Raw genomic sequence first — 191,272 nt, forward strand, 5'->3', positions numbered from 1 at the left:
TTCGCCTTGAACGCGGCCGCGTGCCGCTTCCTCTTCGCCATCTCGTCCGTCTCCTTCTCGAAGACCAAGATGACCTCAGATCGTAGCTCCCGTCAGCGTCCAATTTCCAGGGAGCACCTCAAACAATTCGAATCGCGGGTTCTCACTGGCTCAAGACTTCGTAGCTCGGACAGAGGAGAACGGCCAGCCCGACAACAGGTATCGAGCCTTCAGTATTTATACAAAAGCAAGCGACTTGATAGTCTTTGACGAGCTATGTTTTTGCCTTCGTAGGATCGCATTTCCACTCGAAATGAAGATTTCTGAGGAAGATAGAACTGCGAGAGAGGTCTTGCTTGCTGAGCGAGACCGTCAATTGCATCCAAAGATGAAATTTGGAGACTTCGCCGCGCCAGATCATTCGCGCATTTGGCAAGAGCATTTTGAATGGTGCAACTTCGCCTATTTTCCCGACTTGTGTCTTTTGAAAGGAGAGTACCCGAGCTGGGGCGGTGCAATCAACGCAGATCCCTATATCGCTGTCACGTCTGGCGATAAAAGATTCGTCGAAGCAATCAAGTGGATCTCTGAGAATGGCTTCCCCAAAAGGCTTCATACGCAGGTGCTTCGTGCGATTCAGGAGACGGAATAGAGCAAGTAGGGTGGGCATCACCATGCCCACCAGAACCATTCAGCTCCCTCCACGTAGGGCGGGGTTTCACCCCGCCACCTCACCGCCCGGCGGGGTGAAACCCCGCCCTACGCCGTCCACCCCGCGCGGAACCAACGATTCACTCACCCGGCCCCCAACGCCCCCCGCACCTCCTCCGGCCCGACGAAGCTCAGCGCCCCGCGGTCCAGCTCGCCCATCGGGCGCAGATAACACGTCACTACCGCCCAGCCGCGCTCCATGTCCGTGAGGAACGACGTGAACCCGTGGGGGTTGCCGACCATCGTGTCGCGCACCTTCTGGGCCATGGCGGCGGCGTCGTCGCCGTCGTTCCAGCCGCGGTTCGACGCCTCGGAGATGCGGCCCATCGCCACGAAGTCCCGCCGCGCCGCCTGGCTCCGCGGCATCAGGTGGTCCACGTCGCGCCCCATGGACGTACGCGGCATTACCGCGTCGAAGGCCGCGCGATAGTCGCCGTAGCCCGGCGCGCAATAGACGGTGCCCCAGCCCCGCCGCTCGACCACGAGGCAGCTCTCGAGGCTCCGCCGCCCGATCCGGTGGACCCGCACGGCAGGCGACACGAGGTCTGCGCGCCCCAGCGCCGGCGCGGGCCAGAGGATCCCCTGCTCGCGCATCATCTGACCGTATTGCTTCGCCGTGATCTGCATGGGGTCCTCCGCCGCGGTATGATCCGACTCGCAGCAAACACCAGAAGTGTGACAGGGGCAAAGCCCCCCGCCTGCGCCGCCGGTTCCAAAGTCTTCCCGAAGACTTTGGAACACCGGACCATTCGCGAATAGCCCGGCACCCGCAGCGGACCCGACACACGCCCGCCCGTGCCCACTGGCGTCCCCTGCGCCCCGTCGCTACGCTCATGCCCATGCGCCTGCTCCTGCTCCCCCTCCTTGTGCTAACCTTAACGGCGAGTTGCTCCCGCACGCTGACCGACGCGGAACGCGCCCTCGTGGCTCCCCTCCACGGCGACACGCTCGACACCGCGCCGGTCCGCATCCGGCGGAACCCGCTCATCGGCCTCTTCCCGATCACCTTCGACGCCCGCCCCCGCACCACCTGCCGCGAGCGCATCGGCCCGCCGCGCGAGGGGCGGATCACCACGAGCACCGGCGGCATCGTCCTCTTCGAGCGGCTGATCCTGAGCCCGAAGGCCCACCTCGACGACTACGCGGCGACCTTCGGGCCCGACGAGGTGCTCGACCTGCCGGCGGCGATGTTCCTCGTCCACGAGCTCACCCACGTCTGGCAATGGCAGAACCGCGCGATCACCGGCTACCACCCGCGCAAGGCCTTCACCGAGCAGATCACCATCGACGACCCCTACCTCTTCGACGCCGCCGCGACCGAGCCGTTCCTGAGCTACGGCTACGAGGTGCAGGCGAGCCTCGTGGAGGAATACCTCTGTTGCGCCACCCTCGACCCCGAGGGCGCGCGGACCGATCGGCTGAAGACGCTTCTGCGGGAGGTCATGCCCGTCGCCGAACCCGAGGTCTTCGCGCGGAACGTCTGGGTGCCCTACACCGAGGATCTGCCCGGAATCTGCAGCTGAGCGTTTTGTACAAAACGTTCAAACCGGGGGGCGGGGTTTGTACAAAACGTTCAATTTCAGCCCGCGGCCCGCTCCTCGAGCATCAGCCACTCCTCCTCGGAGGCGGCCAGCTTCTCCTGCCGCTCGACCAGCGCATCGCTCGCCTTGCGGAACTTCACCGGCTCCCGCGTGAAGAGATTCGGGTCGGAGAGAAGCCCTTCCAACTTGCCGATCTCCGCTTCGAGTCGCGCGATCTCCGCCGGCAACGCATCGAGCCGGTGCCGCTCGGTGTAGGAGAGGCCGCCGGGTTTGTCCGGGGTTGACGCAGGGTCTGGCTTGGGCTGCGATGCCTCTCTTGTTTTTGATTTTTCTGTATTTTCTATGTTGCTCAGACCACCCTGATCCACCATGTCCGACCACCCGCCGGGGTAGACCTGCGCCCGCCCCCCGCCTGTCATCGCCACGGTCTGCGTGGCGATCCGGTCGAGGAAGTCGCGGTCGTGCGACACCAGGAGGACCGTCCCCTCGTAGTCGCCCAGCACGTCCTGCAGAAGGTCCAGCGTCTCGATGTCGAGGTCGTTCGTCGGCTCGTCGAGCACGAGAAGGTTCGACGGCAGCGCCATGATCCGCGCGAGCAGAAGCCGCGCCTTCTCGCCCCCAGAAAGGGACTTTACCGGAGCCTTGAACTGTTTGTCATGAAAGAGAAAATCCTTGAGATAGCCGGCGACGTGCCGGGGTGTGCCGCGCACCATCACCTGATCCGACGCGCCCGAGACACCGAGCAGTGGGTCGAGCGTCAGGGACTCCCAGAGCGTCGCCTCCGGGTCGAGCCGCGCGCGCGCCTGGTCGAAGACCGCGACCTCGATATTGGTGCCGAGTTTCACCGTGCCCGCGTCCGGCTCGATCTCACCGAGGAGCATCTTGAGCACGGTCGTCTTGCCGACGCCGTTCGGCCCGACGAAGGCCACGCGGTCGCCGCGCAAGATCCTGAGATCGAAGGGTTTCAGGATCGTCTGCTCACCGAAGGCCTTGGCGATGCCCGTGGCCTCGATCACCCGCTTGCCGGAGGATTGCCCGGCGTCGAGATCCAGTGCAGCAGTGCCCGAGCGCCGGATCTGCCCGGCCCGCTCCGCCCGCAGCGCGGCGAGCGCGCGGACCCGGCCCTGATTGCGCTTGCGCCGGGCCGAGATGCCCTCGACGGCCCAGCGCGCCTCCGCCTTGATCTTGCGGTCGAGCTTGTGCCGGGCGAGGTCTTCCTCCTCCCAGGTCTTGTCGCGCCAGACTTCGAAATGCTCGAATCCCTTGTCCTGACGACGGGTCGTTCCCCTGTCGATCCAGAGGGTTGCGCGGGTCAGCGCCCGCAGAAAGGCCCGATCGTGAGAGATCAGGACATAGGCCGCGCGGGTCGACTTCAGCTCCGCCTCGAGCCAGGCGATAGCCTCGATGTCGAGGTGGTTCGTCGGCTCGTCGAGGAGCATGAGCTCCGGCGCTTCCGCCAAGAGCTTCGCCAGCGCCGCGCGCCGCCGCTCCCCGCCGGACGCCGCATCCGGTGTAGCGTCGAGATTGAGCTTCAGCCCCTCGGCCACGGCCTCCACCTTCCAGGCCTCCGATGGATCGAGGCCGGAAGTGGCATAGGCACCGAGCGTCGCGAAGCCGCTCAGGTCCGGCTCCTGCTCCATGTAGCCAACGGAGGTTGCGGGCGAGAGGACGCGGCTCCCGGTATCCGGTTCCACGAGGCCGGCCATGACCTTCATCAAGGTGGACTTGCCCGACCCATTACGCCCCACGAGCGCGACGCGATCGCCTTCCTGCACGACGAGGCCGAGGTCGGCGAAGACGGGATCGCCGCCGAAGGTGAGCGAGATGTCGGACAGTTGAAGCAGCGGTGCGCGGGCCATGGGCCGCAGTTAGGCGGCACCGCCCGCGCCGTCAATCAGGCCGCGTCCAGCATCCCGGTCAGGAGCCGCGCCCGCGCTGGCGGGATCGCCGCGACGGGCAGCGCGGTGAAGACGTGGAGCGTGCCGAGGTCGTCGTCCACGACCGCGTGGTCCGAGACCCGGGCACCGAGCGACAGGTAGCCGCGCAAGAGCGGCGGCAGCGCGCCGGGCACCTGCGGGATCGGGCGGACCTCGGGGGCCGTGGCGACGGGGGCCCAATCGGCGGGTGCGGTATGCCGCGAGAGCCGTGCCATGCCCGTGCCGACCAGGGGAAAGGAGGAGCAGCCATAGAGGACAGCGACGCGCTCCTCGACGACGAGGCGGGCCAGAACCGCGAGAAGAAGACGCGGCACCTCCGGGTCGTGGCACTCGGGGGCCAGGCAGACCCGGCCGACTTCGAGCGCACGCGGGAAGCGGGCGGCGAAGCGGCGCAGGTCGTAGTGCTGCGCGGTATAGCCCGCCGCGATGGCCGGTCCGTCCTGCAGGGTCAGCCGCGCGCAGGCCGCGAGCGTGCCGTCCGCGCCCGAGATCAGCAGGTGGCGCGCGCGGGCATCGAAGCCATCCCCGTCCGCCGCGCCGCCGCGAAAGACCCGCGCCCGGAGGTCGAGCGCGGATGCGGCCCGCTCGGGCGGAACGAGACGGGCGCGCCATCTCCCGACGGTGATGTCCACGGCGGCCTCCTGCCCTTGGCGCGCGGGGATCGCGGGCCTAGATCAACTGTCGCACCGCCGCCACGCGGTGTCCAAGGGAAAGGGATGCGCATGGACAAGGTCGTCAAGTCGGAAACCGAGTGGAAGGAAGAGCTTGGCGCGGAAGCCTTCAAGGTGCTGCGCAAGCACGGCACCGAGCGCGCCGGCACCCACGACGACTTCCCGAAGGACCCGGGCACGTTCCGCTGCCGGGGCTGCGACGCGCCGCTCTTCGACCAGGCGCACAAGTTCGAAAGCGGCACCGGCTGGCCGTCCTTCTGGCAGCCGGTCGATGGCGTGCAGTCGGACGCCGTGGGCGAAAGCGAGGACAACAGCTGGTTCATGAAGCGCACGGAGGTGCATTGCGCGCGCTGCGACGGGCATCTGGGCCACGTCTTCCCCGACGGGCCGAAGCCGACGGGCCTGCGCTACTGCATCAACGGTGTGGCCCTCACGTTCGAGAGCGAGGGCTAGTCGTCCGGCGGCCATGGTCGGGCGTGACCCGACGATGACGGGCCCAGGCCGTCGCCGCCCTAGACCTTCCGTCCCGCCGACCCGGTGCCGCTGACATCGGCGATGTCGACCAGCTCATAGGGCCGCCCTGCGTTGCGGAAGATCCGCTTTTCGATCCGGGTGTAATCCGCGACGTCGTGGGCGAGCCGCTGGCCGATGACGAGCATGCGCAGGGGCACGTCGCCCGTGTTCTCGATCGAATGGGACAGGCCGCCCGCGCGGTAGCCGAGGAAGTCTCCCGGCCCGATCGGGTGGACCTTCTCCCCGAGAAGGGCCGTCCCCTGCCCCTCGAGCACGTAAATCGCCTCATCCTCGTAGAAGTGGACGTGGTGTTCGGTCGTCAGGTCGCCCGGCGCGACCTCGATCAGGTGGATGCCGAGGCCCGTCAATCCTGTGGCATCGCCGAGCGACTTGTTGATGCGCCGGGCGCGCGGGTTCAGGAAATGCGTCTTCGCCAACCCCTCCATCGCCGCGATCTCCGCGGCGCGCAGGAGATACGGCGTGTCAGACATCGTCGGCCAATGTCTCGCCCACGTTGATCCGGCCGAAGTTGCGGATGATCTGGCGAATGAGTCCGAAGTCGCGGATCGACGTTTCGGTCACGCGGCGCGAGAGCGTCACGACGCGCCCGCGCTCAAGGCCGAACCGCTCAATGTTGGAGACCGTGCCGTCCTGCGCGAAGCTGACGGCGACGAGCTGGCGTTCCTCGAACTTGGGTGCGCGATAGGCGTAGTGACGCACGCGGCTCTGGACGTAGTACCAGGCATCGTCGCGTTCGACGCCGCTCGTGGCGGGACGGCCGATCGAGGTTTCGACGGTGTCGCGGGTGTCGACGCCGACGATGAGCGCCTGGAGATCCGACTCGTCGGGGACATAGCCGTGATTGCGATAGGTGGCCGAACAGGCGGCGAGACCCGCCAGCAGGGCCATCGTCAAAAGCCCTTTCAAGATCGTCCCCATCTGCGTCCCCTCTTGCCGCGTCCCGTTGCCCGGGTGCTCCGTTCGGACTATGGCTTACCTGCCGCCGTCCCCTCCATCAAGGGCGGGCGGGCGCCGCACCGCAACCAGGGGATCCCGTCGATGAAACCCATCCTGTCCCATCGGGTCCGCTTCGCCGACCTGCCGCAGCGCCGGGCGACGGAGATCCGCCTCGTCCCCGATGCGGCGCAGCTGGAGGATCTGGCCGAACGTCTGTCGGTCGATGCGCTGCGCAAGGTGCGGCTGGAGGGGGCACTGACACCGGGCCCGGGTCGCGACTGGACGCTAGGGGCGACGCTCGGGGCAACGGTCGTGCAACCCTGTCGCGTCACGACCGAGCCCGTGACCACCCGGATCGATGAGCCGGTGGGCCGCCGCTACACGCCCGAGGACATCGCGCCGATGGGCGAGGAGGTCGAGATGGAGGACGACGCGCTCGAGCCATTGCCGCAGGTGCTCGATCTCGGTGACGTGCTGGAAGAGGCGCTGGCGCTGGCCATCCCCGCCTTTCCGAGAGCCGAAAGCGTGGAAACCCTGGACCTCAGCGCCGCACCCGCCGGCGCGGCGCCGCTGACCGAGGAGACCGTGAAGCCCTTTGCCGGCCTCGCGGACCTGAAGGCGAAGCTCGAAAACAAGGAGTGAGGCGGCCGCACGCGGCGCCCCTTGCATCTGCGCTGAATCGCGGTATGAGGCGCGTTCCGGCGTCCGTCGCCGGGAAACCGCTGGACCCGCAGGGCGATTGCCACTAGGGACCGCACACGAGATTTACTGTGAGACAAAGGGCGCGCATCGCCCATCCGATAGAGACCGAGGTTGAGCCATGGCCGTTCCCCAGAACAAGATCACCAAGTCGCGCCGCAACAACCGCCGATCGCACGATTTCCTCGTGCCCGGCAACCCGGCGGAATGCCCGAACTGCGGCGAGCTGAAGCGCCCGCACCACGTCTGCGGGGCTTGCGGGCACTATGCAGACCGCGAGGTCGTTTCGGCGGACGTCGTCGATCTGGACGACGACGTCGCCTGAACGGCGATGATCGCTGGATGGAAAGGGGGCCGGCATGGCGGATGACGCCGACACGCCTCCCGTTCCCTCCGTCGGCTCGACCGGCATCCTCTCCGTCGATGCCATGGGCGGCGACCTCGGGCCCGAGGCCGTCGTTGCCGGACTGGCGCGTTCCGTCCGGACGATCCCCGAGATCCGCTTCATCGTCCATGGCGACAAGCCCGTCCTCGACGCGCTGATCGCCAAGCGTCGCGGCCTGTCGGACCATTGTACCGTCCGCCATGCGAGCGGCATCGTCGCCATGACCGACAAGCCGAGCCAGGTGATGCGCACCGGCAAGGATACGTCGATGTGGTCGGCGGTCGAGGCCGTCCGCTCGGGCGAGGCGACGGTCTGCGTGAGTTGCGGTAACACCGGCGCGCTCATGGCCGTCAGCATGATCCGTTTGCGCAAGCTGCCCGGCGTGAACCGCCCCGCGATCGCAATCCTCTGGCCGTCGCGCAACGAAAGCGGTTTCAACGTGATGCTCGACGTCGGGGCCGACATCCGCGCCGACGCCGACGACCTCGTGCAATATGCGCTGATGGGCACGTCCTACGCACGCAACGGGCTCGGGCTCGAGACCCCGCGCGTGGGCCTCCTGAACGTCGGTACCGAAGAGAACAAGGGCCGGACCGAGTTGAAGGAAGCCCATGACCGGATCGAAACCGTCGCCGACGAGAGCGGCTTCGACTTCGTGGGTTTCGTCGAGGGCGGCGACATTCCCGGCGACCGCGTGGACGTGATCGTCACCGACGGGTTCACCGGCAACGTCGCACTCAAGACCGGCGAGGGCACGGCCCGCTTCGTGCGCGACATGTTGGGCGAGGCGTTCCGTGCGACCGCGCTTTCGAAGATCGCCGCGCTTCTGGCCATGGCCTCGCTCAAGCGCCTCTCCAAGCGGATCGACCCGCGGCGCGTGAACGGCGGCGTCTTCCTCGGGCTCAACGGCACGGTGGTGAAATCCCACGGGGCGGCCGACGAGACCGGCGTGGCCGCGGCGATCAACCTCGCGTGGAACCTGTCGGAAAGCGGCTTCAGTGAGCGCCTGCGCGTGCGCGTCGCCGCCGCGACCGCAAGTCTGGAGACATCCGAATGATCCGAGCGCAGGTCCGGGGCGTCGGGCATTACCTGCCCGACCGTTGCGTCGACAACGAGTGGTTCACCACCTTCCTCGACACCTCCGACGAGTGGATCCGGTCGCGCTCGGGCATCGAGCGCCGTCACTTCGCGGCCGAGGGGCAGACGACCTCCGACCTTGCGATCCGGGCGGCACGCGCGGCCCTCGATGACGCGGGGCTCGTACCCGACGACATCGACGCCATCGTCCTCGCCACGTCCACCCCGGATCTGACCTTCCCCGCGACGGCCACGATCGTGCAGGCCGGCCTCGGCATGACCCGCGGCTTCGCCTACGACGTTCAGGCCGTCTGCGCGGGTTTCGTCTACGCCCTGTCGAACGCGAACGCGCTCATCGTCTCGGGACAGGTGCGGCGCGTTCTCGTGATCGGGGCCGAGACCTTCAGCCGGATCATGAACTGGGACGACCGCACGACCTGCGTTCTCTTCGGGGACGGGGCCGGTGCTCTGGTGCTCGAGGCGGCGGAGGGGGACGGCACGGTCGCCGACCGGGGCATCCTCGCGACCGACCTGCATTCCGACGGCCGCCACCGCGAGATCCTGCAGGTGTCGGGGGGCGTCTCCTCCTCGCAGACGACGGGGCATCTGATGATGGCCGGCAAGGAAGTCTTCCGCCACGCCGTCGAAAAGCTCGCCACCTCGACCATCGACGTAATGGAGAAGGCGGGCGTGACCGCCGACGACATTGACCGCGTCGTCCCGCATCAGGCGAACGTGCGGATCATTACCGGCACCGCCCGCAAGCTCGGCCTGCCGATGGAGAAGATCGTCGTCACGGTGCAGGACCACGGCAACACCTCGGCCGCGTCGATTCCCCTCGCCATGTCGGTCGCACGGCAGACGGGCCAGTTGCGGGACGGGGAGCTTGTCGTCACGGAAGCGATCGGTGGCGGTCTGGCCTGGGGTGCCGTCCTGCTCCGCTGGTAGGAAAGCACCCCTAAGCCACGGATAGAAAACGAGCTTTCGGCAAAACGAAACAGGCAGAAGTTCGCATGAACTTCGCGACGCAAGTCCCTGTCATTGACTTGTTTTTCCAGGGAATCCAAGGTCGGCCCACCTGCAGGTGTGGACCAAGAACACAGGACGTCGAACGATGAGCGAGAAAACCCTGACCCGGATGGACCTGAGCGAAGCCGTCTTCCGCAACGTGGGCCTGAGCCGCAACGAAAGCGCCGCGCTCGTCGGCCAGGTGCTGCAGCACGTCTCGGACGCGCTCGTCGCCGGCGAGCAGGTCAAGGTCTCGGGCTTCGGCACCTTCGCGACCCGCGACAAGTCGGCCCGTATCGGCCGCAACCCCAAGACCGGGGAAGAAGCGCCGATCCCGCCGCGCCGCGTGCTGACCTTCCGGCCGTCGCACCTGATGAAGGACCGCGTGGCCGCCGGGAACGCCGCCAAGAAAGCCTGACCTTGGCCGGTTCGGAAAAATCCGAAGGAGCCTTCCGGACGATCAGGGAGGTGGCCGACTGGCTTGGCGTGCCGACCCATGTGCTGCGGTTCTGGGAGTCGAAGTTCGAACAGATCAGTCCGGTGAAGGGCGCGGGCGGACGGCGGTACTACCGCCCCGACGACATGCGCCTTCTGGGCGGAATCAAGGTGATGCTGCACGACCAGGGGCTCACCATCCGCGGCGTCAGCCAGAAGATCGACGACGAGGGGGTCGAGTCCGTCCTGTCGCTCTCGCCCGATCTGGACGCGGTCGAGACCCCGCCGCAGCGCACGCGCCGGGTGATCCGCCCGGGCGACGAGAAGCCCGCGACCGCGAAGAAGCGTAGCGATGCAACTTCCGAAGCCCGCCCCGATCCGGAGACGTCTGACGCGACACCCGATCCGAAGGTCGTTGCCTTCGATCGGGCCACTCCCGCGCCGCCGCAGCCCGCAGATGCGGTCGTGCCGCCGCAGCCCGATGCGCCCGACATTGGCGAGACGGAGCCGCAGCCCGTCGACGTCGAAGCACCGCCGCAACCCGTGGACCCGGGCGACGTCACACCGCCGCAGCCGGAGCCCGAAACGACGGCACCGCCGGCGGTGCCCGGTTCGACGCCGAAGAGCCCACCCGCCGACGAGCGCGGGCCGGCGCCCGATGCACCCGCGACGCCGGATGACGTCCCGCCTGCGACGGATGGCCCGGCCGCTCCGGCCCCCGGCATCACCCTCCGGGCGCCGGGCGACCGACGCCGTTTGCGGCGCATCGTGCGCAGGCTCCGCGGCCTCATCGAGGAGGTCGAGGAAGAGTTGTCGGACGGGGCGCGGCGCTGAAAATGATCCTGCGTCTTTCGGCTTGCGCCGGGCGGCAGAAGCCGTATGAAGGCCTCCAAGTCGGGCTATGGCGCAGCCTGGTAGCGCGTCCGTCTGGGGGACGGAAGGTCGCAGGTTCGAGTCCTGCTAGCCCGACCATTTCGCAACGCTCCGCCCCTGCCGGGGCGGGGCGTTTCGCGTCTCAGAGGGGAGTGCAGACGTGACCTATCCGACCGGCGTTCTCGCCAGCCAGCACATCCGCGATCTGGCCGATACCGGCGCAATCCGGGCACCGTCCTTCGCCGAGGGCCAGGTGCAACCGGCGAGCCTCGACCTGCGGCTCGGACAGGAAGCCTACCGCGTGCGCGCCTCCTTCCTCCCCGGGGACGGTCGCAGGCTTTCGGACCGGCTGCCGGAGTTCGAGATGCACCGCGTCGACCTCTCCGGTGGAGCCGTCCTCGAGAAGGGCTGCGTCTATCTCGTGCCGCTGCAGGAGGCACTCGCCCTGCCCGCCGGTCTCTCGGCCGTAGCGAATGCGAAGTCCTCGACAGGCCGCCTCGATCTGCTGACGCGGACGGTGACGGACAGCGGGACGGAGTTCGACCGCATCCCCGAAGGCTACGACGGTCCGCTCTATGCCGAGATCTGCCCCCGCAGCTTCTCGGTTCTGGTGCGGCCGGGGATGCGGCTCAATCAGATCCGCTTTCGCCAAGGCAGCGCGGTGCTCGACGACGCGGCCCTACACAGGCTCCACGCGCAGACGCCCCTCGTCGATGGCACGCCCGTCATCGACGACGGCCTCGGCTTCAGCGTCGATCTGACGCCGGGCGATGGCGACCTCGTCGGCTGGCGCGCGAAGCCGCATACGGGCGTGATCGACCTCGACCGGTTGGGCCACTACCCACCCGCCGACTACTGGGAGGCGATCCGCACCGACCGGCAGAGCATCATCCTCGATCCCGGTGCCTTCTACATCCTCGTCAGCCGCGAGGCGGTGACCATCCCGCCGACCCATGCCGCCGAGATGGCTCCCTACCTCGCCATGGTCGGCGAGTTCCGCGTGCATTACGCCGGCTTCTTCGACCCGGGCTTCGGCCATGGCACGCCGGCACGCGGTGTTCTCGAAGTGCGCTGCCACGAGGCCCCCTTCGTACTGGAGGACGGACAGATCGTCGGTCGGCTGATCTACGAGGCGATGTCGGAGGTGCCGGAGCAGCTCTACGGACAGGGGATTGCGTCGAACTACCAGGGCCAGGGGCTGAAGCTGTCGAAGCATTTCGCCGCGCCCTGACGAGCGACGCTCACTCCCCGAAAATGATCGGGCACCCGGCCCGTTGGACGTCGGTCAGCCGGTCGGGCGTGACGACGTAGGTGTGGACGGCAAAAAGCAGCGCGCCCGTGCGGGGCAGGCGCAGCACGGTCTGCCGTTCGCACCGCAGGTATCGGACCGGATCGCCGTCTTCGCGGGGGGTCGCCTCGCGGTGCGGCTGGTGCAGCGCGGCGTCCGCGTAGCCGAGCGCATTGGCCCGCCACATCGCCCGCCCGGCCGGAAGACGGTCAAACATCCGCTGCACGCGCGTCGCAAGCCCGGTGTCGTAGTCGGGCACCGGCGCGTGGATGCGGGTCAGCGGACGGCCGATCTTTTCCGCCAGTGTCCACGAGGCGGGAAAGCAGAGCAGGCCCGCAACAAGGACGTGTTCGCCCCCGTCGGGCAGAAGGAGCAGGAGGTCTTCCTGCAGGAGCCTGCCAAGCATCTTGAGCGCATCGCCGCCCGTCGCCACCTCGACCCCGTCGGGACAACGGATCGACGCCTCCGTCCGCGCGAAGCCCTCCGGCAGCGCGGCGAGGACGACCTCCCGCAGGTCCTCGACCGCTGGCCCCGACTGCGGCAGCTGGTGCAGCACGTCGTCCGGTCGATCGTTCAGGAGCCGCCGGCGCAGCGCCATCTGCCGGGCGTAGGCGTCATCGACCACGATCCAGTTGCCCTCGACCGGGACCATGCCTGGCATCCGCGCGAGGCCCGGATCGGACCAGGGCGTGAACGGCAGATGCGATTGCAGGATCGGCGCGCCCTGCCCCGTCATTCCCGCGGCGCGGCATGGCTGAGCAGGTCTTCGTCGCCCTCGGCCCGGCGCTCATCCTCGACCATCCGCTCGATCGTACGGTCGGCGGCGACCTCTTCGGCGGCCAGCGGCACCTCGTCGGGCGGTTCGTCGGCCGGCGTGGCCACGATCTCCGTCGGGCGGTTCTCGGCGTCGGGCAGATCGAGCACCGGCAGGCCGCCCCCCGCGATGTTGAGACGATACGTCGGCTCGGGCATCCCGATCTCCGCCCGCGTGAGGGCCGCCATCACGAGGCGGAGCGCCTCGCCGCGGGCCACGGCATAGTTGGTAAACCGCTGGTTTAGCCAACCGTAGAACTCAATCGAGACGGTGCTGTCGCCCGCATCCTGGATCCAGACCTGCGGCGGCGGGTCGTTTAGGACGAAGTCGAGACTGCCCAGTGTCTCGAGCCCGATGCGCTTGGCCTGCGCAAGATCGTCGTTCGGGTCGATCCCGAGGGTGAAGCCGAACCGGCGCTCGGCGTTGCGGGTGTAGTTCAGGATCTTCGCCTTGAAGACGAAGCTGTTGGGCAGGCGCACGTGGTTGCCGTCGGGGTCGAGGAGGATCGTCGCGCGGCTCGTCAGGCGGATGACTGACCCGAGGGAGCCCTCGATGTCCACGAAGTCGTTCGGGCGGAACGGCTGCCGGAGCGAGAGCATGATCGAGGCGATGAAGTTCTCGACCGTGTCGCGCACGGCGAAACCGACGGCGAGGCCGACGATCCCGGCCGCGCCGAGAAGGCCGGTGAGGAGCGCCGTCGCGTTCAGGATGTCGAGCGCCACCACCACGCCCGCCACGACGAAGGCGAGACGCAGGACCATCCGGTAGATGTCGGCGATGAACGCATTGGGCGCGAGCCGTCGCCACGGTCGCTCCCACCGGGCGAGCAGGACGCCGAGGAACATCACGAGCACCCCGGCGACGACCGCGATGGTCAGAAGTGGCAGGTAGTTCAGGAACTGCCGCGCCCGTGCCGCGAAACGTTCCGCCACCGGGTTGAGGCGCCGCGCGACATCGGTGCTTTCGACGACGTCGTTCTCGATGGCGACGACGCCGTTCACGCGAGCGGCCAGATCTTCGAGCCGCGGGATGGCCTCCGCGTCGAGCACCTCGCCGGAGAGGGTTACGATCCCCTCGCGCACCTCGACCCGGACGTCCTCGTAGCCGCTCAACTCAGAAATGATGCCCCGGATCCGGTTCTCGATCGCGGCGTCGCCGCGGCTGTCCTGAGTGGTCGAAATGGTGCCAGAAGGCTGCCCTCCGTCCTGCGCGACGGCCGGGGTTGCAAGAAGGAAACAGAGGAAAACGACGAGGAGGCGGATCACGACAAATGGCGCTCTGGTCATGGAAATACGGCCCCGAGGGGGCCGTAAATCCGGGCGCTCGTCAAGTGTCGTCGCGCGGGGGTGGCCGGCGGTTCCAATGGCGTCGCATCATCGTCAACAGGACCGCGAGAACCAGCAGGCAGGTGCCCACGTTGAGCGCCATCTGCAACCGGAATTCGGGGACCGCCGGCAGATCGCCTGCGTCCGGTGCGGAGGAAAGAAACAGACCGAGCGCGCCGACGAGTATGAAAATCACCGCCAGCGAGAGGAGCCCTCCGCCGATCCGCACCGCCCAGGGGCCACCGAACCGTTGCAGCAGGTACATGATCCCCCAAGCCAGGGCGCAGGCGACGAGGGTCGCGATCGAGGCTCCGAAGACGAGACCGGCGACGTAGGGCGAGACATCCACCGTCAGAACGTCTGGTCGTAGTCGCCGACGTTCGGCTCCACGCGGATGATCGCATCGAGATCCTCGAAGATCGCGCGGAGCTCTTCCTTCGAGGTCGGGCTCTCGCAGACGACGACGAGGTTCGGCGTGTTCGACGACGCCCGCACGAGACCCCAGCCGCCGTTTTCGAGCATCACGCGTGCCCCGTTCACGGTGACGACGTCGACGATCTTCTGCCCACCGAGGCTCCCTTCGCCCTTCATCGGGACGAGCCGCTCGACGATGCGCTGCAGCGTGTCGTACTTCTCCTCGTCCGCGCAATAGGGCGAGAGCGTGGGCGTGTTGTACACCGTCGGCAGCGCGCGGCGCAGGTCGGACATGCGCTTGTCGGGGTTGCGGTCGAGCAGTTTGCACACCTCGACGGCCACGCGCATCCCGCAGTCGTAGCCGCGCCCGATCGGTTCGGCCAGGAAGTAGTGGCCCGACTTCTCGAACCCGGCGAGCGCGCCGATCTCGTGGACACGCCGCTTCATGTGGCTGTGGCCCGTCTTCCAGTAGTCGGCCTTGGCTCCGTTGGCCTGAAGCTCCGGGTCGGAGGCGAAGAGCCCCGTCGACTTCACGTCCGCCACGAAGGTCGCGTTCGCGTGGAGCTTCGACAGATCGCGCGCCATGATGACGCCCATGATGTCGGCGAAAATCTCCTCGCCCGCATCGTCGACCACGCCGCAGCGGTCGCCGTCCCCGTCGAAGCCGAGGGCCAGGTCGGCCCCGGACGCCTTCACCGACGCGGCCATGTCATGGAGCATCTCCATCGCCTCGGGGTTCGGGTTGTAGTGCGGGAACGTGTAGTCGAGCGTGTTGTGGCTCTCGACGACGTCGACGCCGATCCGGCGCAACACCTCGGGCGCGAAGGCCGAGGCCGTGCCGTTGCCGGTCGCGCAGACTACCTTGAGGGGTCGCGTCATGCGGAAGTCACCCACGAGGTCATCGAGGTAGGCCTCCATCACGCCGTCCACGCGTTCCCACCGGCCGCCCTCGCGCGCCTCGCCCTCGCCGTTGAGCACGATATCGCGCAATTCGGCCATTTCGTCGGGGCCATGCGTCAACGGCCGCTCGAAGCCCATCTTCACGCCAGTCCAGCCGTTCGGGTTGTGCGAGGCGGTGACCATGGCGACAGCGGGCGCATCGAGGTGAAACTGCGCGAAATAGGCCATCGGGCTCAAGGCCGGCCCGATGTCCTGCACGTGGAGGCCCGCCTGCGTGAGGCCGAGGATCAGCGCGTTCTTGATGGCCAGCGAGTAGTCCCGGTAGTCGTTGCCGACGGCGATCCGGGGCTCGATGCCGCGGCGCATCATCTGCGTGCCGAGACCGAGGCCGAGCGCAGTGACACCCGGCAGGTTGATCGCCTCGGGATACTTCCAGCGCGCGTCATACTCCCGGAAACCGGTGGACGCGATCATCGGGTCGCGCAGGAATTCCCAGGTGTTCGGGGTGACGTCGGCAATCGGTTTCATGGGCAATCCTCGGGGCCTGAAAATCTGTCGCGCCCTAGCTAGCCGCAGCCGCCCCGGAAGCAAAGCCCGCGCGCGGGCGACGGCGGATTGTGCCCCGCCGCCCGATGCGGCCTAGGCCGAGACCTGCTCGCGAAGGATGGCGGTGGTGAGCGACACCATCAGGTAGACGCCCGCGAAGACGAGGAAGGCCAGAAGCGTGTTCTCGAAGCTGCGCGGATAAGTCGCCTGGTCCGGGGCGATGGGCGGCACCGGGGTCGAGAGGTAGCGGACCTGTCGGTTGGCCTCCGTGCGCGCGACCTCGAGTTGCTGCGCCGCCTGTTGCAGCAGGAGCTGCCGGGTGACGAGCTCCTGCTGCGCCACCTCGAGTTCGGCGGTGGCGCGGGCGAGATTGCCGCCGTCGCTTTCGGTGCCCGTCAAGCTGCTGCGCAGCGTTTCGAGCTCGGCTTCGAGGCGTGCGACGTTCGACTGGGCGACCTCCACGCGGGTCTGGTTCGGGCGCGCATTGGCCAGAAGCTGGTCGAGACGCAGGCGTTCGGCGCGGATCTCGGTCTCGATCGCGCCGATCTGGCTGTAGATGAGCGACTCCTCGGCCAGGGCCGAGCCCACGCCGACGCGCTCTTTCAGGTCGACGCTCTTGGCCTGGGCCTCGAGCATCCGCTCCTCGGCGGCGGCGAAGCTGTCCATCGCGCCCTGCATCTGATCGGCGCGCAGGCGGGCGGTCAGCTGATCGACCTGCTCCTCCGCGTAACCGATGAGCGCATCGGAGAAGGCGGCCGAGACGGTCGGGTCGGCGGCGACGACCTCCATCTTGATGACGCCCTCGGTCGGATCGTAGCCGATCTCGACCACCCGCTGGTAGAGCTTGTAGGCATCGTCGCGCGTCGCATCGGGTTCGAGCCGTTGCAGCGGATCGATCTCGGGCTGGGAGAAATGCGCGGTGAAGCCGAGGTCTGCGTCGAGCCGGTTCAGCGCATCGCGTGACAGAAGGTAGGACTGAACCGATATCGAATCCTGTTGCGTCGCGAGCCCCGTCCCCGAGAAAAGCCCGCCGAGCCCCGTGGCCCCGGCAGTCGCGGCATCGGCCTGCTGGATGATGAACTCAGATTTCGTCGCGTACATCGGCGTGGCGATCACGTAGTAGTAGAACGCCGCGATCAACGTCGGCAGGCCGACGAAGAACGTGAGCCGCGTGGCGAGCAGCGCGAGACGCCGGCGGCGTCGGCGGGCGATGTCGCGCTGGATCTTCATGATCTCGCCGGCGCGGTGATCGGCGTCGATCGTCACCTGCGGTTGCGTTGGCGCGGGGGCCGGGCGGCTGACGGCGGGCACCTGCGCGCCGGCGGCCTGTCCCTGTCCGGGCACGAGCTGCAACATGTTCGACCGCTCGAAGGGGTCGATCCCCTGGCCGCGCAGCGCCTCGACCGCTTCCTGATCGGATTTGACCTTGAGGCCATGCTTCTGCGCGATGCGCCGCGCCATCCGCAGCTGGCGCCCGGTCGGTGCCGCTCCTGTCGGGGCGGCCGGCGAGGCGCTGTCGTTCGCCGCAGCGGCGAGCTGCGCGCGGTTGGTCGCGGGCGCGCTCTCGGGGACGGTCACGCCGGGGCGGTTGAAGCCGCCATCGGGGCGGGTGCGGTATTTTAGGGCCTTAGGCATCGTATTCGTAGAGCCTCCGCGCTTCTTCGAGCGTGTCGAAATGATGGAGCCGGCCGTCGCGCAGGACCGCGGCGGTGCTGGCGAAGCGCTCGAGGATCTCCGGCTGGTGGCTGACGATCACGACCGTCGCCTCCCGCAGCCGGTCGCGCAGGATTGAGCCGGCCTTGCGGTTGAACTCCGCGTCGGTGGTCGACGGCATCCCCTCGTCGATGAGATAGATGTCGAATTCGAGGGCGAGCATCAGCGCGAGACTGAAGCGCGACTTCATGCCGGCGGAATAGGTGCCGACGGGCATGTCGAAATACTCCTCGATGCCGCAGAGGTAGCGGCAGAAGGCCTCCACGTAGTCGGGGTCGAGCCCGTAGAGCGTGGCGATGTAGCGCGCATTCTCGGTCGCTGTGTTCTTCTGGATGACGCCGCCCATGAAGCCGAGCGGGAAGGAGACGCGACTCGACCGGCGGATCTCGCCCTCGTCGGGTTTCTCGAGGCCCGCCATCATGTTGATGATCGTCGTCTTGCCGGTGCCGTTCGGCGCGAGGATGCCCATCGAATAGCCGAGATCGATCCGGAAGGAGGCGCGGTCAAGGATCACCTTGCGCTGCTTCCCCGTCCAGAAGGACTTGGACACGTTCTCGAACTCGATCATCTGCCCGATCGCCTCCGAATCGAAATGACACCGGTGCCCTTCACTATGGGCACGCTTGGTTAATTTGATAACGTCGCAATCCGTCCACAATATGGTGAACCGCCGCGGATCGTGGCGTCCGCGGCGGAAAATGTGTCGAATTGGAGGCGTTTCGCCTCAGGCCTCGCGCTTCTGGACCCGGGTGACCTTGCCTGCGACGAGACTGATGGCGGCGGCCGCGAAGCTGAAGAGCGCACCCATCTTCGCCGCATCCTGCACCGGTCCCGGCTCGAAGGCGACGGAGGCCACGAAGAGCGAGACGGTGAAGCCGATGGCCGCGACACAGCCGATAACGAAGAGATCCACCGTCCGCATCCCCTCGGGCAGCCCGAGCCTGAGCGTATGCGCACCGACATAGCCGAAGAGCAGCACACCGATCGGCTTGCCGATGATGAGACCGGCGAGCACGAGCCAGGTCGGATCGCCGATAGCCGAGAACTCCACACCCGCGTTCATAAGCCCGAAGAGGAAGAGGACGACTTCGACGGGGTGCTTCAGCAAGTGCTCGGTATGGTTCAGCAAATCCGTCAGATACTGCTCCGCCTCGGCGAAGATGCCGAAGGCCCGGTCGGCGTGCGGCAGAGTCGGCACGATCGGCAGGAGGCCGAGCGCCGGGTGCAGGCCCGACTGCGCGAAGCCGAACCAGGACAGCGCACCGGCCACCAGGTAGGGCCACCAGCTGAGCTTCTGACGCACCCAGGTCGAGCGCGGCCGGATCTGGTCGCCCCGGTCGAGGCGGCGCGGCAGCCAGTTGAAGAACACATAGACGCCGACCGCCGAGGCAAGCGACAGCAGAAGCCAGGCCGGTGCAAGGTCGCCCGTCGGATAGAAGATCGCGAGGATGATGAGCCCCGCCGCATCGTCCGCGATGGCGAGCAGCAGCAGGAAACGCACCGCCGGGTGCCCCGCCCCGAAGACGAGGCGCCCGACGAGATAGGAAAAGGCGATGTCGGTCGCCGTGGGGATGGCCCAGCCGTTCGCCACCGCGTCGTAGGTGTCCGATCCGAGGAAGGCTGCGAGCCCGAGGTAGACGCCGATCGGGCCGAACATGCCGCCCGCCGTCGCGAACAGCGGCGTCGCCGCCTTCTTACCGCGCAGGCTGCCGTTCTTGAGGATGACGGCCTCCCAGACTTCCTTGCCCGCGATTGCGAAGAAGAAGGCCATTAGGATGTCGTTCACGAGGTAGTGGGCCGTCAGCACCTTGGCCGTCTCGGCATGGCCGAAGGCCTCCGCGTCCTCGCCCATCAGCTTGACCCATTTCTCCATCGACACGCCGATCGTGTCGTTGAACCAGAGCGGATACTCCACGAGCACATGATAGCTGTGCGGGTCGGTGTTGGCCCAGACCAGCGCGATAAGTGCCCCGAAGATCAGCAGCAGCGAATAATTGGTAACGAAATTCCAGACCCGATACATGCCGTCCCTCCGAGTTATTGCGGAATCTGCTATCGGAGGTGTGCCGATGCGGCAAGGTCGCGGCCTGTCATTTGCTGTGCCGAAAGACGCTTTTGCCCTCCCTATTCTGGTCATCGGCCCGGTTTCAGGTATATAATTACCATGATAACCAAATGAGGCCATCATGACCGAACTCGCCCTTTTCGCCCGCATCACGCCGAAACCAGAGCATCGCACCCGCGCACTCGCCGCGCTCGAAGGCATTCTCGCCCCGACCCGCGCCGAGCCGGGCTGTCTGCGCTTCGAGCTCAACACGGGCGACGGCGACGACCCAAGCCTCTATCTGGTCGAGCAATGGCGCGACGCCGCCGCACTCGAGACGCATTATGCGCAGCCCTACGTGGCCGAGGTCTTCGCGGCCTACGCCGATTGGCTGGCGAAGCCCGTCGAGACCGTTCCCATGCGACCCCACGCCTGATGTTCTTCCTCAAGGAGCTGCCGTCGCCCGAGATGATCTCCGGCTTCACCGGATCATCCGGTGGAGCCTCCCCCGACGCGGTCCTCGCGCGGCTCACCGCCCTGCGCGACGCGAGCCTGCGCCTGCGCCGGATCGACAGCTATCTCGCCGGCCACGGCTTCAGCCAGACGCAGTTCCTCGCGATCATGGTCATCGTCCGGGAGCCGGGGCGCGACGGCCTCTCGCCCGCCGAGATCGCGGAGCGGCTCGACGTCTCTCGGCCCGTCCTGTCGAAGATGCTGGCCACGATGGAGCGCAACGGGCTCGTCCGTCGCGTGGCCCACGAAACGGACGGGCGTCGGAGCGAGATCCGCCCCACGGACGACGGCCGCGCCCGCTTCGACGCGCTCCTGCATGGCTACTTCGACGCCCTGATGAGCGACCTGCCCGCGACATGACAAAGGGCCCCGACGGGGCCCTTTGCTTTCAGCTGAACCGGATGCCTTGCGGGAGATTTGCCGGCGGCAAATACCCTGTCGGTTCCGGTGGAGGCTTTCGCGGTGCGAAAGTCCCGCTCTTACACTCTCGTGACAAGGGGGGCCAAAGCCCCCCTTGTACTGCCGTGTTCGCACAGGTCGGCTAGACGCCGTCCTGTAGCTTACATCATGCCGCCCATGCCGCCCATGTCGGGCATGCCGCCACCGGCGGGCGCGCCTTCCTTGGCCGGCTTGTCGGCGACCATGGCTTCCGTCGTGATAAGGAGGCCGGCCACCGAGGCCGCATCCTCGAGCGCGGTGCGGACGACCTTGGCCGGGTCGATGACGCCGAACTTGAACATGTCGCCGTACTCTTCGGTCTGCGCGTTGAAGCCGAAGGTCAGGTCGGTCGATTCGCGGACCTTGCCGGCCACGACCGCGCCGTCGACGCCCGAGTTCTCGGCGATCTGGCGCAGCGGGGCCTCGATGGCGCGGCGGACGATCGCGATGCCGGCGTTCTGGTCGGCGTTCGCGCCCTCCAGACCGTCGAGCGACTTGCCGCCCTGCACGAGCGCCACGCCGCCACCGACGACGACACCTTCCTGGACCGCGGCGCGGGTCGCGTTCAGCGCGTCGTCGACGCGGTCCTTGCGCTCCTTCACCTCGACTTCGGTCATGCCGCCGACGCGGATGACGGCAACGCCACCGGCGAGCTTTGCAACCCGCTCCTGCAGCTTCTCGCGGTCGTAGTCCGAGGTGCTCTCCTCGATCTGGCCACGGATCTGGGCCACACGGGCCTCGATCTCGGCCTTGTCACCGGCACCGTCCACGATGGTCGTGTTGTCCTTCGTGATCGAGACGCGCTTGGCCGTGCCAAGCATGTCCATGCCGACGTTCTCGAGCTTCATGCCGAGGTCGTCCGAGATCACCTGGCCGCCGGTCAGGATCGCGATGTCCTGCAGCATGGCCTTGCGGCGGTCACCGAAGCCCGGAGCCTTGACGGCGGCGATCTTCAGGCCGCCGCGCAGCTTGTTGACGACGAGCGTGGCGAGCGCCTCGCCCTCGACGTCCTCGGCGATGATGAGGAGCGGCTTCTGCGACTGGATCACCTGCTCGAGGAGCGGGACCATCGGCTGCAGCGACGAGAGCTTCTTCTCGTGCAGCAGGATCATGCAGTCTTCCAGATCCGCGGTCATCTTGTCGGAGTTGGTCACGAAGTAGGGGCTGAGGTAGCCGCGGTCGAACTGCATGCCCTCGACGACGTCGGTCTCGGTCTCGAGGCCCTTGTTCTCCTCGACGGTGATGACGCCCTCGTTGCCGACCTTCTGCATCGCGTCGGCGATCTGGCGGCCGATTTCGGCTTCGCCGTTCGCCGAAATGGTGCCGACCTGCGCGACTTCGTCGCTGTCGGTCACGTCACGGGCAGCGGCCTTGATGGCCTCGACGACCTTGGCGGTGGCCATGTCGATGCCGCGCTTGAGGTCCATCGGGTTCATGCCGGCGGCGACCGACTTCATGCCTTCCTTGACGATGGCCTGGGCCAGAACCGTCGCGGTGGTGGTGCCGTCACCGGCTTCGTCGTTGGTGCGGGAAGCGACTTCCTTCACCATCTGGGCGCCCATGTTCTCGAACTTGTCGTCGAGCTCGATCTCCTTGGCGACAGAGACGCCGTCCTTGGTGATGCGGGGGGCACCGAACGACTTGTCGAGGACGACGTTGCGGCCTTTCGGGCCCAGCGTGACCTTGACGGCGTCGGCGAGGATGTTGACGCCCTTGAGCATGCGATTGCGGGCGTCGGTGTCGAATTTCACGTCCTTGGCGGCCATGGTATTCTCCTAGATGTCAGTGTGTTGAGAGATCGGACGGCGCGGGAAGACCCGCGCGGGCTCAGGCGATGATGCCGAGGACGTCCGATTCCTTCATGATGAGCAGTTCTTCACCGTCGACGGTGACTTCCGTGCCCGACCACTTGCCGAAGAGCACGCGGTCGCCGGCCGAAACGGACGGCGCGATCAGCTCGCCCGAGTCCTTGCGCGCGCCTTCGCCGACCGAGACGATCTCGCCCTCGGCGGGCTTTTCCTTGGCGTTGTCGGGGATGATAAGGCCGCCAGCGGTCTTCTCCTCGGATTCGACGCGGCGGACCAGAACGCGGTCGTGAAGCGGTTTGAAAGCCATTTAATCGCCTTTCAGCATGTTGTTTCCCTGTGCTGGCACTCACTTCACTAGAGTGCCAACGACCGGGTAGCTATGCAGTGCATCCCGTGCTGTCAACACGACAGGCCGAGACAATTCCGGAGATTTCTTCACGGTACCCTCCGGGCCCGCCGGGGGGTGATTTCACGATGCGGCGACATAGGTTTGCGCCCATGTCCTTGCCCGAAGACCTCGCCGCCTGCCGCCTCTGCGCCGACCGCTTCGCCGCGACGGCCACGGCCCATGCGCCCCGGCCGATCCCCTGGTTCCGGCCCGGCGCACCGATCGTCATCGCGAGCCAGGCTCCGGGCCAGCGCGCCCATGCATCCGGCGTCCTCTTCGACGATCCGTCGGGACGGCGGCTGCGCGACTGGATGGATCTCGACGCGGCGACCTTCTGGAACCGCGACGCCGTCGCCGTGGTGCCCATGGCCTTCTGTTTTCCGGGCTACGACGCGCAGGGCGGCGACCTGCCGCCCCCGCCCGTCTGCGCCCGGACCTGGCGCAGGGCGGTCCTCGATCACATCGGTGCGCCCCGCGCCCTCCTCCTGGTCGGCGGGGCGGCACAAGGCTGGCATCTCGGGCGCGGCCGCGTGAGCGATCGGGTGCGCGACTGGCGGGACCATGCGCCCGGGGTCTTCTGCCTGCCCCATCCGTCCTGGCGCAACACGGCATGGCTCAAGCGCAACCCCTGGTTCGAGGCCGAGACGCTGCCCGCCCTGCGCACCGCCATTCGCGCCGCCCTGCCCGACCGGCCGAAGCCCACGACCGCCGATGACGCTGCCTGAGGAGATCGCCGCCTGTCGGCTCTGCGCCGATCGCTTCGCGGCCACGGCGACCGCCCATGCGCCGCGCCCCGTGGTCTGGTTCGGGCCCGGGGCCCGCATCCTCGTCGCCGGGCAGGCCCCTGGGATGCGCGTTCACATCTCCGGCCGGCCCTTCGACGACCCCTCGGGCGTCCGGCTCCGCGACTGGATGGGCGTGGACGAGGCCACATTCTGGGACAAGACGCACATCGCGATCGCGCCGATGGCGTTCTGCTTCCCGGGCTACGACGCCAAGGGCTCCGACCTGGCACCGCCGCCGATCTGCGCCCGGACGTGGCGGGCTCAGGCGCTTGACCACATCGGTCCGGTCGACGTGACCCTCCTCGTCGGCGGCCACGCGCAGACCTGGGCGCTTGGGCCGGGCCGCGTGACCGACCGCGTGCGCAACTGGCGGGAACATGCGCCGCGCGTCTTCTGCTTGCCCCATCCGTCCTGGCGCAATACCGCGTGGCTCAAGCGAAATCCCTGGTTCGCGGAGGAGACCCTGCCGACCCTGCGCACCGCCATCCGTGAGGCCCTGACGTGACGAGCGACCATACCCCCCTCGACCGTGCCCATCTCGACGCCGAGGCAAGCGGCGGCGACTCGGCCCGCCTGACGTTCTTCGAGCGGCTGGCGGAGGCGGAGCTGCATCTGCTGCTCGAGGAGGCCGAGGGCGACACGATCACCCCGCGCCTCTTCGAGGTCGAGGGCGCGCGCTACGCGTTGGCCTTCGATCTGCCCGAGCGGCTCACCGCCTTCGCGGGTGCGGCCCCGACGGCCACGCTCTCGGGGCGGCGGCTTGCGGGGATGCTGGCCGCCGAGGGGCTGGGCCTCGGGCTGAACCTCGAAGATGCCCCCTCGGCACAGCTCCTGGAGCCGGCATCCATTGCCTGGCTGTCCGAGACGCTTTCGCACGCGCCCGACGAAACCGAGCACCGGATCGAGGCCGTCGCCCCGCCGGGTGCCCTGCCCGAGCGTCTGCTGGTCGCGCTCGATGGGAAGCTGGGGCTGGCGACGGGGCTCGCGCGCAACGCCTACCTCGCAGCGGTGACCTACGCGGGCGGCGGCCGTGGGCACATCCTCGGGTTCGTCGATGCCGTGCCGGGGGCGGAACCCGACCTCGCGCGCGCCGTTTCGGAGGCGCTCGTCTTCTCGGGGCTCGACGCGGGCCAGCTCGACGTGACCTTCCTGCGTGCGCAGGCCCCACTCGCCGCGCGCCTTGCCCGACAGGGATTGCGGATCGAGATCCCTCAACCGGCCGCGCCGAAACCCGTCACGCCACCCGGCAGCGACGGACCGCCGCGCCTGCGCTAGCGACCCGTTCGCCCGGCCATCGGCGCAAGCGTCACGCCCGCTTCCGTCAGCGCGCGCCGCACCGCCCGCGCGATCGCCACAGCCTCGGGGCCGTCGCCATGCAGGCAGATCGAGTCGCAGGCCGCCGGGATCGTGCGCCCCGAATTGGCGATGATCGCGCCGCCCCTGACGAAGTCGACCATCCGCGCGGCCGCCTCCTCCGGGTCGTGGATCATCGCGCCGGGCGTACCCCGCGCCACCAGGGTCGCGTCGTCGTTGTAGCCCCGGTCGGCGAAAACCTCCCCGGTCCAACGCGCGCCGAGCGCCTCCGCCACCTCCTGCTGCGCGGTACCGGCGAGGACGAGGAGGATCACGTCGGAGTCGACCCGGAACGCCGCCTCATAGGCCGCACCCGCAACCTTCGCGTCCTCGGATGCCATGTTGGCCAGCGCCCCGTGCAGCTTGAAGTGGCGCACCCGGGTGCCGAGCGAGGCCGCCATCGCCCGCGCAGCCCCGAACTGCCAGATGACGAGGTTGGAGATGCTGCCCGGCGGCATCGCCATGCGCCGGCGCCCGAAGCCCTGCAGATCCGGAAAGCCGGGATGCGCGCCGATCCCGACCCCGCGTTTCGCCGCGAGCGCCATGGTCCGCGCCATCACGTCCCAGTCGCCGGCATGGGCCCCGCAGGCGATATTGGCCGAGGTCACCACCTCGAGGAGCGCGGCATCGTCGCCCATCGTCCAGTCACCGAAGCTCTCGCCCATGTCCGCATTCAGATCGACCTGCATCGTCTACTCCTCGCCCTTCGCGGAGATCACCCCGCCGATCAGTTGCATACCCAGAAGGTCCGGCACCTCCGACGGGTCCCGCAGCAGCGGGCGCACCGCGGGCGGCGCGGGTGCGGCGGCGCGGGCCTCCTCGGGCGTGACGAAGCGGAACGTGAGCGTGGCGCCCGGCCCCGCCTGCAGCGCGCGCGGCAGATCCGCCGCGATCACGGTTCCGATACGGGGGTAGCCGCCCGTCGTCTGGCACTCCGGCCCGAGGATATAGGGCACGCCGTCACCCGTCATCTGGATGTCGCCCGGCAGGATGAAATCCGACAGCAGATTCAGCTGCCCCTCCGTCGCGAAGCCACGGCCATCCATGGCGAGGCGCACGCCCTGACGGTTGCCGCGCGCGTCGCGGGTGAAGCGGGTCGCGGTGAAACGCTCGATCTCCGCGGCCGGAAAGAGCCGTGTCTGCGGCGTGGGCACGAGGCGCAGCGTTCCGCCCTCGAAGCGTTCGGTCGGATCGACCGTCATCGCACGCCCCGTGCCGGTGGCACAGGGAAGCTCATCGCCGGGTGCGAGCGGCCGGCCGACGTTGGCGATGAGATGGGCGGAACGGCTACCGAGGATCGCCTCCGTCTGGAACCCACCCGCGACATGGACATAGGAGTAGACGCCCGGTCCCTTCGGTCGCAGGTCGAGCACCTCGCCCGCCTCGACAACCTGAGCCGCGTGCCAGCGCAAGGCCCGATCCCCGAGCGTTGCGCGCATCGGGGCCCCGGTCAGCGCGAGATGGACGGTCTCGCCCGCCCGCAGGCGCAGCGGCGCGCCTGGCGTCTCGATGCCTGCGCCCGCCTGTCCCAGAAGAGCCTCCGCCTCGGCGCGCGCGCGCCGGTCCGCCGCGCCGCCCTGTGCGAGGCCCCGGCTCAGGTGGCCCGGTCGGCCGTCGTCCTGCAGGGTCACGAGGGGACCGCATTCGACCACCTCGATCATTCGAGCGCCTCCCAGGTCGCGCCGCCATGGCGCTCCGCGTCCGCGTCGGCCCCGCGGCGCAGGGCCTCGGGCGAGACGGGAACGAAGCGGACTTCGTCTCCGGGCGAGAGCGCGATGGGCCGCGCGCGCCCCGGCTCGAAACAGCCGAAGAGCGTCCGCCCGATCTGCCGCCAGCCTGTCGGAGCCTCCGTCCCGAAGAGAACGAACTGCCGCACCGCCACCACGAGCGCGCCCTCGGGCACCTTCGGCGTGAGCCCCGTCTGGCGCGGCAGGTCCCAGGCCTCCGGCAGGATGCCGAGATACGGCATCCCCGGCGCGAACCCGAGCGCGAGCACACGGATCCGCGCCGTCGACAAGGCCTCGATCGCCGCGCTCTCGCTCAGACCGGCCATCTCCGCCGCCTCGGCCAGTTGCGGGCCGTCGTCGCCACCATAGCTGCAGGGGATGGACCAGAGTCGCCGGGGCGGGGGCGGCACGGCGGACCAATCGCACGCCCCGAGACGGGGCTCCAGCAGTGCCGTCGGATCGCGGCCGTCGTGACGGACGAGCACGGAGCCGAGTGACGATGCCGTCTCGACCACGCCCTCGGGCCGGTCGGCCTCCAGCGCTGCGCGGAAGGCCACGCAGGCGCGGTTGGCCGCGTCGTCGAGCCGGGGCGTGAACCGCACCAGCACGGCGGCCTCGCCCAGCGGCTCGATCCTCGGAAAGCTGTCGCCCATGGGCACTGGCGTGCCCGGCACCGCGCGCGGCGTCAAGACTTGCACCGCGCCCGCCCGCATGGGACGAAGCGCCATGCGACTGGCCTATACCATGACACGCGGGCGCGGCGCGCTCGACCCCCTGCTGCACGAGGTCGCCGGCGCTGCCGCCGCGCGCGGCTTGCGGCTTGCGGGCATCGTGCAGGTCAACAGCGACCGCCCGGGCTGCGCGCGCTGCGACATGGATGCCGTGGTGCTGCCCGACGGGCCCGTCATCCGCATCAGCCAGGCGCTCGGCGCGCAGGCGCGGGGATGCCGGCTCGATGCCGAGGGGTTGGAGACGGCCGTGGCGGCCGCCGAGGCCCGGCTGGCGCAGGGTGTCGATCTGCTGATCGTCAACAAGTTCGGCAAGCAGGAAGCGGCGGGCCGCGGCTTCCGCCCGGTGATCGCCGCCGCGCTCGAAGCGGGCGCGGATGTCCTCGTCGGCGTCAACGAGATGAACCTGCCCGCGCTCGAGACGTTCACCGGCGGCGCGGCCGAGGCGCTCGACCCGGATCCGGCGACGTTGCTCGACTGGATCGGTTCTCCGCCGGAGCGAACGCCCGCCCTTGCCTGACGGCCGGCGCTTCTCTACGGCTGGCACGCCATGACCACATCGCCCGCTCCCTCCGACCCGCCCGTGAAGGCATGGCATATCTGGCTCTGGCCGACGCTCCTCGTGGTGCTGGCCTTCGCCATGTGGCTCCTGCCGTGGGGCCAGTGGGTGCCGCTCCTGCGGGACTGGGTGGAAGGCCACGGCACGCTCGGAACCGTCGTCTTCCTCGCCGTCTACGTCATCGTGGTGATCCTGCCGCTGCCGGCGGCGGCGATGTCTGTCGTGGGCGGCCTCGCCTTCGGGTGGTGGGGCTATCCGCTCTCGATGGCCGGCAGTCTCCTCGGGGCGATCGCCCCCTATTACATCTCGCGGCGCTGGATGCGGGGGCCGGTCATGCGCCGGCTCGACGGCCCCAAGGTCCGCGCCGCAGACCGGGCGATCGCCGATAACGGCTTCGTCTTCGTCATGCTGCTGCGGCTCACGCCGATCCTGCCGTTCACCGCGCAGAACTGGTTCCTGGGTCTGACCGCGATCCGGCCCTGGCCCTACTTCGTCGCGACCGCGCTCGGACTCGCGCCGGGCACGCTCGCCATGGTCTGGATCGGGGAGATGGGCGGCCTTGCCTCGGTCTCTTCCGACCGAACGCAGATCCTCATCGCGGGCGGTGGCCTGCTCGCCTTCGGGGTCTTCGTGATCTGGCTCGGGCGCATCGCGACGCGCGAGATGGAGCGCGCGGGCCTGACCGCGCCGCGGCGGCGGCGCTAGCGGCCGAGACGGCGGGCGAGTCGCGCGGCCCGGCTTACCGACTTGACGTTGCGGGCCGCCTGGCCGCCCGCGACGCGGCCGATGCCCTTGAACAGAAACCTACGCAGTATCATCCGAAGCATGATCCGTCTCCTCCTCGGGGGGTGATCTCTCGAACATGTCGTCGGTCGCCTCGGCGTCTTCAAGGGGCGCGCCGTCCCCGGGCGGCGGCGTGCTTTCCAGAAGTCCGGCCGCGCGCAACTCCTTCAGCCCCGGCAGGTCGCGCGGAGAGCCGAGGCCGAAATGATCGAGAAAGCCGCGCGTCACCACGAAGGTCACGGGCCGGCCCGGCGTCTGCCGGCGCTGGCCGAGCTTGATCCAGTCAAGGTCGAGGAGCTGTTCGATGGTGCCCTTGGAGACGGAGACGCCGCGGATCTCCTCGATCTCGGCGCGGGTGACGGGCTGATGGTAGGCGACGATGGCGAGTGTCTCGATCGCCGCGCGGCTGAGCTTGCGGGTCTCCACCGTCTCCCGCGTCATCAGGAAGGCGAGGTCGGCGGCCGTGCGGATCGCCCAGGCATCGCCCACGCGCGCCACGCGCACCCCCCGGCCCTCGTAGCGCTTCACCAATTGTTCGAGCGCCGCCGGCGCGTCGCAGCCGTGGGGCAGCCGCGCGTGCAACTCGCCCACGGTGACGGGCGCGGCGGAGGCAAAGAGGATCGCCTCGACCATGCGCTCCTGCTCGGCGAGCGGCGGGGCCTCGAAGAGGCTTTCGCTGTCGGCACTCTCGGTCATGCACGCCCCCGGATGGTGATCGGCCCGAAGGTCTCGGCCTGCCGCAGATCGAGCCGCCCGTTCTTCGCCAGCTCCAGCGTCGCCGCGAAGGTCGAGGCGGTGGCCGAACGCCGGCGCGCCGGGTCGGCGTTCCAGCCGTCGGGCAGGAAGGCAGTGAGGTCGGTCCACTCGGCCACTGTCCCGATAAGCGGCCGCAGGCGCTCCAGCGCCTCCTCCATGGTGAAGACCCCGTCGCGGTCCATCACGAAGGGACGGAAGTCGTCGCGGGTGCGCAGGCGAGCGTAGCCCTGCATCAGATCGAGAAGCGTCGCCGTCCAGACGACCCGGCGCGAGCGTTCGAGCCCCTGTGGCTCGCCCCTTGCGAAGACGTCGCGGCCCAGCTGATCGCGCGCCATGAGACGCGCGGCGGCCTTGCGCATCGCTTCGAGCCGTTCGAGCTGAAAGGCCAGATGCGCGGCGAGATCCTCGGCGCTCGGCCCGTCCTCCTCGGGGTCCGGCGGCAGGAGGAGACGCGACTTCAGGAAGGCGAGCCACGCGGCCATGACGAGGTAGTCCGCCGCCAGTTCGAGCCGCAGCTCCCGCGCCTTTTCCACGAACATCAGGTATTGCCGCGCCAGTTGCAGCACCGAGATCGTGCGCAGGTCCACCTTCTGCGTCCGCGCGAGCGTCAGCAGGACGTCGAGCGGCCCCTCGAAGCCATCGACGTCGACGATCAGCGCTTCGGCCGCCAGCCGTTCGGCGACGGCGTCCGGATCCGGGTCGCGGGCCGGGCCTTCGATGAAGTCTTCGCTCAAGATCGCCCCTCAGGTCGTGAGGGATGCAAGTTCCGCACGGGCCGCGTCGATGTCAAGTTCCACCGGTCCCGCCCGCATCGCGAGGGCCTCGTCGGCCCGGCGCAGACCGACGCCCGAAAGCCGGGGGGTGCAGGCGGCGACCGTCTGCATGTCATCCCACTCGCCGTTGCAATGGAGGATCATGTCGCACCCGGCCGCGATGGAGGCTTCGCAGCGGGAGGCCATGTCCCCCGGCAGCGCGCCCATCGAAATGTCGTCGGTCATCAGGAGGCCGTCGAAACCGATGGTTTCGCGGACTTCGGCCATGACCGCGGGTGAAATCGTGCCGGGTCTGTCGTCGATCATGGAGTAGACGACATGGGCCGACATGCCGAGCGGCAGGTCGGAAAGCCGGCGGAAGACCTCGAAATCGGTGGCCCGCAACTCGGCGAGCGCGGTGTCGACCTTCGGCAGGCCGAGATGGCTGTCGACGGTGCCGCGCCCGTGGCCCGGGATGTGCTTCATCACCGGCAGGACCCCGCCCTGCAGGCAGCCCTCGGCATTGGCGCGCGCGCGTGCTGCGACCGTCTCGACGCTGTCGCCGTAGAGACGGGACAGAAGGAACGGGTGCGTGCCCTCGGTCGCGATGTCGGCGGTGGGCGTGCAGTTCACGTCGATGCCGACGTCGCGCAGCTCCCGCGCGATCAGGGTCGCGCGCAGGAACATCGCGCGGTCCGGATCGGTCGCGCGCTTCATCTGCGTGAGAGGTCGGGGCCAGCGGGTCCAGAACGGAGGGCCGAGACGCTGCACGCGTCCGCCTTCCTGGTCGATGAGGATGGGCGCGTCGCGGCCGACACTGTCGCGAAGGTCCGCCGTGAGCGCGCGCAACCGGTCGGGCGTGTCGACGTTGCGCGCGAAGAGGATGAAACCCCAAGGGTCGCTCTCGCGGAAGAACGCCGCCTCGCGGTCGGTCAGCTCGGGGCCCTCGCAGCCGAAGATGAAGGCCCCGGCCATGGCGTCAGCGGATCGTGACGGGGATGCAGGCCGTGTCCTGCGCCAGAAGCTCGGCGCAGAAGCGGCGCGCGTCCGAGCCGTCCGCGAAGCCGACGACCCGCAGACGCCAGAAGTCGCGCCCGCCCGAGGTGGCCTTCTGCACCAGGCGCTGCTTGCCGGCCATGTAGGGGCCGAAGCGTCCCTGGAACCGCTCCCATTCGCCGCGGGCGGCGGACTCGCTGTCGTAGGCCCCGAGCTGCACGACCCGCGTGCCGGGCGTCAGCGACGCGGGATCGGCGTCGCTGGCCGAGGGGCGCGACGGGTCGAGCGAGGCGACCTGCGTGCCCGGCTCCTGCGCCGGGGCCTCGGTCGGCACGGTGGCGGGTGCGGCGGCGGCGACCGCGCGGCGCAGGTCGGCGGGCCGTGCGCGCGGACGCACCGACTGGGCGACACCTGGCTCGGACGCGGGCACGACGGCAAGGTCGATGGGCGCATCCGCCGCGGCGGGCTCCTGCGGCGTGGCGGAGGCGGGTGTGACGACGGCCGGCGGCGCGGCGGGGGCGCTGGCACCGACGATCACCTCGTCCTCGTCGAGACCTTCGGCCACGGCCTCCGAGAGCGCCAGCTGAATGCTCTCCTGCAGGGGGGCCGCCTCGTCCTCGGCGGCCGTCCGGGCCTCGGCAACGGCCGTCTCGCCGGAAGCGGCGGCCCGCTCCGAGAGCGCCGGCGCATCGAGCGAGACCGGCGGCGGCGCGAGCACGATCTGCTCGGGCGCGGGGGCGGCCGGACCACCCGAGGTGATGTCCGAGAGCGCGAGACCCTGGAACGGCGCGACCGTGCCGCCCGGATCCGACGGGGCTTCCCGCATCGGGCCTTCGAGCGCGGCGATGACCGGCACGCCCGAGACGTCGCGGAAGGTGAGGTCGACGGCCCAGACGGCGAGCCCCGCCGTGAGCCCGAGCGAGGTGATCGCCCCGGCCCAGTTGGCGAAGCCGAAGTTCTTCGCGGCCTCCACGAAGCGCGAACTCTCTTCCGCGCCATAGTCGGCACCGTAGTAATCCAGATCCGCCATATGCCTGCCCTCCGCCGCGCGGGGGCGTCTCCCGCGGACTGTCGTGTTCCAAAGACGGGCGCGGGGTTGGCCCCGCTGCCCAAACCTGCTCGGACCCGCGGGGTGGCTTGAAGGCCGTCGTGACGGCGCTCAGCGCATCTCTTCTGCGGGTTCGACGCCCAAGATACCAAGGCCCGCCGCGATTACAATCGCGACCGAGCGCGCAAGGGCGATCTTGGCGGAACTCGCCGATCGGTCGTCCTGCAGGAATCGCAGGGCCGGCTCTTCGTTGCCGCGGTTCCAGTGGGCGTGCAGCGCCGAGGCCAAATCATATAGATAGAAGGCCACGCGATGGGGCTCGTGGGTGCGCGCCGCAATCTCGACAAGCCGCGGCCACTCGGCGACCTTGGCGGCGAGCGCCTGCTCCGAGGCGTGGCCCAGATGTGACAGGTCCACCCGCGCCAGATCGGCGTCGGCCACATTGATGCCATGATCCACAGCCTTGCGCAGCACGGAGGCGACGCGGGCATGGGCATATTGCACGTAGTAGACCGGGTTGTCCTTGGATTGCTCCAGCACCTTGTCGACGTCGAAATCGAGCGGCGCGTCGTTCTTGCGGGTCAGCATCACGAAGCGCGTCACGTCGCGGCCCACCATCTCGACCACATCGGCGAGCGTCACGAAGGTGCCGGCCCGTTTCGACATCTTGAGTTGCTGGCCCCCGCGCGTCAGCTTCACGAGTTGCGTCAGCTTGATGTCGAGGGGCACGGCATTGTCCGAGAGCGCAGCGACTGCCGCCTTCATCCGCTTGACGTAGCCACCGTGATCCGCGCCGAAGACGTCGATCAATGCGTCGAAGCCCCGGTTCACCTTGTCGTAGTGATAGGCGATGTCGGGAGCGAAATAGGTCCAGCCGCCGTCCGACTTCTGGATCGGCCGGTCGACGTCGTCGCCGTAGTCGGTCGACTTGAAGAGCGTCTGCTCGCGCGGCTCCCAATCCTCGGGCAGCTTGCCCTTGGGCGGCTCCAGCGTGCCGCGGTAGATCAGGCCCTTGTCGCGCAAGCTCTCGATCGCGCCCTCGATCTGGCCGGTGCCGTAGAGGGCCTTCTCGGAAGAGAAGACGTCCATCTCAACGCCGAGCGCGGCAAGGTCGCTGCGGATGAGGTCCATCATCGCGTCGGTTGCGAAGTCCCGTACTTCGGCGAGCCAGAACTGCTCGCCCTTGTCGAGGAAGGCATCGCCGACCTTCGCCTTGAGCGCCTCGCCCACGGGCTTCAGGTAATCGCCGGGATAGGTGCCGTCGGGAAATTCCACCGCCTGCCCGTGTGCCTCGAGGTAGCGCAGGTAGACCGACCGCGCGAGCACGTCGACCTGCGCGCCGCCGTCGTTGATGTAGTATTCGCGCGTCACCTCATGGCCCGCGAAGTCGAGCAGGCTGGCCAGCGCGTCCCCGAAGACCGCGCCGCGCGTGTGGCCGACGTGGAGCGGGCCGGTGGGGTTGGCCGAGACGTACTCGACGTTGATCCTCGTCCCCTGCCCCACATCCGAGCGACCGAAATCGGTGCCCGTCTCGAGGACGCGGCGCACGACCTCTGTCCAGACCGCGCCGTCGAGGCGGATGTTCAGGAACCCCGGCCCCGCGACCTCGGCGCTCGCCACGCGCGGGTCGGCGGCGAGTTTCGCGGACAGCGCCTCGGCGATGTCACGCGGCTTCATCTTCGCGGGCTTCGCCAGAACCATCGCTGCATTCGTCGCCATGTCGCCATGCGCCGGGTCGCGCGGTGGCTCGACCGAGACGTTGTCGGTGGCGAGCCCCTCGGGGATCACCCCGTCACGCGCGAGTTCGGAAAGCGCGTCGACGGTCAGGGCACGAATGTCGGAAAAGAGGTTCATCGCGGTCGGTCCTATGAGGGGTTGCCCCCCTCTAGCGCCGCCCCGCGTGGGGTTCAACGCGCCGCATGGGTGGATGCGGCGCGCCGGAAGGCGTCAGCCGCCGTGGGTGAGATCGACCGTCATCGAAAGCTCGCAGCCCTCGAGCGCCGGATTGGCCTGGCCCTGCGCGGCCATCATCGCGGCGATGGACATGGTCGTCTGCGACGTGATCTCGCTGTCGGAGACGAGGGTGAGCCGCGTCGTGCCGAGTTGGCCGCCGTCCTGCGGCAGGTTGATCGTGCCGTCCCAGGTCACGTCGTCCACCTGCGTCCATTCGATCCCTTCCTGACCGGCCCCGAGATCGGCCTGCGTCGGATCGAAGGCCCCGTTCCAGGTCATCTCCGTCGTGCTCGGCTGCGACGCCTGCGCGGCCATCTGCTCGAGGCCCGGGCGCATGTCCGCCGGGCAGGCGTCGCCCACGGCCACATCGCGGGGCGCGGAGGTCCAGGTGCCGTCCTTCGGAGCGGTCTGGGCGAGCGCGGCACTCGGTGCGAGCGCGAGGATCAGGGCGAAGGTTGCTGGGGCGCGCATGGGCGGTCTCCTGTTGTCTGTCCCGCAGGACGTGGAGGCCCGGCGTGTCAGGTGCAAGCGGAGCCGCCACAGCGCCGGCAGAAGCCCGCCAGGCCGCCGGCGGATTTCCACCGGACCGACCTACCCCAGAAGCCGCGCATGACACTGCAGCGCGAAGCGGTCGGTCATGCCGGCGATGTAGTCCGATACGAGCCGCGCCAGTTCCGTCTCGCCCGAGGCGTCCTCCACGTCCTTGCGCCACTGCTTGGGCAACTCGCCCGTGTTGACCATGAAGAACGGGAACAGATCGTCGACCACCTGCGTCACCTGCCGACGCATCTCGACGACCGTGGGCGCACGGTACATCCGCTCGAAGAGAAACGCCCGGATCACCTTCAGATCCGACCAGAGGCCGGGCGAGAACTGCACCATCATCCGTCCCGCCGCGCGCACGTCCGCGACGCTTTCGGGGGCGAGGTCGGCGAGGTTGCGCTCGGTGACCTCGATCACGTCCTCGACCAGAACGCCGAAGAAGCGCCGCAACGCCTCGTGCCGGCGGCGGTAGTAGTTGAGCCCGGGCCAGGTCGCATCGACCTCGGCGAAGCATTCCCGCAGGACCGGAAGCGCGGCCAGTTCGTCGGTCGAGAAGAGCTCTGCGCGCAGGCCGTCGTGCAGGTCGTGGTTGTTGTAGGCGATGTCGTCCGAAAGCGCGGCCACCTGCGCCTCGGCGCTGGCGTGGGTGTGCAACTCCAGATCGTGGCGCGCGTCGTATTCGGCCAGCGCATAGGGCACTGGATGCCCGACCGGGCCATTGTGTTTCGCAATCCCCTCAAGGGTTTCCCAGGTGAGGTTCAGCCCGTCCCAATCGGCGTAGTGCCGCTCCAGCGAGGTCACGATCCGCAAGGCCTGCGCGTTGTGGTCGAACCCGCCGTAGGGGGCCATCAGCCGGTCGAGCGCCTCCTCACCGGTGTGGCCGAAGGGCGTGTGCCCGAGGTCATGCGCGAGCGCCACGCCCTCCGTCAGTTCCATGTCGAGGCCCAGATGCTTGGAAATCGTCCGCGCAACCTGCGCCACCTCGATGGAATGGGTGAGCCGCGTGCGGAAGTAATCCCCCTCGTGCTCGATGAAGACCTGCGTCTTGTGCTTCAGGCGGCGGAAGGCGCTCGAATGGATGATGCGGTCGCGGTCCCGCTGGAAAGGCGAGCGGTGGCGGCTCTCGTCCTCGGGGTGGAGGCGTCCGCGGGTCCGGGCGGGGTCGCTGGCGAAGGGAGCGGGCATCGGGCTCACTTGGAAAGGTCGGTCGCGTCCCATATATCGGGCGTGTCGGCAATGCACAGCCCCGAGGCGACCATGGACCTGTCCCTTCCCCCCCGCGTCACCCCCCGCGCCTTCGAGCGCCTCTCGGAGATCGGGGCCGCCGAACAGGGCAAGGCCCTGCGCGTCGCGGTGGAGGGCGGCGGCTGCTCGGGCTTCCAGTACCAGATCGAACTCGACGACGTGGCCGAAGGCGATACCGTGCTGGAAGGATCGGGCGAGAAGGTCGTCGTCGACGAAGTCTCCCTGCCGTTCCTCGGTGGCGCGACCATCGACTTCACCGAAGAGCTGATCGGTGCGCGCTTCACCATCGAAAACCCGAACGCGTCGTCAAGCTGCGGCTGTGGGGTCAGCTTCTCGATGTGACGGCCATGGGCGCGGTGATCCGCAGGAACCGCGCCATCAAGGCCACCGTCGCCGCCAGAAGACCCGCGACGAGGCCGAGCCAGATGCCCTCCGGCCCGAGCCTGGCGATGAACCCGAGACCGTAGGAGACGGGGATGCCGACAAGCCAGTAGGAGATGATCGCATAGATCATCGGCACCCGCGTATCCTGCACCCCGCGCAGGAAGCCGAGCGCCATGACCTGCCCCGCGTCCACGAGCTGGAACAGCGCGGCAAACGCCAGAAGCGTGACGCCAAGCGCCAGGATCTGCGGGGCCTCCGGGTCGTCGCGGTCGAGGAAGAGGCGCACGATCTCCTCCCCGAAGCCGAGGTAAAGCACGAGCGACGCCGCCACCGCCCCCCCCGAGAGGAGCGCCGCCGCGAGGGCTGCACGCCTGAGCCCCGGGGCATCCCCCTGCCCCCAGGCGCGGCCCACCCGGACCGTTGCCGCCTGACTGAGTCCCATGTGCACCATGAACGTCAGCGCCGCGACGCCGATGGCGATGCCATGCGCCCCGAGCGGGACCGTCCCGATCCAGCCCATCATCACCGCCGATGCCGCGAAGAGCCCCGACTCCGACACGTGCGTCAGGCCGACCGGCAGGCCGAGGCGGAAGATGTCGGCAAAGATGGGCCAGTCGGGGCGATGCAGGTTCCGGAACAGCTCGAACCGCGCCATCTGCGGCCCGCGCGCCGCGTAGAGGGCGAGGATGCCCGCCGAGAGCACCTGCACCCCGACCGAGGCGATGGCCGCGCCGCGAAGGCCCAGTTCCGGGAAGCCGAGGTTGCCGAAGATCAGGAGCCAGTTGACCACGACGTTCAGACCCGCCGCCGCCATGGTCGCCCAGAAGACGATCCGCGTGCGCTCAAGCGCGGAGAGATGCGAGCGTAGCGTCGCCAGCAGGAGCGCCGGCACCATGCCCCAGCCCGCGATGCGCAGATAGGCCTGCCCGCCCTCGGCGACCACGTCGGTCTGTCCAAGCAGCAGCAGAAGCGGCTCCGACCAGACGAAGAGCGGCATCATGGCTAGGCCGGTAAGCACCGAGAACCACAACCCCATGCGCGCCACGCGCCGCACCTGCGTCTCGTCGTCCTGCCCGAGGGCACTGGCGGCGAGCGGCATACAGGCCACGGCGAAGCCCGACCCGAGGACGAAGAGCGTGAAGAAGGCCGAGTGGCTGATGGTCGAGGCCGCCAGCGCCTCGATAGAGTAGCGCCCGAGCATCAGCGTATCGGTCAGACCGATCAGCACCTGCCCGACCTGACTGCCGACGAGCGGCAGGCCCAGCACGAGCGTGCGGCGCAGGTGTGTCGAGAGCGGATCGGTCATGGAACCGGCGCTATCGCGCCCGCCCGGACTTGGCAATCGCGGGCGAGGCAAATGCGGGTGTCAGACGCCGTCGAGCCGATCCTGCGCGGCGTTCACGATGCGCACGACGATGCGCTCGTGGTCCTGCAACTCTTGCCGTGGCACGTCCGACGCCTGCGCCTCGATCGCCGCGGCGAAGAGGTCGAGCAAGCGGTTGCCGTCGCGCACCAGCGTCCGCAGGTCGCCGCGCGCCATGATGCCGCGCAGGCCTTCCAGCGTTCCGCCACCCTCGCCCACGCCGTGTCCGGTCCGAACCCGCAGCTCGGCCACCGCGGCCCGCGCCGCACGAAGCGCGTCCGACCAGCGCACGAGGATGTCGACCTCCGCCTGCGGCTTTCCCTCGACGTCGATATTGGCCTGCGCCTGATGCAGGGCTGCGGCCAGATCGCCGAGCTTCGCCGCGGCGGCACTCGCGGCCGCGTCGTCCTCCCGACCGGCCGCACGGGTGGCCTCGGTGCCGCTCGCGGCAAGTTGCGGGGGCGTGGCGGGATGGGTCATGGCGGCTCCTTCGAAAGAGAACCCCGGGCCGGAGACCGGGTTCCGCGAATTGCCGCAGCCAAAGAAAAAGGAGCCCGCAGGCCCCTTCTCGTTCGCTTGTGCCGGATCTCAGCCGACGAGTTCGAGACCGGAGAAGAAGTAGGCGATCTCCTCCTTGGCCGTCTCCGGCGCGTCGGAGCCGTGCACCGAGTTCTCGCCGATCGACAGGGCGAATTCCTTGCGGATCGTGCCGTCGGCCGCCTCGGCCGGATTGGTCGCGCCCATGACTTCGCGGTTCTTAGCGATGGCGTTCTCGCCTTCGAGCACCTGAACGACGATCGGCTCGGAGATCATGAACTCGCAGAGCTCGTCGAAGAAGGGCCGCTCCTTGTGGACGCCGTAGAACGTCTGCGCCTGCTTCAGCGTCAGCTGGATCCGCTTCTGGGCGACGACGCGCAGGCCGGCCTCCTCGAACTTGGCGACGATCTGGCCGGTCAGGTTGCGCTTGGTGGCGTCGGGCTTGATGATCGAGAAGGTGCGTTCCAGGGCCATGCCGGTCTCCTTTGGTGTGATTTGGCGCGGGCCATATCAGGGGTGTGGGACAAAGGAAACCGGGTGTTGACGGGGGGCGTCCGGGCCGTCATGGCAGCCCCATGCTCCAGATTACCGATCTCAGCTATTCCGTCGCGGGACGCCCGCTCTTCGAAGGGGCCAGCGCCACGATCCCCGAAGGCCACAAGGTCGGCCTCGTCGGGCGCAACGGCACGGGCAAGACGACGCTCTTCAAGCTGATCCGCGGCGAGCTGACCCTCGACGGCGGCGACATCTCCCTCCCGAGCCGTGCGCGCATCGGCGGTGTCGCGCAGGAGGTGCCGTCGTCTGACGTGACGGTGCTGCAGACCGTGCTCGATGCCGACACCGAGCGCGCCGCCCTCATGGCCGAGGCCGAGACGGTGACCGACCCGGCCCGCATCGCCGAGGTGCAGACCCGCCTTCAGGACATCGACGCCTGGTCGGGCGAGGCACGCGCCTCCAGCATTCTCAAGGGGTTGGGCTTCGATGTTCACGAGCAGGGCCGGCCCTGCTCCGACTATTCGGGCGGCTGGCGGATGCGCGTGGCCCTGGCCGGCGTTCTCTTTGCGCAGCCGGACCTGCTGCTCCTCGACGAGCCGACGAACTACCTCGACCTCGAGGGGGCGCTCTGGCTCGAAAGCTACCTCGCGAAATACCCCCATACGGTCATCATCATCAGCCACGACCGCGGCCTCCTGAACCGCGCCGTCGGGGGAATCCTGCACCTCGCGGACCGCGGACTGACCTACTACAGCGGCAGCTACGACCAGTTCGTGAAGGCGCGCGCCGAGAAGCGCGCGGGTCAGGCCGCCGAAGCCGCCAAGCAGGAGGCCCGGCGCGCGCATCTGCAGGCCTTCGTCGACCGCTTCAAGGCCAAGGCCAGCAAGGCGAAACAGGCGCAGAGCCGGGTCAAGATGCTCGAACGCATGGAGACGATCCGCGCGCCGGAGGACGCCGCGCGCACCGTCTTCACCTTCCCCCAGCCCGAGGACATGGCCCCGCCCATCCTGCGCCTCGACGCGGCCGCGACGGGCTATGACGGCAAGGCCGTGCTGCAGCGTCTGAACGTGCGGATCGACCAGGACGACCGCATCGCCCTCCTCGGCCGCAACGGCGAGGGGAAATCCACGCTTTCCAAACTCTTGTCGGACAGGCTTCACACGCTTCAAGGCGCGCGCATCGCGTCCGGCAAGCTCCGGATCGGCTATTTCGCCCAGCATCAGGTGGACGAGCTGCACGTCGACGAGACCCCGCTCGACCATATCCGCCGCGAACGCCCCGGCGAGCCGCCGGCGAAGCTGCGCGCGCGCCTCGCCGGCTTCGGCCTCGGCGTGGAGCAGGCCGAGACGCGGGTGGCGAAGCTCTCGGGCGGTCAGAAGGCGCGGCTTAGCCTCCTGCTCGCCACGCTCGACGCGCCGCATATGCTCATCCTCGACGAGCCGACCAACCACCTCGACATCGAAAGCCGCGAGGCGCTGGTCGAGGCACTGACGGCCTATACGGGCGCGGTCGTCCTCGTGAGCCACGACATGCACCTCCTGAGCCTCGTCGCCGACCGGCTCTGGATCGTGAAGCAGGGCACCGTCGCGCCCTACGACGGCGACCTCGAGAGCTATCGCAAGCTCCTCCTGTCGGGCGACGAGAAGCCCGAGAAGGCCCCGAAGGAGAAACCGAAGAAACCGGTGAGCCGCGACCGGCTGCAGGAACTGAAGTCCGAGGTGCGCAAGGCAGAAGCGCGCGTCGCCAAGATCGAGGAGATGCGCGAGAAGCTGGCGAAGAAGCTGGCCGATCCGGCGCTCTACGACGACGGACGGCAGGGTGAGCTCGAAACCTGGAACCGCAAGTACGCCGAGGTGATGGAGGCCGCCGACCGCGCCGAGAGCCTCTGGATGGGCGCGATGGAGACGCTCGAGAGGGCGCAGCAATGACGCTGACCGAGGCCGCCACCGCCTTCACGGCGCTCTTCGTGGTGATCGATCCGATCGGTCTCGCCCCGATCTTCATCGCCATGACGGCAGGCATGTCCCCGCGCCAGCGTCGGGCCATCGCCGTGCGGGCCTGCGTGATCGCCATCGGGCTGCTGGTGGCCTTCGCTCTCCTCGGCGAGTCGATCCTGAACTTCCTCGGCATCTCCATGCCGGCCTTCCGCATCGCCGGCGGGCTCCTCCTCTTCCTCACCGCGCTCGAAATGCTCTTCGAGAAGCGCCAGCCGAAGCGCGAGGGCCGCGCGGAGGAGCCGACCTCCGACCCCTCGGTCTTCCCGCTCGCGCTGCCGCTCATCGCGGGGCCCGGTGCCATCGCCACGATGATCCTGCTGACCGACGGGGCGAGCCCCCTCGGGGCGGCGCAGGCGATCGGCGTCATGGTGGCCGTGATCGCCGTGGTCTTCGCCTTTTTCCTGTTGGCCACACCGATCGAGCGGATGCTCGGCGCGACGGGCACCAACGTCGTCACCCGGCTTCTGGGGATGCTCCTTGCCGCGCTCTCGGTGCAGTTCGTCCTCGACGGGATCGGCACGCTCCTGGGCTGGTAACTCCGCCCCCGCTGCCTAGATTGGAAACATGACCGGAGACGATACCGCCTACCTCATCTACCTGACGCTCTTCGGCCTCGTGATCGGGGGCTCCTACTTCCTCGCCAACCGTCACCGGATGGGCCAGATGGCGCAGCAGGCGGCGATTTGGTTCTTCATCTTCCTCGGCGCGGCGCTCGTCTTCGGCAACTGGGACAGCATCTCGCGCACCCTCGTGCCGTCGCAGAGCTATGTCGCGGGCAAGGACGGCGCGGTGATCGAGCTGCCCCGGCGGTCGGACGGGCACTACTACATGACGCTGCGGGTGAACGACACGCCGGTCGATTTCGTGGTCGACACCGGCGCGACCGACCTCGTCCTTTCCGCCGACGATGCCCGCGCCGTGGGCATCGACCTGCGGGAGCTCGCGTACCTCGGGCAAGCGCAGACGGCGAACGGCACGATCCGGACGGCGCAGGTGTTTCTCGAAGAGGTGCAGGTGGGCGAGACGGTCGACCGCGACGTCCGGGCCATCGTCGGCGACGGCGAACTCGGGATTTCGCTCCTGGGGATGTCGTATCTGGAGACCTACGGCCGGATCGAGATCGAAGGCGGCACTCTGCGATTGATTAGGTAGGACGACAAACCCGTCCCGTCCCCTCTTCCGCGGGGAGAGCGGAGTTGCTGATTGGAAAATGACGCTTCCCCTCTGGTCCAAAGGGGGATCTGGAGGAATGTGTCAAGGGCTAGGCGGGAAGACCGCGCCAAGGTCGGCATTAACTTACGGATTTTGATTGCGACTATAGTGGTACGCGCTGGATTTGGCACTCCTGATTTAAATCGACGAATAGGAGCTTAAAATATGGAAGGTTTCGCTGTGCTATTGGGGGCCGGGTCTGTTGGATGTCTTGGATATGGACTATCTACCTACACATTTGCTTTAACCGTACTCGTCGGATTTTTCGCATTTCAGCGTGATTTCAGGCAAAGATATGCTGCTTCTAGTGCCAGTCCAAAGTCCGGCAGGAGACAGCTCTCCAGAGAAGATCGCCGGTTTGCTTACAGCTATCTCGCGCTATTAGGCTTTGCGTCTGCGATGTGGTTTACTGGCGTCCACTTCGAAATTTACGGGTTACGCGCGGGCTGGTTTAACGGTCAAACTGAATATCCTTCTGTATGGCCAACACCGCGCAGTTTACGCGAAACTAGTCTCTAGACACCGGGGTTCGCGCTCTCGATTTTTTCGTTTGTGCATTTACTTTTCTTTTCAAAGTCTAGTCGGAAAAACTAGAATACATGATACACTTCCTGACATTCGCCGTGCTGTCGAAAGCGGCAAGATTGGCTCAAGCCGGTCTTTCGCCGAAATTACCTCACCCTCCTTACAAATCACAAAAGACATGAAACCGGTTTCCCCAGGCGTCCTGCACCGTGAACTGGCGCAGGCCCCAGTGCTTGTCTTCGAGCGGCTCCACGATCTCGGCCCCGCGGGCGGTGAGCGCTTCGTGGGCCGCGTCGACGTCCTCGGCGAAGATGTAGAAGATCGCCGGGGCCGCGGGCTCCGGTTGGGCGCGGAAGAAGATGACGCAGTCGCCGTTGGCGACTCCGCCGATCCGGCCCTCTTCGTTGTACCAGTCGATCTCGAAGCCGAGCCGGTCGCGGTAGTAGGCTTGGGCCGCCTCGACATCGGGAACGGGCAGGAAGGGGGTGGGCGGGGCGAGCCTCATGGGGCCTCCGGAGCTATCCACGTCAGGCTAGCCGACTGCCCCCAGGGCGATCAATCACCGGTGTTCTTCGAGGCCTTCTCCTCCCACTTTCCCGATTCCTCCGACCAGTAGCGGGCGGCGCAGCCCGCGTCCGTTAGCGTCTTCCATTGGGTGCGAGCACGGGCGACGGCCTCGCCGTCGGTGCCGTCGAAGAGGATGCAGGTACGGGTCTTCTCCGCCACCTCCGCGGGCGTGACCTCGGCCCCGTCGACGGCCATGAGACACTCACGATCGTCCGCCGCCCCGGTCGTCAGCAGGATCGGCTGGCGCGCGTCGTGCGGGCCGCCGGCCAGCCCGTGAGGCAGGAAACCGTCGCCCTGCCACAGCCGCCCGTCGAGCCAGTCGAGGCGCGCCGGGTCGCCCCCGCGCACCGCCACGCGCCAGGATTGTGCCAGACTGCGGTTGAGGAGCGAGGCGAGCGTGACGTCGACGGCGTTGCGCGTCAGGTGGTAGAAATAGACGTCGCCCAAGTCAGTCCGTTGCCTCGAACCGGGCGCGGACCAGTTGGTCGAGCGCGCGCACGCCCCAGCCCGTGGCCCCCGCGGGCGCGAGCGCCGTGCCGTTCGAGACCGAGGCGACGCCCGCGATGTCGAGGTGGATCCAGGGCGTCTCGTCTTTGACGAAGCGCTGCAGGAACTGCGCCGCGGTGATCGAGCCCGCGGGACGACCGCCGATGTTCTTCATGTCCGCCACGCGGGATTTGAGCATCTTGTCGTAGCCTTCGCCCAGCGGCATCCGCCAAGCCCCCTCGCCCGTGTCCTTCGCGGCCTTCAGGAAGGCATCGCAGAGCGCGTCGTCGTTCGAGAAGACGCCCGCGTTCTCATGGCCGAGACCGATGACGATGGCTCCGGTCAGCGTGGCGAGGTCGATCATGGCGGCGGGTTCGAAGCGATCCTGTGCGTACCACATCACGTCGCAGAGGACGAGACGGCCCTCGGCGTCGGTGTTGATGACCTCGACGGTGTCGCCCTTCATCGACTTGACCACGTCGCCCGGGCGTTGGGCGCGGCCGTCGGGCATGTTCTCCACGAGGCCGACGAGCCCCACGACGCTCGCCTTCGCCTTGCGGCGCGCGAGGGTGTGCATGGCTCCGGCGACGGTGCCGGCCCCGCCCATGTCCATGGTCATGTCTTCCATGCCCGCGGCGGGCTTGAGCGAGATGCCTCCGGTGTCGAAGACGACGCCCTTGCCGATGAGCGCGAGCGGCGCTTCGTCGCCGCCGCCCCGCCATTCCATGACGACAACCTTGGAGGGGCTCTCCGATCCTTGCCCCACGGCGAGGAGCGTGCGCATTCCGAGCTTTTCGAGATCGGCTTCCTCCAGCACCTCGACCTTGACGCCGAGATCCGACAGCCCTTGCAGCCGCTCGGCGAATTCGGTGGTCGTCAGAACGTTCGACGGCTCGTTCACCAGATCGCGGGTCAGGAAGACGCCCTCGGCCTGGGCGCGGGCTGCTGCGAAGGCGGCCTCCGCCTCGTCCGGGGCCTTGGTCATCACCGTGATGTCGGCGGCGGGCGTCGCCTCCTTGGACTTGTGGTCGCCGAACTCGTAGCCCCGCAGCGCCGCGCCCAGAACGACGTCACCGAGCCGTCGCATCGTCCCCGCGAGGACGAGAAGCGGTCGCGAACCGCGGAGTTTCGCCAGCGCCGCGCCCCCGGCCATGGCCTTCATCATCGACGGCCGCCGGTCGAGCTTCACGAGCGCCACGGTGCTCGCCGACAAACCGGCGGGAAAGCCCAGCTCCAGCACCTCGCCCGCGTCGAGGCCATCGAAGGCGGGGCTCGCGACCGCCCTCTTGAGCGCGCCCTTCGCCACGCGGTTGAGGCGGCGCGCGTCCGCCCCGAGGCTGCCGTCTGCGGCGACGAAACAGGCGATCACGCCCTCGACCTCGGCCAGGGCGGTGAGATCGGTCTGGACGAAGCTGACGGAGGCGGGTGCGGTCATGTCGGACTCCTTGCGAGACTGCGTTCGCGCGGACCCTACGCGCGCCCCGGCGGACATGCCAGAGACCGCGCCGTCGCCCGCGTGGCAATTCCGCACCGCGGCGGGCGATCTGGGCTTTGATGCGCCGCACGGACGGGCTAGGAAGGGCGCAGTGTTGCTTCCGGGGGGACGCGTGAGACTTTTCGACCGATACCTCGCGGGGCAGCTGCTGATCTATTTCGGCTTCTTCAGCCTGGTCCTGGTCGCGGTCTACTGGGTCAATCGGGCCATCGGCCTCTTCGACCGGCTGATCGCCGGCGGGTCCAGCCTCCTGACATTTCTCGAGTTCACCGCCCTAGCTCTGCCGAACGTGATCTACGCGGTGCTGCCGATCTCGGCCCTCGTCGCCGCGCTCTACGGACTCAACCGCTTCTCCGCCGACAGCGAGATGGTCGTTGCGCAGACGACGGGCCTGTCGCCCTGGCGGCTTGCGCGGCCCATCGTCATGTTCGGGGCCGTCGTCGCGATCCTCGTGAGCCTGCTCGGGCATGTGCTCGTGCCCGCTTCCCGCGCCGAGCTCGCCGAACGCTCGCGGGAGGTGACCGAGGACGTGACCGGCCGGCTCCTGAAGGCGGGGGAATTCCTGCATCCCGGAACGGGCGTCACCGTCTACGTGCGCGAGATCACGCCGCAGGGAGAGCTTCTCGGCCTCTTCCTTCAGGATCGGCGCAGCGAGGCCACCCGCACGTCCTATACCGCCGAGCGCGCGGTGCTGGTGCGCGCCGCGGGCGGCACGCGGCTCGTGATGTTCGACGGTATGGCGCAGACGCTCCAGACCGCCGACCAGAGCCTCGTGACCACCACTTTCGAGGATTTCGCCTACGACCTCGCCGGCCTCACCGGCACGTCCGGGACGCGGCGGCCCGATGCGCGCGAACTCTCGACACCCGTGCTGCTGCGCGCCGATCGCGCCACGCAGGACCTGACGGGCGACGATGCCGCGAAGCTCCGGTTCGAGGGGCACGCGCGCTTCGCGGAGGCGATCTTCGCCTTCGGCCTGCCGCTCCTCGCGCTCGGCTTCCTGATGCTCGGCGGCTACTCCCGCCTCGGCCTCTGGCGCCAGATCCTCGGAGCGGTCACCGCGGCGATCGTGCTGAAGATGCTGGCCAATGCCGCCGAGAACACGGCGCGCGGCGACGGCGAACTCTGGTGGATCACCTATGTACCGCCACTCCTGACACTTGTACTTGGGGCCGGCCTCGTCTGGCGCGACACGCGGGGGCCACGCATCCTGCGGCCGCGGGGCACCGCATGATCCTGTCGCTCTACCTCGCCCGCCGGTTCACGATGCTCGTCCTCGTGGTAGCCCTCGTCTTCACCGGACTTCTGCTGCCGATCGACCTCATGGAACAGCTGCGCTACCTCGATGACGAGGGTGCGGGGCTCGCCGACGGGCTGCGTCTGGCCGCGCTCAACCTGCCGGGCGCGCTCTACCAGATCTTGCCACTCATCGTGATCCTCTCGACGCTCGCGCTCTTCCTGTCGCTCGCGCGCTCCTCCGAGATGGTGGTCATCCGCGCCGCCGGCCGCTCGGCCCTGCATGCGGCGATGGCCCCCGTCATGGCGGCGATCCTCATCGGGGTGGCCGCGCTGATCGTCGTCAACCCGATCGTGGCGGCCACACAGGCCCAGTACGAGCGCGAGATCGCACGCTGGAAGACCGGGGTGAGCAGCGTGCTCTCGGTCAGCGAGGAGGGCGTCTGGCTGCGCCAGGGCGACGGATCGGGGCAGACGGTGATCCGCGCCGCCCGCTCCTCTCTCGACGGGACGATCCTCTTCGACGCGACGTTCCTCGCCTTCGACGAGAACGGCAGCCCGATCGAGCGCATCTCGGCCGCGCGGGCGGAGCTTCAGGACGGCGCATGGCGGCTCGAGGAAGCGAAGCTCTGGCCCCTCGGCACCTCCGACAATCCGGAGCGGGACGCCGGGGTGATGCCGACGACGACGATCCCCTCCAGCCTGACGGAGGATCAGATCCGCGACAGTTTCGGCGTGCCCTCCTCCATCCCGATCTTCCAGCTTCCTGGCTTCATCGCGGATCTCGATGCCGCCGGCTTCTCGGGGCTGTCGCATCGCATCTGGCTGCAGATGGAGCTCGCGAACCCGCTGATGCTGGCTGCGATGGTCCTGATCGGGGCCGCCTTCTCGATGCGCCACACGCGCACGGGACGCTCGGGCCTTCTCGTGCTGACGGCGCTCCTGCTGGGCTTCGGCGTCTTCTTCCTGCGCAACTTCGCGCAGGTCCTCGGCGAGAACGGGCAGCTTCCCGTCGCGCTCGCCGCCTGGTCGCCGCCGATCGCTGCGATCCTGCTGTCGGCGGGCGTCATCCTGCGCAAGGAGGACGGATGATGCGCTTCCGCGCCCTCGCGCTCGCCCTCTGCCTGGCCCTCGCCCCCCTTGCCGCCACGGCACAGGAGGGGCCCGCGACGCTCGTCGCCGACCGGATCGACTTCAACGCGCGCGAGCTCATCGCCTCCGGCAACGTGGAGATCTTCGCCGACGGCCGCATCCTGCGGGCCCGGCGCGTCACCTATCTGCGCGGCGAGGACCGGGTCGTCGTCGAAGGCCCGCTGACGCTGCTCGACGGGCCCGACCAGATCCTCATCGCGGATTTCGCATCGCTGTCGTCGGATCTGCGCAATTCGGTCGTCCAGGGCGCGCGCCTCGTCCTCGACGAGCAGTTGCAGATCGCCGCCACCGAGGCGGCCACCGGGGCCGAGGGCCGCTACACGCAGCTTTACCAGACCGTCGCCTCCTCCTGCGAGGTCTGCGCGGCGCATCCGGTGCCGCTCTGGCAGATCCGCGCGCGGCGCGTGGTGCACGACCGGGAAGAACGGCAGCTCTATTTCGAGGGTGCGCGCTTCGAGGTCGCCGGCGTGCCGGTGGCATGGTTCCCGCGCTTGCGCCTGCCCGATCCGACGCTCGAACGGGCGACCGGCTTTCTGGCCCCGCGCCCCAGTTCCGACGACCTGCTCGGCACCGGCATCGCCGTACCTTACTTCATCGTCCTCGGCCCCTCGCGCGACCTGACGCTCACCCCCTTCGTGACCAACTCCGAGACGCGCAGCCTCGGATTCCGCTACCGCCAGGCCTTCGACACGGGCCGCATCGAAGTCGTCGGAGCCCTGTCCCGCGACGAAATCCGCCCCGGCGAGACCCGCGGCTATCTCTTCGCCGACGGCACCTTCGCCCTGCCCCGGGGCTATCGCTTCGAATTCGATCTGGAGCTCGTGAGCGACGACGACTACCTGCTCAACTACGACATCGACGAGGAGAAGGACCGCCTCGACAGCCGGATCGCCATCACCCGGATCGATCGCGAGGATCGCTTCGTCGCGGAGGCGATCGCCTTCAACACCCTGCGCGAGGGCGAGCGCAACCGCTTCCAGCCGACACCCGTCGTCACCGTGGAGCGCCAGAGGCGGGTGCCGGGGCGCGTGCTCGGCGGGCAGATGGTCTGGACGCTGCAGGCCCATGCGCGGCGGCGCGAGGCCGATGTCGTACCGCCCGGTCTTCCGGCCAATTCGGCGCGCGACGTCCTGCGTGCCTCGGCCGCGGTCGACTGGCGACGCACCCGGATCACCGACGCGGGCCTGGTCTGGACGGGCCTCGCCGGACTGCATCTCGATGCCTACAACGTGCGTCAGGATCCGACCTTCCCGGACGGCACCTTCGTCCGCGCCGTCCCCTATGCCGGCCTCGAGGTGCGCCTGCCCCTGGCGAAGGCCGGCGCGGGCGGCGTGCGCCATGTGATCGAACCGGTCGCGCAGGTCATCTTCGCGCCGAACGACCGCCGCCCCACCCCCAACGAGGACAGCCTCACGCCCGAGTTCGACGAGGGCAACCTCTTCTCGATCTCGCGCTTCGCCGGCCGCGACACGCGCGAGCTCGGCAACCGGCTCAACGTCGGGATCAGCTACACGCGCTACGACCCGTCAGGCTGGACGGTCGGGGGCACGGTGGGCCGGGTCTGGCGCAACGACGATCTCGGACAGTTCCGGCCCGGCACCGGCCTCGCCGGAACCGCCTCCGACTGGCTCGTCTCGGCGCAGGCCAGCTATGGCGACCGCTTCCAGTTCATGCAGCGATCGCTCGTCTCCGACGGGCTCGAGTTCTCCCGCTCCGAAACGATCCTGCGCTGGCGCGGCCGCCGGCACGATCTGGAGACGCGCTACACCTGGCTCGAGGCCGACGCCGGGGCCGGCCGGCCGATCGACACGTCCGAATGGGCCCTCGACGCGGCCCGCGACCTCGGGGGCGACTGGACGGGGCGGGTGAACTGGCGATATGACTTCATCACCAACGATGCCAGCAGCGCCGGCCTCGGGCTGACCTACCGGTCGGATTGCGTGACGGTGGATCTCGACGTGGAGCGGCGCTTCACATCGACCACGACACTCGATTCCTCCACCCGGTTCGGGCTGGGCGTGGAACTGGCAGGATTTGGCGCGGACGACCGGCGCGACCGGCGGCGGCGCTGCGGAATTTGAGAGGGCGGGCAATGAGACAATTTCTGGCAAGCTGCGGCATCGCGCTGACGCTGGCGCTTGCGACGGTGACGGGGGCCGAGGCGCAGCAGCCCTTCGCGGCCGCGGCGACGGTCAACGGGCAGGCGATCACCAACTACCAGGTTCAGCAGCGGGCGCAGTTCTTCACACTCCTGCGGGCCCCGAACGCCGATTTCGAGAGCGCGAAGGACGTGCTCGTCAACGAGACGCTGCAGCTGCAGGCCGCGCGCGAGGCCGGTGTCACGCTGACGCCCGACGAGCTCGACCAGGGGATGGTCGAATTCGCCGGCCGCGCGAACCTGACCCCCGACGAATTCGTCGCCGCGCTCGAGCAGAACGGCGTCGCGCCCGAGACCTTCCGCGACTTCGTGCGCAACGGCATCTACTGGCGACGCTTCGTGCAGCAGCGCTTCGGTCCCCAGAGCCGTCCGAGCGACGGCGAGGTGGAGCGCGCCCTCGCGCGGGGCGACGGCAGTGGCGGCGTCCGCGTGCTTCTGTCCGAGATCGCGCTGCCGCTCACCCCCGAGAACCAGGCCGAGACCCAGGCGCTCGCCCAGCGGCTCTCGGAGACGATCGTGGGACAGGCCGCCTTCGAGCGCGCTGCGCGCACCTATTCGCGCGCTCGATCCGCCGGCGCGGGCGGGCGCCTCAATTACGTGCCGCTGAACGAACTGGCCCCCCAGATCGCGAGCCAGGTTCTGACCCTCGCACCTGGCGAAGTGTCGGAGCCGGTGAACTTCGGCTCCTTCATCGGTCTCTTCCTTCTGCGCGATCTCGACGAGAGCGCGGCGCGCGCGCCCGAGAGCTTGTCGATCGACTACGCCGAATACCTCATCCCCGGGGGCCGCACGCCCGAGGCCCTGGCCGAGGCGCAACGCCTGCGGGACCGCGTCGACGTGTGCGACGATCTCTACGGCGTGGCGAAGGGGGCTCCCGAAGGCACGCTCATCCGCGAAGTGCGCGCGACCGCGGACCTGCCCGCAGACCTGCGGCAGGAACTGGCGAAGCTCGACGAGGGCGAGGTCTCTACCCTGCTCACGCGCGGCGGATTCCTGCGGTTCGTGATGATGTGCGGCCGGGTCTCCGAGCCGTCGGAGGAGGCCTTCCAGGCCCTGGGCCAGCAACTCCTGAACCAGCGGCTCACCGGCTATGCCGAGGGCTACCTGGAGGAGCTGCGGGCCGATGCCATCATCGAGTGAACGCGCGCCGCTCGCCGTCACCTGCGGCGAGCCGGCAGGCGTGGGCCCGGAGGTCGTAGCGAAGGCGCGGGCGCTCGCGGCGGGAATCCCCTTCTTCGTGCTGGGCAATCCCGACCACTTCACGGGCCACGGGGTGGAGCTTCACGTCATCGACTCCCTCTCCGAGGCCGGCAGCGACGCGCTCTGCGTGCTTCCCCACGACATTCCCGGCCCGGCGCGACCCGGCGTACCCGACCCGGCGCAGGCCGCCGGCGTCATCTCCGCCATCGCGCGCGCCGTCGAGCTGGCCCGCTCGGGCGAAGCCTCGGGCGTGGTGACAGCCCCGATCCACAAGAAGGCGCTGAAGGACGGGGCCGATTTCCCCTATCCGGGCCATACCGAATACCTTGCCGCGCTCGCCGGCGACGTCGATGTGGTGATGATGCTCGCCTGTCCGGAGCTGCGCGTGGTGCCGGCGACGATCCACATCGCGATCGACGCGGTCCCCGACGCGCTCACGCCGGACACGCTCGAGACCGCGCTGCGCGTGACCCACGCCGGCCTGCGCCGGGACTTCGGCATCGCGAATCCGCGCATCGCGGTCGCGGGGCTCAACCCCCATGCGGGCGAAGGCGGTACGATGGGCCGGCAGGAGGTCGACTGGATCGAGCGTCTCGTCGCCCGCCTCGCGCCGGACCTCGGCTGCTTCGGCCCCCTGCCCGCCGACACGATGTTCCACGCGGCCGCCCGCACGGGCTACGACGCCGCCGTGGCAATGTATCACGATCAGGCGCTGATCCCGATCAAGACGATCGACTTCGCCGGCGGCGTGAACGTGACGCTGGGCCTGCCCTTCATCCGCACCTCGCCCGACCACGGCACTGCCTTCGACATCGCGGGGACGGGCCGCGCCGACCCGACGTCGATCGTCGCGGCACTCCGCATGGCCTGGGACATGGCCGGACGACGCACCGCATGAGCGGCATCGACGACCTGCCTCCGCTGCGCGAGGTGATCGAGGCGCATGGCCTGCGCGCCAAGAAGTCACTCGGGCAGAACTTTCTCCTCGACCTCAACCTCACCGCGCGGATCGCGCGCGTGGGCGGCGATCTCACCGGCGCGCAGGTGCTGGAAGTCGGGCCCGGGCCCGGAGGGCTGACGCGCGGGCTTCTGGCCGAGGGGGCGGCGCAGGTGCTTGCCGTGGAGAAGGACGCGCGCTGCCTGCCCGCGCTTGCGGACATCGCGGCCGCCTACCCCGGACGGCTCGAAGTCGTGAACGCCGACGCGCTCGCGCTCGACGTCTCGGCGCACCTCACCCCGCCCTGGCGGGTCTGCGCGAACCTGCCCTACAACGTCGGGACGGAGCTTCTCGTCCGCTGGCTCACCCCGGCCGCCTGGCCGCCGCCGTGGGAAAGCCTGACGCTCATGTTCCAGAAGGAGGTCGCGGAGCGCATCGTCGCCGGGCCGGGCACCAAGGCCTACGGACGCCTTGCCATCCTCGCGCAGTGGCGCTGCGACGCCCGCATCGCGCTCACGCTGCCGCCCGAGGCGTTCAGCCCACCGCCCAAGGTGCACTCCGCCGTCGTCCACCTGACGGCCCTGCCCGCGCCGCGCTTCGCGGCCCAGGCGGACGTGCTGGAGCGCGTGGTCGCGCGTGGCTTCAACCAGCGGCGCAAGATGCTGCGCGCCGCGCTGAAGGGCCTTGCGCCCGACATGGGGGACAGGTTGCGCGCCGCGGGCATCGCGCCCACCGACAGGGCCGAGCAGGTCTCGCTCGAAGCCTGGTGCGCCCTCGCGCGGGAGGTCGCACGCGGCTAGGGCGTCACCCTTCGGCGGCGGGCTCCGCCGGGTCGATGACGCCGATCGGCGCGGCCTCGCTGTTGGCCGGCTCGCCCTTTGCCGGGGCCTTCTTGCGCGTGCGGGTGCGCTTGGGCTTTTCCGCCTTCGGCTCCTGCGACTCCGGCGTTTCGACCGGGCCGCTCTCGCCGGCCGTGTCGATCACCTCGGCCAGGCCGTCCTCGCGGGGGGTGTCGGCCTGTGCGTCGGGGCGCTTTTCGCCGCCGCGGTCGCGCCGACGATTGCCCTGGTTCTCCTGGCTACTCTGCTGCTGGCCGTGGCCTTGGCCACCGCCGCTCTGCTGCCCACCACCGGACTGGCTATTCTGCTGCTGGCCACCCTGCTGGTTGTTCTGCTGATTTTGCTGGTTCTGCTGCTGACGCGCGTCGATTTCCTTCTGCGCGGCGGCCAGCATCCGGGTGTAATGCTCCGCATGCTGCTGGAAGTTCTCGACGGCGACACGGTCACCGGAGAGCTGCGCATCCCGCGCGAGCTGGTTGTACTTCTCGATGATCTGCGCCGGTGTGCCGCGCACCTTGCCCTCGGGGCCCGAGCTGTCGAACACGCGGTTGACGATATTGCCACCGCCCTGATTGTTACGGTTACGGTTCTTGTTCCGCGAACGGGACTTGCTGCTTCTCATGCGTGGGTGTTCCGCTGATTTTGCCGTGGACCCTGCCCATGTTTCCATGGGTCGCCAGGTCCTGATTTCTTGGGCGACGCATCCGGGCCGCGTGTCGACGCGTCAACCGTAGATGCTGACACGGTTATGGGTTGCAAGACCGGACGTTACAAGGGGATTCGTGTCAATCCGGCCCTTTTTCGCCGGAAACGACACGGTTCTTGCCGTTCAGATCGTCGATGACCCGGATATTCGCGAGGCCCGCCGCCCTCCAGAGGTCGGTCACCGCGTTGGCCTGTCCGGCTCCGATCTCGACCATGAGCCGACCGCCGGGGGCCAGATGGGCCGGAGCCGCGCGCGCGATCTCGCGGTAGGCGTCGAGACCGTCGCCACCGGGCGAGAGTGCGCCATGCGGCTCGCGCAGCACCTCGGGCGAGAGATCCGCCATCTCCGCCGCGGAGACATAGGGCGGGTTCGAGACGATGAGGTCGAAGGTGCCGTCAACTCCGTCGAGCCAGTCGGCCCGCACGAACCGTGCCTGCGCCTCTACCCCTACGACGTCCGCGTTGCGCCGCGCGACGGCAAGTGCCGCCTCGGAGATATCCGTGCCGAGGCCCCTCGCGCCGGGCCGCTCCGCGAGCAGTGACAGCAGGATGCAGCCCGAGCCGGTGCCGAGATCCAGCACGGTCTCGAAGGGGGCCGCGAGCGCCGCTTCGACCAGCGTTTCCGTATCCGGCCGCGGATCGAGGACGTCGGGGGTCACGATGAAGTCATGCCGCCAGAACGCCCGCCGTCCGAGGATGTGCGACATCGGCTCCCGCGCCGCGCGCCGCACGACCAGCGCCTCGAACCGCGCGGCGATCTCCGTGGTCAGCGCTTCCGCCTCGTCGCCGCCGACTTCCGACAGCAGCAAGGCCACATCCCGCGCCGCCCCCGGCACGCCCGCCGCCTCCAGCCGGCTCCGGGCTGCGCGCATCGCCTCCCGCGTCGTCATGCCCCCATCTCGGCCAGAAGCTGGGCCTGGAGATCGGCCGTCAGCGCGTCGATCACCTCGTCGAGGTCGCCCTGCATCACCTGATCGAGCTTGTAGAGCGTCAGGTTGATCCGGTGATCGGTCATGCGGCCCTGCGGAAAGTTGTAGGTCCGGATCCGCTCGCTGCGGTCACCCGAGCCGACCTGCGCGCGCCGGTCGGCCGACCGCTCGGCATCGGCGGCCGCGCGCTGCGCCTCGTAGAGCCTTGCGCGCAGCACGTTCATCGCGATCTCACGGTTGCGATGCTGCGACTTCTCCGACGACGTCACGACGAGGCCCGTCGGCAGGTGGGTGATCCGCACGGCCGAGTCGGTGGTGTTGACGTGCTGCCCGCCCGCGCCGCTTGCCCGCATGGTGTCGATGCGAATGTCGGTCGCGGGGATGTCGATGTCGACCTCCTCCGCCTCGGGCAGGACGGCGACGGTCGCGGCGGAGGTGTGGATGCGCCCCCCGCTCTCGGTCGCGGGCACGCGCTGGACGCGATGCACGCCGCTTTCGAACTTCAGTCGGGCGAAGACCGCCTCACCCGCGATCCGCGCCACGCATTCCTTCAGCCCGCCGAGGTCGGTCTCCTGGCGCTCGATCACCTCGAATTGCCAGCCGCGCGCCTCTGCGTAGTGGCGATACATCGCCTCCAGGTCGCTCGCGAAGAGCGCCGCTTCGTCGCCCCCCGTGCCCGGTCGGATTTCGAGGATCGCAGGCCGCGCGTCCGCCGCGTCCGTGGGCAGGAGCGCGATCTGCAAAGCCGCCTCGGCCTCGACGAGCGCGGCGCGCAATTCGGGAAGTTCGGCCTCGGCCAGCTCGGCCATCTCCGGGTCGTCCAGCATCGCCTCGGCGTCCGCCTTCTGCGCCTCGAGCGCGCGATAGGCGCGGACCTGCTCGGCCACGGGGCGCACCTCCGAATACTCACGCGTCAGATCGGCGATCTCCGAGGCATCCGGCCCCGCGTTCAGCCGGGCCTCGAGGTATTCGAAACGGGCGAGGATCTGGTCGAGGCGGTCGGGCGGCAACATGCCGCGTGCATGGGGCGCAGACAGGATTAGGTCAAGAGCCGCAGGGGTGCTAGGCTGATGGTAGGAGGATAGCCTATGCGCCGGATCGCCCTTGTCACCTGTCTCGCCGCCCTGCCCGGTTTCGGCTTCGCTCAGGGCAAGACGGTCGACTGCTACTGCACCGACACCACCGGCCACCGGGTGGAACTCGGCCAGCAGACCTGTCTGTCGATCAGCGGACGCAGCTTCATGGCCCGCTGCGACATGTCGCTCAACGTGCCGATCTGGCGCGACACCGGACGCGACTGCCTCAGCGGCTAGAGCCGACGATACCGCGTCAGCGCCCGGTAGTCCTTCCGGGGCCCGGTGACGCGCCAGCGCACGCTCCATCGGGGCCAGTTTCCCCAATCATAGGTCAGCACGTAGGTGTCCGGTGCGCAGTCGTGGTGCGCCGACGGACCGGCGATGCTGTGGAAGGGCCTGCCATCGGCGAAGGCGACTTCGAGCGTCTTCGGCGTCGCCCGCCAGAGCGTTTCTCGCCGGGCCTCGAAACCCTGGCGTCCCTGCGTCAAGCGGCCCGTCTCCAGGCACCTCAGGGCGGCCCCCTCCGGCACCCAGCGGCTTTCGCCTTCGAAGCGCGCACGGGTGCCGTCCGCATGGCGGATCACGCGGAGGGTGCGCCAGGTGCCGAGCAGACCGGCAAGGCGTTCGGGCGGCGTCATCTGTCTTCCTTGCAGGCCATGGGTCCGCAGCCTATGACGCCCGCGACGCCGCTGCCAGAGGATGCCGCCATGATCCCCCGCTATTCCCGCCCCGAGATGGTTTCGATCTGGTCGCCCGAGACCAAGTTTCGCATCTGGTACGAAATCGAGGCCCATGCCTGCGACGCGATGGCCGATCTGGGCGTCATCCCGCGCGAGAATGCCGAGGCCGTCTGGAAGGCACGGGACGTGGAGTTCGACGTGGCCCGCATCGACGAGATCGAGGCGGTGACGAAGCATGACGTGATCGCGTTCCTGACGCATCTGGCCGAGCACGTCGGGTCGGAGGAGGCGCGGTTCGTGCACCAGGGGATGACCTCCTCGGACGTGCTCGACACCTGCTTCAACGTGCAGCTCGTGCGTGCGGCCGACATCCTGATCGCCGACATGGAGGCGCTGCTGGCGGCGCTGAAACGGCGGGCGCACGAGCACAAGGACACGCTGCGCGTCGGTCGGTCGCACGGCATCCACGCGGAGCCGACGACGATGGGCCTGACCTTCGCGCGGTTCTACGCGGAAATGGATCGCAATCTCAAACGCTTGCACACCGCACGCGAGGAGATCGCGACGGGCGCGATCTCGGGGGCCGTGGGGACGTTCGCCAACGTCGATCCGGCGGTCGAGGCCCATGTCTGCGAGGCGCTCGGGCTGGAGCCGGAGCCGATCTCGACGCAGGTGATCCCGCGGGATCGCCATGCCGCCTTCTTCGCCGCCCTCGGGGTGGTGGCCAGTTCCATCGAGAACATCGCAACCGAGATCCGGCACATGCAGAGGACGGAAGTCCTTGAAGGTGCGGAATTTTTCTCAATGGGGCAGAAGGGCTCCTCGGCGATGCCACACAAGAAGAACCCCGTCCTGACCGAGAACCTGACGGGCCTCGCCCGCCTCGTGCGGATGGCAGCCGTGCCGGCGATGGAGAACGTAACCCTTTGGCACGAAAGGGATATCAGCCACTCCTCGGTGGAGCGCAACATCGGGCCGGACACGACGATCACGCTCGACTTCGCGCTGGCACGGCTGACCTCCGTGGTCGACAAGATGTTGATTTTCCCCGAGAACATGCTCGACAACATGAACAAGTTCCCGGGCCTCGTGATGTCGCAGCGCGTGCTGCTGGCGCTCACCCAGGCCGGCGTGAGCCGCGAGGATGCCTATGCCATGGTGCAGCGTAACGCCTTGAAAGTCTGGGAAGAACGCACCGACTTCAAGGAAGAGCTCCTGGCCGATGCCGACGTCGTCGCCGCGCTCGGGGTCGAGGCGATCAAGGAGAAGTTCGACATGGGCTACCACACCAAGCACGTCGACACGATCTTCGCCCGCGTCTTCGGCTGAACGAACAATTTGAACGTTTTGTACAGACACCGAGAGGCCGATTTGACGTTTTGTACAAGACGTCCGGGAGCGCCGACGGCGGCAGCGATCCGGAAACGTATCGAATTTTAGACATTTCCCGCCTTGCCCGATCCGCGCCTGCCGATAACGTCGGGGCACTTCAAGTGAGAGAGGGAGACGTCGCAATGACGATCAACAAGATCAACCGCATCAACACGATCAACCGGATCAACTGATCCACCCCGGGGCCGCGCGATCGGCCCCGGCGATTGCCCGCCCTGCGACGGTATGGCATTTTGCCGGAGCGCGGGAGCGGGCTACCCTAACGTCACCTGCCATCGGGGGATGCCCCCAGCCAAGGAGACGACGCGATGAAGATCAACCGAAAGATCAACACATTCGTGGCTGCCGCCGTCATGGTCGCCGCCCCCGGCCTCGCGCAGGCCTACGAGTGCAACTACGGCAAGGAGGAACTCACCATGTCCTGCGCGCCGGGCACGACTTTCGACGCCACGACGAACAGCTGCGTGACCATCAGCACAAGCTGACGTCACGACGACCGAACGACCGGATCGGGACGAAACGGCACCGCTCGCGGTGCCGTTTTTTGCTGGGGTGACAGGGCTGGCGGACGTCGCGAGAGACGACAGAAATCCCTCGCATGAGCGATGCACTGGAGCTTGCTTTGCGGACAAAATGGTTCTTGATGACAAGAACCCAAATGACCGGTTCACATCTAGCACACAAAGCTCGCCCGTTTCTGGTATCTCCAGAAAAAGGCCGCCAAATAGGCTATCAGTCCTCTCGGCAAAGAAAAGCTGCGGTGTTCAACCCCAAGCGCTATTCATATCCATCTCTTGCGTCAACGATACTGTCCCGTCCGACTCGACCACTATCGTGATACACTTGGAACCATCGTCGATCCCAAAAATGTAGCGACATTTAGCTTGTCGTGCCGCCTCTTCGTTGCTGCGCACATCAATAGTGAATCCTTCAGAGCCATCACCTCCATGCTCTGGCCAATCCATATCTACTCGATCAGAATTTAGAAGTTCCTCGTATCCGGCAACTGATGTGAAGTAATGGCGGATGGCCATATGAACTGACATTCGATCTGGGTCGATTTTGTACTCTGCAACCGAGTGGTGCATCGCAATGACCTGTGCGCTGTCACGGTCAATTCGATACTCGCCATGAAATTCGATCACCTGCTGAGCAATATCATCAAATATCTCTTTCCATATGGGCCAGTTTTCTTCAATCGTAGATGGAGCCGCGAAGATCGCGAGTGCAACAGCAGCTCCGTTTAAACTCTTCCAGATTCCTGCTGGCCAATCGGCACCCAGTCCGGCGTTTCCGTCCAATATGATTATACCCTGAGGCGGCGTTCTAACGAGTTCAAGGAATGCTTCGTTCGAATGATCACCCGGTCCGTAAACATTCGTTGTTGTCAAAAACTGCATTGGCTTGACTTCCTAAGGTGTGCGGTTCCACCGGCCAGATATGAGCTCAACCGCAGCGATGCCTAGACTTGCGGAAGCACTGCAAGTCGGAAAGCTGACATTGGCGCATGAAGCAGCATCCGGTAAAATGGGCTCATTGCTGCCCTTCGCCGCGCCCGGCAAAGCCCCCTCACCGCATCCCCCGCCCCGCGACGTAGACCTGCGCAACCGAGCGGTCGTCGCCCAGCATGATCGTCGGGAAGACCGCCTCCCAGAGGGTGTCGGCGCGGGCGTGGCGTTGGGCGATGGCAGGGGTCGCGGCGAGGTCGAGGACGGCGAGGTCGGCCATGGCCCCGGGGGCAAGACGGCCGATATCGGGGGCGTGGAGGGCGCGGGCGGAGCCTTCGGTGGCGAGCCAGAGGAGCTGCGCCGGATGGAGCGCCTGCCCCCGCAGCTGTGCGATCTCGTAGGCGGCCGCCATGGTGCGCAGCATCGAGAAGCTGCTGCCGCCACCCGTGTCGGTGGCGAGGCCCACGCGCATCCGCCGCGCGAGGGCCATGTCGAAGAGACCGGAGCCGATGAAGGTGTTGGAGGTCGGGCAATGGACGACGGCCGCGCCGACCTCGGCGAGCCGGTCGCGTTCGCGCTCGGTCAGGTGGATGGCATGGCCGTAGAGGCCGCGCGCGCCGAGGAGCCCATGCGCCTCGTAGGTGTCGAGGTAGTCGCGGGCCTCCGGGAAGAGGTTCTGCACCCAGGCGATCTCGTCGGTCTGCTCGGAGAGGTGGGTCTGCATCAGGCAGTCGGGGTGCTCGGCCCAGAGCGCGCCGAGGGCCGAGAGCTGGTCGGGGGTCGAGGTGGGCGAGAAGCGGGGCGTGACGACGTAGGAGGCCCGCCCTGCCCCGTGCCAGCGCGCGAGCAGGCGCTTGCTGTCGTCGTAGGCCGATTGCGCGGTGTCGCGCAGGTCGTCGGGGGCGTTGCGGTCCATGCAGGTCTTGCCGGCCCATATCGCGATGCCGCGCCGCGCGGCGGCTCCGAAGATCGCCTCGACGCTTTCGGGGTGGATCGTGGCGAAGCTGCACATCGCGGTGGTGCCATGGGCGAGCGCGAGGTCGAGATAGGTCTCGGCCACGGCCTCGGCATGGGCGGGATCGCGAAAGCGCGCCTCCTCGGGAAACGTATAGGTGTTGAGCCAGTCGATCAGCCGTTTGCCCCAGGAGGCGATGATCGCGGTCTGGGGATAGTGGACGTGCGCGTCGACGAACCCCGGCAGGATGAGGTGCCCCCCGTGGTCGATGACGCGGGCCTGCGGGCGCGCGACGCGCATCCGGTCGGCCGGGCCGACCTCGGCGATGCGCCCGTCCTGCACCAGAACCGCGCCGTGGGTGTGATGTTCGACCGCCGCCTCCGGATCGATGGCGAAGGGATCGGTGGTGAAGGCCAGCGTCTGTCCGAGAAGGAGCGTCGTCATGGGCGCGGCTTAGCGCAGGGGCGAAATCGCCGCTACCCCTTCGACGGCGGGCGCGCTATCCCGACGGCACGAACCCGGAGGTGCGCCCCATGTCCCAGTCTGAGCCCGTAGAAGACGCCTTCGAGGACGAGGTCGAGCTGGACCAGCCGCGTCTCAGGCAGGTGCAGATCGCGCTCGAGGCGCGCGACCGAATGGCGCTCGACGACCTGCTGGAGCCGCTCCACGGGGCCGACATCGCCGACCTGATCGAGCAGATCTCCGAATACGAGCGCGCGACCCTGGTGGAGCTGTGGTCGGGGCAGATCGACGGGGAGATCCTGTCGGAGCTGGACGAGGGGCTGCGCGAGGAGGTGCTGAGCGCCCTGCCCGCCGAAGACGTGGCCGAGGCCGTGCGGGAGCTCGACACCGACGACGTGGTCGACCTGATCGAGAACCTCGAGGACGAGGGCCAGGCGGGAGCCATCCTCGGCGCGCTCGACGATGCGGACCGGGTGGCCGTCGAACAGGCGCTGACCTTCCCGGAATACTCCGCCGGTCGCCTGATGCAGCGGGAGGTGGTGATCGCGCCGTCGTTCTGGACCGTGGGTCAGGCCATCGACCACATGCGCGGCAGCGACGACCTGCCGGAGCAGTTCTATCACGTCATCCTGGTCGATCCGCGGATGCGGCCCGTGGGCCATGTGACGCTGGGCAAGATCCTGTCATTCCCGCGCGAGACGGCATTGTCGGAGATCGAGGAGGACAGCTTCCGCACCTTCGAGGCGACCGAGCCCGAGAGCGCGGTGGCCTATGCCTTCAATCAGTACCACCTGATCTCCGCCGCCGTGGTGGACGAGGACGACCGGCTGCTGGGCGTCATCACCATCGACGACGCGATGGCCGTCCTGGACGAGGAGGCGGAGGAGGACATCCTGCGCCTCGCCGGTGTCGACAGCGAGGGCTCGCTGTCGGACCGGGTGCTGGGCACGGTGCGGCGGCGCTTCCCCTGGCTCGGGGTGAACCTCATCACGTCGATCCTCGCCTCGCTCGTCATCGCGCAGTTCGACGCGGTGATCGCCGAGATCGTGGCGCTCGCCGTGCTGATGCCGATCGTCGCCTCCATGGGCGGGAACGCGGGCACGCAGTCGCTCACCGTGGCCGTGCGCGCGCTGGCCACGCGCGACCTGACGGGCGCGAACGTCTGGCGCGTCATCCGGCGGGAGGTGGCCGCGGGCACGATCAACGGCGCGGCCTTCGCAATCATCATGGGGATCGTGGGGATCGTCTGGTTCGGCTCGCCGATGCTGGGGGTGGTGATCGGCGTGGCGATGGTCATCAACCTCGCCGTGGCGGGCCTCGCCGGCGTGGGCATCCCGGTGGTGCTGGAAAAGGTCGGCATCGACCCGGCGCTGGCATCCGGGGCCTTCGTTACGACGGTGACGGATGTGGTGGGCTTCTTCGCCTTCCTGGGGCTGGCGGCGATGTGGCTGCTGTAGCGGCGCGCAATCGGGCGACTGCCCGACGGGAGAGACGCGCGGGCGCGACCTATTTGCGCGTGGCCTGACGCGAACGGGTCTCGCGCAGGGTTTCGACCAGCATCGCGGTCAGCAGGCCGAAGAGCAGAAGGCCGTTGGCGGCGGCAAGCCCCCCGAGCAGACGCCACTCCTCGACCATCAGAACGTCGCCGAACCCGAGGGTCGTGAAGACGACGAGGGAGAAATAGACCGCCGCCTCGAAGCGATCGAAGGCCCCCAGCAGCCAGAAGCCGATGGCCCAGATCCAGACCGCGACGGTCACCATGGCGAGCGACCAGAGCATTGCCAGCGCCAGCGTGACCGTCAGCTTCAGGCCGTGGGGGCGGCGTGCGATCCAGGGCTGGACCCGGATCAGCATCGTCTCCAGCACCCACCAGCCGGGTGCCGTGGCGAGGGCGGTCAGAAGAATGAGAAGGCTTCCGAGGGCGAGCTGGACGAACACCGTCCCGCCCTCAGGCCGCCGCGTCCAGAAGCGCCTGCGCGGCACCGCGGGCGGCGTCGGTGACCTGATCGCCGGCGAGCATCCGGGCGATCTCGTCCAGCCGGTCGGCCTCGGCGACGGGCATGACCGTGGAGCGCGTCGTCTCGCCCTCCACCCGTTTCTCGACCCGCCAATGATGCGCGCCGAGCGCCGCGACCTGGGGCGAATGCGTGACGACGAGCACCTGCCCGCCGTCGGCCAGTGCCTTCAGGCGGCGGCCCACGGCGTCGGCGGTGGCCCCGCCGACGCCACGGTCGATCTCGTCGAAGATGAGCGTGCGCGCCCTGTCCCCGCCCGTCAGGCAGACCTTGAGCGCCAGGAGAAAGCGGCTGAGTTCACCACCCGAGGCGATCTTGTCGAGGGGGCCTGCGGGGGCCCCGGGATTGGTCGCCACCTCGAAGGCGACCTCGTCCACGCCGTCGGGCCCCGGCGTGCCGGGCGCGAGGCGCGTCGTGAAGATCGCGCGGTCCATCTTGAGCGGGGCGAGTTCGCCGGCCATGGCCCGGTCGAGCCGCCGGGCGGCGTCGGTCCGGGTCGCGGTGAGGGCGGCGGCGGCGATGTCGTAGGCCCCCTGCGCCGCCGTCGCGGCCTTCACCAGCGCTGGCAGCCCCCCCTCCGCCGCGTCGAGCAGGTCGAGGCGGTCGCGCAGGTCGGCGGCGAAGGAAGGCAGGTCGTCGGGCGCGACGCCGTGCTTGCGGGCGAGCGCGCGGATCGCGAAGAGGCGTTCCTCGGTCTCCTCGAGGTCCGTGGGGTTGAAGGCGAGCTGGTCGAGGCAGCCCTCGACGCCGGCCTGCGCCTCGCCCAGTTCGATCATCGCGCGGTTCAGCGCGTCGATGGCCGGGGTCAGGGCTTCCGCCGCCTCGCCCGCGTCCTCCAGCCAGCGGGTCGCGTCGATCATCTGACCCTCGGCCCCCTGCGGCCCGATCGCATGGAGCGCCTTCGCCACGTCCTCCCGGATGCGCTCGGCCCCCTGCATCATGCGGCGGCGCGTGTCGAGCTCCGCCTCCTCGCCCGGTTGCGGATCGAGGGCGTTGAACTCGGCGACGGCGTGGCGCAGGAAGTCCTCCTCCGCGCGGGCCGCATCGCGTGTCGCTTCGGCCTCTTCGAGGGCGCGGCGGGCGGCGCGCAGGTCGCGCCAGGCGGCAGCAACCGGTGCAAGGTCGACGCCGGCGAAGGCGTCGAGCAGGCGGCGGTGGCCGCGCGTGTCGAGAAGGCCGCGGTCGTCGTGCTGCCCGTGGAGTTCGAGAAGCGTCTCCGATAGTGCGCGCAACACCTCGCCGGTCACGCGGGTGCCGTTGACCCAGGCCGTCTTGCGCCCGTCGCGGGCGTTGACCCGGCGCAGGAGCAGCTCGCCCTCCTCGGCGGCGATGGCCTGTTCCGCGAGGACCGCGTGGGCCGCGTGGCCGGGCGGCAGCGCGAAACTTGCCGTGACCTCGCCCTGCTCCGCGCCTTGCCGCACGAGATCGGCCCGCCCGCGCCAGCCGAGCACGAACCCAAGCGAATCGAGCAGGATCGACTTGCCCGCGCCCGTCTCGCCCGTCAGCACGTTGAGCCCGGGCTGAAAGTCGAGCGACAGGTGGTCGATGATAAGGAGGTCCCGGATGTCGAGGCTGCGGAGCATGAACCGAGTGTTACTGCGACGGTAGGGGGTTGGCGAGGGGGTGCATGAGGGTAGGACATGCCGACGACCTCGCGCGAAACAGCATTTGCCCAATGGGCAAACGCCGCAAACTGGCCATCCTTGACTAGAGCCAGCGGCCCTGGATCGTCCTGCGGTAGATTTCGGCGAGCCAGCCGGTGCCGCGTGCCTCGGGCGACAGGCCCTGACCCGTCAGCTGGCGATAGGCGTCGTCGTAGAACGGCGAGGACTGGAAGTTGTAGCCGAGGATGGCCCCCGCCGTCTGCGCCTCGTCGGTGAGGCCGAGCGAGAGATAGGCCTCGACCAGCCGCAGGAGCGCCTCGGGCGTGTGCGTCGTGGTCTGGAACTCCTCGACGACGGCGCGGAAGCGGTTGATCGCCGCGGGGTAGTGCTGCCGCTTGAGGTAGTAGCGCCCGATCTCCATCTCCTTCGCCGCGAGGTGGTCGAAGGCGAGGTCGAACTTCAGGATCGAGGATCGCGCGTATTCGCTGTCGGGATAACGCTCGATCACGGTGCGCAGGGACTGCAGGGCCTGGAAGGTCAGGCCCTGATCGCGGCCCACCTGATCGATCTGGTCGTAGTAGCTGAGCGCGAGGAGGTACTGGGCATAGGCCGCGTCCTCGTCGGCCGGATAGAAGTCGATGAACCGCTGCGCGGCGGCGCGGGCGTTCTCGTAATCCCGATCCTTGTGGTAGGCGAAGGCCTGCATGATGAGGCCGCGCTTGGCGAAATCGGAATAGGGGTAGAGCCGCTCGATCTCGGCGAAGAGAGCGGCCGCATCGTCGGCATCGCCACGAGCCAGCTCGAGCTCGGCCCGGGTGAAGATGGTCTCGGGGGCCGTATCCTCGAGATCGAGGTTGTCGGTGCCGCCACCGCAGGCCGTGAGTCCGCCGGCCAGGGCCATCACGGTCAGGAGCCTGCCGATGCGAAGAGGTTGCCGATCCGTCATGCGTCCCATTCCTGCCCCGTGCCTGAACGGCATCTCGCGGCACCATAGTCGAGCCGCTCGGGGCTGTGAAGCGTCGGGACGGCGAAAAAGGGCGTCACAGATGCGCGAAGACATCCCGCTCCAGACCGGCGCCGGGCAGAAGGCGGCAATCGGCGGCCGAAAGGGTGCGGATGCGATAGGCCAGCGGGTCGGCGAACAGCGCGCGCAGCAGCTTGTTCGTCATCGCGTGGCCCGCACGGACGCCGGTGTAACGCCCGAGGATCGGAGCCCCGGCCAGTGCCAGATCGCCCAGGGCGTCGAGCATCTTGTGACGCACGGCCTCGTCGGTGTGGCGGAATCCTTCGGGGTTCACGACGCGGGATCCGTCGACGACGACGGCGTTCGACAGCGAGCCGCCGAGTGCCTTGCCGGCCGCGTGCATCGCGTCGACGTCCGACTGGCGGCAGAACGTCCGGCTGTCGCAGAGCTCACGCACGAAAGTACCGTTCGAGAGGCGAAGAACCTTGTGCTGCCGGCCGATCGCGGCGTCGGCGAAGTCGATCGAGAAGTCGATCTCCAGTTCATCGGCAGGTGTGAGCGTCGCCGAGGCGAGGCCGTCCTGCACGTGAACGCGGCGCAAAACCTCGATCGCGTGGACGGGCGCGTCGAGCCGGCGCACGCCGGTGGCGAGGAACTTCCGGACGAAATCGGCGGCCGAGCCGTCGAGGATCGGAACCTCAGGGCCGTCGATCTCGACGATCGCGTTCAGGATGCCGCAGCCCGAGAGCGCCGCCATGATATGCTCCACCGTCGAGACGGACACGCCCGCCTCGTTCACGAGAAGCGTGCAGAGCGGCGACGTCTCCACCGCGTCGTGGCGCGCGGGGATCATCGTGTTGCCGACGAGGTCGGTGCGGCGGAACCAGATGCCGTGGTGCGCGGGCGCGGGATGAACGGACAGGCGCGCGGGTCGTCCGGCGTGAAGGCCGGTTCCCTGGAAGTGGACGATGTCCTTGATCGTGGTCTGCATGATGCACCCCGCGGTTGCTGCCTATGGCGGCCCGTCTTGCACGGGCTCGTTGCCTCAACTCTCAGCTACGCGGATGGTCCCTGTCTCGCAATTCAACCGCTGTTACGGGTTGAAACAGGCACCTTCGATGGATGAGCGGATTTTTGCTTACCACTCACTGTAAGGTCTCATTCATCAGGTTTTCAAAGCTTTGTCACATTCGACACGATCACTGAAGCCGGAAATCGGCGACCCGGATGTGAACGGAACGCGGCGTCATTTCGAGCGCGAAAAGGGCCGCGGACATCCGCCGCGACGGCAAACGGCGGCCCTTGGGAGGCCGCCGTCGCGTAGGTGTGGAAGGCTGCCGCGCGGGGCGTCAGTTGGCCTGACGGCGCAGGAAGGCCGGGATCTCGATCCGCTCGTCCTCCTCGGGGGCCGCGGCCTGCGCCGGGGTCGGCGTCGGCTCGGCCGGGCGTTGAACCGGCGTGTCGGCGGCAGTGCCGGTCATGCGGTTGATGAGCGAACCGATCCCGAAGCGCCCTTCCCCGGCGGCCGGAGCGCGCGGCGGCTCGGCCGTGACGCTGCGCTCGCCCTTGGAGACGGCGGCGCGCAGGCGGTCCATCGCCTCGGGCGAGGGCGCGCCGGTTGGGCGCGGTGCCGTGAAACGGGCCTGCGGCGGCTCGGCGGCCGCAACGGGCTGTGGAGCCGGGGCCGGCGTATAGGCGGGCGGCGGAAGGTCGTCGGTGGCCTCGGTAGTCGGCGCATCGTCGAAGAAGCTCTGGGCGACCTCTGCCTCCTCGGCCTCCTGCTGATCCATGGCATCGAAGAAGTTCGGTGTCTCGGGCTCGGCGGGAACCTCGGCGACCGGCGCGGGCGCGGCGACCTCGGCGGCGGCGACGGGCGCTTCCACAGGGGCCTCGACCGGAGCGGCGGCGACCGCCGGAGCCTCCGACGACATCCGGCGGCGCGGCATGGGCGCGGGCGTGGTCGCGGCGGAGGCGTCGATGCCCGTCGCCACGACGGAGACGCGCATGAACCCTTCCATCGACGGATCGAGGGTGGAGCCGACGATGATGTTCGCGTCCTCGTCCACTTCCTTGCGGATGCGGTTCGCGGCCTCGTCCATCTCGAAGAGGGTGAGGTCGTGTCCGCCGGTGATGTTGATGAGCACGCCCTTCGCGCCCGAGAGGCTGAGCTCGTCGAGAAGCGGGTTGGCGATGGCCTTCTCTGCGGCCTCGACCGCGCGGTCCTCGCCCTCGCCCTCGCCGGTGCCCATCATGGCCTTGCCCATCTCGTCCATCACCGAGCGGACGTCGGCGAAGTCGAGGTTGATCATGCCCGGGCGGACCATGAGATCGGTCACGCCTTTAACGCCTTGATAGAGTACGTCGTCGGCCATGGAGAAGGCCTCGGTGAAGGTCGTGCGCTCGTTGGCGAGGCGGAAGAGGTTCTGGTTCGGGATGATGATGAGCGTATCGACGACCTTCTGGAGAGCCTCCACGCCCTCCTCGGCCTGGCGCATCCGCTTGGAACCCTCGAACTGGAACGGCTTGGTGACGACGCCGACGGTCAGGATGCCAAGCTCGCGCGCGGCCTGGGCGATGATCGGAGCGGCACCGGTGCCGGTGCCGCCGCCCATGCCGGCGGTGATGAAGCACATATGCGCGCCGGCCAGACGGTCGACGATCTCCTCGATCGTCTCCTCGGCGGCGGAGGCCCCGACCTGCGGGCGCGCGCCGGCCCCCAGACCTTCGGTCACGCGGGCCCCGAGCTGGATCCGGGATTGCGCGGAATTCTGCGCGAGGGCCTGGGCGTCGGTGTTGGCGACGACGAACTCCACGCCCTCCAGGTCCTTCTGGATCATGTTGTTGACGGCGTTGCCGCCGGCCCCGCCCACACCGAACACGGTGATGCGCGGGCGCAGATCGACCTCCGGAGTCGTGCCGGGCATGGTGAGATTCAATGTCATAGCTCTGTCCACCTGTATTTGAGGCCCGCCTCAGGCCATGGTTCGCGGTTCCCGCGTTATTCCCGTCAGGCTAGCGCCTTTGATTCCGCGCGTCACCCCAAAATCGAATCGGGTCGGCGAAATACGGCAAAAATGCGGCAGGTGGTCGGAGCGAAGCTCTTTTGCGAAAAGAGCTTCCTGGAGTTTTCGCCGAAAACTCCCGCAAAAGGCTTCTCACGAAGGCTTTTGTCCGCCCTACCAGTTGTCCTTGAACCAGCGCATCGCCCGGCGAAGCGACCGACCGGAGGTGCGCTCGGGCACGGCGTCGAAATCCCAGAACTCGTCCTGCGGTTCGGCCCCCTGCATGCAGAGGCCCACGGCGGCGGCGAAGGCCGGGCCCTTGGCCGCTTCGGGCAGGCCGTGGACGCGCAGCGGACGGCCGAGGCGCACCTGGTTGCCGAGGATGCGGCCCGCCAGCTGATCGAGGCCCGGGATCTGAGACGCCCCGCCGGAGAGCACGATGCGCTGCGACGGCAGATCGCCGAAGCCTGCGGCATCGAGGCGCGCGCGCGCGTCCTCCAGGATCTCCTCGACCCGGGGGCGGATGATGCCGATCAGTTCGGTGCGGGTGACGGAGCGACGGTCGTGGTGCCAGTCGCCGGTGTCGGCCTCGAGCGGGATGAGCTCCCGGTCATCCATGCCCGTCGCGTGGACCCCGCCGTAGCGGCACTTGATCATCTCGGCCATGTTCGCCGGGATCCGCAGCCCCTGGCTGATGTCGGAGGTTACATGCGCCCCGCCGAAGGGCACGGTGTCGGCGAAGACCATATGCTTGCGCATGAAGATGGAGATGCCGGTCGTGCCCGCCCCCATGTCGATGCAGGCGGCCCCGAGTTCCTTCTCGTCCTCGACGAGGGCCGATGTCGCGGCGGCATAGGGCGCGGAGGCCAGTCCCGCCAGCTCCAGGTCGCACCGGTGGATGCAGGTCAGCAGGTTCTCGATCGCGTGGGCGTCGACCGACAGAAGGTGCATGTCTGCGCGCAGCATCTCGCCGGTCTGGCCGCGCGGGTCGCGCAGGGTGGTGCGGTGGTCGATGCCGAAGTTCACGGGCTGCGCGTGCAGCACCTCGCGCCCCGGCCCGATGTCGGGCGCGTCGATCGAGGAGAGGACGCGGCCGATGTCGTGGACGGTGCAGGGCCCCGCGTCGAGCATCACCTCGCCCGCGAGCGGCCAGGATGTCGGACGCCCGCCGGAGAAACAGGCGATGACGTGGTCGACGCGCACGCCCGCCATCTTCTGCGCGCCCTGCACGGCGGTGCGGATCGCGCGCTCGGTCTCGGGCATGGCGTCGACCTCGCCCATGCGGATCCCGCGCGAGCGGGTGGTCGTCGCGCCGATGACGCGGAAGTTCGACTGCCCCGCCATGTGGCCCACGCCCTCGCCCTGGGGCGTGTTCTCCTCGAAGCGCAGCACGAGGCAGGCCGTCTTGTAGCTGCCGACGTCGAGGATCGCGACGACACCGCGCTGCAGCGCGGCCTGGCGTTTGCGGCGCATGGCGCGCTGCGCGTGAAACAGGCGGCTCATTGGGTCCCTTCCGAATGATCGAGTGAGAGGCGCTGCAGCTCCTGCAGGCCCTTGAGTTCCGAACGCGCCTCGGGCGTCAGGCGCAGGACCGGGCGCTCGGGGATGCGCAGGTCGACGACCTTGACGTCGCGGTCGAGGACGTCATGGGCGGCGTGCATGGCGAGCGCGCGATCGAGGGCGGCCACCGGAGCTTCCTCGGGCAGCGCGATCGACTGGCCGTTCGTCAGCACCACGTCCCAACGACGGTTGCCGATGCGCGCGAGACCGATGAAGCGGTCGTCGATCGGCCGGGCGGCCGCCACGAGCGTCAGGGCTTCGGGCACCGCCGTCTCGGCCCCCGCGCCCGCGATCAGCGGCAGCGCGCCGGCGGTGGCGATGTTGTGGAGCGTGGCCACGCGGTGGCCGCCGGCGTCGAGCACCTCGATGCCCTCCTCCGTCTGCCAGGCGACGGCGGGCGTGCGCTCGGTCACCTTGAGGAGGAGGACGCCACCGGCCTTCACCCGCACCTCCGCGTCGAGGACGGGGTCGAGGCTCACGAGCTTCTCGCGCAGGGCATCCATGTCGAGCTTGAACTGGCTCAGCGGGAGGTCGATCGGAAGCGCCTCCTGGATGTCGTCCTGCAACTCGGCGCTCGCGCCCTCGATGCGCAGGAGCGAGACCATGAACTCGGGCCGGTCCTGCACCGCGCTGACCGCGTCTTCCCAGGTGTCGATGATCGCGGTCAGCCGCGCCTCGTCGTGGATGTACCAGGTGAAGGCGATGACGAAGCCGAAGCTCGGGATGCCGGTGCGCACCAGCGCCCGGAAGAGCGGCGTGAGCCAAAGGCGTTCCAGCCGGTAGCGCCACTTGCTCGGGGCCGGGTCGATGACCGGGCGGGACGCGCGGGGGCTCACCGGTCGCATGAGGCATCCTCCACCAGGATCGCGCAAAGCTGCCCGAAGGTCAGGCCCGCCGCCTCGGCCTGTTCGGGCGTGAGCGACGTGGGCGTCATCCCGGGCTGGGTATTCGTCTCCAGCAGGATCAGGCCGTCCACGCCGCGCGTGTCGTCCCAGCGGAAGTCCGTCCGGCTGATCGCGCGGGCTCCGAGGGCGTCATGGGCGCGCAGGGCATAGTCCCGGCAGGCGGCGGTGATCTCTTCGGGGAGGTCGGCGGGCACCGTATGGCGGCTGCCGCCCGGCGCATACTTCGCCTCGTAGTCGTACCAGCCGTCCATATGGATCTCGGTCACCGGCAGGGCCCGGTCCCCCAGGACGGTACAGGTCAGTTCGCGCCCCGGCGCGTAGGTTTCGACCATGACGCGCGCGGGCATCGTGTCGGGCAGCGTCGGCCCGGTCGTGCCCTCGGTCACGATGTAGATGCCGACCGAGGAGCCTTCGTTGTTCGGCTTCACCACGTAGGGCAGCGGCAGGACGTGCCCGGCCGCGACCTCGGCCTTCGGAACGATCCGGCTCTCGACGACCGGCAGGCCGGCGATGCGGTAGGCGTCCTTCGTGCGCGCCTTGTCCATGGCGAGCGAGGAGGCGCGGACGCCGGAGTGCGTATAGGGAATCCGCAGCCATTCGAGCACGCCCTGCACGCAGCCGTCCTCGCCCCAGCGGCCATGCAGCGCGTTGAAGACGGCATCGGGCGCGACCTGTTGCAGGCGGGACACCAGCTCCGGGCCACCCTCGGCCCCGGCCTCCACCTCGGTGACGGTATAGCCCTCGCCGCGCAGCGCCTCCGCGCAGCCGCGACCGGTCGACAGCGAGACGTCCCGCTCCGACGAGGGGCCGCCCATCAGGACGGCAACATGTTGGTAGGTCCTGCCCGACATACCCAATATCCTGCGCCTCGTGCCAGGGTCTTGCCGCCCCGGTGTCTGCTTTCCCCGGCCTCTGACGGACCTTTCGGGGTTATCCGGGTTCTCCGACCCGCATGATTTCCCAGTCTAGCGTCAATCCGCTGGTCTCGAAAACCTTTTTCCGCACCTCCTCGCCCAAACCTTCGAGGTCCGCGGCCGTGGCACCACCGGCATTGACGAGGAAGTTCGAGTGTTTGGGGGACATGATCGCCCCGCCGCGCGTCGCGCCCCGCATCCCGGCGTCGTCGATCACCTTCCACGCCTTGAGGTCGTGGGTGTCATCCGCCCGCCCCGTCGAGCTGAACCCCGCGGGGTTGCGGAAGGTGGAGCCGGCGCTGCGGTCCTTCGTGGGCTGCGTGGCATCGCGCTTGGCGAGCTGCTCCGTCATCCGGGCCTCGAGCGCCTCGGGGTCACCGGGTTCGGCGCGGAACGTCGCGCGGGTGACGATGGTGCCCTCGGGGATCGCGCTCGACCGGTAGGCGAGCCTCAGGTCGGCCGCGGGGATCGTGACCACCTCGCCCGCCCGCGTCACCGCCTCCACCTCGACCAGATGGTCGGCGACGTAGCTGCCGTAGCAGCCCGCGTTCATTCGCACCGCGCCGCCGATGGAGCCGGGGATCGTGCGCAGGAACGTCAGGTCGCGCCCCGCCTGCGCCGCGCGCCGCGCGACATGGGCGTCGAGCGCCGCGGCCCCGGCACGCACCCGGTCGTCCTCGATCTCGATCGCGTTGAAGCCGCGCCCGAGGCGGATCACGACCGCCCGCAGCCCGCCGTCGCGCACGATGAGGTTGGAGCCGACGCCCATCGGGAAGACGGGCACCTCGGCGGGCAGCGCCCGCAGGAAGGCGCAGAGGTCGTCACGGTCGGCCGGCTGAAAGAGCGCATCCGCCGGCCCGCCCACGCGCATCCAGGTCAGGTCGGCCAGCGGCCGGTTCTCGGTAAGGGTGCCACGCACCTGCGGATAGGTCATTTCACTTTCCCCCGGATCCAGCGGCCGAGATAGATCACCGGCCAGCGCAGCACCAGCGCCATGACGGCGACCCCGAGAAGCGCCCAGGGCCAGCCGAGCGAGAGCCCCAGCCAGGCGACGAGCGGCAGACCGAGTGCGATGAGCCCATAGGCCGCGGGCCAGCTCTGCTTCGCGGTCAGGACGATCTGCAGCAACCAGGCCAGGACCACCCAGAGGCACAGCGCGATCAGCGGCACGGGCGCATATCCTTCCCGAAGGATATGCGCGGCGTCGGATCGTTCCGGAACGATCCGGTCACGCCGCGGCGAGGCGGTCGGGCAGCGCGTTGGCCCAGCCCGAGATCGTGCCCGCGCCGAGACAGACGACGATGTCGCCCGCGCGCGCCTGTTCGCGCACGAGGCGTTCGAGGTCGGCCTCGTCGGTGACGGCGCGGGCGTGGCGATGGCCCGTGCGGATTAGGCCGGCGACCAGATCGTCGCGCCCTGCCCCCTCGATCGGGTCTTCCCCTGCGGCATAGACGTCGGCGATCCCCACGACGTCGGCATCGTTGAAGCAGCCGCAGAAGTCGTCGAAGAGCGAGGCGAGCCGCGAATATCGGTGCGGCTGATGCACGGCGATGACGCGGCCGGTGTCGCCGATGGACTGCCGCGCGGCCTTGAGGACGGCGGCGATCTCGACCGGGTGGTGGCCGTAGTCATCGATGATCGGCACGCCATTCCACTCGCCCACGCGGGTGAAGCGGCGGTTGACGCCCCCGAAGGCGGCGAGGCCCTCGCGGATGACGTCTTTCGGCACGCCGAGTTCGCGGGCGACGGCGACGGCCGAGAGCGCGTTCGAGACGTTGTGGTCGCCCGGCATGGGCAGGCGGCAGCCCTCGATCACCGCCTCCTCGGCCTGAAGCTGGATGTCGAAATGGGCGACGCCCGCCTCGTAGGTCAGGTTCACCGCGCGGACGTCGGCCTGTGCGTTGAAGCCGAAGGTGACGACCCGGCGGTCGGTCACGCGGCCCACGAGCGCGCGGACCTCGGGATGATCGGTGCAGCAGACGGCGAGGCCGTAGAAGGGGATGTTCGAGACGAAATCGGTGAACCCGCGGCGCAGGTTCTCGATGTCGCCCCAGTGCTCCATGTGCTCGGGGTCGATGTTGGTGACGATGGCGATCGTCGCCGGCAGGCGGTTGAAGGTGCCGTCGCTCTCGTCGGCCTCCACGACCATCCATTCGCCGCTGCCCTGCCGCGCGTTCGATCCGTAGGCGTGGATGATACCGCCGTTGATGACCGTCGGGTCGAGTTGCCCCGCGTCGAGGAGCGCGGCAACCATCGTGGTCGTCGTCGTCTTGCCGTGGGTGCCGGCGACGGCGACGTTCGACTTGAGCCGCATCAGCTCGGCCAGCATCTCGGCCCGGCGCACCACCGGCAGGCCGCGGGCACGGGCCGCGTCGAGCTCGGGGTTGCCGGGCTTGATGGCCGAGGAGATGACGACGACCTCCGCGTCCTCGAGGTTCTCGGCCTTCTGGCCTACGAAGATGCGCGCGCCCTTCTCGCCGAGGCGATCGGTGATCGGTGAGGCCTTGAGGTCCGACCCCTGCACCGTCAGCCCGTTCGACAAGAGCACCTCGGCGATCCCGGACATGCCGATGCCGCCGATGCCGACGAAGTGGATCGGGCCCATCGAATTGGGAAGTTTGGTCGCGTTCATAGGTCCTTGCTCGCAATATACTCGGCCAGATCGGCGAGGCGCGTGGCCGCGTCGGGCACGCCGACCGAAAGGGCCGCGCGGTGCATCTGCAACGCGCCGTCCGGGTTGGTGAGGATCAGCTCGATCTGATCGGTGAGCGTCTCGCGCGTGAGCTTGCCCTCGGGCAGCAGGATCGCCGCCCCCGCCTCCGAGAGGCCGCGCGCGTTGGCCGTCTGGTGATCGCCCGCCGCGGCGGCATAGGGCACCAGGATAGAGGGGCGGCCGATGACGCTGAGATCGGCCACGGTGGAGGCCCCCGAGCGGCAGATGACGAGCTGTGCGTCGGCCATGCGCGTCGGCACGTCGTCGAAGAAGGGGGCGATCTCGGCCGAGATGCCCTCGGCCGCGTAGAAGGCGGTGACGCGCTCGATGTCCTCGGGCCGGGCCTGTTGCGCGACGCGCAGATGGCGGCGCAGGTCCTCGGGCAGCGTGGCGAGCGCGGCGGGCACTTCGTCGGAGAGGATGCGCGCGCCCTGGCTGCCGCCGATCACGAGGACCGTCATCGGGTAGTCGCCGGGCGTGATGTAGGGAGCCGCGGCGCGGGCGAGGATCGCGGCGCGTACGGGATTGCCCGTGTGGTGCCCCTCCACCCCGTCGGGCAGAACCGTGGGCCAGGTGCCGCAGGCGAAGGCATCGACGCGCGTGGCGAAGATCTGGTTCACGCGCCCGAGGATGCCGTTCTGCTCGTGGATGATGCGCGGCAGCTTCATCAACACGGCCGCCGCCATCGCCGGGATCGCGGGATAGCCGCCGAAGCCCGCCACGATCTGCGGTCGGTCGCGGCGAAACCCCATGAGCGCGCGGAACACGCCGCCCGTCAGCTTGGGCGCGACGCCGAGTTTCGCGGCGAGTCCCCCGCGGGCGAAGGTTGCGGAGGGGACGACCTCGATCTCCACCTCCTCGGGGAAGCCGCCGGCGTAGCGCGCGCCCCGGTCGTCGGTCGAGAGCTTCACCCGCCAGCCGCGGCTCAACATCTCCTCGGCGAGGGCCTGCGCGGGGAACATGTGGCCCCCGGTGCCCCCGGCGGCGATGACGATCAGCGGGTCGGCCATGGCCCCTCTCTCAGCGGTATCCGTTCGACAGCAGGTGATCCCCGATCTCGGCCTGCGGCCGGGTCCGGGTGAAGCACAGCAGCATCCCGGTCAAGGCTCCCATCGCGATGAGCGAGGACCCGCCGTAGCTGACGAAGGGCAGCGTCATGCCCTTGGCGGGCAGGAGACGCACGGCGACGCCGAGGTTGATGAAGGCCTGACTGGCGAGCAGGACCGTGAGGCCGGTGCCGGCAAGGCGGATGAAGGTATCGCGCTCGTGGCAGAGCCGTATGAGGCAGCGCGCCGAGATGAAGGCGAAGAGCGTGACGATGAAGAGCACCATCAGAAGGCCGTATTCCTCCGCGGCGACCGCGATGATGAAGTCGGTATGGGCGTCGGGCAGGATCCACTTCACGCGGCCCTCGTTCACGCCGGTCCCGAAGAAGCCGCCCTCGCGGATGGCGTCGATGGCGTAGCCCATCTGCGTGCGCGGGTCGACGTCGGGGCTCAGGAAGCCGTCGATGCGGCGCGCGAAGTGTTCGGAGTTCTGGTAGGCGAAGACGCCGGCGAGGCCGACGCAGGCGACCACTCCGGTCAGGATGGCAATCGGCGCGCCGGCGACGAAGTAGACGGCCGACCATGCCACGATCGTCAGCATCGCCTGCCCGAAGTCGGGCTGCAGCGCGAGAAAGGCCACGATGACGACGAGGACGGCGAAGCTGATGGACTTGCCCGGCGGACCGTTCGGCTCGGCCGCGGAGGCCATGAGCCAGGCCGTCATGACGATGAAGACCGGCTTCAGGAACTCCGAAGGTTGCACGCTCGCGAAGCCGAGCGAGTACCAGCGCACGGCCCCCTTGCCGAAGTCGGTGCCGAGCACCGGCAGCAGCATGACGGCCGCCGCCGCGAAGAAGAACCCGATGACGCCGAGGCGGCGGACCATGTGGGGCGACATCATCGAGATGCCCAGCATCACCACGAAGGCGAGCCCGCCGAAGAAGGCCTGTCGATAGACGTAGTGGAAGGGCTGGAGGCCGTTGCGCTCCGCGAGGGGTACGGAGGCCGCGAAGCCGAGGAGGAGCCCCACGGCAAAGAGCAGGACCAGCGCGCCGAGCACGCCCTTGTCGATCGTCCGCCACCAACGGGAGACGATGGCCTCGCCCGGAAGGACGACGACCGCACCATGTGCGATTTCAGTCATTGGACCGCCTGTACTGTTCTGCCCGCCCGGTTTTCCGGGTCTCGTCAGCCAGTGTAGCGCAGTGATTCGAATCGCGCCAGAGTCTTCGGTCCGCGCGTCGCCGCGCCGCCCCGCGCCCTAGCCCAGGACGCGGGTGATCTTGGCCTTGGCGCTCGCCGGATCCTCGCCATAGGAGATGAGGTCGACGACCTTGCCCTCCTCGTCGAGGACGAAGATCGACGCGTAGTGGTCCATCGTATAGTCGCCCTCCCCCAGAGGACGTTTTTGCCAGTAGACCCGCCAAGAGCGAGCCATGTCCCAGACGTCCTCCGGTTCGCCGGTGATGCCGAGGATACGGTCCGACTGCGGCTCCAGATAGTCACGCAGGAAGTCGGGCGTGTCGCGCTCGGGGTCGATGGTGACGAAATAGGCTCCGATCGCGTCCTCCTCGACCTGCAGATCGTCGAACCAGGTCTCCATGTCGTAGACCGTGGTGGGGCAGACGTCGGGGCAATGGGTGAAGCCAAAGAAGAGAAGGCTCGGCCGACCGGTGAAGGCGGCCTCCGTGATCGTGGCTCCGGTGTGGTCGGTCAACGCGAAGGGCGCGCCGAGATCGGTGGCGACGGTCGTCGCGACGGTGCGCGACTCCATCACCTGTCGCAGGGCGACGCCCCCGCCGAGGGCGAGGACGGCGACACCGAGGCCGAGGAGGAGCGTCTTCATCTGGGGCATGGTCAGTTCCCGTGGTTGCCGTGGCCGTGATCGCCGCCGTGACCGCCCTCGGCACCCGTTGCCTCGCGGATCTCGCCCAGCGTCAGGACGGGCGCGTCGAGCGTGATCTCGCCCGCGGTCTCGAAGGTCAGTGTGATCTCGTGGCTCTCGCCCGCGGTGAGCGGCTGGGCCAGACCCATGAGCATGAGGTGCAGGCCGCCGGGCATCAGTTGCACCGTCTCGCCGGCGGGGATCGGGATGCCGCCCTCGACCTGCGACATCTCCATGACGCCGTCGTTCATCGTCATCGTGTGCAGCTGCACCTCACCCGCGATGGCCTCGGAGATCGCGGCGGCGACGAGCGTGTCGTCGGCATCGCCCCTATTCTCGATGGTGATATAGCCGCCTGCGACGGGCGCGTTCGGCGGCGTCGCGCGCAGCATCGGCGCGTCGAGGCTCAGATCGCCGAGCGTGACCGGCTCGGCGGCGGCGGAGAGGGGAAATACGGCGAGAAAAACAGCAAACGGAAGAGAAATGCGCATGGAAATAGCTCCGGTTGACGTGCACCTGTCATCTGACATTGACGTCCGCGCTTTGGAAGACGGACACGCCGTCGCACCCATCACATCGCCGCCATCGGGAACGAGGAAGGGGCGCTCCCCTCCCAAGAAGCGCCCCTTCGCAGCCCGCGCGAGAGATGACTGTCAGTTGCCGTAGGCGACCGAGGGCAGCCACGTCGTCAGCGCGGGAAAGAGGAACACGATCGCGAGGCCCGAAAGCTGCAGGATCACGAAGGGGATCACGCCGCGGTAGATGTGGCCGAGGTTCACGCCCGGCGGGCAGACGCCCTTGAGATAGAAGAGCGCGAAGCCGACGGGTGGCGTCAGGAACGATGTCTGTAACGTCACCGCCACGAGGATCGCGAACCAGACGACCTGCGGGTCGCGCACCACTTCGAAGCCCGGCACCACCAGCTCCAGCCCCTGAATGATCGGCAGCATGAGCGGCATGATGATGATCGTGATCTCGATCCAGTCGAGCAGGAAGCCCAGCAGGAAGACGATGAAGAGGATGAACAGCACGACCATGTAAGGGTTCTCGAAGATCCCGAGCACGTGGTTCTGCACGATTTCGTCCCCGCCGTAGCGACGCAGCACGAGGGCGAAGAAGTTCGCGGCGAGGAAGATGCCGACGATGTAGCCCGAGGTATTGAGCGTCGAGCGCGCGACCTCCACGAAGACCTTGAAGTTGAGCTTGCGGTTGGCGAGCGCCAGCAACGTCGCCCCCATCGCGCCGAGGCCCGAGGCTTCGGTCGGCGTGGCGAGACCCGCGAAGATCGAGCCGAGCACCAGCAGGATCAGCAGAAGCGGCGGCACGACGGCGAGCAGCACTTCTTTCACCACCGGCCAGCCGACGTGTTCGCCGTGATCGGGCGCGGGCATGGCGTCGGGCTTGATGAAGCCGTAGATCACGATGAAGCCGATATAGAGCCCGCCGAGGATGAGCCCCGGAAAGAGCGCCCCCATGAAGAGGTCGCCGAGCGAAATGGCGAGCTGGTCCGACATGATGACGAGCATGATCGACGGCGGAATCAGGATGCCGAGCGTCCCCGCGGCGGCGATCGTGCCGGTCGAGATGGGCTTCGAGTAGCCCTGTTTCATCATCTGCGGCAGCGCCATAACGCCAAGGAGCGTGACCGAGGCCCCGATGACCCCGGTCGAGGCCGCGAGGATGATCCCGATCAGCAGGACAGTGAGCGCGAGGCCCCCGCGCAGCCCCCCGAAGAGACGCTGCATCGAGACCATCATCCGCTGCGCGACGCCCGACTGGTCGAGCATCAGCCCCATGTAGATGAACATCGGCAGCGCCACGAGGACGGGGTTCTGAACGATATTGCCGAAAAGCCGGTTCGAGAGGACCGAGAGCCGCTGGTAGTCGATCCCGGTGCGGTCGAATTCGATGATGTCGTCGAAGGCCCTGCGGTACGGGTCGAGCAGGATTTCGGCGAAAAGCGCGTAGATGAGCGACACGCCCACGAGCGCGAAGGCCACCGGGATGCCGCGGAAGAGCATCCAGATGAAGCTCAGGAACATCACGAGCACGACGAGCTCGTTCAGGGTCATCACCCGACCGACGAGTTCCAGGATGAACATCAGGCCGTCTCCTCGGACTTGTCACGCAGCACGTAGGCCGCGGCGATCAGCAGGACGGTCAGGATCAGCGTGACGAGCACGGTGATCTTCATCTCCTGGTTCAGGGGCAGTTCGATCGTATCGAAGATCCAGTGCCGCTGCGCCTGCCGTGCGGTCGTCCCCTCCTCCGAGGTCATCAGGACCACGCCGAGCGCGGCATAGTAGAAGGCCAGGTTCACCACGAAGGCGACGCCCGGGAAGGCATAGAGCAGCTTGCGCCACCAGAGCGGCTGCATGAGTTGCGACAGCATCCGGACGTAGGCGAACCAAGTGGCGAGTGCGATCAGCAGGAAGGCGAGGTTCACGAAGCTCTTGAGATAGTAGAGCCCGTGCAGGCCGTTCGGGGAGCTCGAGCCCTCGTTCGCGGCGATGGATTGAAGCGCATAGGCCAGCGTCACATCCCAGCAGAGAATCGTGAACGGCAGAAAGAGCCAGGCCAGACCGAAGATGTCGATCTTGCGCTGCTTCCGGGTGGAGAAGCCGTCGTAGAAGATGTCGACGCGCACGTGGCTGTTCGTCGTGACCGCATAGGCCACGCCGATCAGGACGGCCGCGCCGTAGAGCCACCACTGCAGGTCGTCGAGCCAGGCCTGGTTGCCGGGCCCCACACCCATGCGCCCGAAGTTGCGCAGAAGTACCTGCACCACGATTGCGACCATCAGGATGGGAAAGAGCCAGGAGAAGAGATTCGAGACGGCGACGACGAAACGATCGCCGCGATTGTGAGTAGCGCGCCCGACCTCGCCCGGGTCGGTAATGGCGACGATCGCGCCGCCGGGCCCGCCCTCGACGGTCTCTTCCGGTATCTGGCTCATGGCTGCTCCCTTCCCCCAGTTGGCGCATCGCTCTCGTGCGGTGGCACCGTTCGTGGGGCCGGGCGATCCGCGCCGCCCGTGCCCCGATCTCATGCCGATGACCGGCCGCGCCCCCCGACGCGGCCGGTGGCCGTCAGGCGATCACTCGCCGCGCGGGCGCGGCAGGTAGATCGTGTCGCCCCAGGTCTTGTAGCCGGCGCGGAACTCCTGAAGGTCGTCCCAGACCTCCTTGAAGTAGGCGTCCTCGGCGGCCAGCTCCTCGGCGACGGCGATCCAGTTCTCCTCGAAGGCCGCGAGCATCTCGGGCGACCAGGTCTTGATCGTCACGCCATTCTGCTCGGTGTTCTCGACCATGGCCTGGAAGTTGGTGGCCTCGCCCTCGGCGTAGTTCGTGGTGATGTTGGCGAGGCAGGCCACTTCGATCTGCTTCTGGCTGCGCTCGTCCAGATCTTCCCAACGGTCCTTGTTGATGAGCAGCTCGAACATCGTCGCGGGCTGGTGCCAGCCGGGGAAGTAGTTGTACTTGGCGATCTGGTGGAAGCCGAGACGCGCGTCGATGCGCGGCATCGAGAACTCGGTCGCGTCGATGGCACCGCGCTCGAGCGCCGGGAAGATGTCACCGCCCGCCAGAAGCGAGGTCGAGACACCGAGGCGCTGCATCACTTCGGCACCGAGGCCGAAGAAGCGCATGTTCAGACCCTCCAGATCCTCGAGCGAGTTGATCTCGGTCTTGAACCAGCCCGAGGTCTCGGGCGCGATGATGCCGCAGGGCAGGACGTGCACGTTGTAGCCGTTGTCGTCGTACATGCGCTGGAACATCTCCGCGCCGTCGTCGTAGAGCATCCAGGCCAGAAACTCGCCGGCCTCGGGGCCGAAGGGCACGGCGGCGAAGAGCGAGGCCGCGGTGATCTTGCCCTGCCAGTAGCCGGCGGTGGTGTAAGCGGCGTCGACCGAGCCGTTGGAGACCGCATCGAGGGCCTCGAGCGTCGGCACCAGCTCGCCCGGATCGAAATGCTCGAACTCGACCTCTTCGGAGATGCCGTTGATCTTCTCGACGAAGTCGACGCCGGCGGTGCCGAGGATGGGCAGGTTCTTACCGAAGGCGGAGGTCATCTCCAGCACTTCCTGGGCGTTCGCGGCGCCCGTGGTGGCAAGCGCGGCGGTGGTGGCAAGCGCGATGGCTTTGAGTTTCATGTGACAGTCTCCCTATTATTCCCCCACGACCCGCAACGGCGGGCCGGAGCGACGCCCCCTCCCGGGCCGTCTGGTCAAGATTTCTTACCGATTTGACCATTGAAGGCCAGCGGTTATTCGGCGCATGAGGCCGCTGTTAGCGAAAACAAATCTCCTTTCTTGTCCGAAAGTGGCGCTTTCTACCCAAAAGTGGGTAGCGGTTTCCGCGGACCATTCGAGAGGATCCAGCTCTCCGGGCCGGACTGCGGAAAGAGATCGCGCACGAGCGGGTCGTGGCCGGGCACGATGAGTTCCGGGGCCGAGGCGAGTCGGTTCAGCGTGGCGAAACCGTCCAGCATCTCGGCCACGTCGGCGACGATGGGGAAGGGTTTTCCGAGAGCCATGTTCTCATAGAAATGCGTGGCGTCCGACGCGAGGCAGAGCCAGCCCGCCGCCGTGCGCACCCGCACCACCTGCAGGCCCTTCGAATGACCGCCGATGCGATGGACCGTCACGCCCTCGGCCACCTCCGCGTCGCCTTCGGCGAAGACGACCCGGCCCGCGTAGAGCCGGCGCACCGCTTCGCAGATATGCTCCCCGGTGAAAGGCATCCGGAGCGCGTCGTGGCACATGCAGGGGCCTGTGGCATAGGCCATCTCGCTCGCCTGCATGTGGAGCGTCGCGTTCGGAAAGAGGTGCAGCCCGCCCGCGTGGTCGTAGTGCAGGTGCGTGACGATGACGGTGCCGATGTCTTCCGCCACGAGGCCGTGGGCGGCTAGCGCCTCGCGCGGATCGATCAGGATCGGACGGTCCCGGCGCGCGCCCTCCGAGGCGTCGTAGCCGGTATCGACCAGGATCACCTCCTGCCCCCGCCGCAGGAGCCACATGAAGTAGTCCATCGGATGCGGTGCCGCGTGGTCGTCGTCGAAGATGAAGCTGTCGCCGCGCACCCTTGCATTGCGGTCGGCGTAGCGCAGGGCAAGGACCTCCCAGTCGGACACGCGCTCAGCCCTCGACGACGGAATAGGTGCGCACCTGCTTCGAGGCGATCATGTCGGAGGTCAACCGGTCGAAGGTCTTGTAGTGCGGGGTCGCCAGATGGGCCTCGAAGCCGGCCGCGTCGTCGTAGAGTTCGTAGAGGAAGATCTCGTCCGGTCGGTCCGGGTCGGTCGCGACGTCGAAGCGGTGGCAGGCCGGCTCGCCGAGCGAAGCGCGGGCGTTCTCGATCATGGCCGGCTTGAAGTCCGCCATGCGGCCGGGGGCGACCTCGATGGTGACGACGACTGCGAACATGCTTCCCCTCCGAAGATTTGCTTTCTATTGATACTGTCAACAGACGCGAGGAATATCAAAATGTCCAAGACTTTCGAAATTGCCGTCTTCCACGGGGACGGCATCGGGCCGGAGATCATGGCCCCGACGCTGGACATCCTCCGCGACCTGTCGCCCAACTACGACTTCACGTTCGTCGACTGCCCCGCCGGCGCGCGCAGCTATCTCGACATGGGCTCCGACCTGCCCGAGACGTCGCTTGCCGCGGCGCGCAAGGCCGATGCGATCCTGCTCTCGGCACTCGGCGACCCGGCGGTGCGCTACCCCGACGGCACCGAGATGACGCCGCAGATCGACATCCGGATCGCGCTGGACCTCTACGCCGGCGTGCGCCCCGTCCGCATCGTGCCGGGGATGCGCACGCCGCTGAACCTGCCCGAGGGCCGGAGCGTCGATTTCGTCCTCGTGCGCGAATCGACCGAAGGTCTATTCCACACGCAGGGCAAGGGGCACGTCGAGGACGACCTCGCCGAGGAGACGCTCCGCCTGACGCGCGCGACGACCACCAAGGTCTGCGACTATTCCTTCCGGCTCGCCCGTGACCGCATGGCGATGGGCCACCGGGGCCGCGTCACCAGCGTCGACAAGGCGAACGTCTTCCGCGCCTTCGCCTTCTGGCGCGAGATCTTCGACGAGGTAGCCATGGGCTACGACGACCTGACCGCCGATCACGCCTATGTCGACGCCATGGCGCTCTGGTTCGTGCTGAAGCCCTGGGAGTGGGACGTGATGGTCACCGAGAACATGTTCGGCGACATCCTCTCGGACCTCGGCGCGGGGCTCATGGGCGGGCTCGGCATGGCCCCTTCCGCCGACATCGGCGACGACCACGCCCTCTTCCAGCCCTGCCACGGCTCGGCCCCCGATATCGCAGGGCAGGGAATCGCCAACCCCTTCGCGATGATCCTCTCGGCGGGCATGATGCTCGACTGGCTCGGCCGGCGGCACGAGATGCCCGCCATGGTCGCCGACGCGGCGCGCCTGCAGGCCGCCGTCGACGCCTGCCTCGCCGCGGGCGAGGTCACCGGCGATCTCGGCGGATCGCTCGACTGCGCGGGGGCCGGAGCCGCCGTGAAGGCGCGGCTGTGAGCGCCCCCCTGCGCGTCGGTCTGCTCGGCGCGGGCTACTTCGCGCGCTTCCACGCGGAGGCCTGGACGCGGATGGCGGAGACCGACCTCGTCGCCACCTGCGATGCCGACCCGGAGAAGGACGCGACCTATACGACGCTCGACGCGATGCTCGCCGCCGAGACCCTCGACATCCTCGACATCGCCACGCCGCCGCCGAGCCACGCCGCCGCGATCCGCGCCGCCCTGCCCCACGCGCCACGGGCGATCATCTGCCAGAAGCCCTTCTGTACCGCGCTCGAAGAGGCGGAAGCGGTTACCGCCGAGGCCGAAGCCGCGGGCGTGCCGCTGATCGTGCACGAGAACTTCCGCTTCCAGCCCTGGTTCCGGGCGATGAAGGCGGCGCTCGACGCGGGGCGGATCGGCCGGCCCCTCAACCTCACCTTCCGGATGCGCACGGGCGACGGGCAAGGCCCCTATGCCTATCTCGCGCGCCAGCCCTATTTCCAGACCATGCCGCGCCTTCTGATCCACGAGACGGGGGTGCATTACATCGACACGTTCCTTTACCTGCTGGGGCCACCGGATGGCGTCTACGCTGACCTGCGCCGCCTCAACCCGGCGATCCGGGGCGAGGACGCGGGACATGTGATCTTCGACTACGGCACCGGCATGCGGGCCGTGCTCGACGGCAACCGGCTCCTCGACTTCGACACCGACGACACGCGCCGTACCTTCGGCGAGGCCCTCCTCGAGGGCGAGGACGGCGCGATCACACTGACGGGGGACGGGGCCGTGCGGCTGCGCGCCCACGGCAGCCGCGAGACGGAGGAGCTGCTGGCCCCGCGCGACTGGCCCAATTTCGCGGGCGATTGCGTCCACGCCCTCCAGGCGCATGTGGTGGCGGCCCTGCGCGGAAAGGGAGTATTCGAGAACCCCGCGCGGGCCTATCTGCGGGTCATGCAGCTCTCCGAGCTGACCTATGCCAGCAGCGCCGCCAAGAGCAGGCTTCCGTTCAATTCGAACGATTGAGGCGGGCGGGACCGGACCGCATTTACGATGCGTCAATCGCTCTGCGCTACGAGGGGCGCGGGAGGCATAGCTTCCGTCACCCGCCGCGCGACGGCGGACCACTCTGAAAGGGTTGCCCATGACGTCCGACCTTCGACGCCGGCGCACGCATATCGCCTATCTGCTGCTCTTCATCTCGGCCGTCGTGGCGCTCGCCCCGTTCGACCCCGGGCAAGCGGCGATGACGGCGGCTCCGACCGCGCAGGCCGACTGACGGCGTCAGCCCCGCGCGGCCTCGGCGGCCGCGCGGATCTCGGCGATGTTGGTGCCGTAGGCTTCGGGCGCATCGACCGATCCGCCGCGGAACACCGCCGACCCGGCGACCAGCACATCGGCACCCGCCGCCGCGACGAGTGGGGCGGTCGATGGATCCACACCGCCGTCGATCTCGATATGCACGGGCCGGTCACCGATTGCGGCGCGCAGCGCGGCGACCTTTTCGACCTGCGAGCGAATGAAGGATTGCCCGCCGAACCCCGGGTTGACCGTCATCACGCAGACGAGGTCGATGTCATCCAGAAGCGGCAGCGCCGACTCGGCCGGCGTGCCGGGGTTGAGCGCGAGACCCGCCCGCATCCCCGCGCCGCGGATGGCCTGCAGCGTCCGATGGATGTGCGGCCCGGCCTCGACATGTGCGGTCAGCACGTCGGCCCCCGCCTTGGCGAAGGCCTCGATGTAGGGATCCACCGGCGCGATCATCAGGTGGACGTCCATGACCCCCTTGATGTGCGGGCGGATGGCCGCGCAGGTGGCCGGCCCGAAGGTGATGTTGGGCACGAAATGCCCGTCCATCACATCGACATGGATCCAGTCCGCCCCCTGCCCCTCGACGGCCGCGCATTCCGCCCCGAAGGCAGCGAAGTCGGCGGCGAGAATCGACGGCGCGATCTTGATGGAACGGTCGAATATCTCGGTCATGTCTTCCCCCTGAGATCTGAACGCGGGCTTACGCCGTCCCGCCCGGTGCGTGAACCCCCGCGTCGGTTACGATATAGGGCAAGCGAACATCCGTCGGCTCCTGCGGGAGCGCCTCGACCCGTTGCGCCTCGAGCGCGAAACCCACCACGAGCGCATCGCGGAGCCCCGCGAGCGTGCGGTCGTAGAAGCCGCCGCCGTAGCCGAGCCGCGCCCCCGTCGCGTCGAACCCCACGAGCGGAACGATCACGACATCCGGCACGCGCCATCCGCCCTCGGTCGGAACCGAGACGCCGAAGGCCCCGGTCTCGAGCGGACAGCCGGGCCACCATTCGCGAAACCGCAAGGGCGCGCCGCGCGCCGTCACGACCGGGACGCAGACACGGTTGTCCTTGGCCAGCACGCGCATCGCATGGGTCGGATCGGCCTCCGACCCGATCGGGAGGAACCCCGCAATCGTCCGCCCCCGCAAACCCATCAACCGGGCGTAGAGCCGTGTGCCCGCCATCGCGCGCCGCCCGGCCGGCACGGCGTCGCGGGCGGCAAGGCAGCGGCGGCGCAGTTGCGCCTTGTCGGCGGTCGGACTAGAGCCTTTCCCCATGCTCGCCTTTGACCACTTCGCCGTCTCCGCCGCAACGCTGGAAGAGGGCACGGCCCATGTCGCCGCGCATCTCGGGCACGATATGGGCCCGGGCGGCGAACATACGCGCATGGGCACGCACAACCGTCTCTCGGGCCTCGGGCCGGGCGAATATCTCGAGGTCATCGCGATCGACCCCGCCGCGCCGGCCCCGCCCCACCCCCGCTGGTTCGACCTCGACCGCCGGTCGGGCTCGCCGCGCGTCGGCAACTGGATCGCCCGGACGGACGCTCTCGACACGTTCGTCGCGGCCTTCCCGGATGCAGGCCGGCCGGTCGACTTCGAACGCGGCCCCTACCGCTGGCGCATGGCGGTGCCCGACGACGGGATCCTCCCTTTCGACGGCTGCTTCCCGGCGGTGATCGAATGGCTGTCTCCGGCCCCGGAGTTCCCCGAAAGCAGCCTGCGCCTGACCGCGCTGGACCTGCGGCACCCGGACCCGGCGGTTCCGGGCGTCATCGCGCAGTTGATCGAGGATCCAAGGATCACCGCCACCAACGGCCCGCGGCGGATCACGGCCCGGCTGGACACGCCCGACGGCCCGCGCGAGATTGCATGATCGCCCCGGACCTCGACGACTTGCGACGGATCGCGGAGGACACCCGCGATGCCTTCCCCGCGCCCTTCGCCGGGCTTGCCGCTGAGGTTCGCCTCGTGGTCAGCGACTGGCCCGACGACGACCTGCTCGACGAGATGGAGATCGAGAGCGCCTACGAGTTGACCGGCCTCTACGACGGCGTTGCCCTCACCGAGCGCGACCCCTCGCAGCCCGAGCCGCCCTCGACGGTCCATCTCTTCCGCCGCCCGATCCTCGACGAATGGGCCGAGCGGGGCGACGTCACCTTCGCCGCGCTCGCCGCCCATGTGACGGTGCATGAATTCGCGCACCACTTCGGCTGGTCCGACGCGGATATCGCGCGCATCGACGAATGGTGGACCTGACATGAAAACGGGGCCGCGCGGGCCCCGTCGGTCCGGATGACTTTTGCCGTCAGGCCGCGGCGGAGGGACGCGACGAGAGCACGTCGTCCACGGCCTTGAGCGCCGCGTCCTCGTCCATGTCCTTGTTCACGGCGGCAAGCTCGCGCGTCAAGCGGTCGAGCGCGGCTTCGTAGAGCTGACGCTCGGAGTAGGATTGCTCGCGCTGCTCGTCGTTGCGGTGCAGGTCGCGCACCACTTCGGCGATGGCGATCAGGTCGCCCGAGTTGATCTTGGCTTCGTACTCCTGCGCGCGGCGCGACCACATGGCCCGCTTCACGCGCGCCTTGCCCTTGAGCGTTGTCATCGCCTTCTCGACCACGTCGGGCGACGACAGCGACCGCATACCCACATCGGCCGCCTTGTTGGTCGGCACGCGCAGCGTCATCTTGTCCTTGACGAAGTTGATGACGAAGAGCTCCAGCTCCAGGCCCGCGACCTCCTGCTTTTCGATGCTGACGATCTGACCCACGCCATGGGCGGGGTAGACGACGAAATCGTTGGGGCGGAATTCGGGCTTCTTGGACATGGGCATCCTTTCGATGTCTCGTGCGCTTGGCCCTCGGGCCGCAGAAAGCGCCGACCACGGACCGGAACCCGTCGCCTGCGTCCTTGCGCATCTCTGTTAGGCCATGAGGACGGGAGCAACCCCGTCCCGGGGCCATGTAGGTGGCAGTCAGACCCGGGCCCCAAGGCCCGGAATGACACTTACCATATCACAAAATGCGCATCCCCGAAAGGGACACGGTAACTGACCCATCCGACATCGCGTCGCTCGCGGCTCAGCCGCCCTCGCCCGGCGCTTCGGAGAAGAGCTCCATCTTGCCCTCCTTGCCGTCCATCTCCTCGGCGGTCGGCAGCGGATCCTTCTTGGTGATGATCACCGGCCAGAGCTCCGAGTACTTGCGATTGAACTCGACCCACTTTTCGGTGTCCGGCTCGGTGTCGGGGCGGATCGCGTCGGCGGGGCATTCGGGCTCGCAGACGCCGCAGTCGATGCATTCGTCGGGGTGGATGACCAGCATGTTCTCGCCCTCGTAGAAGCAATCCACGGGGCAGACTTCGACGCAGTCGGTATATTTGCAGGCGATGCAGGCATCGTTGACGATGTAGGTCATGAGCGGGAGTCCTCGCTGGGCGTCACGCGCGGTCTATCGGGGCCGTCCGGGTCATTCAAGCGGGCCGGGCCCGGTTCCGGCCCGCGCTCTCATTCGCGTGATCTCCCGGTCGAGCTTGCGCCGGTCACGGCCCGTCGGGCGCGGCCCGCTGCGGGGCACAGGTGCGGGCGACTCGTCGTCGTAGAGCGTCTGCGCCTCGCTGGCCGGCCCCCTGCGTGTCGGCAGGCCGCGGACGATGACCACGCGGATGCGGTCCCCCTGCGGGAAGGTGAGCGCGTCGCCCGGGCCGACCGTCGCCGACGTCTTCGTCACATGCACCCCGTTGAGGCGAACGCGCCCGTCCGAGACGACCCGCGCGGCAAGCGTGCGAGTCTTGAAAAAGCGCGCCTGCCAGAGCCACTTATCGATCCGCTGCTTCGCTGCGGACCCGGTCACTGATCCTTCAGCGCGGCAAGCGCCGCGAAGGGATTGTCGGGATCAACAGGCTTATCGCGCTTGGGCTTCGCTTCGTAGGTCTTCGGCCCGCGGTCGCCGCCCGGCTTGCCCTTGCCCTTCGCGCCGCCCTGGCGCGGTCCGCCCTTACCCTGCGGCTTGCGACCCTTGCCCGATTGATCGCGACGCGGCCCCCGGCCCGCCCCGCGGCGCGGGGCCCAGGTGAAGGTATAGAAGATCTCCATTTCGGGGCCTTCGGCAGGCTCGATCGCAGCATCGGACTGAACCGGGGTCTCCTGTGGCTGCTCGCCCGGCACCTCGGTCGGCGGCGGGGCCGGAGCCTCCTGCGGTTCTTCCACCGGGGTTTCGGCAGGCGGGGTTGGCGGGGTTTCGGCCGGCGTGTCCGGGGTGACAGGGCTGTCCGGGGTCTCGGGCGTGCCGGGCGTGCTTGCTTCGGCCGGGCGCTGCTTCTCGCGCTCACCCTTCTCCGCAGTGTAGCCGAGGCCACCCATTAGGTCGGCGAATTGCTCCAGCGTCATGCCCGTGATCGACAGCATGTCGGCGGTCGCCTCGAACCCTCCGCGCGAATCGGCGGGGCGCAGCAGATCGGCCAGCCGCTCGAGCATGTCGATCCGGATCGCCCGTGCGCCGGCAAGGCGGTAGCCGGCCATCGTGTAGTAGCCCTTGGGCGCGCCCTCCGAGGCCGGAACGGTCACGAGGCCCGGCGGCGGGGCCTCGGGGAACTCCGACAGATCGTTCCACAGCGACCAGAGCACCAGACGGAGCCGCGTGGGAGCAGGCTTCAGGAGCATCTGCTGGAAGATCGTGAACTGGCCGAAGCGGACGCCATGCTTGCGAAGCTGGCCGCGCGCCTCCTGGTCGAGCTCCTTCACCTCCTGCGCGACCTCGTGACGCGGCAGGACGCCGAAGCCTTCGAGCAGGCGGAAGGCGAAGCCGCGCGCAAGGCCTGTCACCGTCTCGTCCTTCGACATGGCGATGAGCGGCTCCATCGCGGCGGCGACCTTGCGGTCAATGAAATGCTGCAGTCGGCGCGTGACCTTCTGCATCACCTCCGGGCCGGCCTCCTCATCGACGAAGGCCTCCACCGCCGGCTTGAGCGCATCCGCGCCCTTCACAAGCTTGCCCACCGCCTGGTCGCCCCACATCAGGCCGCCCTGCTCGGTGAAGTCCATCTCGGTGTCGGGCGCGTTGTAGAACCGGTCGGCGCGCAGATGGAACTCGGGGCGCAGCGCTTGGGTCGCGGCCTGACGCACGGTCTTCGCCTCGTCCGGCGTGGTGGTGACGGTCTGGTGGAAGCGGAAGCCCTCGAGCCGGCCGAGCGCCTCGCCCTCGACGGTGACTTCACCCTTGTCGTTGATGTCGGCCAACAGGCCCTCCTTCATCTTCAGCCGCCTGAGCAGCACGCTGGTCCGCCGGTCGACGAACCGGTTCGTCAGAGCATCGTGGAGCGCGTCCGAGAGACGGTCTTCCACGGCCCGCGTGGCATCGCGCCATTCCGCCTCGTTGTCCACCCAGCCCTTTCGCTGCGCAACATACGTCCAAGTGCGGATATATGCCAACCGCTTGGAGAGCGTGTCGATGTCGCCCTGCGTCCTGTCGATACGCTTGATCTGACGGGCGAACCAATCACCGTCCACGCAGCCCCGTTCGTGCAGAAATCCGAAGATCCGGGCGAGGAGGTTGGTATGCTCGCCGTGGCTGATCCCCTGGAAGTCGGGGATGCGGCAGACATCCCAGAGCAGGCGCACGTCGCGCGCGTCCCGCAGCCGGCTGGCCACGCCCTCCAGCTCATGGAGCGTCTTGAGCGACGACAGGTCGTCGGCCTCCCGCCCGCGGGCCAGCATCGGCTCCGCGCTCGGGGCCTCGAGCGAGGCGACGAGCGCCGGGACGCTGCCGAAATCGAGCCGGTGGTTGCGCCACATCAGACGTTCGATCGGCTTGAAGCTGTGGGTCTGGATCGCCTCGACCTCGCCCTCGTCGAGCGGCCCCGCCTCGCCCGTCACCCCGAAGGTGCCCGGTTGCGTGTAGCGGCCCGCGCGGCCGGCGATCTGCGCCAGCTCGTGCGGCATGAGCCGGCGGATGCGCTGACCGTCGAATTTGGAGGTGGCCGAGAAGGCGACGTGCCGGATGTCGAGGTTGAGCCCCATCCCGATCGCATCCGTCGCCACGAGGTAGTCGACGTCGCCGTTCTGGTACATCTCCACCTGCGCGTTGCGCGTCCGGGGACTGAGCGCACCCATGACGACGGCCGCGCCACCCTTCTGCCGCCGCAAGAGCTCGGCGATCGCATAGACATTATCGACCGAAAACCCGACGATCGCGGTACGTCCGGGCATCCGGCTTATTTTTTTCGAACCTGTATAGGTCAGGTCGCTGAATCGCTCCCGCCGCGCGAACTGCACCTTCGGGACGAGCGCCGCAATCGCGCGCCGCATGGTGTCGGACCCCATGAAGAGGGTCTCGTGCAGGCCGCGCATGTTGAGGAGCCGGTCGGTGAAGACATGGCCGCGTTCGGGGTCGGCGCAGAGCTGGATCTCGTCGATGGCGACGAAATCCGTGCCCATCCCCTGCGGCATCGCCTCGACCGTACAGACCCAATAGGCCGCCCGCGCCGGCACGATCCGCTCTTCCCCGGTGACCAGCGCCACGACCGACGGCCCCCGCAGCGCGACGATCCGGTCGTAGACCTCCCGCGCGAGCAGACGCAGCGGCAGGCCGATCACCCCCGTGCGATGCGACAGCATCCGTTCGAGCGCGTAATGCGTCTTGCCGGTGTTCGTCGGCCCGAGAACCGCCGTCACCCGTCCGAGGTTGCTGTCCATCAGAGGGCCCGATCGCCTGTCTGCAGCTCCAGCCGCTCGATGGCGCGGTTCACGTTCTCCTCGGCCGGATGCACCGCGGCGGCCGCCTTGAGGGCCTTGAGGGCCCCCTCCTCGTCACCGAGCTGCTCGAGGATGATGCCGAGACCGGCAAGCGCCCCGAAGTGGCGCGGCTCGAGGATCAGAACCTGCTCGATATCGGAAAGCGCAGCCCCGTACTCCTCGAGCATGAAGAAGGCCGTCGCGCGCTGGTTCCATCCCTCGGCGAAATCCGGCGCATGATCGGTGAGCGCCGTCAGATGCGACACCGCGCGAGTATACTCACCCGCTTCGATGGCGTCCGAGCCGCGCCGCAGAAGGAGATCGAGCGCCGAGCTGCCGGAATGGGTCCACCGCTCGAGGATCTCTGCGGCAAGCCGGTTCGCCTCGCCCGCTTCCTCCTCCGAGGTCAGCGTGCCGAGGCGATCGAGCAGCACCTGCGCATCCTCCGACAGGATCTCACCGTCCCCGAGAGGGGCATCCTGCGCGAGCGAAAACGTGGCGTAACAACAGGCCAGCAGAACCGCGAGGGCCTTGAGAGTGACGCGAAGGTCAATCATCTTGTCGGGAACCCCATCCGCCGTTCCGGCGATCAGTATTCAAAGGATGAACATGAGCGACATCATCAGCGAAGCCGTCACGCAGCTTTCCTCGAAGATTGGCACCTTCGACGGCAGCGTCAAGTTCGTGATCGAGGGCGAAGGCGCGATCATGGTCGATTCGGACGGCGTGCGCGCCGGCGACGAAGAGGCCGACTGCACCATGACCGCCGATGCGGAAACCTTCCGCGGCATCCTCGACGGCGACGTGAACCCGACCGCCGCCTTCATGACCGGCAAGCTCTCGGTCGACGGCGACATGGGCCAGGCCATGAAGCTCGGGGCCTCGCTCTCCTGAGCGAACCGGCATGACGGCCCTCGCCGACGCTCCCTATCACGCAGACGTCGCCGCCGGCCCACCGGCGGCGCGTGCATTCTGGGCCACGACCGCCGACGGCGTCCGCATCCGTGTTGCCGCCTGGACCGAGGGGACGACGGGCACGGTGCTCCTTTGCCCCGGCCGCACCGAGTACATCGAGAAGTACTCCGACGCCGCCCGGCATCTCGCCGCCCGAGGGTTCGCCACGGTGGCGATCGACTTTCGCGGGCAAGGCCTTTCGCCGCGTCCCCACCACGACCGGCGCGTTGGCCATGTCAACGGTTTCAAAGAGTTTCAGAACGACGTTGATGCGGCCCTCGCGCTTTGCGCGAATCTTGATCTGCCGCGCCCATGGCACATCCTCGGCCACTCCATGGGCGGGCTCATCGCGCTTCGGGCGACGATGCGGCTGTCCGCCTTCGAGCGGGCGGTGTTCTCCGCCCCGATGTGGGGCCTGCAGGTGGAGCCGCATCGCCGGGCCGTCGCCTGGGGGCTGAGCTTCCTCGGCTCCACCTTCGGCTTCGGCGAACGCCTCACGCCGAACTCCGGCAAGGTCGCCGACCCGGCCGGCGCGCCGTTCGAGGGCAACCTCCTGACCCGCGACGCGGAAATGTTCGCCTGGATGAAGCGGCAGATCGCGACCCATCCGGATCTCGCGCTCGGCGGCCCGTCGCTCGGCTGGCTCTGGGCCGCGCTGCGCGAGATGCACGCCTGTGCCCGCCTGCCCGCCCCCGACCTGCCGGCGCTCACCCTTCTCGGCACCGAGGAGGCCATCGTCTCGCCCGATGCGATCCACGTGCGGATGGGGTCGTGGCCGCGCGGACGGCTCGAAATCCTCGATGGGGCCCGTCACGAGGCGCTGATGGAGGACGCGCCGCTTCGCGCCGATCTCTACGACCGGATCGCGGCGCATCTGAGGGGTTGAGGCCTCTTCGCCGCTCTCCCGTCCCGTCATGTCCGTCCTCATCGGACGCCGGCGGCTTAGACCAGCTTCCCCTGTTCGAGCCGCACCGTCCGGTCCATCCGTGCGGCAAGGTCGAGGTTATGCGTCGCGATGAGCGCGGCCATCCCCGTCTCGCGCACGAGCGCCATCAGCGCATCGAACACAGTGTCCGAGGTCCCCGGATCGAGGTTGCCGGTCGGCTCATCGGCCAGGAGCAGGCTCGGCCCGTTGGCAAGCGCACGGCAGAAGGCGGTGCGCTGCTGCTCGCCCCCCGACATCTCGGCCGGGCGATGGTCGAGCCTGTGATCGAGCCCGACGCGCCCGAGCAGATCCTCCGCACGGGCGCGGGCCGCGGCCGGGGCGACACCATTGGCCAGTTGCGGCAGCACGATGTTCTCGGCGGCCGTGAACTCCGGCAGGAGGTGGTGGAACTGATAGACGAAGCCCACCCGCTCCCGGCGGGCCCGCGTCCGGGCGCGGTCGGACTGCCCCGTCAGGTCGTCGCCCGCCATGGTCACGCGGCCCGCGTCCGGCGTATCGAGGAGGCCGGCGATATGCAGGAGCGTCGACTTGCCCGCGCCCGAGGGGGCCACGAGCGCCGTCACCTGCCCCGCCGGCACGGCAAGGTCCACCCCGTTCAGCACCCGGATCTCGTTCGGCTGTCCGAGGTTGTAGCCCTTCTCGATGCCACTCAGGCGCAGCGCGTCACTCATAGCGCAGGGCCTCCACTGGGTTCATCCGGGCGGCCCGCCGCGCGGGGAAGATCGTCACGAGGAACGAGAGCGTCAGCGACAGCACGACCGCCGAGAGCACGTCGGCCAGCTCCAGACGCGCCGGCAGGGCCGAGATGAAGCGGATCGACGGGTCCCAGACGCCACCACCCGCGATCCAGTTCACGAAGCTGAAGATCGGGTCGATGTAGATCGCGAAGAGGCACCCCAGCACCACGCCGATCACCGTGCCCACCACGCCGATGGACGCCCCGCAGAGGAAGAAGACGCGCAGGATCGTCCCCTCGCTCAGACCCATCGTGCGCAGGATGCCGATGTCGCGGCCCTTGTTCTTGACCAGCATCACGAGGCCCGAGGTGATGTTGAGCGTGGCGATCAGCACGAGGATCGAGAGGATGACGAACATGATGTTGTCCTCCATCTTGAGGGCGCGCAAAAAGGCCCCGGCGTTGTCTCGCCAGGTAAAGAGATAGGCGTTCTCGCCCGCCGCAGCCGCGAGCGCGGGCGAAAGCGCCTCCACCCCCTCCGGGTCCTCCGTGACGACATGCACCTGATCGGCGACGCCCTGCCGGTTGAAGAAGAGCTGCGCCTCCTCGAAGGGCATGTAGACGCGGATGCGGTCGATGTCGTAGCGGCCCACGCGGAAGACGTAGGCCACCTCGTAGACCTTGATGCGCGGGCTCGTCCCCATCGGCGTGCGCTGCCCGTCGGGCGAGATGAGGCGCACCTTGTCACCCGCCGTCACCCCCAGGTCGCGCGCGAGCACCGCGCCGAGGGCGATACCGTTCTCGAAATCGTCTAGCGCCCCGGCGCTCTCCTCGGGGTTCGCCACGAGATCGACGGCACGCAGATCCTCGCCCGTGACGCCCAGCACCTGGACGCCCGCGTTGCGCCCATTCGCGGTCGCCATGACCTGCCCCTCGACCACCGGCATGGTGGAGACGACACCCGGTACCGAGGCCAGTCGCTCTGAGAGGGCGTCGAACTCTGTGATGGTGCGGGTCTGGCGGCCGTCGGGTAGCGTCTCCCCGTAGGAGTAGACCGTCACATGGGGGTTCGCGCCGACGATGGTGCCCACAAACTCGTGGCGGAAGCCCGAGCGTACGGCGAGCGTCGCGATGAGCGCAAAGACGGCCAGCGCGATCCCGATCAGGCTGATCCAGGTCATCACGCTGATGCCCCCTTCGGAGCGGCGCGCGCGCAGGTAGCGCCAGGCGATCATCCATTCGAACCGTTTGAACATCATCTCTCCGGTCTGCCGCGCCTGCGGCTCCAAAGGTTAGAGGTGGGCCGCGTAGATGTCCTTCACCCGCGCGACGGCGGCTTCCGCGGACATCTCCTCGCTCTCGCCGGTGCGCCGCGAGGTCAGCTCGACCACGCCGTTGCCGAGGCCCCGCGGGCCGACGGTGATGCGCCAGGGCAGGCCGATCAGGTCCATCGTCGCGAACTTCGCGCCCGCCCGCTCCTTGCGGTCGTCGTAGAGCGCCGAAAGCCCCTGTGCGGCGAGCGCACGATAGAGCCCCTCGCAGGCCGAATCCGTCGCGACGTCGCCCTGCTTGAGGTTCACGATCCCGACGTTGAAGGGCGTCACGCCCTCGGGCCAGATGATGCCCTTGTCGTCGTGGCTCGCTTCGATGATCGCGCCCAGCAGGCGGCTCACCCCGATCCCGTGGGACCCCATGTGGACGGGTACGGGCTTGCCGTCGGGGCCCTGCACGGTGGCCCCGAGCGGCTCCGAGTACTTGGTGCCGAAATAGAAGATCTGGCCGACTTCGATGCCCCGGGCGGAGCGGCGCCGCTCTTCGGGCACCTGGGCAAAGACGGCCTCGTCGTGGGTCTCGTCGGTGCGGGCATAGCGGGAGGTGAACTCCTCGAGGATGCCTTGGCAGTCGGCAACGTCGTCGTAGTCGATGTCCCGGTCGCCGAAGCTCAGGTCGGCGACCTCCGCGTCGTAGAAGACCTCGCTCTCGCCGGTCTCGGCCAGCACGAGGAACTCGTGGGTATAGTCGCCGCCGATCGGTCCGCCGTCGGCGCGCATCGGGATCGCCTGCAGGCCCATGCGCTCGTAGCTGCGCAGGTAGCTGACGAGATGACGGTTGTAGGCGTGCAGCGCATCTTCCTTGGTCAGGTCGAAATTATACCCGTCCTTCATCAGGAATTCGCGACCCCGCATCACGCCGAAGCGCGGCCGCATCTCGTCCCGGAACTTCCACTGGATATGATAGAGCGTCAGCGGCAGATCCTTGTAGGACGATACGTGCGACCGGAAGATGTCGGTAATCATCTCCTCGTTCGTCGGTCCGTAGAGCATGTCACGGTCCTGCCGGTCGCGGATGCGCAGCATCTCGGGGCCGTAGGCATCGTAGCGCCCCGATTCCTTCCAGAGATCCGCGGGCTGCAGCGTCGGCATCAGCATCGGAATGTGGCCCGCGCGCTGCTGCTCCTCATGCACGATCTGTTCGATACGCCGGAGCACGCGGTAGCCGAGCGGCAACCACGAGTAGATGCCCGCCGACGACTGCTTGATCATGCCGGCCCGCAGCATCAGGCGGTGGCTGACGATCTGAGCCTCGGCGGGCGTTTCCTTGAGAACAGGCAGGAAGTAGCGGCTGAGGCGCATGGGCGGGCTCCGGGCGGGCGTCAGGGTTGCAGAGCGCTACCAACGGGCGCGCACGGGGGCAAGACGCGCCCGCACGATCCCGCCCATCGGGCGGCGGCCCGAAGATCACCGGATCGAGCCCCACCCCGGCGCGTGCCTCTTCCTGCCAGAAATACTCCGGGGGTCCGGGGGCTCGCCCCCGGCCCGCCCTGCCGCCGCTAGGGCCGCACGACCTTCACCTTCGGCGCGCAGTTCAGGCTGCTCGCCAGCGATTTGAACCGGGCCTCGGCGACCTCGCCGAAGAGCGCCTCCCCGTCGCCCTTGGGCAGCGACAATTCCAGCTCCGCCTTCTTGGGATAGAGCTTCAGCCGCCCCATGAGCGACGGATCCTGCGCCGAGAACATCGCCCCGAAGCGCATGGCCTTGCCCGCGACTTCCGCCTGCAGTGTATCCGCCTCGTCGAGAAGCGGCGCGAGCCGCTCGAAGGGGGTGCCCTCGCGCTTGTTGCGGTAGCGGTGCAGGAGCGCGAGACCGAGATAGACCCGCTCGGAATGGGTCAGCCCGCCGAGGTTGGCCCGGGTCGCGTTGTCGAAGCAGATTTCCGCGCGGTAGTCGGGATGGGCCCGCCAGCTGACGTCGTGGAGAAGGCAACAGGCCCGGATCAGACGTCGACGGCGATCCTTCTCGCGGGCAAAGAGCGGCTGGATGAACTTGTAGAGCACCCGCCCGAAGCCCGGCAGCCGCGCCGACGCCGCCTCGGAGGCGCGACAGCTCTCGATCAACGGATCGCGGGCGCGCAGCACCTCGGGCATCTGCTCGTAGAGGAGCCCCTCGCGGATGCCATAGCTGGAGATCGCGATCTCCTTCGGCTTTACCGTCTTGACCACCCGGTCCAGCACCTCGCAGGCCATCGGCACGAGCGACATGCGCGCCATGGAGGTCGAGGTCCGCAGGCGCAGATCCTCCAGATCCTCATCCGCGATGAATTCCAGCGTCGCGCGCAGGTCCTTCGGGGTCATCTTGTACTCGTGCAGCACGTGGAGCGGGTAGCCGCGCCGCTCCATGTCGACACGGGCGATCGCGCGCCAGCTGCCACCGACGAGATAGAGCCGGTCGAAGCGGGCTTGGCCGAGGGTTTCGGTCATACGTCCGATCCCGGCGTCGATCTCCTTGCGGCGCGCGCCCTTGCCCTTCACGGCCTGCAGCTTGAGCGGCCCGAGCTTGCCCGAGACGGTCGCCCCGACCGCGCCGCCGTCGAGCACCGCGAACTCCATCGAGGAGCCACCGATGTCGCACATGAGCCCCTGCGCCTCGGGCCAACCGAGCAGCACCCCCTGCCCCGAGAGCCGGGCCTCCTCCGCACCGTCGATGACCCAGAGCTTCAGGCCCGTCCGCTCCATCACCTCGGCCTCGAAAGCCGGGCCGTCCTCGGCCTCGCGCACGGCGGCGGTGGCGACGGCGGTGAGCGAATTGACCTCCATGCCCCGCGCCAGGATCGAGAAGCGCCGGAGCGCGTCGAGAGCGCGCACCCGACCCTCGGCGTTGAGACGTCCGGTCTCAGAGAGGCCCGCGCCCAGACCGCAGAGGATCTTCTCGTTGAAGAAATAGGCCGGCGAGCGCGCGGCCCCGTCGAACACCACGAGCCGGACCGAGTTGGAGCCCACGTCGATCACGCCGACCCGGCGCAGCGCCCGCGCCTCCGGCCCGTCGAAGAGCGGCGCGCCGAAGGGCCCGAACTCCTCGGCGTCGATCGCTTTGCTGATCATGCGGCGCTGTTCCCCGGCAACTTGTTGCCGAAAGGTGTGGCATCCCCCCCGCGGGGGGTCAACGCCGTCAGTCGCTGCTGTGGGTCAGCTCCGGCACGTCCTTCGCGCCCGCCGATCCTCGGCCCGAGAGCGATGGGTTCTCCATGAAGAAGCGGTGGCAGCTGAAGGGGTTGTCGATGCCGTTGAGGTCGGGGCGGATCCAGTCGCCCTCGGGGCCGAGCACCCAGCTCTGCGCCACGTCGGCCAGGTTCGCGGCCATGATCTGGCTGACGATCTGCGCCTTCACGGTCGGGTTCACGCATTCCACCAGGGTCTCGACCCGGCGGTTCAGGTTGCGGCCCATCCAGTCGGCCGACGAGATGTAGACCCGTGCCTTCTTCGACGGCAGGCCGTGGCCGTTGCCGAAACAGACGATGCGCGAATGCTCCAGGAACCGGCCGACCACCGATTTGACGCGGATGTTCTCCGACAGGCCGACGACCCCGGGTCTGAGCCCGCAGATACCCCGGATCACGAGGTCGATGCGGACGCCCGCCTGGCTTGCGGCATAGAGCGCATCGATGACGTCCGGCTCGATCAGCGAGTTCATCTTGGCCCAGATCATCGCCGGTCGCCCAGCCCGCGCGTGCTCCACCTCAGCCGCGATGGACGCAAGCAGATGCTCCTTGAGGTCGATGGGCGAGATCGACAGGCTGTCGAGCCCCTCGGGCGGTGCGTAGCCGGAGATGTAGTTGAACACCTTGGTCGCGTCGCGTCCGAGCGCGGTGGAGCAGGTGAAGAGCGACAGGTCGGTGTAGATCCGCGCGGTCATCGGGTGGTAGTTGCCCGTTCCGAAGTGGGTGTAGGTGACGAGCTTGTCGCCCTCGCGGCGCACGACGGTCGAGATCTTGGCGTGGGTCTTCATGTGGGTGAAGCCGTAGACGACATGCGCACCGGCCCGCTCCAGCCGCCGCGACTGGCGGATGTTGGCGGCCTCGTCGAAGCGCGCCTTGAGTTCCACGAGCGCGGTCACCGTCTTGCCCGCCTCCGCCGCCTCGCAGAGCGCGGCGACGATCGGGCTGTCGCGGGACGTGCGGTAGAGCGTCTGCTTGATCGCCACGACATTCGGGTCGTTCGCCGCCTGAGTCAGGAAGCGGACGACCATGTCGAAGGTCTCGTAGGGGTGGTGCAGGAGCATGTCCTTCTGCCGGATCGCGGCGAACATGTCGCCGCCGTGGTCCTGCACCCGCTCGGGAACGCGCGGCGTGAAGCTCGGCCAGAGCAGATCCTTGCGGTCGCCCACGACGAGTTCCTTGAGCGAGGCGAGCCCGATCAGCCCGTCGACCTCGATGACCTCGTGCTCGTCGACGCCGGTTTCCTCGATGATCTCGCGGCGCAGGCCCTCGGGCGCATGGGCCGTCATCTTCAGGCGGATCACATCGCCCCGCCGGCGGCGCTTCAGCGCGGTCTCGAACTCGCGCACGAGATCCTCGGCCTCTTCCTCGACCTCGAGATCGCTGTCGCGCAGCACGCGAAAGGCGCAGTGGCCCTTGAGCGTGTAGCCGGGGAAGAGTTGTTCGATCTGCAGCAGGAGCAGTTCTTCCAGCGGCAGGAAGCGGATCGGTCCCTCCGCCGTCTCGTCCCCCGTGAGCCGGATGAACCGCGCGATCTGCGCCGGCACGGGCAGGAGCGCGCGCAGCGTCCGGTGGTCGGCGCGGCGCTGCAGCTCGACGGCGACGGCGAAGCCCTCGTTCGGGATGAAGGGAAAGGGATGCGCCGGGTCGATGGCCAGCGGCGAGACGATGGGGAAGACGTCGTTGAGGAAATGCGCCTGCATCTGCGCGCGCTCCGCCTTCGAGAGGTCCTGCGCCCGCAGAAGCCGCAGTCCGACGCCCTCCATCTCCTTGCGCAGCGCCTTCCAGACCTGCTGCTGGTGGGCGAGGAGGCGCACGGCGTCCTCGTCGATCATGGCGAGTTGCTCGGCCGGGGTGCGCCCGTCGGCGGCCGGGGTGCGGTTGCCCGCGCGCGCCAGCTCGCGCAGGCCGGCGACGCGGACGGTGTAGAATTCGTCGAGGTTCGCGGCCGAGATCGACAGGAACCGAAGCCGCTCCAGCATCGGCACGCGCGGGTTCTCCGCCTCTTCGAGGACGCGCCAGTTGAAAGCCAGCCAGCTCCGCTCCCGGTTGAAGAACCGCTTGGGGCTCGTCCGGCGCTCCTCGTCCAGCTCCACGGCGGCAGGCAGCGGGGCGTTGAGGAAGTCGGCGGGCGGCGGCGCGGAGAGGTCGAGCATCATGGGAGGGATCTAGGGGCCATCTGTATCGGGAGGATGACAGCCTATGACCCGCCCCGACAAAGGTCCAGCAGGCGGGGGTCAGTCGGCGGTGCCCTGCTCCGCCTCGAGGACGGCACGCGCCAACCCCTGGTTGATCGGAACGCCGCGCGCGAGCGACTCGGCATCGAGCCGGGCGACCATGCCGCGCGCGGCGACGAAGCTGCGCTCCATCCGCGGCAGCAGGTAGCCAAGGAGCGCGGGCTTCACCTGCAGCTGCCGATCCGCGAAGAGCTTCAGGAGGACGACCGACAGCAGCATGTCGTCCGGGTCGCCCAGCGTCGCCGGCGTGAGCGAGGCGAGGCGGCTGCGCAGATCGGGGAGCTTCACGGGCCAGTCCGACGGCTGCCCCCGCCCCGTCAGCAGAAGTCCCCGCCCCGCCTGTGCCGCGGCGTTCCAGAGGTGAAAGAGCGCCTCCTCGGCTACGGCATCCCCCGCGACGCGGTCCACGTCCTCGACCGCGAGCGGGCCCTCCGCCAGCGCCGCCACCTCCGCCGCGTCGAGGGTCGCGGCCGACACGACACGCGCGCCGGTTTCCCCGGCCCAGACGGCCACCAGATGCGACTTGCCCGCCCCCTCCGGCCCGACGAGGGCGAGGCGGCCGTCGGGCCAGTCCGGGAAGCGGTCGACCAGGGCCACGGCCGTCGCGTTCGAAGTCGAGACCATGAAGTCGTCGCGCCCCTGCGCATCGAGGCGCGGCAGGTCGATCGAAAGCTGTGTCATCGGATCAGGCGTCGTCCGCCGGCTCGGTCTCTTCGGGCAGGAGCGTGCCGCGCTCGCGCCCCCGGTAGAGCATGCTGTCCTTGTATTCGGCGACGACGTGCCGCGTCACGACGCCCAGCGCGGCAGCCACGGGGACAGCGACGAGCATCCCGACGAAACCGTAGATCGACCCGAAGGCCGAGAGCGCCAGCAGGAGCCAGACGGGGTGCAGCCCGACGCTTTCGCCCACGAGCTTCGGCGTGAGCACGTTGCCTTCGAGGAACTGCCCGGCCGCGAAGATCGCGGCGACGAGGCCGATCGCCGTCCAGTCGCCCCAGAACTGGAAGAGCGCCAGCCCGATGGCGAGCCCCCCTCCGACGAGCGCACCGACGTAGGGAATGAAGGTGATGAGCCCGGCGATCGCCCCGACCACGAGACCGAACTGGAGCCCGACGAGCATCAGGCCGGCGGAATAGAACGTCCCGAGGATCAGGCAGACGGTCAGCTGCCCGCGCACGAAGCTCGCGAGCGTCGCGTCGATCTCGGCGGCGATGCGGCGGATGCGGCCCACGTGGTCGCGCGGCAGCAGATCGTCGATGCGCGCGACCATGTTGTCCCAATCGAGGAGGAGATAGAAGGCCACGACCGGCACGACCACGATGAAGACGACGGCGTTTACCACGCCGAAGACGTAGGTCAGCGCCTGCTGCGCCAGCTGCCCCCCGCGCGACCGGATGAGCTCGGCAAGGTCGGCCAACCCGGTCTGCACGATCCCGCCTTCGGCCACTATCTCGGGGAACCGCGCGGTCAGCGTGGACCGCAACGCGGCGAAGTATTCCGGAGCCACCCGCACGAGCGCATTCGTTTGTTGCACCAGAAGCGGAATGAGCACCGCCACCGCGATCACGAGGATCAGAACGCCAACGAGGGTAATCACCGACGTGGCCGCCGCCCGCGGCAGGCCCATCAGTTCCAGCCGATCGGCCAGCGGGTCTAGGATGTAGGCGATGGCCGCCCCCACGATGAACGGGAGCAGGATCGGCCCGAGATACCACAACAGCACAAGGAAGGCCGCGGCGACGAGGCCCCAGTAGATCATCTGTTGCCGAACGGGCAGCGCCATGGATGTCTCCCAAATGTTTCGCTCTAGATGCCCGTCCGCCGACGGCGGTTCAAGGCATTGCAACGGGCCGCGGCCTCGTCCTAGGCTTCGCGTCGATTGCAACGAAACGTCTCCGGTTAACGATGCGATACCTGTTCCGCTCCGCGCTCTTCGTCCTCCTTCCCCTTGCGACCATCCCTCCCGCCGCCTTGGCGCAGGACAGCTGCGGCATGGGTGGATGCACCGCCGGGGAACGAACCGAGACCGCACCGATCTCCGAGACCGAACGGCGCCTGAGCGAGCAGGAGGTCTTCGTCATGGCTTCGGAGATCATGGCCGTGACGGGGCTGCGCAACACGTTCAAGATCGAAGAGACGATGGACGTCTACAACGCCGCCGCCTACCTCGAGGACCAGGAACGCTGGATCGGCTTCAACCCGCTCTGGGTGCGGCAGTTCAAGGATCTGCCGACCGACGACCGCTGGCCGCTCTATGCGGTGATCGCCCATGAAATCGGGCACCATCTCATGGGCCACACCATCCTGCCCGGCGGCTCGCGCCCGGCGACCGAGCTGGAGGCGGACGAATACGCCGGCTTCGTGCTGCACGCGCTCGGGGCCGACCTCGAGGATGCGCAGCGCCTCTGGCATGACTTCAGCGCCGAGGCGTCGGCCTCGCATCCGGGGCGAGGACAACGTCTTGCAGCCGTATCCGAGGGGTGGCATCGCTCAGCGGGCCGCGCCGGGCTCGCCCTGCCCGTGGCCACCGCACCGGCCCCGGATGCCGACAGCCCGCAGTCGATCCGGCAGCGCGACGAAGCCGCGTCGGAAGCACCGAGCCGCGCCACCGACGTGATCGCCGAAACCCGCAGGCCAGAACTGCCCGGTCAGGCTGTCTGCGCCCCGCTCCCGAAGGGGGGCCTGCGCGGTCGGCTCTGCGCCTCCTCGGCCGTGGCGGTCGATCACGTGGCCCGGCTGACCGACGGCGACCGCCGCGCCCCCTGGACCGAGCAGGACCCCGGGGCCGGGGCCGGCTCTCGCCTTCTCTTCGAATTCGCCCGCCCCATCTCGGCGCAGCAACTCACGATCGTGAACGGCGACAACAGCGACGAGAAGGCCTTTCGCCGCAACGCACGGCTGGAAGGCATCACCCTGCGCGGGTCGAACGGCCACTCGCGCGTCATCGTCGTGCGCGACAACCGGCGCGAGCAGAGCTGGACGCTCGCCGGCTTCGAGGGCGTGGAGTGGATCGAGGTGACGGTCGACAGCGTGATCGAGGGCCGACGCTACGACACGCTTGCCGTGTCGCGCCTGCGGATCGAATAGACCCGCGCTTCAGCCCGCGTTCAGGCGGTCGCGCACCGACGGCCCGACCGCGCCGAAATCCATCTGCCCGGTGTACTTCGACTTCAGCACGCCCATGACCTTGCCCATGTCGCGCACCGAGCTCGCGCCCGTCTCCGCCACGGCCGCGTCGATCGCCGCCGCGACCTCCTCGTCCGACAGGCGTTTGGGCAAGAACTCCTCGATGATCTCGATTTCCTCGGTCTCGGCCTCGGCCAGTTCGAGCCGCCCGGCCTCCTCATAGGCGCGGGCCGATTCCTGCCGCTGCTTGACCATCTTGGCCATTGTCGCCGTGGCCTCGGCATCGCCCACGGTGCGCCCGTCGGCCCGCAGCGCGATGTCCTGATCCTTCAAAGCCGCGTTGATGAGGCGCAGCGTGCCCACGCGCCGCGTGTCCTTCTCGCGCATCGCCTCCTTGAGGCGTGCGTTGAGCCGTTCCCGCAGGTCCATCCGTCTTCCCCGGACTGTTTCCTAAGGGATCAGCCCTAGCCGATGCCGGGCAGTGCCGCAAACCCTTCTCGGCCGCAGGCGCGCGCGCCTGCCGAAACGTCACCGTTCGGGGGCCGCGCCGGTGTTGACCGCCTCGGCCGCGCTCCGTATGACCCCGAAAGTTTGCCAAATCACCTGCCGGAGCGCCCCATGCCCCAGACGCCGACCGCCTGCCTCGCCCTTGCCGACGGGACGATCTTCATGGGCCGCGGGTTCGGGGCCACGGGTGTCTCCGTCGCCGAACTCTGCTTCAACACCGCGATGACCGGCTACCAGGAGATCATGACGGACCCGTCCTATGCCGGACAGGTCGTCACCTTCACCTTCCCGCATATCGGCAACACCGGGGTCACCCCCGAGGACGACGAGACCGCGGAACCGGTCGCCGCAGGCATGGTCGTCAAGTGGGATCCGACCGATCCGTCGAACTGGCGCGCCGTGCAGGATCTCGAAAGCTGGCTCGCCGCGCGCGGCCGCATCGGGATCGGCGGCGTCGACACCCGCCGGCTCACCCGCGCCATCCGGCAGCAGGGCGCCCCCCATGTGGCCCTCGCCCACGACCCCGAGGGCAACTTCGACATCGAGGCGCTCGTGGCCCAGGCCCGCGCCTTCAAGGGCCTCGAAGGCATGGATCTCGCCCGGGACGTGACCTGCGCGCAGTCCTACCGCTGGGACCAGACGAAATGGGCCTGGCCCGACGGATACGGCACGCAGGACGCGCCACGGCACAAGGTCGTCGCCATCGACTACGGGGCCAAGCGCAATATCCTGCGCTCGCTTGCCTCGGTCGGCTGCGACGTGACCGTTCTGCCCGCGACGGCGACGGCCGAGGACGTGAAGGCGCTGAACCCCGACGGCGTCTTCCTGTCGAATGGCCCGGGCGATCCGGCGGCGACCGGCGAATACGCCGTCCCGATGATCCGCGACATGGTCGACACGGGCCTGCCTGTCTTCGGGATCTGTCTCGGCCACCAGATGCTCGCCATGGCGCTCGGCGCGAAGACCGTGAAGATGAATCACGGCCACCACGGGGCGAACCATCCCGTGCAGCGGCGTGCCGACGGCAAGGTGGAGATCACCTCGATGAACCACGGCTTCACCGTCGACGCACAAAGCCTCCCCGAAGGTGTCGAGGAGACGCATGTGTCGCTCTTCGACGGCTCGAATTGCGGCATCCGTCTCTCGGGCAGGCCGGTCTTCTCGGTGCAGTATCACCCCGAAGCGAGCCCCGGCCCCCACGACAGCGCCTATCTCTTCGACGAATTCGCAGCCGCGATGGAGGCCGCGAAGGCCTGAGTTGTCCGGGTGTTAACCGGCAATTAAGAAATGACAGGCAAGGGTGGTGCGTACCTTTACCGAGTATGCCATGTCTTCGCTTGCGGCTTTCCGTTCCCCCGTTCCCGACCCCGAGGACAGAGCCGCCACGCGCAAGGGCCTCTGGAAGGCGCGGGAGGATCGTCGCAAGACCGCGCCCGAGCCGGAGGCTTCCTCGGTCGGCACTCCGGCGCGAATGCGCCCCAAGCTCGGGGAAGTTCTTCTCGATATGGGCGCGATCAGCGGGTCCGACCTCGCCCATGCGCTCACCCTGCAACGGCGTATGTCCGCGCGGCTCGGTGACGTGCTCCTACGGGGCGAGATCGTGGATGCCGAGACGCTGGCCGACGCGCTCGCCCGGCAACGCGGCATCGGTCGCGCCGGTCCCGCGCCGCGCGGCGACGCGGCGGCGGATGCGCTCGCGCGCAGGATGCCGCTCGACATGTCCGTCTTCTTTCGCGCGATCCCCTGGCGCAAGGTCGGCAGCCTGACGCTTGTTGCGACGGCCCGGCCCGAGGCGATCGACACGCTCGCGGACCTGCTCCCACCGCTCCTCGGCCCCTGCCTCTTCTCGGTCGTGACCGACGCCGCCTTCGACGATCGCCTGACCGAGATCCATGGCAAGACCCTCGCGCGCGCCGCCGAATGCGAGGTGCCGAAACCGATGAGTTGCCGCAGCTGGCACCCGAGTGGCCTTCTCAACCCGCTCGCGCTCCTGCCGGCGCTCCTGATCGTCGCGGCGATCGCCGCGCCGCTCACCTTCCTCAAGATCGCCACGGCGCTCGGCCTCCTCGTCATGTGCTCGAACCTCGGTCTGCGCATCGCGGCCCTGCTCGCGGCCCGTCGTACCCCGACGAAATCCCCGCCCCCCGAAGGCGCGGCCGCGAAGTTGCCGTCCGTCTCGCTGCTCGTACCCCTGCACCGCGAGCCGGAGATCGCCGCGTCACTGACCCATCGTCTCTCGCGCCTCGACTACCCGAAGGAGCTCCTCGACATCTGCCTCGTGGTCGAGGCGGATGACTTCGTCACGCGCAACGCGCTCGAAAAGGCCCGGCTGCCGGCGACGATGCGCGTCATCACGGTGCCCGACGGCTCTCCGCGCACCAAGCCGCGTGCGATGAACTACGCACTCAACTTCGCCCGCGGCGAGATCGTCGGCATCTACGACGCCGAGGACGCGCCCGCGCCCGACCAGATCATGCGCGTCGCCCGGCGTTTCCAAGAGGTGCCGGAGGACGTCGCCTGCCTGCAGGGACTGCTCGACTACTACAATCCGACGCGCAACATCATGTCGCGCTGCTTCACCATCGAATACGCGACCTGGTTCCGTCTGGTCCTGCCCGGCCTCTCCCGCCTCGGTCTCGCGGTTCCCCTTGGCGGGACGACGCTCTTCTTCCGGCGCAAGGCCCTCGACCGTATCGGCGGCTGGGATGCCCACAACGTCACCGAGGACGCAGATCTGGGCATACGCCTCGCGCGGCTCGGCTACCGCACCGAGATCATCCGCACGACGACCCTGGAGGAGGCGAACGCCCATCCGCTCGCCTGGATCAAGCAGCGCTCCCGCTGGATCAAGGGCTATGTGCTGACCTGGGCCGTGCACAGCCGCCGGCCGCTCAAGCTGCTGCGCGAACTCGGGCCCCGGCGCTGGATCGGCTTTCACCTGCTCTTCATGGGCTCGGTCCTCAATGCGCTGCTCATGCCCTTTCTGTGGTCGACAGCCGTGATCCTCTTCGGCCTCCATCACCCCGTCCTCGATTGGCTGCCCGGCGAGAGCCCGGCCGTCCTGGCAGGTCTCCTGATCGGCGGCACGCTGACCTCGATGGTGATTTCCTGGTTCGGCTGCGCGACCCCGCACCACCGCCCCCTGCGCCCCTGGATCCCTCTGATGGAAGCGTATTTCTGGCTCGCCACACTCGCGGTGATGAAGGCGCTGGCCGAGATCGTCTTCCGTCCGTTCCACTGGGACAAGACGACGCACGGCACCTTCGGCGGCACCGATGGCTCCGACTTCTCGCACCTGGAGACCGCCGCGCAGACCGTCGACGTCGATCCGGTCGGCCACATCGGCCAGCGCGGCTAGATCCGCAGCGCCTCCTCGCGCAGGCGCGTCTCGAACGCCTCGCTCAGATGCCGGCGCAGCGCCTCGGCCGCGGCATCGCCGTCACGTGCCTCGATCGCCTCGACGATCGCCAGATGCTCGGCGAGCGCCGTCTCGCCGCGCCCCTCCGCCGCGAGCGAAGTCGTCGCCATAAGCGCCATCGAGCGATGCACCATTCCGAGCTGCTGTACGAGGTAGCGGTTGTGAGAGGCGAGGTGGATCTGCCCGTGGAAGCGCCGGTTGGCCCGCGACAACGCGCGCGCGTCGCCGAGATAGGCGCGGTCCTCGTCGACCATGCGCCGCAGCACGCGGATCTCCTCGCGCGCCGCATGCTGCGCGGCAAGCCGCGCCGCCAGCGCCTCGAGTTCGGTGCGGACGGCATACAGCTCCGCCATCTGGTCGTGGCTCAGCGTCGCGACGATCAGCGAGCGTCCGTCTCGCACCAGAACCGACTGGGTCTCGAGGCGTTGCAATGCCTCGCGCACCGGCGTCCGCGAGACGCCGAACCGCTCCGCCAGTTCGCTCTCGACCAACCGGTCGCCGGGGCGAAAGTCGCCCCGGTCGATCGCGTCGAGGATCAATCCATGGGCATCCTTCTGCCCCGCCTGCGCCATCGGACCCTCCCTTCTCCGGTCGCGCCCTAGCTAGGCCGCGCGCGCGCAAATGACCAGTCGCTCGGGATGCCACCCCACCTCCGGGAGGGAAACGCCGCGCGGCGCGACGGACCGCGGCACCGGGCCGGCAAGATCCGATCGTCCCGACCGCGTCCGACGGCCCCGATACCGGCGAGCGGAGCGATCGGGCAACCGTCGCCCACGCGCCCGCACGCGGGTCGGACCGGCAGCGAGCCGCCGGGTCGCAAGAACCGACCGCCCGGCCCCACGGGTCCGCCGCCGGTCGCGCGCGCCGTCATCCGCCGCTTGACCCCTGCACGCGGCGCAGTCACACCGGCCCCATGTTATCGACCGTCATCGCCGACTGGAGCCACGTCCGCACCTGGGTCTTCGACCTCGACGAGACGCTCTATCCGCCGAGTGCGCCGCTCTTTCCGCAGATCGAGGCGCGCATGGTCGACTGGATCACGTCGGCGCTCGGCGTCGGGCGCGGCGAGGCCGACCGGCTGCGCGCCGAGTGGTGGGCCACCCATGGCACCACGCTCGCGGGGCTCATGCACGATCACGGCGTCGCGCCCGAGCCGTTCCTGACCGAGGTGCACGATATCGATTTCTCGGTCCTGACTCCCGATCCGGACCTGCGGGCGGCGATTGCCGCCCTGCCCGGCCGCAAGGTCATCTTCACGAACGGCACCGCGCCCTATGCCCTCGACGTGTTGCGCGCGCGCGGGCTCGACGGCCTCTGGGACGCGATCCACGGCATCGAACATGCGGGCCATGTGCCGAAGCCCGCGCCGGCCGCCTTCGACCGCGTCTTCGCCCGAGATGGCCTCACCCCGCGCGCGGCCGCCATGTTCGAGGACAGCGCGCGCAACCTGCGGGTTCCGGCGGAGCGCGGCGTGACGACCGTTCATGTCGCCCCGACCCCGGCACCGGCACCGCACATCCATCACCACACCGCCGATCTGACCGCGTTCCTGCGCGGCATCCTGTCGACTGGCTGAGCACGCCGGCGCGCCCTACCTTCCGATCATGGACTTCGATACCGATATTCTCATCGCCGGCGGGGGCCCCGCGGGCCTCTCGGCCGCCTGTGTTCTGGGCAGCGCCGGCCATCGCGTCACCCTCGTCGACCCCGCGCCGCCGGCCAGCGGCGAGGAGGCCGCCGACGCGGACCTGCGGACGACGGCGCTTCTGCAACCGGCCCGCGATCTGCTCGAAGCCGCCGGAGCCTGGGACGGGATCGCAGCCCACGGAACCGAACTCTGGACGATGCGCATCGTCGATGCAGCCGCGGAACCGCCCGTCACGCGCGACTTCGAGGCGCGAGACATGGGCGATGCGCCCTTCGGCTGGAACGTCCCGAACCCCGCCCTTCGCGAGGCCCTGCTCAGCCGGGCCGAGGCGCTCGAAACGGTCGATCTGCGCTTCGGCACCGCCGTCACCGGCCTTCTGCAACGCACGAGCGGCGCGCGGGTCACACTCTCGAACGGCACCCGCCTGCGCGCGCGGCTCGTCGTCGCCTGCGACGGGCGGCAGAGCGCGCTGCGCCGTCTCGCCGGTATCGGGGCGCGCCGGGTGGACTACGGTCAGACGGCCCTGGTCTTCGCCGTGGCACACGACGCTCCGCACGGGAACGTCTCCATCGAGGTGCATCGGACCGGCGGCCCCTTCACGCTGGTTCCCCTCGAGGACAGGGACGGTCGCCCCTGCTCCGCCGTGGTCTGGATGGATGACGCGCGCGCGCAGAAAGATCGCATGACGCTCGAAGACGCCGCCTTCGCGGCGGAGGTGAACGACCGCTCCGCCGGGGTCCTCGGACCGCTCACGCCCATCACGGACCGTGCCGCCTGGCCGATCACATCGCAGCTCGCCGACCGCCTGCACGGCCGCCGCCTCGTCCTCGCGGCCGAAGCCGCCCACGGAATGCCGCCGATCGGCGCACAGGGGCTCAACACCTCGCTGCGCGACATCGCGACGTTGCGCGATCTCTGCGCGCGCGGCGATATCGGCTCGGATGCGATGACGGCCGCCTATGCCCGCGCGCGGCGCGGCGATGTCACGCTGCGGATGACGGGTATCGACATCCTGAACCGCACCTCCATCGCCGCGATGCTGCCGGCGCGGGCCCTTCGGGCAAGGGGCGTTGCGGCACTGCACGATATCGCGCCGGTGCGCCGCGGATTGATGCGACTCGGGCTCGGTGTTTCGTGACGGGAACCAATCGGATAGGCTAGTTTCGTCGAAATCGCCCGAAATCGCTCAACCGCGACGTGACGCCAACCGTCCCGTGCCTATCATCTCACGCGGGCAATCAGGAGAATCGCCATGAACGGTCAGATCGTCGTCACCGGTGCGAATATCCTGCGCGATCCGTCGGTTAACACCAATTCCTCCGGCGGCAACGACGGTCAGGGCACGATCCGGATCCAGAGCGGCCAGCAGGTCTTCGACAGCGACGACATCGTGGTTTTCGACGTTCAGAACGTGACGGCCGACGGCGAGGTCTCGGGGGCCTCCGGCTTCTTCGGCATCACCGTCTACGACAGTGCCGCCGATTTCGCCTCGGGCACGACGAAATTCACCTACGGGCCGCAAAACCCGGGCCAGACGGCCAATGTGCAGTCGGACCTGAGCGGGCTCGGCGACGGCTACGTCCGGTTCAACGCCAACGTCCTCGTCAGCAGCGACCCCGGCGCGCCGACCTTCAATCAGCTCATCGTCGCCGGCGGGCGCGACCTCGTCTCGGAGATCGCAAGCGGCCCGGTGCTCTTCGACCGCAATCAGGATTTCGACTTCGACGGCGACGGCATGATCGACGTCGGCACGATCGAGGAGGGCAACAACCTCTATGCCCTCGGGACGGGCGTAATGATCTGCTTCGCCGAGGGCGCCCCGATCCTGACACCGGACGGATACAAGCCGGTCGAGGCGCTCGAGGTCGGGGACCGGGTCGTCACCCGCGACCACGGCGCACAGCGCATCCTCTGGATCGGGGCGCGCGAGGTCGCAGGCACCGGAGACCTCACTCCGATCCGCTTCGCACCCGGCGCGATCGGCAACACCTGGGCCTTCCGCGTCTCGCCCAACCACCGGATCCTCGTCTCCGGACCGTCGGCGGAGCTCATGGCGGGCCTGCCGGAAGTGCTCGCCCCCGCGAAGCATCTCGTCAACGACACGACCATCCGTCCCGCGCCCTGCGCGGCGGTGACCTATCACCACTTCCTGTGCGAGAGCCACGAGATCGTGGACGTGGCCGGTTGCCTCGCCGAAACGCTGCACCCCGGGGCCGAAGCGCTCGACATGATGGGCGAGGCCGCGCGAGCCGAAGTGCTCGCCCTCTTCCCCGAACTCGAGACGGCCGAGGCCCGCCCCCTCGCCCGCCCGGCGCTGCGCGCGGGACAAGCCGCCGTGCTGAAGCTCTAGACTCCGCTTCTAGTCCGGAAACACCTGATCGACGACACGTTTCAGCCGGGCGACGGTGCCGTCGACATCCATGAGCTTGTCGAGCCCGAAGAGGCCGATGCGGAAGGTCGCGAAGTCGGCCGGCTCGTCGCATTGCAGCGGCACGCCCGCGGCGATCTGCATCCCGTGCGCCATGAAGGCCTTGCCGGTCTTCACCTCGTCCGACGGCGCGTAGCTGACGACGACGCCCGGCGCACCGAACCCCTCGGCCGCGACCGACCGGACACCTTTCGCCGCGAACATCGCGCGTACCTTGTCGCCCAGCTCCCATTGCGCGCTCTTCAACCGGTCGAAGCCGTAGTCGCGGGTCTCCTCCAGCGTGTCGCGGAACGCACGGAGCGCATCGGTCGGCATGGTCGCGTGGTAGGCGTGGCCCCCGCCGAGGTAGGCCTCCATGATCTGCGTCCACTTCTTCAGGTCGATGGCAAAGCTGTCTGAACTCGTCGCCATGACGCGGGCGTGGGCCGCCTCCGACATCATCACGAGCCCGGCGCAGGGCGAGGCGCTCCACCCCTTCTGCGGGGCCGAGAGCAGCACGTCGACGCCCGTGGCCTTCATGTCGACCCAGACGCAGCCCGAGGCGATGCAGTCGAGCACCATAAGCGCGCCGACCTCGTGTGCGGCCTCGGCGAGCGCGGCGATATAGGCGTCGGGCAGGATGACACCGGCGCTCGTCTCGACGTGAGGTGCGAAGACGACGTCCGGTTTCGTCTCGCGGATGCGGGCGACGACCTCTTCCACGGGCGCGGGCGCGAAGGGGGAGCGGCTGTCGTTGCCGGCCTGCCGCGCCTTCAGCACCTCGACCCCTTCGGAAAACGCCCCGGTCTCGATGATCTGCGACCAGCGATAGCTGAACCAGCCGTTGCGGACGACGAGTGCCTTCGCGCCCTGCCCGAACTGCCGCGCGACGGCCTCCATCCCGAAGGTACCGCCGCCCGGGACGATCGTGACGTGATCGGCGTTGTAGACCTCCGCGAGTCCGGCGTGCAGGTCGCGCATGACCCCCTGAAACCCCTGCGACATGGAGTTGAGGGAGCGGTCGGTGAAGACGACCGAGAATTCTTCGAGCCCCTGCGGGTCGACGGTACCGAGTAGTGCCATGGTCGTATCCTCCTGTCTCGCGCGACTGTTTCATGGCTGGCAGGGCGCCGCAAACACATGGCGCGACGTTCGGCAGCGGTTCTTCGACGCGGCTCCCTGCGCTATGCTCGGGCATGATCACCGCGAACGTTCCCCTGCGCGCCGTCCTCTGGGATTTCGACGGCGTCCTGAACGACAATGCGCCGCAGGGGCGGTTTCTCTGGACGGACGACTTCGAGGGCACCTTCGGGCAGCCCCTCGACGGCTTCGTCGACGCGGTCTTCTGCAACCTCGAATCCGTTCTGACCGGACGGGAAGACCTGCTCGACCGGATCGGCCGCTGGATCGAGACAAGTGGGGCGGAGACGACGCCGGAGACGGTCGCAACCCACTGGCTCGAAAAGGACTTTCACCCCAACACAGCGGTTCTGGACGCCGTGGCCCGCCTTGCCCGGCAGGGCTATCGCCAAGCGATCCTGACGAACGCGGACCTGCGGCGGGCCGCGTGGGTCGAGGGGATCGCAGAGCGCATCGACGGGATCGAGGCGGTCTATGCCTCCGCCCGGCTGGGCCATGCGAAACCCGACGCGACGGCCTTCCGAAAGGTGCTCGACGACATGGGGCTCTCGGCGGGCGAAGTGCTCTTCGTCGACGACGATTCCACCAACGTGAACGCCGCCGCAGCGCTCGGCTTCCGCACCTTCCGCTACAGCCGCCTTGCCCACGACGCGCTGGAGTGGAGCCTGCCGCGCTAGAGCGGACCCGGGAGTTTTTCTTCCGATAACAAGACGTTGGCCTCCATTTCCCCGACACCGGGGAGCGCCATGATCCGCCGGCGCAGCACGCGTTCGAAATCCGGGAGGTCGCGGGCGGTGATGCGCAGGCGGTAGTCGTAGCGGCCGAGGACGTGCTCGACGCGGCGCACCTCGGGGATTGCGGAGACGGCGCGCTCGAAGTCCTCGAGGCTGACGCGGCCCTTGGTGGCGAGCTTGATGCCGAGGAAGACGGTGACGCCAAACCCCAGTTTTTCAAGGTCGAGATGCAACTCGCGCCCTCTGACGATGCCCGCGTCGCGGAGACGGCGCAGGCGCCGCCAGGCCGCGGGCTGGGACAGGCCGACGGCACGTCCGACGGCCCCGGCGGAAAGGGTGGCGTTGGCCTGCACGACGCGCAGGATGGCCCTGTCCGTGTCGTCGATCATCGCGAATTGAACGTTTTGTACATATCCGGAACACCCCTTTGCGCGTTTTGTACAAACTCAGATCGGCAGCGTCTGGTCGGTCTTCACCGTCGCGACGTGCATCAGCGCCTCGATCTCGGCGATGTGCGGCAGCGTCAGGATGCGGTCGCGGTAGAGATGCTGCCAGTGGCTCATGTCGCGGGCGATGACGTTGAGGCGGAGGTCGACGCGGCCGAGGAACGTCTGCAGCTCGGTGACCTCGGGCACCTTGCGGGCTTCCGCCATGAAGCGGTCGAAGGCGCCGCGCGCGGTCTTGTCGAGCTGGATGCGCAGGGAGACCTCGACGCCGTAGCCGAGGACGGTCCAGTCGATGACGGCCCCGACCCCGCGCAGGATGCCGGCCTCGCGAAGCTTGTCGATGCGACGCGACACGCGGGCGGCCGGCAGGTCGAGCGCGGCGGCGAGTTCGGGCGGCCCCATTTCGGGGTCGCTCTGCCAGAGGCGGAGGATGCGGCGGTCGAGGTCATCGAGCATGGATTCGTCACTGAATAGTATGTGAAAGAATGATTATTCGCCGAATATCCGAAAATCCATCGCTGATCCTTCTCGTCTTCCGCCGGAAAGCGCCATAGGGATAGCGCCGACGAACACCAAAGGAGGGACAACCCCATGCGCGTTTACTACGACCGCGACTGCGACGTGAACCTGATCAAGGACAAGAAGGTCGCCATTCTCGGCTACGGCTCCCAGGGCCATGCCCATGCACTGAACCTGCGCGACTCGGGCGCGAAGAACCTCGTGGTCGCCCTGCGCGAGGGCTCGCCCTCGGCGGCGAAAGCCGAAGGTGAGGGCCTGAAGGTCATGGGCATCGCCGAGGCCGCGGCTTGGGCCGATCTCATCATGTTCACCATGCCCGACGAGCTGCAGGCCGAGACCTACAAGAAGTACGTCCACGACAACATCCGCGACGGCGCTGCGATCGCCTTCGCCCACGGCCTGAACGTGCATTTCGGCCTGATCGAGCCGAAGCCCGGCGTCGACGTGATCATGATGGCCCCGAAGGGCCCGGGCCACACCGTGCGCGGCGAATACACCAAGGGCGGCGGCGTGCCCTGCCTCGTGGCGGTGCACCAGGATGCGAGCGGCAAGGCGCTGGAGCTGGGCCTGTCCTACTGCTCGGCCATCGGCGGCGGCCGGTCGGGTATCATCGAGACGAACTTCCGCGAGGAATGCGAGACCGACCTCTTCGGCGAGCAGGCCGTGCTCTGCGGCGGCCTCGTCGAGCTGATCCGGATGGGCTTCGAGACGCTGGTCGAGGCCGGTTATGCCCCGGAGATGGCCTATTTCGAGTGCCTGCACGAGGTGAAGCTGATCGTGGACCTGATCTACGAGGGCGGCATCGCCAACATGAACTACTCGATCTCGAACACCGCCGAATACGGCGAATACGTCAGCGGCCCCCGCGTCCTGCCCTACGACGAGACGAAGGCGCGGATGAAGGCGATCCTGACGGACATCCAGACCGGCAAGTTCGTGCGCGACTTCATGCAGGAGAACGCCGTGGGCCAGCCCTTCTTCAAGGGCACGCGCCGCCTGAACGACGAGCACCAGATCGAGGAGACGGGCGAGAAGCTGCGCGGCATGATGCCCTGGATCTCGGCCGGCAAGATGGTCGACAAGGCCAAGAACTGAGCCGCGACTTGACGGAATGGAAAAGGGCCCGCGCTTCGCGCGGGCCCTTTTTCGTCTGCGATCTCCGGCCGGTCAGCTTTGGGAGGCGACGCGGTGGGGATCCGTCACGTCGCGATCCGGCGTGAAGCGCGGATCCGGTTCCTTCCGGGCCAGCGGCGACGGCTGCGCCGGGCGATCTTTCTCCATCATCCGTTCCGTCCGCGTCTTGCTCCAGACGGCGAAGGCGATGGCGGCAAGCAGGGTGACCAGGAACAGGCCACCGATCAGGGTTTCAATGCCCATGGGGTGTCTCCTTTCGTTTCGGGTCTTCGCTGCGTCAACGCCGCGGGGTGCGATGATGTTCCCTGCAAAGGCCGCGCCGCACCGCCGTCAATCGCGGGAGAGGATCGCCTTGTCGGCATAGAGCGTCCGGACCTTGCGGTTGGCCCGGTGAAGCGCGGCGATCACGACGGCGAGGAAGATGCCCAGCAGGCAGACGACGATCCAGTCGGAATAATGCATGGGGTGGCTCCGCGCAGATGGTGGTGTGAGGGCAGATAGGCGCGCGCAGCCGTCTGCCAAGCGGCGGGGACGGCATGGTGGCGCAAAGCCGCCTTCCATGGCGCTGCATAGTCCCGACAAGGAAGACGGTGCTTGCGGTCCCGCTCGCCGTCACGGACGGGCCCGCGCCGGCGAAACGCGCCGCCGCGGGCTGTGACGACCGCACCAGGCGTCGGCCGCGCCGACGATCATCCCGGCAGGCGAATGGGCTGTCGGTCGCGGGTCGGGCGCGCTAGACCGCCGCCATGGCACAGACCACGGATACTCCCGTTTCACAGCCGACCCTCGGCAACTACGCATCGGTCATCGGGCTCGGCCTGATCTGGGGCGGCACGTTCATGGTCGTCGCGGTGGCCCTGCGCGGCTACGGCCCCGTGACGGTCGCGGCGGCGCGGACCGGGCTCGGTGCGCTGGCGCTCCTGTCGCTCGTGCTGGCGATGGGGCGGCCCCTGCCCCGGCTGTCCGGGCTTCTGGCCTTCTACGTCGTGGTGCTGGGGGTGCTGACGACGGCGGCCCCGTTCATGCTCCTGTCGTGGGGGCAGCAGCACGTGCCCTCGGCCTTCGCGGGCCTCTCGATGGCGGTGCTGCCCCTCTTCGTGCTGCCGCTGGCGCATTGGTTCGTCCCGGGCGACCGGCTGACCCTGCGCAAGGCCGGCGGCTTCGGGCTGGGGCTTCTCGGCGCGCTCGTCCTCCTCGGGCCCGGGATCACGGCGGCGGGGGGCGGCGACCTCGCGGCGCTCGGGCGGCTCGCCTGCATCGCGGCGACGGTCTGCTATGCCGTCGGCTCGATCCTGACGCGGCGCTGCCCGCCCATCGACGGCATGTGGCTCTCGGCGCTCACGCTGGTCGTGGGGGCCGTCATCCTGATGCCCGCGATGCTCTGGGTCGAAGGCCTGCCCGGGGTCGCGGACCCGCTCGTGATGGGGGCGATCGTGTTCCTCGGCCTCGTCCCCACGGCCTTCGCGGCGCTCCTGCGGGTGCAGGTGATCCGCTCGGCGGGGCCGAGTTTCATGACGCTCGTGAACTATCAGGTGCCGGTCTGGTCGATGCTCTTCGGCGCGCTCGTGCTGGGCGAGGACCTGCCCGGCCGCTTCTATCTTGCGCTCCTGCTGATCGCCACGGGCCTTGCCGTGTCGCAATCGGGCCGCCGCCGCGGCCATTGACACCGTCGCCCGCCCGCCCGACACCGATCTGATGCTGGACCTGCGCCCTGTCGGATATGTGATCGGCCTTCTCCTGATGGTTCTCGGGGTCGCCATGGCGCTGCCGCTCCTCGCTGATCTCGTCGCCGAGAACGGCCATTGGCCGGTGTTCCTCGAATCGGGGATGATCACGGGGCTCGTGGGCATGTGCCTGTCGCTCGCCTGTTCGAACGCGGTGCGCGACCGGCTGTCGCTGCAGCAGACGTTCCTCGTGACCTCGGGCGTCTGGGTCGCGCTGCCGGTGTTCGCGGCACTGCCGATGGTCCTCGGGGCGACGGGGCTCAGCTACACGGACGCCTTCTTCGAGGCGATGTCGGGGATGACGACGACGGGCTCCACGGTGATCTCGGGGCTCGACGATCTGCCGGCGGGGATCCTGCTGTGGCGGGGGCTGCTGCAGTGGTTCGGGGGAATCGGGGTCATCGTCATGGCGATGGTCTTCCTGCCGGAGCTGCGCGTGGGCGGGATGCAGATCTTCAAGTCGGAGGCCTTCGACACGATGGGCAAGGTGCTGCCGCGCGCCGCGGAGATCTCGGCCCAGATCTCGACGATCTACGTCGGCATCACCGTAGCCTGCGCGCTGGCCTACGGCGTCGCCGGGATGGGCACCTTCGATGCGATGGTCCACGCGATGACGACCGTTTCGACCGGAGGCTTCGCCAACTACGACGCGAGCTTCGGGGCCTTCCAGGGCGTGCACGAATACATCGCGACGGTCTTCATGCTCTCGGCCGCCCTGCCCTTCGTGCTCTACGTGCAACTGGCCAACGGCGAGGGTCGGCCGCTTCTGCGCAACAGCCAGGTGCGCGCCTTCTTCGGGACGGTCGCCACCCTCGTCGCGGTGGTCACGGTGACGCTCGTGGTCGTGGACGACTTCGGCCCGGAGCGGGCCCTGCGCGAGGCGCTTTTCAACATCGCCTCGATCCTGACGGGCACGGGCTATGCCAGCGTCGACTACATGGCCTGGGGCGGTTTCATCATCACGATCTTCTTCTTCTGCGGTCTCATCGGGGGCTGCGCCGGCTCGACCTCCTGCTCGGTCAAGATCTTCCGCTACCAGATCCTCTTCGCGGCGCTGAAGGCGCAGTTGCGCCAGATCCATTCGCCCCACGGCATCTTCCGCCCACGTTACGACGGGCGCACGGTCAGCGAGGACGTGCTGTCCTCGGTCATGGCGTTCTTCGTCCTCTTCGTGGTGACGCTCGGCGTCTTCGCGGTGGCGCTCGCGCTCACGGGGCTCGACTTCGTCACCAGCGTCTCGGGGGCCGCGACGGCGGTGGCGAACATCGGGCCGGGCCTCGGGCCGATCATCGGGCCCGCGGGCAACTTCGCCCCGCTCAACGATACCGCGAAGTGGTTGCTTGCGGCGGCGATGCTGATCGGGCGGCTGGAGCTCGTGGTCGTCTACGTCCTCTTCACGCGGCGCTTCTGGCTCGCCTGACGGGCCTCAGATCAGCTGGAACTCTCCCGTCGCGCGGAACCGGGCGTAGGCGGCGAAGATCGGGCGTTCCGGCGCGACCATGGTCTCGAGGTCGATGTCGTCCGGGGCCACGAAGCGCAGCTCGGTCGCCTCGCCGTCGACGGGCCGCAGGTCTCCGGGCACGAGATGCGCATGGAACATCAGCGAGACCGACTGGACCCGATCGCCGTTCGGATAGGTATAGCGCTCGATCTCCGGGTCGGACGACAGGCCGAAGGGCGTCAGGTCGCGCAGCATGGCGTTGGCCTCCTCCCGCGCCTCGCGGTGGGCGGCGTCGCTGAGCGACTCGCCGAGCTCCATGCTGCCGCCGATCACGCCCCAGAGGCCGTTGTCGGCGCGGCGGATGAGGAGGAAGCGGCCCGCCCCGTCATCGACGAGGACGCGGATGCCGACGGAGATCAGCGGCACGGAGCCCATCGCCGCGCGCAGGCGGCCGAGATAGCTGTCGGCGAAGCTCACCGGCGATCCCGGAATGCATGAAGAGCTTTCGGCGAAAGCTCTTCCCCAAGTCTTCGCGGAAGACTTGGGCAGCGGGAGTTTTCAGCGAAAACTCCGGGAGAAGCCTTCAACGAAGGCTTTTCGCGGTGTGCGATCATTCCCAGCAGCTGACGAGGACGGTCATGCCGACCGCGCGCGTCGTCAGGTCCTCGGGCGCGATCGGGGCCGCGGTCGCCGCCGTCCGGGCCGAGACGCCGGCCTCGGCCAGAACCTCGGTCAGCGCGCGCGCCTTCGCCGCGAAGGTCACGTCGGCCGGCAACGCCCGGCTGTCGTCGACCGGATCGGGCAGCAACATGCCCGCCACCCGGCCCGACTGGTCGAGGACGGGGCCACCCACGTCGCCGTCGCGCGCCTCGAGCGACAGGCGGATCACGTCCTCGTCGCCCTCCAGGTCGCGCACGTCCTCGAGCGTCCCGAAGGAGAGCGTCGCGGCCCCGAGCACGCCGCCGAAGGGGAAGCCGCCGACCGATACGGCGGAGCGCAGGCGGCCCTCGGTGGGGGCGAGCGCGGCGACCTCGACAGGCGCCAGGCGCGCGACGGGTTTCAGGACGGCGACACCGTCGCGGCTCAGCGCGACCTCGGCCTCGTGCAGCCGGTCGAGCGTGACGCGGCTGCAGCCGGCGACGGTCTCGGCAGCGGTCACGACCGCGCCGTTGCCGTCGACGAAGAAGCCGGAGGCGGCGCGCAGCGGACGGCGGACCTCGAGGCCCGAGACCATGTCGAAACTCTGCTCGGCGGCCTCGAACCCGGCCTCGGGCGGCAAGGGCGCGCCGGAGGACGCCAGCGTGCGGTCCATCTCGGGCAGCGCGCGGGCGGCGAGGCCATCCTGCGTCTCGGGCCAGGAGAGGATGTAGCCGACGATGTGGCTGCCATCGAGCTTGGCGTAGACCTGCGTGGTACGATCGGGCTCGACCCCGGTGATGCGGAACTCGTCGCGCGACTTGGAGCGGTCGCCCTCGGTCGGGACGATCTCGAGCGTCTGCAGGATCTCGTAGAGACCGCCGAGCACGGCGCGGTCACCCGACTGGCTGATGAGCGACAGGCGCACGCCGCTGTCGCCGTTCGGGGCGTAATGCACGAAGGGGGCCTCGATGCGGTCGAAGGCCACGAGGCCGAGCGGCGCGATCAGGGAGACGCCCGCCTCGGCCACCGTCACGGGTTCGAGGCCGAGTTCCTTCTGCGAGGTCGCGTATTCCTCGAGGAGGCGCGCGCGCTGCCGCGTGGTCAGGATGCCCGTGACCTCGGCCACGCCGGCGGCGGTCTGCCAGGCGGCCATGGAGTTGCGCGTGCCGCGGCCGTAGCTGCCGTCGATGGCGGCCGTGTAGAAGCCGAACCACTGGAGCGCGCGCTGCAGCTCCATCTTCTCGTCGCGCGACAGAAGCTGCTCGGAGCGCTGCGCCTCGCGCCGCGTCTCCTCGGGCTGGAGGAGCGGCGCGGGGGCGGCGATGTCGTCGCCGTCGGTCGTCGGGGTTTCGACGTCCGCTGCGGGCGCGCTCGGCAGCGGGGGGGCCGCGGCCCCTGCCCCCACGGGCCAGAACCGGTCGCGGTAGCTGCGCCCGTCCGAGATGTAGCTGTCACGCGGGATCAGCCCCTCGCGCCGCAGGCGGCGCAGGGTCGCGTTGGCGGTGGCCGCGTCGTAGGGGCCGAGGGCCAGCGCGTACCAGCGTCCGCCCATCGCGAAGCCGTTGATGTCGGAGACGATCGAGCCGTAGGCGCGTGCGCGGGACGTGGCCTCCCCGAGGTTCGGGTGCGCCTCGATCTGGACGAAGACCTGCTGCGCGGCAGCGGGGGCCGCGAAGCCGATCAGGGTGGAAAACACACAAACGAAAAAAGCGAAGCGCATCGAATCTCTCGGGTCGGGGAAACTGTCGTTCCGCCCTTTGTTCCCGACGGGGCACCGAAAGTTAAGGCCGTGGCCCGGCGGCACCGCTCCCACCCCGCGTTGACGGGCCAAGTGTTGCCGCATAGACGCGGTGCGACGTCGACCCGAGGATGCCATGACCAGAGCCGAGACGCCCCAGAGCTTCCAGGAGATCATCCTGCGCCTGCAGACCTATTGGGCCGGCAAGGGCTGCGCGGTGCTGCAGCCCTACGACATGGAGGTCGGCGCGGGCACGTTCCACCCGGCGACGACGCTGCGCGCGCTCGGGGGCAACCCCTGGGCGGCGGCCTACGTCCAGCCCTCGCGCCGCCCGACCGACGGGCGTTACGGCGAGAACCCGAACCGGCTGCAGCACTATTACCAATATCAGGTGCTCATCAAACCGTCGCCGCCCGACCTGCAGGAGCTCTACCTCGGCTCGCTCGACGCCATCGGCATCGACACGGAGATCCACGACATCCGCTTCGTGGAGGACGACTGGGAGAGCCCGACGCTCGGGGCCTGGGGCCTCGGCTGGGAGGTCTGGTGCGACGGGATGGAGGTGAGCCAGTTCACCTATTTCCAGCAGGTCGGCGGGCATGATTGCCACCCGGTTTCGGGCGAGCTGACCTACGGGCTCGAACGGCTGGCGATGTATGTGCTGGACGTCGATCACGTCATGGACATGCCGTTCAATGACCCCTCCGCGCCGATCCCGCTGACCTACGGCGACGTCTTCCGCCAGACCGAGGAGGAATACGCGCGCTGGAACTTCGACACGGCGGACACGGCCGTGCTCCTCGATCACTTCGAGGAGGCGGAGCGGCATTGCGCCGAGATCCTCGCGCGTCCGGCGGAAGATCCGAAGACCGGCAAGCGCATCGTCATGGCCCACCCGGCCTACGACCAGTGCATCAAGGCGAGCCACATCTTCAACCTGCTCGATGCGCGCGGCGTGATCTCGGTCACGGAGCGGCAGGCCTACATCGGCCGTGTCCGCGCGCTCGCCAAGGCCTGCGCGGACGCCTTCGTCGAGACCCGCGCCGGCGGTTGGCAGGGCGATGCCGCCTGAGGCCGCGCCAGAGGATCCACGCGCCCCTTTTCTGCCATCTTCCTGCGGCATGACCGCCGCGGGCAACAATCGGTCCGGATCGTTTCCGGGCGACGGCAGGGGCATGGCATGACGGACGGCACGGACAAGATCGACGCGGTGGAGGCGATCGGGACGGAGGAGCCGCTCACGCGCCGCAGCGTCAGCCTGACGGCCGAGCACCGGCAGGTCCGCAAGCGGATGCACCGCAAGTTCGGCGACGCGCGCGGGGCCGACCTCGTCGCGCGGGCCAATGCGATGACCCGCAGGCTCGGCCTCGGCCCGCACCGCTGGCATCACGACGCCGAGGCCGATCTCTACGCCGTGGAGGACGCGGGGCGCGCGCACTGGATTTCGTCGCCCGCACGCCTCTGGACGCAGTTTCACGGCCGTGCCGTGCGGGCGGGCTACCTCGCCGACCAGTACCTCCTCGACGCGGTGCCCCTCGCCCCCGGCGATTGGGTGGTCGACGTCGGTGCGAACACGGGCGACCTGTCGCTCTGCTTCACCGACCTCGACGGGCCCACCGCCTGCGAAGGCCTCAATATCGTGGCCTTCGAGCCCGCCCCGGGCGAATTCGCGGCGCTCGAGCGCAATCTCGCGGGCAACCCGGGTCTCGGCTCGGCCGAATGTCACAACCTCGCGCTCTGGTCGGAGGCCAAGGAGGCGCTGACCTTCTACCTCAAGCCCGACAGCGCGGATTCCTCGCTCGTGCCGATCGCCGGCGCGACCGGGCAGATCGAGGTGCCGACGGCGCGGCTCGACGCGGTGCTGCCGGCGCGGGATTACAAGCTTCTGAAGCTCGAAGCCGAGGGGGTGGAGCCCGAGATCCTGCAGGGCGCGGCCGGCATCCTGCACCGCTTCGCCTATGTCACGGCGGACGTCGGTTTCGAGCGAGGCGCGCGCGCCGCCTCGACCCTGCCGCAGGTCGTGAACACCCTGACGGCGGCGGGCTTCGAGGTGGTGGGCTACAACGGCGGCCGGCACATCCTGCTCTTCCGCAACGCACGGACCTGACGCGCCGGAGGGCCCTGCCTTGCCCCCGTGGGGGCGGCGGTGTAACCCGCCCGGGCACCGCAGCCGCCGGGGATCCCATGGGCAAATTCGTCGTCATCGCAATCCTTCTGAGCGCCGCGCTCGCCGGCGGCGGGCTGTGGTACGCGCAGACGCGCGGCTACTATGCTCCGGTCGAGGGTCCGGTGACGCTGACGCTGGCCGAGGGCGACGCGCTGACAACGCTGCCCGTCGAGGAAGTTGAGGCGATCGCGTCGTCGTCGTCGCCGCTCGGGTTCCGCGCGTGCTTCCGCCACGGGCTCGACCTCGCCGCGGTCGGCGACGAGATCCCGGCGGAGACGATGAACGATGCCGCGCCGACGATCGCGCCTGACTGGTTTCCCTGTTTCGACGCGGCCCGGGTGGGCGAATTGCTGGCGACCGGCGAGGCGCGGGCCTTCGTCGCCTACAAGAACGCGGCCTACGGCGTGGACCGCGTCGTCGCGCTGACGGCAGACGGGCGCGGCTGGGCCTGGCACCAGCTCAACGACTGCGGCGACAAGGCCTATGACGGCACCGTCGTGGGCGAGGAATGCCCGGCCCGCGAGACTTTCGAACCCCTGACCGAGGGACAGCTTTGATGCCCGACCTTCTCATCGAACTCTTTTCCGAGGAGATCCCGGCGCGGATGCAGCGCCGCGCCGCCGACGACCTGAAGGCGCGCGTGACCGACGGCCTCGTGGAGGCCGGGCTGACCTATGCGGGTGCGGTCGCGCATTGCACGCCGCGCCGGCTCGCGCTCTCGGTGCAGGGGCTGAGCGGCGAGAGCCCGACCACCACCGAGGAGCGGAAGGGCCCGCGCGTCGACGCGCCAGAAAAGGCGCTCGAAGGTTTCCTGCGCTCCACCGGGCTCGCGAAGGACGACCTGACGATCGCGGACGACAAGAAGGGCCAGGTCTACATGGCGCGCATCACCCGCGCCGGCCGCCCGGCCCTCGCGATCGTGGCCGAAGTGCTCGAAGGCGTGATCCGCAATTTCCCCTGGCCGAAGTCGATGCGGTGGGGCGCGGGCAGCCTGCGATGGGTCCGGCCCCTGCGCTCCATCCTTTGCATCCTGACGCGGGAGGACGGGGCCGAGGTGGTGGCGCTCGACGTGGACGGGATCGTCGCGGGCGACACGACGGAAGGGCACCGTTTCATGGCCCCCGGGCGCTTCGCGGTTACCTCCTTCGACGACTACGAGGCCAAGTTGAAGCGCGCGAAGGTCGTGCTGTCGTCCGAGGAACGGGCGGAGGCGATCTGGCAGGATGCGACGAACCAGGCCTTTGCCGCGGGCCTCGAGGTGGTCGAGGATGCCGGGCTTCTGGCCGAGGTCGCGGGCCTCGTCGAATGGCCCGTCGTCCTCATGGGCGAGATCGGCGCGGACTTCCTCGGCCTGCCGCCCGAGGTGCTGCAGACCTCGATGAAGGAACATCAGAAGTTCTTCTCCGTCCGCGACAAGACGGGGGCCATCGTGCGCTTCGTGACCGTCGCCAACCGGGAGACGGCGGACGACGGCGCGACCATCCTCGATGGCAACAACCGGGTGCTCTCGGCCCGGCTCGCCGATGCGAAGTTCTTCTGGGAGAACGATCTGCGGGTCGCGAAGGCCGGCATGGAGACCTGGACCGAGGCGCTCGCAAACGTGACCTTCCACGCCAAGCTCGGGTCACAGGCGGAGCGGATCGAGCGCATTGCCGCGCTGGCCCGCGAGCTTGCCCCGGCGGTGGGCGCGGACCCGGACCTCGCGGAGCGCGCCGCGCGGCTGGCCAAGGCCGACCTGTCGTCCGAGATGGTCTACGAGTTCCCCGAGCTGCAGGGCCTGATGGGCCGCTACTACGCCGAAGCCGCGGGCGAAGACCCGGCGGTCGCGCGGGCGGCGGAAGAGCATTACTCGCCGCTCGGCCCCTCCGACAACGTGCCGACCGCGCCGGTGTCGGTGGCTGTCGCGCTGGCCGACAAGCTGGACACCCTCGCGGGATTCTGGGCCATCGACGAGAAGCCGACGGGCTCGAAGGATCCGTATGCGCTCCGGCGGGCGGCTTTGGGGGTTATTCGGTTGGTGCTGGAGAACCAGTTTGAAGGTTCGATGATCGAGATGCTGAGGCTTGCAGCAGCAAAGGCATTCTCCGCGGACATGCTAACCTCCGTCCGCTACATCTTTGACGCCAACGAAGACATGGACATTGCACCCTTTGAACAGGCCTTTTCCGAGCCGAGCGGTTGGAAAGATGAAGAGTTGGCGGTCCGCTACGAGTCGGCCATTGCTGACTACTCTTCATATGGATCCTCGCCGGCTGAGTATGTCCTGCAACGCGGGCGGAGCCTTCACGATCCTGACGGAACAGTTGCCGACCTCCTCACCTTCTTCCACGACCGCCTGAAGCAGCATCTGCGCTCCGAGGACGTGCGCCATGATGTCATCGACGCCGTGCTGACGGGCGACCGGACCGATGACCTCGCCAATGTCACCGCCCGTGCCCGGGCGCTCAACGGCTTCCTCGGCACGGAGGACGGCGAGAACCTGATCCAGGGGTACAAGCGGGCGAAGAACATCCTCGATCAGGCCGAGGCCGCGGACGGGGTCGAATACAGCTACGGGGCCGACCCGAAGCTCGCGGAGACCGACGAGGAGCGCGCGCTCTTTGCCGCGCTCGCGCCCGCGACGCCCGCGATCGAGGCCGCGCTCGCCGCCGAGGACTACCCGGCCGCCATGGCCGCGCTCGCGGGGTTGCGGGCCCCGATCGACGCCTTCTTCGAAGCGGTTCAGATCAATGCGGACAACGCCATCCTGCGGCGCAACCGGCTGAATTTGCTGTCTGAGATCGTTCGGCTCTGCCAGGGTATCGCCGACCTCGGGCGCATCAGCGCCTGAGCGCCCCGGCAGCGCTGCAACAGGTGAGACGGGATGCGCAGCGGGGGGCTGATCGGCGGTTAACCACGGCTTAGGGTCAATCTCGTAAAGCTGTGTTTGCGGCAGCGCGGCAATACGCTATGCTGCACCTGCACAATCGCGAGGGTCGACCATGCTCGACACACCCGGATTCACGCTCATCACGCCGACCGCGGACATCGAGGCGTCGCGGCACGGCAGCCGTGCCAAATGCCTGCAGCGCCTCATCCGCATGGAGTTGCCGGTGCCGCAGACCGTAGCGATCCCCTTCGCGACGGTGCGGGAGATGTCGGGGGGCCGGATGCCCGACCTCGGCCACCTGATCGGCCTCTTCGAGGGGGAACCGATGCTTCTCTCGGTGCGCTCGTCGAGCGAGATGGCGGATTGGGGCGGACCCGGCGCGGTGCTCAACATCGGAATGAACGACGCGGCCCACGCGTGGCTTTCGAACACGCTCGGCGACCGCGTGGCCGATGCGCTCTATCTGCGCTTCGTCCGGTCCTTCGCGATCGAGGTCATGCGCCTCGACGAGGAACCCTTCGACGGCGTCGAGAGCCCCGGCGCGGCCCGCGCGGTCTATGAAGAGGAGATGGACGCCCCCTTCCCCCAGGCGATCACGGCGCAGCTTTCGGCGGTGTTGCAGAACATGGCCCGCGCCTGGGACGGCACGTCGGCCCGCCTGTTGCGGCAGGCGAGGGGCGCGCCGGCGGATGCGGGCCTGGGTCTCGTGGTGCAGCGCATGGCGCAGGGGATGGGCCCCGGGCAATCGGGCTCGGGCGTCGTGCAATTCGTCAGCCCCGCGACGGGCGAGCCGCAGGTGACGGGGCGATACCTCGGGCAGGCGATGGGCCGCGACGCGCTCAAGGACCGCGACAAGGCGCTCTACCTGCGGCGGGACTCGCGCGGAGCCTCGCTCGAGGAGGTGCTGCCCGAGGTCTATGCCGAGCTTCTGGAGATCGGCGCGCAGTGCCGGACGCGCCTGCGCGAGGAGATGCAGGTCGAATTCACCATCGACCAGGGGCGTCTGGCGATCCTCGACGCGGTGCGCTGCCCGCGCGAGGCGCGCGCGAGCGTCGCCATCGCCGCCGCGCTTGCCCGCGACGGCGTGATCCCGCGGGCCGAGGCGCTCCTGCGGGTGGCACCCGAGACACTGTCGCGGCTCCTGCACCGGCAGGTCGACCCGAGCGCCGAACGGCGCGTGCTGGCGCGCGGCATCGCGGCCTCGCCCGGGGCCGCCGCGGGCAAGCTCGTCTTCGACAGCGCCAGCGCGCAGGCGAGCCTGTCGCGTGACGAGCCGTGCATCCTCGTGCGGCGCGAGACCTCGCCCGACGACGTGCGCGGGATGCACGCCGCCGACGGTGTCCTGACCGAGCGCGGCGGCACCACGAGCCATGCCGCGGTGATCGCGCGCGGCCTTGGCCTGCCCTGCGTGACCGGGGCGACCGGCCTGAGGGTGAGCCATCGCAAGCGGCGCATCACGCTGGCCGACGGCACGATCCTGCGCGAAGGCGACGAGGTCACGATCGACGGCTCCTCGGGTGAGGTGCTGGCGGGGCGCGTGCCGACGAGCGAGCCTGCGCTCGACGGGGCCTTCGGCGATCTGATGAAATGGTCCGACGACGTGCGCGACATCGGCGTGCGCGCCAATGCCGACACCGTGGCCGACGCGACCCTCTCGCGGACCTTCGGCGTCGACGGCATCGGGCTCTGCCGGACGGAGCACATGTTCTTCGATACCGGGCGCCTGACCGTGATGCGCGAGATGATCTTCGCCGAGACGCCACAGGACCGGGCCGCCGCGCTCGAGCGCCTCCTGCCGATGCAGCGGGCGGATTTCACCGAGCTCTTCAAGCTGATGTCCGGCCTGCCGGTCTGCATCCGCCTGCTCGACCCGCCGCTCCACGAGTTCCTGCCGAGCCAGACCGACGGCATCCGCGCGCTGGCCGAAGCGCTCGACCGCCCGCTCTCGGAGGTAAAGGCGCGCATCGAAGCCATGCAGGAGTACAACCCCATGCTCGGGATGCGGGGCGTCCGCCTCGGCATCGCGGTGCCCGAGATCTACGAGATGCAGGCCCGCGCGATCTTCGAGGCGACGGCCGCCGCCCGCGCCGACGGGGCCGACGTGCGCCCCGAGATCATGATCCCGCTCGTCACCGCCCGGCGCGAGGTCGAGCTCGTCAAACGCCGCATCGACGCGGTGGCGGGCGCGGTGCGATCGGACACCGGCAGCACGTTCCAGTATCGCCTCGGCGTCATGGTCGAGACGCCCAGGGCCGCCCTGCGCGCAGGCGAGATCGCCGAAACCTCCGCCTTCCTGAGCTTCGGGACGAACGACCTGACGCAGATGACCTACGGGCTGAGCCGCGACGATGCGGGGCGTTTCATGTCGGCCTACGTGAACGAGGGCGTCTATCCCGAAGATCCCTTCGGAACGCTCGACGTCGACGGCGTGGGGGAACTTCTGCTCCTCGGCGCGGGACGGGGCCGGAAAGTGCGCGCGGACCTGACGCTGGCGCTCTGCGGGGAGCACGGGGGCAGCCCCGAATCGATTGCCTTCTGCCGTTTGGCCGGATTCGATTACGTCAGCTGTTCGCCCTTCCGCGTGCCGGTGGCCAAGCTCGCCGCCGCGCAGGCCACGATCCTCGGGGCGCAAAAGGCGAAATAGCGCCGATTTTAGCACGAAGCCGGCAAAAACCCGCCCGGATGAGCGCGGGTTCCACCCCTGCGCGCTTTTGACCATGTTGCCCTTCGCCCGTGCATCGCCCACGTGCTGCGCGGCCGGGGGATGCGGGCAACTCATCATATCGACGTTCACCGTTTCTCAAGGTCGGGGGGATACTCCCGGACGGATATTAAGGATGTGTAGGTAGAGACGTTATGGCGTTCGGTTCTGGACGTGAGATTTTGCGGGCCGCGCTCGGGGCGCTGGCCCTGACACTGGGCGCGGCGGCCGTGGGGGCCGAGGCCGCGCAGGCCCAATCGCTGGCCGTGCGCATGGCCGATGGCGTGGAGCGGCGGGCCTTTGCCCGGCTCGACCGGCTGACCGACGGGACGCCCGTAGGCGCGCTGGTGGCCGCCGCGCGGCCACTCTCGGAGCAGGGTCAGCCGCGGGCGCGCGACTATACGCGCGGCCCCGCCACCTTCAACGAGACGGCCATCGCCGCGCAGCCCCGCGCGACCGGCGGCACGGAGTGGCGCTGCCTGGCGGAAGCCATCTACTTCGAGGCGCGCGGCGAGCCGATGCAGGGGCAGATCGCCGTGGGCGAGGTCATCCTGAACCGCGTCGACGCCGCCAACTACCCGAGCACGATCTGCCGGGTCGTCAACCAGGGCACGGGCCGGCGGCACGCCTGCCAGTTCAGCTACACCTGCGACGGCATCCCCGACACGGTGACGGAGCCCGCCGCCTGGGAGATCGCGGGCAAGATCGCGCGGCGGCTGATCGACGGGGCTCCGCGCCCGATCACCCGCGAGGCGACGCACTACCACGCCGACTACGTCGACCCGCACTGGGCGCGGGTCTATCCGCAGGTCGCGCAGGTCGGGCGGCATCTCTTCTACAAGCAGATCCCCGGAGCCTGAGCGAAAAGCGCCGCGCGGGGGTTTCACCGCGGGCGCGGGCGTGATCTGAGAGAGGCACTCCGCCGACCCGAGGCCCCCGATGTCCCGCACTGCCCCCGCCGCCCGCGCCACCGACCAGGACGATCTGCGCCTGGCCTTCGCCGCCCCCCTCGACCGGGCACGCGCGGCCGGCCTGCCGCTCGACCGCATCTCGCTGCGCGAGCATGTGCGCGAGGTCGAGATCGGGGCCTTCCAGCAGGAACGCGGCGTCCTGCAGCGCGTGCGCTTCGACATCGTGGCCGAGGTCGTGCCCGACACCGAGGCCGTGCTGGGCGACGACGTCGACGGCATCCTGAGCTATGACACGCTGATCGAGGCGATCGACATCGAACTCGAGGCCGAGCGGCTCAACCTGCTCGAGACGCTGGCCGAACGGCTGGCGGCGCGCGTCTTGACGCACGACCGGGCCGCGCGCGTCTTCGTGCGCATCGAGAAGCTCGACCGGGGGCCGCATGTCCTGGGCGTGGAGATCGTACGCTCGCGTGCGCAGGCCCCGGCGATCCAGCTGGCCGACGACGCCCCGCGCCCGCGCGTGATCGTCCTGCCCGCCGGGGCGCAATTCGATGCCGCGCTGCCCGCGCTCCTCGACCGGCTCGCCGCCGACCCGGTGCCGGCCGTCCTGATCGCGACGCCCGATTTCGCGCCGCCCTCGGCCGACCACCCGCAAGCCGAGCGCCGTATCGCGCTCCTTGCCCTGGAACAGGCGGCCTGGCGGCTTGCCGCGCAGGACCGGCGCTGCGTCGTCGTGGACACGCGGACCGAACTCGACTGGTCGATGCGCAATGCGGGGCTGACCGTCTGGGCCCCCTCGCGCCTCGTCCTCGATGCGACGCATCCGCCGGAGGGGGAGACCCCGGGCGACGTCGCGCGCTGGTTCGCGGAGACGTTCCACGCCACCGAACTGGTGACACCGGGCGGCAGCGGCACACGGCAGGCACGGACGCTCGCGGAGATCTGATGCGCTACCTGCGCCCGCTGCCCCACGCCCATGCGACCGGCCCCCGGCTCACCGGCGGCTGGATGCGCTTCGATGCGGTCGAAGTGCTGGAGCGCGGGCGCGCGCCCGAGATCGTGCCGGTCGCCGAGGTGCCGGAGGCGGATCTCGCGCCGCTTCTGGCCCCGCGCGGCACGGTCGCCGGCCTGCCGATGACGCGCCCCACGATCATGGGCATCCTGAACGTCACACCCGACAGCTTCTCCGACGGGGGCCGGTTTCTCGATCCGGCGGCGGCGCAAGCGCAGGCGGCTGCGCTCGGGACGGCCGACATCCTCGACGTGGGCGGCGAGAGCACGCGGCCGGGGGCGGCCGAAGTCGACATGGCCGAGGAAATCGGCCGCGTCGTTCCCGTGCTCGAGGCGCTGCGCGGTCGCCCGCTCTCGATCGACACGCGCAAGGCCGCGGTGGCGGAGGCCGCGGTCACCGCGGGCGCGGTGCTCGTCAACGACGTCTCGGCGTTGACCTTCGACCCGGCGATGGCGGCAGCGGTCGCACGGTCCGGCGCGCCCGTCTGCCTGATGCACGCGCAGGGCGCACCCGAGACGATGCAGGACGATCCGCGCTACGGCGACGTCGCGCTCGACGTCTATGACGCACTGGCCGAACGAATCGCGGCGGCCGAGGCGGCGGGAATCGCGCGCGACCGCATCGTCGTCGACCCCGGGATCGGCTTCGGCAAGACCGTGGCCCACAATCTGGACCTTATACGCAGGATCGGGCTCTTCCACGGGCTCGGCCCGCCGATCCTGCTGGGGGCGTCGCGCAAGCGTTTCATCGGCACGCTCGCAGGCGTCGAGACCGCGGATGCGCGGATGCCCGGCACGCTGGCGGTGACGCTGGCGGCTGTGGCACAAGGCGTGCAGATTCACCGCGTCCACGACGTCGCGGAGGTGGCGCAGGGCCTCAAGCTCTGGCGCGAGACGGGAGGACACGATGGGCCTGTTTGGGACTGACGGCGTGCGCGGGCGCGCGAACGCGGGCAACATGACCGCCGAGACGGCGCTGCGCCTCGGCGCGGCCGCCGGGCGCTACTTCCGGCGCGAGGGCTCGGGGCAGGCCGCGCATCGCGTCGTCATCGGCAAGGACACGCGGCAGTCGGGCTACATGCTCGAAAACGCATTGACGGCAGGGCTGACCTCCACGGGCATGAACGTGCTGCTGCTCGGTCCGGTGCCGACGCCGGCCGTCGGCCTTCTGGCGCGGTCGATGCGCGCGGACCTGGGCGTCATGATCTCGGCCAGCCACAACCCCGCCGACGACAACGGCATCAAGTTCTTCGGCCCCGACGGCTTCAAGCTCTCGGACGCGGCAGAATCCGAGATCGAGCGCATGGTGGCCGAGGGCGTGCGCCTGGCCGAGGCCCCGAACATCGGGCGGGCGAAGCGCATCGACGACGGGCGCGGCCGCTACGTGGAATACGCCAAGACGACGATCCCGGCAGGCATGTCGCTCGAGGGGCTGAAGGTGGTGATCGACTGCGCGAACGGGGCGGCCTATCGCGCGGCCCCCGACGTTCTGGCCGAACTCGGGGCGACGGTCGTCCCGATCGGCGTCGCCCCGAACGGGCGCAACATCAACGCCGACTGCGGATCGACACATACCGATACCTGCGCGCAGACCGTCGTGGCACACGGCGCGGACGTCGGCATCTCGCTCGACGGCGACGCGGACCGTGTCATGATCCTCGATGCGGAGGGGCGCGTGGCCGATGGCGATCAGCTCATGGCGCTCTTCGCGCGCCGCTGGGCCGAGGAGGGGCAGCTCAAGGGCGGAACGCTCGTCGCGACGGTCATGTCCAACCTCGGACTGGAGCGCTACCTCGGCGACATGGGCCTTGCGCTGCGGCGCACGAAGGTTGGCGACCGCTACGTGGTGGAGGCGATGCGCGCGGGCGGCTTCAACCTCGGCGGCGAGCAGTCGGGCCATATCGTGATGACGGATTACGCGACCACCGGCGACGGGCTGATCGCGGGGCTGCAGTTCCTGGCCGAGATGGTCCGCACGGGGAAGCCCGCCGCGGAGCTGATGCACAGTTTCACCCCCGTGCCGCAGCGGCTAGAGAACGTGAAATACGCCGCCGGGGCCGCGCCGCTCGACGCGCCCGAGGTGCTGCGCGCGATCCGGTCCGCGGAAACGGCACTCGACGGCACCGGGCGCCTCCTCATCCGCGCCTCGGGGACGGAGCCGCTCATCCGCGTGATGGCCGAATGCGAGGACGAGGCGCTTCTCGACCGGGTGGTCGAGGACGTGGCCGGCGCGGTCCGCGGCGCGGCCTAGATCAGTGACAGCAGGGCGCCCGCGAGGGCGCTGAGCGCGAGGGTTTCGAGGAGGCCGCGCTTCAGGCCGAGGAGCCAGGCGAAGGCGAAGACCGCGAGTGCCAGCGCGTCGACGTTGACGCTAGAGAGCACCGGCCAGGGCGGCGTGCCCGATGCCGTGCTGGCGAAGAGGACGTGCAGCGCGAACCAGAGCGACAGGTTGGCGATGACGCCCGCGACGGCGGCGGACACCATGTCGAAGGCCCCGCGCAGGCGCGGATGGGCCGTCAGCCGTTCGAGATGGGGCGCACCGGCGAAGATCCAGAGGAAGCAGGGCACGAAGGTCGCCCAGAGCGTGACGGTCGCCGTGGCAAAGGCCGTGGCGGGGCCGACCTGCGCGCCGCCCAGCCAGCCGGTGAAGACGGTGACGAGGATGAGCGGGCCGGGCGTCGTCTCGGCGAGGCCGAGGCCATCGACCATCTGCGGCGGCGTCAGCCAGCCATGGGTTTCGACCGCCGTCTGGGCAAGCGCCGCCAGCACGGCATAGGCCCCGCCGAAGCTGACGGTCGCGAGCCAGCTGAAGAAGAGCCCCGCCTCGGCCGGCGTCGAGCCGGGCGCGAGGAGCAGGAGCGCAAGGAGCGGGGCCCACCAGATGGCGAGCCAGAGGGCGACCGTGCGGAGCGTCCGCGCGGGTTCGGGCGGCGGCGGCGGGGCCGTCCCGCCCCGGGTGCCCAGGCTCGCCCCGAGGACCAGCGCCGCCAGCAGGACCGCCCAGAACGGCAGGCCGAGGAAGAAGAGCGCGACGAAGGCGAGAACCGCGACGGTGAGCGGCAACGGCCCCTGCAACGCCTTCTCCCGGAGCCGCCAAAGCGCGCCGGCCACGATGGCAAGCGCCGCGGCCTTCACCCCGAGGAAGGCCGCTTCGACCAGCGGCAGGCGTCCGTAGGCGAGGTAGAGCGCCGCAAGCGCGATCATCACCGCTGCGCCCGGCAGGACGAAGAGCAGGCCCGCGAGAAGTCCGCCCGCCGTTCCGCGCAGCCGCCAGCCGGCGAAGGTGGCAAGCTGCATCGCCTCGGGCCCCGGCAGCAGCGTGCAGAAGCCCAGGCCGCGCAGGAAGGTCTCCTCCCCGAGCCAGGGTCGCGTTTCGACGAGTTCGCGGTGCATGAGCGCGATCTGCGCGGCCGGGCCGCCGAAGGACAGAAGGCCGATGCGTCCGAAGACGCGGGTCATCTCGGACCAGGACGGCGGGGGCATCAGGCGCTCCGGCGGTTGGGTCGATCGGGCCGCAGCGCCGGGCTGCCGGCCGCACGGGCTACCGACAGGATGAAACGGCCGGGCGGCGGCGGCAAGGGCCGCGCCGCCCCTGTCTCAGCCGGGGTGGACGAGTGTGCCGAAAAGCCGCGGCTCGAGCGTGTCGGCCGCGAAGAGATCGCCGTGCGTCAGGACGGAGACTGCATCGTGACTGTGCAGACTCTCCTGATGGCTCGCCACGACGCGGAAGTCGCGCGCACCAGGCATTGCCTCCAGCCCTTCGGCGAAGAGCCGCGCCGCGTCCTCGACGAAGATCGGATTGGCGGCGTTGAGTTCGGCGAAGGCCTGTTCGTCCTCGCGCTTGACCATCACCTGCGTCTCGGTCGGCACCTGCCGGCGGCACATCTCGATGATGTCCTCCGCCGTCACGTCGCCCGTGACCTCGACGGAGAGCCGCGCGACCGAGCGTTGCGAATGGGGCGTCGCGAGCTGCCCACGGGTGCGGCGCGCATGTTCGGAAAGCTCAAGCGAGCAGGGGCATGTGGAGGAATAGACGTAGTCGAGGTGCAGGATGCGGCGGCGATGCCCTCCGGCCTGCACGGCTTCCATCGAAATATCGTAATACTGCCATCCCGAAAGTCCGGACCGCAGGCTCTCGACCCTCAAAGGCAGGGAAAAGACAAGAATCAGGCGCGCGTCGAAACTCTCCAGATCGGTCAGGTAGTCGTCGAGTGCGGCGTCGACGACATCGAAGCCGATGTTCGCCTCCGCGTGCTCGTAGAAGCTGCGCATGATGCGCGACATGTTGATGCCCTTCTTGCCCGCTTCGAGGCTGACGGTGCCGGTGACGGCAACTTCGGCAAGATGGCTGCCGTCGCGGGTCGCGACTTGCATGGGCAGGCGGAAGTTGGAGATACCGACATGCTGGATGTGCCGGTCCGCACCGCGGATGAGCGAGGCCGGTCCGTTCTGCAAGTCCGGCAAGGTGGCGCGGTAGGCCTCGTCGGTGACGTGATCGGGATAGATCGCCGACAGATCGGGATAGAAGGCCGCGGCGGCGGCCGGTTCGGCGGCGGCGTAGCGGCGGAGAAGATCGAGCGCCGCGGCGGCCTCATCCTCGGTGGGTTGGCGTTCAATATCCGGTGCATGGACGTTCATGCGTCCCTCCCTTCGGTTCTCGCTCAGGGGGTGAGATGTGGGGTGTTTCCCCACGTCCGCAAGCCCCTGCTTTTCACATACGCGACAGAAGCGGTGCCGGATCAGGCCAAGTTGGAAAAACCCGTGCGGCCAGCGGAAGTTCCATCTCGGTCGCCGAGATCACCACACCCTCGCGGCATTGCGGGGCCGGCCGCGTCACCTGCCAGCCGTGACGGGCGAAGAAGGGCCGGGCCATGTCGCTCGCCCGGGTGCGGAGAGCAGGCAGACCTTCGGCGGCGGCATGGTTCAGGACGATGGCCAGCAGGTCGTCGGCCGTTCCGCTGCGCCGCGCTTCGGGCAGGACGTAGGCGAAGTCGAGCAGGCCGTCGGGCGCGAGCGTCATGAAGCCGGAGACGCGCCCCGCCTCCTCGGCGACGAAGACGGCCTGACCGGCCAGCCGGCGGCCGAAGGTCTCGGGCTCGGGCCGCGCGGGCAGCCAGGCGCGGCGCTCGGCCTCGGAGTAACGGGGGGCAGCCCCCTCATGGACCCCGCGCCAGAAGACGTCGATGATCGCGGGCAGGTCCGAGGGACGCCCGCGGCGGATCTCGCGTGCCATGGCGGGCCTCAGGCGGCGTCGAGCGCGGTGAGGAGATCGGCGATCAGGTCGTCCGGATCCTCCAGCCCGCAGGAGAGACGCACGAGCCCCGGCGTGATGCCGAGCGCGGCCTTCTGCTCCTCGGGCAGGCGTTGATGCGTGGTCGAATAGGGTGGCGTCGCGATGGATTTCGCATCGCCGAGGTTGTTCGAGATCAGGATGATTTCGAGCGCGTTGAGCACCCGGTAGGCCGCATCGCGCCCGCCGGCGATGTCGAAGGCGACCATGGTGCCGCCGGCCGCCATCTGACGCAGGGCAAGATCGTGCTGGGGGTGCCCTTCCTGATGCGGATAGAGGACGCGCGTGAGCTTCGGATGCCCGTCGAGCGCCGCGGCGATGCGCGTCGCCGTCTCGGTCTGCGCACGGACTCGCAGGTCGAGATGCTCGAGCCCCTTCAGCATGACCCAGGCGTTGAAGGGCGACATGGAGCCGCCGGTGTGCTTGAAATACGGCTCCGCCGTGCCGCGGATGAACTCCTGCGTGCCGCAGATCACGCCGCCGAGGCAACGCCCCTGCCCGTCTATGTGCTTGGTCGTGGAGTAGACGATGACGTCCGCGCCCAGTTCGAGTGCCCGCGAGTAGGTCGGCGTCGCGAAGACGTTGTCCACCACGACCACGGCGCCGACGGCATGGGCGAGGTCGGCGACGGCCTTGATGTCGATGACCTCGAGCGTGGGGTTCGAGATGGTCTCGAAGAAGGCGACCTTCGTGTCGGGGCGCAGCGCGGTCTTCCAGGCGGCGAGGTCGGTGCCGTCGATGATGGTGATGTCGACGCCGAAGCGGGCCAGCACCTCTTCGAGGATATAGAGACAGGAGCCGAAGAGCGCGCGCGCGGCGACGACATGGTCGCCCGCCTTGAGGAGCGACATCATCGCGCCGTTGACCGCGGCCATGCCCGAGGCGGTGGCGAAGGCGTCCTCCGTGCCCTCGAGCGCGGCCATGCGGTCCTCGAACATGGCGACCGTGGGGTTGCCGTAGCGGGCGTAGATAAACTCCTCCCGGCCCGCGTTCAGGAAGCGGTCCTCCGCGGCCTCGGCGGTGGGGTAGACGAAGCCCTGCGTCAGGAACATGGCCTCCGACAGTTCGCCGTACTGGCTGCGCCGGGTGCCGGCGTGAACGGCATTGGTGCGGGGTTTTCGGGCCTTCGGCGTCGTATCTTTCATGGCGGCCTCCTTCGGGCGTGTCGCGGTCACCAGATGTTCGGAGGTGGACGCGACCTGCGCCCCGGACCTCTTTAGCGGAATGGTTCGGACGGGTTTCCCCGACCAGAGGGCCGCAAGCTGGTTCAAATCCCCTCTGGCCCGGCAGTATCGGGCGGACACGGGACGGTCAAGCGCCCGGCTCGGCCTGCGCACGAAAGGGTGATGCCTTGCCACGCGGCGAGACGTGGCAAAGGGTGGGGCGACATCGAAAGGAGCCGCCATGACCCAGCCCATCGACCTCTACTTCTGGCCCACGCCGAACGGCTGGAAGGTCTCCATCGCGCTCCACGAGTTCGACCTACCCTTTGACCTGCATCTCGTGGACATCGGCGCGGGCGACCAGTTCGCGCCGGAATTCCTGAAGATCAGCCCGAACAACCGGATGCCGGCCATCGTGGACCCGGACGGCCCCGATGGCGCGCCGATCGCGATCTTCGAGAGCGGGGCGATCCTGCAGTACCTGGCGCGCAAGACCGGGCGGTTTTGCGGATCGACCGAGCGGGAGCGGATCGCCGTGGACCAGTGGCTCATGTGGCAGATGGGTGGCGTCGGGCCGATGGCCGGCCAGGCGCATCACTTCCTGAAATACGCGCCCGCGATGGACCCGCCGAACGACCTGCCCTACGCCAAGGAGCGCTACCGCAAGGAGGTGGCGCGGCTCTATGGTGTGCTCGACCGGCAATTGGCGGGGAACCGCTATGTCGCCGGCGATTTCTACTCCATCGCGGACATGAGCCTCTGGGGCTGGGTGTCGCTCTGGGAGGGGCAGCAACAGACGCTCGACGACAAGCCGAACGTCGCGCGGTGGCTGGAAGAGGTGGGGGCGCGGCCCGGCGTTCAGGCCGGACGCGCGCTCGCTGCCGAGAAGCGGGGTGACTTCCGCAAGGACAAGGCGGCGCAGGACAAGCTGTTCAAACGGTGAAGTGACGGCATGATTTCGCCGGCGAGGCTGGAACGGCGCGCCGGATCGTCCTAGGCTCCGGGCCGAAAGATCAGGGGGATCGGGCGCAATGGGCTCACCGGGACTGCAGAAGACCGCCTTCGCGGCGCTGGCCGTGCTCGTCACGCTGGCCGGTCTCGGCGTGCTGTCGGGCGGAGGTCTCTGATGGCGCGGCGGTTCGGCGGCCAGTTCAGCCCCGGGGCCAAGCCCGGCGAGCGCGGGCCCACCGCTCCGGCCCCCGCGCTCAAGGCCCCGCTCCGGGGTCGGGCGCGCACCTCGATCCTGATGGCACTGGCGGTGATTCCCGTGGGCACGGCGTTCTTCGCGGACGGGGCGCTCGGCCTCGCCGGGGGCATTGCCGCGGGGGCGGCGATGTTCTCGGGTGCGCTGCTGACGCGCGAGGGGCTCAAGGCCGAGGCCGCCTGGGCCGAGCGCCGCATCGCCCGCCGCCCCGCCCTGCCCCGCAAGATCTTCGGGGCGGTCGTGCTCGGCCTCGGCGTGATGCTCGCCACCGGGATCGGCCCCGCCGGCGCGGTCTACGGGCTCGTCGCGATCGCGCTGCATCTCGTGAGCTTCGGGATCGACCCGATGTCGGACAAGGGGATGGAGGGTGTCGATGCCTTCCAGACGGAACGCGTCGCCCGCTCCATCGAGGAGGCGGAGAAGCACCTCGCCGCGATGCAGGACGCCGTCCTGCGGGCGAAGGACCGGGAGGCGACGGGCCGAGTCGAGCGGCTCTCGGGCAAGGCGCGCGCCATGTTCCGCACGGTCGAGGACGACCCGCGCGACCTGAGCTCGGCGCGCAAGTTCCTGGGCGTCTACCTGATGGGCGCGCGTGACGCGACGGTGAAGTTCGCCGACATCTACGCCGCAAATCGCGACCCGGCCGCAAAGGCCGAGTATTTCAAGTTGCTCGACGATCTGGAGCGCGGATTCGATGCGAAGCGGGAAACCCTGCTCGTCTCGGACCGGACGGATCTGGACGTCGAGATCGAGGTTCTGCGGGACCGTCTCAAAGCAGACGGCCTGCCAACGGGAGAGTAAACCATGGATACCATCACCCGCCAGAAGGCCGCCGAGGAGACCGCCGAGGTTGCCGAGACCGCCGCCGTGACGCTCGCCGAGCCGGGCACCGAGATCGTGCCGCTGGCTGAGGCCCCCGCGCCCGTGGCCGAGGAGATCCGCACGCGGATGGCCCAGCTCGACATGACGAACACGCAGTCGATCATCAGCTTCGGCTCGGCCGCGCAGAGCGAGTTGCAGCAGATCAGCCAGGCGATGCTGGCGGACGTCAAGAACAAGGACGTCGGGCCCGCGGGCGACAGCTTGCGCAACATCGTCAGCACGATCCGCGGCTTCTCCGTCTCGGAGCTCGACGTGCGGCGCAAGCGCTCCTGGTGGGAGAAGTTGCTGGGGCGCGCGGCCCCCTTCTCCAACTTCATCGCCAAGTTCGAAACGGTTCAGGGCCAGATCGACAAGGTGACCGACGACCTTCTGAAGCACGAGCATGTGCTCCTGAAGGACATCAAGTCGCTCGACAAGCTCTACGAGAAGACGCTCGACTTCTACGAGGAGCTGGGCCTCTACATCGCGGCGGGCGAGGCGAAGCTGGCAGACCTCGACAGCGAGACGATCCCGGCCAAGGAGAAGGCCGTCGAGGCCCTGCCCGAGGACGACAAGATGATCGGAAGCCAGGAGCTGCGTGACCTGCGCGCCGCCCGGGACGATCTGGAGCGCCGGGTTCACGACCTGAAGCTGACGCGGCAGGTGACGATGCAGTCGCTGCCCTCGATCCGGCTGGTGCAGGAGAACGACAAGAGCCTCGTCACCAAGATCAACTCCACCCTGGTCAACACCGTTCCGCTTTGGGAAACCCAACTGGCCCAAGCGGTTACGATCCAACGTTCACGTGAAGCCGCCGAGGCCGTGCGCGATGCCAACGACCTGACGAACGAGCTTCTGACGGCGAACGCCAAGAACCTGCGCGACGCCAACAAGGTCGTCCGCGAGGAGATGGAGCGCGGGGTCTTCGACATCGAGGCCGTGCGCCAGGCCAACGAAGACCTGGTCGCGACGATCAACGAGAGCCTCCAGATCGCCGACGAGGGCAAGGCCCGCCGCGCGGAGGCGGAGAAGGAACTGACGAAGATGGAGACGGAGCTGCGCGAGACGCTGGCCTCCGCCTCGGCCCGCAAGGACGGGGTCGGCGACACCGCCGCCACATCGGTCCCCGCGAACTGATGCGACCAAGTCGTCTTCTCTCGCTTCTGGGCCTCGCCGCCGGCCTTGCCGCCTGCCAGCCGAGCGCGCCGCCCCCAGCACCGGGCGGTACCGTTCCCGCGCCCGACCAGAACGTGAACGCGGCCCCGGGCGCGGCGCGCTCCGACGAAAGCCGGTCGCTCGCGCTCTACTACGCGCGCCTTCAGGGCCGGCTGCAGACAGAAGGGCTCCTGCGGCAGGACGTCGGCACGAACGTCGCCTATTCGGCGGCCGATCTCGCGCGGAACTTCGAGCGTATCGCCCTCTTCTCCGAATACACGCTCGTCGGCGGCCGCTACGTCGCCCGCCAGAGCCGCGCGCAGCTGCGCAGGTGGGAGCGCCCCGTGCGCATCCAGCTGCATTTCGGGCCCTCCGTGCCCGAGGAGACGCGCCGGGCCGACCGCCTGCGCATCCTGGCCTACGTCAGCCGCCTGCGGCGCGCCACGGGCCACCCGATCAGCGTCGTAGGCTCGAACGGCAATTACCACGTCTTCGTCGCGACCGTGGACGAGCAGCGCCAGCTCGGGCCGCAGATCCAGGCCGCCGAACCGGGGCTGACGCGGCAGACGGTGCGCGAGATCACCTCGCTCGGCCGCTCCACCTATTGCGCGGTCTATGCCTCGTCGTCCTCGGACCGGCCGAACGCCTACGTCTCGGCCATCGCCTTCGTGCGGGCGGAGCACCCCGATCTCTTCCGTCAGTCGTGTTACCACGAGGAAATCGCGCAAGGGCTCGGCCTCGCCAACGATAACCCGACCGTGCGACCGTCGATCTTCAACGACGACGAGGAGTTTGCCCTCCTGACGCGCCACGACGAACAACTCCTTCGGATGCTCTACGACCCGCGCCTGCGCGTCGGCATGTCCGCCGAGGAAGCCCGGCCGATCGTCGCCCGCATCGCCACGGAAATTCGCGGCGCCGGGCCGGTCTGAGAGGTCTGTATGGGCCTTTGGGACAAAGCGCGGGGTCTCCTTGGTGGCGACCGGACCGCGCAGGCCTGGCTTCGACAGGTCTCGGGTCGGGCGCTTGTCTGTTCCGATCACGGCACGCTTTCCTTTCCGGATGGCCGGCTGAGTGCGGGCGACGCGAGCGACGGGCGCGGCAAGCTTCTGCGGGATGGTCCCGCCGGGACCGCCGAGGCCCGCGTCCTGACGGCGACGGATCGCAGCCATCCAAACGACGCGGGGGCGAACAGTCTTCTGTGGCTCGAAGTGAGCGGCACCCGCCCGGTCGCGACCGGGCGCAGGCTCGGCTTCGGCACGGATGTCGCCACGCTCGCGCTGACCGACGGCTACGGGGCGGATGCCTTCCGGGCGTTCAGCGCCCGCCTCCGGGAGACCGGGCCGGGCGACAGTTTCGACTGGCTCGAGCCGCAGATCACGGCGACGTCCAATTTCGCCAAGTGGACCGGCATCCCCGGGACCGATGCGCGCCTCTTTCTCTTTACCACCCGCGCCGACGGCGGATACGAGGCCGTCTGGCTGCTGGACAAGGATGGGGGCCTGTCGGGTATCCTCATCGACATCATGGGTCGCACGGGCGACCTTAAGTACCTAGATAAGTTGTTGCCCGCCGCGACGCCCGCCTGACCCAGGAGCCGACATGCCCATCATGGATTTCATCAAAGGCCAGTTCATCGACGTCATCGAATGGACGGACGATACCCGCGACACGCTGGTCTATCGCTTCGAGCGGCACGGCCACGAGATCAAGTACGGCGCGAAGCTCACGGTGCGCGAGGGGCAGGCCGCGGTCTTCATCCACGAGGGTCAGCTCGCCGACGTCTTCATGCCCGGTCTCTACATGCTCGAGACCAACAACATGCCGATCATGACGACGCTGCAGCACTGGGACCACGGCTTCAAGTCGCCCTTCAAGTCCGAGATCTACTTCGTCTCCACGACGCGGATGACCGACCTGAAATGGGGCACGAAGAACCCGATCACGCTGCGCGACCCCGAGTTCGGCCCCGTCCGCCTGCGGGCCTTCGGCACCTACACGATCAAGGTCTCCGATCCCGGCCTCTTCCTGACCGAGATCGTGGGCACCGACGGCGAGTTCACCCGCGACGAGATCCAGTTCCAGATCCGCAACATGATCGTGCAGGCCGCCTCCCGCGCCCTCGCCGGATCGCGCATCCCCGTACTCGACATGGCGGCCAACACCGACGACCTCGGAAAGATCGTGGCAGAGCAGATCTCGGGCACGACCGCCGAATACGGCCTCGTCGTGCCGGAGCTCTACATCGAGAACATCTCGCTGCCGCCCGCAGTGGAGGAGGCGCTCGACAAGCGCACCTCCATGGGCGTGCTGGGCGATCTGTCGAAGTATCAGCAATATGCCACCGCCGAGGCGATGCAGGATGCCGCCACCACGCCGAATTCCGGCATGGGCGCGGGCCTCGGCATGGGGATGGGCATGGGCATGGCCAATTCCATGGCCCAGACCGGCCCCTGGGGCGGACAGCCCTACGGTCAGCGCCCCAAGGCCGCCGCCGCGCCGCCCCCGCCGCCCGTCGAACACGTCTGGCACGTCGCCGAGGGCGGGCAGACCAAGGGGCCCTTCTCCAAGGCGCGCCTCGGGCGCATGGTCACGGACGGCGAGGTCACGCGTGAAACCTATGTCTGGACGCAAGGCCAGGATGGCTGGATGAAGGCGGAGGACGTCGCCGAACTCGCGCAGCTCTTCACGGTGATGCCGCCCCCGCCTCCGCCGGGCATCTGAGGCGGAGCGACGCGGCGATGCACGTGCGCCACCCTCTTCCTGCTGCAAGTCCTCCGGGGAGTGCGAGGGGCCGGCCCCTCGCCACCCGACCGTGACGATCCCGCGCCGTACCTGGCTCAAGGCGCTCCACTGGACGATGGTGCCTTTCTTCATCTGGTTCCTCCTCGTCACGCCGCCCGACGTCGCCCGCTGGGGCAGCGTCTGGATCAAGCTGCATTCGATCTTCGGGCTGATCTTCGTCGCCGGCTGCCTGATCTGGACGATCTCGCTCGTCCGGCAGGGTCTCGCCTCGCGCCCCGGGCCCAAGCTTCGGGGGTTGGCCCGCCGCATCCACCGACCGCTGCACCTGACGATCATCTGGGGCCTCTTCGGCGTGGCGCTCACGGGGTTCCTTCTGGGTCTGACGGCGAGCCGTATCCTCTTCGCCGGAACGATCCTGCCCATCGCCCCGCCCATGGGCCTGCCAGAGGCGAACCAGTGGGTCGGCACGCTGCACACCGTCGAGTTCTACATCCTTGGCGGGATCGTCGCCTTTCACGCCGCCTATCATGTCTGGCGCCATTACCATCTGCGGGACAACGCCCTCCGCATCATGGCTCCGAAATTCCTCCAGAGGTTTTTGTGAAAGTTCCCTCCGTCCCCCTGCCCGAGCCGGATCGCCCGCCCGAAGTCCCGAAGACCGAGGAACACCGATTCCCCTGCGATGCCTGCGGCGGCGATATGCGCTTCGACCCCGGCCGCGACGCGATGACCTGCGATCACTGCGGCAACGTCACGGCACTCGGCGCGGGCGACGGCGGGACGATTCGGGAAATCGCGATCGAGAAGGGCCTCGACGCGGGCGGCGCGCTCGAGGAGGAGACGAAGGTTCTCGACTGCCCCAACTGCGGCGCGCAGGTGGAGTTCGACCCGGCGATCCACGCCGCCGAATGCCCCTTCTGCGCCACGCCCGTCGTCACCGGCACGGGCACGAACCGCCACATCAAGCCCGCCGCCGTCGTGCCCTTCGACCTGCAGGAGGCGGCCGCCCACAAGGCGATGGACGACTGGCTGGGCAACCTCTGGTTCGCACCCTCGGGCCTGCAGAAATACGCGCGCAAGGGCCAGAAGATGGCGGGCATCTACGTGCCCTTCTGGACCTTCGACGCCGACACCGAGAGCAGCTACTCTGGCCAGCGCGGCGACATCTACTACGAGACGCAGACCGTCATGCGCGATGGCAAGCGGACGCGCGTGCAGGTGGCGAAGGTGCGCTGGACGCCGCGCTCAGGGCGGGTCCGGCGGTTTTTCGACGACGTGGTCGTGCTGGCCTCCACATCGCTGCCGAAGTCGCACACAGACGCGCTGGAGCCTTGGGATCTCTCGGCCCTCGCCCCCTACGCGCCGCAATATCTTGCCGGTTTCCGCGCCGAGGCCTACCGCGTCGACCTGGAGGCCGGCCTCACCGAGGCGCGGGCGCGGATGGATGCCGTCATCGCCCGGGACGTGCGCATGGACATCGGCGGCGATCAGCAGCGGATCACGCGGATCGACACGCGCCTGTCGGACGTCACCTTCAAGCATGTGCTGCTCCCGGTCTGGGTCGCCGCCTACAAGTACCGGGGCGAAAGCTACCGCTTCGTCGTCAACGGCCAGACCGGTCGGGTGCAGGGCGAACGTCCCTACTCCAAGATAAAGATCGCGCTCGCCCTGCTCGCCCTCCTGATCGTCGTCGGGATCGCGGCCGCGCTCTACGGCGGATGAGCGGCACAGAATTTTACGCGCGAAAGGTTTTGCTTGGCGTGCCCGACGGCCCGCGCTACCACGCGGCAACCATGGGAGAGACGCGATGATCCTCTGCGCCGGCGAGGCCCTGATCGACATGCTGCCGCGCGAGACGGCCGATGGACCGGGCTTCTACCCCGCGACCGGCGGGGCGGTGTTCAACACGGCGATCGCGCTCGGGCGGCTCGGGGCGCCGGTGGCCTTCCACAGCGGCCTCTCCTCCGATCTCTTCGGTCAGCAGCTGACCGCCGCGCTCTCCGCGGCGGATGTCGTCGACCGCACGGCCGTGAGCGACCGGCCGACGACACTCGCCTTCGTCACCCTGACCGACGGTCACGCCGAATACGCCTTCTACGACGAGGGCACGGCCGGCCGGATGCTCACCGACGGCGACGCACCGGACATGACCGGGGTCGAGGCGCTCTTCCTCGGTGGCATCAGCCTTGCGGTCGAACCCTGTGCCGCCGCCTACGAGGCGCTGGCCCTCGCCCATGCCGGCCTGCCGATCATGCTCGATCCGAACATCCGGCCGGGCTTCATCCGCGATGAAACCCGTTTCCGTGCCCGCCTCGCCCGTCTCTTCGCGGTGGCCGATATCGTGAAGCTGTCGGACGAGGACCTCGCGTGGCTCGGCCAGACCGAGGCCGAGGTGCTCGCTGCCGGGCCGCGTGTGATCTGCCTGACGGAAGGCGCGCGGGGCGTGCGGGCACTCACCGCGGCGGGCGAGGTGCGGGTGCCGGCGCGATCGGTCGAGGTGGTCGATACGGTCGGCGCAGGCGACACGTTCAACGCGGGGCTGCTGGCCGGGCTGCAAGGGGCGGGAGCGCTGCGCGCGGGCACGGCCCCGACGGAAGGCGACCTGCGCGATGCGCTCGCACTCGGCGTCGCCGCGGCCGCGATCACCGTGAGCCGCGCCGGGGCGAACCCGCCCTGGGCGCACGAATTGTGAGCTCGCCGCGATGAAGGCCGTCGTCCAGCGTGTCTCCGAAGCCCGGGTCGAGGTCGCGGGCGAAGTCGTCGGACGTTGCGGTCCGGGCCTCCTCGTTCTCGTCTGCGCCATGCGCGGCGACGGCGAGGCGAATGCGGAGGCCCTGGCCACCCGCATCGCGAAGCTGCGTATCTTCCGCGACGACGCGGGGCGCATGAACCGCTCGGTCCACGACACCGGCGGCGAGGCCCTCGTCGTCAGCCAGTTCACGCTCGCGGCCGACACAACCTCCGGCAACCGCCCCGGTTTCTCCGCCGCCGCCGGCCCCGATGACGGCGAACGTCTCTACCTGCATTTCGTGGAGGCCCTGCGCGCCGCCGGGGTCCCGGTCGAGACCGGGCGGTTCGGCGCGGATATGGCGGTGCATCTGGTGAACGACGGTCCCGTGACGATCCCGATGGAGCGGTGAGAAGACTTTTCGCGGGAAAAGTCTTCGCGCCTAGCGGAACCAGGCGGTCCAGCCGGCCTCGTAGGCGCGGGGCAGCGGGTGGGTCGAGAGCGTGTTCGGCGGCACATCGCGCGGCCCCGTCCCCGCGTCGAAGACCTGCGCCGCAGCGTAGGACCCGGGTGTGAGCACCTCGAGCCCTTCCGGCAGAGGTGCCGCGCGCGAGACCATACCCTCCGGTCGCCCCGTCACGAAGCCCCAGAGGCCGAAGCTCGGCACGTAGGAATGGTAAGCGGTGAACAACCATTCCTGTCCGACGGTCTCGGCCACGATCCAGAAGGCTTCGGTCGCGAACATCGGCGAGCCGGCCTGGGTCACCATCACGCCCTGCGCCGACAGGCGACGCTTCAGAAGCCGCATGAACTCCACGCTGTAGAGTTTTGAAAGCGAGAGGTTTTTGGGGTCGGGCAGATCGAGGATGGCAACGTCGTAGGCATCCGTCCCGTCCCGCACCCAGGCGAAGGCATCCGCGTTCACCACCTCCACCCGCGCATCGCGCAGGGAACCATCGTTGAGCGCGGCGAGGTCGTCGCGGTCACGGAAGAGCGCCGTGACCGCCGGGTCCAGATCGACGAGCGTCACCGCCTCCACGTCGTCCCAGCGCAGCACCTCGCGCACGGCCATGCCGTCGCCCCCGCCGAGAACGAGCACGCGCGCGCGGCGCGGGGCCTGGGCCATGGCGGGATGGACGAGGAACTCGTGGTAGCGCGCCTCGTCCACGGTATCGAACTGGATCGCCCCGTCGAGGTAGAGGCGCGTGCGATCGCGAAAGCGGGTGACCGTGATCTGCTGATAGGTCGAGCGCGTGTCGAGGACGATCTCGTCATCGTAGAGCGCCGCGTTCATCGCTCCCGCGATGGGGCTCGACCAGAGGAGGGCACCGCCAACGAGGGCCGTGGCGAGGCCCCAGGCGGCCATCGTGCCGTACCCGAGCTGCGCGCGAAAGAGCCAGAGCGTACCCCCGGCGACGGCAAGGTTCAGAAGCCCGAAGGCGAGGCCCGCGGCGATGAGCCCCAGGTGCGGCACGATCAGCACCGGGAAGGCCAGCGCGGCGAGGAGCGAGCCAAGGTAGTCGAAGGAGAGCACGTTCTCGAACCGGAAGCGGCCCGCGCCGATGCCGGCGAGGATGCGCGCGAGAAGCGGGATCTCCATGCCCGACAGCGCGCCGATGACGAAAAGCGAGCCGTAGAGCGGCAGCGCCACGGCTTCGGTCAGGGCATAGGCGGCGAAGGTCAGGAGCGCGGCGAACCCGCCGATGAGGCCGAGGCCGATCTGCGCGCGCACGAAGCCCGTGACCGCATCCGAGACGTAGCGCGACAGGAATGCGCCCACGCCCATGGCCGAAAGGAAGATGCCGATCACGAAACTGAACTGCCGGACGGTATCGCCCAGGAGGTAGGACGAGACGGTCGCCGCGATCAGCTCGTAGATGAGGCCGGCCACGGCGACTACGAGGGTCGTCACCAGGAGCCAGACCTGCGTCGCGCGGGGGGCACCGCTCCGCCCCGCCGGGCGCGCGCTCACGAGGTCTGGAGAATGGCCGCGATGATGATCGCCAGCGCGAGGAAGAGCGCCCCCATCACGATCGCGACGGCGGTGTTCTGATCCTCCTCGAGCTCCTTGCGCAGCGAGAAGGGCGTGAAGAGCTCGATGAGCCACCAGCAGGCCAGAAGAAGCGCGAGGCCGAAGAAGGTGTAGAAGATCGTCGAGACGATCTCGGAGAAGAGGATGCCGTCGAAGGCGGTCATGGGTGTCTCCCGTGTTGTGCCCGGCGGGCGGTGTTCATTTGACGCGCAGGCGTCCGGTGTTGCCGACGCCGACGGAGCTGCGACGGACGGAGGTGCCGCGCGCCACGGCGGCGGCCCCGACGTCGCGGCTGACGGCGACGCCGACGCTGGCGAAGCTGGCCCAGCCCGCGCCGAACAGGAGCGCGAGCGAAGCAGCCATTATGAAGATGCGTCCAAGTCCCATCGCGTCAGTCCTCCGAATGCCAGTCAGAGCCCTTCCACCGCCCGGCGCGGCGGGACAGGCCGAAGAAGGGAATGGCGATGGCGACCACCGCGAAGAGCAAGGCGACCGCCCAGAGCCAGAAGGAGTTGCGCCGCCCCTCTTCGAAGGTGATGCGCAAATTCGCCGGGTGGGTCGCGCTTTCGTCGCGGGTCACGGCGACGGTGTAGTCACCGGTCGCTTCCGGCACGAAGTTGAGACTCTGCCGGCGGCTGCCCTCGGACCAGGCATCGTCGCCGGAGCCGCCCGAGTAGTAGCTGATCTCGCGATAGGTGTCGGCCAGTACCTTTCCGTCGGGGCCGGTCATCTTCACCTCGTAGCCGGCGAAGGCATTGTTGAGGCTCTGCCGCAGCACCAGACTGGCCGGCTTCGACGTGTCCGTGACGGTGAAGCCCAGCTCAGAGGGGATCTCGGTCGGTGCGCCCGAATAGAGACGCGTCGGCCCCGGCTGGATCGCGAGGACCACGAAGGCCAGGATCACGGAGACGACAGAAAGGCCGGCGAACCAGGCGATCATGAACGGGCCAAACGTGGGCCGTATGTCCTGCAACGGATGCTGCCCGTGGGGACGCGGTGCGCGGTCGACGCCGAAGGCCGCGGGTGCCTCGGGCCAGAGATGGCTGCGCTCGATCTCGCGCTCGTCACCGCCCTCGGGCATCAGGAAGTGCAGCATCCCGTCCTTCGGGTCGTCGGACATGACGCTGACCGTGGTGCCGCGCCGTCCGCGGCTCGGACGAAAGTTGAACTCGCCCTCGACGTAGTTCGTCTCCCAGTTGGTCGTGGAGTAGTAGCGGTAGCTCGTGCCCTTCCACGCGACGCGCGGGGGACTGCTGGCGCGCCTGACCTCGGTGGGCGTGAGGAACTCGCCCATCGGCCCGTCGCGCAGCTTGCGGGTGAGAACGCAGAAGCCGTCTTCCACCGTCAGCCAGGCATAGCCGTGGGTGGGCGAGAACAGCTGATGGTCGACCCAGTCCCAGTAGCGGCCCTTGTATTCCTCCTGCATGCCGAGCGTGCCGATGATGGTATAGGTCGCGCCGTCGATCTCGGCGCTCATGCCGAGGCGGAAGGGAGACGACGGCCGCTCCATCCCGTCCCAGACCTCCAGCACGCGATAGGCGTCGTTCGCGTCGAGCGCGGCTCCGCAATAGCCGCAGACCTGCGTGGTCACGCGCCCGCCGCCGAGCACCTCGAGCCCCGCGCCGCAGTTGGTGCAGTTGATGGACCGGGTCGCGTCGCTCATGCCGGACGTACCTCGAAGGGGTCGATCCATTCGCCGATGAACCAGGACGAACCGCCGTCCCAGCTTTCGCCGGAGGCGATGGCCCCGCCCGGGCCCGCGAAGTTCGCGTAGAGATGGGTGTCGCCCAGCACGATCGGCTCGGGCAATTGCCCCCGGAAGGCGACGGCTGTCGCGTTCGAGACCTCGGTGCAGGTGAAGGCGAGGCCGTTCGCCGTCAGCTCCGCGCCGACGCGGAACGCCTCGCGCCCGGCAGGGGCCGGCTCCAGCCGCCGCTGCAGCGCGACATCGCCCTCGTCGACCGACACCCAGACGAGCGCGCCGTCGAGATCACCGTGGTATTCGTCCCAATGGCCGCGTCCGTAGTCGTAGCGGACGTGGCCCGTCGCCGTGAATTGCCCCTGCGGCAGGCGCAAGGCCCGGCCTATGGAGATGAGCTCCGGCGCGTCGAGCATCTCGCCCGCCTCGCCGGCCTTTCGGAGCACATCGTCCTCGCGCACGACGGAGGAGCCGCAGAACGCGCAGTTGATCATCCGCGCGTGAGCGAAGATCTCGGGCAGGGCCGCGCCGCAGTTGGGACAGGTATGCTCGTTCATGGGGCGGAGCCTATTTGGGCCGCTGCGCGAGGTCTACCGTACGTGCGACGGCCTGTCGGATCATGCCGCGGGTGCCGCCGTGCCGGCGTCGAGCATGGCGAAGGCGTCGTCGAAGAAGGTCTCGGCCCCGAAGTTACCCGATTTCAGGGCGAGCGCCAGCCCGTCGCCGGCGAAGCACCACGGCACGCCCGGCGCGATCTCGGGCCCGATGCGCAGCCGGTCGACGTCGAGCGCGCGGGTGACCGCCCCGCTCGTCTCGCCGCCCGCCACGACGATCCGTCGGATACCGAGGCCCCGCGCATCCTGCGCGAGTTGCGCCAGCGCATCCTCCACGAGCGCCCCGGCCCGGCCGACGCCGAGCTTCTCCTGCACGGCGGCGACGGCCTTGGGCTCGGCGGTGGCATAGATGATCTTGCGCGCCGCCGGATCCTGCGCCCGCAGCCAGGCCCGCGCGTCGCCGAACCCGCCTTCGGCCAGCTCAAGTGGGTCGAGACGGTAGCCAACGGCATGGTCGAGATAGCGACCGACCTGCGCCCGCGTCATCGCCGAGCAGGACCCCGAGAGAACGATCTGCCCCGACCCCGCCTCCGGCAGGGGGCTGTCGTCGGTCGCCCCCATCGCACCCGCCGCCCGCCACAGAGCGGGCAACGGCTGCGCGATGGCCGAGCCGCCGCAGACGAGGGGCATGTCGTGGATCGCCTCGGCCAGCGTCGCGAGATCGGCATCCTCCACCGCGTCGAGGACGACGTGGCCCGAGAGCCGCTCCAGCGCGTCCCGCACCGTCTCCGCGCCCTGCCGGACCGTCGGGAACGGCACCAGGCCGGTCTGCCGCTGCACCTGCGGTGCGAGCAACCGCTCGAGGTTCGCGTCGCGCATCGGCGTGAGCGGGTGATCCTTCATCGGGCTTTCGTGCAGCGGCCGGTCGCCCACGAAGAGATTGCCCATGAAGACGCGGCGCCCGTTCTCGGGGAAGGCCGGACAATGGACCGTCCGGTCGAGCCCCATCTCCGACATCAGCGCATCCGCGACCGGACCGATGTTGCCGCGGGGCGTCGAATCGAAGGTGGAGCAATACTTCCAGAAGAGCCGCCGGGCTCCGCGCTCTCGCAGCCAGCGGCAGGCGGTGCGGGCCTCGGCCACGGCCTCCTCGGGCGGGGTCGTCCGGATCTTCAGCGCGATGACCTCGAAGGCCGTCGCCGTGGTCGCCGCGGCCGCCTCGGGCAGACCGATGCGCAGGGTGACGGGCACGCCCGCCCGCGCGAGCATCGCGGCGAGGTCGGTCGCCCCGGTGAAGTCATCGGCGATCGCGCCGAAAAACGTCGTCGTCATCTGAAATCCTCCGCCGCACGCATCTTGCCCCGCCGACCGCGCCCAGGGAACGACGGCCCCGGACCTGCGGGCCGATTGGATGCGATGTGATGCAGGAAGGCCGCGCCTCGCGGCCCGTCGTGACGGATGGACGCCGCCGCAGACCGGGCGTAACGTCGCCACGTCTTCAAGAGGTTGCCCGATGCCCGACACCAGCCTGCCGAACTCCTGGGATGCCCGCGCCAAGGCGCACAGCTTCTTCGGCTTCACCGACCTGCCGTCGATCCGCGACCGCGGGACCGTCGTGCTGACCCACGGCGACGGACCCTACGTGATCGACACCGAGGGCAACCGCTACCTCGATGCGAACTCGGGCCTCTGGAACATGATCGCGGGCTTCGATCACCCCGCGCTCACCATCGCCGCGCAGGACCAGTACGAGACCTTCCCCGGCTACCACGCCTTCTTCGGGCGGATGTCGGACCAGGCGGTGATGCTCTCCGAAAAGCTGATCGAGGTCTCGCCCTTCGAGACGGGCAAGGTGTTCTACACGAACTCCGGGTCCGAGGCGAACGACACGATGGTCAAGATGCTCTGGTTCCTGCACGCCGCCGAGGGCCGGCCGCAGGCGCGCAAGATCATCACGCGGGGGAACGCCTACCACGGGGTCACCGCCGTCTCGGCCTCGATGACGGGCAAGCCCTACAATTCCGTCTTCGGCCTGCCCCTGCCCGGCTTCCTGCATCTGACCTGCCCGCACTACTGGCGCGAGGGGCGCGACGGCGAGAGCGAGGCCGATTTCCTGGCCCGGCTCGTCACCGAGCTCGAAGAGATGATCGCGCGCGAAGGGGCCGACACCATCGCCGGCTTCTTCGCCGAACCCGTCCAGGGCGCGGGCGGGGTGATCCCGCCGGTCGCGGGCTACTTCGACGCCATCCTGCCGGTTTTGCGCGCGCACGGCATCCCCGTGATCGCGGACGAGGTCATCACCGGTTTCGGACGCACCGGCGCGCTCTGGGGGTGCGAGAGCTACGGCTTCCGGCCCGACGCCATCATCTCCTCGAAGGCGCTGACGGCCGGCTATTTCCCCATGGGTGCCATCCTCCTCGGGCCGGAGCTGTCCGATCGGCTGCAGCGGGCGACCGACGTGATCGAGGAATTTCCCCACGGCTTCACCGCCTCCGGCCATCCCGTCGGCTGCGCCATCGCGCTCAAGGCGATCGAGCTGGTGACCGAGGGCGGCCTCCTCGACAACGTGAACCGCCTGATCCCCGGGTTCGAGGCGGGGTTGGCGAAGCTGGCCGCGCACGAGCATATCGGCGAGTGGCGCGGTCGGGGCCTGATGGGGGCCCTCGAAGCGGTGCGGGACAAGGCCACGAAAACACCGTTCGAGGCGCATCTGTCGGTCTCGGAGCGGATCGCCAATACCTGCACCGACCACGGTCTGATCTGCCGACCGCTCGGCCAGTCCATCGTGCTCTGCCCGCCGTTCATCCTGACCGACGCGCAGATGGAAGAGATGTTCGACAAGCTTTCTCGCGCGCTCGATCAGGTCTTCGCGGACGTCGCCTGAACGCACCGCCGATCCCGCCTTTTGGCCGATCGCGCGGTAGACCTGCGGCGGCACGCCGCCTAGGCTCGCAGCGACGTTCGGAAGGGAGTTTTTCATGACGCGTTTTCTCACCTGTACCGCCCTTGCCCTCGCTTTCGGGACACCGGCCTTCGCCCAGTCGCCGATCTGCGGCGGCATCAGCGTCGTCGGCGAATGGGTCGGCGGCGATGAAGCCGGCTCGGACCTGACCGGTGCCGCGGCACCCTTCGACGGCGGCGGGCAGGTTCCGATCGCGGGGCATCTGGTGCGGATGTTCACGCTGTCGGCGGACACCGATGTCCGCATCGACGTGGCCGCGGTTCCGGCCGGCGACCCCTATATCTCGGTCTACGACGCTGCCGGGGCGGAGGTCGCGGCCGACGACGACTCTGGCGGAGACTTCGCGGCGCGCGTACAGACGACGCTCGGGCCGGGCACCTACTGCCTCGCCGCCCGCAGCTACGAGAGTGGCGTGACCGACGTGTCGGTGCAGATCGGAGCGGCCTCCACCTTCGACGGTGACGGGGGCACCTCTGCCCCGCAGGCCCCGGCCGCACCCGAGGTGGCACCGCCGGTCGTCGCCGCCGGTCGCGGCGCGGGCTGCTTCGAGGACGGCATGGCGAGCCTCGGCGAGGGTCTGTCGCCCGCGACGCTCGGAGCCTCGGCCACGGTAACGGCCGGGGACGCCCCGGCCCTCGGCTTCACCCTCTTGGAGAGCGCGCCGCTCTCGGTGCTGGCCGAGAGCGAGACAGGCGATCCGCTCATCCGTCTGCGTGACGAGAGTGGGGCTACCCTGGCCGAGAACGACGATTTCGACGGCCTGAACTCCCGCATCGACATGACCGCGGCGCTTGCCCCCGGGGCCTATTGCATCGAGCTCGAGGACCTGAACGGGACGGACAACTCCATCGACGTGCGGCTCGAGTCCTTCGATCCGGCCGCCGACCGCCTGCGTCGCCTCAACGCCGCCGAATTCGCGCCGACCGCCTCCGACGAGGTGCCGGTGACCGACCTCGGCACGCTCGAGACCGCGCTCCTGCAGCAAGTGCAGGCGAGCGGGGATACGACGTGGTTCACCTTTGACCTGCCGGCGGGGGGCCTGCTGCTGACCGAGGCGATCGGCGACGGGCTCGATCCGATGGTGGTGCTCTTCGACCGGGTCGGGCGGCGCGTGGGCGAGAATGACGACGGGCCCGAGGGCCTCGACAGCTTCCTCGCCTCGCGGCTCCTGCCGGGGCGCTACACGCTCGGCCTCCGGCTCATCGACGACAGCCGTGGACCGGTCCGCCTTCTGATGGAACGCTACGTTCCGGCGCAGTGACGCGCCCCGGCGCGGCGACCCCGGTCGCCGTGCCTACTTGTTCATCTTCGAGAGCATCGCCTGCATCTCGGCCAGCTGCTTGCGGATCGCGTCGAGCTCTTCCTTAGACTTGCCGTCGTCCTCGGGCGTGCCCGCGGACTTCTCCTCCGACGCGCCGGCCTCATCGGCCCAGCCGCCGGTCATGGCCTTGAAGAAGGCGGCCTGCTGCTCCTGCATGGCCTTGAAGCCGGGCATCTGCGCCATCGGGTTCATCGCGTTCATGTTCTCGACCATCTTCGACTGGCCGGAGCGCAGCATCTCGAAGCTCGACGCAAGGAAATCCGGTACCACCGATTGCGCGGCCCCGGTATAGCTGCGCACGAGGTCCGTCAGAACGCCGAGCGGCAGGACGGAGTCGCCCTTCGATTCATGCTCCGCGATGATCTGCAGGAGATAGGACCGCGTCAGGTCGTCTCCCGACTTCAGGTCGACGATCTGCACCTCGCGGCCCGCGCGGATGAAGCCCGCGATGTCCTCGAGCGTGACATAGTCACTCGTTTCCGTGTTGTAGAGCCGCCGGCTCGCGTAGCGCTTGATCAGCAGCGGCTTCGTTCCGTCCGTCATGCCCGACCTCCCCTGTTGCAGTGCAGCAGAAGCGTAGCGACCCGTTCGGAAAGCGCAAACAAAAAGGGCGGATCCCGGAGGATCCGCCCGATCTTTCGACGTAGGCTCAGCCTTACTTCGCCGTCGCCTTCTTGGCGGCGGTCGTGGCTTCGGCGGTCGCCTTCTTGACGGCGGCGGTGGCGTCTTCCTGGGCTTCCTTGCCGGCAGCCATCATCAGCTCGACCGTCTCCATCTGGACCTTCTTCGCGACTTCGGCGAAGGCAGCCATGTTCTCGGCGGCCACTTCGGCCGAGGCCGAGGCGAAGTCGGTCATCGACTTGGCGTAGTCGGTGGGCTCGTCCTTCACGGTCGTGACAGGGGCCATCTTCGAGAGGGTCTCGCGGGTCCACTTGTGCGAGATCTCGGCCGACTGCTCGGCAGCCTGCAGCGCGACCTTGGACATCTTCTCGGCGAAGACGGCCTGGGTCTTGAAAGCTTCGGTCATGGCCGAGGTATCGACGGGGAAGGCACCCATCATGTCGGTCATGTACTTGGTGTAGTCTTGCGTCTTGGTCGCCATGGTTCAGCTCCTCATGTGTTTCGTGTCGAGAGGTCCGCCCGACCATCGGGCCGGGTTCCGCCTCGGCTGATCCCCAAATACATGCTGCACTGCGGCAAATCAAGGTATTTTCTGCACTGCAGCATGAAAAATCGCGCTCACGCAGAAAAAACTGTCCTTGCGTAAATGAAAAGCGCTCCCGCATGGCGGGAACGCTTGTTTTCATGGCGTTCGAGCGTGTCGCCTCTAGGCCGCGACCTGCTCTGCCTCGCCCGTATGCAGGATCGAGTCGCTGTCACGCAGCATCAGGTTCAGGATCGTCCCGGCCACGAGCGTGCCGCCCACGGCCCCGAGTCGGCCGCCCGCGTTCTCGGCCTCCCAGAGGATGTAGAACCAGAGCGGCGTCTTCCCGGTCAGGCCGAGCGCCTCCACGTCGGGGTGCGGATCGAGCACGTCGACGCCCATCAGCGCCGCCAGTACCTCGCCCGTCGGCAGGTTGAAGGTGTGCTGCCCCCGCTGCATGTTGCGATCGGCCAGGTTGCGCAGCTTTGCGTCCTCCGCCTCCGACAGGCCGGGCATCCGCGGCACGACGTTCGTCGGCAGCGCGATCAGGTCGGCCGCGATCCTGGTGTTGATCGGCCGCGACCGCTGCGCCTGCGCCCCGAAGAAGCGGTCGAGATCGAGGTTGTGCGCCCGCGCCACCGGCGAGAACCCCGCGTTCACCGGCGAGAAGATCTCCTCCTCGGGGTGATCGTCGTTGAGGGCGTAGCTCTGCCGGATCATCGAGTGCCCGAAGCGGAAGGCCGCGGCCGCGAATTCGACCGGCATGTCGGGCGCGCACTCCCAGGCGATCGGCCCCGGCAGCGCGCCGGCCATGGCACCTTGCACGAGCGGGTCGAGCACCGACTGGTCGACCACCGCCGGCAGAAACTCGTGGAGCACACGGCGCTGGTACTCGTGGGTCAGCGCCTCGCGCGCGGCCTCGAACCGGTGTTCGGCCGTGCCCTCCTCGGCTGCCAGCAGGGTATTGTGGCGGGCGACGAACTGCCGGCCGTGGACTTGACTGATGAAGAGGTTCTCGTCGTTGCGCGGATCGCCGATCAGGGCACGGTCATTGCAGTTGCGTTGCAGGTCGAGCGGGTTGCCCTGCGTGCCGGCGGCCCAGCCGCGCCCGAAGGCGAGCCCCATGCCCTCGTCCCCCTGCCCGTAGAGCCAGGGATCGACCTCGGGCCCGGAGCCGTAGACCGAGTCGAGGTCGAACCGCGGGGTCCGGAAGTTCTCGATAACGTCCACCCGGCCGGCCGCCTGTCCGAGGGCCGTGGTCGCGTCGAGCGTCAGGTCGTGGTCGATGAACTGCCCGAAGAAGGCGGTACCGGCGTCCGCCGGGCCGTCGGTCGGGTCATCCGGCCCCTCGGCCATGCGCGCGGCCAGCTCGGACATCGCGGCCGCGTCTGGCTGGTCTTCCTGCCGGTCGAACAGCCGGCCGAAACTGCGTTGTGCGGCGACATGGTGCGCGTCGGCGCTGCCGATTTGGGCGACGGGGCGCGCGCCCATGGACTGGCTGCCCTGGGGCTCTCCGTCGCAGGCGACCTTCATGGCCATCGCCGTTCCCGACATCATGCCATGCGGAGTGGTTCGGTGTGCAGTGCTCATCGTGATCTCCTTGGTACAAAACTAACGTAACGTCAGCTTAGCCGGAGCGATGGCGCGCCCGAAGTAAGAGAAACCCGACTTGCCTCGCCCGGATCAGGCCGCGTCGGCGGGTTTCGGAAGCACGTAGGTGCCCGGTGCCGGCGCGAGTACGGGGTGATCCTTACCGCCAGGTGTGCGCGCATTGATCTTGCGGCCCGACCGCTTGCCGAGCCAGGCCTCCCAGCGCGGCCACCAGGACCCCTCGTGGAAATCGGCCGCCTCGAGCCAGGCTTCGGCCGTCTCGGCGTCGTCGGCGTCGTTCACGTAGTGGCCGTACTTGCCCTTCGACGGCGGGTTCACGATTCCGGCGATGTGCCCCGACTGCGAGAGGATGAAGGTCTTGTCGTCGGATCCGAACTTGCGCGCCGTCTGCCAGGCCCCGCGCCAATGGGCGATGTGGTCGGTCTCGCAGGCGATGTCGCAGAGCGGCACGGTCACGTCGGAGAGGGCCAGATCATCTTCGCCAAGAAGGCTGAAGCGCCCCTCGGCCAGCTCGTTGCCGACGCAGAGCTTGCGGAGGTACTGCGTCACCATCGGCCCGGGAAGGTTCGTGCCGTCGCCGTTCCAGTAGAGCAGGTCGAAGGCCGGCGGGGCCTCCCCCAGCATGTAGGATTTGATCGCCGGGCCGTAGACCAGATCGTTCGAGCGCAGATAGCTGAAGGTCCGCCCCATGAAGAACTTGTCGAGGTAGCCCTTCGCCTTCCCCTCGCGCTCGATCCCGTCGATGAAATCGTCGTCTAGGAAGACACCCATTTCGCCCGGATCCTCGAAATCCGCGAGCGTGGTGAAGAACGTGGCCGAGCGGATCGACGTATCGCCGCGCCGCGACATCAGCGCGAGCGTGGCCGAGAGCGTCGTGCCGGCGATGCAGTAGCCGATAGCGTTGACTTGCTTCTGACCGGTGATCTCCTTGGCGACGTCGATCGCGGTCAGGAAGCCCTCGTCGACGTAGTCCTCGAAGGTGGTCTCGGCGTAGTCCCCGTCCGGGTTGACCCAGCTCACGACAAAGAGCGTGTAGCCCTGGTCGACGATCCACTTGATGAGCGAGTTTTTCTCCTTGAGGTCCAGGATGTAGAACTTGTTGATCCAGGGCGGGAAGAGCACGAGCGGCACCTGATGAACCTTCTCGGTCGTGGGTGCGTATTGGATCAGTTCGAACATCCGGTTGCGAAAGACGACGCTGCCCTCGGTCGTGGCGATATTGCCGCCCACCTGAAAGGCCTCCGGGTCCGAGAGCGTCACGAGCCAGTCGCCGTGGTTCGCCTCGATATCGCGCACGAGGTTCTCGAGCCCCTTCACGAGGCTCTCGCCCTCGGTCTCGACCGCGCGCTGCATGGCTTCGGGGTTCGTCGCCAGGAAATTCGTCGGCGCGAAGAGGTCGACGATCTGCTGGCTGAAGAACTCCACCCGGCGCTTGTCGGCGCGATCGAGCCCCTCGAGATCCTTGACGGTGTCGCGGATCGCCGTCGCGCTGATCTGGTACTGTTGCTTGAGGAAGTTATAGTACGGGTGATCCTGCCAGAGCGGGTTGGCGAAGCGGCGGTCCTTGGGCTGACTGTCTGGGGCGGCGTGGGGCGTCCCCTGCACGAGCGCGGTCTGCGCCTCGACCGCGTGCTTGAGCGCCTGACCCCAGTAGCCGACCTGCCGCTCGATCATCTTGCCGGGGTTCGCCGCCATCTCGGCCCAATAGGCGGCCATGGCCTTGGCATAGAGTTCCGGCCCCGGCCCCTGGAGCCCGTGATCGGCACCGCGCTTGGAAGCGAGCGCCGCGACAAGGCGCTTCGTCAACTCGTCCATCCGCGCAAGGTTGGCGTTCAGCCGCTCGAGCGCCGCGTGGTTCGTTTCCGTATCGACACGATCCGACCCGTTCCCGTGATCGTCCTTCGACATTTCTTGCCTTCCCGTCGCAATGCTGCAACTGCTAAGTCAGTTTACCCCGTTTTTACACCGAACGGGCCATGTTTCACAGGGGATGCCACGGCCAACCCCCTGACCGCCATACGGGAGTTCCGCAAATGCGCTTCATGCTTGCCTACGACATGATGGAAACCGCGCGGAACGCGAACGCTTGGCTCGGCGCGACAGCACGCACGCTTGGCAGCTTCCCCGCGACGGCGATGGCTCCGCACCCGGGTTTCAAGATGCTTTCCGCCTGGGGCGAGGTGACCGAGCGCAGTTTCGCGCGCATGAACGTGAAGCCCGACTGGAACATCGCGCCCGTCCCGGGTGACGATCAGCGTGACCATATCGTCGAGATCGAGACCGTGGTCGAACGCCCCTTCGGCGATCTGATCCACTTCGGCGTGCAGGGCCGTGCGCCGATGGAGCGGCGAATCCTTCTCGTCGCGCCGATGTCCGGGCACTACGCCACGCTGCTGCGCAGCACGGTCGTCTCGCTCCTGCCCGACGCCGACGTCTGGGTCACCGACTGGCACAATGCGCGCGACATTCCCGTCTCCGAAGGCAAGTTCGACATCGAAGACTATACCCTCTACCTCGTCGATTTCATGAGGGAGCTCGGGCCCGACATCAACGTCATCGCCGTCTGCCAACCCGCGCCCCTGACGCTGGCCGCGACCGCCCTTCTGGCCGAGCAGGAGCCCGAGGCCCAGCCCGCCACGCTCACGCTGATCGGCGGGCCGATCGACCCCGACGCCGCCGCCACCGACGTCACCGACTTCGGCCGCCGCGTCACCATGGGTCAGCTTGAGCAATCGATGCTCCAGCGCGTGGGCTTCATGTACGAGGGCGTCGGCCGCATGGTCTATCCAGGGCTTCTCCAGCTGACCTCCTTCATGTCGATGAATGCCGAGAAGCACGGCACCGCGATGTGGAACCAGGTCCTCGCCGTCGCGCAGGGCACCGCCTCCGACCACGACAAGCACAACAAGTTCTACGACGAGTACCTCTCGGTCATGGACATGCCGGCCGAGTTCTACCTCTCGACCGTCGAGCGCATCTTCAAAGGCCTAGAGATCGCCCAGAACCGCTTCACCGTGAAAGGCCACCACGTCGACATCGGCAAGATAACCGACGTGGCCGTCAAGACGGTCGAGGGCGGCAAGGACGACATATCCGCCCCCGGCCAATGCGTCGCGGCCCACGACCTTCTGACCGGACTGCCGGACCGGATGAAGGCCAACTACATCGAGCCAGACGCGGGCCATTACGGCATCTTCGCCGGCGGCAGCTGGCGGCGGAATATCCGGCCTCTCGTGCTCGACTTCATCGACGCGAACACCGGTCGGCACCCACGCAAGGGTAAGGCGAAGCCGCGTCTGCGCAGCGTCGCGACCGGCACGCCCGATGCACCGATCGGGGACGGCAAGGTCGCGATCTGATGGCGGCGGAGGGCGAGACCCTCGGCTTCGCCTGCACCTGCGGCCGCCTGCGCGGCGAGGTGCGCGACGTCTCGCCCGCCGCCTACACCCACATCGTCTGCCACTGCCGCGACTGTCGCTCGGCCTATACTCACCTCGGCCTCGCCGACCCGGAGAAGGTCGGCATCCTGCAGACGACGCAGGACCGTATCCGCATCACCGAAGGCGGCGAGCACCTGCGGGTCTTCCGCCACACGCCGAAGGGGGCGCTGCGCTGGTTCGCGACCTGCTGCGACACGCCGCTGTTCTATACCCCGCTGAAGGCGCGGCTCGTACATGTCGGTCTCAATACGGACCGGCTCGAAACTCCGGACGCCGTGGGCGAACCAGTGGCAGAGGCCTATATCCCAGCGCCCGGCGGCAAAGTGAAGAACCGCGGGCTCGGGCGCATGGTCGGCCGCATGGTGACCAGGATGGCCGCCAAGAACCTCAGCGGGGAATGGCGCGACACGCCCTTCTTCGAGGAGGATGGCACGCCCGCCCGCGCGCCACGTGTCCTCAGCCGCGAGGATCGGGCCGCCGCTCTGATGGGCGTGGGTCGTTAGCCCCGATCGTTATAAATTTCTGAAAATATTCAATACTTTGCCATGGGGTTGCCACAATCACGCCCCGGGTCTTAATCCGTTCTTAAGACCTGGGGCGGCAATGTGACGACGTGGCGGAGAACCCGTCGGACCAGAGCGGGAGAACCCACGCGTCCTGCAAACCTTTGGGTATTGTCATGCTCGAAAACCTCGATCCCGAAAGCCTGGTCTGGCGCATCACGCCCGACCTGCTCGCCGTCACCGACGCTGACGGCATCTTCAAGCGCACGAACCCCGCGTGGCTCGAAACGCTCGGGCGTATGCCGGACGACATCGAAAGTCGGCTTTTCTTCGATTTCGTCCATCCCGACGACATCGCCAAGACGGCCAAGGCCTTCGTCGACATTCAATGCGGCCGCCCAATCCTCGGCTTCGAGAACCGTTATCGCCACAAGGACGGAAGCTACCGCTGGCTGTCCTGGAACGCCGTTCCCTGCGACGGCGTCTATTATTGCTCCGCCCGCGACGTGACCCGCGCGAAAGAGGACGAATCCGTTCGCGCCCGGCAGGCAGCCGAAGCGCAGTTACGGGAGCAGTTTATCTCGATCCTCGGGCATGACCTGCGCAATCCGCTGGCCGGGGCCGCCTGCGCGATGGAGTTCCTGCGTGACCGGGAGGAGCTGAGCGACCGGGGGCACATCGTCCTCGGCACGGCGGAAGAGGCGTTGCAGCGCATGTGCCGTCTCATCGACGACGTGCTCGACTTCGCCCGCGCCCGTCTCGGCGGCGACATCGGGATCGAGACCCAACAGGGCGTCGCCCTGCGCCACGTCCTCGCCCATACGGTCGCCGAGCTTCGACTGGCGCACCCCGAAACGACGTTCGAGGAGATCTATGCCTTCGCCGATCCGGTCACCTGTGATCCCGATCGCATCGCGCAGGTCATCTCGAACCTTCTTGCCAATGCCGTCTTCCACGGCGAGCCGGGTGGAACCGTGCGCATCCACGCACGGGACATCGGTGCCGACCTCTCGATCGCTGTGACGAACCGCGGCGGTCAGATCCCCCCGGCGGTGAAGGCCCTGCTCTTCGAGCCCTTCAAACGCGCCGAACCCGGCAGCAGCCAGAACGGCCTCGGTCTCGGTCTCTTCATCTCCAAGCAGATCGCCGACCGCCACAGCGGCGACATAGAGGTGATCTCGGGCGACGGCGAGACGACCTTCACCCTGCGCCTGCCCCGCGGTCCGCGCCTCGTCGTTCCTCAGGACACCCTGCGGGTCTGCGCCTGAGCGGCGAAGCCAACCCGACACGCACCGCGGCGCGCGCGCCTTCGTATAGACGCCTCCACCGTGGTGGCGACGGCACGCGGGTCGATACGCAAAAACGCCGAGGCACGGCCCCGGCGTTCGAGATGGAAAAACTGCCCCGAGACCGGGGCAGTCCGACGATCAATGCCCGAGAATCTGGCTCAGGAATAGCTTGGTGCGGTCGTTCTGAGGGCTGGTGAAGAACGGCTCCGGCGCGTTCTGCTCCACGATCTGGCCCGCGTCCATGAAGATCACGCGGTTCGCGACCTGACGGGCAAAGCCCATCTCGTGGGTCACGCAGAGCATGGTCATCCCCTCCTCGGCGAGCTGGATCATCGTATCCAGCACCTCCTTGATCATCTCGGGGTCGAGCGCCGAGGTCGGCTCGTCGAAGAGCATGATCCGCGGTTTCATGCAGAGCGAGCGCGCGATGGCCACCCGCTGCTGCTGACCGCCCGAGAGCTGGCCGGGGTACTTGTTCGCCTGATCCGGGATCTTGACCTTCTCGAGGAAGTACATCGCCGTTTCCTCGGCTTCCTTCTTCGGCGTCTTGCGCACCCAGATCGGGGCCAGCGTGCAGTTCTCGAGGATCGTCAGATGCGGGAAGAGGTTGAAGTGCTGGAAGCACATGCCGACCTCGGACCGGATCTTGTCGATGTTCTTGAGATCCGACGACAGCGGCACCCCGTCCACGACGATGGAGCCCTGCTGGTGCTCCTCGAGCGCGTTGATGCAGCGGATCAGCGTCGATTTCCCCGAGCCCGAGGGCCCGCAGATGACGATGCGCTCGCCGCGCTGAACCGTCAGGTCGATGTCGCGCAACACGTGGAACTGGCCGTACCACTTGTTCATGTTGCGGATCTCGATGGCGACCTCGTCGGAGACGGTCATTCCACCCGGGTTGGTATCGGTCATAGCCATGGGTCAGGCCCCCTCAACGATGGTCGGTTCGCAGCTGGCGCTCGAGCCATTGCGAATATTGCGAAATGCCGTAGCAGACGACGAAGAAGAGCACGCAGGCCGCGGCCCAGAGCTCCCAGTAGACGCCGACCCAGGCGGTCGACGACAGGATCGGGCCCCGGATCATGCCCACGAGGTCGAACATCGAGATGACCGAGACCAGCGTGGTATCCTTGAAGAGGCCTACGGCCACGTTCACGATGCCCGGGATCGAGATCTTGAGCGCCTGCGGCAGGATGATGAGCCGCATCGCCTGCGGGTAGTCGAGGCCAAGGCTGTCCGCCGCCTCGTACTGCCCCTTGGGCAGCGCGGCGAGGCCGCCCCGGATCACCTCGGCGATATAGGCCGAGGAGAACATGGTGATCATGATGATCACCCGCACGATCAGGTCGAAGTTCGTGCCCGGCGGCAGGAAGTAGGCCAGTACCACGTTCGCCACGAAGAGAAGCGTGATGAGCGGCACGCCCCGCACGAACTCGATGAACACCACGCAGAAGCCCTTGACGATCGGCAGGCGCGACTGCCGGCCGAGCGCCAGCACGATGCCGATCGGGATCGAGAGCGACACGCAGACGAGGCCGAGGATCATGTTGAGCATGAAGCCCCCCATCTCGCGCGACGGCACACTGGTGATCCGCAGCCAGCCGGGCTCTTCCGAAGCGACGAAGTCCCCGATGAAGGCGACGATCGCGAAGGCGACGAGCCCGATGGCGAGCCCCGCGACGAAACCGAAGCGCTTCTCGCCCTCCTTGAAGGCGAAGAAGGCCGCGACGAAGGCGAGGAGCAGGAAGATCGGCGTGATGGCCGTGCCCCCCCAGATCAGCCAGAAGGCCACGAAGGGATAGAGCGCCGTGAAGACGAGCATCCAGCGCGGCAGCTTGAAGAAGAGCACCGGCGGCACCGCCAGGAAGAGCAGCGCAAAGGCGAGCGTCGGCCGCCAGTAGAGCTCGCTCGGGTACTGGAACCCGAAGAGGAGCTGCGCCCAGCGCTCGCGGAGGACGGCGAAGCAGCCGCCGCCGTTGCCCTGCAGCACTTCGCGGCAATCCCGGATCGACGCGCCCTCCCAGGTGCCGTTGACGATCCAGGGGATCAGACCCGACAGCAGGTAGAAGATGATGAAGACGCCGATAACGGTCATGATCGTGTTTACGACGCCCGAGAAGAGGTTCTCCCGCATCCATTTGACCACCCCCGTCTCGGCCGCGGGCGGGGGCGCGGGCGGGATCTCGGAGTCGCGGACGAAGGCGACGGAATGTGCGTGTGCGTCACTCATGTCAGCGCTCCTTCAACTTCACGGAGTTGTTGTAGACGTTCATGATCGCCGAGATGGCGAGGCTGAAGGTCAGGTAGAACGCCATCAGGAGCAGGATGCACTCGAGCGCGCGGCCCGTCTGGTTGAGCGTGATGCCCCCGAGCGTGCCCGTGAGGTCCATGTAGCCCACGGCAATGGCAAGCGAGGTGTTCTTGGTGATGTTGAGATACTGCGAGATGAGCGGCGGGATGATGACCCGGAGCGCCTGCGGCAGCACGACGAGCGACATGATCCGGCGCGGGCGCAGGCCCAGTGCGGCGGCCGCTTCGGTCTGGCCCTTGGAGACGGCCAGGATGCCGGCGCGCACGTTCTCGGCGATGAAGGCCCCGGTGTAGATCGAGAGCGCGAACCAGAGCGCGAGCAGCGGGTTCTGAAGGACGATCCCGCCCCGGAAGTTGAAGCCCTGGAGGGTCGGTATCTCCCATCGCAGGCCGAGGATCCAGAGCGTCACGGCGATGGGCACGATCCAGGCGGCAGCCGTGAAGTACCAGGTTTTCGGCCTGATACCGGTGGTCAGCTGCTGGCGCGACGCCCAGACGGAGATTCCCTTGGCGATTGCGAAGGATGCCAGAAGGACGCCGAACACGATCAGCCAGTTGGCCGATGACGTGACCTCCTGCGCGACGAGTGTCGATACCCCGTCGACTTCGACGGCCGCGGGCTCCTGTGCGCCGATGCCCTCGGTGAAATAGGGTCGTGGAATGTAAACGCCCCGGTTTGTCGCCGCGACGACCCCGAAGAGGGGCGAATAGGCTGCATCCTCGCCGCGATATTCGCGGGGTTGCGGCAGGACGTTGGCCGCGACCGTGAAGATGATGATGATCCAGATCAGGACGGGGATGTTGCGGAAGATCTCGACGTAGATCGACATGAGCTTCCGGATGATCCAGTTGTTCGAGAGCCGGAGGACACCGGCGATCACGCCGAAGACCGTAGCTGTCGCGCAGGCGAGGAAGGCCACGATCAGCGTGTTGATCGCACCCACGATGGACGCGCGCAGGTGCGACGACTGGCTGTTGTACTCGATCGGCCGCTGGCCGATGTCGTAGCCGGCCTGATCCTGCAGGAATCCGAAGTTGATTCCGACTTCCTGCAGTACCGGATTGTTGATCGCATTGTTGATGAGCCAGCCGAAGCTGAAGATCAGTGCAAGGAGCGCGATGAACTGGAAGGTATAGCTGCGATAGCGTGTGTCGTTGATCAGCTGCCCGATGCGAAAGCCATCCGCCTGCGGCGGGTCTGTCATCGTGGTCATTCTGTTTTCCCCGTGTTCCCCTGGTTTCCCGGACGCGGGCCGTTCAGCCTCTCATCCGCGGGGTCGTTCGTCGCCCCGCCCTCTTCCCAGAGAATTATTGTATGCCGGATGGAAGAAGGGCGCGGATCGCTCCGCGCCCTCCGGTGCCGACCCTTAGCGGAAGGGCGGCGAGTAGATCAGGCCACCGTCGGTGTACTGTGCGTTCAGGCCGCGGGCGAGGCCGATCGCGGTCGACTCGCCGATGTTGGTGTCGAACACCTCGCCGTAGTTGCCGACGGCAGCGATGGCGTTCTTCGCCCAGGTGGCGTCGAGGCCGATCATCGCGCCGAGCTCACCCTCGGTGCCGAGCAGGCGGTTGATCTCGGGGTTGTCGCCCGGGGATGCGGCCATTTCCTCGACGTTGTCCTTGGTCACGCCAAGCTCTTCGGCCGAGATCATGGCGTTCAGCGTCCAGCGGACGATGTCCGCCCATTCGCTGTCGCCGTGACGGACGAGCGGGCCGAGCGGCTCTTTCGAGACGACTTCGGGCAGGATGACGCTGTCGTCGGGAGCCTCGAAGCCCGCACGCTGCGCGGCCAGGGCCGAACGGTCAGTCGTGTAGACGTCGCAGGCACCGGCCAGATACTGCTGGACGGCCTCGGCGCCGGTCTCGATCGGGACGGGCTCGTAGGACATGCCGTTCACGCGGAAGAAGTCCGCGAGGTTCAGCTCGGTCGTGGTGCCGGTCTGGATGCAGACCGTCGCGCCGTCGAGCTCGGTCGCCGAGGAGACGCCGAGGTCGGCAGGCACCATGAAGCCCTGACCGTCGTAGTAGTTGACGCCGACGAAATCGAACTTGAGGTCCGTGTCGCGCGAGAAGGTCCAGGTCGTGTTCCGGGCCAGCATGTCGATCTCGCCCGAGGCGAGCGCGGTGAAGCGCGTCTTGCCGGTGGTGGGAACGAAGGTCACGGCCTCCGGATCACCCAGGACGGCGGCGGCGACGGCACGGCACACGGCCACGTCGAAGCCCTGCCACACGCCGTTCGCGTCGGGCTCTGCAAAGCCCGGAACGCCGGTGGTCACGCCGCAGTTCAGCGAGCCGCGGGCCTTGACGTCGTCCAGCGTCGCGGCGGATGCGCCGGCGGCGGCCAGACCGGCGAAAGCCAGCGTGCCGAGAAGTACGGAATTCTTCATTGAGTTACCTCTTCCTGATGAACCGCCCGACCCCTTCAGCGGGCGGACGGCACCGCCCCGTTGATCGGCGCGGTTGGTTTTGGTGTGAGGATGTGGACCCCCCTCACTGACCGGGAGGAGACTTGATGAGTTTCCGAAGGTCAAGGGACGATGCCGCCAAACCGGGCATCTGCCTGCGCTTTCATCGCGGAAAGGGGGCCGGATGCGCGCCGCTTGGGCGGAATGCTCCTCAGCCAGCGCGCAGAAGTGTCAAATAGCGATGGGCCTGTGCGAAGGCGGCCTGCTTCAGGGCGATGCGTGCGGCCTCCTCGGCGTCCTCGCCCCATTGCTCGGCCTGCCAGGTCTCGTCCATCCTGCTCAGCGGCCAAAGCGCTTCGGGATCGTGCCCCTCCATCGCCGCGAGGCCCAGAATCAGGCTGCCCGAGAGCGTCACGAACTCCGACAGCGCCGTCAGTTCCCAGGCCGTCATCGCATCGACCCGGGCGCGCAACGCCTCGATCGCGTTCGCGGGCTGCGTGACATGCATGACACCCTGCGTCGTATCGAGCCGCGCGCCCAACGTCGCATCGGCCCAGTCGAGCATCGGATCCCAGGCCGCCTCCTGCCGCGCGACAAGCGCCTCCGGCCCCGCCGCGCGGTAGCACAGAAGGTCCGTGCCGCCGTATTCGGCCAGGTTCGCCGCCACCTCCGCGCGTTGCGGCACGACCTTGTCGAGCGTCGCGTTGACCGCGCGCATGAGCGGCATGGACGTCGGGTCGATCATTTCGGCCTGTGCGTCCCATTCGGCGGCGACGCCTTCGGCCAGCGCGCGGGACGGCATGGCCACGAGCGTCTTCAGCGGCGTGCGCACCGGACGTCCGTCGAGCGCGACCGAGAACCCGGCCTCCCCCGGCTCGACCGAGGCTCCGGTCCAGAACCGCTTCGCTTTCCATTCCGTCATCGCTTCGTCTCGATCATATAGTCCGCAAGCGCTTCGAAGTCCGAGAAGACACGCTCAGCCCCGGCGGCGTAGAGCCGCGCGGCGGGTTGATACCCCCAGTCGACGCCGATCGGACGGACGCCGGCCGCCTGCGCCATCTGCATGTCGAAGACAGTGTCCCCTACGAGAGCCGCGTTCTCGGGGCTTACCCCCGTCTCGGAGAGCGCCCGGTGGATCATCGTCGGGTCGGGTTTGGACGGGTTGTCGTCGGCGAGTTGCACGGTGGCGAAATAGGCATGCCAATCCATGGCCTCGAGCACATGTTCGACCCCGCGCCGCGACTTGCCCGTCGCAAGGCCGAGCGTGATACCCGCGCGATGCAACTGTCGAAGTGCCGTCTCCGCGCCCGGAAAGATCGGCGGCTCCTCTTCGCTGTCGAGCATGTTGAAAAACCGGAGACGGTAGCTCGCGATGATCTTCGCGCGCAGTTCCTCGTCGCCGCCGGGGGTCAGCACCTCGACCATCATCGGGAGCGACAGGCCGATCATGGCGATGATGGAGGCCGGGTCCGGCTCCGGCGCGCCGGCCGACAGGAACGCGAAGCGCATGGCACCGCAGATCTGCGCCGCCCCGTCGACGAGGGTGCCGTCGACGTCGAAGAGTATGAGTGAATCAGTCATCGTCGTGCTCCGCGAAGGGGTCGACGGGCACGTCGAGGCCGTCCCAGCCCATCATCTTCCAGGTCCGTTCCATATGCTCCGGCAGGGGAGCCGTCAGGTTGAGCCGCGCCCCCGTGATCGGATGCGTCAGGCTGAGCGATCGGGCATGGAGGTGGAGCTTGCGGCTGACCTCGCCGCCAAAGCTCGCGCCCCAGCCGTCGCCCATGTTTTCCTGCCCGGATCCACCGTATTTTCCGTCGCCCACGATCGGATGCCCGATTTCGGCCATGTGGGCACGCAGCTGATGCGTCCGCCCGGTCACCGGCACCAGCGCGACCCAGGCCCCGCGCGAGCCCAGCGTGTCGAGCACCGCGTAGTCCGAAGTCGCCCGTTTCGCGCCCTTCACCTCTTCCACCTCGTCGGGATGGATGCAGCGCATCTTCTCGCCGCCATCCCCCCCGCCCCCGGCCTTCACGAGGCCGTAGCGGATGGTGCCCATGCGCGGGCTCGGGGTGCCGGCAACGGCCGCCCAGTAGATCTTGCGCGTCTCGTGATCGCGGAACGCCTCCGAGAGCTGCGCCGCAGTCAACCGATTGCGCGCCATGAGCATGATACCCGAGGTGTCCTTGTCGAGACGATGGACGAGGCGGGGCTGCTCGTCGCTGTCGAATCGCAGCGCATCGCCCAGCCCGTCGACGTGCCGCGTCTGGCCCGAGCCACCCTGGCTGGCGAGCCCCGACGGCTTGTTGAGCGCGAGGATGTGATCGTCGCGGTAGATCACGCAGGCGCGGATCATCTCGGCGTCCGCCCGCGCGACCTTCTCGCGCCGGGGCGCGGCCGGAGCCCGCCCTTCGGGCAGCGGCGGCACGCGGACCTGCTGGCCCTCTTCGACGCGGGTGTTCGCCTTCACGCGGCCACCGTCGACCCGGATCTCTCCCTTGCGGCAGGCCTTCTCGACGTTGCCCTGGGTCAACTGCGGAAAGCGGCGTTTCAGCCAGCGATCCAGTCGCTGTGCGCCCTCGCCGGTCGCCACGGTAATCGTCTGAACGCCACTCATCAAAAGCTCCTTGCAAGCGCAAGTCCCGCGGCAATCGCCAGAAGCGACAGCCCGACCGAAAGCGAAACATACAGGATCGCCTGCACCGGTTCATTGCGCTGGATCAAATCGAGCGTCTCGAGCGAGAACGCCGAAAACGTGGTAAACCCGCCCAGCACGCCCGTCAGCAGAAAAGGCTGCCAATGGGGGAGGTCCGCACGCAACGTCAACACGACCGCGAGCCCCATCAGGAAACTGCCGAGCACATTCACCGTCAGGATGGCGACCGGAAAGCCCTCGCGCAGGAGGGCCGTGCCGACGAGAAAGCGCAGGCTCGCACCGAGAGCGCCTCCGAGCGCGACCGAGATCAGGGATGAGATCATTGCCGGGTCGTCCGCACCGTCACGTCTTGCCCCGCTTCGCCCGCTGCTCCACCAGCCAGTCGACGCGCCGCCCGAGCTCCCGCTCGAAGCCCCGGTCTACGGGAACGTAGTAGACGGGCCGCTTCATGCCGTCCGGGAAGTAATTCTGTCCCGAAAAGCCGTCGGTCTGGTCGTGATCGTACTGGTAGCCGGCACCGTAGCCTTGCTCCTTCATCATCCGGGTCGGCGCGTTCAGGATGTGCTTCGGCGGCGGCTCTGACCCGGTTTCGCCCGCCTGCTTCACCGCCGCCTTGAAGGCCACGTAGCCCGCGTTCGATTTCGGCGCGAGCGCCAGGTAGACCACCGCATTGCCGAGGGACTGATCGCCCTCGGGGCTGCCGAGGCGCTCGTAGGTCTCCCAGGCCTGAAGGCAGAAGGCCTGCGCCTGCGGGTCCGCGAGGCCGATGTCCTCGACGGCCATCCGGGTGATGCGCCGCATGAGATAGCGCGGATCCTCGCCCCCCTTGAGCATCCGCCCGAGCCAATAGAGCGCCGCATCCGGGTCGCTGCCGCGCACCGACTTGTGCAGCGCGGAGATCAGGTTGTAGTGGCTGTCGCCCGACTTGTCGTATTGCGCCGCGCGCCGTTGCAGCCGCGCCGAGAGCGTGGCCCGATCGACCGGGCCGTCGACCGTCCAGGCCGCGACCTGCTCCACGAGATTGAGAAGCGCGCGCCCGTCGCCGTCGGCCATCTCCTGCAGGGCCTCGCGCGCATCGCCGTCAAGCGGCAGCTTCGCCCCCAGCTCCGCCTCGGCCCGCTGGGTCAAGAGCTCCATATCGCGCAGGCTCAGGCGCTCGAGCGTGAGCACCTGCGCGCGGCTCATTACGGCGGCGTTCAGTTCGAAGGAGGGATTTTCGGTCGTCGCCCCGACGAGCGTGATCGTCCCGTCCTCCATATGCGGCAGGAAACTGTCCTGCTGCGCCTTGTTGAAGCGATGGATCTCGTCGACGAAGAGGAGCGTCCCCGTCCCGTTCGCGCGGCGGTTCCGCGCCGTCTCGAACACCTTCCGCAGATCGGCGACACCGGTGAAGATCGCGCTGATCTGGACGAAATGCAGCCCGGTCCGGTCGGCCAGCAGGCGGGCGATCGTCGTCTTGCCCACACCGGGCGGCCCCCAGAGGATAAGGCTCGGCAACGGCCCCCGGAGCATGACCGTCAGCGCACCTTCCGGGCCGAGCAGATGCCCCTGCCCGATCACCTCCGTCAGCGCGGCGGGGCGCAACCGATCGGCGAGTGGGCCGGGTCGGGGTGCCGCGGCCTCCCCGGCCGGTGCGGGGGCCGGACCGACGGTGTCGAACAGATCTGCCATACAAGGCATCTAGTCATTTGCGGCCGGCGGATAAACCCATGCGGGATCAGTGCATCTTCGTCGCCATCGAGATGTTGACGCAAACCGATTCCGAGCCGCCGATGTCCATCACCGGTCCAGCCGGCACGCAATCGAGCCCGACGCGGCGCGCCAGCCGCGGCGAATTGGCGGGGATGAGCCCCAGCACCGACGTCGCCCCGAGTTCCCGCGCGGATTGCACCATCTGCGCGATCAGCTGCATCTGCACGCGCAGCCGCATCTTGGCCGGTACGTCGTCGCAGACGAAGACGCGGCTCGACTCCCAGACGTGTCCGGCGACCGGAGCCTCGTCGTACAGAAGATCCGAGGGTATCGTCTCAAGAAGGCCCTGCTGCGCGTCGCGGATCATGTAGGAATAGATCCCGCAGCGATGCGTGGTCGGCGTCAGCCGCACGCCGGCGAGGATGCGCCCGAAATCGTGGACCGCGACCCAGCGGCTCGCGGGGGTGTCGTATTGGTCGAACTCCATCCCGTCCGCCTGCGGAAGGTCCCACTGCGCCTGCTCGATGAAGGTCCGGTGGCGCGCCCGCAGCAGATCGGTGAAGAGCGATCCGTGCGCGTGGAGGTTCTGGAACGAGAGCGTAGTAACTTGCATGGGACTTCTTCCTCTGCCGGGTTGCCGTAAACACCTGGGGACCGGGGATTTCTCGCGATGTGAGGAGCGGGCTGCCGTCTATATCAACCTGAACTCTCGTGCCATTCTCAATGCCTCAGCCGTGGTTTTCGCGCCCAGACGATCCCGGGCGGCGGAGAGTCGCGCCTTGAACGCGCTTTCCGAAATTCCAAGCTTGCCCGCCGCGGCGGCATGGCGAAATCCTTCGCCCACAAGCCGCAGCGCCTCGATCATAGCAGGCGTCAGATCGTCGGGTGGCTCGGTCACCTCATGCAGCGCCTGCGCGATGTCGGCGGCCTCTGCCATCTCGTCTTCGGTGAACTCCCGGTCGGCGCGGGCGATGCCGACGATGGTGCGCGACGTGATCTTGCCGCAGGAGGCCACAGCCCCGAAGGTGAGCCCGTGCTCCGCCGCCTTGGCCATCACGCCGAAGGGATCGGGCAGGTTGATCTCGGACCAGCGGATGTAGCCGGTCTTGCTGATGCCCCAGAAGACCAGCGGATCGCGCAGGGCGTAATTGTTGTCGACGTAGAGATCCTGCCACGCCTGCGGATACGTGCTGCGCATGTAGAGCGGCGACGCGAAGCGGATGTGCACGCCGGCCGTATAACCGGCGGGAGCCATCTCTTCGAGGCGTTGCAGGTATCTGACCATGAGGCGTCGTCTCTCGGACATGTCTTTTTAGACAGGGTGGCAGAATGTGCGTCAACAGCGTTCACCGCCACTTCATCGCCACAAACGTTAACAGACCGTAAACGTCACATGACATTCGGCAAATCGACGTCGCGGAAGCGGGTTCGCGGGAACCGTAACACTCCCTATTTAGTTAAAAATGCTACCAATTCGTCGCTCGCGCCCCCGCGCGGGATTGTCGCAGGGCGGGATGCGTCCTCGCTCGGGACGATCACAAGCCGTCTTCGAAACGAGAAAGGCCCCACCGGTACCGGCGAGGCCTTCTGACAGGTCGTTTCGGTGGCTCAGCCCTCGATGGCATCCTCGGCTTCGAGGCGCGCGCGATCGGCCGCACCCTTGGCGTCGACGTCACGATCGACCAGCTCGATGATCGCCATCGGAGCCATGTCGCCGTAGCGGAAACCGGCCTTCATGACGCGAACGTAGCCGCCATGACGGTCGGCATAGCGCGGGGCCAGCACGTCGATCAGCTTCGAGACGGCGGCCTCGTCGTGCAGGCGCGAGGCCAGCAGGCGGCGGGCGTGCAGGTCACCGCGGCGGGCGAGCGTGATCATCTTCTCGACGATCGGGCGCAGCTCTTTGGCCTTCGGCAGCGTGGTCTTGATCTGCTCGTGCTCGATGAGCGAGGCAGCCATGTTCTTGAACAGCGACTTGCGGTGTTCGTGGGTCCGATTCAGGCGGCGGTATCCGCGGGCGTGGCGCATGTGTCTATCTCCAGTTTTATGCTTTGTCCGGGGCCGGTGCGTTGCCGGCCCCTCCTTGTTGGGGCGTCATTGCCCTTGTTGTGGTAGCGGGCGACGTATCGCCCACCGGCCTCAGAACTCGTTTTCGAACTTCTTGGCCAATTCCTCGATGTTCTCCGGCGGCCAGTCGACGATGTCCATTCCGAGGTGCAGGCCCATGCCGGAAAGGACTTCCTTGATCTCGTTGAGCGACTTGCGGCCGAAGTTCGGCGTGCGCAGCATCTCGGCTTCGGTCTTCTGGATCAGGTCGCCGATGTAGACGATGTTGTCGTTCTTCAGGCAGTTGGCCGAGCGGACCGAAAGCTCCAGCTCGTCCACCTTCTTCAGCAGAAGCGGGTTGAACTCGAGGTCGTCGGCGGCGCTGTCGGCACGGGCGGCTTCCGGCTCGTCGAAGTTGACGAAGACCTGGAGCTGATCCTGCAGGATACGGGCAGCGTAGGCCACCGCGTCATCGGGCGCGAGCGAGCCATCGGTCTCGAGCTTCAGCGTCAGCTTGTCGTAGTCGAGCACCTGGCCTTCGCGCGTCGGCTGAACCTCGTAGGAGACCTTCTTGACCGGCGAATAGATCGCGTCGATCGGGATCAGGCCGATGGGCGCATCCTCGGGCTTGTTCTTGTCGGCCGAAACATAGCCCTTCCCGGTGTTGACCGTCAGCTCCATGTAGAGATCGGCCCCGTCGTCGAGGTGACAGATCACATGGTCGCGGTTCAGCACCTCGATACCGTTCGTCTCGGAGATGTCGCCGGCGGTGACGACCATCGGGCCCTTGGCCGAGATCGAGACGCGCTTCGGCCCCTCGACTTCCATCTTGAGGCTGACGCCCTTCAGGTTCAGGACGATGTCGGTCACGTCCTCGCGCACGCCCGAGACGGACGAGAACTCGTGCAGCACGTTGTCGATCTGCACGGAGGTGATCGCGGCCCCCTGCAGCGACGACAGCAGAACGCGGCGCAGCGCGTTGCCGAGCGTCAGGCCGAAGCCGCGCTCCAGCGGTTCGGCGACGACGGTCGCCTGGCGCGCCGGGTTGTTGCCGGGGCGGACGTCAAGCTGCGATGGCTTGATCAGCTCTTGCCAATTCTTGTGGATCATATGCCCTGTCCTCCATTCTCGTCTCGCGCCGGGGCGGCGGGCGCGGACACTCGAGGCGATTAAACGGCTTCGGCAGGGGCCGCGCATGCGGCCCCTGCCCTGTCTTGTCCTGCGGGGATCAGACCCGGCGGCGCTTCGGCGGGCGAACGCCGTTGTGCGCGATCGGGGTCACGTCGCGGATCGCGGTGATCTGGAGACCGACGGCGGCCAAGGCGCGCAGCGCGCTCTCGCGACCGCCACCGGGGCCCTGCACTTCGACCTCGAGGGTCTTCATGCCGTGCTCCTGCGCCTTCTTGCCGGCGTCTTCCGCGGCCATCTGGGCGGCGTAGGGGGTCGACTTGCGCGAGCCCTTGAAGCCCATCGTGCCGGCCGAGGACCAGCTGATGGCGTTGCCCTGGACGTCCGAGATCAGGATCTTGGTGTTGTTGAACGAGGAATTCACATGCGCAACGCCGGCGGCGATGTTCTTGCGTTCCTTACGGCGGGGCGCGCCGCGGCGGGTATCACGTGCCATGTCTGTCGCGCTCCCTTACTTCTTCTTGCCGGCAATGGCCTTCGCGGGGCCCTTGCGCGTGCGTGCATTGGTGTGGGTGCGCTGGCCGCGCACCGGCAGATTCCGGCGGTGGCGCAGGCCGCGGTAGCAGCCGAGGTCCATGAGGCGTTTGACATTCATCTGGCGCTCGCGGCGCAGATCGCCTTCGACCGTCAGGTTCGCGTCGATGTACTCGCGGATCGAGAGCACCTCGGCATCCGACAGCTCGTTGACGCGACGCGTGCCGTCGACGCCGACGGCCTCGATGATTTCCTTCGCCTTCGACGGGCCGATGCCGGTGATGTAGGTGAGCGCTATCGGAACGCGCTTCCCCGTGGGGATGTTGACGCCTGCAATGCGTGCCAAATCAGGTATTCCTTCTTCGTTGCGGTTCCGTAATGCCAGAACCTTTTTTCACAACGGCCCGGGCGCGGCGCGCGTGGACCAAAATCAAACGACCGGGAATCACGGAAACCCGGCGGAGATTGCGACCTAGGGGGTCTTGACGGGCGCGTCAAGCGATGCGCCACGCCCTGTCAAGAAAAATCTGTCGGGTCTTTGCCGGTGCGGCTCAGGACCGATCGAGAACCGCGGCCACCTCGCCCGCCACGGTGTCGATCTCGCCCAGGCCGTCGACCGAAACGAGATCGCCTTTGGCCCAGTAGTAGCCGATGAGCGGCGAGGTCTTCTTGTAGTACTCCATCAGGCGCACACGCAGGCTTTCTGCGTTGTCGTCCGCGCGGACCGGCTCTCCCGCCGCTGCCGCCTCCCGCGCGCGGCCGACGATCCGATCGACGAGGATCTCGTCGTTCACCTGCAACTCGATCACCGCATCGAGGGTCGCCCCCTTGCGCTCGAGCAGCTCACCGAGGGCATCCGCCTGCGGCAACGTGCGCGGGAAGCCGTCGAAGATGAAGCCGCCGTTGTCGGCCCTGGCATCGAGCTTCTCCTCGATGAGCCCGATGACGATCTCGTCGGTGACGAGTTGACCGGCATCCATGATCGCGGCGACCTTCATCCCCATCTCGGTGCCGGAGGTCTTCGCCGCGCGCAGCATGTCCCCGGTGGAGAGCTGCACCATGCCCCGCTCCGCCTCGAGCTTGCGGGCCTGTGTGCCTTTCCCCGCTCCCGGCGGTCCCAGCAGAATGATGTTCATCGACGTGCGGCTCCCTTCTTCCGGCCGCGCTTCTTGCCGCGCAGCTGGCTCTTCTCGATCAGGCCCTCGTATTGATGGGCAAGCAGATGCGACTGGATCTGCTGAATGAAGTCCATGCCCACCGACACGATGATCAGGATCGACGTGCCGCCGAAATAAGCCGTGATCGCCAGTTCGTTGCGCACCATCTCGGGGATGAGGCAGACGAGCGCGAGGTAGCCGGAGCCGAGCACCAGCACGCGGTTCACCACGTATTCGAGATATTCGGCCGTGCGCTGGCCGGGCCGAATGCCCGGGATGAAGCCGTTCTGGTTCTTCAGGTTGTCCGCCACATCCTCGGTCTTGAAGGCGACGTTGTGGGTGTAGAAGTAGGCGAAGAAGATGATCATGCCCGCGAAGAACAGCAGGTAGAGCGGCTGCCCGGGGCCGAAATAGGCCGTGATCGTCGAGAGGACGGCGTTGGTCTGCTGGCCCGAGAAGGTCGAGATCGTCGTCGGCAGAAGCAGAAGCGACGAGGCGAAGATCGCCGGGATGACGCCCGAGGGGTTCACCTTGACCGGCAGGTGGCTCGACCCGCCGTCATAGACCTTCATGCCGACCTGGCGGCGCGGATACTGGATATGGATCTTGCGCAGGCTGCGCTCCATGAAGACCACGAAGACGAGCGTCGTCAGCAACATCACGATCACGCCCAGAATGACGGGCGTGGAGATCGCGCCCGACTGGCCCGAGGCGAAGAACTGCGCCAGCGCCGCCGGCAGCTCGGCTACGATGCCCACGAAGATGATGAGCGAGATGCCGTTGCCGATGCCGCGCGCGGTGATCTGCTCGCCCAGCCACATCAGGAACATCGTGCCGCCGACGAGCGTGATTACGCAGGACGCGATGAAGAACCAGCCCGGCGTGTGCACGAGGTTGCCCGACTGCAGCGATACGGCGAGGCCGTAGCCCTGCAATGTGGCGAGGGCCACAGTGCCATAGCGCGTGTACTGGTTGATCTTCTTGCGCCCGGGCTCGCCTTCCTTCTTCAGCTGCTCGAGCGCCGGCACCATCGCCGTCATCAGCTGCACGATGATCGACGCGGAGATGTAGGGCATGATGCCTAGGGCGAAGATGCCCATCCGCCCGATCGCGCCGCCGGTGAACATGTTCAGCACGCCGCCGAGGCCCTGTTGCGCCTGCTCGACGAAGTCGCGCAGGGCGATCGCGTCGATGCCGGGAACCGGGATGTAGGTGCCGAGACGATAGATGATCAGCAGGCCGATCGTGAACAGGATGCGCTGGCGCAGCTCTTTGGCCTTGCCGAACGCGCCCCAGCTCATGTTGGCGGCCATTTGCTCTGCGGCTGAAGCCATGCGAGCCCCTCTTTATAGCAGAGACGCCGCCCGACGGGTTTCCCCCGCAGGCGGCGTCAAAGGAAAACTTGGTTCCATGTAAGCGGACCGTCGCCCGCCTACAACCGATCAGGCGGCGGCGGTGTCCGCGACCGTGACCGAACCGCCCGCCTTCTCGACCGCCTCGATCGCGCCCTTGGACGCGCCGGTGACGGTGATCGTGGCCTTGGCGGTCAGCTCACCCTTGCCCAGAAGGCGGATGCCGTCGCGCTTGCGGCGCACGACGCCGGCCTCGACGAGGCTGTCCTCGGTGATGGAGCCCGCGTCGAGCTTGCCCGCGTCGATGAACTCCTGCAGCTTCGACAGGTTGACGACGGCGAATTCCTTGCGGTTCGGCTTGTTGAAGCCGCGCTTGGGCAGACGCTGGTAGATGGGCATCTGGCCGCCCTCGTAGCCGTTGATGGCCACGCCCGAGCGGGATTTCTGACCCTTGATGCCGCGCCCGGCGGTCTTGCCCTTGCCCGAGCCCGGGCCGCGGGCAACCCGCTTCTTCTTCTGGGCCGCGCCGGGATTGTCGCGCAGTTCGTTGAGTTTCATGTCGCTTCTCCTTTGCCGGACGCGCCCCCGAAGCGATGTGGGACGGACACGGCCTGATGATTCCGTTCATGCCCCGCGGGACACCGGGCGCGCCTACACGACCCGTCGCCCGCCCGCAAGGCCCGCGCGCTCAGCCAACCGGCGGGTTGCGGAAGCCGGTGGCCGCAAAGGGCCGTGTGAGCGCCCGCTCCACCATCTCGAGGCGGTCCTGGCCGTAGAACATGTCTCCCCCGACGATATAGGTCGGCGACCCCATGACCCCGAGCGCCCGCGCCGCCTCCGCGTTCTCGGCGTAGCGGGCGTCGATCTCCGCCGTCCCGGCCCGGCGGAGGAGTTTGTCCGCGTCATGGCCGAGCGCCGTGGCGAGCCGCGCCAGAACGCGCGCGTCCGACAGGTCCGCGTCATGCACCCAATGGGCCGTCAGCACCGCATGGGACATCGCGTCTACGTCGAACCCCTGATCGCCGAGCGCCAGGATCATCCGCGCGGCAAGCCCGTAGTCCGCATCGTGGTGAACGGGCCGATGCCCCAGCACCGGCACGCCCCGCCATTCAGCCCATCGCTCGATCTCGCGCCCGAAGAAGTAGTCGACATGGGCCTGCGTCCGTGCCGCGAATGGCAGGCTCCCCTGCGCCTCGACCACGGGCGAGAGCGCGAAGGGTCGATGGATAAGCGTCGCCTCGGCCGCCGCACAGATCTGCAAAAGCCGGCGGGATCCGAGATAGGCAAAGGCCGAATGCGCCGAATAGTAATACTCAATCGTGACCATGCCCCTCGCTAACCCGTCTTGCCCGGACGAGCCATGGCTGACACGCTCAGATCATGCTTGCGCGCTTCTTTCCCTTGCTCTGCGCCCTCGCGCTTCCGGCCGAGGCCGCCGCCCCCTGCGCCTCCGACGCGATGGTGGTCTTCGACGCCTCCGCCTCCATGGGCGAGACGGTCGGGAGCGGCACGACGCGCCTTGCAGAACTGCAGGACGCCATGGCGCGTGTCGTCCCGCGCGCGGCGGCTGCGCGCCGCCTCGGCCTTCTGACCTATGGGCCGGGCGGAGCGGATGCCTGCGCCGGCCTCGACCTGCGCTTCCCGCCGCGGGCCGATGCCGCCGCCCCCCTCCTCGCCGACCTCGCGACGCTCGCCCCCGATGGGCTCACACCCCTCTCGGCCGCGGTGGAGCACGCCGCCGAGGCCCTCGGCCATCGCGAGAATCCGGCCGTCATCGTGCTCGTGACCGACGGCAACGAAAGCTGCGACGGCGCGCCCTGTGCGCTCGCCGAGCGCCTGGCCGCCGAGGCGCGTGACCTGATGATCCACGTCCTCGGCTTAAAGGTCGTCTTCGACTTCCACGCCTGGAACGACCCCGCGCAGACGCCGTTCTTCGGGGGCAGGATCGCCGCGCGCTGCCTTGCCGACCGCACCAGTGGCGAATACGCCTCGACCGAGACCGTCGGCGACCTCATCGCCGCGCTCGAACGCACCCTCGCCTGCCCGCTCATCGGCGCGCGCCCTGCCCTCCGACCGGCTGCACGCGGATGATCGCCCGTCGCGCCTGCACCGCGCTTCTCTGCGCAAGCCTCGCCGCCGGGCCGGCCGCGGCGAACTGCGCGCGCGACGCGATGGTCGTCTTCGACGGCTCCGCCTCCATGGGCGAAATCGGCTTCGACACCGGCGAGACCAACCGCATCACCGACGCCCGCGCCGCCATGGAGCGCATCATGCCGCAGGTCGAAGGTTTCCGCCGCATCGGCCTCGTCACTTACGGGCGCGGGCTCACCGGCCCCTGCGCCGGCACGACGCTGCACTTCACGCCCCGTGCCGACGCCGCCGGGTCGATGCGGACGGCCCTCGACGCGCTCTCCCCCGACGGGCTCACGCCCCTCGCCGCCGCGGTCGAACACGCGGCCGAGGTGCTCGACTACCGGCTGCAGCCGGCGATCGTCGTCCTCGTGACCGACGGCAACGAGACCTGCGGCGGGCAGCCTTGCGCCCTTGGCCGGACGCTCTCGGCGACGGCGGCGAACCTCACGATCCACGTCATAGGCTACAAGGCCGAGGGCGATTTCTTCAGCTGGGACAACCCGGAAGCAACCGAAGTGCCACGCGGCGATATCGTGGCCAAATGCCTCGCCGACACCACCGGCGGCACTTTCGCGGCGACGGACACCGTCGAGGAACTGGTCGAGGCGCTCTGGGAGACGCTCGGCTGCCCGCTCGTCGGGCGCGCCTCGTGACGGCCCGCGCGGCCCTCGCCGGCGCACTCTCGGTCGCCCTTGCCGCGGCCCCGGTCGCCGCCGATTGCACCCGCGACGCGATGATCGTCTTCGACGGATCGGCCTCCATGGGCGAGCGCGGCTTCGACGGCGGCACCGCGCGGCGCATCGACGAGGCCCGCAGCGCCCTCGCCCGCGCCCTGCCGGCCGCCGAGGGCCTGCGCCGGGTCGGCCTGCTGACCTATGGCCCCGGCCCCGAAGGCTCCTGCGACAGCGTCCGGCTGCGCTTCGCCCCCGTCCCGAACGCGACCGCCCCGATCCTCGAGGCCATCGACCGCTTCCAGCCCCTCGGAATGACACCGCTGACCGAAGCCGTGCGTACGGCCGCGACCGCCCTCTCGCCGCCCGCGACGATCGTGCTGCTGACCGACGGCAACGACACCTGCGACGGCGCGCCCTGCGCGCTCGGGGCCGCGCTCGCCCGCGACACACCGGGCCTCACGGTCCACGTCATCGGCTTCGGTCGCACCGCCGAGACCCTCGCCGGCGATCCGCTCGCCCGGGGGCGCGGCCTCGACGAAGCCCAGATCCGCTGCCTCGCCGACGCGACCGGCGGCCTCTTCGCCGTCGCCGCCACGGTCGAGGACCTGACCGCCGCTCTCACCGAAACGCTCGGCTGTCCCCTGATCGGATGGAACGAAAACACCCCGGCTCTCGCGAACCGGGGTGTCGAGTTCTAGGGCAGGCGACCGCCCTTTGAGGAGCGCTCAGCCGCGCTCCTCAATGATCTCGACCAGATGCGGGATCTTGTTGACCATGCCGCGCACGGAGGGGGTGTCCTCCAGCTCGCGGGTCTTGTGCATCTTGTTCAGGCCCAGGCCTACCAGCGTCGCGCGCTGGTCGGCGGGGCGGCGGATCGGCGAGCCGATCTGCTTCACGACGATCGTCTTAGCCATGGATCAGGCCTCCTCTGCGACGGGCACCTGCTCGCCGTCCATCTTGGGCGCGTCGTCCTTGCGCAGGATGTCGGCGACCTTCTTGCCGCGGCGCTGCGCGACCGAACGGGGGCTCGATTCCTTCTGCAGGCCGTCGAGCGTGGCGCGGATCATGTTGTAGGGGTTCTGCGAGCCGATCGACTTCGAGACGACGTCCTTGACGCCCAGCATTTCGAACACGGCGCGCATCGGACCACCGGCGATGATCCCGGTGCCTTCCGGCGCGGTGCGCATGACGACACGACCGGCCCCGTGGCGACCGTTCATGTCGTGGTGCAGCGTGCGGCCATCCTTCAGCGGGACGCGGATCATCTGGCGCTTGGCGGATTCGGTCGCCTTGCGGATGGCCTCGGGGACCTCCTTGGCCTTGCCCTTGCCGAAGCCGACGCGGCCCTTCTGGTCGCCCACGACGACGAGCGCGGCGAAGCCGAAGCGCTTACCGCCCTTCACCGTCTTCGAGACGCGGTTGATCGCGACCAGGCGGTCGGCGAATTCCGGGGTTTCGTCACGGTCGCGCCCGCGGCCCCGACCTCTGTTTTCACGTTCCGCCATGCGGCAACTCCTCGTGTTGGGCATTTCTGCCCGGGGTTCGTCCGATCCCAGTGCCATGCAGCCCGGATCATCGAGGCGGCGACGCCGCCGCCTTCAAGCGGTGTGGCGGGGTGAACCCCGCCCTACCAATGTCATTGCCGGCGTATCGGCCGACGTCAGGGCGGGGTTCACCCCGCCGTCCCGATCAGAACTTCAGGCCACCTTCGCGGGCGGCATCGGCGAGCGCCTTCACCTTCCCGTGGAAGAGGAAGCCGCCGCGGTCGAAGTAGCACTCCTCGACGCCGGCCTTCTTGGCGCGCTCGGCGATCGCCGCGCCGACCTTGGAGGCCGCCTCGACGTTGTTCTGACCGACCACACCCAGATCCTTCTCGAGCGTCGAGGCCGAGGCAAGCGTCTTGCCCTGCACGTCGTCGATCAGCTGAACCATGATGTTCTTGTTCGAGCGATGCACCGACAGGCGCAGACGCCCGGCGGCCATCTTGCGAAGCTTGTTCCGGACGCGCAGGCGGCGCTTGAGGAACAGATCCCGTTTGCTGTTTGCCATCTGACTGGTCCTTACTTCTTCTTGCCTTCCTTGCGGAAGATATACTCGTCCTTGTAGCGGATGCCCTTGCCCTTATAGGGCTCGGGACGGCGCCACTCGCGGATGTTGGCGGCCACCTGGCCGACCAGCTGTTGGTCGATGCCCTCGACAGTGACTTCGGTGGGCTTCGGGGCCGTCACGGTGACGCCCTCCGGCACCTCGAAGTTCACGTCGTGCGAATAACCGAGCGACAGCTTCAGGGTGTTGCCCTGCATCTGCGCGCGGTAACCGACGCCGGAGATCTCGAGCTCTTTCTTGAAGCCCTCGGTCACGCCGGTGACGAGGTTCGCGACCTGCGTGCGGGACATGCCCCACTGCTGGCGCGCGCGCTTCGACTTGCCGCGCGGCTCGACCGAGATCGCGCCGTCGGCGACCGAGACGGTCACGTCGTCGGTTGCGGTGAAGCTGCGGGTGCCCTTGGGGCCCTTGACCGAGACGGTCTGGCCCGAGACCGAGGCTTCCACGCCCGAAGGCAGGTCGACGGGTTTCTTGCCGATACGAGACATTACACCCTCCTCAGAATACGGTGCAGAGCACTTCGCCGCCGACGTTGGCGCTCCGTGCGGCTGCATCCGACATGACGCCACGCGAGGTGGACACGATGGAGACGCCCAGGCCCTGACGGACCGAGGGGACGTCCTTGACACCCAGGTAGACGCGGCGGCCCGGCTTCGAGACGCGCTTGAGCTCCCGGATGACCGGCACGCCCTCGTAGTACTTGAGCGCGATCTCGATCGTCGGGTGGCCCATGCGGTCCGAGCTGGCCTCGTAGCCCCGGATGTAGCCTTCGTCGGCCAGAACATCGAGGACACGGGCGCGCAGCTTGGACGCGGGGGTGGTGACGGTGGACTTGCCACGCATCTGCGCATTGCGGATGCGGGTCAGCATATCGCCGATGGGATCATTCATTTCCTGATCTCCTTACCAGCTGGACTTGACCATGCCCGGGATCTTCCCGTGGCTGGCCAGGTCACGCAGCATGATGCGGGACAGCTTCAGCTTCCGGTAGTAGGCGCGCGGGCGCCCCGTCAGCTGGCAGCGGTTGTTGAGACGAACGGCAGAGGAGTTCCGCGGAAGCTCGGCCAGCTTGAGGGTCGCCTTGAAGCGCTCCTCCATCGGCTTCGATTCATCACGGATCACTTCCTTCAGCGCGGCACGCTTGGCGGCGTATTTCTTCACCAGCCGCTCGCGCTTCTTCTGGCGTTCGATCATGGAGACTTTTGCCATGTCTTTTTCCTCAGCTGTTGAACGGCATGTTGAAGTGCTTCAGGAGCGACTTCGCCTCTGCATCCGTCTTCGACGTCGTGCAGATGATGATGTCCATGCCCCAGACCTCGTCGACCTTGTCGAAGTTGATCTCGGGGAAGACGATGTGCTCCTTCAGGCCCATGGCATAGTTGCCACGGCCGTCGAAGCTCTTGCCGTTCACGCCGCGGAAGTCGCGGACACGGGGCAGCGCGATGGTGATCAGGCGGTCCAGGAAGTCGTACATCCGGGCCCCGCGCAGCGTGACCTTCGCGCCGAGCGGCATGCCTTCGCGGACGCGGAAGCCGGCGATCGACTTCTTGGCGTTCGTGACGACGGCCTTCTGACCGGCGATGACCGACAGGTCGTCCTGCGCGGATTTCGCCTTCTTGCTGTCACGCACGGCCTCGGCTCCACAGCCGATGTTGAGGACGATCTTGTCCAACCGTGGGATCATCATGTCGTTCGAATACCCGAACTCCTCCTTCATCGCGGCGCGGATGCTGTCGCGATAGGTAGAGAGCAGACGGGGGGTGTAGTTGGCTTGGTCGAGCATCAGATCACGTCTCCCGTGGTCTTGGCGACGCGCACCTTCTTGCCGTCTTCGATCTTGAAGCCGACGCGGGTGGCCTTGCCGTTGGCATCGAGCATGGCGAGGTTCGACAGGTCGATCGGCAGCGCCTTGGGGATGCGGCCGCCCTGCGAAGCCTGGCTCTGACGGGTGTGGCGGATGGCCATGTTCACGCCATCCACGACAGCCTTGCCGGCCTTCGGGTCGACGGAGACGATCTCGCCTTCCTTGCCCTTGTCGCGGCCCGAGAGCACGACGACCTTGTCACCTTTGCGGAGTTTGGCAGCCATTACAGCACCTCCGGGGCGAGCGAGATGATCTTCATGAAGTTCTTCGCGCGCAGCTCACGAACCACCGGCCCGAAGATACGGGTGCCGACCGGCTCGTTGTTGTTGTTGAGGATCACGGCCGCGTTGCGGTCGAAGCGGATGGCGGTGCCGTCGTCGCGACGGACTTCCTTGGCGGTGCGCACGACGACGGCCTTGCGGACGTCGCCCTTCTTCACCTTGCCGCGCGGAATGGCTTCCTTGACGGACACCACGATGATGTCGCCGACGGAGGCATACTTCCGCTTGGACCCGCCCAGGACCTTGATGCACTGCACGCGGCGTGCGCCGCTGTTGTCAGCAACATCCAGGTTGGTTTGCATCTGGATCATTGGTTTCTCCCGACCTTTGGGGGGCCGATGCGTGGCCGTATCCCCAGGGTTTCGCTAAATCGTATCGCCCGGGCCGTCAGGTCCGGGCGGCAGCGCCAATCACTCGGCGATCACTTCCCACCGCTTGGTCTTCGACTTCGGGGGGCATTCCTGAATGCGGACCGTGTCGCCGACCTTGAACTGGTTGTTCTCGTCGTGGGCGCGGTACTTCTTCGACTTCCGAACGGTCTTCTGCAGGAGCGGATGCTTGAAGCGGCGCTCGATCGAGACGGTCACGGTCTGGGCGTTCTGGTTCGACGTCACGACGCCCTGGAGGATACGCTTGGGCATCTTACGCCTCCGCTTCGGCGCCACGCGCCTTTTCGTTCAGAATGGTGTTCACGCGGGCGATCGAGCGCTTCACGGTGCGCATCCGCGCCGTGTTCTCGAGCTGGTTCGTCGCCGCCTGGAAGCGCAGGTTGAACGCTTCCTTCTTGAGGTTGGTCAACTCCGTACGGAGCTCATCGGGGGATTTCCCCCGGAGATCGCTGGCACCCATGCCATTTCCTTTCAACATCACCGGGCCGCTCCGCATGTGGCGGGTCACGTCTGATTCCGGTGGAGATCAGTGGTAGAGCGCGCCGCATAGACGGGTTTGGGACGGGGCGCAACCCTGCACTCGGCGAAATATCCGGCGCACGATATAGCACCCGGTCGCGCCGACCCAAGCGGGTGAGCCGGCATCCATCCGGATGAGCCGCGGCCACCAACTAGCCCAGAGGCTCAGTCCCCGCCTCAAGCCATTCCACGAAGACCGCCTCGGTCACCGCGCCGCGCGCCAGATCCTCCATCATCCGCACGCCCTCGACGGGGTCCGGTCGGAATGCCAGCCCGTTCAGCCGCAGAAACGTCACCGCCGCGACGAAGGCCGTGCGCTTGTTGCCGTCGACGAAGGCGTGGGCCTTGGCGATCTCGAAGGCATAGGCCGCCGCCATTTCACAAACCGACGGCGTGCCATAGGCGGCCAGGTTCATCGCCCGCGCGCAACCCATCTCCAGAAGACCGCGATCCCGCATCCCCGGCGCGCCACCGTGACGCGAGATCTGCCGGTCATGGACGATCACGAGCGCCTCGATCGGCACCCAGACTGGATCGCTCATGCAAGGGCCTGAAGCAGATCGCGGTTCTCGTCCATGACGACCTCTGCCGCCGCCAGGGCATCGGCCACAGAGGGATCGTGCGCCAGCAGCCGCAGCGATCCATCATCCCCGCGCACCACAAACAGGCTGTCACCTTCCTTGGCATCCAGAATGGCAAGCATCTCGGATGTCAGGGTCATGACGGCGGAATTGCCCACCTTACGGATCTTGGTTTCGATCATTTTCGGCCTCGTGTATCCATCCGTGTATACACAGTTTGCGACCCGGATCAATGAGCCCCTACTCCCACTTGTAGTTGAAGCTCACCGAGATCCGGTTCTCCTCGGCCATGTTCATCGGCACCTCATGGCGCAGCCAGCTCTCCCAGAGCAGCACGTCGCCCACCTTCGGCTCCACGTAGGCGAAGGTCCGCAGCTTCCGCTTCGCGTCCTTCGCCCGCGGCGGGGCGGCCATCATCATCGGCAGGCGCGGATCCTCGAACTTGATCGCGCTCGTGCCCTCGGGCATCGCCACATAGACCGTCCCCGAGATCACCGAATGCGGATGCAGATGCCCCGAATGGGTGCCGCCTTCGGGCAGGATATTGATCCAGATGTCCTCCAGCTGGAGGGTCTTGTCCCCAAGGTCGAATTCCAGATCCTCGGCAAAGGCCGCGACATGGGCGTCGAGCGCACGCACGAGATCGGCGAAGACCGGGAAGCGCCACGGCAGATCGGTCAACGACGCGTAGGAGGTGTAGCCGGGATACCCGTTTTCCTCGCACCAGTCATGCCCGGCGTCGTCGTCGCCCGCGACAGAGAGGCAGGTCGCCTCCAGCTCGGCAATGTCGACGAGGGGTTTTCGCTCGGGAAGCGCGGCGCGGTAGAGGCGCGTGACGAAGAGAGAGGAGAGATCGGCCATGCCTGCGTGATCGCCCGGCGAACCGCCGCTGGCAAGGGTACGTTTGATCGGCATCAAGGCCCGCGCCGACAGCCTGTCGCTAGGACCGGGACGAGGCAATCAGCAGACGAGAGGCCCCATGTCCCACACGCCCCATACCCTTGCCGAGGATTTCCCAGACAAGGTGGAGCAAATCCAGACCCTGCGACGGAGCGACGGCCACTTCGATCGCCTGTGCGAGAACTATCACACGATCAATCGGGCCGTGCATCGCGCGGAAACCGACATCGAACCGACCTCCGATCAGCATCTGGTCGAGATGCGCAAGACCCGCATGACGCTGAAGGACGAGATCGCGGCCCGTCTGGCCGATACCTGAGCCGTCCGACGTCAACGGCCAACGGCCAACGGCTGGAGATCACAACGAAAAGCCCCCCGGTGACGACCACCGGGGGGCTCGATTTCGTTCGGGCAAGGCGCGGCTTACCAGTCCTCGCGGACCACCGTGCGCGTCTTGATCGGCAGCTTCATCGCGGCGAGGCGCAGCGCCTCGCGGGCGACGGGCTCGCTCACGCCGTCGATCTCGAACATCACGCGACCCGGCTTGACCTTGCAGGCCCAGCGATCGACCGAGCCCTTGCCCTTACCCATACGCACTTCGATGGGCTTCGAGGTGACCGGCACGTCCGGGAAGATCCGGATCCAGACCCGGCCCTGACGCTTCATGTGACGCGTCATGGCCCGGCGGGCGGCTTCGATCTGGCGCGCGGTGACGCGCTCGGGCTGCAGGGCCTTGAGGCCGTAGGTGCCGAAGTTCAGGTCGGACCCGCCCTTCGCCTGGCCCTTGATGGAGCCCTTGAACTGCTTGCGGAACTTCGTCCGTTTCGGTTGCAACATGGCGTCTACTCCTTACCGGCGCGGGCCGCGGGGACCGCGGTCGTCGCGACGGCCACCGGCACCACGGGGGGCCGGACCGTCCTGCAGCTCCTGGGCCTTGCGGTCGCGAGCGGAGGGATCGTGCTCCATGATCTCGCCTTTGAAGATCCAGGTCTTGATGCCGATGATGCCATAGGGCGTCTCGGCCTCGACGTGGGCGTAGTCGATGTCCGCACGCAGCGTGTGCAGCGGCACACGACCCTCGCGGTACCACTCCGTCCGCGCGATCTCGGCACCGCCGAGGCGGCCGGCGAGGTTCACGCGGATGCCGAGGGCCCCCATACGCATCGCGTTCTGCACCGCGCGCTTCATGGCGCGACGGAACGACACGCGGCGCTCCAGCTGCTGGGCGATGCTCTCGCCGACGAGCTGGGCGTCGAGCTCGGGCTTGCGCACCTCGACGATGTTGAGATGCAGCTCGCTGTCGGTCATCTGGGCAAGCTTCTTGCGCAGCGTCTCGATGTCCGCGCCCTTCTTGCCGATGATGACACCCGGGCGGGCGGCGTGGATGGTGACCCGGCACTTGCGGTGCGGGCGCTCGATGATGACGCGGCTGACGCCGGACTGCTTGCATTCGGTCTCGATGAACTCGCGCATGGCCAGGTCTTCGAGCAGCAGATCGCCATAATCCTTCGTGTCGGCGTACCAGCGGCTGTCCCAGGTCCGGTTGACCTGCAGCCGCATGCCGATCGGGTTGACTTTGTTACCCATCAGGCTTGCTCCTCTACCTGGCGCACTTTGATCGTCAGTTCCGAAAACGGCTTGGTGATGCGACCGAACCGACCACGGGCCCGCGGGCGACCGCGCTTCATGGTGAGGTTCTTGCCGACCCAGGCCTCGGCGACGACAAGGCTGTCGACGTCCAGGTTGTGATTGTTTTCCGCGTTCGCGATGGCCGACTGCAGGCACTTCTTCACGTCGACCGCGATCCGCTTCTTCGAGAAGGTGAGGTCGGCGATCGCCTTCTCGACCTTCTTGCCGCGGATCATGGCGGCGACGAGATTCAGCTTCTGCGGGCTCGTGCGCAGCGAGCGCAGCTTGGCCATGGCCTCGTTTTCGGCCACGCGGCGGGGATTCTTTTCCTTGCCCATGACTTACTTCCTCTTGGCTTTCTTGTCGGCGGCGTGCCCGTAGTAGGTGCGCGTCGGCGAGTATTCCCCGAACTTCTGGCCGATCATCTCTTCGGTCACGTTGACGGGGATGTGCTTCTGCCCGTTGTAGACGCCGAAGGTGAGGCCCACGAACTGGGGCAGGATGGTGGAGCGGCGCGACCAGATCTTGATCACGTCGTTGGTGCGGCCCGACTCGCGGACGGCTTCGGCCTTCTTGAGGACATAGGCGTCCACGAAAGGCCCTTTCCAGACGGAACGGCTCATGCTTAGCGGCCTTTCTTCTTGGCGTGACGCGAGCGGATGATCAGCTTCTGCGACGCCTTGTTCGTGTTGCGGGTGCGGGCACCCTTGGTGGGCTTGCCCCAGGGCGTGACCGGGTGACGGCCACCCGAGGTCCGGCCCTCGCCACCGCCGTGCGGGTGGTCGATCGGGTTCATCACGACGCCGCGCACGCTCGGGCGGATGCCCTTGTGCCGGTTGCGACCCGCCTTGCCGAGGTTCTGGTTCGAGTTGTCGGGGTTCGAGACCGCCCCGACCGTCGCCATGCACTCCTGCCGCACGAGCCTCAGCTCGCCCGAGGAGAGACGGATCTGGGCGTAGCCGCCGTCACGGCCGACGAACTGGGCGTAGGTGCCCGCGGCGCGCGCGATCTGGCCGCCCTTGCCGGGCTTCAGCTCGATGTTGTGGACGATCGTGCCGATGGGCATGCCCTGGAACGGCATCGCGTTGCCGGGCTTGATGTCGGCCTTTTCGCTGGCGACGACGCGGTCGCCGACGGCGAGGCGCTGCGGCGCGAGGATATAGGCCTGCTCGCCATCGGTGTAGCGGATGAGCGCGATGAAGGCGGTGCGGTTCGGGTCGTATTCGATCCGCTCGACGTTCGCCTGCACGTCCAGTTTGTTGCGCTTGAAATCGACGATCCGATAGAGGCGCTTGGCCCCGCCGCCCTTGCGGCGCATCGTGATCCGTCCGGTGTTGTTGCGACCGCCGTTCTTCGTGAGACCCTCGACGAGGGCTTTGACGGGACGGCCTTTCCACAGCTCCGAACGGTCGATCAGAACCAGCCCACGCTGGCCCGGCGTCGTCGGCTTGTACGACTTGAGTGCCATAGTTTACCTGTCTTCCGTTGTGTGTCGGACGCGTTGCCGCGCCCTGGATGTAAGGGCCCCGAAGGTCCCCGGCTTGCTGCACCCCGAGAGGCGCGACGACAAAGCCCCGGACGAATCCGGGGCTGCCGATGGGGCCGTTTAGGGGGGTGACGGGGTGGGGTCAAGGGTGGTTCGGGGCTAAACGCGGCGGATCGGGTGCGGTCCAGCGGCGGGTCGCGGCGCGGCGATCCACCCGCGCCGCTCTCGCGGTTTATGGCTGCAAGCTGCGCGCTCCGGCACCGCTGCTCGCGAACGGCCCCCAATCGCAGGGCCGGGGGGCGGCCCAGCGATGGACCGGCGGCCTTCGTCCGCTGTTTCGGTACGAGGGCAGAGAGCGTATTCGAAGCATCAAATGCCGACTGAGGAGTCTTGGCCTGCTTCGAGTTCTGGAGTTGGAGTTGGAGTTGGAGTTTCCCTGGTTTTGTGGACGGTTATGGGCTTAGAGATTCCAGCCCTTCAGCGGCAGTCCTTTCGTAGTTGATCGGCGACTTGCACCCCAAAGCTGAGTGACGGCGCG

The 191,272-nt window shown here is 68.3% G+C and carries 208 protein-coding genes and 1 tRNA gene; 78 read left to right on the forward strand and 131 right to left on the reverse strand.

The features are described 5' to 3' along the window. The first annotated feature begins 292 nt into the window (after nt 1-292). A complete protein-coding gene (locus tag HSX43_RS12530; protein WP_179380484.1) occupies nt 293-631 on the forward strand; it encodes a hypothetical protein in 339 nt (112 codons plus the stop codon). A 143-nt stretch (nt 632-774) separates the two neighbouring features. Here HSX43_RS12530 and HSX43_RS12535 read toward each other — a convergent pair whose 3' ends face one another. Then, complete coding sequence (locus HSX43_RS12535) at nt 775-1,317, reverse strand: hypothetical protein (RefSeq protein WP_179380485.1); 543 nt, start codon at nt 1,315-1,317, stop codon at nt 775-777. A gap of 212 nt (nt 1,318-1,529) precedes the next feature. On the opposite strand from HSX43_RS12535, the gene HSX43_RS12540 reads away from it, so the two are divergent. Continuing rightward, a complete protein-coding gene (locus HSX43_RS12540; RefSeq protein WP_235962645.1) occupies nt 1,530-2,213 on the forward strand; it encodes a hypothetical protein in 684 nt (227 codons plus the stop codon). A gap of 56 nt (nt 2,214-2,269) precedes the next feature. On the opposite strand, the gene HSX43_RS12545 is transcribed toward HSX43_RS12540, so the two are convergent. Further along, entirely contained in the window at nt 2,270-4,090 is a 1,821-nt protein-coding gene (locus HSX43_RS12545; RefSeq protein WP_179380487.1) for an ABC-F family ATP-binding cassette domain-containing protein, read from the reverse strand. Nucleotides 4,091-4,125: 35 nt separating this feature from the next. After that, entirely contained in the window at nt 4,126-4,800 is a 675-nt protein-coding gene (locus tag HSX43_RS12550) for a GNAT family N-acetyltransferase (RefSeq protein WP_179380488.1), read from the reverse strand. Nucleotides 4,801-4,890: 90 nt separating this feature from the next. Here HSX43_RS12550 and msrB point away from each other — a divergent pair, with 90 nt between their 5' ends. Beyond that, nucleotides 4,891-5,292, forward strand: a complete 402-nt coding sequence (gene msrB, locus HSX43_RS12555; RefSeq protein WP_179380489.1) for a peptide-methionine (R)-S-oxide reductase MsrB — start codon at nt 4,891-4,893, stop codon at nt 5,290-5,292. A gap of 59 nt (nt 5,293-5,351) precedes the next feature. Here the strand turns inward: msrB and HSX43_RS12560 are convergent, their stop codons facing one another. Together HSX43_RS12560 and HSX43_RS12565 are read right to left on the reverse strand one after the other, a co-directional pair. Beyond that, on the reverse strand, nt 5,352-5,843 hold the full coding sequence (locus HSX43_RS12560) for a cupin domain-containing protein (RefSeq protein WP_179380490.1): 492 nt from the start codon (nt 5,841-5,843) through the stop codon (nt 5,352-5,354). Beyond that, nucleotides 5,836-6,291 carry an outer membrane protein assembly factor BamE gene (locus HSX43_RS12565; RefSeq protein WP_179380491.1) on the reverse strand — a complete coding sequence of 152 codons (456 nt, stop codon included), beginning with the start codon at nt 6,289-6,291 and terminating at the stop codon, nt 5,836-5,838. Before HSX43_RS12565 ends, HSX43_RS12560 begins: the two co-directional genes overlap by 8 nt. A gap of 120 nt (nt 6,292-6,411) precedes the next feature. On the opposite strand from HSX43_RS12565, the gene HSX43_RS12570 reads away from it, so the two are divergent. The 8 genes from HSX43_RS12570 (at nt 6,412) to HSX43_RS12605 (ending at nt 12,017) form a co-directional block, all read left to right on the forward strand. Then, a complete protein-coding gene (locus tag HSX43_RS12570) occupies nt 6,412-6,951 on the forward strand; it encodes a YceD family protein (protein WP_179380492.1) in 540 nt (179 codons plus the stop codon). A gap of 178 nt (nt 6,952-7,129) precedes the next feature. Continuing rightward, nucleotides 7,130-7,333: a 50S ribosomal protein L32 gene (rpmF, locus tag HSX43_RS12575; RefSeq protein ID WP_179380493.1), complete on the forward strand. Its 204-nt coding sequence runs from the start codon at nt 7,130-7,132 to the stop codon at nt 7,331-7,333. 34 nt (nt 7,334-7,367) lie between these two features. Then, complete coding sequence (gene plsX / locus HSX43_RS12580; protein WP_179380494.1) at nt 7,368-8,450, forward strand: phosphate acyltransferase PlsX; 1,083 nt, start codon at nt 7,368-7,370, stop codon at nt 8,448-8,450. After that, nucleotides 8,447-9,418: a beta-ketoacyl-ACP synthase III gene (locus tag HSX43_RS12585; protein ID WP_179380495.1), complete on the forward strand. Its 972-nt coding sequence runs from the start codon at nt 8,447-8,449 to the stop codon at nt 9,416-9,418. Before plsX ends, HSX43_RS12585 begins: the two co-directional genes overlap by 4 nt. Before the next feature lie 166 nt (nt 9,419-9,584). Continuing rightward, entirely contained in the window at nt 9,585-9,896 is a 312-nt protein-coding gene (gene ihfA, locus HSX43_RS12590) for an integration host factor subunit alpha (protein ID WP_179380496.1), read from the forward strand. A 50-nt stretch (nt 9,897-9,946) separates the two neighbouring features. Continuing rightward, the gene (locus tag HSX43_RS12595; RefSeq protein WP_328795344.1) at nt 9,947-10,747 is read left to right on the forward strand and encodes a MerR family transcriptional regulator; all 801 of its coding nucleotides are present in this window, start codon (nt 9,947-9,949) and stop codon (nt 10,745-10,747) included. 61 nt (nt 10,748-10,808) lie between these two features. Next, nucleotides 10,809-10,885 (forward strand) — tRNA-Pro (locus tag HSX43_RS12600). 61 nt (nt 10,886-10,946) lie between these two features. Then, on the forward strand, nt 10,947-12,017 hold the full coding sequence (locus HSX43_RS12605; RefSeq protein WP_179380498.1) for a 2'-deoxycytidine 5'-triphosphate deaminase: 1,071 nt from the start codon (nt 10,947-10,949) through the stop codon (nt 12,015-12,017). Nucleotides 12,018-12,027: 10 nt separating this feature from the next. On the opposite strand, the gene HSX43_RS12610 is transcribed toward HSX43_RS12605, so the two are convergent. The 7 genes from HSX43_RS12610 to HSX43_RS12640 all read right to left on the reverse strand — a co-directional run bounded on the left by HSX43_RS12610 (nt 12,028) and on the right by HSX43_RS12640 (nt 19,809). After that, entirely contained in the window at nt 12,028-12,810 is a 783-nt protein-coding gene (locus HSX43_RS12610) for a heme-dependent oxidative N-demethylase family protein (RefSeq protein ID WP_179380499.1), read from the reverse strand. After that, entirely contained in the window at nt 12,807-14,174 is a 1,368-nt protein-coding gene (locus HSX43_RS12615; RefSeq protein WP_179380500.1) for a mechanosensitive ion channel domain-containing protein, read from the reverse strand. The genes HSX43_RS12610 and HSX43_RS12615 overlap by 4 nt, the downstream gene beginning before the upstream one ends. A 40-nt stretch (nt 14,175-14,214) precedes the next feature. Further along, nucleotides 14,215-14,562, reverse strand: coding sequence for a hypothetical protein (locus HSX43_RS12620; protein WP_179380501.1), 348 nt, complete (start codon nt 14,560-14,562; stop codon nt 14,215-14,217). 2 nt (nt 14,563-14,564) lie between these two features. Further along, nucleotides 14,565-16,055 carry a phosphomannomutase/phosphoglucomutase gene (locus HSX43_RS12625; RefSeq protein WP_179380502.1) on the reverse strand — a complete coding sequence of 497 codons (1,491 nt, stop codon included), beginning with the start codon at nt 16,053-16,055 and terminating at the stop codon, nt 14,565-14,567. Nucleotides 16,056-16,166: 111 nt separating this feature from the next. Next, on the reverse strand, nt 16,167-17,708 hold the full coding sequence (locus HSX43_RS12630; RefSeq protein ID WP_235962646.1) for a capsule biosynthesis protein: 1,542 nt from the start codon (nt 17,706-17,708) through the stop codon (nt 16,167-16,169). Next, nucleotides 17,701-18,354: an ABC transporter ATP-binding protein gene (locus HSX43_RS12635; protein WP_179380503.1), complete on the reverse strand. Its 654-nt coding sequence runs from the start codon at nt 18,352-18,354 to the stop codon at nt 17,701-17,703. Before HSX43_RS12635 ends, HSX43_RS12630 begins: the two co-directional genes overlap by 8 nt. 156 nt (nt 18,355-18,510) lie before the next feature. Next, the gene (locus tag HSX43_RS12640) at nt 18,511-19,809 is read right to left on the reverse strand and encodes a Na+/H+ antiporter NhaA (protein ID WP_179380504.1); all 1,299 of its coding nucleotides are present in this window, start codon (nt 19,807-19,809) and stop codon (nt 18,511-18,513) included. A gap of 163 nt (nt 19,810-19,972) precedes the next feature. Between HSX43_RS12640 and HSX43_RS12645 the strand changes: the two genes are divergently transcribed. After that, nucleotides 19,973-20,266, forward strand: coding sequence for a putative quinol monooxygenase (locus HSX43_RS12645; protein ID WP_179380505.1), 294 nt, complete (start codon nt 19,973-19,975; stop codon nt 20,264-20,266). Next, on the forward strand, nt 20,266-20,703 hold the full coding sequence (locus tag HSX43_RS12650) for a MarR family winged helix-turn-helix transcriptional regulator (protein ID WP_179380506.1): 438 nt from the start codon (nt 20,266-20,268) through the stop codon (nt 20,701-20,703). Before HSX43_RS12645 ends, HSX43_RS12650 begins: the two co-directional genes overlap by 1 nt. Nucleotides 20,704-20,903: 200 nt before the next feature. On the opposite strand, the gene groL is transcribed toward HSX43_RS12650, so the two are convergent. Both groL and HSX43_RS12660 read right to left on the reverse strand, forming a co-directional pair. After that, on the reverse strand, nt 20,904-22,547 hold the full coding sequence (gene groL / locus HSX43_RS12655) for a chaperonin GroEL (RefSeq protein ID WP_179380507.1): 1,644 nt from the start codon (nt 22,545-22,547) through the stop codon (nt 20,904-20,906). 61 nt (nt 22,548-22,608) lie between these two features. Continuing rightward, a complete protein-coding gene (locus HSX43_RS12660) occupies nt 22,609-22,896 on the reverse strand; it encodes a co-chaperone GroES (RefSeq protein ID WP_179380508.1) in 288 nt (95 codons plus the stop codon). 191 nt (nt 22,897-23,087) lie between these two features. Here HSX43_RS12660 and HSX43_RS12665 point away from each other — a divergent pair, with 191 nt between their 5' ends. From HSX43_RS12665 to HSX43_RS12675, 3 genes are read left to right on the forward strand one after another with little or no spacing between them, the layout of a single operon-like run. Next, nucleotides 23,088-23,702: a uracil-DNA glycosylase family protein gene (locus HSX43_RS12665; protein ID WP_179380509.1), complete on the forward strand. Its 615-nt coding sequence runs from the start codon at nt 23,088-23,090 to the stop codon at nt 23,700-23,702. Continuing rightward, nucleotides 23,689-24,267 (forward strand): uracil-DNA glycosylase family protein, encoded by a 579-nt coding sequence (locus HSX43_RS12670; RefSeq protein WP_179380510.1) that lies wholly within the window; start codon nt 23,689-23,691, stop codon nt 24,265-24,267. Before HSX43_RS12665 ends, HSX43_RS12670 begins: the two co-directional genes overlap by 14 nt. Continuing rightward, nucleotides 24,264-25,037 carry an SseB family protein gene (locus tag HSX43_RS12675; RefSeq protein ID WP_179380511.1) on the forward strand — a complete coding sequence of 258 codons (774 nt, stop codon included), beginning with the start codon at nt 24,264-24,266 and terminating at the stop codon, nt 25,035-25,037. The genes HSX43_RS12670 and HSX43_RS12675 overlap by 4 nt, the downstream gene beginning before the upstream one ends. On the opposite strand, the gene HSX43_RS12680 is transcribed toward HSX43_RS12675, so the two are convergent. Genes HSX43_RS12680 through HSX43_RS12690 form a run of 3 tightly spaced genes read right to left on the reverse strand, consistent with a single transcriptional unit; the run spans nt 25,034 to nt 27,495 of the window. Further along, nucleotides 25,034-25,804, reverse strand: coding sequence for a LamB/YcsF family protein (locus HSX43_RS12680; protein WP_179380512.1), 771 nt, complete (start codon nt 25,802-25,804; stop codon nt 25,034-25,036). The two genes, HSX43_RS12675 and HSX43_RS12680, sit on opposite strands and share 4 nt — an antisense overlap. 3 nt (nt 25,805-25,807) lie before the next feature. Further along, nucleotides 25,808-26,776: a 5-oxoprolinase subunit C family protein gene (locus HSX43_RS12685; protein WP_179380513.1), complete on the reverse strand. Its 969-nt coding sequence runs from the start codon at nt 26,774-26,776 to the stop codon at nt 25,808-25,810. After that, a complete protein-coding gene (locus tag HSX43_RS12690; RefSeq protein ID WP_179380514.1) occupies nt 26,773-27,495 on the reverse strand; it encodes a 5-oxoprolinase subunit B family protein in 723 nt (240 codons plus the stop codon). Before HSX43_RS12690 ends, HSX43_RS12685 begins: the two co-directional genes overlap by 4 nt. Between HSX43_RS12690 and HSX43_RS12695 the strand changes: the two genes are divergently transcribed. Together HSX43_RS12695 and HSX43_RS12700 are read left to right on the forward strand one after the other, a co-directional pair. After that, nucleotides 27,494-28,090: a DUF2478 domain-containing protein gene (locus HSX43_RS12695; protein ID WP_328795346.1), complete on the forward strand. Its 597-nt coding sequence runs from the start codon at nt 27,494-27,496 to the stop codon at nt 28,088-28,090. The genes HSX43_RS12690 and HSX43_RS12695 overlap by 2 nt on opposite strands. A gap of 30 nt (nt 28,091-28,120) precedes the next feature. After that, nucleotides 28,121-28,834 (forward strand): TVP38/TMEM64 family protein, encoded by a 714-nt coding sequence (locus tag HSX43_RS12700; RefSeq protein WP_179380515.1) that lies wholly within the window; start codon nt 28,121-28,123, stop codon nt 28,832-28,834. Nucleotides 28,835-28,933: 99 nt separating this feature from the next. Here the strand turns inward: HSX43_RS12700 and scpB are convergent, their stop codons facing one another. The 7 genes from scpB to HSX43_RS12735 form a co-directional block, all read right to left on the reverse strand. Beyond that, nucleotides 28,934-29,608 (reverse strand): SMC-Scp complex subunit ScpB, encoded by a 675-nt coding sequence (gene scpB / locus HSX43_RS12705; RefSeq protein ID WP_179380516.1) that lies wholly within the window; start codon nt 29,606-29,608, stop codon nt 28,934-28,936. After that, nucleotides 29,605-30,402 carry a segregation and condensation protein A gene (locus HSX43_RS12710; protein ID WP_208454596.1) on the reverse strand — a complete coding sequence of 266 codons (798 nt, stop codon included), beginning with the start codon at nt 30,400-30,402 and terminating at the stop codon, nt 29,605-29,607. Before HSX43_RS12710 ends, scpB begins: the two co-directional genes overlap by 4 nt. A gap of 9 nt (nt 30,403-30,411) precedes the next feature. Further along, the gene (locus HSX43_RS12715; protein WP_179380517.1) at nt 30,412-31,395 is read right to left on the reverse strand and encodes a glycoside hydrolase family 3 N-terminal domain-containing protein; all 984 of its coding nucleotides are present in this window, start codon (nt 31,393-31,395) and stop codon (nt 30,412-30,414) included. Nucleotides 31,396-31,399: 4 nt separating this feature from the next. Beyond that, the gene (locus HSX43_RS12720) at nt 31,400-32,446 is read right to left on the reverse strand and encodes an SPOR domain-containing protein (RefSeq protein ID WP_179380518.1); all 1,047 of its coding nucleotides are present in this window, start codon (nt 32,444-32,446) and stop codon (nt 31,400-31,402) included. A gap of 129 nt (nt 32,447-32,575) precedes the next feature. After that, a complete protein-coding gene (argS, locus tag HSX43_RS12725) occupies nt 32,576-34,318 on the reverse strand; it encodes an arginine--tRNA ligase (protein ID WP_179380519.1) in 1,743 nt (580 codons plus the stop codon). Between the two features lie 93 nt (nt 34,319-34,411). Continuing rightward, on the reverse strand, nt 34,412-34,888 hold the full coding sequence (locus HSX43_RS12730; protein ID WP_179380520.1) for a hypothetical protein: 477 nt from the start codon (nt 34,886-34,888) through the stop codon (nt 34,412-34,414). A 120-nt stretch (nt 34,889-35,008) separates the two neighbouring features. Next, nucleotides 35,009-36,145, reverse strand: a complete 1,137-nt coding sequence (locus HSX43_RS12735; protein ID WP_179380521.1) for a deoxyguanosinetriphosphate triphosphohydrolase — start codon at nt 36,143-36,145, stop codon at nt 35,009-35,011. Nucleotides 36,146-36,223: 78 nt separating this feature from the next. On the opposite strand from HSX43_RS12735, the gene HSX43_RS12740 reads away from it, so the two are divergent. Further along, nucleotides 36,224-36,547: a HesB/IscA family protein gene (locus tag HSX43_RS12740; RefSeq protein WP_179380677.1), complete on the forward strand. Its 324-nt coding sequence runs from the start codon at nt 36,224-36,226 to the stop codon at nt 36,545-36,547. On the opposite strand, the gene HSX43_RS12745 is transcribed toward HSX43_RS12740, so the two are convergent. The 3 genes from HSX43_RS12745 to ndk all read right to left on the reverse strand — a co-directional run bounded on the left by HSX43_RS12745 (nt 36,531) and on the right by ndk (nt 38,963). Continuing rightward, on the reverse strand, nt 36,531-37,895 hold the full coding sequence (locus HSX43_RS12745) for an MATE family efflux transporter (RefSeq protein ID WP_179380522.1): 1,365 nt from the start codon (nt 37,893-37,895) through the stop codon (nt 36,531-36,533). The two genes, HSX43_RS12740 and HSX43_RS12745, sit on opposite strands and share 17 nt — an antisense overlap. A gap of 60 nt (nt 37,896-37,955) precedes the next feature. After that, nucleotides 37,956-38,432: a hypothetical protein gene (locus HSX43_RS12750; RefSeq protein WP_179380523.1), complete on the reverse strand. Its 477-nt coding sequence runs from the start codon at nt 38,430-38,432 to the stop codon at nt 37,956-37,958. 108 nt (nt 38,433-38,540) lie between these two features. Then, a complete protein-coding gene (gene ndk / locus HSX43_RS12755; RefSeq protein ID WP_179380524.1) occupies nt 38,541-38,963 on the reverse strand; it encodes a nucleoside-diphosphate kinase in 423 nt (140 codons plus the stop codon). A gap of 101 nt (nt 38,964-39,064) precedes the next feature. On the opposite strand from ndk, the gene HSX43_RS12760 reads away from it, so the two are divergent. The 3 genes from HSX43_RS12760 to HSX43_RS12770 are packed head-to-tail and all read left to right on the forward strand — an operon-like array spanning nt 39,065 to nt 42,133. After that, nucleotides 39,065-40,912: an ABC-F family ATP-binding cassette domain-containing protein gene (locus tag HSX43_RS12760; protein ID WP_179380525.1), complete on the forward strand. Its 1,848-nt coding sequence runs from the start codon at nt 39,065-39,067 to the stop codon at nt 40,910-40,912. Further along, complete coding sequence (locus HSX43_RS12765; protein WP_179380526.1) at nt 40,909-41,517, forward strand: MarC family protein; 609 nt, start codon at nt 40,909-40,911, stop codon at nt 41,515-41,517. Before HSX43_RS12760 ends, HSX43_RS12765 begins: the two co-directional genes overlap by 4 nt. Before the next feature lie 28 nt (nt 41,518-41,545). After that, nucleotides 41,546-42,133 carry a retropepsin-like aspartic protease family protein gene (locus HSX43_RS12770; RefSeq protein ID WP_179380527.1) on the forward strand — a complete coding sequence of 196 codons (588 nt, stop codon included), beginning with the start codon at nt 41,546-41,548 and terminating at the stop codon, nt 42,131-42,133. 745 nt (nt 42,134-42,878) lie between these two features. Here HSX43_RS12770 and HSX43_RS12775 read toward each other — a convergent pair. From HSX43_RS12775 to HSX43_RS12785, 3 genes are read right to left on the reverse strand one after another with little or no spacing between them, the layout of a single operon-like run. Continuing rightward, nucleotides 42,879-43,223, reverse strand: a complete 345-nt coding sequence (locus HSX43_RS12775) for a VOC family protein (RefSeq protein ID WP_179380528.1) — start codon at nt 43,221-43,223, stop codon at nt 42,879-42,881. 50 nt (nt 43,224-43,273) lie between these two features. After that, a complete protein-coding gene (locus HSX43_RS12780) occupies nt 43,274-43,732 on the reverse strand; it encodes a DNA polymerase III subunit chi (protein WP_179380529.1) in 459 nt (152 codons plus the stop codon). A gap of 1 nt (nt 43,733) precedes the next feature. After that, nucleotides 43,734-45,206 carry a leucyl aminopeptidase gene (locus HSX43_RS12785; RefSeq protein ID WP_179380530.1) on the reverse strand — a complete coding sequence of 491 codons (1,473 nt, stop codon included), beginning with the start codon at nt 45,204-45,206 and terminating at the stop codon, nt 43,734-43,736. Nucleotides 45,207-45,378: 172 nt separating this feature from the next. Between HSX43_RS12785 and lptF the strand changes: the two genes are divergently transcribed. Genes lptF through rsmA form a run of 6 tightly spaced genes read left to right on the forward strand, consistent with a single transcriptional unit; the run spans nt 45,379 to nt 52,749 of the window. Next, nucleotides 45,379-46,500: an LPS export ABC transporter permease LptF gene (lptF, locus tag HSX43_RS12790; protein WP_179380531.1), complete on the forward strand. Its 1,122-nt coding sequence runs from the start codon at nt 45,379-45,381 to the stop codon at nt 46,498-46,500. After that, a complete protein-coding gene (gene lptG, locus HSX43_RS12795; protein WP_179380532.1) occupies nt 46,497-47,594 on the forward strand; it encodes an LPS export ABC transporter permease LptG in 1,098 nt (365 codons plus the stop codon). The genes lptF and lptG overlap by 4 nt, the downstream gene beginning before the upstream one ends. Continuing rightward, nucleotides 47,594-49,735, forward strand: a complete 2,142-nt coding sequence (locus HSX43_RS12800) for an LPS-assembly protein LptD (RefSeq protein ID WP_179380533.1) — start codon at nt 47,594-47,596, stop codon at nt 49,733-49,735. The genes lptG and HSX43_RS12800 overlap by 1 nt, the downstream gene beginning before the upstream one ends. A gap of 11 nt (nt 49,736-49,746) precedes the next feature. After that, nucleotides 49,747-50,952, forward strand: a complete 1,206-nt coding sequence (locus tag HSX43_RS12805) for a peptidylprolyl isomerase (protein ID WP_179380534.1) — start codon at nt 49,747-49,749, stop codon at nt 50,950-50,952. Further along, nucleotides 50,936-51,910 carry a 4-hydroxythreonine-4-phosphate dehydrogenase PdxA gene (gene pdxA / locus HSX43_RS12810; RefSeq protein WP_179380535.1) on the forward strand — a complete coding sequence of 325 codons (975 nt, stop codon included), beginning with the start codon at nt 50,936-50,938 and terminating at the stop codon, nt 51,908-51,910. Before HSX43_RS12805 ends, pdxA begins: the two co-directional genes overlap by 17 nt. Next, a complete protein-coding gene (gene rsmA / locus HSX43_RS12815; protein WP_179380536.1) occupies nt 51,907-52,749 on the forward strand; it encodes a 16S rRNA (adenine(1518)-N(6)/adenine(1519)-N(6))-dimethyltransferase RsmA in 843 nt (280 codons plus the stop codon). Before pdxA ends, rsmA begins: the two co-directional genes overlap by 4 nt. Nucleotides 52,750-52,753: 4 nt before the next feature. Here the strand turns inward: rsmA and HSX43_RS12820 are convergent, their stop codons facing one another. The 3 genes from HSX43_RS12820 to prfA form a co-directional block, all read right to left on the reverse strand. Further along, the gene (locus HSX43_RS12820; protein WP_179380537.1) at nt 52,754-53,410 is read right to left on the reverse strand and encodes a DUF4167 domain-containing protein; all 657 of its coding nucleotides are present in this window, start codon (nt 53,408-53,410) and stop codon (nt 52,754-52,756) included. A 163-nt stretch (nt 53,411-53,573) separates the two neighbouring features. Next, nucleotides 53,574-54,383 carry a peptide chain release factor N(5)-glutamine methyltransferase gene (gene prmC / locus HSX43_RS12825; RefSeq protein ID WP_179380538.1) on the reverse strand — a complete coding sequence of 270 codons (810 nt, stop codon included), beginning with the start codon at nt 54,381-54,383 and terminating at the stop codon, nt 53,574-53,576. Continuing rightward, entirely contained in the window at nt 54,380-55,435 is a 1,056-nt protein-coding gene (gene prfA / locus HSX43_RS12830; protein ID WP_179380539.1) for a peptide chain release factor 1, read from the reverse strand. The genes prmC and prfA overlap by 4 nt, the downstream gene beginning before the upstream one ends. Nucleotides 55,436-55,510: 75 nt before the next feature. On the opposite strand from prfA, the gene HSX43_RS12835 reads away from it, so the two are divergent. Beyond that, nucleotides 55,511-55,735 (forward strand): hypothetical protein, encoded by a 225-nt coding sequence (locus tag HSX43_RS12835; protein ID WP_179380540.1) that lies wholly within the window; start codon nt 55,511-55,513, stop codon nt 55,733-55,735. Here the strand turns inward: HSX43_RS12835 and HSX43_RS12840 are convergent. Then, nucleotides 55,732-56,136 carry a DUF6314 family protein gene (locus tag HSX43_RS12840; RefSeq protein ID WP_179380541.1) on the reverse strand — a complete coding sequence of 135 codons (405 nt, stop codon included), beginning with the start codon at nt 56,134-56,136 and terminating at the stop codon, nt 55,732-55,734. The two genes, HSX43_RS12835 and HSX43_RS12840, sit on opposite strands and share 4 nt — an antisense overlap. Nucleotides 56,137-56,205: 69 nt before the next feature. Between HSX43_RS12840 and purB the strand changes: the two genes are divergently transcribed. The 3 genes from purB to HSX43_RS12855 all read left to right on the forward strand — a co-directional run bounded on the left by purB (nt 56,206) and on the right by HSX43_RS12855 (nt 58,055). Then, nucleotides 56,206-57,507 carry an adenylosuccinate lyase gene (gene purB / locus HSX43_RS12845; RefSeq protein WP_179380542.1) on the forward strand — a complete coding sequence of 434 codons (1,302 nt, stop codon included), beginning with the start codon at nt 56,206-56,208 and terminating at the stop codon, nt 57,505-57,507. 50 nt (nt 57,508-57,557) lie between these two features. Continuing rightward, a complete protein-coding gene (locus HSX43_RS12850; protein WP_179380543.1) occupies nt 57,558-57,743 on the forward strand; it encodes a hypothetical protein in 186 nt (61 codons plus the stop codon). A gap of 135 nt (nt 57,744-57,878) precedes the next feature. Continuing rightward, a complete protein-coding gene (locus tag HSX43_RS12855) occupies nt 57,879-58,055 on the forward strand; it encodes a chitin-binding domain-containing protein (RefSeq protein WP_179380544.1) in 177 nt (58 codons plus the stop codon). Nucleotides 58,056-58,334: 279 nt separating this feature from the next. Here HSX43_RS12855 and HSX43_RS12860 read toward each other — a convergent pair whose 3' ends face one another. Both HSX43_RS12860 and guaD read right to left on the reverse strand, forming a co-directional pair. After that, nucleotides 58,335-58,970, reverse strand: coding sequence for a hypothetical protein (locus HSX43_RS12860; protein WP_179380545.1), 636 nt, complete (start codon nt 58,968-58,970; stop codon nt 58,335-58,337). 169 nt (nt 58,971-59,139) lie between these two features. Then, the gene (gene guaD / locus HSX43_RS12865; protein ID WP_179380546.1) at nt 59,140-60,417 is read right to left on the reverse strand and encodes a guanine deaminase; all 1,278 of its coding nucleotides are present in this window, start codon (nt 60,415-60,417) and stop codon (nt 59,140-59,142) included. Between the two features lie 89 nt (nt 60,418-60,506). On the opposite strand from guaD, the gene mgtE reads away from it, so the two are divergent. Next, nucleotides 60,507-61,892: a magnesium transporter gene (mgtE, locus tag HSX43_RS12870; RefSeq protein WP_179380547.1), complete on the forward strand. Its 1,386-nt coding sequence runs from the start codon at nt 60,507-60,509 to the stop codon at nt 61,890-61,892. Nucleotides 61,893-61,941: 49 nt separating this feature from the next. Here mgtE and HSX43_RS12875 read toward each other — a convergent pair whose 3' ends face one another. The 20 genes from HSX43_RS12875 to HSX43_RS12970 form a co-directional block, all read right to left on the reverse strand. Further along, on the reverse strand, nt 61,942-62,373 hold the full coding sequence (locus HSX43_RS12875) for an ion channel (RefSeq protein WP_179380548.1): 432 nt from the start codon (nt 62,371-62,373) through the stop codon (nt 61,942-61,944). Nucleotides 62,374-62,383: 10 nt separating this feature from the next. Further along, the gene (gene recN / locus HSX43_RS12880; RefSeq protein ID WP_179380549.1) at nt 62,384-64,033 is read right to left on the reverse strand and encodes a DNA repair protein RecN; all 1,650 of its coding nucleotides are present in this window, start codon (nt 64,031-64,033) and stop codon (nt 62,384-62,386) included. 124 nt (nt 64,034-64,157) lie between these two features. Beyond that, entirely contained in the window at nt 64,158-65,009 is an 852-nt protein-coding gene (locus HSX43_RS12885) for an outer membrane protein assembly factor BamD (RefSeq protein WP_179380550.1), read from the reverse strand. A gap of 85 nt (nt 65,010-65,094) precedes the next feature. After that, a complete protein-coding gene (gene lpxC, locus HSX43_RS12890) occupies nt 65,095-66,009 on the reverse strand; it encodes a UDP-3-O-acyl-N-acetylglucosamine deacetylase (RefSeq protein ID WP_179380551.1) in 915 nt (304 codons plus the stop codon). 358 nt (nt 66,010-66,367) lie between these two features. Continuing rightward, nucleotides 66,368-67,942 (reverse strand): cell division protein FtsZ, encoded by a 1,575-nt coding sequence (ftsZ, locus tag HSX43_RS12895; protein ID WP_407929379.1) that lies wholly within the window; start codon nt 67,940-67,942, stop codon nt 66,368-66,370. A gap of 252 nt (nt 67,943-68,194) precedes the next feature. Beyond that, a complete protein-coding gene (gene ftsA, locus HSX43_RS12900; RefSeq protein WP_179380553.1) occupies nt 68,195-69,523 on the reverse strand; it encodes a cell division protein FtsA in 1,329 nt (442 codons plus the stop codon). Further along, on the reverse strand, nt 69,520-70,425 hold the full coding sequence (locus HSX43_RS12905) for a cell division protein FtsQ/DivIB (protein ID WP_179380554.1): 906 nt from the start codon (nt 70,423-70,425) through the stop codon (nt 69,520-69,522). Before HSX43_RS12905 ends, ftsA begins: the two co-directional genes overlap by 4 nt. Continuing rightward, a complete protein-coding gene (locus HSX43_RS12910; RefSeq protein ID WP_179380555.1) occupies nt 70,413-71,336 on the reverse strand; it encodes a D-alanine--D-alanine ligase in 924 nt (307 codons plus the stop codon). Before HSX43_RS12910 ends, HSX43_RS12905 begins: the two co-directional genes overlap by 13 nt. A gap of 79 nt (nt 71,337-71,415) precedes the next feature. Continuing rightward, nucleotides 71,416-72,333: a UDP-N-acetylmuramate dehydrogenase gene (gene murB, locus HSX43_RS12915; RefSeq protein WP_179380556.1), complete on the reverse strand. Its 918-nt coding sequence runs from the start codon at nt 72,331-72,333 to the stop codon at nt 71,416-71,418. Next, nucleotides 72,330-72,569, reverse strand: coding sequence for a DUF2484 family protein (locus tag HSX43_RS12920; protein ID WP_179380557.1), 240 nt, complete (start codon nt 72,567-72,569; stop codon nt 72,330-72,332). The genes murB and HSX43_RS12920 overlap by 4 nt, the downstream gene beginning before the upstream one ends. A gap of 58 nt (nt 72,570-72,627) precedes the next feature. Then, the gene (murC, locus tag HSX43_RS12925) at nt 72,628-74,031 is read right to left on the reverse strand and encodes a UDP-N-acetylmuramate--L-alanine ligase (protein WP_179380558.1); all 1,404 of its coding nucleotides are present in this window, start codon (nt 74,029-74,031) and stop codon (nt 72,628-72,630) included. Further along, the gene (locus tag HSX43_RS12930; protein WP_179380559.1) at nt 74,028-75,122 is read right to left on the reverse strand and encodes a UDP-N-acetylglucosamine--N-acetylmuramyl-(pentapeptide) pyrophosphoryl-undecaprenol N-acetylglucosamine transferase; all 1,095 of its coding nucleotides are present in this window, start codon (nt 75,120-75,122) and stop codon (nt 74,028-74,030) included. The genes murC and HSX43_RS12930 overlap by 4 nt, the downstream gene beginning before the upstream one ends. A gap of 10 nt (nt 75,123-75,132) precedes the next feature. Continuing rightward, complete coding sequence (locus HSX43_RS12935; RefSeq protein ID WP_179380560.1) at nt 75,133-76,302, reverse strand: peptidoglycan glycosyltransferase FtsW; 1,170 nt, start codon at nt 76,300-76,302, stop codon at nt 75,133-75,135. 117 nt (nt 76,303-76,419) lie between these two features. After that, a complete protein-coding gene (locus tag HSX43_RS12940; RefSeq protein ID WP_208454597.1) occupies nt 76,420-77,013 on the reverse strand; it encodes an SCO family protein in 594 nt (197 codons plus the stop codon). A 2-nt stretch (nt 77,014-77,015) separates the two neighbouring features. Next, nucleotides 77,016-77,534 (reverse strand): copper chaperone PCu(A)C, encoded by a 519-nt coding sequence (locus HSX43_RS12945; protein WP_179380561.1) that lies wholly within the window; start codon nt 77,532-77,534, stop codon nt 77,016-77,018. 162 nt (nt 77,535-77,696) lie between these two features. After that, the gene (locus HSX43_RS12950) at nt 77,697-79,145 is read right to left on the reverse strand and encodes a TRAP transporter large permease (RefSeq protein ID WP_179380562.1); all 1,449 of its coding nucleotides are present in this window, start codon (nt 79,143-79,145) and stop codon (nt 77,697-77,699) included. After that, nucleotides 79,145-79,999, reverse strand: coding sequence for a TRAP transporter small permease subunit (locus HSX43_RS12955; RefSeq protein WP_179380563.1), 855 nt, complete (start codon nt 79,997-79,999; stop codon nt 79,145-79,147). The genes HSX43_RS12950 and HSX43_RS12955 overlap by 1 nt, the downstream gene beginning before the upstream one ends. 141 nt (nt 80,000-80,140) lie before the next feature. Continuing rightward, entirely contained in the window at nt 80,141-81,193 is a 1,053-nt protein-coding gene (locus tag HSX43_RS12960) for a TRAP transporter substrate-binding protein (protein WP_179380564.1), read from the reverse strand. Nucleotides 81,194-81,372: 179 nt separating this feature from the next. Continuing rightward, nucleotides 81,373-82,173: an N-acyl homoserine lactonase family protein gene (locus HSX43_RS12965; protein ID WP_179380565.1), complete on the reverse strand. Its 801-nt coding sequence runs from the start codon at nt 82,171-82,173 to the stop codon at nt 81,373-81,375. Nucleotides 82,174-82,177: 4 nt separating this feature from the next. Further along, a complete protein-coding gene (locus HSX43_RS12970) occupies nt 82,178-82,465 on the reverse strand; it encodes a putative quinol monooxygenase (protein ID WP_179380566.1) in 288 nt (95 codons plus the stop codon). Nucleotides 82,466-82,525: 60 nt separating this feature from the next. Here HSX43_RS12970 and HSX43_RS12975 point away from each other — a divergent pair, with 60 nt between their 5' ends. The 3 genes from HSX43_RS12975 (at nt 82,526) to HSX43_RS19830 (ending at nt 84,856) form a co-directional block, all read left to right on the forward strand. Continuing rightward, nucleotides 82,526-83,593 (forward strand): isocitrate/isopropylmalate dehydrogenase family protein, encoded by a 1,068-nt coding sequence (locus tag HSX43_RS12975; RefSeq protein ID WP_179380567.1) that lies wholly within the window; start codon nt 82,526-82,528, stop codon nt 83,591-83,593. Beyond that, the gene (locus HSX43_RS12980; RefSeq protein WP_179380568.1) at nt 83,590-84,603 is read left to right on the forward strand and encodes a Gfo/Idh/MocA family protein; all 1,014 of its coding nucleotides are present in this window, start codon (nt 83,590-83,592) and stop codon (nt 84,601-84,603) included. The genes HSX43_RS12975 and HSX43_RS12980 overlap by 4 nt, the downstream gene beginning before the upstream one ends. Nucleotides 84,604-84,721: 118 nt before the next feature. After that, nucleotides 84,722-84,856 (forward strand): hypothetical protein, encoded by a 135-nt coding sequence (locus tag HSX43_RS19830; RefSeq protein ID WP_268884068.1) that lies wholly within the window; start codon nt 84,722-84,724, stop codon nt 84,854-84,856. Nucleotides 84,857-84,861: 5 nt separating this feature from the next. Here the strand turns inward: HSX43_RS19830 and rpe are convergent, their stop codons facing one another. Further along, a complete protein-coding gene (gene rpe, locus HSX43_RS12985) occupies nt 84,862-85,560 on the reverse strand; it encodes a ribulose-phosphate 3-epimerase (protein ID WP_179380569.1) in 699 nt (232 codons plus the stop codon). 28 nt (nt 85,561-85,588) lie between these two features. After that, a complete protein-coding gene (locus tag HSX43_RS12990) occupies nt 85,589-86,158 on the reverse strand; it encodes a 5-formyltetrahydrofolate cyclo-ligase (RefSeq protein WP_179380570.1) in 570 nt (189 codons plus the stop codon). On the opposite strand from HSX43_RS12990, the gene HSX43_RS12995 reads away from it, so the two are divergent. Both HSX43_RS12995 and HSX43_RS13000 read left to right on the forward strand, forming a co-directional pair. After that, nucleotides 86,157-86,756, forward strand: a complete 600-nt coding sequence (locus HSX43_RS12995; RefSeq protein WP_179380571.1) for a VOC family protein — start codon at nt 86,157-86,159, stop codon at nt 86,754-86,756. The two genes, HSX43_RS12990 and HSX43_RS12995, sit on opposite strands and share 2 nt — an antisense overlap. After that, nucleotides 86,753-87,139: a metallopeptidase family protein gene (locus tag HSX43_RS13000; protein ID WP_179380572.1), complete on the forward strand. Its 387-nt coding sequence runs from the start codon at nt 86,753-86,755 to the stop codon at nt 87,137-87,139. The genes HSX43_RS12995 and HSX43_RS13000 overlap by 4 nt, the downstream gene beginning before the upstream one ends. Before the next feature lie 49 nt (nt 87,140-87,188). Here HSX43_RS13000 and HSX43_RS13005 read toward each other — a convergent pair whose 3' ends face one another. From HSX43_RS13005 to HSX43_RS13025, 5 genes are all read right to left on the reverse strand, one after another. After that, a complete protein-coding gene (locus tag HSX43_RS13005) occupies nt 87,189-87,710 on the reverse strand; it encodes a CarD family transcriptional regulator (RefSeq protein WP_179380573.1) in 522 nt (173 codons plus the stop codon). A gap of 247 nt (nt 87,711-87,957) precedes the next feature. Continuing rightward, nucleotides 87,958-88,293 carry a ferredoxin FdxA gene (gene fdxA / locus HSX43_RS13010; protein ID WP_179380574.1) on the reverse strand — a complete coding sequence of 112 codons (336 nt, stop codon included), beginning with the start codon at nt 88,291-88,293 and terminating at the stop codon, nt 87,958-87,960. A 51-nt stretch (nt 88,294-88,344) separates the two neighbouring features. After that, nucleotides 88,345-88,728, reverse strand: a complete 384-nt coding sequence (locus HSX43_RS13015; RefSeq protein WP_179380575.1) for an RNA-binding S4 domain-containing protein — start codon at nt 88,726-88,728, stop codon at nt 88,345-88,347. After that, nucleotides 88,725-91,568 (reverse strand): helicase-related protein, encoded by a 2,844-nt coding sequence (locus HSX43_RS13020; protein WP_179380576.1) that lies wholly within the window; start codon nt 91,566-91,568, stop codon nt 88,725-88,727. Before HSX43_RS13020 ends, HSX43_RS13015 begins: the two co-directional genes overlap by 4 nt. Further along, nucleotides 91,568-92,164, reverse strand: coding sequence for a tetratricopeptide repeat protein (locus HSX43_RS13025; protein ID WP_179380577.1), 597 nt, complete (start codon nt 92,162-92,164; stop codon nt 91,568-91,570). The genes HSX43_RS13020 and HSX43_RS13025 overlap by 1 nt, the downstream gene beginning before the upstream one ends. Before the next feature lie 52 nt (nt 92,165-92,216). Between HSX43_RS13025 and HSX43_RS13030 the strand changes: the two genes are divergently transcribed. Next, the gene (locus HSX43_RS13030; protein ID WP_179380578.1) at nt 92,217-92,501 is read left to right on the forward strand and encodes an SCP2 sterol-binding domain-containing protein; all 285 of its coding nucleotides are present in this window, start codon (nt 92,217-92,219) and stop codon (nt 92,499-92,501) included. Nucleotides 92,502-92,511: 10 nt separating this feature from the next. Then, nucleotides 92,512-93,447: an alpha/beta fold hydrolase gene (locus HSX43_RS13035; protein ID WP_179380579.1), complete on the forward strand. Its 936-nt coding sequence runs from the start codon at nt 92,512-92,514 to the stop codon at nt 93,445-93,447. Nucleotides 93,448-93,503: 56 nt separating this feature from the next. Here the strand turns inward: HSX43_RS13035 and HSX43_RS13040 are convergent, their stop codons facing one another. The 7 genes from HSX43_RS13040 to HSX43_RS13070 all read right to left on the reverse strand — a co-directional run bounded on the left by HSX43_RS13040 (nt 93,504) and on the right by HSX43_RS13070 (nt 102,694). Continuing rightward, nucleotides 93,504-94,178 (reverse strand): ABC transporter ATP-binding protein, encoded by a 675-nt coding sequence (locus HSX43_RS13040; RefSeq protein WP_179380580.1) that lies wholly within the window; start codon nt 94,176-94,178, stop codon nt 93,504-93,506. After that, nucleotides 94,171-95,439: a lipoprotein-releasing ABC transporter permease subunit gene (locus HSX43_RS13045; protein ID WP_235962648.1), complete on the reverse strand. Its 1,269-nt coding sequence runs from the start codon at nt 95,437-95,439 to the stop codon at nt 94,171-94,173. The genes HSX43_RS13040 and HSX43_RS13045 overlap by 8 nt, the downstream gene beginning before the upstream one ends. Nucleotides 95,440-95,475: 36 nt before the next feature. Further along, nucleotides 95,476-96,816: a proline--tRNA ligase gene (proS, locus tag HSX43_RS13050; protein WP_179380582.1), complete on the reverse strand. Its 1,341-nt coding sequence runs from the start codon at nt 96,814-96,816 to the stop codon at nt 95,476-95,478. Between the two features lie 197 nt (nt 96,817-97,013). After that, nucleotides 97,014-98,561: a Ppx/GppA family phosphatase gene (locus HSX43_RS13055; protein ID WP_179380583.1), complete on the reverse strand. Its 1,548-nt coding sequence runs from the start codon at nt 98,559-98,561 to the stop codon at nt 97,014-97,016. A 67-nt stretch (nt 98,562-98,628) separates the two neighbouring features. Next, nucleotides 98,629-100,830 (reverse strand): RNA degradosome polyphosphate kinase, encoded by a 2,202-nt coding sequence (locus tag HSX43_RS13060; RefSeq protein ID WP_179380584.1) that lies wholly within the window; start codon nt 100,828-100,830, stop codon nt 98,629-98,631. Nucleotides 100,831-100,911: 81 nt separating this feature from the next. Continuing rightward, complete coding sequence (locus HSX43_RS13065) at nt 100,912-101,592, reverse strand: P-loop NTPase family protein (RefSeq protein WP_179380585.1); 681 nt, start codon at nt 101,590-101,592, stop codon at nt 100,912-100,914. Between the two features lie 4 nt (nt 101,593-101,596). Beyond that, entirely contained in the window at nt 101,597-102,694 is a 1,098-nt protein-coding gene (locus tag HSX43_RS13070; protein WP_179380586.1) for an AI-2E family transporter, read from the reverse strand. A 122-nt stretch (nt 102,695-102,816) separates the two neighbouring features. Here HSX43_RS13070 and HSX43_RS13075 point away from each other — a divergent pair, with 122 nt between their 5' ends. Continuing rightward, on the forward strand, nt 102,817-103,998 hold the full coding sequence (locus tag HSX43_RS13075) for an NADase-type glycan-binding domain-containing protein (RefSeq protein WP_179380587.1): 1,182 nt from the start codon (nt 102,817-102,819) through the stop codon (nt 103,996-103,998). Between the two features lie 9 nt (nt 103,999-104,007). Here the strand turns inward: HSX43_RS13075 and HSX43_RS13080 are convergent, their stop codons facing one another. Next, nucleotides 104,008-104,466, reverse strand: coding sequence for a GatB/YqeY domain-containing protein (locus HSX43_RS13080; RefSeq protein WP_179380588.1), 459 nt, complete (start codon nt 104,464-104,466; stop codon nt 104,008-104,010). Nucleotides 104,467-104,655: 189 nt separating this feature from the next. Between HSX43_RS13080 and carA the strand changes: the two genes are divergently transcribed. Both carA and HSX43_RS13090 read left to right on the forward strand, forming a co-directional pair. After that, complete coding sequence (gene carA / locus HSX43_RS13085; protein WP_179380589.1) at nt 104,656-105,801, forward strand: glutamine-hydrolyzing carbamoyl-phosphate synthase small subunit; 1,146 nt, start codon at nt 104,656-104,658, stop codon at nt 105,799-105,801. Nucleotides 105,802-105,871: 70 nt separating this feature from the next. Next, nucleotides 105,872-107,902, forward strand: coding sequence for a glycosyltransferase family 2 protein (locus HSX43_RS13090; RefSeq protein WP_179380590.1), 2,031 nt, complete (start codon nt 105,872-105,874; stop codon nt 107,900-107,902). Here the strand turns inward: HSX43_RS13090 and HSX43_RS13095 are convergent. Next, nucleotides 107,899-108,534: a GntR family transcriptional regulator gene (locus HSX43_RS13095; protein WP_179380591.1), complete on the reverse strand. Its 636-nt coding sequence runs from the start codon at nt 108,532-108,534 to the stop codon at nt 107,899-107,901. The genes HSX43_RS13090 and HSX43_RS13095 overlap by 4 nt on opposite strands. 341 nt (nt 108,535-108,875) lie before the next feature. Between HSX43_RS13095 and HSX43_RS13100 the strand changes: the two genes are divergently transcribed. The 3 genes from HSX43_RS13100 (at nt 108,876) to HSX43_RS13110 (ending at nt 111,960) form a co-directional block, all read left to right on the forward strand. After that, nucleotides 108,876-109,538, forward strand: a complete 663-nt coding sequence (locus HSX43_RS13100) for a pyrimidine 5'-nucleotidase (protein ID WP_179380592.1) — start codon at nt 108,876-108,878, stop codon at nt 109,536-109,538. A 28-nt stretch (nt 109,539-109,566) separates the two neighbouring features. Continuing rightward, on the forward strand, nt 109,567-110,748 hold the full coding sequence (locus tag HSX43_RS13105) for an FAD-dependent monooxygenase (protein WP_179380593.1): 1,182 nt from the start codon (nt 109,567-109,569) through the stop codon (nt 110,746-110,748). Between the two features lie 114 nt (nt 110,749-110,862). Continuing rightward, the gene (locus HSX43_RS13110; protein WP_179380594.1) at nt 110,863-111,960 is read left to right on the forward strand and encodes a Hint domain-containing protein; all 1,098 of its coding nucleotides are present in this window, start codon (nt 110,863-110,865) and stop codon (nt 111,958-111,960) included. Between the two features lie 9 nt (nt 111,961-111,969). Here HSX43_RS13110 and HSX43_RS13115 read toward each other — a convergent pair whose 3' ends face one another. Beyond that, the gene (locus tag HSX43_RS13115) at nt 111,970-113,100 is read right to left on the reverse strand and encodes an aminotransferase class V-fold PLP-dependent enzyme (RefSeq protein WP_179380595.1); all 1,131 of its coding nucleotides are present in this window, start codon (nt 113,098-113,100) and stop codon (nt 111,970-111,972) included. A 113-nt stretch (nt 113,101-113,213) separates the two neighbouring features. On the opposite strand from HSX43_RS13115, the gene HSX43_RS13120 reads away from it, so the two are divergent. Beyond that, nucleotides 113,214-113,834, forward strand: a complete 621-nt coding sequence (locus tag HSX43_RS13120; protein WP_179380596.1) for an HAD-IA family hydrolase — start codon at nt 113,214-113,216, stop codon at nt 113,832-113,834. Here HSX43_RS13120 and HSX43_RS13125 read toward each other — a convergent pair. Both HSX43_RS13125 and HSX43_RS13130 read right to left on the reverse strand, forming a co-directional pair. Beyond that, nucleotides 113,831-114,280 (reverse strand): Lrp/AsnC family transcriptional regulator, encoded by a 450-nt coding sequence (locus tag HSX43_RS13125; protein ID WP_179380597.1) that lies wholly within the window; start codon nt 114,278-114,280, stop codon nt 113,831-113,833. The two genes, HSX43_RS13120 and HSX43_RS13125, sit on opposite strands and share 4 nt — an antisense overlap. A gap of 57 nt (nt 114,281-114,337) precedes the next feature. Further along, nucleotides 114,338-114,793, reverse strand: a complete 456-nt coding sequence (locus HSX43_RS13130; RefSeq protein WP_179380598.1) for an Lrp/AsnC family transcriptional regulator — start codon at nt 114,791-114,793, stop codon at nt 114,338-114,340. A 135-nt stretch (nt 114,794-114,928) separates the two neighbouring features. On the opposite strand from HSX43_RS13130, the gene ilvC reads away from it, so the two are divergent. Next, entirely contained in the window at nt 114,929-115,951 is a 1,023-nt protein-coding gene (gene ilvC, locus HSX43_RS13135) for a ketol-acid reductoisomerase (RefSeq protein ID WP_179380599.1), read from the forward strand. Nucleotides 115,952-116,023: 72 nt separating this feature from the next. Here the strand turns inward: ilvC and HSX43_RS13140 are convergent, their stop codons facing one another. Next, on the reverse strand, nt 116,024-116,233 hold the full coding sequence (locus HSX43_RS13140) for a hypothetical protein (RefSeq protein WP_179380600.1): 210 nt from the start codon (nt 116,231-116,233) through the stop codon (nt 116,024-116,026). A gap of 87 nt (nt 116,234-116,320) precedes the next feature. After that, nucleotides 116,321-116,452 carry a hypothetical protein gene (locus tag HSX43_RS19835; RefSeq protein WP_268884069.1) on the reverse strand — a complete coding sequence of 44 codons (132 nt, stop codon included), beginning with the start codon at nt 116,450-116,452 and terminating at the stop codon, nt 116,321-116,323. Nucleotides 116,453-116,736: 284 nt separating this feature from the next. Between HSX43_RS19835 and HSX43_RS13145 the strand changes: the two genes are divergently transcribed. Continuing rightward, complete coding sequence (locus HSX43_RS13145) at nt 116,737-117,654, forward strand: DMT family transporter (RefSeq protein ID WP_179380601.1); 918 nt, start codon at nt 116,737-116,739, stop codon at nt 117,652-117,654. A gap of 31 nt (nt 117,655-117,685) precedes the next feature. Beyond that, nucleotides 117,686-119,134: a TrkH family potassium uptake protein gene (locus HSX43_RS13150; protein ID WP_179380602.1), complete on the forward strand. Its 1,449-nt coding sequence runs from the start codon at nt 117,686-117,688 to the stop codon at nt 119,132-119,134. A gap of 6 nt (nt 119,135-119,140) precedes the next feature. On the opposite strand, the gene HSX43_RS13155 is transcribed toward HSX43_RS13150, so the two are convergent. Both HSX43_RS13155 and HSX43_RS13160 read right to left on the reverse strand, forming a co-directional pair. Further along, nucleotides 119,141-119,632 carry an NUDIX domain-containing protein gene (locus tag HSX43_RS13155; protein ID WP_179380603.1) on the reverse strand — a complete coding sequence of 164 codons (492 nt, stop codon included), beginning with the start codon at nt 119,630-119,632 and terminating at the stop codon, nt 119,141-119,143. A 133-nt stretch (nt 119,633-119,765) separates the two neighbouring features. After that, on the reverse strand, nt 119,766-121,514 hold the full coding sequence (locus HSX43_RS13160) for a serine protease (RefSeq protein ID WP_179380604.1): 1,749 nt from the start codon (nt 121,512-121,514) through the stop codon (nt 119,766-119,768). Between the two features lie 154 nt (nt 121,515-121,668). Between HSX43_RS13160 and HSX43_RS13165 the strand changes: the two genes are divergently transcribed. The 9 genes from HSX43_RS13165 (at nt 121,669) to glmM (ending at nt 133,442) form a co-directional block, all read left to right on the forward strand. Then, complete coding sequence (locus HSX43_RS13165; protein WP_179380605.1) at nt 121,669-122,604, forward strand: glycine--tRNA ligase subunit alpha; 936 nt, start codon at nt 121,669-121,671, stop codon at nt 122,602-122,604. Nucleotides 122,605-122,712: 108 nt separating this feature from the next. Continuing rightward, nucleotides 122,713-123,639 (forward strand): FkbM family methyltransferase, encoded by a 927-nt coding sequence (locus tag HSX43_RS13170; protein WP_179380606.1) that lies wholly within the window; start codon nt 122,713-122,715, stop codon nt 123,637-123,639. Between the two features lie 77 nt (nt 123,640-123,716). Next, entirely contained in the window at nt 123,717-124,256 is a 540-nt protein-coding gene (locus HSX43_RS13175) for a DUF6446 family protein (RefSeq protein WP_179380607.1), read from the forward strand. Beyond that, nucleotides 124,256-126,529 (forward strand): glycine--tRNA ligase subunit beta, encoded by a 2,274-nt coding sequence (gene glyS / locus HSX43_RS13180; protein WP_179380608.1) that lies wholly within the window; start codon nt 124,256-124,258, stop codon nt 126,527-126,529. Before HSX43_RS13175 ends, glyS begins: the two co-directional genes overlap by 1 nt. A 151-nt stretch (nt 126,530-126,680) precedes the next feature. Then, a complete protein-coding gene (locus tag HSX43_RS13185; RefSeq protein WP_179380609.1) occupies nt 126,681-129,212 on the forward strand; it encodes a putative PEP-binding protein in 2,532 nt (843 codons plus the stop codon). Between the two features lie 212 nt (nt 129,213-129,424). After that, on the forward strand, nt 129,425-130,129 hold the full coding sequence (locus HSX43_RS13190; RefSeq protein WP_235962649.1) for a cell wall hydrolase: 705 nt from the start codon (nt 129,425-129,427) through the stop codon (nt 130,127-130,129). 79 nt (nt 130,130-130,208) lie between these two features. Next, nucleotides 130,209-131,126 (forward strand): dihydroneopterin aldolase, encoded by a 918-nt coding sequence (locus HSX43_RS13195; RefSeq protein ID WP_179380610.1) that lies wholly within the window; start codon nt 130,209-130,211, stop codon nt 131,124-131,126. Next, nucleotides 131,126-132,118: a dihydropteroate synthase gene (gene folP / locus HSX43_RS13200; protein WP_179380611.1), complete on the forward strand. Its 993-nt coding sequence runs from the start codon at nt 131,126-131,128 to the stop codon at nt 132,116-132,118. The genes HSX43_RS13195 and folP overlap by 1 nt, the downstream gene beginning before the upstream one ends. Then, on the forward strand, nt 132,099-133,442 hold the full coding sequence (gene glmM, locus HSX43_RS13205; RefSeq protein WP_179380612.1) for a phosphoglucosamine mutase: 1,344 nt from the start codon (nt 132,099-132,101) through the stop codon (nt 133,440-133,442). The genes folP and glmM overlap by 20 nt, the downstream gene beginning before the upstream one ends. Here glmM and chrA read toward each other — a convergent pair. The 4 genes from chrA to metZ all read right to left on the reverse strand — a co-directional run bounded on the left by chrA (nt 133,439) and on the right by metZ (nt 137,626). After that, nucleotides 133,439-134,674, reverse strand: a complete 1,236-nt coding sequence (gene chrA, locus HSX43_RS13210; RefSeq protein WP_179380613.1) for a chromate efflux transporter — start codon at nt 134,672-134,674, stop codon at nt 133,439-133,441. The genes glmM and chrA overlap by 4 nt on opposite strands. A 114-nt stretch (nt 134,675-134,788) precedes the next feature. Continuing rightward, complete coding sequence (folE2, locus tag HSX43_RS13215) at nt 134,789-135,829, reverse strand: GTP cyclohydrolase FolE2 (RefSeq protein ID WP_179380614.1); 1,041 nt, start codon at nt 135,827-135,829, stop codon at nt 134,789-134,791. A gap of 73 nt (nt 135,830-135,902) precedes the next feature. Continuing rightward, nucleotides 135,903-136,424: a GNAT family N-acetyltransferase gene (locus HSX43_RS13220; protein WP_179380615.1), complete on the reverse strand. Its 522-nt coding sequence runs from the start codon at nt 136,422-136,424 to the stop codon at nt 135,903-135,905. An 8-nt stretch (nt 136,425-136,432) separates the two neighbouring features. After that, complete coding sequence (gene metZ, locus HSX43_RS13225; protein WP_179380616.1) at nt 136,433-137,626, reverse strand: O-succinylhomoserine sulfhydrylase; 1,194 nt, start codon at nt 137,624-137,626, stop codon at nt 136,433-136,435. A 259-nt stretch (nt 137,627-137,885) separates the two neighbouring features. Between metZ and HSX43_RS13230 the strand changes: the two genes are divergently transcribed. The 10 genes from HSX43_RS13230 to dtd all read left to right on the forward strand — a co-directional run bounded on the left by HSX43_RS13230 (nt 137,886) and on the right by dtd (nt 146,749). After that, nucleotides 137,886-138,587: a glutathione S-transferase N-terminal domain-containing protein gene (locus tag HSX43_RS13230; RefSeq protein WP_179380617.1), complete on the forward strand. Its 702-nt coding sequence runs from the start codon at nt 137,886-137,888 to the stop codon at nt 138,585-138,587. A 183-nt stretch (nt 138,588-138,770) separates the two neighbouring features. Further along, on the forward strand, nt 138,771-139,649 hold the full coding sequence (locus tag HSX43_RS13235; protein WP_179380618.1) for a 5-bromo-4-chloroindolyl phosphate hydrolysis family protein: 879 nt from the start codon (nt 138,771-138,773) through the stop codon (nt 139,647-139,649). 3 nt (nt 139,650-139,652) lie between these two features. Further along, nucleotides 139,653-140,846, forward strand: a complete 1,194-nt coding sequence (locus tag HSX43_RS13240; RefSeq protein ID WP_179380619.1) for a toxic anion resistance protein — start codon at nt 139,653-139,655, stop codon at nt 140,844-140,846. After that, nucleotides 140,846-141,796 (forward strand): DUF2927 domain-containing protein, encoded by a 951-nt coding sequence (locus HSX43_RS13245; protein ID WP_179380620.1) that lies wholly within the window; start codon nt 140,846-140,848, stop codon nt 141,794-141,796. The genes HSX43_RS13240 and HSX43_RS13245 overlap by 1 nt, the downstream gene beginning before the upstream one ends. A gap of 9 nt (nt 141,797-141,805) precedes the next feature. Further along, the gene (locus HSX43_RS13250; RefSeq protein WP_179380621.1) at nt 141,806-142,453 is read left to right on the forward strand and encodes a hypothetical protein; all 648 of its coding nucleotides are present in this window, start codon (nt 141,806-141,808) and stop codon (nt 142,451-142,453) included. 13 nt (nt 142,454-142,466) lie between these two features. Beyond that, nucleotides 142,467-143,588: an SPFH domain-containing protein gene (locus HSX43_RS13255; protein ID WP_179380622.1), complete on the forward strand. Its 1,122-nt coding sequence runs from the start codon at nt 142,467-142,469 to the stop codon at nt 143,586-143,588. Nucleotides 143,589-143,679: 91 nt separating this feature from the next. After that, nucleotides 143,680-144,213 (forward strand): cytochrome b/b6 domain-containing protein, encoded by a 534-nt coding sequence (locus HSX43_RS13260; protein WP_328795368.1) that lies wholly within the window; start codon nt 143,680-143,682, stop codon nt 144,211-144,213. Beyond that, nucleotides 144,210-145,331 carry a primosomal protein N' (replication factor Y) - superfamily II helicase gene (locus HSX43_RS13265; RefSeq protein WP_407929380.1) on the forward strand — a complete coding sequence of 374 codons (1,122 nt, stop codon included), beginning with the start codon at nt 144,210-144,212 and terminating at the stop codon, nt 145,329-145,331. The genes HSX43_RS13260 and HSX43_RS13265 overlap by 4 nt, the downstream gene beginning before the upstream one ends. An 85-nt stretch (nt 145,332-145,416) precedes the next feature. Beyond that, on the forward strand, nt 145,417-146,301 hold the full coding sequence (locus tag HSX43_RS13270) for a carbohydrate kinase family protein (protein WP_179380623.1): 885 nt from the start codon (nt 145,417-145,419) through the stop codon (nt 146,299-146,301). Nucleotides 146,302-146,311: 10 nt separating this feature from the next. Then, nucleotides 146,312-146,749: a D-aminoacyl-tRNA deacylase gene (dtd, locus tag HSX43_RS13275; protein WP_179380624.1), complete on the forward strand. Its 438-nt coding sequence runs from the start codon at nt 146,312-146,314 to the stop codon at nt 146,747-146,749. A gap of 30 nt (nt 146,750-146,779) precedes the next feature. Here the strand turns inward: dtd and HSX43_RS13280 are convergent, their stop codons facing one another. The 6 genes from HSX43_RS13280 to otnK are packed head-to-tail and all read right to left on the reverse strand — an operon-like array spanning nt 146,780 to nt 151,954. After that, nucleotides 146,780-148,309, reverse strand: a complete 1,530-nt coding sequence (locus tag HSX43_RS13280) for a polyamine aminopropyltransferase (protein ID WP_179380625.1) — start codon at nt 148,307-148,309, stop codon at nt 146,780-146,782. Then, nucleotides 148,306-148,533: a DUF350 domain-containing protein gene (locus HSX43_RS13285; RefSeq protein WP_179380626.1), complete on the reverse strand. Its 228-nt coding sequence runs from the start codon at nt 148,531-148,533 to the stop codon at nt 148,306-148,308. The genes HSX43_RS13280 and HSX43_RS13285 overlap by 4 nt, the downstream gene beginning before the upstream one ends. Nucleotides 148,534-148,567: 34 nt before the next feature. Then, on the reverse strand, nt 148,568-148,732 hold the full coding sequence (locus tag HSX43_RS13290) for a hypothetical protein (protein ID WP_179380627.1): 165 nt from the start codon (nt 148,730-148,732) through the stop codon (nt 148,568-148,570). A 28-nt stretch (nt 148,733-148,760) separates the two neighbouring features. Further along, complete coding sequence (locus HSX43_RS13295) at nt 148,761-150,032, reverse strand: DUF4178 domain-containing protein (protein WP_179380628.1); 1,272 nt, start codon at nt 150,030-150,032, stop codon at nt 148,761-148,763. Beyond that, nucleotides 150,029-150,625 (reverse strand): DUF4178 domain-containing protein, encoded by a 597-nt coding sequence (locus tag HSX43_RS13300; RefSeq protein WP_179380629.1) that lies wholly within the window; start codon nt 150,623-150,625, stop codon nt 150,029-150,031. The genes HSX43_RS13295 and HSX43_RS13300 overlap by 4 nt, the downstream gene beginning before the upstream one ends. Before the next feature lie 60 nt (nt 150,626-150,685). Then, nucleotides 150,686-151,954: a 3-oxo-tetronate kinase gene (gene otnK, locus HSX43_RS13305; protein WP_179380630.1), complete on the reverse strand. Its 1,269-nt coding sequence runs from the start codon at nt 151,952-151,954 to the stop codon at nt 150,686-150,688. Between the two features lie 181 nt (nt 151,955-152,135). On the opposite strand from otnK, the gene HSX43_RS13310 reads away from it, so the two are divergent. Together HSX43_RS13310 and HSX43_RS13315 are read left to right on the forward strand one after the other, a co-directional pair. Continuing rightward, the gene (locus HSX43_RS13310; protein WP_179380631.1) at nt 152,136-153,506 is read left to right on the forward strand and encodes an aminotransferase; all 1,371 of its coding nucleotides are present in this window, start codon (nt 152,136-152,138) and stop codon (nt 153,504-153,506) included. A gap of 94 nt (nt 153,507-153,600) precedes the next feature. Continuing rightward, the gene (locus HSX43_RS13315; RefSeq protein ID WP_179380632.1) at nt 153,601-154,845 is read left to right on the forward strand and encodes an ABC transporter substrate-binding protein; all 1,245 of its coding nucleotides are present in this window, start codon (nt 153,601-153,603) and stop codon (nt 154,843-154,845) included. Between the two features lie 33 nt (nt 154,846-154,878). Here the strand turns inward: HSX43_RS13315 and phaR are convergent, their stop codons facing one another. From phaR to HSX43_RS13335, 4 genes are all read right to left on the reverse strand, one after another. Next, entirely contained in the window at nt 154,879-155,448 is a 570-nt protein-coding gene (phaR, locus tag HSX43_RS13320) for a polyhydroxyalkanoate synthesis repressor PhaR (RefSeq protein WP_179380633.1), read from the reverse strand. A gap of 112 nt (nt 155,449-155,560) precedes the next feature. Then, entirely contained in the window at nt 155,561-156,007 is a 447-nt protein-coding gene (locus tag HSX43_RS13325) for a Phasin (protein ID WP_179380634.1), read from the reverse strand. 225 nt (nt 156,008-156,232) lie between these two features. Next, nucleotides 156,233-157,639, reverse strand: a complete 1,407-nt coding sequence (locus HSX43_RS13330; protein ID WP_179380635.1) for a peroxidase family protein — start codon at nt 157,637-157,639, stop codon at nt 156,233-156,235. Nucleotides 157,640-157,732: 93 nt separating this feature from the next. After that, a complete protein-coding gene (locus tag HSX43_RS13335) occupies nt 157,733-159,568 on the reverse strand; it encodes a PHA/PHB synthase family protein (RefSeq protein WP_179380636.1) in 1,836 nt (611 codons plus the stop codon). Nucleotides 159,569-159,693: 125 nt separating this feature from the next. Here HSX43_RS13335 and phaZ point away from each other — a divergent pair, with 125 nt between their 5' ends. From phaZ to HSX43_RS13350, 3 genes are all read left to right on the forward strand, one after another. Further along, complete coding sequence (gene phaZ / locus HSX43_RS13340) at nt 159,694-161,019, forward strand: polyhydroxyalkanoate depolymerase (RefSeq protein ID WP_179380637.1); 1,326 nt, start codon at nt 159,694-159,696, stop codon at nt 161,017-161,019. After that, complete coding sequence (locus tag HSX43_RS13345; RefSeq protein ID WP_179380638.1) at nt 161,019-161,603, forward strand: DUF6151 family protein; 585 nt, start codon at nt 161,019-161,021, stop codon at nt 161,601-161,603. Before phaZ ends, HSX43_RS13345 begins: the two co-directional genes overlap by 1 nt. Before the next feature lie 176 nt (nt 161,604-161,779). Next, a complete protein-coding gene (locus HSX43_RS13350; RefSeq protein ID WP_235962650.1) occupies nt 161,780-162,871 on the forward strand; it encodes a PAS domain-containing sensor histidine kinase in 1,092 nt (363 codons plus the stop codon). Nucleotides 162,872-163,030: 159 nt separating this feature from the next. Here the strand turns inward: HSX43_RS13350 and HSX43_RS13355 are convergent, their stop codons facing one another. From HSX43_RS13355 to HSX43_RS13445, 19 genes are all read right to left on the reverse strand, one after another. Beyond that, the gene (locus tag HSX43_RS13355) at nt 163,031-163,780 is read right to left on the reverse strand and encodes an amino acid ABC transporter ATP-binding protein (RefSeq protein ID WP_179380683.1); all 750 of its coding nucleotides are present in this window, start codon (nt 163,778-163,780) and stop codon (nt 163,031-163,033) included. Between the two features lie 43 nt (nt 163,781-163,823). Beyond that, complete coding sequence (locus tag HSX43_RS13360) at nt 163,824-165,122, reverse strand: amino acid ABC transporter permease (RefSeq protein WP_179380639.1); 1,299 nt, start codon at nt 165,120-165,122, stop codon at nt 163,824-163,826. Nucleotide 165,123: 1 nt separating this feature from the next. After that, nucleotides 165,124-166,416: an amino acid ABC transporter permease gene (locus HSX43_RS13365; RefSeq protein ID WP_179380640.1), complete on the reverse strand. Its 1,293-nt coding sequence runs from the start codon at nt 166,414-166,416 to the stop codon at nt 165,124-165,126. Nucleotides 166,417-166,569: 153 nt separating this feature from the next. Further along, a complete protein-coding gene (locus HSX43_RS13370; RefSeq protein WP_179380641.1) occupies nt 166,570-167,589 on the reverse strand; it encodes an amino acid ABC transporter substrate-binding protein in 1,020 nt (339 codons plus the stop codon). Between the two features lie 229 nt (nt 167,590-167,818). Continuing rightward, nucleotides 167,819-168,529 carry an ATP12 family chaperone protein gene (locus HSX43_RS13375; protein WP_179380642.1) on the reverse strand — a complete coding sequence of 237 codons (711 nt, stop codon included), beginning with the start codon at nt 168,527-168,529 and terminating at the stop codon, nt 167,819-167,821. Further along, complete coding sequence (locus HSX43_RS13380) at nt 168,526-169,188, reverse strand: HAD family hydrolase (RefSeq protein ID WP_179380643.1); 663 nt, start codon at nt 169,186-169,188, stop codon at nt 168,526-168,528. Before HSX43_RS13380 ends, HSX43_RS13375 begins: the two co-directional genes overlap by 4 nt. Then, entirely contained in the window at nt 169,181-170,224 is a 1,044-nt protein-coding gene (locus HSX43_RS13385) for an RluA family pseudouridine synthase (RefSeq protein WP_179380644.1), read from the reverse strand. The genes HSX43_RS13380 and HSX43_RS13385 overlap by 8 nt, the downstream gene beginning before the upstream one ends. Further along, a complete protein-coding gene (gene crcB, locus HSX43_RS13390; protein ID WP_179380645.1) occupies nt 170,224-170,586 on the reverse strand; it encodes a fluoride efflux transporter CrcB in 363 nt (120 codons plus the stop codon). The genes HSX43_RS13385 and crcB overlap by 1 nt, the downstream gene beginning before the upstream one ends. A gap of 19 nt (nt 170,587-170,605) precedes the next feature. Further along, nucleotides 170,606-171,934, reverse strand: coding sequence for a replication-associated recombination protein A (locus tag HSX43_RS13395; RefSeq protein WP_179380646.1), 1,329 nt, complete (start codon nt 171,932-171,934; stop codon nt 170,606-170,608). Between the two features lie 46 nt (nt 171,935-171,980). Beyond that, nucleotides 171,981-172,568 (reverse strand): acyl-homoserine-lactone synthase, encoded by a 588-nt coding sequence (locus HSX43_RS13400; protein WP_179380647.1) that lies wholly within the window; start codon nt 172,566-172,568, stop codon nt 171,981-171,983. A 78-nt stretch (nt 172,569-172,646) separates the two neighbouring features. Continuing rightward, the gene (locus tag HSX43_RS13405; protein WP_235962651.1) at nt 172,647-173,240 is read right to left on the reverse strand and encodes a helix-turn-helix transcriptional regulator; all 594 of its coding nucleotides are present in this window, start codon (nt 173,238-173,240) and stop codon (nt 172,647-172,649) included. Nucleotides 173,241-173,563: 323 nt separating this feature from the next. Further along, nucleotides 173,564-173,983, reverse strand: coding sequence for a 50S ribosomal protein L17 (gene rplQ, locus HSX43_RS13410; RefSeq protein WP_179380649.1), 420 nt, complete (start codon nt 173,981-173,983; stop codon nt 173,564-173,566). A 111-nt stretch (nt 173,984-174,094) separates the two neighbouring features. After that, on the reverse strand, nt 174,095-175,111 hold the full coding sequence (locus HSX43_RS13415) for a DNA-directed RNA polymerase subunit alpha (protein ID WP_179380650.1): 1,017 nt from the start codon (nt 175,109-175,111) through the stop codon (nt 174,095-174,097). Between the two features lie 118 nt (nt 175,112-175,229). Beyond that, the gene (rpsK, locus tag HSX43_RS13420) at nt 175,230-175,625 is read right to left on the reverse strand and encodes a 30S ribosomal protein S11 (protein ID WP_179380651.1); all 396 of its coding nucleotides are present in this window, start codon (nt 175,623-175,625) and stop codon (nt 175,230-175,232) included. A 15-nt stretch (nt 175,626-175,640) separates the two neighbouring features. Then, on the reverse strand, nt 175,641-176,009 hold the full coding sequence (gene rpsM / locus HSX43_RS13425; RefSeq protein WP_179380652.1) for a 30S ribosomal protein S13: 369 nt from the start codon (nt 176,007-176,009) through the stop codon (nt 175,641-175,643). A 205-nt stretch (nt 176,010-176,214) separates the two neighbouring features. Then, the gene (locus HSX43_RS13430) at nt 176,215-176,799 is read right to left on the reverse strand and encodes an adenylate kinase (protein WP_179380653.1); all 585 of its coding nucleotides are present in this window, start codon (nt 176,797-176,799) and stop codon (nt 176,215-176,217) included. Next, a complete protein-coding gene (secY, locus tag HSX43_RS13435) occupies nt 176,796-178,154 on the reverse strand; it encodes a preprotein translocase subunit SecY (protein WP_179380654.1) in 1,359 nt (452 codons plus the stop codon). Before secY ends, HSX43_RS13430 begins: the two co-directional genes overlap by 4 nt. Nucleotides 178,155-178,262: 108 nt before the next feature. Continuing rightward, entirely contained in the window at nt 178,263-178,730 is a 468-nt protein-coding gene (gene rplO / locus HSX43_RS13440; RefSeq protein ID WP_179380655.1) for a 50S ribosomal protein L15, read from the reverse strand. A 130-nt stretch (nt 178,731-178,860) separates the two neighbouring features. Then, complete coding sequence (locus HSX43_RS13445) at nt 178,861-179,499, reverse strand: 2-hydroxychromene-2-carboxylate isomerase (RefSeq protein WP_179380656.1); 639 nt, start codon at nt 179,497-179,499, stop codon at nt 178,861-178,863. 53 nt (nt 179,500-179,552) lie between these two features. On the opposite strand from HSX43_RS13445, the gene HSX43_RS13450 reads away from it, so the two are divergent. Genes HSX43_RS13450 through HSX43_RS13460 form a run of 3 tightly spaced genes read left to right on the forward strand, consistent with a single transcriptional unit; the run spans nt 179,553 to nt 181,677 of the window. Then, nucleotides 179,553-180,263, forward strand: a complete 711-nt coding sequence (locus HSX43_RS13450; RefSeq protein WP_235962652.1) for a VWA domain-containing protein — start codon at nt 179,553-179,555, stop codon at nt 180,261-180,263. Continuing rightward, nucleotides 180,260-180,958, forward strand: coding sequence for a vWA domain-containing protein (locus HSX43_RS13455; RefSeq protein WP_235962653.1), 699 nt, complete (start codon nt 180,260-180,262; stop codon nt 180,956-180,958). The genes HSX43_RS13450 and HSX43_RS13455 overlap by 4 nt, the downstream gene beginning before the upstream one ends. Beyond that, nucleotides 180,955-181,677 (forward strand): vWA domain-containing protein, encoded by a 723-nt coding sequence (locus HSX43_RS13460; protein WP_328795375.1) that lies wholly within the window; start codon nt 180,955-180,957, stop codon nt 181,675-181,677. The genes HSX43_RS13455 and HSX43_RS13460 overlap by 4 nt, the downstream gene beginning before the upstream one ends. Before the next feature lie 27 nt (nt 181,678-181,704). Here HSX43_RS13460 and rpmD read toward each other — a convergent pair whose 3' ends face one another. The 14 genes from rpmD to HSX43_RS13530 form a co-directional block, all read right to left on the reverse strand. Continuing rightward, nucleotides 181,705-181,893 (reverse strand): 50S ribosomal protein L30, encoded by a 189-nt coding sequence (gene rpmD / locus HSX43_RS13465; RefSeq protein ID WP_037311717.1) that lies wholly within the window; start codon nt 181,891-181,893, stop codon nt 181,705-181,707. 3 nt (nt 181,894-181,896) lie between these two features. Beyond that, the gene (rpsE, locus tag HSX43_RS13470; protein ID WP_179380657.1) at nt 181,897-182,484 is read right to left on the reverse strand and encodes a 30S ribosomal protein S5; all 588 of its coding nucleotides are present in this window, start codon (nt 182,482-182,484) and stop codon (nt 181,897-181,899) included. A gap of 184 nt (nt 182,485-182,668) precedes the next feature. Beyond that, nucleotides 182,669-183,028, reverse strand: coding sequence for a 50S ribosomal protein L18 (gene rplR / locus HSX43_RS13475; RefSeq protein ID WP_179380658.1), 360 nt, complete (start codon nt 183,026-183,028; stop codon nt 182,669-182,671). Nucleotides 183,029-183,039: 11 nt separating this feature from the next. Then, nucleotides 183,040-183,573, reverse strand: coding sequence for a 50S ribosomal protein L6 (gene rplF / locus HSX43_RS13480; protein WP_179380659.1), 534 nt, complete (start codon nt 183,571-183,573; stop codon nt 183,040-183,042). 10 nt (nt 183,574-183,583) lie between these two features. Next, nucleotides 183,584-183,976, reverse strand: coding sequence for a 30S ribosomal protein S8 (gene rpsH, locus HSX43_RS13485; protein ID WP_179380660.1), 393 nt, complete (start codon nt 183,974-183,976; stop codon nt 183,584-183,586). A gap of 12 nt (nt 183,977-183,988) precedes the next feature. Continuing rightward, nucleotides 183,989-184,294 carry a 30S ribosomal protein S14 gene (rpsN, locus tag HSX43_RS13490; protein ID WP_179380661.1) on the reverse strand — a complete coding sequence of 102 codons (306 nt, stop codon included), beginning with the start codon at nt 184,292-184,294 and terminating at the stop codon, nt 183,989-183,991. A gap of 10 nt (nt 184,295-184,304) precedes the next feature. Continuing rightward, a complete protein-coding gene (rplE, locus tag HSX43_RS13495) occupies nt 184,305-184,868 on the reverse strand; it encodes a 50S ribosomal protein L5 (protein WP_179380662.1) in 564 nt (187 codons plus the stop codon). Next, the gene (gene rplX / locus HSX43_RS13500) at nt 184,868-185,173 is read right to left on the reverse strand and encodes a 50S ribosomal protein L24 (protein ID WP_179380663.1); all 306 of its coding nucleotides are present in this window, start codon (nt 185,171-185,173) and stop codon (nt 184,868-184,870) included. Before rplX ends, rplE begins: the two co-directional genes overlap by 1 nt. Beyond that, nucleotides 185,173-185,541, reverse strand: a complete 369-nt coding sequence (rplN, locus tag HSX43_RS13505) for a 50S ribosomal protein L14 (protein ID WP_092782302.1) — start codon at nt 185,539-185,541, stop codon at nt 185,173-185,175. Before rplN ends, rplX begins: the two co-directional genes overlap by 1 nt. A 99-nt stretch (nt 185,542-185,640) precedes the next feature. Then, nucleotides 185,641-185,871, reverse strand: coding sequence for a 30S ribosomal protein S17 (gene rpsQ / locus HSX43_RS13510; RefSeq protein WP_179380664.1), 231 nt, complete (start codon nt 185,869-185,871; stop codon nt 185,641-185,643). Between the two features lies 1 nt (nt 185,872). Next, entirely contained in the window at nt 185,873-186,079 is a 207-nt protein-coding gene (gene rpmC, locus HSX43_RS13515) for a 50S ribosomal protein L29 (RefSeq protein WP_179380687.1), read from the reverse strand. Nucleotides 186,080-186,290: 211 nt separating this feature from the next. Beyond that, entirely contained in the window at nt 186,291-186,680 is a 390-nt protein-coding gene (locus HSX43_RS13520; RefSeq protein WP_179380665.1) for a type II toxin-antitoxin system death-on-curing family toxin, read from the reverse strand. Beyond that, on the reverse strand, nt 186,677-186,901 hold the full coding sequence (locus HSX43_RS13525) for an AbrB/MazE/SpoVT family DNA-binding domain-containing protein (protein ID WP_179380666.1): 225 nt from the start codon (nt 186,899-186,901) through the stop codon (nt 186,677-186,679). Before HSX43_RS13525 ends, HSX43_RS13520 begins: the two co-directional genes overlap by 4 nt. Nucleotides 186,902-186,959: 58 nt before the next feature. Then, nucleotides 186,960-187,580 carry a TIGR02466 family protein gene (locus HSX43_RS13530; protein WP_179380667.1) on the reverse strand — a complete coding sequence of 207 codons (621 nt, stop codon included), beginning with the start codon at nt 187,578-187,580 and terminating at the stop codon, nt 186,960-186,962. Between the two features lie 118 nt (nt 187,581-187,698). On the opposite strand from HSX43_RS13530, the gene HSX43_RS13535 reads away from it, so the two are divergent. Next, nucleotides 187,699-187,938: a YdcH family protein gene (locus HSX43_RS13535; RefSeq protein ID WP_179380668.1), complete on the forward strand. Its 240-nt coding sequence runs from the start codon at nt 187,699-187,701 to the stop codon at nt 187,936-187,938. A 104-nt stretch (nt 187,939-188,042) separates the two neighbouring features. Here HSX43_RS13535 and rplP read toward each other — a convergent pair whose 3' ends face one another. From rplP to rplB, 5 genes are read right to left on the reverse strand one after another with little or no spacing between them, the layout of a single operon-like run. Then, entirely contained in the window at nt 188,043-188,456 is a 414-nt protein-coding gene (gene rplP / locus HSX43_RS13540) for a 50S ribosomal protein L16 (RefSeq protein WP_179380669.1), read from the reverse strand. Nucleotides 188,457-188,468: 12 nt separating this feature from the next. Next, the gene (gene rpsC / locus HSX43_RS13545; protein ID WP_179380670.1) at nt 188,469-189,206 is read right to left on the reverse strand and encodes a 30S ribosomal protein S3; all 738 of its coding nucleotides are present in this window, start codon (nt 189,204-189,206) and stop codon (nt 188,469-188,471) included. Further along, a complete protein-coding gene (gene rplV / locus HSX43_RS13550) occupies nt 189,206-189,586 on the reverse strand; it encodes a 50S ribosomal protein L22 (protein ID WP_179380671.1) in 381 nt (126 codons plus the stop codon). The genes rpsC and rplV overlap by 1 nt, the downstream gene beginning before the upstream one ends. A 3-nt stretch (nt 189,587-189,589) precedes the next feature. Further along, nucleotides 189,590-189,871, reverse strand: coding sequence for a 30S ribosomal protein S19 (gene rpsS / locus HSX43_RS13555; RefSeq protein WP_179380672.1), 282 nt, complete (start codon nt 189,869-189,871; stop codon nt 189,590-189,592). 2 nt (nt 189,872-189,873) lie between these two features. Next, nucleotides 189,874-190,716, reverse strand: a complete 843-nt coding sequence (rplB, locus tag HSX43_RS13560; RefSeq protein ID WP_179380673.1) for a 50S ribosomal protein L2 — start codon at nt 190,714-190,716, stop codon at nt 189,874-189,876. Nucleotides 190,717-191,272: the final 556 nt, after the last annotated feature.

It is taken from the genome of Jannaschia marina (assembly GCF_013404595.1).
In the GTDB taxonomy this organism is placed as follows: domain Bacteria; phylum Pseudomonadota; class Alphaproteobacteria; order Rhodobacterales; family Rhodobacteraceae; genus Jannaschia; species Jannaschia marina.

What these genes read in the sequence shown, in the direction of transcription:
- HSX43_RS12530 (WP_179380484.1), top strand. Translation starts at nt 293, where the DNA reads ATGAAGATTTCTGAGGAAGATAGAACTGCGAGAGAGGTCTTGCTTGCT.
- HSX43_RS12535 (WP_179380485.1), bottom strand. Translation starts at nt 1,317, where the DNA reads ATGCAGATCACGGCGAAGCAATACGGTCAGATGATGCGCGAGCAGGGG.
- HSX43_RS12540 (WP_235962645.1), top strand. Translation starts at nt 1,530, where the DNA reads ATGCGCCTGCTCCTGCTCCCCCTCCTTGTGCTAACCTTAACGGCGAGT.
- HSX43_RS12545 (WP_179380487.1), bottom strand. Translation starts at nt 4,090, where the DNA reads ATGGCCCGCGCACCGCTGCTTCAACTGTCCGACATCTCGCTCACCTTC.
- msrB (WP_179380489.1), top strand. Translation starts at nt 4,891, where the DNA reads ATGGACAAGGTCGTCAAGTCGGAAACCGAGTGGAAGGAAGAGCTTGGC.
- HSX43_RS12560 (WP_179380490.1), bottom strand. Translation starts at nt 5,843, where the DNA reads ATGTCTGACACGCCGTATCTCCTGCGCGCCGCGGAGATCGCGGCGATG.
- HSX43_RS12565 (WP_179380491.1), bottom strand. Translation starts at nt 6,291, where the DNA reads ATGGGGACGATCTTGAAAGGGCTTTTGACGATGGCCCTGCTGGCGGGT.
- HSX43_RS12570 (WP_179380492.1), top strand. Translation starts at nt 6,412, where the DNA reads ATGAAACCCATCCTGTCCCATCGGGTCCGCTTCGCCGACCTGCCGCAG.
- rpmF (WP_179380493.1), top strand. Translation starts at nt 7,130, where the DNA reads ATGGCCGTTCCCCAGAACAAGATCACCAAGTCGCGCCGCAACAACCGC.
- plsX (WP_179380494.1), top strand. Translation starts at nt 7,368, where the DNA reads ATGGCGGATGACGCCGACACGCCTCCCGTTCCCTCCGTCGGCTCGACC.
- HSX43_RS12585 (WP_179380495.1), top strand. Translation starts at nt 8,447, where the DNA reads ATGATCCGAGCGCAGGTCCGGGGCGTCGGGCATTACCTGCCCGACCGT.
- ihfA (WP_179380496.1), top strand. Translation starts at nt 9,585, where the DNA reads ATGAGCGAGAAAACCCTGACCCGGATGGACCTGAGCGAAGCCGTCTTC.
- HSX43_RS12610 (WP_179380499.1), bottom strand. Translation starts at nt 12,810, where the DNA reads ATGACGGGGCAGGGCGCGCCGATCCTGCAATCGCATCTGCCGTTCACG.
- HSX43_RS12615 (WP_179380500.1), bottom strand. Translation starts at nt 14,174, where the DNA reads ATGACCAGAGCGCCATTTGTCGTGATCCGCCTCCTCGTCGTTTTCCTC.
- HSX43_RS12625 (WP_179380502.1), bottom strand. Translation starts at nt 16,055, where the DNA reads ATGAAACCGATTGCCGACGTCACCCCGAACACCTGGGAATTCCTGCGC.
- HSX43_RS12630 (WP_235962646.1), bottom strand. Translation starts at nt 17,708, where the DNA reads ATGCCTAAGGCCCTAAAATACCGCACCCGCCCCGATGGCGGCTTCAAC.
- HSX43_RS12635 (WP_179380503.1), bottom strand. Translation starts at nt 18,354, where the DNA reads ATGATCGAGTTCGAGAACGTGTCCAAGTCCTTCTGGACGGGGAAGCAG.
- HSX43_RS12640 (WP_179380504.1), bottom strand. Translation starts at nt 19,809, where the DNA reads ATGTATCGGGTCTGGAATTTCGTTACCAATTATTCGCTGCTGCTGATC.
- HSX43_RS12645 (WP_179380505.1), top strand. Translation starts at nt 19,973, where the DNA reads ATGACCGAACTCGCCCTTTTCGCCCGCATCACGCCGAAACCAGAGCAT.
- HSX43_RS12650 (WP_179380506.1), top strand. Translation starts at nt 20,266, where the DNA reads ATGTTCTTCCTCAAGGAGCTGCCGTCGCCCGAGATGATCTCCGGCTTC.
- groL (WP_179380507.1), bottom strand. Translation starts at nt 22,547, where the DNA reads ATGGCCGCCAAGGACGTGAAATTCGACACCGACGCCCGCAATCGCATG.
- HSX43_RS12660 (WP_179380508.1), bottom strand. Translation starts at nt 22,896, where the DNA reads ATGGCTTTCAAACCGCTTCACGACCGCGTTCTGGTCCGCCGCGTCGAA.
- HSX43_RS12665 (WP_179380509.1), top strand. Translation starts at nt 23,088, where the DNA reads ATGTCCTTGCCCGAAGACCTCGCCGCCTGCCGCCTCTGCGCCGACCGC.
- HSX43_RS12670 (WP_179380510.1), top strand. Translation starts at nt 23,689, where the DNA reads ATGACGCTGCCTGAGGAGATCGCCGCCTGTCGGCTCTGCGCCGATCGC.
- HSX43_RS12680 (WP_179380512.1), bottom strand. Translation starts at nt 25,804, where the DNA reads ATGCAGGTCGATCTGAATGCGGACATGGGCGAGAGCTTCGGTGACTGG.
- HSX43_RS12685 (WP_179380513.1), bottom strand. Translation starts at nt 26,776, where the DNA reads ATGATCGAGGTGGTCGAATGCGGTCCCCTCGTGACCCTGCAGGACGAC.
- HSX43_RS12695 (WP_328795346.1), top strand. Translation starts at nt 27,494, where the DNA reads ATGGGCACTGGCGTGCCCGGCACCGCGCGCGGCGTCAAGACTTGCACC.
- HSX43_RS12690 (WP_179380514.1), bottom strand. Translation starts at nt 27,495, where the DNA reads ATGGGCGACAGCTTTCCGAGGATCGAGCCGCTGGGCGAGGCCGCCGTG.
- HSX43_RS12700 (WP_179380515.1), top strand. Translation starts at nt 28,121, where the DNA reads ATGACCACATCGCCCGCTCCCTCCGACCCGCCCGTGAAGGCATGGCAT.
- scpB (WP_179380516.1), bottom strand. Translation starts at nt 29,608, where the DNA reads ATGACCGAGAGTGCCGACAGCGAAAGCCTCTTCGAGGCCCCGCCGCTC.
- HSX43_RS12715 (WP_179380517.1), bottom strand. Translation starts at nt 31,395, where the DNA reads ATGGCCGGGGCCTTCATCTTCGGCTGCGAGGGCCCCGAGCTGACCGAC.
- HSX43_RS12720 (WP_179380518.1), bottom strand. Translation starts at nt 32,446, where the DNA reads ATGGCGGATCTGGATTACTACGGTGCCGACTATGGCGCGGAAGAGAGT.
- argS (WP_179380519.1), bottom strand. Translation starts at nt 34,318, where the DNA reads ATGAACCTCTTTTCCGACATTCGTGCCCTGACCGTCGACGCGCTTTCC.
- HSX43_RS12730 (WP_179380520.1), bottom strand. Translation starts at nt 34,888, where the DNA reads ATGCGCGCCCCAGCAACCTTCGCCCTGATCCTCGCGCTCGCACCGAGT.
- HSX43_RS12735 (WP_179380521.1), bottom strand. Translation starts at nt 36,145, where the DNA reads ATGCCCGCTCCCTTCGCCAGCGACCCCGCCCGGACCCGCGGACGCCTC.
- HSX43_RS12745 (WP_179380522.1), bottom strand. Translation starts at nt 37,895, where the DNA reads ATGACCGATCCGCTCTCGACACACCTGCGCCGCACGCTCGTGCTGGGC.
- HSX43_RS12750 (WP_179380523.1), bottom strand. Translation starts at nt 38,432, where the DNA reads ATGACCCATCCCGCCACGCCCCCGCAACTTGCCGCGAGCGGCACCGAG.
- ndk (WP_179380524.1), bottom strand. Translation starts at nt 38,963, where the DNA reads ATGGCCCTGGAACGCACCTTCTCGATCATCAAGCCCGACGCCACCAAG.
- HSX43_RS12760 (WP_179380525.1), top strand. Translation starts at nt 39,065, where the DNA reads ATGCTCCAGATTACCGATCTCAGCTATTCCGTCGCGGGACGCCCGCTC.
- HSX43_RS12765 (WP_179380526.1), top strand. Translation starts at nt 40,909, where the DNA reads ATGACGCTGACCGAGGCCGCCACCGCCTTCACGGCGCTCTTCGTGGTG.
- HSX43_RS12770 (WP_179380527.1), top strand. Translation starts at nt 41,546, where the DNA reads ATGACCGGAGACGATACCGCCTACCTCATCTACCTGACGCTCTTCGGC.
- HSX43_RS12775 (WP_179380528.1), bottom strand. Translation starts at nt 43,223, where the DNA reads ATGAGGCTCGCCCCGCCCACCCCCTTCCTGCCCGTTCCCGATGTCGAG.
- HSX43_RS12785 (WP_179380530.1), bottom strand. Translation starts at nt 45,206, where the DNA reads ATGACCGCACCCGCCTCCGTCAGCTTCGTCCAGACCGATCTCACCGCC.
- lptG (WP_179380532.1), top strand. Translation starts at nt 46,497, where the DNA reads ATGATCCTGTCGCTCTACCTCGCCCGCCGGTTCACGATGCTCGTCCTC.
- HSX43_RS12800 (WP_179380533.1), top strand. Translation starts at nt 47,594, where the DNA reads ATGCGCTTCCGCGCCCTCGCGCTCGCCCTCTGCCTGGCCCTCGCCCCC.
- HSX43_RS12805 (WP_179380534.1), top strand. Translation starts at nt 49,747, where the DNA reads ATGAGACAATTTCTGGCAAGCTGCGGCATCGCGCTGACGCTGGCGCTT.
- pdxA (WP_179380535.1), top strand. Translation starts at nt 50,936, where the DNA reads ATGCCATCATCGAGTGAACGCGCGCCGCTCGCCGTCACCTGCGGCGAG.
- rsmA (WP_179380536.1), top strand. Translation starts at nt 51,907, where the DNA reads ATGAGCGGCATCGACGACCTGCCTCCGCTGCGCGAGGTGATCGAGGCG.
- HSX43_RS12820 (WP_179380537.1), bottom strand. Translation starts at nt 53,410, where the DNA reads ATGAGAAGCAGCAAGTCCCGTTCGCGGAACAAGAACCGTAACCGTAAC.
- prmC (WP_179380538.1), bottom strand. Translation starts at nt 54,383, where the DNA reads ATGACGACGCGGGAGGCGATGCGCGCAGCCCGGAGCCGGCTGGAGGCG.
- prfA (WP_179380539.1), bottom strand. Translation starts at nt 55,435, where the DNA reads ATGTTGCCGCCCGACCGCCTCGACCAGATCCTCGCCCGTTTCGAATAC.
- HSX43_RS12835 (WP_179380540.1), top strand. Translation starts at nt 55,511, where the DNA reads ATGCGCCGGATCGCCCTTGTCACCTGTCTCGCCGCCCTGCCCGGTTTC.
- HSX43_RS12840 (WP_179380541.1), bottom strand. Translation starts at nt 56,136, where the DNA reads ATGACGCCGCCCGAACGCCTTGCCGGTCTGCTCGGCACCTGGCGCACC.
- purB (WP_179380542.1), top strand. Translation starts at nt 56,206, where the DNA reads ATGATCCCCCGCTATTCCCGCCCCGAGATGGTTTCGATCTGGTCGCCC.
- HSX43_RS12855 (WP_179380544.1), top strand. Translation starts at nt 57,879, where the DNA reads ATGAAGATCAACCGAAAGATCAACACATTCGTGGCTGCCGCCGTCATG.
- HSX43_RS12860 (WP_179380545.1), bottom strand. Translation starts at nt 58,970, where the DNA reads ATGCAGTTTTTGACAACAACGAATGTTTACGGACCGGGTGATCATTCG.
- guaD (WP_179380546.1), bottom strand. Translation starts at nt 60,417, where the DNA reads ATGACGACGCTCCTTCTCGGACAGACGCTGGCCTTCACCACCGATCCC.
- mgtE (WP_179380547.1), top strand. Translation starts at nt 60,507, where the DNA reads ATGTCCCAGTCTGAGCCCGTAGAAGACGCCTTCGAGGACGAGGTCGAG.
- recN (WP_179380549.1), bottom strand. Translation starts at nt 64,033, where the DNA reads ATGCTCCGCAGCCTCGACATCCGGGACCTCCTTATCATCGACCACCTG.
- HSX43_RS12885 (WP_179380550.1), bottom strand. Translation starts at nt 65,009, where the DNA reads ATGGGACGCATGACGGATCGGCAACCTCTTCGCATCGGCAGGCTCCTG.
- lpxC (WP_179380551.1), bottom strand. Translation starts at nt 66,009, where the DNA reads ATGCAGACCACGATCAAGGACATCGTCCACTTCCAGGGAACCGGCCTT.
- ftsZ (WP_407929379.1), bottom strand. Translation starts at nt 67,942, where the DNA reads ATGCCCGGCACGACTCCGGAGGTCGATCTGCGCCCGCGCATCACCGTG.
- ftsA (WP_179380553.1), bottom strand. Translation starts at nt 69,523, where the DNA reads ATGAGCCGCCTGTTTCACGCGCAGCGCGCCATGCGCCGCAAACGCCAG.
- HSX43_RS12905 (WP_179380554.1), bottom strand. Translation starts at nt 70,425, where the DNA reads ATGCGACCGGTGAGCCCCCGCGCGTCCCGCCCGGTCATCGACCCGGCC.
- HSX43_RS12910 (WP_179380555.1), bottom strand. Translation starts at nt 71,336, where the DNA reads ATGTCGGGCAGGACCTACCAACATGTTGCCGTCCTGATGGGCGGCCCC.
- murB (WP_179380556.1), bottom strand. Translation starts at nt 72,333, where the DNA reads ATGACCTATCCGCAGGTGCGTGGCACCCTTACCGAGAACCGGCCGCTG.
- murC (WP_179380558.1), bottom strand. Translation starts at nt 74,031, where the DNA reads ATGAACGCGACCAAACTTCCCAATTCGATGGGCCCGATCCACTTCGTC.
- HSX43_RS12930 (WP_179380559.1), bottom strand. Translation starts at nt 75,122, where the DNA reads ATGGCCGACCCGCTGATCGTCATCGCCGCCGGGGGCACCGGGGGCCAC.
- HSX43_RS12935 (WP_179380560.1), bottom strand. Translation starts at nt 76,302, where the DNA reads ATGACTGAAATCGCACATGGTGCGGTCGTCGTCCTTCCGGGCGAGGCC.
- HSX43_RS12940 (WP_208454597.1), bottom strand. Translation starts at nt 77,013, where the DNA reads ATGCCCCAGATGAAGACGCTCCTCCTCGGCCTCGGTGTCGCCGTCCTC.
- HSX43_RS12945 (WP_179380561.1), bottom strand. Translation starts at nt 77,534, where the DNA reads ATGCGCATTTCTCTTCCGTTTGCTGTTTTTCTCGCCGTATTTCCCCTC.
- HSX43_RS12950 (WP_179380562.1), bottom strand. Translation starts at nt 79,145, where the DNA reads ATGTTCATCCTGGAACTCGTCGGTCGGGTGATGACCCTGAACGAGCTC.
- HSX43_RS12955 (WP_179380563.1), bottom strand. Translation starts at nt 79,999, where the DNA reads ATGAGCCAGATACCGGAAGAGACCGTCGAGGGCGGGCCCGGCGGCGCG.
- HSX43_RS12960 (WP_179380564.1), bottom strand. Translation starts at nt 81,193, where the DNA reads ATGAAACTCAAAGCCATCGCGCTTGCCACCACCGCCGCGCTTGCCACC.
- HSX43_RS12970 (WP_179380566.1), bottom strand. Translation starts at nt 82,465, where the DNA reads ATGTTCGCAGTCGTCGTCACCATCGAGGTCGCCCCCGGCCGCATGGCG.
- HSX43_RS12975 (WP_179380567.1), top strand. Translation starts at nt 82,526, where the DNA reads ATGTCCAAGACTTTCGAAATTGCCGTCTTCCACGGGGACGGCATCGGG.
- HSX43_RS19830 (WP_268884068.1), top strand. Translation starts at nt 84,722, where the DNA reads ATGACGTCCGACCTTCGACGCCGGCGCACGCATATCGCCTATCTGCTG.
- rpe (WP_179380569.1), bottom strand. Translation starts at nt 85,560, where the DNA reads ATGACCGAGATATTCGACCGTTCCATCAAGATCGCGCCGTCGATTCTC.
- HSX43_RS12995 (WP_179380571.1), top strand. Translation starts at nt 86,157, where the DNA reads ATGCTCGCCTTTGACCACTTCGCCGTCTCCGCCGCAACGCTGGAAGAG.
- HSX43_RS12990 (WP_179380570.1), bottom strand. Translation starts at nt 86,158, where the DNA reads ATGGGGAAAGGCTCTAGTCCGACCGCCGACAAGGCGCAACTGCGCCGC.
- HSX43_RS13000 (WP_179380572.1), top strand. Translation starts at nt 86,753, where the DNA reads ATGATCGCCCCGGACCTCGACGACTTGCGACGGATCGCGGAGGACACC.
- HSX43_RS13005 (WP_179380573.1), bottom strand. Translation starts at nt 87,710, where the DNA reads ATGCCCATGTCCAAGAAGCCCGAATTCCGCCCCAACGATTTCGTCGTC.
- fdxA (WP_179380574.1), bottom strand. Translation starts at nt 88,293, where the DNA reads ATGACCTACATCGTCAACGATGCCTGCATCGCCTGCAAATATACCGAC.
- HSX43_RS13020 (WP_179380576.1), bottom strand. Translation starts at nt 91,568, where the DNA reads ATGGACAGCAACCTCGGACGGGTGACGGCGGTTCTCGGGCCGACGAAC.
- HSX43_RS13025 (WP_179380577.1), bottom strand. Translation starts at nt 92,164, where the DNA reads ATGATTGACCTTCGCGTCACTCTCAAGGCCCTCGCGGTTCTGCTGGCC.
- HSX43_RS13030 (WP_179380578.1), top strand. Translation starts at nt 92,217, where the DNA reads ATGAGCGACATCATCAGCGAAGCCGTCACGCAGCTTTCCTCGAAGATT.
- HSX43_RS13035 (WP_179380579.1), top strand. Translation starts at nt 92,512, where the DNA reads ATGACGGCCCTCGCCGACGCTCCCTATCACGCAGACGTCGCCGCCGGC.
- HSX43_RS13040 (WP_179380580.1), bottom strand. Translation starts at nt 94,178, where the DNA reads ATGAGTGACGCGCTGCGCCTGAGTGGCATCGAGAAGGGCTACAACCTC.
- HSX43_RS13045 (WP_235962648.1), bottom strand. Translation starts at nt 95,439, where the DNA reads ATGTTCAAACGGTTCGAATGGATGATCGCCTGGCGCTACCTGCGCGCG.
- proS (WP_179380582.1), bottom strand. Translation starts at nt 96,816, where the DNA reads ATGCGCCTCAGCCGCTACTTCCTGCCTGTTCTCAAGGAAACGCCCGCC.
- HSX43_RS13055 (WP_179380583.1), bottom strand. Translation starts at nt 98,561, where the DNA reads ATGATCAGCAAAGCGATCGACGCCGAGGAGTTCGGGCCCTTCGGCGCG.
- HSX43_RS13060 (WP_179380584.1), bottom strand. Translation starts at nt 100,830, where the DNA reads ATGCTCGACCTCTCCGCGCCGCCGCCCGCCGACTTCCTCAACGCCCCG.
- HSX43_RS13065 (WP_179380585.1), bottom strand. Translation starts at nt 101,592, where the DNA reads ATGACACAGCTTTCGATCGACCTGCCGCGCCTCGATGCGCAGGGGCGC.
- HSX43_RS13070 (WP_179380586.1), bottom strand. Translation starts at nt 102,694, where the DNA reads ATGGCGCTGCCCGTTCGGCAACAGATGATCTACTGGGGCCTCGTCGCC.
- HSX43_RS13075 (WP_179380587.1), top strand. Translation starts at nt 102,817, where the DNA reads ATGCGATACCTGTTCCGCTCCGCGCTCTTCGTCCTCCTTCCCCTTGCG.
- HSX43_RS13080 (WP_179380588.1), bottom strand. Translation starts at nt 104,466, where the DNA reads ATGGACCTGCGGGAACGGCTCAACGCACGCCTCAAGGAGGCGATGCGC.
- carA (WP_179380589.1), top strand. Translation starts at nt 104,656, where the DNA reads ATGCCCCAGACGCCGACCGCCTGCCTCGCCCTTGCCGACGGGACGATC.
- HSX43_RS13090 (WP_179380590.1), top strand. Translation starts at nt 105,872, where the DNA reads ATGTCTTCGCTTGCGGCTTTCCGTTCCCCCGTTCCCGACCCCGAGGAC.
- HSX43_RS13095 (WP_179380591.1), bottom strand. Translation starts at nt 108,534, where the DNA reads ATGGCGCAGGCGGGGCAGAAGGATGCCCATGGATTGATCCTCGACGCG.
- HSX43_RS13100 (WP_179380592.1), top strand. Translation starts at nt 108,876, where the DNA reads ATGTTATCGACCGTCATCGCCGACTGGAGCCACGTCCGCACCTGGGTC.
- HSX43_RS13105 (WP_179380593.1), top strand. Translation starts at nt 109,567, where the DNA reads ATGGACTTCGATACCGATATTCTCATCGCCGGCGGGGGCCCCGCGGGC.
- HSX43_RS13110 (WP_179380594.1), top strand. Translation starts at nt 110,863, where the DNA reads ATGAACGGTCAGATCGTCGTCACCGGTGCGAATATCCTGCGCGATCCG.
- HSX43_RS13115 (WP_179380595.1), bottom strand. Translation starts at nt 113,100, where the DNA reads ATGGCACTACTCGGTACCGTCGACCCGCAGGGGCTCGAAGAATTCTCG.
- HSX43_RS13120 (WP_179380596.1), top strand. Translation starts at nt 113,214, where the DNA reads ATGATCACCGCGAACGTTCCCCTGCGCGCCGTCCTCTGGGATTTCGAC.
- HSX43_RS13125 (WP_179380597.1), bottom strand. Translation starts at nt 114,280, where the DNA reads ATGATCGACGACACGGACAGGGCCATCCTGCGCGTCGTGCAGGCCAAC.
- HSX43_RS13130 (WP_179380598.1), bottom strand. Translation starts at nt 114,793, where the DNA reads ATGCTCGATGACCTCGACCGCCGCATCCTCCGCCTCTGGCAGAGCGAC.
- ilvC (WP_179380599.1), top strand. Translation starts at nt 114,929, where the DNA reads ATGCGCGTTTACTACGACCGCGACTGCGACGTGAACCTGATCAAGGAC.
- HSX43_RS13140 (WP_179380600.1), bottom strand. Translation starts at nt 116,233, where the DNA reads ATGGGCATTGAAACCCTGATCGGTGGCCTGTTCCTGGTCACCCTGCTT.
- HSX43_RS19835 (WP_268884069.1), bottom strand. Translation starts at nt 116,452, where the DNA reads ATGCATTATTCCGACTGGATCGTCGTCTGCCTGCTGGGCATCTTCCTC.
- HSX43_RS13145 (WP_179380601.1), top strand. Translation starts at nt 116,737, where the DNA reads ATGGCACAGACCACGGATACTCCCGTTTCACAGCCGACCCTCGGCAAC.
- HSX43_RS13150 (WP_179380602.1), top strand. Translation starts at nt 117,686, where the DNA reads ATGCTGGACCTGCGCCCTGTCGGATATGTGATCGGCCTTCTCCTGATG.
- HSX43_RS13160 (WP_179380604.1), bottom strand. Translation starts at nt 121,514, where the DNA reads ATGCGCTTCGCTTTTTTCGTTTGTGTGTTTTCCACCCTGATCGGCTTC.
- HSX43_RS13165 (WP_179380605.1), top strand. Translation starts at nt 121,669, where the DNA reads ATGACCAGAGCCGAGACGCCCCAGAGCTTCCAGGAGATCATCCTGCGC.
- HSX43_RS13170 (WP_179380606.1), top strand. Translation starts at nt 122,713, where the DNA reads ATGACGGACGGCACGGACAAGATCGACGCGGTGGAGGCGATCGGGACG.
- HSX43_RS13175 (WP_179380607.1), top strand. Translation starts at nt 123,717, where the DNA reads ATGGGCAAATTCGTCGTCATCGCAATCCTTCTGAGCGCCGCGCTCGCC.
- glyS (WP_179380608.1), top strand. Translation starts at nt 124,256, where the DNA reads ATGCCCGACCTTCTCATCGAACTCTTTTCCGAGGAGATCCCGGCGCGG.
- HSX43_RS13185 (WP_179380609.1), top strand. Translation starts at nt 126,681, where the DNA reads ATGCTCGACACACCCGGATTCACGCTCATCACGCCGACCGCGGACATC.
- HSX43_RS13190 (WP_235962649.1), top strand. Translation starts at nt 129,425, where the DNA reads ATGGCGTTCGGTTCTGGACGTGAGATTTTGCGGGCCGCGCTCGGGGCG.
- HSX43_RS13195 (WP_179380610.1), top strand. Translation starts at nt 130,209, where the DNA reads ATGTCCCGCACTGCCCCCGCCGCCCGCGCCACCGACCAGGACGATCTG.
- folP (WP_179380611.1), top strand. Translation starts at nt 131,126, where the DNA reads ATGCGCTACCTGCGCCCGCTGCCCCACGCCCATGCGACCGGCCCCCGG.
- glmM (WP_179380612.1), top strand. Translation starts at nt 132,099, where the DNA reads ATGGGCCTGTTTGGGACTGACGGCGTGCGCGGGCGCGCGAACGCGGGC.
- chrA (WP_179380613.1), bottom strand. Translation starts at nt 134,674, where the DNA reads ATGCCCCCGCCGTCCTGGTCCGAGATGACCCGCGTCTTCGGACGCATC.
- folE2 (WP_179380614.1), bottom strand. Translation starts at nt 135,829, where the DNA reads ATGAACGTCCATGCACCGGATATTGAACGCCAACCCACCGAGGATGAG.
- HSX43_RS13220 (WP_179380615.1), bottom strand. Translation starts at nt 136,424, where the DNA reads ATGGCACGCGAGATCCGCCGCGGGCGTCCCTCGGACCTGCCCGCGATC.
- metZ (WP_179380616.1), bottom strand. Translation starts at nt 137,626, where the DNA reads ATGAAAGATACGACGCCGAAGGCCCGAAAACCCCGCACCAATGCCGTT.
- HSX43_RS13230 (WP_179380617.1), top strand. Translation starts at nt 137,886, where the DNA reads ATGACCCAGCCCATCGACCTCTACTTCTGGCCCACGCCGAACGGCTGG.
- HSX43_RS13235 (WP_179380618.1), top strand. Translation starts at nt 138,771, where the DNA reads ATGGCGCGGCGGTTCGGCGGCCAGTTCAGCCCCGGGGCCAAGCCCGGC.
- HSX43_RS13240 (WP_179380619.1), top strand. Translation starts at nt 139,653, where the DNA reads ATGGATACCATCACCCGCCAGAAGGCCGCCGAGGAGACCGCCGAGGTT.
- HSX43_RS13245 (WP_179380620.1), top strand. Translation starts at nt 140,846, where the DNA reads ATGCGACCAAGTCGTCTTCTCTCGCTTCTGGGCCTCGCCGCCGGCCTT.
- HSX43_RS13250 (WP_179380621.1), top strand. Translation starts at nt 141,806, where the DNA reads ATGGGCCTTTGGGACAAAGCGCGGGGTCTCCTTGGTGGCGACCGGACC.
- HSX43_RS13255 (WP_179380622.1), top strand. Translation starts at nt 142,467, where the DNA reads ATGCCCATCATGGATTTCATCAAAGGCCAGTTCATCGACGTCATCGAA.
- HSX43_RS13270 (WP_179380623.1), top strand. Translation starts at nt 145,417, where the DNA reads ATGATCCTCTGCGCCGGCGAGGCCCTGATCGACATGCTGCCGCGCGAG.
- dtd (WP_179380624.1), top strand. Translation starts at nt 146,312, where the DNA reads ATGAAGGCCGTCGTCCAGCGTGTCTCCGAAGCCCGGGTCGAGGTCGCG.
- HSX43_RS13285 (WP_179380626.1), bottom strand. Translation starts at nt 148,533, where the DNA reads ATGACCGCCTTCGACGGCATCCTCTTCTCCGAGATCGTCTCGACGATC.
- HSX43_RS13290 (WP_179380627.1), bottom strand. Translation starts at nt 148,732, where the DNA reads ATGGCTGCTTCGCTCGCGCTCCTGTTCGGCGCGGGCTGGGCCAGCTTC.
- HSX43_RS13295 (WP_179380628.1), bottom strand. Translation starts at nt 150,032, where the DNA reads ATGAGCGACGCGACCCGGTCCATCAACTGCACCAACTGCGGCGCGGGG.
- HSX43_RS13300 (WP_179380629.1), bottom strand. Translation starts at nt 150,625, where the DNA reads ATGAACGAGCATACCTGTCCCAACTGCGGCGCGGCCCTGCCCGAGATC.
- otnK (WP_179380630.1), bottom strand. Translation starts at nt 151,954, where the DNA reads ATGACGACGACGTTTTTCGGCGCGATCGCCGATGACTTCACCGGGGCG.
- HSX43_RS13310 (WP_179380631.1), top strand. Translation starts at nt 152,136, where the DNA reads ATGCCCGACACCAGCCTGCCGAACTCCTGGGATGCCCGCGCCAAGGCG.
- HSX43_RS13315 (WP_179380632.1), top strand. Translation starts at nt 153,601, where the DNA reads ATGACGCGTTTTCTCACCTGTACCGCCCTTGCCCTCGCTTTCGGGACA.
- phaR (WP_179380633.1), bottom strand. Translation starts at nt 155,448, where the DNA reads ATGACGGACGGAACGAAGCCGCTGCTGATCAAGCGCTACGCGAGCCGG.
- HSX43_RS13325 (WP_179380634.1), bottom strand. Translation starts at nt 156,007, where the DNA reads ATGGCGACCAAGACGCAAGACTACACCAAGTACATGACCGACATGATG.
- HSX43_RS13330 (WP_179380635.1), bottom strand. Translation starts at nt 157,639, where the DNA reads ATGAGCACTGCACACCGAACCACTCCGCATGGCATGATGTCGGGAACG.
- HSX43_RS13335 (WP_179380636.1), bottom strand. Translation starts at nt 159,568, where the DNA reads ATGTCGAAGGACGATCACGGGAACGGGTCGGATCGTGTCGATACGGAA.
- phaZ (WP_179380637.1), top strand. Translation starts at nt 159,694, where the DNA reads ATGCGCTTCATGCTTGCCTACGACATGATGGAAACCGCGCGGAACGCG.
- HSX43_RS13345 (WP_179380638.1), top strand. Translation starts at nt 161,019, where the DNA reads ATGGCGGCGGAGGGCGAGACCCTCGGCTTCGCCTGCACCTGCGGCCGC.
- HSX43_RS13350 (WP_235962650.1), top strand. Translation starts at nt 161,780, where the DNA reads ATGCTCGAAAACCTCGATCCCGAAAGCCTGGTCTGGCGCATCACGCCC.
- HSX43_RS13355 (WP_179380683.1), bottom strand. Translation starts at nt 163,780, where the DNA reads ATGACCGTCTCCGACGAGGTCGCCATCGAGATCCGCAACATGAACAAG.
- HSX43_RS13360 (WP_179380639.1), bottom strand. Translation starts at nt 165,122, where the DNA reads ATGAGTGACGCACACGCACATTCCGTCGCCTTCGTCCGCGACTCCGAG.
- HSX43_RS13365 (WP_179380640.1), bottom strand. Translation starts at nt 166,416, where the DNA reads ATGACCACGATGACAGACCCGCCGCAGGCGGATGGCTTTCGCATCGGG.
- HSX43_RS13370 (WP_179380641.1), bottom strand. Translation starts at nt 167,589, where the DNA reads ATGAAGAATTCCGTACTTCTCGGCACGCTGGCTTTCGCCGGTCTGGCC.
- HSX43_RS13375 (WP_179380642.1), bottom strand. Translation starts at nt 168,529, where the DNA reads ATGACGGAATGGAAAGCGAAGCGGTTCTGGACCGGAGCCTCGGTCGAG.
- HSX43_RS13380 (WP_179380643.1), bottom strand. Translation starts at nt 169,188, where the DNA reads ATGACTGATTCACTCATACTCTTCGACGTCGACGGCACCCTCGTCGAC.
- HSX43_RS13385 (WP_179380644.1), bottom strand. Translation starts at nt 170,224, where the DNA reads ATGAGTGGCGTTCAGACGATTACCGTGGCGACCGGCGAGGGCGCACAG.
- crcB (WP_179380645.1), bottom strand. Translation starts at nt 170,586, where the DNA reads ATGATCTCATCCCTGATCTCGGTCGCGCTCGGAGGCGCTCTCGGTGCG.
- HSX43_RS13395 (WP_179380646.1), bottom strand. Translation starts at nt 171,934, where the DNA reads ATGGCAGATCTGTTCGACACCGTCGGTCCGGCCCCCGCACCGGCCGGG.
- HSX43_RS13400 (WP_179380647.1), bottom strand. Translation starts at nt 172,568, where the DNA reads ATGCAAGTTACTACGCTCTCGTTCCAGAACCTCCACGCGCACGGATCG.
- HSX43_RS13405 (WP_235962651.1), bottom strand. Translation starts at nt 173,240, where the DNA reads ATGGTCAGATACCTGCAACGCCTCGAAGAGATGGCTCCCGCCGGTTAT.
- rplQ (WP_179380649.1), bottom strand. Translation starts at nt 173,983, where the DNA reads ATGCGCCACGCCCGCGGATACCGCCGCCTGAATCGGACCCACGAACAC.
- HSX43_RS13415 (WP_179380650.1), bottom strand. Translation starts at nt 175,111, where the DNA reads ATGATCCACAAGAATTGGCAAGAGCTGATCAAGCCATCGCAGCTTGAC.
- rpsK (WP_179380651.1), bottom strand. Translation starts at nt 175,625, where the DNA reads ATGGCACGTGATACCCGCCGCGGCGCGCCCCGCCGTAAGGAACGCAAG.
- HSX43_RS13430 (WP_179380653.1), bottom strand. Translation starts at nt 176,799, where the DNA reads ATGAACATCATTCTGCTGGGACCGCCGGGAGCGGGGAAAGGCACACAG.
- secY (WP_179380654.1), bottom strand. Translation starts at nt 178,154, where the DNA reads ATGGCTTCAGCCGCAGAGCAAATGGCCGCCAACATGAGCTGGGGCGCG.
- rplO (WP_179380655.1), bottom strand. Translation starts at nt 178,730, where the DNA reads ATGAAACTCAACGAACTGCGCGACAATCCCGGCGCGGCCCAGAAGAAG.
- HSX43_RS13445 (WP_179380656.1), bottom strand. Translation starts at nt 179,499, where the DNA reads ATGGTCACGATTGAGTATTACTATTCGGCGCATTCGGCCTTTGCCTAT.
- HSX43_RS13450 (WP_235962652.1), top strand. Translation starts at nt 179,553, where the DNA reads ATGCTTGCGCGCTTCTTTCCCTTGCTCTGCGCCCTCGCGCTTCCGGCC.
- HSX43_RS13455 (WP_235962653.1), top strand. Translation starts at nt 180,260, where the DNA reads ATGATCGCCCGTCGCGCCTGCACCGCGCTTCTCTGCGCAAGCCTCGCC.
- rpmD (WP_037311717.1), bottom strand. Translation starts at nt 181,893, where the DNA reads ATGGCTAAGACGATCGTCGTGAAGCAGATCGGCTCGCCGATCCGCCGC.
- rpsE (WP_179380657.1), bottom strand. Translation starts at nt 182,484, where the DNA reads ATGGCGGAACGTGAAAACAGAGGTCGGGGCCGCGGGCGCGACCGTGAC.
- rplR (WP_179380658.1), bottom strand. Translation starts at nt 183,028, where the DNA reads ATGGCAAACAGCAAACGGGATCTGTTCCTCAAGCGCCGCCTGCGCGTC.
- rplF (WP_179380659.1), bottom strand. Translation starts at nt 183,573, where the DNA reads ATGTCTCGTATCGGCAAGAAACCCGTCGACCTGCCTTCGGGCGTGGAA.
- rpsH (WP_179380660.1), bottom strand. Translation starts at nt 183,976, where the DNA reads ATGAATGATCCCATCGGCGATATGCTGACCCGCATCCGCAATGCGCAG.
- rpsN (WP_179380661.1), bottom strand. Translation starts at nt 184,294, where the DNA reads ATGGCAAAAGTCTCCATGATCGAACGCCAGAAGAAGCGCGAGCGGCTG.
- rplE (WP_179380662.1), bottom strand. Translation starts at nt 184,868, where the DNA reads ATGCTCGACCAAGCCAACTACACCCCCCGTCTGCTCTCTACCTATCGC.
- rplX (WP_179380663.1), bottom strand. Translation starts at nt 185,173, where the DNA reads ATGGCTGCCAAACTCCGCAAAGGTGACAAGGTCGTCGTGCTCTCGGGC.
- rplN (WP_092782302.1), bottom strand. Translation starts at nt 185,541, where the DNA reads ATGATCCAGATGCAAACCAACCTGGATGTTGCTGACAACAGCGGCGCA.
- rpsQ (WP_179380664.1), bottom strand. Translation starts at nt 185,871, where the DNA reads ATGCCCAAGCGTATCCTCCAGGGCGTCGTGACGTCGAACCAGAACGCC.
- rpmC (WP_179380687.1), bottom strand. Translation starts at nt 186,079, where the DNA reads ATGGGTGCCAGCGATCTCCGGGGGAAATCCCCCGATGAGCTCCGTACG.
- HSX43_RS13520 (WP_179380665.1), bottom strand. Translation starts at nt 186,680, where the DNA reads ATGAGCGATCCAGTCTGGGTGCCGATCGAGGCGCTCGTGATCGTCCAT.
- HSX43_RS13525 (WP_179380666.1), bottom strand. Translation starts at nt 186,901, where the DNA reads ATGATCGAAACCAAGATCCGTAAGGTGGGCAATTCCGCCGTCATGACC.
- HSX43_RS13530 (WP_179380667.1), bottom strand. Translation starts at nt 187,580, where the DNA reads ATGGCCGATCTCTCCTCTCTCTTCGTCACGCGCCTCTACCGCGCCGCG.
- HSX43_RS13535 (WP_179380668.1), top strand. Translation starts at nt 187,699, where the DNA reads ATGTCCCACACGCCCCATACCCTTGCCGAGGATTTCCCAGACAAGGTG.
- rplP (WP_179380669.1), bottom strand. Translation starts at nt 188,456, where the DNA reads ATGTTGCAACCGAAACGGACGAAGTTCCGCAAGCAGTTCAAGGGCTCC.
- rpsC (WP_179380670.1), bottom strand. Translation starts at nt 189,206, where the DNA reads ATGGGTAACAAAGTCAACCCGATCGGCATGCGGCTGCAGGTCAACCGG.
- rplV (WP_179380671.1), bottom strand. Translation starts at nt 189,586, where the DNA reads ATGGGCAAGGAAAAGAATCCCCGCCGCGTGGCCGAAAACGAGGCCATG.
- rpsS (WP_179380672.1), bottom strand. Translation starts at nt 189,871, where the DNA reads ATGAGCCGTTCCGTCTGGAAAGGGCCTTTCGTGGACGCCTATGTCCTC.
- rplB (WP_179380673.1), bottom strand. Translation starts at nt 190,716, where the DNA reads ATGGCACTCAAGTCGTACAAGCCGACGACGCCGGGCCAGCGTGGGCTG.